The sequence below is a fragment of the Kribbella sp. NPDC004875 genome (assembly GCF_042873375.1).
Lineage (GTDB): Bacteria > Actinomycetota > Actinomycetes > Propionibacteriales > Kribbellaceae > Kribbella.
The window spans coordinates 942922-1168837 of the sequence record NZ_JBIALI010000002.1 but is presented as its reverse complement, the minus strand read 5'-3'; the positions used below and the strand labels follow the sequence as shown (position 1 = coordinate 1168837).

The 225916-nt window shown below is 68.7% G+C and carries 212 protein-coding genes, 7 tRNA genes, 2 pseudogenes and 1 riboswitch (2 of these 222 running past the window's edge); of the genes and pseudogenes, 102 read left to right on the top strand and 119 right to left on the bottom strand.

Features of this window, described 5'->3' with window-relative positions; genetic code table 11:
• Together ACFYRH_RS16635 and ACFYRH_RS16630 are read left to right on the top strand one after the other, a co-directional pair.
• A protein-coding gene (locus tag ACFYRH_RS16635; RefSeq protein ID WP_387774872.1) for a family 43 glycosylhydrolase crosses the window boundary here: on the top strand, nucleotides 1-776 show its 3' portion. 1414 nt of this gene lie to the left of the window's left edge; only the last 776 of its 2190 coding nucleotides appear in the window; its start codon lies beyond the left edge, outside the window; the stop codon is at nucleotides 774-776.
• A complete protein-coding gene (locus tag ACFYRH_RS16630) occupies nucleotides 773-3598 on the top strand; it encodes an alpha-glucuronidase family glycosyl hydrolase (protein ID WP_387774869.1) in 2826 nt (941 codons plus the stop codon). Before ACFYRH_RS16635 ends, ACFYRH_RS16630 begins: the two co-directional genes overlap by 4 nt.
• Nucleotides 3599-3643: 45 nt before the next feature.
• Here the strand turns inward: ACFYRH_RS16630 and ACFYRH_RS16625 are convergent, their stop codons facing one another.
• Nucleotides 3644-4657: a LacI family DNA-binding transcriptional regulator gene (locus ACFYRH_RS16625; RefSeq protein WP_387774866.1), complete on the bottom strand. Its 1014-nt coding sequence runs from the start codon at nucleotides 4655-4657 to the stop codon at nucleotides 3644-3646.
• Nucleotides 4658-4771: 114 nt separating this feature from the next.
• Nucleotides 4772-5032, bottom strand: coding sequence for a hypothetical protein (locus ACFYRH_RS16620; protein ID WP_387774863.1), 261 nt, complete (start codon nucleotides 5030-5032; stop codon nucleotides 4772-4774).
• A gap of 57 nt (nucleotides 5033-5089) precedes the next feature.
• Between ACFYRH_RS16620 and ACFYRH_RS16615 the strand changes: the two genes are divergently transcribed.
• On the top strand, nucleotides 5090-5818 hold the full coding sequence (locus ACFYRH_RS16615; protein WP_387774860.1) for a MerR family transcriptional regulator: 729 nt from the start codon (nucleotides 5090-5092) through the stop codon (nucleotides 5816-5818).
• On the opposite strand, the gene ACFYRH_RS16610 is transcribed toward ACFYRH_RS16615, so the two are convergent.
• Both ACFYRH_RS16610 and ACFYRH_RS16605 read right to left on the bottom strand, forming a co-directional pair.
• Complete coding sequence (locus tag ACFYRH_RS16610; protein ID WP_387774857.1) at nucleotides 5815-7773, bottom strand: amino acid transporter; 1959 nt, start codon at nucleotides 7771-7773, stop codon at nucleotides 5815-5817. The genes ACFYRH_RS16615 and ACFYRH_RS16610 overlap by 4 nt on opposite strands.
• A gap of 152 nt (nucleotides 7774-7925) precedes the next feature.
• Entirely contained in the window at nucleotides 7926-9755 is a 1830-nt protein-coding gene (locus ACFYRH_RS16605) for a flavin-containing monooxygenase (protein WP_387774854.1), read from the bottom strand.
• A gap of 133 nt (nucleotides 9756-9888) precedes the next feature.
• On the opposite strand from ACFYRH_RS16605, the gene ACFYRH_RS16600 reads away from it, so the two are divergent.
• On the top strand, nucleotides 9889-11085 hold the full coding sequence (locus ACFYRH_RS16600) for a GAF domain-containing protein (RefSeq protein ID WP_387774851.1): 1197 nt from the start codon (nucleotides 9889-9891) through the stop codon (nucleotides 11083-11085).
• Between the two features lie 105 nt (nucleotides 11086-11190).
• Here the strand turns inward: ACFYRH_RS16600 and ACFYRH_RS16595 are convergent, their stop codons facing one another.
• Nucleotides 11191-12252: a Gfo/Idh/MocA family protein gene (locus tag ACFYRH_RS16595; protein ID WP_387774848.1), complete on the bottom strand. Its 1062-nt coding sequence runs from the start codon at nucleotides 12250-12252 to the stop codon at nucleotides 11191-11193.
• Complete coding sequence (locus ACFYRH_RS16590; RefSeq protein WP_387774845.1) at nucleotides 12249-13076, bottom strand: sugar phosphate isomerase/epimerase family protein; 828 nt, start codon at nucleotides 13074-13076, stop codon at nucleotides 12249-12251. The genes ACFYRH_RS16595 and ACFYRH_RS16590 overlap by 4 nt, the downstream gene beginning before the upstream one ends.
• A gap of 131 nt (nucleotides 13077-13207) precedes the next feature.
• Here ACFYRH_RS16590 and ACFYRH_RS16585 point away from each other — a divergent pair, with 131 nt between their 5' ends.
• Nucleotides 13208-14458, top strand: a complete 1251-nt coding sequence (locus ACFYRH_RS16585; protein WP_387774842.1) for a GAF domain-containing protein — start codon at nucleotides 13208-13210, stop codon at nucleotides 14456-14458.
• A 44-nt stretch (nucleotides 14459-14502) separates the two neighbouring features.
• Here ACFYRH_RS16585 and dhaK read toward each other — a convergent pair whose 3' ends face one another.
• From dhaK to ACFYRH_RS16560, 5 genes are all read right to left on the bottom strand, one after another.
• Nucleotides 14503-15498, bottom strand: coding sequence for a dihydroxyacetone kinase subunit DhaK (gene dhaK / locus ACFYRH_RS16580; protein WP_387774839.1), 996 nt, complete (start codon nucleotides 15496-15498; stop codon nucleotides 14503-14505).
• Nucleotides 15495-16148 (bottom strand): dihydroxyacetone kinase subunit DhaL, encoded by a 654-nt coding sequence (dhaL, locus tag ACFYRH_RS16575; RefSeq protein ID WP_387774836.1) that lies wholly within the window; start codon nucleotides 16146-16148, stop codon nucleotides 15495-15497. Before dhaL ends, dhaK begins: the two co-directional genes overlap by 4 nt.
• Nucleotide 16149: 1 nt before the next feature.
• A complete protein-coding gene (locus ACFYRH_RS16570) occupies nucleotides 16150-16947 on the bottom strand; it encodes an HAD-IA family hydrolase (RefSeq protein WP_387774833.1) in 798 nt (265 codons plus the stop codon).
• Nucleotides 16944-17801, bottom strand: coding sequence for a class II fructose-bisphosphate aldolase (locus tag ACFYRH_RS16565; protein ID WP_387774830.1), 858 nt, complete (start codon nucleotides 17799-17801; stop codon nucleotides 16944-16946). The genes ACFYRH_RS16570 and ACFYRH_RS16565 overlap by 4 nt, the downstream gene beginning before the upstream one ends.
• 110 nt (nucleotides 17802-17911) lie before the next feature.
• On the bottom strand, nucleotides 17912-18472 hold the full coding sequence (locus ACFYRH_RS16560) for a DJ-1/PfpI family protein (RefSeq protein ID WP_387774827.1): 561 nt from the start codon (nucleotides 18470-18472) through the stop codon (nucleotides 17912-17914).
• 97 nt (nucleotides 18473-18569) lie between these two features.
• Between ACFYRH_RS16560 and ACFYRH_RS16555 the strand changes: the two genes are divergently transcribed.
• Nucleotides 18570-19307 carry a VOC family protein gene (locus ACFYRH_RS16555; protein ID WP_387774824.1) on the top strand — a complete coding sequence of 246 codons (738 nt, stop codon included), beginning with the start codon at nucleotides 18570-18572 and terminating at the stop codon, nucleotides 19305-19307.
• On the opposite strand, the gene ACFYRH_RS16550 is transcribed toward ACFYRH_RS16555, so the two are convergent.
• Nucleotides 19304-20383, bottom strand: a complete 1080-nt coding sequence (locus ACFYRH_RS16550) for a sensor histidine kinase (RefSeq protein ID WP_387774821.1) — start codon at nucleotides 20381-20383, stop codon at nucleotides 19304-19306. The two genes, ACFYRH_RS16555 and ACFYRH_RS16550, sit on opposite strands and share 4 nt — an antisense overlap.
• Nucleotides 20376-21059 (bottom strand): response regulator transcription factor, encoded by a 684-nt coding sequence (locus ACFYRH_RS16545; protein WP_387774819.1) that lies wholly within the window; start codon nucleotides 21057-21059, stop codon nucleotides 20376-20378. Before ACFYRH_RS16545 ends, ACFYRH_RS16550 begins: the two co-directional genes overlap by 8 nt.
• Nucleotides 21060-21146: 87 nt before the next feature.
• Between ACFYRH_RS16545 and ACFYRH_RS16540 the strand changes: the two genes are divergently transcribed.
• From ACFYRH_RS16540 to ACFYRH_RS16490, 11 genes are all read left to right on the top strand, one after another.
• A complete protein-coding gene (locus tag ACFYRH_RS16540; RefSeq protein WP_387774817.1) occupies nucleotides 21147-21758 on the top strand; it encodes a M15 family metallopeptidase in 612 nt (203 codons plus the stop codon).
• A complete protein-coding gene (locus tag ACFYRH_RS16535) occupies nucleotides 21755-22897 on the top strand; it encodes a lipid II:glycine glycyltransferase FemX (RefSeq protein WP_387774814.1) in 1143 nt (380 codons plus the stop codon). Before ACFYRH_RS16540 ends, ACFYRH_RS16535 begins: the two co-directional genes overlap by 4 nt.
• 175 nt (nucleotides 22898-23072) lie before the next feature.
• Nucleotides 23073-24023 (top strand): NAD(P)-dependent oxidoreductase, encoded by a 951-nt coding sequence (locus ACFYRH_RS16530; RefSeq protein WP_387775312.1) that lies wholly within the window; start codon nucleotides 23073-23075, stop codon nucleotides 24021-24023.
• The gene (gene vanA, locus ACFYRH_RS16525) at nucleotides 24020-25051 is read left to right on the top strand and encodes a D-alanine--(R)-lactate ligase (protein WP_387774811.1); all 1032 of its coding nucleotides are present in this window, start codon (nucleotides 24020-24022) and stop codon (nucleotides 25049-25051) included. The genes ACFYRH_RS16530 and vanA overlap by 4 nt, the downstream gene beginning before the upstream one ends.
• Entirely contained in the window at nucleotides 25048-25656 is a 609-nt protein-coding gene (gene vanX / locus ACFYRH_RS16520) for a D-Ala-D-Ala dipeptidase VanX (RefSeq protein WP_387774808.1), read from the top strand. The genes vanA and vanX overlap by 4 nt, the downstream gene beginning before the upstream one ends.
• Nucleotides 25657-25663: 7 nt before the next feature.
• Entirely contained in the window at nucleotides 25664-26113 is a 450-nt protein-coding gene (locus tag ACFYRH_RS16515; RefSeq protein ID WP_387774805.1) for a GNAT family N-acetyltransferase, read from the top strand.
• 415 nt (nucleotides 26114-26528) lie between these two features.
• Nucleotides 26529-27833: a globin domain-containing protein gene (locus tag ACFYRH_RS16510; protein ID WP_387774802.1), complete on the top strand. Its 1305-nt coding sequence runs from the start codon at nucleotides 26529-26531 to the stop codon at nucleotides 27831-27833.
• Nucleotides 27781-28326 (top strand): DivIVA domain-containing protein, encoded by a 546-nt coding sequence (locus ACFYRH_RS16505; RefSeq protein ID WP_387774799.1) that lies wholly within the window; start codon nucleotides 27781-27783, stop codon nucleotides 28324-28326. Before ACFYRH_RS16510 ends, ACFYRH_RS16505 begins: the two co-directional genes overlap by 53 nt.
• A 6-nt stretch (nucleotides 28327-28332) precedes the next feature.
• The gene (locus ACFYRH_RS16500) at nucleotides 28333-29496 is read left to right on the top strand and encodes a nitric oxide synthase oxygenase (protein WP_387774796.1); all 1164 of its coding nucleotides are present in this window, start codon (nucleotides 28333-28335) and stop codon (nucleotides 29494-29496) included.
• Nucleotides 29497-29603: 107 nt separating this feature from the next.
• Nucleotides 29604-31460, top strand: coding sequence for a beta-N-acetylglucosaminidase domain-containing protein (locus tag ACFYRH_RS16495; protein ID WP_387774793.1), 1857 nt, complete (start codon nucleotides 29604-29606; stop codon nucleotides 31458-31460).
• Nucleotides 31381-33003, top strand: a complete 1623-nt coding sequence (locus tag ACFYRH_RS16490; RefSeq protein ID WP_387775309.1) for a discoidin domain-containing protein — start codon at nucleotides 31381-31383, stop codon at nucleotides 33001-33003. Before ACFYRH_RS16495 ends, ACFYRH_RS16490 begins: the two co-directional genes overlap by 80 nt.
• Before the next feature lie 6 nt (nucleotides 33004-33009).
• On the opposite strand, the gene poxB is transcribed toward ACFYRH_RS16490, so the two are convergent.
• Genes poxB through ACFYRH_RS16475 form a run of 3 tightly spaced genes read right to left on the bottom strand, consistent with a single transcriptional unit; the run spans nucleotide 33010 to nucleotide 36595 of the window.
• Nucleotides 33010-34803 (bottom strand): ubiquinone-dependent pyruvate dehydrogenase, encoded by a 1794-nt coding sequence (poxB, locus tag ACFYRH_RS16485; protein WP_387774790.1) that lies wholly within the window; start codon nucleotides 34801-34803, stop codon nucleotides 33010-33012.
• On the bottom strand, nucleotides 34800-35330 hold the full coding sequence (locus ACFYRH_RS16480; protein WP_387774788.1) for a hypothetical protein: 531 nt from the start codon (nucleotides 35328-35330) through the stop codon (nucleotides 34800-34802). Before ACFYRH_RS16480 ends, poxB begins: the two co-directional genes overlap by 4 nt.
• Nucleotides 35327-36595 carry an acetamidase/formamidase family protein gene (locus ACFYRH_RS16475; RefSeq protein ID WP_387774786.1) on the bottom strand — a complete coding sequence of 423 codons (1269 nt, stop codon included), beginning with the start codon at nucleotides 36593-36595 and terminating at the stop codon, nucleotides 35327-35329. The genes ACFYRH_RS16480 and ACFYRH_RS16475 overlap by 4 nt, the downstream gene beginning before the upstream one ends.
• A 172-nt stretch (nucleotides 36596-36767) precedes the next feature.
• Here ACFYRH_RS16475 and ACFYRH_RS16470 point away from each other — a divergent pair, with 172 nt between their 5' ends.
• The 5 genes from ACFYRH_RS16470 (at nucleotide 36768) to ACFYRH_RS16450 (ending at nucleotide 40181) form a co-directional block, all read left to right on the top strand.
• Nucleotides 36768-37337, top strand: coding sequence for a redoxin domain-containing protein (locus ACFYRH_RS16470; protein ID WP_387774784.1), 570 nt, complete (start codon nucleotides 36768-36770; stop codon nucleotides 37335-37337).
• A 118-nt stretch (nucleotides 37338-37455) separates the two neighbouring features.
• Nucleotides 37456-37923, top strand: a complete 468-nt coding sequence (locus ACFYRH_RS16465) for a cupin domain-containing protein (protein WP_387774782.1) — start codon at nucleotides 37456-37458, stop codon at nucleotides 37921-37923.
• Between the two features lie 206 nt (nucleotides 37924-38129).
• Nucleotides 38130-38849 (top strand): class I SAM-dependent methyltransferase, encoded by a 720-nt coding sequence (locus tag ACFYRH_RS16460; RefSeq protein ID WP_387774780.1) that lies wholly within the window; start codon nucleotides 38130-38132, stop codon nucleotides 38847-38849.
• A 64-nt stretch (nucleotides 38850-38913) separates the two neighbouring features.
• Nucleotides 38914-39288: a BlaI/MecI/CopY family transcriptional regulator gene (locus tag ACFYRH_RS16455; protein WP_387774778.1), complete on the top strand. Its 375-nt coding sequence runs from the start codon at nucleotides 38914-38916 to the stop codon at nucleotides 39286-39288.
• Complete coding sequence (locus ACFYRH_RS16450) at nucleotides 39285-40181, top strand: M56 family metallopeptidase (RefSeq protein ID WP_387774776.1); 897 nt, start codon at nucleotides 39285-39287, stop codon at nucleotides 40179-40181. Before ACFYRH_RS16455 ends, ACFYRH_RS16450 begins: the two co-directional genes overlap by 4 nt.
• Nucleotides 40182-40184: 3 nt before the next feature.
• Here ACFYRH_RS16450 and ACFYRH_RS16445 read toward each other — a convergent pair whose 3' ends face one another.
• Together ACFYRH_RS16445 and ACFYRH_RS16440 are read right to left on the bottom strand one after the other, a co-directional pair.
• Nucleotides 40185-40745 (bottom strand): RNHCP domain-containing protein, encoded by a 561-nt coding sequence (locus tag ACFYRH_RS16445; protein WP_387774774.1) that lies wholly within the window; start codon nucleotides 40743-40745, stop codon nucleotides 40185-40187.
• Between the two features lie 68 nt (nucleotides 40746-40813).
• A complete protein-coding gene (locus tag ACFYRH_RS16440; protein ID WP_387774772.1) occupies nucleotides 40814-41209 on the bottom strand; it encodes an SgcJ/EcaC family oxidoreductase in 396 nt (131 codons plus the stop codon).
• Between the two features lie 97 nt (nucleotides 41210-41306).
• Here ACFYRH_RS16440 and ACFYRH_RS16435 point away from each other — a divergent pair, with 97 nt between their 5' ends.
• The 4 genes from ACFYRH_RS16435 (at nucleotide 41307) to ACFYRH_RS16420 (ending at nucleotide 45092) form a co-directional block, all read left to right on the top strand.
• Nucleotides 41307-42431: a hypothetical protein gene (locus tag ACFYRH_RS16435; protein ID WP_387774769.1), complete on the top strand. Its 1125-nt coding sequence runs from the start codon at nucleotides 41307-41309 to the stop codon at nucleotides 42429-42431.
• A complete protein-coding gene (locus tag ACFYRH_RS16430; protein ID WP_387774766.1) occupies nucleotides 42428-43531 on the top strand; it encodes a sensor histidine kinase in 1104 nt (367 codons plus the stop codon). Before ACFYRH_RS16435 ends, ACFYRH_RS16430 begins: the two co-directional genes overlap by 4 nt.
• Nucleotides 43528-44133 carry a DNA-binding response regulator gene (locus ACFYRH_RS16425; protein WP_387774763.1) on the top strand — a complete coding sequence of 202 codons (606 nt, stop codon included), beginning with the start codon at nucleotides 43528-43530 and terminating at the stop codon, nucleotides 44131-44133. The genes ACFYRH_RS16430 and ACFYRH_RS16425 overlap by 4 nt, the downstream gene beginning before the upstream one ends.
• A 143-nt stretch (nucleotides 44134-44276) precedes the next feature.
• A complete protein-coding gene (locus tag ACFYRH_RS16420; protein ID WP_387774760.1) occupies nucleotides 44277-45092 on the top strand; it encodes an enoyl-CoA hydratase/isomerase family protein in 816 nt (271 codons plus the stop codon).
• 13 nt (nucleotides 45093-45105) lie between these two features.
• On the opposite strand, the gene ACFYRH_RS16415 is transcribed toward ACFYRH_RS16420, so the two are convergent.
• A complete protein-coding gene (locus ACFYRH_RS16415) occupies nucleotides 45106-45732 on the bottom strand; it encodes a DUF2461 family protein (RefSeq protein WP_387774757.1) in 627 nt (208 codons plus the stop codon).
• 17 nt (nucleotides 45733-45749) lie between these two features.
• Nucleotides 45750-46628, bottom strand: a complete 879-nt coding sequence (locus ACFYRH_RS16410) for an aminoglycoside phosphotransferase family protein (RefSeq protein WP_387774754.1) — start codon at nucleotides 46626-46628, stop codon at nucleotides 45750-45752.
• Nucleotides 46629-46745: 117 nt separating this feature from the next.
• Between ACFYRH_RS16410 and ACFYRH_RS16405 the strand changes: the two genes are divergently transcribed.
• Together ACFYRH_RS16405 and ACFYRH_RS16400 are read left to right on the top strand one after the other, a co-directional pair.
• Nucleotides 46746-47471, top strand: coding sequence for an SDR family oxidoreductase (locus tag ACFYRH_RS16405; RefSeq protein WP_387774751.1), 726 nt, complete (start codon nucleotides 46746-46748; stop codon nucleotides 47469-47471).
• Entirely contained in the window at nucleotides 47468-47881 is a 414-nt protein-coding gene (locus tag ACFYRH_RS16400; RefSeq protein WP_387774748.1) for a hypothetical protein, read from the top strand. The genes ACFYRH_RS16405 and ACFYRH_RS16400 overlap by 4 nt, the downstream gene beginning before the upstream one ends.
• Here ACFYRH_RS16400 and ACFYRH_RS16395 read toward each other — a convergent pair.
• Complete coding sequence (locus ACFYRH_RS16395; protein ID WP_387774745.1) at nucleotides 47872-49056, bottom strand: epoxide hydrolase family protein; 1185 nt, start codon at nucleotides 49054-49056, stop codon at nucleotides 47872-47874. The genes ACFYRH_RS16400 and ACFYRH_RS16395 overlap by 10 nt on opposite strands.
• A 93-nt stretch (nucleotides 49057-49149) precedes the next feature.
• On the opposite strand from ACFYRH_RS16395, the gene ACFYRH_RS16390 reads away from it, so the two are divergent.
• The 3 genes from ACFYRH_RS16390 to ACFYRH_RS16380 all read left to right on the top strand — a co-directional run bounded on the left by ACFYRH_RS16390 (nucleotide 49150) and on the right by ACFYRH_RS16380 (nucleotide 52398).
• Nucleotides 49150-49716: a CGNR zinc finger domain-containing protein gene (locus ACFYRH_RS16390; protein ID WP_387774742.1), complete on the top strand. Its 567-nt coding sequence runs from the start codon at nucleotides 49150-49152 to the stop codon at nucleotides 49714-49716.
• A gap of 277 nt (nucleotides 49717-49993) precedes the next feature.
• Nucleotides 49994-52072: a SpoIIE family protein phosphatase gene (locus ACFYRH_RS16385; RefSeq protein WP_387774739.1), complete on the top strand. Its 2079-nt coding sequence runs from the start codon at nucleotides 49994-49996 to the stop codon at nucleotides 52070-52072.
• Nucleotides 52069-52398: an STAS domain-containing protein gene (locus ACFYRH_RS16380; RefSeq protein ID WP_387774736.1), complete on the top strand. Its 330-nt coding sequence runs from the start codon at nucleotides 52069-52071 to the stop codon at nucleotides 52396-52398. Before ACFYRH_RS16385 ends, ACFYRH_RS16380 begins: the two co-directional genes overlap by 4 nt.
• A gap of 20 nt (nucleotides 52399-52418) precedes the next feature.
• Here ACFYRH_RS16380 and ACFYRH_RS16375 read toward each other — a convergent pair whose 3' ends face one another.
• Nucleotides 52419-52676 (bottom strand): metal-sensitive transcriptional regulator, encoded by a 258-nt coding sequence (locus ACFYRH_RS16375; RefSeq protein ID WP_387774733.1) that lies wholly within the window; start codon nucleotides 52674-52676, stop codon nucleotides 52419-52421.
• Nucleotides 52677-52802: 126 nt separating this feature from the next.
• Between ACFYRH_RS16375 and ACFYRH_RS16370 the strand changes: the two genes are divergently transcribed.
• Both ACFYRH_RS16370 and ACFYRH_RS16365 read left to right on the top strand, forming a co-directional pair.
• Nucleotides 52803-54179, top strand: a complete 1377-nt coding sequence (locus tag ACFYRH_RS16370) for a rhodanese-like domain-containing protein (protein ID WP_387774730.1) — start codon at nucleotides 52803-52805, stop codon at nucleotides 54177-54179.
• A gap of 59 nt (nucleotides 54180-54238) precedes the next feature.
• Complete coding sequence (locus ACFYRH_RS16365; RefSeq protein ID WP_387774727.1) at nucleotides 54239-54406, top strand: hypothetical protein; 168 nt, start codon at nucleotides 54239-54241, stop codon at nucleotides 54404-54406.
• A gap of 27 nt (nucleotides 54407-54433) precedes the next feature.
• Here the strand turns inward: ACFYRH_RS16365 and ACFYRH_RS16360 are convergent, their stop codons facing one another.
• On the bottom strand, nucleotides 54434-56740 hold the full coding sequence (locus tag ACFYRH_RS16360; RefSeq protein WP_387774724.1) for a heavy metal translocating P-type ATPase: 2307 nt from the start codon (nucleotides 56738-56740) through the stop codon (nucleotides 54434-54436).
• A gap of 268 nt (nucleotides 56741-57008) precedes the next feature.
• Here ACFYRH_RS16360 and ACFYRH_RS16355 point away from each other — a divergent pair, with 268 nt between their 5' ends.
• The 3 genes from ACFYRH_RS16355 to ACFYRH_RS16345 all read left to right on the top strand — a co-directional run bounded on the left by ACFYRH_RS16355 (nucleotide 57009) and on the right by ACFYRH_RS16345 (nucleotide 60433).
• Complete coding sequence (locus tag ACFYRH_RS16355; protein ID WP_387774721.1) at nucleotides 57009-58517, top strand: alpha/beta hydrolase; 1509 nt, start codon at nucleotides 57009-57011, stop codon at nucleotides 58515-58517.
• 90 nt (nucleotides 58518-58607) lie between these two features.
• Nucleotides 58608-59789 (top strand): sensor histidine kinase, encoded by a 1182-nt coding sequence (locus ACFYRH_RS16350; RefSeq protein ID WP_387774718.1) that lies wholly within the window; start codon nucleotides 58608-58610, stop codon nucleotides 59787-59789.
• Nucleotides 59786-60433, top strand: coding sequence for a response regulator (locus ACFYRH_RS16345; protein ID WP_387774715.1), 648 nt, complete (start codon nucleotides 59786-59788; stop codon nucleotides 60431-60433). Before ACFYRH_RS16350 ends, ACFYRH_RS16345 begins: the two co-directional genes overlap by 4 nt.
• Nucleotides 60434-60439: 6 nt before the next feature.
• On the opposite strand, the gene ACFYRH_RS16340 is transcribed toward ACFYRH_RS16345, so the two are convergent.
• From ACFYRH_RS16340 to ACFYRH_RS16320, 5 genes are all read right to left on the bottom strand, one after another.
• The gene (locus ACFYRH_RS16340) at nucleotides 60440-61312 is read right to left on the bottom strand and encodes an aminoglycoside phosphotransferase family protein (RefSeq protein WP_387775306.1); all 873 of its coding nucleotides are present in this window, start codon (nucleotides 61310-61312) and stop codon (nucleotides 60440-60442) included.
• Nucleotides 61313-61382: 70 nt separating this feature from the next.
• Entirely contained in the window at nucleotides 61383-62615 is a 1233-nt protein-coding gene (locus tag ACFYRH_RS16335; protein WP_387774712.1) for an adenylate/guanylate cyclase domain-containing protein, read from the bottom strand.
• A 227-nt stretch (nucleotides 62616-62842) separates the two neighbouring features.
• Nucleotides 62843-63361 (bottom strand): hydrogenase maturation protease, encoded by a 519-nt coding sequence (locus tag ACFYRH_RS16330; RefSeq protein ID WP_387774709.1) that lies wholly within the window; start codon nucleotides 63359-63361, stop codon nucleotides 62843-62845.
• The gene (locus ACFYRH_RS16325; RefSeq protein ID WP_387774706.1) at nucleotides 63358-64653 is read right to left on the bottom strand and encodes a Ni/Fe hydrogenase subunit alpha; all 1296 of its coding nucleotides are present in this window, start codon (nucleotides 64651-64653) and stop codon (nucleotides 63358-63360) included. The genes ACFYRH_RS16330 and ACFYRH_RS16325 overlap by 4 nt, the downstream gene beginning before the upstream one ends.
• Nucleotides 64650-65399, bottom strand: a complete 750-nt coding sequence (locus ACFYRH_RS16320; protein WP_387774703.1) for a hypothetical protein — start codon at nucleotides 65397-65399, stop codon at nucleotides 64650-64652. The genes ACFYRH_RS16325 and ACFYRH_RS16320 overlap by 4 nt, the downstream gene beginning before the upstream one ends.
• Before the next feature lie 107 nt (nucleotides 65400-65506).
• Between ACFYRH_RS16320 and ACFYRH_RS16315 the strand changes: the two genes are divergently transcribed.
• From ACFYRH_RS16315 to ACFYRH_RS16305, 3 genes are read left to right on the top strand one after another with little or no spacing between them, the layout of a single operon-like run.
• Entirely contained in the window at nucleotides 65507-66637 is a 1131-nt protein-coding gene (locus ACFYRH_RS16315; protein WP_387774700.1) for a 4Fe-4S dicluster domain-containing protein, read from the top strand.
• Nucleotides 66630-67094: a Crp/Fnr family transcriptional regulator gene (locus ACFYRH_RS16310; RefSeq protein ID WP_387774697.1), complete on the top strand. Its 465-nt coding sequence runs from the start codon at nucleotides 66630-66632 to the stop codon at nucleotides 67092-67094. Before ACFYRH_RS16315 ends, ACFYRH_RS16310 begins: the two co-directional genes overlap by 8 nt.
• Nucleotides 67084-67908: an FAD/NAD(P)-binding protein gene (locus tag ACFYRH_RS16305; protein WP_387774694.1), complete on the top strand. Its 825-nt coding sequence runs from the start codon at nucleotides 67084-67086 to the stop codon at nucleotides 67906-67908. Before ACFYRH_RS16310 ends, ACFYRH_RS16305 begins: the two co-directional genes overlap by 11 nt.
• 17 nt (nucleotides 67909-67925) lie before the next feature.
• Here the strand turns inward: ACFYRH_RS16305 and ACFYRH_RS16300 are convergent, their stop codons facing one another.
• The 9 genes from ACFYRH_RS16300 to ACFYRH_RS16260 are packed head-to-tail and all read right to left on the bottom strand — an operon-like array spanning nucleotide 67926 to nucleotide 75395.
• Entirely contained in the window at nucleotides 67926-68540 is a 615-nt protein-coding gene (locus ACFYRH_RS16300; RefSeq protein WP_387774691.1) for a V-type ATP synthase subunit D, read from the bottom strand.
• A complete protein-coding gene (locus ACFYRH_RS16295) occupies nucleotides 68537-69916 on the bottom strand; it encodes a V-type ATP synthase subunit B (RefSeq protein WP_387774688.1) in 1380 nt (459 codons plus the stop codon). The genes ACFYRH_RS16300 and ACFYRH_RS16295 overlap by 4 nt, the downstream gene beginning before the upstream one ends.
• Nucleotides 69913-71634, bottom strand: coding sequence for a V-type ATP synthase subunit A (locus ACFYRH_RS16290; protein WP_387774685.1), 1722 nt, complete (start codon nucleotides 71632-71634; stop codon nucleotides 69913-69915). The genes ACFYRH_RS16295 and ACFYRH_RS16290 overlap by 4 nt, the downstream gene beginning before the upstream one ends.
• Complete coding sequence (locus tag ACFYRH_RS16285) at nucleotides 71622-72146, bottom strand: V-type ATP synthase subunit E family protein (protein WP_387774682.1); 525 nt, start codon at nucleotides 72144-72146, stop codon at nucleotides 71622-71624. Before ACFYRH_RS16285 ends, ACFYRH_RS16290 begins: the two co-directional genes overlap by 13 nt.
• Entirely contained in the window at nucleotides 72143-72364 is a 222-nt protein-coding gene (locus ACFYRH_RS16280) for a hypothetical protein (protein ID WP_387774679.1), read from the bottom strand. Before ACFYRH_RS16280 ends, ACFYRH_RS16285 begins: the two co-directional genes overlap by 4 nt.
• Entirely contained in the window at nucleotides 72361-72741 is a 381-nt protein-coding gene (locus ACFYRH_RS16275) for an ATP synthase subunit C (RefSeq protein ID WP_387774676.1), read from the bottom strand. The genes ACFYRH_RS16280 and ACFYRH_RS16275 overlap by 4 nt, the downstream gene beginning before the upstream one ends.
• Nucleotides 72738-74057: a V-type ATPase 116kDa subunit family protein gene (locus ACFYRH_RS16270; RefSeq protein ID WP_387774673.1), complete on the bottom strand. Its 1320-nt coding sequence runs from the start codon at nucleotides 74055-74057 to the stop codon at nucleotides 72738-72740. The genes ACFYRH_RS16275 and ACFYRH_RS16270 overlap by 4 nt, the downstream gene beginning before the upstream one ends.
• Complete coding sequence (locus ACFYRH_RS16265) at nucleotides 74044-74964, bottom strand: hypothetical protein (RefSeq protein WP_387774670.1); 921 nt, start codon at nucleotides 74962-74964, stop codon at nucleotides 74044-74046. Before ACFYRH_RS16265 ends, ACFYRH_RS16270 begins: the two co-directional genes overlap by 14 nt.
• Nucleotides 74961-75395 carry a hypothetical protein gene (locus ACFYRH_RS16260; RefSeq protein ID WP_387774667.1) on the bottom strand — a complete coding sequence of 145 codons (435 nt, stop codon included), beginning with the start codon at nucleotides 75393-75395 and terminating at the stop codon, nucleotides 74961-74963. Before ACFYRH_RS16260 ends, ACFYRH_RS16265 begins: the two co-directional genes overlap by 4 nt.
• A gap of 286 nt (nucleotides 75396-75681) precedes the next feature.
• On the opposite strand from ACFYRH_RS16260, the gene ACFYRH_RS16255 reads away from it, so the two are divergent.
• From ACFYRH_RS16255 to ACFYRH_RS16230, 6 genes are all read left to right on the top strand, one after another.
• Nucleotides 75682-76611, top strand: coding sequence for an ABC transporter ATP-binding protein (locus ACFYRH_RS16255; RefSeq protein ID WP_387774664.1), 930 nt, complete (start codon nucleotides 75682-75684; stop codon nucleotides 76609-76611).
• Complete coding sequence (locus ACFYRH_RS16250) at nucleotides 76608-77453, top strand: hypothetical protein (RefSeq protein WP_387774661.1); 846 nt, start codon at nucleotides 76608-76610, stop codon at nucleotides 77451-77453. Before ACFYRH_RS16255 ends, ACFYRH_RS16250 begins: the two co-directional genes overlap by 4 nt.
• Before the next feature lie 46 nt (nucleotides 77454-77499).
• Nucleotides 77500-78825, top strand: coding sequence for a sensor histidine kinase (locus ACFYRH_RS16245; RefSeq protein ID WP_387774658.1), 1326 nt, complete (start codon nucleotides 77500-77502; stop codon nucleotides 78823-78825).
• Entirely contained in the window at nucleotides 78822-79493 is a 672-nt protein-coding gene (locus tag ACFYRH_RS16240) for a response regulator (RefSeq protein ID WP_387774655.1), read from the top strand. Before ACFYRH_RS16245 ends, ACFYRH_RS16240 begins: the two co-directional genes overlap by 4 nt.
• A 64-nt stretch (nucleotides 79494-79557) precedes the next feature.
• On the top strand, nucleotides 79558-80358 hold the full coding sequence (locus ACFYRH_RS16235; RefSeq protein WP_387774652.1) for a polysaccharide deacetylase family protein: 801 nt from the start codon (nucleotides 79558-79560) through the stop codon (nucleotides 80356-80358).
• On the top strand, nucleotides 80355-81563 hold the full coding sequence (locus tag ACFYRH_RS16230; RefSeq protein WP_387774649.1) for a YncE family protein: 1209 nt from the start codon (nucleotides 80355-80357) through the stop codon (nucleotides 81561-81563). Before ACFYRH_RS16235 ends, ACFYRH_RS16230 begins: the two co-directional genes overlap by 4 nt.
• Nucleotides 81564-81613: 50 nt before the next feature.
• Here the strand turns inward: ACFYRH_RS16230 and ACFYRH_RS16225 are convergent, their stop codons facing one another.
• A complete protein-coding gene (locus tag ACFYRH_RS16225; RefSeq protein WP_387774646.1) occupies nucleotides 81614-82981 on the bottom strand; it encodes an FAD-dependent oxidoreductase in 1368 nt (455 codons plus the stop codon).
• 115 nt (nucleotides 82982-83096) lie between these two features.
• Here ACFYRH_RS16225 and ACFYRH_RS16220 point away from each other — a divergent pair, with 115 nt between their 5' ends.
• Genes ACFYRH_RS16220 through ACFYRH_RS16205 form a run of 4 tightly spaced genes read left to right on the top strand, consistent with a single transcriptional unit; the run spans nucleotide 83097 to nucleotide 86086 of the window.
• Entirely contained in the window at nucleotides 83097-83444 is a 348-nt protein-coding gene (locus ACFYRH_RS16220; protein ID WP_387774643.1) for a hypothetical protein, read from the top strand.
• 28 nt (nucleotides 83445-83472) lie between these two features.
• Entirely contained in the window at nucleotides 83473-84717 is a 1245-nt protein-coding gene (locus tag ACFYRH_RS16215; protein ID WP_387774640.1) for an amidohydrolase, read from the top strand.
• Nucleotides 84714-85394, top strand: a complete 681-nt coding sequence (locus ACFYRH_RS16210) for an HAD family hydrolase (RefSeq protein ID WP_387774637.1) — start codon at nucleotides 84714-84716, stop codon at nucleotides 85392-85394. Before ACFYRH_RS16215 ends, ACFYRH_RS16210 begins: the two co-directional genes overlap by 4 nt.
• A 56-nt stretch (nucleotides 85395-85450) precedes the next feature.
• Nucleotides 85451-86086 carry a trimeric intracellular cation channel family protein gene (locus ACFYRH_RS16205; RefSeq protein ID WP_387774634.1) on the top strand — a complete coding sequence of 212 codons (636 nt, stop codon included), beginning with the start codon at nucleotides 85451-85453 and terminating at the stop codon, nucleotides 86084-86086.
• A gap of 15 nt (nucleotides 86087-86101) precedes the next feature.
• On the opposite strand, the gene ACFYRH_RS16200 is transcribed toward ACFYRH_RS16205, so the two are convergent.
• From ACFYRH_RS16200 to ACFYRH_RS16190, 3 genes are read right to left on the bottom strand one after another with little or no spacing between them, the layout of a single operon-like run.
• Nucleotides 86102-86554: a hypothetical protein gene (locus ACFYRH_RS16200; RefSeq protein WP_387774631.1), complete on the bottom strand. Its 453-nt coding sequence runs from the start codon at nucleotides 86552-86554 to the stop codon at nucleotides 86102-86104.
• Between the two features lie 58 nt (nucleotides 86555-86612).
• Nucleotides 86613-87662 (bottom strand): oligogalacturonate lyase family protein, encoded by a 1050-nt coding sequence (locus ACFYRH_RS16195; RefSeq protein ID WP_387774628.1) that lies wholly within the window; start codon nucleotides 87660-87662, stop codon nucleotides 86613-86615.
• Between the two features lie 42 nt (nucleotides 87663-87704).
• Nucleotides 87705-90845 carry a sugar-binding protein gene (locus ACFYRH_RS16190; protein WP_387774625.1) on the bottom strand — a complete coding sequence of 1047 codons (3141 nt, stop codon included), beginning with the start codon at nucleotides 90843-90845 and terminating at the stop codon, nucleotides 87705-87707.
• Nucleotides 90846-91044: 199 nt separating this feature from the next.
• On the opposite strand from ACFYRH_RS16190, the gene ACFYRH_RS16185 reads away from it, so the two are divergent.
• Nucleotides 91045-92094, top strand: coding sequence for a LacI family DNA-binding transcriptional regulator (locus ACFYRH_RS16185; protein ID WP_387774622.1), 1050 nt, complete (start codon nucleotides 91045-91047; stop codon nucleotides 92092-92094).
• Nucleotides 92095-92149: 55 nt separating this feature from the next.
• On the opposite strand, the gene ACFYRH_RS16180 is transcribed toward ACFYRH_RS16185, so the two are convergent.
• From ACFYRH_RS16180 to ACFYRH_RS16125, 12 genes are all read right to left on the bottom strand, one after another.
• Nucleotides 92150-94231 (bottom strand): heavy metal translocating P-type ATPase, encoded by a 2082-nt coding sequence (locus ACFYRH_RS16180; RefSeq protein ID WP_387774619.1) that lies wholly within the window; start codon nucleotides 94229-94231, stop codon nucleotides 92150-92152.
• A complete protein-coding gene (locus ACFYRH_RS16175; protein WP_387774616.1) occupies nucleotides 94224-94595 on the bottom strand; it encodes an ArsR/SmtB family transcription factor in 372 nt (123 codons plus the stop codon). Before ACFYRH_RS16175 ends, ACFYRH_RS16180 begins: the two co-directional genes overlap by 8 nt.
• 78 nt (nucleotides 94596-94673) lie before the next feature.
• On the bottom strand, nucleotides 94674-95183 hold the full coding sequence (locus tag ACFYRH_RS16170; protein WP_387774613.1) for an SRPBCC domain-containing protein: 510 nt from the start codon (nucleotides 95181-95183) through the stop codon (nucleotides 94674-94676).
• Between the two features lies 1 nt (nucleotide 95184).
• Complete coding sequence (locus tag ACFYRH_RS16165) at nucleotides 95185-95544, bottom strand: ArsR/SmtB family transcription factor (RefSeq protein ID WP_387774610.1); 360 nt, start codon at nucleotides 95542-95544, stop codon at nucleotides 95185-95187.
• 80 nt (nucleotides 95545-95624) lie between these two features.
• The gene (locus ACFYRH_RS16160) at nucleotides 95625-96611 is read right to left on the bottom strand and encodes a hypothetical protein (RefSeq protein ID WP_387774607.1); all 987 of its coding nucleotides are present in this window, start codon (nucleotides 96609-96611) and stop codon (nucleotides 95625-95627) included.
• A 45-nt stretch (nucleotides 96612-96656) separates the two neighbouring features.
• Entirely contained in the window at nucleotides 96657-97721 is a 1065-nt protein-coding gene (locus ACFYRH_RS16155) for an alginate lyase family protein (protein WP_387774604.1), read from the bottom strand.
• Nucleotides 97718-99346, bottom strand: a complete 1629-nt coding sequence (locus tag ACFYRH_RS16150; RefSeq protein ID WP_387774601.1) for an extracellular solute-binding protein — start codon at nucleotides 99344-99346, stop codon at nucleotides 97718-97720. Before ACFYRH_RS16150 ends, ACFYRH_RS16155 begins: the two co-directional genes overlap by 4 nt.
• Nucleotides 99347-99383: 37 nt before the next feature.
• A complete protein-coding gene (locus tag ACFYRH_RS16145; protein WP_387774598.1) occupies nucleotides 99384-100334 on the bottom strand; it encodes a carbohydrate ABC transporter permease in 951 nt (316 codons plus the stop codon).
• Nucleotides 100331-101317, bottom strand: coding sequence for an ABC transporter permease (locus tag ACFYRH_RS16140; protein ID WP_387774595.1), 987 nt, complete (start codon nucleotides 101315-101317; stop codon nucleotides 100331-100333). Before ACFYRH_RS16140 ends, ACFYRH_RS16145 begins: the two co-directional genes overlap by 4 nt.
• Complete coding sequence (locus ACFYRH_RS16135; protein WP_387774592.1) at nucleotides 101317-102561, bottom strand: polysaccharide pyruvyl transferase family protein; 1245 nt, start codon at nucleotides 102559-102561, stop codon at nucleotides 101317-101319. The genes ACFYRH_RS16140 and ACFYRH_RS16135 overlap by 1 nt, the downstream gene beginning before the upstream one ends.
• Before the next feature lie 140 nt (nucleotides 102562-102701).
• Complete coding sequence (locus ACFYRH_RS16130; RefSeq protein ID WP_387774589.1) at nucleotides 102702-103715, bottom strand: LacI family DNA-binding transcriptional regulator; 1014 nt, start codon at nucleotides 103713-103715, stop codon at nucleotides 102702-102704.
• 93 nt (nucleotides 103716-103808) lie between these two features.
• Nucleotides 103809-107297 carry an alginate lyase family protein gene (locus tag ACFYRH_RS16125; RefSeq protein WP_387774586.1) on the bottom strand — a complete coding sequence of 1163 codons (3489 nt, stop codon included), beginning with the start codon at nucleotides 107295-107297 and terminating at the stop codon, nucleotides 103809-103811.
• A 211-nt stretch (nucleotides 107298-107508) separates the two neighbouring features.
• Between ACFYRH_RS16125 and ACFYRH_RS16120 the strand changes: the two genes are divergently transcribed.
• Complete coding sequence (locus ACFYRH_RS16120) at nucleotides 107509-108510, top strand: LacI family DNA-binding transcriptional regulator (RefSeq protein WP_387774583.1); 1002 nt, start codon at nucleotides 107509-107511, stop codon at nucleotides 108508-108510.
• 33 nt (nucleotides 108511-108543) lie between these two features.
• Here the strand turns inward: ACFYRH_RS16120 and mraY are convergent, their stop codons facing one another.
• Nucleotides 108544-109629, bottom strand: a complete 1086-nt coding sequence (mraY, locus tag ACFYRH_RS16115) for a phospho-N-acetylmuramoyl-pentapeptide-transferase (RefSeq protein WP_387774580.1) — start codon at nucleotides 109627-109629, stop codon at nucleotides 108544-108546.
• A gap of 307 nt (nucleotides 109630-109936) precedes the next feature.
• Here mraY and ACFYRH_RS16110 point away from each other — a divergent pair, with 307 nt between their 5' ends.
• Both ACFYRH_RS16110 and ACFYRH_RS16105 read left to right on the top strand, forming a co-directional pair.
• The gene (locus tag ACFYRH_RS16110) at nucleotides 109937-110491 is read left to right on the top strand and encodes a hemerythrin domain-containing protein (protein ID WP_387774577.1); all 555 of its coding nucleotides are present in this window, start codon (nucleotides 109937-109939) and stop codon (nucleotides 110489-110491) included.
• A gap of 181 nt (nucleotides 110492-110672) precedes the next feature.
• Nucleotides 110673-111452 carry a DnaJ C-terminal domain-containing protein gene (locus tag ACFYRH_RS16105; protein ID WP_387774574.1) on the top strand — a complete coding sequence of 260 codons (780 nt, stop codon included), beginning with the start codon at nucleotides 110673-110675 and terminating at the stop codon, nucleotides 111450-111452.
• A gap of 9 nt (nucleotides 111453-111461) precedes the next feature.
• On the opposite strand, the gene corA is transcribed toward ACFYRH_RS16105, so the two are convergent.
• Genes corA through ACFYRH_RS16090 form a run of 3 tightly spaced genes read right to left on the bottom strand, consistent with a single transcriptional unit; the run spans nucleotide 111462 to nucleotide 113375 of the window.
• A complete protein-coding gene (gene corA, locus ACFYRH_RS16100; protein ID WP_387774571.1) occupies nucleotides 111462-112403 on the bottom strand; it encodes a magnesium/cobalt transporter CorA in 942 nt (313 codons plus the stop codon).
• 57 nt (nucleotides 112404-112460) lie between these two features.
• Entirely contained in the window at nucleotides 112461-113069 is a 609-nt protein-coding gene (locus ACFYRH_RS16095; protein WP_387774568.1) for a manganese catalase family protein, read from the bottom strand.
• Nucleotides 113070-113120: 51 nt separating this feature from the next.
• Complete coding sequence (locus tag ACFYRH_RS16090) at nucleotides 113121-113375, bottom strand: UBP-type zinc finger domain-containing protein (RefSeq protein WP_387774565.1); 255 nt, start codon at nucleotides 113373-113375, stop codon at nucleotides 113121-113123.
• A 115-nt stretch (nucleotides 113376-113490) separates the two neighbouring features.
• On the opposite strand from ACFYRH_RS16090, the gene ACFYRH_RS16085 reads away from it, so the two are divergent.
• Nucleotides 113491-114486 (top strand): hypothetical protein, encoded by a 996-nt coding sequence (locus ACFYRH_RS16085; protein ID WP_387774562.1) that lies wholly within the window; start codon nucleotides 113491-113493, stop codon nucleotides 114484-114486.
• Nucleotides 114487-114534: 48 nt separating this feature from the next.
• On the opposite strand, the gene ACFYRH_RS16080 is transcribed toward ACFYRH_RS16085, so the two are convergent.
• The 11 genes from ACFYRH_RS16080 to ACFYRH_RS16030 all read right to left on the bottom strand — a co-directional run bounded on the left by ACFYRH_RS16080 (nucleotide 114535) and on the right by ACFYRH_RS16030 (nucleotide 129459).
• Nucleotides 114535-116184 (bottom strand): FAD-dependent oxidoreductase, encoded by a 1650-nt coding sequence (locus tag ACFYRH_RS16080; RefSeq protein ID WP_387774559.1) that lies wholly within the window; start codon nucleotides 116182-116184, stop codon nucleotides 114535-114537.
• Entirely contained in the window at nucleotides 116181-116615 is a 435-nt protein-coding gene (gene trxC / locus ACFYRH_RS16075) for a thioredoxin TrxC (RefSeq protein ID WP_387774556.1), read from the bottom strand. The genes ACFYRH_RS16080 and trxC overlap by 4 nt, the downstream gene beginning before the upstream one ends.
• Nucleotides 116612-119239: an ATP-dependent chaperone ClpB gene (clpB, locus tag ACFYRH_RS16070; protein ID WP_387774553.1), complete on the bottom strand. Its 2628-nt coding sequence runs from the start codon at nucleotides 119237-119239 to the stop codon at nucleotides 116612-116614. The genes trxC and clpB overlap by 4 nt, the downstream gene beginning before the upstream one ends.
• Nucleotides 119230-119538, bottom strand: a complete 309-nt coding sequence (locus ACFYRH_RS16065) for a chaperone modulator CbpM (RefSeq protein ID WP_387774550.1) — start codon at nucleotides 119536-119538, stop codon at nucleotides 119230-119232. Before ACFYRH_RS16065 ends, clpB begins: the two co-directional genes overlap by 10 nt.
• On the bottom strand, nucleotides 119535-120470 hold the full coding sequence (locus ACFYRH_RS16060) for a DnaJ C-terminal domain-containing protein (protein WP_387774547.1): 936 nt from the start codon (nucleotides 120468-120470) through the stop codon (nucleotides 119535-119537). The genes ACFYRH_RS16065 and ACFYRH_RS16060 overlap by 4 nt, the downstream gene beginning before the upstream one ends.
• A complete protein-coding gene (locus ACFYRH_RS16055) occupies nucleotides 120470-120967 on the bottom strand; it encodes a nucleotide exchange factor GrpE (protein ID WP_387774544.1) in 498 nt (165 codons plus the stop codon). Before ACFYRH_RS16055 ends, ACFYRH_RS16060 begins: the two co-directional genes overlap by 1 nt.
• Before the next feature lie 5 nt (nucleotides 120968-120972).
• The gene (gene dnaK / locus ACFYRH_RS16050; RefSeq protein WP_387774541.1) at nucleotides 120973-122847 is read right to left on the bottom strand and encodes a molecular chaperone DnaK; all 1875 of its coding nucleotides are present in this window, start codon (nucleotides 122845-122847) and stop codon (nucleotides 120973-120975) included.
• A 170-nt stretch (nucleotides 122848-123017) separates the two neighbouring features.
• Nucleotides 123018-125837, bottom strand: coding sequence for an AAA family ATPase (locus ACFYRH_RS16045; RefSeq protein WP_387774538.1), 2820 nt, complete (start codon nucleotides 125835-125837; stop codon nucleotides 123018-123020).
• Nucleotides 125837-127270 carry an AAA family ATPase gene (locus ACFYRH_RS16040; RefSeq protein ID WP_387774535.1) on the bottom strand — a complete coding sequence of 478 codons (1434 nt, stop codon included), beginning with the start codon at nucleotides 127268-127270 and terminating at the stop codon, nucleotides 125837-125839. The genes ACFYRH_RS16045 and ACFYRH_RS16040 overlap by 1 nt, the downstream gene beginning before the upstream one ends.
• Nucleotides 127271-127372: 102 nt before the next feature.
• Nucleotides 127373-128797, bottom strand: coding sequence for an RAD55 family ATPase (locus tag ACFYRH_RS16035; RefSeq protein WP_387774532.1), 1425 nt, complete (start codon nucleotides 128795-128797; stop codon nucleotides 127373-127375).
• Complete coding sequence (locus tag ACFYRH_RS16030; RefSeq protein WP_387774529.1) at nucleotides 128794-129459, bottom strand: MerR family transcriptional regulator; 666 nt, start codon at nucleotides 129457-129459, stop codon at nucleotides 128794-128796. Before ACFYRH_RS16030 ends, ACFYRH_RS16035 begins: the two co-directional genes overlap by 4 nt.
• 385 nt (nucleotides 129460-129844) lie before the next feature.
• Between ACFYRH_RS16030 and ACFYRH_RS16025 the strand changes: the two genes are divergently transcribed.
• Genes ACFYRH_RS16025 through ACFYRH_RS16015 form a run of 3 tightly spaced genes read left to right on the top strand, consistent with a single transcriptional unit; the run spans nucleotide 129845 to nucleotide 131577 of the window.
• On the top strand, nucleotides 129845-130207 hold the full coding sequence (locus ACFYRH_RS16025; protein WP_387774526.1) for a hypothetical protein: 363 nt from the start codon (nucleotides 129845-129847) through the stop codon (nucleotides 130205-130207).
• Between the two features lie 6 nt (nucleotides 130208-130213).
• Complete coding sequence (locus ACFYRH_RS16020; RefSeq protein WP_387774523.1) at nucleotides 130214-131131, top strand: PrsW family intramembrane metalloprotease; 918 nt, start codon at nucleotides 130214-130216, stop codon at nucleotides 131129-131131.
• 11 nt (nucleotides 131132-131142) lie between these two features.
• Nucleotides 131143-131577 (top strand): DUF1931 family protein, encoded by a 435-nt coding sequence (locus ACFYRH_RS16015; RefSeq protein ID WP_387774520.1) that lies wholly within the window; start codon nucleotides 131143-131145, stop codon nucleotides 131575-131577.
• Nucleotides 131578-131763: 186 nt separating this feature from the next.
• On the opposite strand, the gene ACFYRH_RS16010 is transcribed toward ACFYRH_RS16015, so the two are convergent.
• Both ACFYRH_RS16010 and ACFYRH_RS16005 read right to left on the bottom strand, forming a co-directional pair.
• Nucleotides 131764-132066 carry a putative quinol monooxygenase gene (locus tag ACFYRH_RS16010; protein ID WP_387774517.1) on the bottom strand — a complete coding sequence of 101 codons (303 nt, stop codon included), beginning with the start codon at nucleotides 132064-132066 and terminating at the stop codon, nucleotides 131764-131766.
• A 134-nt stretch (nucleotides 132067-132200) separates the two neighbouring features.
• Nucleotides 132201-133061 carry a hypothetical protein gene (locus tag ACFYRH_RS16005; RefSeq protein ID WP_387774514.1) on the bottom strand — a complete coding sequence of 287 codons (861 nt, stop codon included), beginning with the start codon at nucleotides 133059-133061 and terminating at the stop codon, nucleotides 132201-132203.
• A gap of 131 nt (nucleotides 133062-133192) precedes the next feature.
• On the opposite strand from ACFYRH_RS16005, the gene ACFYRH_RS16000 reads away from it, so the two are divergent.
• Nucleotides 133193-133639, top strand: a complete 447-nt coding sequence (locus tag ACFYRH_RS16000) for an Hsp20/alpha crystallin family protein (protein WP_387774511.1) — start codon at nucleotides 133193-133195, stop codon at nucleotides 133637-133639.
• A 638-nt stretch (nucleotides 133640-134277) separates the two neighbouring features.
• Here the strand turns inward: ACFYRH_RS16000 and ACFYRH_RS15995 are convergent.
• Nucleotides 134278-134523 carry a hypothetical protein gene (locus tag ACFYRH_RS15995; RefSeq protein ID WP_387775321.1) on the bottom strand — a complete coding sequence of 82 codons (246 nt, stop codon included), beginning with the start codon at nucleotides 134521-134523 and terminating at the stop codon, nucleotides 134278-134280.
• Nucleotides 134524-134540: 17 nt separating this feature from the next.
• Nucleotides 134541-134906, bottom strand: a pseudogene (locus tag ACFYRH_RS15990) (SMI1/KNR4 family protein); the annotation flags it as partial.
• Between the two features lie 1082 nt (nucleotides 134907-135988).
• Between ACFYRH_RS15990 and ACFYRH_RS15985 the strand changes: the two are divergent.
• A complete protein-coding gene (locus ACFYRH_RS15985) occupies nucleotides 135989-136504 on the top strand; it encodes a hypothetical protein (RefSeq protein ID WP_387774508.1) in 516 nt (171 codons plus the stop codon).
• Between the two features lie 686 nt (nucleotides 136505-137190).
• Here the strand turns inward: ACFYRH_RS15985 and ACFYRH_RS15980 are convergent.
• The 3 genes and pseudogenes from ACFYRH_RS15980 to ACFYRH_RS15970 form a co-directional block, all read right to left on the bottom strand.
• On the bottom strand, nucleotides 137191-137355 hold the full coding sequence (locus ACFYRH_RS15980; protein ID WP_387774505.1) for a hypothetical protein: 165 nt from the start codon (nucleotides 137353-137355) through the stop codon (nucleotides 137191-137193).
• A 167-nt stretch (nucleotides 137356-137522) separates the two neighbouring features.
• On the bottom strand, nucleotides 137523-138344 hold the full coding sequence (locus ACFYRH_RS15975) for a helix-turn-helix domain-containing protein (RefSeq protein WP_387774502.1): 822 nt from the start codon (nucleotides 138342-138344) through the stop codon (nucleotides 137523-137525).
• 50 nt (nucleotides 138345-138394) lie between these two features.
• Nucleotides 138395-138880 (bottom strand): annotated as a pseudogene (locus ACFYRH_RS15970) (DUF6879 family protein).
• Between the two features lie 375 nt (nucleotides 138881-139255).
• Here ACFYRH_RS15970 and ACFYRH_RS15965 point away from each other — a divergent pair.
• Complete coding sequence (locus tag ACFYRH_RS15965; protein ID WP_387774499.1) at nucleotides 139256-139708, top strand: hypothetical protein; 453 nt, start codon at nucleotides 139256-139258, stop codon at nucleotides 139706-139708.
• Between the two features lie 441 nt (nucleotides 139709-140149).
• Here the strand turns inward: ACFYRH_RS15965 and ACFYRH_RS15960 are convergent, their stop codons facing one another.
• Nucleotides 140150-140992: a hypothetical protein gene (locus ACFYRH_RS15960; protein WP_387774496.1), complete on the bottom strand. Its 843-nt coding sequence runs from the start codon at nucleotides 140990-140992 to the stop codon at nucleotides 140150-140152.
• 410 nt (nucleotides 140993-141402) lie between these two features.
• Between ACFYRH_RS15960 and ACFYRH_RS15955 the strand changes: the two genes are divergently transcribed.
• Both ACFYRH_RS15955 and ACFYRH_RS15950 read left to right on the top strand, forming a co-directional pair.
• Entirely contained in the window at nucleotides 141403-142095 is a 693-nt protein-coding gene (locus ACFYRH_RS15955) for a hypothetical protein (protein ID WP_387774493.1), read from the top strand.
• Nucleotides 142092-142874, top strand: a complete 783-nt coding sequence (locus ACFYRH_RS15950; protein WP_387774490.1) for a hypothetical protein — start codon at nucleotides 142092-142094, stop codon at nucleotides 142872-142874. The genes ACFYRH_RS15955 and ACFYRH_RS15950 overlap by 4 nt, the downstream gene beginning before the upstream one ends.
• Nucleotides 142875-142942: 68 nt before the next feature.
• Here ACFYRH_RS15950 and ACFYRH_RS15945 read toward each other — a convergent pair whose 3' ends face one another.
• Nucleotides 142943-143845: a hypothetical protein gene (locus ACFYRH_RS15945; protein ID WP_387774487.1), complete on the bottom strand. Its 903-nt coding sequence runs from the start codon at nucleotides 143843-143845 to the stop codon at nucleotides 142943-142945.
• Nucleotides 143846-144078: 233 nt separating this feature from the next.
• On the opposite strand from ACFYRH_RS15945, the gene ACFYRH_RS15940 reads away from it, so the two are divergent.
• Nucleotides 144079-144405 carry a hypothetical protein gene (locus ACFYRH_RS15940; protein WP_387774484.1) on the top strand — a complete coding sequence of 109 codons (327 nt, stop codon included), beginning with the start codon at nucleotides 144079-144081 and terminating at the stop codon, nucleotides 144403-144405.
• A gap of 726 nt (nucleotides 144406-145131) precedes the next feature.
• Here ACFYRH_RS15940 and ACFYRH_RS15935 read toward each other — a convergent pair.
• The 4 genes from ACFYRH_RS15935 to ACFYRH_RS15920 all read right to left on the bottom strand — a co-directional run bounded on the left by ACFYRH_RS15935 (nucleotide 145132) and on the right by ACFYRH_RS15920 (nucleotide 148565).
• Complete coding sequence (locus ACFYRH_RS15935; RefSeq protein ID WP_387774481.1) at nucleotides 145132-146010, bottom strand: helix-turn-helix domain-containing protein; 879 nt, start codon at nucleotides 146008-146010, stop codon at nucleotides 145132-145134.
• Nucleotides 145982-146482 carry a DUF6879 family protein gene (locus tag ACFYRH_RS15930; protein WP_387774478.1) on the bottom strand — a complete coding sequence of 167 codons (501 nt, stop codon included), beginning with the start codon at nucleotides 146480-146482 and terminating at the stop codon, nucleotides 145982-145984. Before ACFYRH_RS15930 ends, ACFYRH_RS15935 begins: the two co-directional genes overlap by 29 nt.
• Nucleotides 146483-146505: 23 nt before the next feature.
• The gene (locus ACFYRH_RS15925; protein ID WP_387774475.1) at nucleotides 146506-146748 is read right to left on the bottom strand and encodes a hypothetical protein; all 243 of its coding nucleotides are present in this window, start codon (nucleotides 146746-146748) and stop codon (nucleotides 146506-146508) included.
• 494 nt (nucleotides 146749-147242) lie between these two features.
• On the bottom strand, nucleotides 147243-148565 hold the full coding sequence (locus ACFYRH_RS15920; protein ID WP_387774472.1) for an acyl-CoA dehydrogenase family protein: 1323 nt from the start codon (nucleotides 148563-148565) through the stop codon (nucleotides 147243-147245).
• Nucleotides 148566-148660: 95 nt separating this feature from the next.
• Here ACFYRH_RS15920 and ACFYRH_RS15915 point away from each other — a divergent pair, with 95 nt between their 5' ends.
• The 4 genes from ACFYRH_RS15915 (at nucleotide 148661) to ACFYRH_RS15900 (ending at nucleotide 153047) form a co-directional block, all read left to right on the top strand.
• Nucleotides 148661-149404, top strand: a complete 744-nt coding sequence (locus ACFYRH_RS15915) for a TetR/AcrR family transcriptional regulator (RefSeq protein ID WP_387774469.1) — start codon at nucleotides 148661-148663, stop codon at nucleotides 149402-149404.
• 151 nt (nucleotides 149405-149555) lie between these two features.
• Nucleotides 149556-150833 (top strand): acetyl-CoA C-acetyltransferase, encoded by a 1278-nt coding sequence (locus ACFYRH_RS15910; RefSeq protein WP_387774466.1) that lies wholly within the window; start codon nucleotides 149556-149558, stop codon nucleotides 150831-150833.
• 8 nt (nucleotides 150834-150841) lie between these two features.
• Entirely contained in the window at nucleotides 150842-152188 is a 1347-nt protein-coding gene (locus ACFYRH_RS15905; RefSeq protein WP_387774463.1) for a 3-oxoacyl-ACP reductase, read from the top strand.
• A gap of 1 nt (nucleotide 152189) precedes the next feature.
• Nucleotides 152190-153047 carry a MaoC family dehydratase gene (locus tag ACFYRH_RS15900; RefSeq protein WP_387774460.1) on the top strand — a complete coding sequence of 286 codons (858 nt, stop codon included), beginning with the start codon at nucleotides 152190-152192 and terminating at the stop codon, nucleotides 153045-153047.
• A 44-nt stretch (nucleotides 153048-153091) separates the two neighbouring features.
• On the opposite strand, the gene thrS (ACFYRH_RS15895) is transcribed toward ACFYRH_RS15900, so the two are convergent.
• From thrS (ACFYRH_RS15895) to ACFYRH_RS15885, 3 genes are all read right to left on the bottom strand, one after another.
• Entirely contained in the window at nucleotides 153092-154348 is a 1257-nt protein-coding gene (thrS, locus tag ACFYRH_RS15895; protein ID WP_387774457.1) for a threonine--tRNA ligase, read from the bottom strand.
• Nucleotides 154349-154497: 149 nt separating this feature from the next.
• A complete protein-coding gene (locus ACFYRH_RS15890; protein ID WP_387774454.1) occupies nucleotides 154498-155343 on the bottom strand; it encodes an acyl-CoA thioesterase in 846 nt (281 codons plus the stop codon).
• Nucleotides 155344-155573: 230 nt separating this feature from the next.
• Nucleotides 155574-156491 carry a proteasome assembly chaperone family protein gene (locus ACFYRH_RS15885; RefSeq protein WP_387774451.1) on the bottom strand — a complete coding sequence of 306 codons (918 nt, stop codon included), beginning with the start codon at nucleotides 156489-156491 and terminating at the stop codon, nucleotides 155574-155576.
• 173 nt (nucleotides 156492-156664) lie between these two features.
• Here ACFYRH_RS15885 and ACFYRH_RS15880 point away from each other — a divergent pair, with 173 nt between their 5' ends.
• The 3 genes from ACFYRH_RS15880 (at nucleotide 156665) to ACFYRH_RS15870 (ending at nucleotide 160286) form a co-directional block, all read left to right on the top strand.
• Complete coding sequence (locus tag ACFYRH_RS15880) at nucleotides 156665-157681, top strand: hydroxyacid dehydrogenase (RefSeq protein ID WP_387774448.1); 1017 nt, start codon at nucleotides 156665-156667, stop codon at nucleotides 157679-157681.
• Between the two features lie 118 nt (nucleotides 157682-157799).
• On the top strand, nucleotides 157800-159707 hold the full coding sequence (locus tag ACFYRH_RS15875) for a DUF2264 domain-containing protein (protein WP_387774445.1): 1908 nt from the start codon (nucleotides 157800-157802) through the stop codon (nucleotides 159705-159707).
• Nucleotides 159708-159758: 51 nt separating this feature from the next.
• Entirely contained in the window at nucleotides 159759-160286 is a 528-nt protein-coding gene (locus tag ACFYRH_RS15870; RefSeq protein WP_387774442.1) for a ferritin, read from the top strand.
• Between the two features lies 1 nt (nucleotide 160287).
• Here the strand turns inward: ACFYRH_RS15870 and ACFYRH_RS15865 are convergent, their stop codons facing one another.
• Complete coding sequence (locus ACFYRH_RS15865) at nucleotides 160288-162180, bottom strand: DUF2207 domain-containing protein (RefSeq protein WP_387774439.1); 1893 nt, start codon at nucleotides 162178-162180, stop codon at nucleotides 160288-160290.
• Between the two features lie 33 nt (nucleotides 162181-162213).
• Nucleotides 162214-164115, bottom strand: a complete 1902-nt coding sequence (locus ACFYRH_RS15860) for a DUF2207 domain-containing protein (RefSeq protein ID WP_387774436.1) — start codon at nucleotides 164113-164115, stop codon at nucleotides 162214-162216.
• A gap of 118 nt (nucleotides 164116-164233) precedes the next feature.
• Here ACFYRH_RS15860 and ACFYRH_RS15855 point away from each other — a divergent pair, with 118 nt between their 5' ends.
• On the top strand, nucleotides 164234-166360 hold the full coding sequence (locus tag ACFYRH_RS15855) for an elongation factor G-like protein EF-G2 (protein ID WP_387774433.1): 2127 nt from the start codon (nucleotides 164234-164236) through the stop codon (nucleotides 166358-166360).
• A gap of 1 nt (nucleotide 166361) precedes the next feature.
• Here ACFYRH_RS15855 and ACFYRH_RS15850 read toward each other — a convergent pair whose 3' ends face one another.
• The 3 genes from ACFYRH_RS15850 to ACFYRH_RS15840 are packed head-to-tail and all read right to left on the bottom strand — an operon-like array spanning nucleotide 166362 to nucleotide 168945.
• Nucleotides 166362-167627, bottom strand: coding sequence for an AAA family ATPase (locus tag ACFYRH_RS15850; RefSeq protein ID WP_387774430.1), 1266 nt, complete (start codon nucleotides 167625-167627; stop codon nucleotides 166362-166364).
• The gene (locus ACFYRH_RS15845; protein ID WP_387774427.1) at nucleotides 167624-168499 is read right to left on the bottom strand and encodes a tetratricopeptide repeat protein; all 876 of its coding nucleotides are present in this window, start codon (nucleotides 168497-168499) and stop codon (nucleotides 167624-167626) included. The genes ACFYRH_RS15850 and ACFYRH_RS15845 overlap by 4 nt, the downstream gene beginning before the upstream one ends.
• Complete coding sequence (locus tag ACFYRH_RS15840; RefSeq protein WP_387774424.1) at nucleotides 168496-168945, bottom strand: hypothetical protein; 450 nt, start codon at nucleotides 168943-168945, stop codon at nucleotides 168496-168498. Before ACFYRH_RS15840 ends, ACFYRH_RS15845 begins: the two co-directional genes overlap by 4 nt.
• A gap of 53 nt (nucleotides 168946-168998) precedes the next feature.
• Here ACFYRH_RS15840 and ACFYRH_RS15835 point away from each other — a divergent pair, with 53 nt between their 5' ends.
• A complete protein-coding gene (locus ACFYRH_RS15835; protein WP_387774421.1) occupies nucleotides 168999-169406 on the top strand; it encodes an HIT family protein in 408 nt (135 codons plus the stop codon).
• Here the strand turns inward: ACFYRH_RS15835 and ACFYRH_RS15830 are convergent.
• The 3 genes from ACFYRH_RS15830 to pgsA are packed head-to-tail and all read right to left on the bottom strand — an operon-like array spanning nucleotide 169399 to nucleotide 172072.
• A complete protein-coding gene (locus ACFYRH_RS15830) occupies nucleotides 169399-170505 on the bottom strand; it encodes a glycosyltransferase family 4 protein (protein WP_387774418.1) in 1107 nt (368 codons plus the stop codon). The two genes, ACFYRH_RS15835 and ACFYRH_RS15830, sit on opposite strands and share 8 nt — an antisense overlap.
• Before the next feature lie 24 nt (nucleotides 170506-170529).
• Complete coding sequence (locus ACFYRH_RS15825) at nucleotides 170530-171399, bottom strand: phosphatidylinositol mannoside acyltransferase (RefSeq protein ID WP_387774415.1); 870 nt, start codon at nucleotides 171397-171399, stop codon at nucleotides 170530-170532.
• Nucleotide 171400: 1 nt separating this feature from the next.
• Nucleotides 171401-172072 carry a phosphatidylinositol phosphate synthase gene (pgsA, locus tag ACFYRH_RS15820; RefSeq protein WP_387774412.1) on the bottom strand — a complete coding sequence of 224 codons (672 nt, stop codon included), beginning with the start codon at nucleotides 172070-172072 and terminating at the stop codon, nucleotides 171401-171403.
• Nucleotides 172073-172175: 103 nt separating this feature from the next.
• Between pgsA and ACFYRH_RS15815 the strand changes: the two genes are divergently transcribed.
• Nucleotides 172176-173156 (top strand): hypothetical protein, encoded by a 981-nt coding sequence (locus ACFYRH_RS15815; RefSeq protein WP_387774409.1) that lies wholly within the window; start codon nucleotides 172176-172178, stop codon nucleotides 173154-173156.
• A 72-nt stretch (nucleotides 173157-173228) separates the two neighbouring features.
• Entirely contained in the window at nucleotides 173229-174137 is a 909-nt protein-coding gene (locus ACFYRH_RS15810) for a hypothetical protein (RefSeq protein ID WP_387774406.1), read from the top strand.
• A gap of 67 nt (nucleotides 174138-174204) precedes the next feature.
• On the opposite strand, the gene ACFYRH_RS15805 is transcribed toward ACFYRH_RS15810, so the two are convergent.
• Together ACFYRH_RS15805 and thrS (ACFYRH_RS15800) are read right to left on the bottom strand one after the other, a co-directional pair.
• Nucleotides 174205-174801 carry an HIT family protein gene (locus ACFYRH_RS15805; protein WP_387774403.1) on the bottom strand — a complete coding sequence of 199 codons (597 nt, stop codon included), beginning with the start codon at nucleotides 174799-174801 and terminating at the stop codon, nucleotides 174205-174207.
• Nucleotides 174798-176822, bottom strand: coding sequence for a threonine--tRNA ligase (thrS, locus tag ACFYRH_RS15800; RefSeq protein ID WP_387774400.1), 2025 nt, complete (start codon nucleotides 176820-176822; stop codon nucleotides 174798-174800). Before thrS (ACFYRH_RS15800) ends, ACFYRH_RS15805 begins: the two co-directional genes overlap by 4 nt.
• 96 nt (nucleotides 176823-176918) lie before the next feature.
• Here thrS (ACFYRH_RS15800) and ACFYRH_RS15795 point away from each other — a divergent pair, with 96 nt between their 5' ends.
• The 3 genes from ACFYRH_RS15795 (at nucleotide 176919) to ACFYRH_RS15785 (ending at nucleotide 178822) form a co-directional block, all read left to right on the top strand.
• Nucleotides 176919-177557, top strand: coding sequence for a DedA family protein (locus ACFYRH_RS15795; RefSeq protein ID WP_387774397.1), 639 nt, complete (start codon nucleotides 176919-176921; stop codon nucleotides 177555-177557).
• A gap of 34 nt (nucleotides 177558-177591) precedes the next feature.
• Nucleotides 177592-178524: a hypothetical protein gene (locus tag ACFYRH_RS15790; protein WP_387774394.1), complete on the top strand. Its 933-nt coding sequence runs from the start codon at nucleotides 177592-177594 to the stop codon at nucleotides 178522-178524.
• 88 nt (nucleotides 178525-178612) lie between these two features.
• Entirely contained in the window at nucleotides 178613-178822 is a 210-nt protein-coding gene (locus ACFYRH_RS15785) for a hypothetical protein (RefSeq protein ID WP_387774391.1), read from the top strand.
• Here the strand turns inward: ACFYRH_RS15785 and ACFYRH_RS15780 are convergent, their stop codons facing one another.
• From ACFYRH_RS15780 to ACFYRH_RS15765, 4 genes are all read right to left on the bottom strand, one after another.
• Nucleotides 178823-180445, bottom strand: a complete 1623-nt coding sequence (locus ACFYRH_RS15780; protein ID WP_387774388.1) for a division plane positioning ATPase MipZ — start codon at nucleotides 180443-180445, stop codon at nucleotides 178823-178825.
• Between the two features lie 212 nt (nucleotides 180446-180657).
• Nucleotides 180658-181323: a response regulator gene (locus tag ACFYRH_RS15775; protein WP_387774385.1), complete on the bottom strand. Its 666-nt coding sequence runs from the start codon at nucleotides 181321-181323 to the stop codon at nucleotides 180658-180660.
• Nucleotides 181320-182876: a sensor histidine kinase gene (locus ACFYRH_RS15770; RefSeq protein WP_387774382.1), complete on the bottom strand. Its 1557-nt coding sequence runs from the start codon at nucleotides 182874-182876 to the stop codon at nucleotides 181320-181322. The genes ACFYRH_RS15775 and ACFYRH_RS15770 overlap by 4 nt, the downstream gene beginning before the upstream one ends.
• 71 nt (nucleotides 182877-182947) lie before the next feature.
• Complete coding sequence (locus tag ACFYRH_RS15765) at nucleotides 182948-184030, bottom strand: GntR family transcriptional regulator (protein ID WP_387774379.1); 1083 nt, start codon at nucleotides 184028-184030, stop codon at nucleotides 182948-182950.
• A gap of 80 nt (nucleotides 184031-184110) precedes the next feature.
• Here ACFYRH_RS15765 and ACFYRH_RS15760 point away from each other — a divergent pair, with 80 nt between their 5' ends.
• The 3 genes from ACFYRH_RS15760 to ACFYRH_RS15750 are packed head-to-tail and all read left to right on the top strand — an operon-like array spanning nucleotide 184111 to nucleotide 186934.
• Nucleotides 184111-184821 (top strand): SDR family NAD(P)-dependent oxidoreductase, encoded by a 711-nt coding sequence (locus ACFYRH_RS15760; protein WP_387774376.1) that lies wholly within the window; start codon nucleotides 184111-184113, stop codon nucleotides 184819-184821.
• A gap of 25 nt (nucleotides 184822-184846) precedes the next feature.
• Entirely contained in the window at nucleotides 184847-186310 is a 1464-nt protein-coding gene (locus ACFYRH_RS15755) for an ArnT family glycosyltransferase (RefSeq protein WP_387774373.1), read from the top strand.
• Between the two features lie 18 nt (nucleotides 186311-186328).
• Nucleotides 186329-186934, top strand: coding sequence for a formylglycine-generating enzyme family protein (locus ACFYRH_RS15750; RefSeq protein ID WP_387774370.1), 606 nt, complete (start codon nucleotides 186329-186331; stop codon nucleotides 186932-186934).
• Here ACFYRH_RS15750 and ACFYRH_RS15745 read toward each other — a convergent pair.
• A complete protein-coding gene (locus ACFYRH_RS15745) occupies nucleotides 186920-187846 on the bottom strand; it encodes an NADPH:quinone oxidoreductase family protein (RefSeq protein ID WP_387775303.1) in 927 nt (308 codons plus the stop codon). The two genes, ACFYRH_RS15750 and ACFYRH_RS15745, sit on opposite strands and share 15 nt — an antisense overlap.
• Before the next feature lie 209 nt (nucleotides 187847-188055).
• Here ACFYRH_RS15745 and ACFYRH_RS15740 point away from each other — a divergent pair, with 209 nt between their 5' ends.
• The gene (locus tag ACFYRH_RS15740) at nucleotides 188056-188541 is read left to right on the top strand and encodes a GNAT family N-acetyltransferase (protein ID WP_387774367.1); all 486 of its coding nucleotides are present in this window, start codon (nucleotides 188056-188058) and stop codon (nucleotides 188539-188541) included.
• A gap of 998 nt (nucleotides 188542-189539) precedes the next feature.
• Here the strand turns inward: ACFYRH_RS15740 and ACFYRH_RS15735 are convergent.
• From ACFYRH_RS15735 to ACFYRH_RS15725, 3 genes are all read right to left on the bottom strand, one after another.
• Nucleotides 189540-189611: transfer RNA gene (locus tag ACFYRH_RS15735), tRNA-Val, on the bottom strand.
• A gap of 36 nt (nucleotides 189612-189647) precedes the next feature.
• A tRNA-Cys gene (locus tag ACFYRH_RS15730) sits at nucleotides 189648-189718 on the bottom strand.
• 49 nt (nucleotides 189719-189767) lie between these two features.
• Nucleotides 189768-189840, bottom strand: a tRNA-Gly gene (locus ACFYRH_RS15725).
• A 176-nt stretch (nucleotides 189841-190016) separates the two neighbouring features.
• On the opposite strand from ACFYRH_RS15725, the gene ACFYRH_RS15720 reads away from it, so the two are divergent.
• Nucleotides 190017-190835, top strand: a complete 819-nt coding sequence (locus ACFYRH_RS15720; protein WP_387774364.1) for an aminotransferase class IV — start codon at nucleotides 190017-190019, stop codon at nucleotides 190833-190835.
• Between the two features lie 114 nt (nucleotides 190836-190949).
• Here ACFYRH_RS15720 and ACFYRH_RS15715 read toward each other — a convergent pair whose 3' ends face one another.
• On the bottom strand, nucleotides 190950-191510 hold the full coding sequence (locus ACFYRH_RS15715) for a CGNR zinc finger domain-containing protein (protein ID WP_387774361.1): 561 nt from the start codon (nucleotides 191508-191510) through the stop codon (nucleotides 190950-190952).
• 129 nt (nucleotides 191511-191639) lie between these two features.
• On the opposite strand from ACFYRH_RS15715, the gene ACFYRH_RS15710 reads away from it, so the two are divergent.
• Nucleotides 191640-191711: transfer RNA gene (locus ACFYRH_RS15710), tRNA-Val, on the top strand.
• Nucleotides 191712-192009: 298 nt separating this feature from the next.
• Here ACFYRH_RS15710 and ACFYRH_RS15705 read toward each other — a convergent pair.
• A complete protein-coding gene (locus ACFYRH_RS15705; RefSeq protein WP_387774358.1) occupies nucleotides 192010-193023 on the bottom strand; it encodes an SDR family NAD(P)-dependent oxidoreductase in 1014 nt (337 codons plus the stop codon).
• 75 nt (nucleotides 193024-193098) lie between these two features.
• Here ACFYRH_RS15705 and ACFYRH_RS15700 point away from each other — a divergent pair, with 75 nt between their 5' ends.
• Nucleotides 193099-194025: an AraC family transcriptional regulator gene (locus tag ACFYRH_RS15700; protein WP_387774355.1), complete on the top strand. Its 927-nt coding sequence runs from the start codon at nucleotides 193099-193101 to the stop codon at nucleotides 194023-194025.
• Here ACFYRH_RS15700 and ACFYRH_RS15695 read toward each other — a convergent pair.
• Both ACFYRH_RS15695 and ACFYRH_RS15690 read right to left on the bottom strand, forming a co-directional pair.
• Nucleotides 194007-194978, bottom strand: a complete 972-nt coding sequence (locus ACFYRH_RS15695) for an aldo/keto reductase (RefSeq protein ID WP_387774352.1) — start codon at nucleotides 194976-194978, stop codon at nucleotides 194007-194009. The genes ACFYRH_RS15700 and ACFYRH_RS15695 overlap by 19 nt on opposite strands.
• Nucleotides 194979-195023: 45 nt before the next feature.
• Nucleotides 195024-195464 (bottom strand): pyridoxamine 5'-phosphate oxidase family protein, encoded by a 441-nt coding sequence (locus ACFYRH_RS15690; RefSeq protein ID WP_387774349.1) that lies wholly within the window; start codon nucleotides 195462-195464, stop codon nucleotides 195024-195026.
• Between the two features lie 99 nt (nucleotides 195465-195563).
• Here ACFYRH_RS15690 and ACFYRH_RS15685 point away from each other — a divergent pair, with 99 nt between their 5' ends.
• From ACFYRH_RS15685 to ACFYRH_RS15665, 5 genes are all read left to right on the top strand, one after another.
• The gene (locus ACFYRH_RS15685) at nucleotides 195564-196448 is read left to right on the top strand and encodes a sigma-70 family RNA polymerase sigma factor (protein WP_387774346.1); all 885 of its coding nucleotides are present in this window, start codon (nucleotides 195564-195566) and stop codon (nucleotides 196446-196448) included.
• Nucleotides 196449-196616: 168 nt separating this feature from the next.
• A tRNA-Gly gene (locus ACFYRH_RS15680) sits at nucleotides 196617-196689 on the top strand.
• 49 nt (nucleotides 196690-196738) lie between these two features.
• Nucleotides 196739-196809 (top strand) — tRNA-Cys (locus ACFYRH_RS15675).
• A gap of 36 nt (nucleotides 196810-196845) precedes the next feature.
• A tRNA-Val gene (locus ACFYRH_RS15670) sits at nucleotides 196846-196917 on the top strand.
• 162 nt (nucleotides 196918-197079) lie between these two features.
• Complete coding sequence (locus ACFYRH_RS15665; RefSeq protein ID WP_387774343.1) at nucleotides 197080-198024, top strand: aldo/keto reductase; 945 nt, start codon at nucleotides 197080-197082, stop codon at nucleotides 198022-198024.
• 50 nt (nucleotides 198025-198074) lie between these two features.
• Here the strand turns inward: ACFYRH_RS15665 and ACFYRH_RS15660 are convergent, their stop codons facing one another.
• From ACFYRH_RS15660 to ACFYRH_RS15640, 5 genes are all read right to left on the bottom strand, one after another.
• Entirely contained in the window at nucleotides 198075-198473 is a 399-nt protein-coding gene (locus ACFYRH_RS15660; RefSeq protein WP_387774341.1) for a MerR family transcriptional regulator, read from the bottom strand.
• A gap of 129 nt (nucleotides 198474-198602) precedes the next feature.
• Complete coding sequence (locus tag ACFYRH_RS15655) at nucleotides 198603-199436, bottom strand: EamA family transporter (protein WP_387774338.1); 834 nt, start codon at nucleotides 199434-199436, stop codon at nucleotides 198603-198605.
• Between the two features lie 177 nt (nucleotides 199437-199613).
• Nucleotides 199614-200357, bottom strand: coding sequence for an SDR family NAD(P)-dependent oxidoreductase (locus ACFYRH_RS15650; protein WP_387774335.1), 744 nt, complete (start codon nucleotides 200355-200357; stop codon nucleotides 199614-199616).
• A 15-nt stretch (nucleotides 200358-200372) separates the two neighbouring features.
• On the bottom strand, nucleotides 200373-201440 hold the full coding sequence (gene rsgA / locus ACFYRH_RS15645; RefSeq protein ID WP_387774332.1) for a ribosome small subunit-dependent GTPase A: 1068 nt from the start codon (nucleotides 201438-201440) through the stop codon (nucleotides 200373-200375).
• Nucleotides 201441-201590: 150 nt separating this feature from the next.
• Nucleotides 201591-202793 (bottom strand): YhjD/YihY/BrkB family envelope integrity protein, encoded by a 1203-nt coding sequence (locus ACFYRH_RS15640; RefSeq protein ID WP_387774329.1) that lies wholly within the window; start codon nucleotides 202791-202793, stop codon nucleotides 201591-201593.
• Between the two features lie 63 nt (nucleotides 202794-202856).
• Here ACFYRH_RS15640 and ACFYRH_RS15635 point away from each other — a divergent pair, with 63 nt between their 5' ends.
• Nucleotides 202857-204497, top strand: a complete 1641-nt coding sequence (locus tag ACFYRH_RS15635) for an acyl-CoA dehydrogenase family protein (protein ID WP_387774326.1) — start codon at nucleotides 202857-202859, stop codon at nucleotides 204495-204497.
• Nucleotides 204497-204575: riboswitch (ZMP/ZTP riboswitch) on the top strand. It overlaps the preceding gene by 1 nt.
• A gap of 28 nt (nucleotides 204576-204603) precedes the next feature.
• Nucleotides 204604-206052 carry a glycine hydroxymethyltransferase gene (locus ACFYRH_RS15630; RefSeq protein WP_387774323.1) on the top strand — a complete coding sequence of 483 codons (1449 nt, stop codon included), beginning with the start codon at nucleotides 204604-204606 and terminating at the stop codon, nucleotides 206050-206052.
• Between the two features lie 8 nt (nucleotides 206053-206060).
• Here ACFYRH_RS15630 and ACFYRH_RS15625 read toward each other — a convergent pair whose 3' ends face one another.
• Nucleotides 206061-207611 carry a DHA2 family efflux MFS transporter permease subunit gene (locus tag ACFYRH_RS15625; RefSeq protein ID WP_387774320.1) on the bottom strand — a complete coding sequence of 517 codons (1551 nt, stop codon included), beginning with the start codon at nucleotides 207609-207611 and terminating at the stop codon, nucleotides 206061-206063.
• Between the two features lie 62 nt (nucleotides 207612-207673).
• Here ACFYRH_RS15625 and ACFYRH_RS15620 point away from each other — a divergent pair, with 62 nt between their 5' ends.
• Nucleotides 207674-208144 (top strand): GbsR/MarR family transcriptional regulator, encoded by a 471-nt coding sequence (locus tag ACFYRH_RS15620; protein ID WP_387774317.1) that lies wholly within the window; start codon nucleotides 207674-207676, stop codon nucleotides 208142-208144.
• Between the two features lie 927 nt (nucleotides 208145-209071).
• On the opposite strand, the gene ACFYRH_RS15615 is transcribed toward ACFYRH_RS15620, so the two are convergent.
• The 3 genes from ACFYRH_RS15615 to ACFYRH_RS15605 all read right to left on the bottom strand — a co-directional run bounded on the left by ACFYRH_RS15615 (nucleotide 209072) and on the right by ACFYRH_RS15605 (nucleotide 212199).
• Nucleotides 209072-210238, bottom strand: coding sequence for an amidase (locus ACFYRH_RS15615; RefSeq protein ID WP_387774314.1), 1167 nt, complete (start codon nucleotides 210236-210238; stop codon nucleotides 209072-209074).
• 198 nt (nucleotides 210239-210436) lie between these two features.
• Nucleotides 210437-211636, bottom strand: a complete 1200-nt coding sequence (locus tag ACFYRH_RS15610; protein ID WP_387774311.1) for an MFS transporter — start codon at nucleotides 211634-211636, stop codon at nucleotides 210437-210439.
• On the bottom strand, nucleotides 211633-212199 hold the full coding sequence (locus tag ACFYRH_RS15605; protein WP_387774309.1) for an ArsR/SmtB family transcription factor: 567 nt from the start codon (nucleotides 212197-212199) through the stop codon (nucleotides 211633-211635). Before ACFYRH_RS15605 ends, ACFYRH_RS15610 begins: the two co-directional genes overlap by 4 nt.
• A gap of 411 nt (nucleotides 212200-212610) precedes the next feature.
• On the opposite strand from ACFYRH_RS15605, the gene ACFYRH_RS15600 reads away from it, so the two are divergent.
• From ACFYRH_RS15600 to ACFYRH_RS15580, 5 genes are all read left to right on the top strand, one after another.
• Nucleotides 212611-214299 (top strand): nitrite/sulfite reductase, encoded by a 1689-nt coding sequence (locus ACFYRH_RS15600; protein WP_387774306.1) that lies wholly within the window; start codon nucleotides 212611-212613, stop codon nucleotides 214297-214299.
• Between the two features lie 142 nt (nucleotides 214300-214441).
• Complete coding sequence (locus tag ACFYRH_RS15595; protein WP_387774303.1) at nucleotides 214442-215128, top strand: phosphoadenylyl-sulfate reductase; 687 nt, start codon at nucleotides 214442-214444, stop codon at nucleotides 215126-215128.
• A 154-nt stretch (nucleotides 215129-215282) separates the two neighbouring features.
• A complete protein-coding gene (gene cysD / locus ACFYRH_RS15590) occupies nucleotides 215283-216170 on the top strand; it encodes a sulfate adenylyltransferase subunit CysD (protein ID WP_387774300.1) in 888 nt (295 codons plus the stop codon).
• On the top strand, nucleotides 216170-217456 hold the full coding sequence (locus ACFYRH_RS15585; protein ID WP_387774297.1) for a sulfate adenylyltransferase subunit 1: 1287 nt from the start codon (nucleotides 216170-216172) through the stop codon (nucleotides 217454-217456). The genes cysD and ACFYRH_RS15585 overlap by 1 nt, the downstream gene beginning before the upstream one ends.
• Nucleotides 217453-218247, top strand: a complete 795-nt coding sequence (locus tag ACFYRH_RS15580) for a sirohydrochlorin chelatase (RefSeq protein ID WP_387774294.1) — start codon at nucleotides 217453-217455, stop codon at nucleotides 218245-218247. The genes ACFYRH_RS15585 and ACFYRH_RS15580 overlap by 4 nt, the downstream gene beginning before the upstream one ends.
• A 123-nt stretch (nucleotides 218248-218370) precedes the next feature.
• Here ACFYRH_RS15580 and solA read toward each other — a convergent pair whose 3' ends face one another.
• Nucleotides 218371-219519 carry an N-methyl-L-tryptophan oxidase gene (solA, locus tag ACFYRH_RS15575; RefSeq protein WP_387774291.1) on the bottom strand — a complete coding sequence of 383 codons (1149 nt, stop codon included), beginning with the start codon at nucleotides 219517-219519 and terminating at the stop codon, nucleotides 218371-218373.
• Between the two features lie 60 nt (nucleotides 219520-219579).
• On the opposite strand from solA, the gene ACFYRH_RS15570 reads away from it, so the two are divergent.
• Together ACFYRH_RS15570 and ACFYRH_RS15565 are read left to right on the top strand one after the other, a co-directional pair.
• On the top strand, nucleotides 219580-219807 hold the full coding sequence (locus ACFYRH_RS15570; protein WP_387774288.1) for a ribbon-helix-helix protein, CopG family: 228 nt from the start codon (nucleotides 219580-219582) through the stop codon (nucleotides 219805-219807).
• Nucleotides 219807-220940 (top strand): Clp protease N-terminal domain-containing protein, encoded by a 1134-nt coding sequence (locus tag ACFYRH_RS15565; RefSeq protein WP_387774285.1) that lies wholly within the window; start codon nucleotides 219807-219809, stop codon nucleotides 220938-220940. Before ACFYRH_RS15570 ends, ACFYRH_RS15565 begins: the two co-directional genes overlap by 1 nt.
• Before the next feature lie 3 nt (nucleotides 220941-220943).
• On the opposite strand, the gene ACFYRH_RS15560 is transcribed toward ACFYRH_RS15565, so the two are convergent.
• The 3 genes from ACFYRH_RS15560 to zapE are packed head-to-tail and all read right to left on the bottom strand — an operon-like array spanning nucleotide 220944 to nucleotide 223347.
• Entirely contained in the window at nucleotides 220944-221825 is an 882-nt protein-coding gene (locus tag ACFYRH_RS15560; RefSeq protein WP_387774282.1) for a polyphosphate kinase 2 family protein, read from the bottom strand.
• Between the two features lie 17 nt (nucleotides 221826-221842).
• Nucleotides 221843-222304 carry a hypothetical protein gene (locus ACFYRH_RS15555; RefSeq protein WP_387774279.1) on the bottom strand — a complete coding sequence of 154 codons (462 nt, stop codon included), beginning with the start codon at nucleotides 222302-222304 and terminating at the stop codon, nucleotides 221843-221845.
• A 32-nt stretch (nucleotides 222305-222336) separates the two neighbouring features.
• Nucleotides 222337-223347 carry a cell division protein ZapE gene (gene zapE, locus ACFYRH_RS15550; protein ID WP_387774276.1) on the bottom strand — a complete coding sequence of 337 codons (1011 nt, stop codon included), beginning with the start codon at nucleotides 223345-223347 and terminating at the stop codon, nucleotides 222337-222339.
• A 178-nt stretch (nucleotides 223348-223525) separates the two neighbouring features.
• Here zapE and ACFYRH_RS15545 point away from each other — a divergent pair, with 178 nt between their 5' ends.
• The 3 genes in view from ACFYRH_RS15545 to ACFYRH_RS15535 are tightly spaced (at most 4 nt apart) and all read left to right on the top strand, a layout consistent with a single transcriptional unit that may run on beyond the window.
• Nucleotides 223526-224824 carry an ABC transporter substrate-binding protein gene (locus tag ACFYRH_RS15545; RefSeq protein WP_387774273.1) on the top strand — a complete coding sequence of 433 codons (1299 nt, stop codon included), beginning with the start codon at nucleotides 223526-223528 and terminating at the stop codon, nucleotides 224822-224824.
• 4 nt (nucleotides 224825-224828) lie between these two features.
• Entirely contained in the window at nucleotides 224829-225746 is a 918-nt protein-coding gene (locus ACFYRH_RS15540) for a carbohydrate ABC transporter permease (RefSeq protein ID WP_387774270.1), read from the top strand.
• Nucleotides 225743-225916, top strand: the start of a protein-coding gene (locus ACFYRH_RS15535; RefSeq protein ID WP_387774267.1) for a carbohydrate ABC transporter permease. The gene runs 651 nt beyond the window's last position; 174 of the gene's 825 nt are visible here — the first part of the coding sequence; it begins with the start codon at nucleotides 225743-225745; its stop codon lies beyond the right edge, outside the window. Before ACFYRH_RS15540 ends, ACFYRH_RS15535 begins: the two co-directional genes overlap by 4 nt.

Below are 225916 nucleotides of genomic sequence, written 5' to 3'. Positions count from 1 at the left end.
GTCAGGCGACGGTCCAGGTCGCGCCCGCGGCCGGCGACAACCCGCTCGGCGAACTCTCGGTCACCTTGCCCAAGCCCCTCCAGGGCCCGTCGAGCTTCGGTCTGACCGGCGCCGCGCAGGGCGACAATCTCAGCCTCGCCCAGCTCTACCAACCGGTGACACACAAGATCCCGGATCCTCGTCTCGGTCAGGAGCTCAAGGACTACAGCGACGAGTTCGACAGTGTGGATCCGAGCTGGCAGTGGACCGGCGCGAATCAGGGCCACCTCGAGAACGGTCAGCTGGTCTGGGACACGCAGGCCACCGACCTGAGCAAGGCGGACAACCTCGCCACCCTCTTCCTCCACGACGCACCCCAAGGCGACTACACCGTCGAGACCCGTGTCTCGCTCCCGTTCGCGGGCAGTACGGGCAATGCTCGCGCCGGTCTGATCGCGTGGGGCTCCAGGACCAACTCGTTGCAGTTGGCTCCGACCCGCACGAACGCCGTACGGCAGACGTTCCTCTGGCCCGGACCGGATGCGACGCCGTGGGCCGAGGCGATCCAGCTCGGGCCGAGCGCGGACACGATGTGGCTGCGGCTGCGTCACACGACGAACCCCACCACCGGCGAGCACCTGTTCCAGGCGGCGACCAGTCTGGACGGGAAGCACTGGCAGTGGGGCAGCTACTGGAACCTGCCGAAGGACTCCGGACCGCTCAAGCTAGGTCTGATCTCCATGGGCGGCGCCGGCAGCACTGCGCGCTTCGACTACGTCAGGACGTACCAGTCATGACCTTCACCCGTCGAACGCTGCTCGCCGCGGGTGGCGCCGGAGCGCTCGCCGCCGGTCTTCTCCCCGGTACGACGGCGCACGCGACCGCCGTACCGCCCGACGAGGACGGGTACGACCTCTGGCTCCGCTATCGCCTCGTCCCCGACCGCGATCTCCTGGAGCGCTACCGCTCCGCGATCACCCACGTCGTTGTCCAGGGCAAGCACCCGGTTCTGCAGTCGGCCGGTTCGGAGCTCGCCCGCGGACTGTCCGGTCTGCTCGGACGCACCGTTCCGGTGAACGACCAGCTCACGAAGGGCGCGGTCGTCGTCTCGGTGAGCGCCGGCGAGCCGCAAGGCACCGAGGGCTTCACGATCAAGCGCCAGGCCGACCGCGTGCAGATCACGTCGGCCGGCGAACGCGGTGCCCTGTACGGCGCCTTCCGCCTGCTGCAGCACCTCCAGCGCCAACGTCCGCTCGAGAAGCTGAACCAGTCGGATCGTCCCGCCGCACCGCTGCGCATGGTCAACCACTGGGACAACCTCAACCGCTCGATCGAGCGGGGCTTCGCGGGCAAGTCGATCTTCGTCTGGGACGAACTCCCCGGCCTCCGCGAACGGTACGTCGACTACGCCCGCGTCCTCGCCTCCGTCGGGATCAACCACAGCGTCATCAACAACGTCAACGCCAGCGTCGAGTTCCTCCGCTCCGAGCGACTGCCCGGTCTGGCGGCCCTCGCCGGCGTCCTGCGCTCGTGGGGCGTGCAGCTGTGGATCTCGGCGAACTACGCCGGCCCGATCTCGTTGACGGCAAGCGATCCGGACCCGATCAAGGTGGCGGACCCGGTCGACGCGCGGGTGCAGCAGTGGTGGCAGGACAAGATCGCCGAGATCTACCGGCTGATCCCGGACTTCGGCGGCTTCCTGGTGAAGGCCAACTCCGAGGGACAGCCCGGTCCGCTCGACTACGGCCGCACGCATGCCGAAGGCGCCAACATGCTGGCCGACCGCCTCGCGCCGTACGGCGGGCGGCTCGTCTGGCGGTCGTTCGTGCACGAAGGGTTCGACGACTGGGCGGAGTACGAGTACAACGTCTTCCATCCGCTGGACGGGCAGTTCCACGAGAACGCCGTCGTGCAGACGAAGAACGGGCCGATCGACTTCCAGGTGCGGGAGCCGGTGAACCCCTTGTTCGGTGGGCTGCCGAACACCAACCAAGTGGTCGAACTGCAGATCACCCAGGAGTACACCGGACACTCGACGCACCTGTGTTACCTCGTGCCGGAGTGGAAGACGGTCCTCGACTTCCCGACGTACACGGGGTCCGGGAGCGGGCCGACGGTGGCCGACGTCGTCGACGGGACGGCGTACCGGCAGACGAATGTCGGGTTCGCGGGGGTGCTGAACTTCGGCGACGACCGGGACTGGACCGGGTATCAGCTCGGGGCGGCGAACACGCACGGGTTCGCGCGGCTGGCGTGGAACCCGAAGCTGTCCGCGGACGAGATCGTCACGGAGTGGATCGAGCTGACCTTCGGCGTCGACCGTCAGGTCGGGTCGGTGCTCAAGGCAATCATGTTGCGGTCGTGGGAGACCTACGAGAGTTACACGTCGCCGCTGGGTATGGGGTATCTGACCTATCCCCTGGGCGGTCATTTCCAGCCGGCGCCGACGACCACGCAGAACCTTTCGCACCATTCGACGGCCGAGGGAACCGGCTTCGACCGGACGGCAGCCACGGGTTCCGGATTTACCGGGCTTCTCGGCAAGCACTGGCAGGACATTTACGGATCGGTGGAGAACTGCCCGGACGAGTTGCTGCTGTTCATGCACTGGGTGCCGTACACGCATCGATTGCATTCCGGGAAGACCGTCGTTCAGCACATCTACGACAGCCATTTCGACGGGTACGAGCGGGTGCTCGAGTTCCAGCGCTCGTGGAAACGTCTCGCCGGGCGCATCGACCGGGCGCGGTACGCCGAAATCGCGGCCACCTTCGACGATCACGTGATCGAGGCGGAGCGCTGGCGGGACACGATCGTGGCGTACTTCTTCGGGTGGTCGCGGGCCGTATCGAGCCGCTCCGGGTGGGTGCAACTGGCCTACCCGAACGGCCGGCTGCTGTTCGGCGGACGCTCCAACCAGCTCGCGGTGGAGGTCACCAACGCGACGGCCACGAACCAGGCGATCACGGCTGCCGTGCACCCGGTCGACTCGAGCTGGCAGGTCGGACCGGCGACCGTCGCGGTCGGATCGGCACAGTCGGCGACTGTCGACGTACCTGTGACTCCTCCGCTGATCGCCGATCACGTGGACCTGGCCGTCGACGTCACGCCTGGTCAGACCGCGCTGGGTTCTCGCCACCAGACGTTCGTGATCGCGCCGGACCCCGCGCAGTGCCATCTGGCCTTGGATGTGGGCACCGCGGACAGCCCGCTGGTTCCCGGTTACACGCGGCTCGCCAACAACACGGCGTGGAGCGAGGCGCGCGGATTCGGGTGGGTCGGGACCGGGCCGCAGCCGCGCGATCGGGGCAGCATGTGGGACGCCCTGCAGCGCGACTTCGTCGGCGACTACCCCGCCCGTACGCTCCGCATCCGGATCCCGGCCGGACGCCAGAAGCTCTCGGCGTTGGTCGGAGACGGCGGACCCGACTGCCCGCCGACGATCATCAGCGAGGGTACGACGATGCTCGCCACGTCACCCGAGCTCCCGGGCGGCATCTTCACCTGGGTCCATGGGGAGTTGGACGGCGGTTCAGCCGGTCGCACCGTCGACCTGACCCTCGACAGCGAACCGGACCGGTTCTGGCATCTCGGCGCGTTGGTGGTCACCGGCGCGTGAGCGCCCCCTGGAACGACGCCGGTGGTCGGGTCTCCCCTTTCCCGATCACCGGCGTCCAATCACCGCTGTGCTCCGCGGCTTGACGGTCGTCTCGCGGAACAGGATCTCGGTCGGCGCCGCGGTCATCGGCTCGGGCTCGGGCTCGCCGCGCAGTGCGGCGATCAGGCGGCGCATGCCGTGCCGTCCGGAGGTCTCGCGGTCCACGTGCACCGTCGACAGCGCCGGCGTGCCGTAGCGGACGGTCTTGAGGTCGTCCCACCCGGTGACGCTGAGGTCCTCAGGGATGCGCCAGCCGCGGCGTACCGCTGCATGCATGACGCCGACGCCGATGTGGTCGCTCGCGGCCACCACCGCGGTCACCGGGGTGTCGTCCGGCAGCGAGCGCACGGCCTCGACACCCGTCTCGGGATCCCACGGGCCGTCGTACACGCCGTGCGAGCGCAGCCCACGCCGTTCGCAGGCCTTCAAGTAACCGGATCGTCGTAGCTGCGCCGACAGCCAGTCCTGCGGGCCGGCCGCGTGGAAGAAGTCCCGATGCCCGAGATCCGCCAGCCGGCCGATGATCTCGTCCATCGTCGCCTCGTCCCCGGCCACCGCCTCGACCGACCGCAGCCGCGCATCGAACTCGTCGGTCTGCACGACGACGCCTTCGTCCGCGGCGCGCACCATCAACGGCGTCGCGGACAGTACGCCGTCGACCTGACCGCGGGCCAGGATGTCCTCCGCCAGCCGGCTCAACGCGGCCGGGGTCTGCTCGACCCCGATCACGATCTCCACCTCGTACCCGAGCCGCCGCGCCTCCTCGCTCGCCGCCGCCACGCTCCGCTCCGGCCCGGACCACCCCGGCAGGATGATCGCGACCACCCCGGTACTCCGGGTCCGCATCGCGCGGGCCATCAGGTTCGGGCGGTAGCCGAGCTCGTCGATCGCCGCCTTGATCCGCGTCAGCGTATCCGCGCCCACCGTCGGATCGGACCGCAGGTACCGCGAGACGGTCTGATGCGAAACACCGGCAAGGGCGGCAACGTCGTACATCGTCGGGCGGCGCTGGACGCTCATACCGCCACGATACTTGTGAGAGCGGCGCTCCCCGTCGCGGCCGCCGTACGAGGAGCCGACGAGAACTACAGACCGGAGCGGGCCGGCGCGCCGGCTCGTCGACGACTGGCTGAGTCAGCCGGCCAGTAGGCGGTCGAGTACGTCGGCGGCCTCTTCGTAGCCGGCGTCGGCGATCCGCTGCAGCTCCAGCAGATCCCGAGCGGCGGCCGCACGACGAGTCAGCAACTCGCCGGCGCGCACGCACCCCTCGTCGAGCAGCTCACTCAATTCCTGTACGTCGTCCCGCGCGTCGGCAAGGTCCGCCAGCCGGTCCATCGCCCGCTCGTTCCCCTCGTCCGCCAGGGCCCGGAGCGTCTCTCGATCAACTTCCGTCATACCCGTGATCCTGCGACCTTGCCCCAGGGGAAAGGTCAAGTGCGAGAGGCTGGAGTCGTGATCACCATCGGCCAGCTGGCGCAGTACGTCGGCGTCTCGACCAAGACGATCCGGGTCTACCACGACAAGGGCCTGCTCCCGGAGCCGCCGCGGGACGCGTCCGGGTACCGTCGGTACTCGGCGCAGGACCTCGTCGAACTCATCAAGATCCGCACCCTCGCCGACGCCGGCCTACCGCTCGCCACCATCGCCCGCCTCGCCACGAACCCTGCCGGGCTCCGATCCGCCGCCGCCGCGGCCGAGACGGAGGTGTCGGCCAAGATCGACCGATTGGTCACCACCCGGACCCGGCTCCACCAACTGGCCACCGGCCACAACCCGTTCCTCCCGGCCGAGGTCGAGCAGCATCTGCAACACCTCGACGAGCTCGGCTTCTCCGACCGCTGGATCATGATGGAACGCGACCTCTGGATCCTCACCTTCGCGACGTACCCAGACACCGCACCCGACCTGTTCGGCGACCAGGCGCAGGCCCAGTCGGACCCCGAACTCGGCCGCCTGTATCTCGCTTACGACCAGGCCCACGACCTCGCCCCCGACGACCCGTCACTCACGGACCTGGCCGACCGGATAGTCACCGCATCCCTCAACCGTTACGACCGCACCGACCTGCACAACCAGGCCACCGCCACCGAACTCCCCCAACTGATCCAGTCCACCCTCAACGCTTCCTCCCCGGCGTGGGAGCGCCTCGACACCCTGATCCGCCGGGGTCTCGCCCGCTAGGCGACGTGGACCCAAGGGCGGTTGGACCGGGTGGGTTCGGCGCGCCGGAGCACCTCGCGGGTGACCGGCGGTACGTCGCCCTCCCCCGAGATCAGGTAGCGCAGCAGGAAGTACAGCGGGTTGCCCTCGGCCCAGGCGAAGTAGATGTGCGGCATGACCTGCCAGTCGTCGCGGATCTTCAGCAGCAGGGCGGCGATCGCGTTCGGCACGCTGGGGCTGTCGACACACAGGATCTGGTACCCGAAGCGGTCCTCGCCGCGCACGTCCAGCTCGGTCTCGAACTGCGACGCGTCGGTCAGCGTCACCTCCAGGAACAGGATCGGCGGTCCCACCGGCAGATTCCGCACCTCCCGCTGCTCGGCCTCCTTCTCCCGGTACTCCGTGACGTCGCGATCGTCCGGCTCGTTCGCGATGATCCGCAGCTCACCGTGACTCGCCGCGCCGGAGATGATCCGGCACGCCTGCTCGTCGAACCGCACCTCGGTCGCGCGCAGCTCCAGCGACCGGGTCGCCCGGGAGATCAGCGACGTCAGGATGATCGCCACGATGAAGAACGACGCGATCTGCACACCGTCCGGCCGCTCGATGATGTTCGCGATCGTGGTGTAGGCCAGCACCAGGCTGATCACCCCGAACCCGACCGTCCGGAACCGCTCACCCTTGCGCCGCGCCGACAGCGTCACCGCGATCGACGCGGACATGATCAGCACCAGCACACCGGTCGCGTACGCCCCGCCCTGCGCGTCGACATCGGCCTTGAACAGCACCGTGATCACGAACGCGATCAGCCCGAACACGATCACCAGCGGGCGCGTCGCCCGGGCCCAGTCCGGGACCATCCCGTAGCGCGGCAGGTACCGCGGCACGATGTTCAGCAGGCCGGCCATCGCCGACGCCCCCGCGAACCAGAGGATCAGGATGGTGCTCACGTCGTACACGGTGCCGAAGGCGCTGCCGAGGTGCTCGTGCGCGAGGTAGGCCAGTGCGCGGCCGGACGCCTCGCCACCGTCCTTGAACTTGTCCTCGGGGATCAGCACGATCGTCGTGAAGCTGCTGGTGATCAGGAAACCGCTCATGATCAGCGCGGCGGTGGTCAGCAGCTTGCGGGTGTTCCGGATCCGCGTCCGCGGGTGCGCCGGATCGTCGGTTTCCGCGCCGTCGACCTGCGGCATCACCGCGACACCGGTCTCGAACCCGGACAGACCGAGGGCGAGCTTCGGGAAGACCACCAGCGAGATGCCGATCATCACCCAGATATTGGAGTGTTCGGTGACCAGCATCCCGCGCCAGTTCGTGACCAGCGACGGCGCGGTGACGACGTTCCACAGGGCATTCGAGACGACGACCAGATTCAGTCCGAGATAGACGATCACGAGCGCGACGGCAATTCCGATCGCTTCCCCGAACCCACGCAGGAACACGCCCGCGAGCAAGGCCAGCAGGACGAGGGTGATGATGACTTCCTTGCCCTCGAACCACTGCGGCACGTACGGATTCTCGACAACGTGCGCCGTCGCGTCCGCGGCCGAGAGCGTCATCGTGATGATGAAGTCGGTCGCCATGAACCCGAGCAGGACCAGGATCGCGAACTTGCCCTTCCAGCGCCCCAGGAGCCGGTCGAGCATCGCGATCGACCCCTCACCGTGCGGGCTCTCGGCGGCCACCCGGCAGTACACCGGCAGCGCCCCGAGCAGGGTCAGCAGCACCAGGATCAGCGTCGCGACCGGCGACAGCAGCCCGACCGCGGCCGCCGCGATCGCCGGCTGGTACCCGAGCGTCGAGAAGTAGTCGACGCCCGTCAGGCACATCACCTTCCACCACCGATGCGTGGGATGCGGCGCCGGCCGATGCGGTCCCGGATGCCCCACCGGCCGATCGTGCAGCAGCCAGGCCACCAACCGCCCGTGCGCCGGAGCCGGTTCGCCGACCGTCTCGTCCTCACGCGTCTCTGTCACCGGCCGGAGCCTAGCCAGCGTTCCGAGCCCGACCCGCCTGCTCTAACACATCTCTAACGGCCGACTGCGTCACCTTCCGGGGCGGCGCGAAGGCCACTCGGGCGTGGCGTAGCAGGCGCGGGAGGGGGACGCGCCTGCTACGTGTACCTGGGTTACTTCAGGTGGTGGACCTGTTGGAGGGCGTAGACGGGGGTGGGGATGTTCTCGTGGCGGGCCTTCAGTTGCAGGGCGAGGTACAGGGAGTAGTGGCGCGACTGGTGGAGGTTGCCGCCGTGGAACCAGAGCGCTTCCTGTTGGGTCGGCTTCCACATGTTGCGTTGCTCGCCTTCCCACGGGCCTGGGTCCTTGGTGGTGTCCGAGCCGAGGCCCCAGCACTTGCCGACCTTGTCGGCGACCTCCTGTGAGATCAGATCGGCCGCCCATCCGTTCATCGAGCCGTACCCGGTCGCATAGACCACCAGGTCGGCCGGCAGCGAGGTCCCGTCCTCCAGCACCACCGCGTCCTCGGTGAGGTGCGAGACCTGCCCCTGCGCGAGCTTCACCTGACCGTTCGCGACCAGGTCCGCGGCGCCCACGTCGATGTAGTACCCGGAACCGCGCCGCAGGTACTTCATGAACAACCCGGACCCGTCGTCGCCCCAGTCATGCCGGAATCCCGACGCCTCCAGCCGCGCATAGAAGTCCTTGTCCTTGTCCGCCATCGCCTGGTACGCCGGGATCTGGAACTCGTGCAGGATCCGGTAAGGCAGCGACGCGAAGATCAGATCGGCCTTCTCCGTCGTGACGCCGGCCGCCAGCGCGCGCTCGGAGTACAGGTCACCAAGGCCGTACTCCATCAGCGAGTCGCTCTTCACGATGTGCGTGCTGGACCGCTGCACCATCGTCACGTCGGCGTCGTGCTCCCACAGTGCGCCACAGATGTCGAAGGCGCTGTTGTTCGATCCGATCACGACGCACCGCTTCCCGGCGTACGCGTCCGGCCCGGGATGCGCCGACGAGTGGTGCTGGTCCCCGCGGAACACGTCCTGCCCGGCCAGCGCCGGCACGTTCGGCTTGCCCGACATCCCGGTCGCCAGCACCAACTGCCGGGGCCGCAACGTCACCGGCGAGCCATCCCGCTCGACGAGCACCGTCCACTCGCCCGTCTCCGGCGAGTACGACGCCGACTTGGCGACCGTACTCGACCAGTACGGCACCTCCATCGTCTTCACGTACGACTCGAGCCAGTCGCCGATCTTGTCCTTCGGCGCGAACACCGGCCAGTTGTCCGGGAACTTCAGATACGGCAGGTGGTCGTACCAGACCGGATCGTGCAGACACAGCGACTTGTACCGGTTCCGCCACTGGTCCCCCGGCCGCGGCTGCTTGTCGATGACCAGCGCGGGTACGCCGAGTTGCCGCAACCGCGCGCCGAGGGCGATCCCGCCCTGCCCGCCACCGACCACCAGCACGTACGGCTGCTCGGTCGACCCGAGTGTCTCGGCCTCATCCTGCCGCTTCTCCTTCCACGTCCGGCGGTTCTTGTCCGCGCCGTGCTGCGCACCCATCGGACGCCGTACACCACGCGGCTCCTCATGACCCTTCAGCTCACGCAGTGTGGTGAGCAGCGTCCACGCCTTGTCCTGCCCGTCCTCGTCGACGAGCCGGACCAGCCCACCGCCGCGGCCGACGCCGGTCTCGAACTCGAACCACGCGGTGATGACACCGTCGTCCTCGCCGGCGGGTTCGGACAGCCGGAAGCCGCTCGGGTCGGTGCCGTGGAGCGTGTGCGTCAGCAGGTCGGCGACGCCGTCGGGGTTCTCGACGGTCTTCAGGTTCCAGGTGAACGCGATCAGGTCGCGCCAGAAGCTGGTGGTCGCGAACAGGCCCGCGGCCCGGGCGATGTCGCGCGCCCGCAACGCGTCCTCGAACGCCGCCAGCCAACTCGTGGCCCGGTCGTCTGCCGACAGCTGGGACGTCGGCTTCTCCTCGGTCTGGGTCATGAGGTCAGGACACCGCCCACGATCGTCCGTCGACCAGGGTTGCACCACGTTGCAGCCCTCTTTGAGCCCCCTTGGACCATGGCGGGGCTCCACGGAGTCGGCCTACGATGATCGGGCCAGGGAGGAGTCGCCGATGACCGCAGCGACGCCCGCGTTCGGAGCCATCATGCCGGGAACCGACCTGTCGCTGCGCGCTCGGGAACTGGTCCGGATCCACGACGCCGTACTCAGCGGCGTCCGGCCGCCGGAGCGCCCACGGGCCCTCGTCGCCCGGTCCTGGTCGCGGGTGATGAGCCTCGGGCTCGCCGCGGACCACGTCAACGCCCGGAAGCCGATGAGCGGCGAGGACCTGCTGCGCAGACGCAGTACGTCGCGGTTGTCACTGGTGATCGACGAACTCCGCCGGGTGCTGACGAGCGTCGCGGACGCGTCGCTGTTCCTGATGGTCGTGTGCGACGCGGACGGGGTCGTGCTGTGGCGCGAAGGATCGCCGCGCGTGCGACTGACCGCCGACCGGCTCGGGTTCCTCGAAGGAATGGTCTGGACCGAGCAGGTGGTCGGCACGAACGCGATCGGTACGGCGCTGGCGGAGGCCGCGCCGGTGCAACTGTTCTCGGCCGAGCACTACGAGAACCACCAGCATCCCTGGTACTGCACCGCCTGGCCGATCCACGACCCGCGCGACGGGCAGCTGCTCGGCGTCGTCGACGTGAGCGGACCGGCCCTCACGTTGCATCCCGCGATCGCCGCGCTGGTCGAGAGCGCGGTCCGGCTCGCCGAGACGTCGCTGTGGCGCCATCACCAGGAACGCCTGGAAAGTCTGCGCCGCTCCACCGAGGCAGTCGTCGGTACGACGAACGGTCCACTGCTGGTCGTCGACGATCACGGCTGGGTGGCACACCGTTCGGGGATCGCGGCTCGCGACCGTATCGACGTACCGAGGGCCGGCCGCGCGGTCGCCGTACCGGGTCTCGGACTGTGCCTGCCGGAACGCCTGGGGGCCGGATGGCTGGTGCGTCCTCGCGAGCCCGGCGGCACCGTACACGCCCGGCTGCACCCTGGACCCGAGCCGCGGCTGGAGGTCGTCCGCGACGGCGAGCCCTGGCGTACGTCGCTCACCCGCCGGCACGCGGAGATCCTCACCGCGCTCGGCGCGGCCGGCCCGCAAGGCCTGACCGCCGCCGAGCTCAGCACCCGCCTGTACGGCGATGCGCAGCACGAGGTGACCATCCGCGCGGAGATCTCCCGCCTCCGCCGTGTCGCCGGCGCCCTGATCTCCACGCACCCCTACCGCATAGCCACCGGCGTGGACCTCCACGTGCTCGGCTGATACCGCTGGCAGGTTATGTGCTCGCTGACGCCCTGCAGCACGCCAGCGGTCACACAACCCGCCAGGCACGCGCTCAAGACGGGACAGTCTGCGTGGTGCGAGTGTTCAGAGTGAGACCGGCTTGCCGGTTTCGGCCGATTCGTAGATCGCCAGCACGAGGTCGAGCGTCCGGCTGCCCTCGGCGACCGTCACCAGCGGCTCCCGGCCGGTGGCGATCGCCTCGAGGAAGTCGGCGTACTGCGTCGAGTGCGCGTTCGACAGGGCGGACGGGTCCGCGCCGGCGGTCTGCGCCGGAGCGTCGGCCGCGAGGACCTGGGCCGCCTGGTTGGTGTCGCCACCGCCGTACGAGCCGGCTTCCTTCGCGCCGTCCGCGGCGTGGAAGTACGCGAGCTTGTCGTCGTCGATGACCGCCGAGCCGCGCGTGCCGTGCACCTGCAGGCGCGCGCTCACCCCGGGGTACGCTGCGGTCGTTCCGTGGATCGTGGCCAGCGCGCCACCGGCGAACCGGACGATCGCGACCGCGGTGTCCTCGACGTTGATGCGGTCGTGGGCCAGACGACCGGCGTACGCCGTCACCTCGACCGGCTGCCCCATCATCCAGACCAGGAGGTCGATGGTGTGGATGCCCTGGTTCATCAGCGCACCGCCGCCGTCGATCTCCTTGGTACCGCGCCACGCGCCGGAGTCGTAGTACTCCTGGCTGCGCCACCAGGCGATGCTCACCACCGCCGACGTCAGGTCCCCGAGCTTCCCGTCGCTGATCGCGGACCGCACGACCTGGCTGGCGGCGTCGAACCGGTGCTGGCTGATGACGGTCGCGCGGCCCTTCGACGTACGCTCCGCCGCGGCGAGCTCGGCCGCGGCCTCCGCGGTGATGTCGATCGGCTTCTCGACCACGACGTGCTTGTCGGCCCGCAGTACGGCGACCGCCTGGCCGGCGTGATCCCCACTCGGGGTGCAGACCGCGACAGCGTCGATGTCGTCGAGCGCCAGCACGTCGTCCAGCTTCCCGTACGCCGGTACGCCGTACTTGTCCGCGAGTGCCTGCGCCGCCTCGGGGTCGATATCGATGACGGCCGCCAGTTCGGCACCGGTCAGCCCGTCGATCACGGCCGCGTGATGCTTGCCGATCACACCACAGCCGAGGACCGCGAATCGCACCGTCACGCGAACTCAATCCCTTCGGAGTTCAGCAGGCCGGTGAACGCCTTGTGCGCGCGCTCGAACTGGTCCGCGCCGGAGTAGCCACCGAACTTGCCGGCCGACTGCAGGTGCGGCTCGAGCGAGAAGTACCCGTCGAAGCCGTCGGCCTTCAGCGCGCGCAGCGTGTCGAGCATCTCGCCGTCGCCCTCGCCGGCCGGCACGACCTCGCCGGTGGCCAGGATCGCGTCCTTGATCTGCACGTACTCCAGGTAGGGCCGCAGCTGCGCGAAGCCCTCGGTGTGCGGGCGCACGCCGCACTGCACGAAGTTCGCGGCGTCCCACGTCGTCCGCAGCTTCTCCGAACCGACCGACTCGATCAGGTCCAGGCAGCGGCTCGGGATGTCGCCGTAGATCTCCTTCTCGTTCTCGTGCGCGAGTACGACCGGCCGGTCACCGACCTCGGCCGCCAGCGCCGCCATCCGGCGGAGCACCTCGTCGCGGTACCGCGCCGGATCCTCGCCCTTCGGGATGAAGAACGAGAAGATCCGGATGTACGACGTACCCAGCGTCTCGGCCACGTCCAGCGCGCGGCGCATCCGCTCCAGGTGCGGCTCGAACGGGTCGTTGATACCGATCTTCCCGATCGGCGAACCGAGCGCCGAGACGGCCACCCCGTGCCGGTCCAGCAGCGTCTTCACCTCCGTCAGCTGCTCGTCGGTGAGATCGAGGACGTTCACACCCCAGGCACTGCGGAACTCGACGTTCCGCACGCCGAGCTTCCCGAGCACCTGCAACTGCGTCTCGAAGTCTTTGTCGATCTCGTCAGCGAATCCCGACAGGGTCCACATATCCCGTTCCTTCACGCATCGTCCGGTGACTGATCATCGCCGGTCCATGCAATCACAGATGGAAATCGCTTTCCAGTGCGTCTTACCGGTCGGCCTGGACTTTGGCCGGGTTCGGCAGTTCCCTTGGAAAGGTGGAATCGATCGACCGGTGGCTGCATCGGCGACACGAGGACTTCCTCGGGGGTGCGGGGCAACAGCCCGTGCGGGGCCTGGTCGCGGCTTCCTGGGACCGTTCGGTCGCGGCCGGGCTGCGCGCCGACACCGCCGCGCCGTTCGCGTTCCGGGCCGACGAGCTGGCGGCGTACCGGGCCGAGCACCCGCTGTCCGCGGTCTTCCCGATGCTGTACGACGTGCTCGGCCGGGCTGCCGTGGACAGTGAATGCGTGATGGCCGTCGGTGACAGTGACGGCCGGCTGCTGTGGGTGTGCGGCCGTCCCGACGTGCTGCGCGCCGCGGACGGCATCCACTTCAGCGAGGGCGCGTGGTGGGCCGAGCGGCAGGTCGGCACCAACGCGCTCGGCACGTCACTGGAGGTGGCGAACCCGGTGCAGATCCGGTCGGCCGAACACTTCACGGTCCTGGTCCAGCCGTGGTCCTGCGCGGCGGCTCCGATCTACGACCCGGACACGCAACGGGTGCTCGGCGTGGTCGACATCACCGGCGGCGTCGACGCCGGCTCGCCGCAGTCCCTCGCTCTCGTCCGCGCGGCCGCCCGGATGGCCGAGGCCGAGCTCGGCCGGCTGACCATTCTGCGCAGGCTCACGGGCGCGTCCGGCCGGCGCATGCGGATCGCCGCGCTCGGGCGGCCGGACGCCGAGGTGTCCGTCGACGGGCGGGATCTCCGCCTCAGCCGCCGGCACAGCGACATCGTCGTACTGCTGGCCGAACACCCCGAGGGACTGACTGCCGAGGAGCTCTCGGACGCGCTGTACGGCGAAGCCGACCACCGATCGTCGCTGCGCGGCGAGATGACCCGGCTGCGCGCCCTGCTCGGCTCGGACATCGTGGAGTCGCGTCCGTACCGATTGCGCCGGGACATCGCGACGGACTGGCTGGAGGTCGCCGACGATCTCGACTCGCATCTGCTCTCGTCGGCCCTGCGCCGCTACACGGGCCCGCTGCTCCCGCAGTCCGACGCTCCCGGCGTTGTCACGTCCCGCAACCGGCTCGACAACCGCGTCCGCGCCGCCGTGCTGCGGACGCACGACATCGACCTGGTCGTCGCGTGGACCCGCTCGTACGCCGGGGTCACCGACCTGAGCGCGTGGGAGCACCAGTTGGCGCTGCTCACGCCCGGCTCGCCACTGTGGCCGTCCACGCAGTCCGAGGTACGGCGGCTGCGCGTGGACTACGGCCTCGATCCGGCGGGGACCGAGGGCTGAAACACCGCCCGCGGTCCCCTCCCATTGATCAGGACACCGACTGATCAGAACACGCGGATCGCGATCTCGGCCGGTGCCGCGAGCAACCCTTCGATCTCGTCGTCGAGCTTCACCAGCGTCACCGACGCCCCGGCCATGTCCAGCGAGGTGCAGTACTCACCGACGTAGTTGCGCCGTACGTTGATCCCCCGGTCCGTCAGCATCTGGTGAGCGCGTCCGTAGAGCAGGTACAGCTCGCTGATCGGCGTACCGCCCAGGCCGTTGATCATCAGCGCGACGTCGTCGCCGGACTCGTACGGCAGGTCGGAGCGGACCGCCTCGAGCATGTAGTCGATGATCTCGTTGGCCGAGGCAAGCTTCTCGCGGCTGCGGCCCGGCTCGCCGTGGATGCCGACGCCCATCTCCATCTCGTCGGGACCGAGCTCGAACAGCGGCGAGCCCTTCGCCGGCGGCGTACAGGCCGTCAGCGCCATGCCCATCGTGCGGGTGACCGAGTTGACCTTCGACCCGATCCGGACCAGCTCGTCGAGGTTCGCGCCCTGCTCGGAGGCCGCGCCGACCGCCTTCATCACGAAGAAGTTTCCCGCCACCCCGCGCCGGCCGACCGTGTACGTCGAGTCCTTCACCGACACGTCGTCGTCGATGATCAGGGTCCGCACGTCCAGCCCGTCGGCGGCGCTCAGCTCCTGCGACATGTCGAAGGCCATCCGGTCACCGGTGTAGTTGTTCACCAGTAGCAGCACGCCCATCGGCGACGCGAGCAGCTTGGTGGTCTCGTACACGTACTCCATCGGCGGCGCCGCGAACACGTCCCCCGGGCAGGCCGCGTCGAGCATGCCCTTGCCAACGGCCATCACGTGCGCCGGCTCGTGCCCCGACCCCGAGCCCTGCACGATCGACACCTTGTCGTCCCGCGGCGCGTCCGTGCGCATGATCAGGTTGTACTCCGGGACGTACCGCAGCGTCCCGGGATTGGCCAGCGCGATACCTTGCAGCATCTCCGGCACGTAGTTCTTGGGATCGTTGACGAACTTCTTCATCCCGAGTCCCTCCCCTTCCAGTTCTGTGCGATCTGCTCCATCAACACCGCGACCGCGATCGCCCCGGCGTCGACCGACCCCCGGCTGCGCTCGCCGGTGTAGGCGGCGCGGCCGCGTTTGGCGACCATGCCGACCGTCGCGTCCGCGGCCGACCGCGCAGCCACCGCCGCACGGTCCACCACCTCGGTACTGTTCTGTCCGGCCGCCAACCCCTCCTCGATGGCGTCGGTCAGGGGCACCAGCGCGTCCAGCAGCGTCTTGTCGCCCAGCTCCGCACCGCCGCGCGTCTTGATGCCGTCGATCGCGGCCCGCAGCATCGCCACCACGGTCGTCCCGTCCAGCTCCGTGGCGTCGCCGGCGGCCATTCCCGCGCGCAGGAACCCGGTCCCCCAGATCGGGCCGGACGTCCCGCCGATCCGGGACGTCACCAGCATCCCGACCTTCTTCAGGAATGTCCCGATGTCGGTCCGGTCGAGTTCGCCGTACTGCGCCTGCAGCTTCTCGAAACCACGCGCCAGCGAGTACCCGAAGTCGCCGTCGCCGACCACCGAGTCCAATTCACCGAAGTACGTCTCGTTGGCCAGGCAGGTGTCGATGATCGTGTTCATCACCAGGTCGAGTTCACCCCAACTGCCGGAACTGTCTGCCACGTCAGCCCTCCTTGAATGCCGTACCCGACCGGAGCAGCAGCCGGGTGAGATCGGCGAGCTCGAGCGCGCCGGACGGACCGATCCCGAAGGGGTCCGCGAGTACCTCGAGCGGCTCGCCGTCCGGATCGCCCAGACTGGTGAGGACCAGCGCCGCGCCGGTGAAGTCCTCGTTCCGCGTGTAGCCGCTGACCGTCACGACCGTTCGCAGTCCGGCACCGGTCGCCGCGAGCAGCCCGTTCCGCGAGTCCTCGACGACGAGCGTCTCGGCCGGATCCAGCCCGAGCTCCCGTACCGTCAGCTCGTACACCGCCGGGTCGGGCTTCTTCCGCGGTACGACGTCCCCCGCGAACACCGGGATCGTCGCCGCCAGGTCCGCCCCGACCGCTCCCGCGAGCACCGCGCGTACCGACGGCTCGGCCGACGTCGACGCGACCGCCACGGTCCAGTCCGCGGCGAGCGCGCCGGTGATGATCCGCCGTACGCCGGGACGCGGCGGGACCACGCCCGCGGCGATCAGGTCGGTGAACGTCTTCGTCTTCGCCCGGTGCCAGGTCGCCACCACGTCGGCGCGCTCCTCGGGCGTCGCTGGCGACCCGGCCGCACGCCACACCTCCGGGTCGTCGAGCGCGGTCGCCAGCCGCTCCTTGCCGCCGCCGATCCGCAGCAGCCGGCCGTACTGTTCCACCGACCACCGCACCGGCAGGCCGAACTGCTCGAAGGTCGCGTTGAACGCCGGCAGGTGCCCGTCGCGCTCGGTGTCGCCCAGGACGCCGTCGCAGTCGAACACGAGCGCGGTCATACCCGGCCACCGCTCCCGAACATCTCGATGTGCTCGGCCGCCATCGCCCGTACGGCGGTGTGGATGTGGCCGAACAGCGACGGCGGGTCCCACGTGTCCGTCGCGCGGGCGTGCTCGAGATGTTCGAGCGACGAGGTCATGTAGGCGACCTTGAGCGCCGTGGAGATGTTCACCTTCGCGCAGCCGCGGCCGATCAGGTCCTGGAACTGGGCGGGGGTCAGCCCGGAGCCGCCGTGCAGCGCCATCGGGATCCCGGTCGCCGCGACGAGATCGGTGATCCGCTGCGAGTCCAGCTCGGGTGTCGAGTGGTACATGCCGTGCGCGTTGCCGATCGCCGGCGCGAACACGTCCACGCCGGTCGTCGTCACGAACCACGTCGCCACGTCGAGGGACTGCCGCTCGGACTCGGTGTCCGACCCCACGCCGTCCTCGACGCCGGTGATGCCCTCGATCTCACCTTCGACGTGGGCGCCGTACCTGCGGGCCTCGGCGACCACCTCGACGGTCTGCCGCTGGTTCTCCTCCACCGGCAGCGAGGAGGCGTCGAACAGCACCGAGTTCCAGCCCGCGGCAAGGCACGAGCTGATCACGGCGCGGTCCGGGCAGTGGTCGAGGTGCAGCGCGACCGGTACCGCTACGGGCGCGACGGTGGCGTCGAACATCGCCTTCAGGACGTCGCGCCCGACCGACTTCACGGTCTTCACCGAGGTCTGCACGATCAGTGGCGACCGCAGCTCGACCGCGGCGTCCACCACGGCCCGCAGGCTCAGCTCGTCCACCACGTTGATCGCGGGAACGGCGTACCCCTTGGCCAGGGCCTCGTCGACGAGCTCCTTCAACGGTGCGACAGGCATCCTCACTCCCCCCGTCGGCTCCGTCCAGCCTGCCTCCCCGAACGCTGCATCAACGCTGCATCAACGCTGCATCAACGCAGCATCAACGCAGCAAGGCCCCCGGTCCGGCGCTACGCCGGTGCGTGCTCCTTCAGGACCGCCATGAACGCGCGCATCCAGCCCGGGTGGTCGGGCCACGCGCGCCCGGACACGACGTTGCCGTCCACCACCGCGTCCCCGTCGACCCACTCCGCTCCCCCGGCCCGGATGTCGGTCGCGAGCGCCGGGTACGCCGAGGTCTTCCGCCCCTTCAGCACCCCGGCGGCCGCCGGGATCAGCGGTCCATGACAGAGCTGGGCGACCGGTTTCGACTCCCCGTAGAAGTGCTTCACGATCCGCTGGCAGTCCGGGTCGTTGCGGATGTACTCCGGCGCGCGCCCACCCGGGATCACCACCGCGACGTACTCCGACGGATCCACGTCCGCGAACGCCACGTCCGCCTGCCAGGTGTGGCCCGGCTTCTCGGTGTAGGTGTCGAACCCGTCCACGAAGTCGTGCACCACGAACTGCAGCTTCTTCGCCTCGGGCGCGGCCACCTGTACGTCGTACCCCTCCTCCAGCAGCCGCTGATAGGGGTAGAACACCTCCAGATCCTCCGCGGCGTCGCCCGTGAGGATCAGTACCTTCGCCATCACGCCATCTCCTCTCGCTGCTACTCCTGTCACTCGCCAGCCTCCGCCGCTGCCCTTCAGGCGTCAACGCCGGTCCCGGGACACTAGGATCGGCGGTATGGCGACGCGGTTGGTGCAGGTGACGATGAAGGCGGGGGACGATGCCGCGCTCGGGCGGTTCTGGGGAGCGGCGTTGGGGTGGAGCGTCACGGGTGACGAACCGGGGGTGACGAGCCTCGAGCCGGTGGGTTTCGACTACCCGGATCCGAGTGCTGTGTGCCTCGACATCCTTCCGGTTCCGGAGCCCAAGACGGTGAAGAACCGGATTCACCTCGACCTCGCAACCACCTCGGCGGAGCATCAGGCGGAGCTTGTTGCCCGACTGCAGGATCTTGGGGCGACGCCGGTCGACATCGGACAGGGCGACGTACCGTGGACGGTTCTCGGGGACCCGGAGGGCAACGAGTTCTGTGTGCTGGAGCCGCGGGGGGTCTACCGGGACACCGGTCCGGTCGCGGCGGTGGTCGTCGACTGCGCGGACCCACGCGAGCTGGCGCGGTTCTGGGGACAGGCGATGGACTGGACCGTGCATGAGGTGACCGACGAGCAGGCGACGCTGCGGTCTGCGAAAGGCGTCGGGCCGTATCTCGAGTTCCTGCGCAATCCCGACCCGAAGGTCGGCTTGAACCGCGTCCACCTCGACGTCCGGCCGTACCCCGGCGACGACCCCGCCGCAGAGGCCGACCGTCTCCGCGCGCTGGGCGCCACGAACGCCGACGTCGGCCAAGGCGATGTCCCGTGGACTGTCCTGGCCGACCCCGAGTCCAACGAGTTCTGCCTCCTGGCACCGCGCTAACGCTGGGACTTGGTGGGGAGTTCTACAGCTACGCGGAGGCCGCCTGTGGGGCGGGGCGTGAGGGTCAGGGTGCCGTGGTGGGCCTGAGCGATGCTCTTGACGATCGCCAGGCCCAGGCCGACGCCGGCGTGGTCGGACCGGATGCGGGCACTGCCGCGCTGGAACGGCTCGACCAGCGTCGCGACCACGTGCCGGTGCAACTTCTCGCCGGTGTTCTCGACCGTGAGCTGAACCGTCTCGGGCCGGAACGTCGTCGTCACCCACACCGTGCCCTCCGGCAGGTTGTGGACGATCGCGTTGTGCACCAGGTTCGTCGTCATCTGCAGCAGCAGCGCATGTGACCCGAGCGTCGGCGCGACATCACCAGACGTCTCGAGCGTCATCCCACGCTTCTCGGCGAGCGGCAGCAGCGTTTCCGCAGCCTCCTCCGCGATCAGCGACAGGTCGACCGGCTCACGAGCGAAGGCCCGCTGGTTCGCCCGGCTGAGCAGGAGCAACGCCTCGGTCAGATCGATCGCCCGCGTATTCACGAAATGCAGACGCTCCACCAGCTCGCCGGCGTCGCGACTCGAATCCTTCCGGGCCACGTCCAGCAGCGTCTGCGTGATCGCCAGCGGAGTCCGCAGCTCATGGGAGGCGTTGGCCGCGAACCGCTGCTGCTCGGCATCGTTCGCCTCGAGCCGCGCGAGCATCGTGTCGAACGCATCGGCGAGCTCGCGGAACTCGTCGTTGTTGCCCTCCAGCTGGATCCGGTGGGACAGCGATCCGTTCGCGGCCAGCCGGGTGGCGTTGGTGATGCGCGTCAGCGGTGCGAGCATGCTGCCGGCCAGGATCCAGCCGCCCACCAGCCCGAACAGCAGCAGGAAGGCCATCATCACGGTGGCCTTCGGCACGAAGGCGCGCAGCAGCGCCGCGCGATCGGGCATCCGCATCGACTGGTTGACGATCACGTCGGGGATGTAGCGCAGCAGGAAGAACCACACGACCGCGAGCAGCAGGAACCCCGCGATCATGATGAACCCCGCGTAGCTGAGGGTGAGCTTGAGCCGGACGCTCAGACCGGGCGGCCTATCCACGGCCGGCTCCCCCACGATCGGTGTCGATCCGATAGCCGGCACCGGGCACCGTCGCGATGATCCAGGGCTCCCCGAGACGCTTGCGCAGCGCCGAGACCGTGATCCGTACGGCGTTGGTGAACGGGTCAGCGTTCTCGTCCCAGGCCCGCTCCAGCAACTCCTCGGCGCTGATCACGCCGCCCTCGGCCGCGACCAGCACCTCGAGGACGGCGAACTGCTTGCGGGTCAGCGCCACGTAGCGGCCGTCGCGGTACACCTCGCGACGGAACGGATCCAGCCGCAGGCCCGCGATCTCCCACACCGGCGGCCGGTTGTACGCGCGGCGGCGGTCGAGGGCCCGGAGCCGGAGTACCAGCTCCTGGAGGGCGAACGGCTTGGTGAGGTAGTCGTCGGCGCCGAGCTCGAATCCGGAGGCCTTGTCGTCGAGGCGGTCGGCGGCGGTCAGCATCAGGATCGGCATACCGCTGCCGGAGGCAACGATCCGCTCGGCGATCTCGTCACCCGAGGGTCCCGGGATGTCCCGGTCGAGGACGGCGATGTCGTAGGAGTTGACGCTCAGCATCTCCAGCGCGGTGTCACCGTCGCCTGCGACGTCGGCCGCGATCGCCTCCAGACGCAGGCCATCACGAATGGCGTCCGCCATGTCGGACTCGTCCTCGACAATCAATACCCGCACTCTACCGATGCTACGAGGCGGACCATATCGTCGGCGTATCGAAAACCTCATACGTGCTGTTAACACCGCGCCCAGTTGACTGGCGGCATGTCCGCGAGCGAATCGGCACCCCCGGCGGGCCGCCGTACCAAACTGACCATCCGCGCGGCGTTCGTGGTCGCGAACGTGGCGCTCATCGGAGTGTTCGTCCACCAGACCCTTGCCTCGTCCTTGCCCACCGCGTCCCCGAGCAGCACCCGGCAGTCCCTCGGCGAGGCCGATGGTGTCGTTCCGCCGGGCGTGACGGTGTTCGACACCGTTCCGGCGGTGACGAACCTTGATCCCGATCTGCTCGGTGCGCTGCGCACAGCCGCGAAGGACGCGTCGAACGACGGGATCGAGTTCTTCGTCAACAGCGGCTGGCGTTCGCCGGCGTACCAGGAACAGTTGCTCCGCGAGGCGGTCTCGAAGTACGGCTCGCAGGAGGAGGCCGCGCGCTGGGTCGCGACCACGGAGACGTCGCCGCACGTGGCAGGGCTCGCGGTCGACATCGGGCGCCCGAACGCCGCCGCGTGGCTGTCCGAGCACGGCGCCCGGTACGGGCTCTGCCAGATCTACCGGAACGAGCCCTGGCATTACGAGTTGCGCCCCGAGGCGATCGACCACGGCTGCCCGCCCATGTACGCCGACCCGACGCACGACCCGCGGATGCAGCGGTGACCATTGCGCACAACCTGACCGTCGCCCCGATCAGCGCGGCCGAACACGTGGCCTTCGTCCGAAGCCGCCGGTCGGTGAGTTTCCTGCAGACGCCGGCGTGGGCACACGTCAAAACCGAGTGGCGCAGCGAATCCCTGGGTTGGTACGACGGCCCGCGGTTGGCCGGCGCCGGACTCGTGCTGCACCGGCCGGTGCCGCGCCTCGACCGCTACACGCTGGCCTATCTGCCCGAAGGCCCGGTCATCGACTGGTCCGGCGAACTCAGCGCGTGGCTCGATCCGCTGGCGACGTACCTCCGAGCGCAGGGCGCGTTCGCGATCCGGCTCGGTCCGCCGGTGCGCACCACGACGTGGAGCGCCGTACAGGTCAAGGAAGGCATCGCCGATCCAGGAGTCGAGCGGCTCACCGACCTGCCGAGCGAGCAGATCGACCCGGTCGGTGGGCGCGTGACAGATCAGCTGCGCAATGCCGGCTGGCTGCCGCAGAACCCGGACGTCGGATTCGGGACCGGCCATCCGCAGTTCACCTTCGAGCTCCCGCTGGCCGGCAGGTCCGAGGACGACCTGCTGCGCAGGATGAACCAGCTCTGGCGGCGCAACATCAAGAAGGCCGCCAAGGAAGGTGTCGAGGTCACGGCCGGCGATGACCTGAAGGCGTTCCACGATCTCTACGTCCACACCGCGGAGCGAGACCACTTCACCCCACGGCCGCTGCGGTACTTCGAGACGATGTTCGAGGTGATGCGCGCCGAGGACCCGGAACGCATCCGGCTGTACCTCGCTCACCACCAGGGTGACCTGGTGGCCGCCACGATCCTGGTCCGCGTCGGCGTACAGGCGTGGTATTCGTACGGCGCCTCGTCCACCGGGAAACGTGAGGTGCGGGGCTCCAACGCCTGTCAGTGGGCCATGATCCGCGACTCACTGGCAGCCGGCTGCGAGGTCTACAACCTGCGCGGCATCACCCCCACCCTCGACGCCGACGACCCACATCTCGGGCTGATCCAGTTCAAGGTCGGCACCGGCGGTGCGGCCGTCAGGTACGTCGGCGAGTGGGACCTGCCGCTGCGACCGCTGGTGTACCGCGCCTTCGACCTCTACATGAAGCGGCGCGAACACCTGCGCCGACGCGATCGCTGAGCCGATGACGTGCGCTGACATTTCGTCCGCATATCAAAAACCACATACGGGTTGGCAACACCGCGCTGACTTGACTGGAGCCATGAACTACAGCGAACCAGCACGATCGGGCGCCGGCACCGCCGGATCGCTGGCGTCCTGGTGCTCGTCGGCCGCCCCGGAACGAGGCATCACCATGTACAGCTGCGAGCCGGACGAGGCCGCGTTGTTCCGGGAGCTGGCGCCACGCTTTCGCGTCGTACCGACGATCACCACGGCCGCCGCGTCCGAGGCCACTGTCGAGCTGGCGATCGGGAACCGCTGCATCAGCATCGGCCACAAGACCCGGATCACCAACGCGACGCTGCATGCACTGGGCGAGGCCGGAGTGGAATACATCTCGACGCGAAGCATCGGCTACAACCATCTCGACGTGAATTACGCCGCAAGCGTCGGCATCACCGTCGAGAACGTCGCGTATTCGCCGGACAGCGTCGCGGATTACACCTTGATGCTGATCCTGATGGCAGTCCGCAATGCGAAAGCGATGCTTCACCGGGTCGCCGCCCAGGACTACCGGTTGAGCACCGAGCGCGGCAAGGACGTGCGCGATCTGACCGTCGGAGTCGTCGGCACGGGACGCATCGGCGCGGCCGTCCTCGACCGCTTACGCGGTTTCGGCTGCCGAGTCATCGCCTACGACCGGCACGCCCGGACCTCCGCGGATTACGTGCCTCTCGACGACCTCCTGGAACTCAGCGACATCGTCACGCTGCACACACCACTGACCGCGGACACTCACCACCTCCTCGACCACAAGCGCATCAACCAATTGCGGCGCGGCGCGTTCGTGATCAACACCGCGCGAGGCGGGCTGATCGATACCAATGCTCTGGCCGCGGCCTTGGAGAGCGGCCGATTGGGTGGCGCGGCCCTGGACGTCGTCGAAGGTGAGGAAGGAGTCTTCTACACCGACCGCAGAGACACACCGGCGGTCGGCGGCTCCTTCCTGCGGCTGCGAAACCTGCCGAACGTGATCATCAGTCCGCACACCGCCTATTACACCGATCGTGCGCTGCGCGACACCGTCGAGAACTCCCTGTTCAACTGCCTGGAATTCGACAGAAGAAAGCTGGAATGGATATGAAGCTCGGCATCATCTTCGGCGGCCGGTCCGAGGAGCACCCGGTCTCGCTCAAGTCGGCGCAAATGATCGCCGCCAACCTCGACACCGAGAAGTACGAGCCGTTCTGGATCGGCATCACCACGAGCGGAGCGTGGATGCTGTGCGACGGACCGTCCGAGGACTGGGAGGACGGCGACTGCCGGCCCGCCGTGCTGTCACCCGACAGCAGCGTGCACGGGCTGGTCGTCTTCGACGAGGGCCGCAGCGCGACGGTCCGCCTGGACGCGGTCCTGCCGGTCCTGCACGGCAAGCTCGGTGAGGACGGCGCGATGCAGGGCCTGCTGGAGCTGGCCGGCATCCCGTACGTCGGCTGCGACATCCAGAGCTCCGCACTCTGCATGGACAAGTCGCTGACCTACACGGTCGTCGCCGGTGCGGGGATCGCGACACCGAAGTTCTGGACCGTCACGCCGGACGAGAAGATCGATCTCGAGCAGCTCACGTACCCGGTCTTCGTGAAGCCGGCCCGTTCGGGCTCCACGTTCGGCGTCAGCAAGGTCGCCGACGAGGCAGAGCTGGCGAGCGCGCTGGACACCGCCCGCCAGTACGACGCGAAGGTGCTGATCGAGGAGGCCGTCGTCGGCAGCGAGGTCGGTTGCGCGGTCCTGGGGAACGAGGACGAGCTGATGCTCGGCGAGCTGGACCAGATCAACCTGACACACGGCTTCTTCAAGATCCATCAGGAGAGCGACCCCGAGAGCGGCTCCGAGAACTCGACGGTGATCGTCCCCGCGGACATCTCCGCGGAGTCGCGGGCACTCGTACGAGAGACGGCGCAGGCGATCTACCGCGCGCTCGGCTGCCGGGGGCTGGCCCGTGTGGACATGTTCCTCAAGGACGACGGCACGGTGATGCTCAACGAGGTGAACACGTTCCCGGGAATGACGTCGTACAGCCGCTACCCGAGGATGATGGCCGCCGCCGGGGTGTCGCTGACCGAGCTGATCGACCGCATGGTGTCGCTCGCCCTCGCTCCGAGGGCCCGGTGAACGCCGACTTCGTCTTCGTCGACGAGTTCGTCAGCGGGATCCGATGGGACGCGAAGTACGCCGTCTGGGACAACTTCACCGGGAAACCCGTGGACGGCTACCTGGCGAACCGGATCGTCGGCACGAAGGCGCTGTGCAGCGCGCTCGACGTGGCGCGCGCGAAGGCCGAGACGCTCGGCTTCGGCCTGCTGCTCTGGGACGGCTACCGCCCGCAACGCGCCGTGGACCGGTTCCTGCGCTGGTCCAGGCAGCCGGAGGACGGGCGGACGAAGCGGCGGCACTATCCGAACATCGAGCGGGCCGAGATGTTCGAGAAGGGGTACGTCGCCGCGAAGTCCGGGCACAGCCGCGGCAGCGCGGTCGACCTGACGCTCTACCACCTGGCCACCGGCGAGATCGCCCGTATGGGTGGGGACCACGACCTGATGGATTCCGTCTCACACCACGGTGCCCGCGGCATCACGCCGGCCGCGGCACGCAATCGCCAGTACCTCCGCACGGTGATGGAGTCGAGTGGTTTCGACTCCTACGACTACGAGTGGTGGCACTACACGCTGAAGAACGAACCCTATCCCGACACCTACTTCGACTTTCCGATCGCCTAGGGAACCCATGAAGATCCGACCGGCCCACACCGCCGACGCCGCGGCCGCCAACGAACTGCTGCGTCAACTGGGCTATCCACAAGACGGTACGGCGGCCACGGCCCGCCGAATCCAGAACTGGAGTGACGACTCCGCCGGCGCGGTGTACGTGGCCGAAGACGAGGCCGGCGGCGAGCTGCTCGGTCTGATCGCGGTCCACATCTGCCCGTTCTTCCAGCTCAGCGGATCCTCGGGGCGGATCGTCGCACTGGTCGTCTCCGACCGCCTCCGGGGACAGGGCATCGGGCGTCGACTCGTCGAAGCAGCTGAGTCGTTCGCCACACGGCACGGATGCATCCGCATGGAGGTCACCAGCCGGGACCAGCGCGTGGATGCCCACGCTTTCTACCAAGGCCGCGGGTACGTCGATCAGCGCGGGACCGCCTCCCGCTTCCTCCGCGACCTCGACGTCTCGTAGCCACCCGGCGTGGCGCTTCGATCAGGCGAGCCGCGGGTGATATAGGGCACTGCATTGGCGGCGCCAACAATCGTTTGAATGATTGTTGGCTGCCCCAATGAACGTTACCAGCACGTCGTGTAGCGAGTCACTCGCAATGGGTCGCAATACCCTGTAGTAACAGGGGTTTCCGGAGTTCTGGGAAGTTTTCCGAGACGATAGAGTCCGTGCGCCGGTTTCAATCCGGACGGCCGAGGGTAGGTCGGAAAGGCGCACGACAGACGCAGGACAGAGACGGACTCGGGGACTGGAAATGGGAGGGAACCCTTGTCAACGCGGTACCCGTCGGCACCCGCCGACGCCAGGCAGTACGTGATGCCCCCTGATGGATCTTCCCTTCCGGTCGAGGAGCGACCTCCCCGGGACGGATAGCGCGATGGATACCTACGCCCTGCAACGCAGCTGGGACCAGGTGACGAGACACGGGGACCAGGTCGCGCTGTATTTCTACTCGCACCTGTTCGTGTCACATCCCGAGGTGCGGGCGATGTTCCCGCTGTCGATGTCGAACCAGCGGGACAAGTTGGTCAGCGCGCTCGGCCGTGTCGTCAGTCATGTCGACCAGATCGAGAAGGACGAGGCGTTCCTGCAGCACCTCGGCCGCGACCATCGCAAGTACGCCGTCGTCGCTGAGCACTACAACGCGGTCGGTGTGTCGTTGTGCGCAACCCTGAAACATTTCCTCGGCTCCGAGTGGGACGAGGAGCTCGCGATGCAGTGGACCGCGGCGTACCAGGTGATCGCCCGGATCATGGTCGAGGCGGCGGACAAGTCCTCGGACACCGGCCCCGGCTGGTGGGAGGCCGACGTGGTCGCCGTCGAGCGGCGGACGATGGACCTGACGCTGCTCAGGCTGCAGCCCCGGAGCGCGTTCCAGTTCCTGCCCGGCCAGTCGGTGTCCATGGAGATTCCGCAACGTCCCCAGATGTGGCGGTACTTCAGCCCGGCCAATGCTCCGCGCCGCGACGGTTCGATCGACCTGCACGTCCAGCAGATCGACGGTGGTCAGGTCAGCCCGACCGTGGTGCGGACCCTGCAGGTCGGCGACACGGTCAAGCTGGGTGCACCGGTCGGTGAGCGGCTGACGCTGCGGGCGGACGACCCGCGCGATCTGCTGATGGTCGCCGGCGGAACCGGCTTGGCCCCGCTGCTCGCGGTGCTCGAACAGATCGACAACCAGTGGCAGCGAACCCATACGGCGCCACGGGTGCACCTGCTGCACGGCGTACGGATGGCGTGGCACCTCTACGACCGCCCCCGGCTGCGGGAGCTCGCCGAGAAGCGGCCCTGGTTCGAGTACACCGAGGTCGTCTCGGGCGACCCGTCGTACCCCGGCAAACGCGGGAAGGTCGGCACCGTCGCCGCCCGGCAGGCGCTGGACGGACGCCTCGCGATGGTGTGCGGCGGACCGCAGATGGTCGCCCACACGCTCGAGCAGCTGTCCGCCGCGGGCGTGCGCCCCGACAACATCCAGTACGAGAACTTCTACTACGCCGCCGCGGACGACCACACCCCCGGACTCGCGCTCTCAGGTCAGGAGACATCAAGTGACGCACAGCAGCCACCGGCGCGACTCTCCGCGCTACCAGACCCCCGACTCGATCCGGGGTACGACGTTCCAGCGCCGGATGCGGGGACTCGACGCGGGCAAGGTCTACGAATTCCTCGATCAGCTGGCTGACGAGGCGCAGGCCGCGGAGCAGGAGCGCAAGGCGGCCCGGCACGAGAACGAACGCCTCGAGGTGGAGCTGCAGCGGGTTCGGTCCGAGCTGCAGCGCGTCCGCGCGGAGCTGGACGAGTACGAGCAGGTCGGCGAGCGCGTGAACGAGCAGGTCGTGCAGCTGTTCAGCCAGGCGCAACTGGTGGCCGAGGAGATGGTCCAGGACGTCAGCCGGGACGCCCGCGAGCGGATCAGCCAGGCGCGTGCGCACGAGCGCCAGATCGTCGCCGAGGCGATGGACACCGCCGGGGAACAGGTGCGCTCGTACGCACGCTCAGCCCACACGCAGATGCAGTCCATCGTCGACTCGTTCGCCACCGAGGTCGATCGGCTCGGGAGTTCGCCGGTGCCGCCAGGCCAGACGCACCAGAAGGACCCCCTGTACGACGATCTGAACGACCGGCAGATCCGCTCCCGGCACGGGAGTGGACCGGAGTTTCCCGGCTCGGACTGACCGGCCGTGAGTCAGCCCGCCCCTGAACGCTGCCCGTGGAGCACCGGAATCGAGTCGGTCCGAAGCAAGGCCACGGATTTCCTCGAACTCTTCCACGCGGAGAACCCGGACAGCGGACCGGCCGCACCCCGGATCGCCGCGGTGATGCGCGAGATCGACCTCACCGGAACCTACTGGCACACCACCGCCGAGCTGGCGTTCGGCGCCCGGGTCGCCTGGCGCAACAACGCCCGCTGCATCGGCCGGCTGTACTGGCGCAGCCTGCGGGTGCGCGACCTGCGGACCGTCTCGGACGCCGGCGAGGTGGCCACGCACTGCTTCGACCATCTGCGCGCGGCCCACAACGGCGGCAAGATCCGGCCGATGATCAGCGTGTTCGCCCCCGACACGCCGTTCCGGCCGGCCCCCAGGATCTGGAACGAACAACTCATCCGGTACGCCGGATACGCGCAACCGTCCGGCCGCGTCATCGGCGACCCGCGCTACACGTCGTTCACCGACGCACTGATCCGGCGCGGATGGCGGCCGCCCGTGCTCACCGGCGACTTCGACGTCCTCCCGCTCGTCGTGGAGACCGTCGAGGACGGACCGCGGATGTTCCACGTTCCCGACGACGCGGTGCACGAGGTGCCGCTCGAGCACCCCGAGCTGCCGTGGTTCGCCGGCCTGGGGGTCCGGTGGCACGCGGTACCGGTGATCAGCAACAACACGCTGGAGATCGGCGGGGTGACCTACCCGGCCGCGCCGTTCAACGGCTGGTACATGGGCACGGAGATCGGCGCCCGCAACCTCGGCGACACCGATCGCTACGCCCTGGTCCCGGAGGTCGCGGAACGGATGGGACTCGACACCTCTGATGAGTCGACCCTGTGGCGGGACCGGGCGCTGGTCGAGATCAATCGCGCGGTGCTGCACTCGTACCAGGTCCATGGCGTGACCATCACCGACCACCACACCGAGTCCCGGCGGTTCCTCCTGCACCTCGAACGTGAGGAACGGGAAGGCCGTCAGTGCCCCGCCGACTGGACCTGGATCGTGCCGCCGATGTCCGGCTCGCAGACGCCGGTCTTCCATCGCTACTACGACGCCGAGGTCGACGGGCCGAACTTCACCGCCGACCGGGAAACCACTCAGCGAGGACTGCACGGCACCCCGACCGCCTTCCGCTGAGATCGCTGCGATTGCTCAAGTTGCATGGAATTGACCAGCCCCACGCCTTGACGAGCAGTTCTGCGCAATGGCTAACTAGCTGCACCCGCCCCGCTTGAGGAGACTCGATGCGCCTTCTCGTGTCCGCTGTCAGCCTGCTCGCCTTGACGTCCCCCCTCGCACTGGTCGCGCCCGACGCGACCGCCGTACCTGCGGCGAAGCCGTCGATCACGCCGCAGCCGCAGCAGGTCGTCGAGCGCAGTGACGGCTTCCCGGTCACTCCCGTCGTCGGACTGGTGCGTACGTCGCGCTCCGATGCGGACGCCGAGCGGGTGGTGCGCGAGACACTGGCGCGCGCCGGCGTCAGGACCGTGAAGGCGACGGACGGCACCGATCCCGGTACGCCGACCACGATCTGGCTCGGCCGTTCCGCGCCGGTGCTCTCCGCGCTGCACGTCCAGGACAGCGCCAGTCTGCCCGCCGAGGGCTACGTGCTCGCCGCCGGCCGCGACCGCGACGACCGTGCGCAGATCGTGCTCGACGGAGTCGATGGCGACGGCACGTTCTACGCCGCGCAGTCCCTCGCGCAGTTGGTGCAGGCGCGCCCGGGTCAGGACTGGCTGCCCGGCATCGCCGTCCGGGACTGGCCGACGATGCGCTACCGCGGTTCGATCGAGGGCTTCTACGGTACGCCGTGGTCGCACGCGGACCGGCTCGATCACCTCAGCTACCTCGGCGCGCACCGGATGAACACCTACGAGTACGCGCCCAAGGACGACCCGTACCACCGGGAACGCTGGCAGGACCCGTACCCGGCCGACAAGCTCGCGCAGCTCGGCGAACTGGTGACCCGCGCGCGGCAGAACAAGGTCGACTTCACCTTCGCCCTCTCCCCCGGTCTGTCGATCTGCTACACCTCCGAGACCGGCTTCCAGGCACTGATCGCGAAGTTCGAGTCCCTCTACGCACTGGGCGCCCGCTCGTTCAACGTGCCGCTCGACGACATCGACTACAACACCTGGCACTGCGACGCGGACCGCGCGAAGTACGGCACCGGAGGCGCGGCCGCGGGGCGCGCGCAGAGCGATCTGCTCAACCGCGTGCAGCGCGAGTGGGTCGAGTCCAAGCCGGACGTCGCTCCGCTCCAGATGGTGCCGACCGAGTACTACAACGTCAGCGAGACGCCGTACAAGAAGGTCTTGCGGGAGCAGCTCGACTCGGACGTCGTCGTGCACTGGACCGGGATCGGCGTCGTACCGAAGACGATCACCGCGGCACAGGCGGCGCAGGCGAAGGCCGTGTTCGGCCACGACATCCTGATCTGGGACAACTACCCGGTCAACGACTACGCCGCGGGCCGGCTGCTGCTGGCGCCGTACACCGGCCGGGAAGCGGGCATCGCGGACCACGTCGCCGGCGTGATCTCGAACCCGATGAACCAGGCGGCGGTGAGCAAGCTCGCGCTGTACTCGTTCGCCGAGTTCGGCTGGAACCCGGCGCGGTACGACGCGACGCCCGTCTGGCTGCGTGCGATCAGCGAACGCGCCGGCGGCGATCCACGCACGATCGAGGCGCTGAAGGTCTTCGCCGACCTCAACACGTACGACGGGACACTGCACTCGGACAGTGCGCCGGTCTTCGGCGCCGCGGTCGACGAGTTCTGGCAGCAGTGGCGCGCCGGACAACGGGCCCAGGCGATCGCCTTCCTCGAGCCCGAAGGTGACGGCGATCGCCGACGCGCCAGCCACGATCCGCGCGGGCGTCGTCGATCCGGCCTTCGGCGACGAGGCCGAATCGTGGCTCAAGGCAACCGAACTCTGGGGCCAGGCGATGGGCCGCGCACTCGACCTGCTGACCGCACTCGAGGTCGGCAACGGTACGGCGGCCTGGGCCGCACGCCAGCAGATGAGCGCACTCGTCACGCAGGCCAAGGCGATCCGCGACAGCCGGGCGCCGCACAACGGCACGTATCCGCGGATCGGTGAGCGCGTCGTCGACGAACTGATCGCGGAGACCGGCCGCGTCCACGACCGCTGGCTCGGCGTCACCCCGGGCCGGACGGCGACGACCAACCTGGGCACCTACCAGGACAACGTGCCGGCGCGGATGGTCGACGGCGACGTGAACACCTTCTACTGGAGCGACGGCGCCCCTGGTGCCGGTTCGGAGATCCGGGTCGATCTCGGCTCGGCTGTCTCGATCGGCGCCATCGCGGTGCTGATGGGCAAGGCGTCGAGCCCGAACGACTACATCCACTCGGGTGCGCTGGAGTACTCCGTCGACGGCTCCCGCTGGGCCGAGCTGACCCGCTCGACGGCCGCCGAGGTCCGGTTCACCGCTCCGGCGGGGACGACGGCGCGGTACGTGCGGTACCGCTCGTTGACAGCGAGCGACTTCTGGCTCGTGGTCCGCGAGTTCTCGGTCGAGACAGTCGGCGGTACGACGACGACGCTCACCGCCAGCGGTACGCCGGCCCCGGCCACAGGATCGTCGTACCAGAGAGCGGTGGACGGCAACGTCGAGACGGCGTATGTGCCCACCACTCCGCCGAGCGCGGGCAACGCGTTGGTGGCGACCTTGTCGGCGCCGCGGGCGCTGGCTCGGCTGACCGTCCTCCAGCCGTCTTCCACGGTCGGCGCGGCCGACGTCGACGTCCAGGTCGGCGGCGCGTGGCACCGGGTCGGCAGTGTCTCGTCGGCGTACGCCGAGGTGCCGGTCGGCGATCTGGCTGCCGAGGCCGTGCGCCTGGTCTGGAAGGGCGGCAGTCCCGCCACCGTCGCCGAGCTCGTACCGCTGTGGACCGACACTCCCCAGGTCACGCTGCGGACGAGCGAGGGTCGGACCGATGTGGTGCGCGGTACGGCGTCGAGCTTCGTGATCGACGTCGCTGCGGGTCAGAGCAAGGACGTGACCGGGACTCTCCGCGTCGCGCCCCCTGCCGGCTGGTCCGCAGTGCCCGTCACGACACCGGTCGCGGTCAAACGCGGCTTCACCCAGTCGGTCACGGTGAAGCTGACGCCGCCGGCCGACGCCACTCTCGCCGACGTCGACGTCCCGGCGACTCTGACGACGGGCGACACCACGAGCAGCGTCGTACTCCGGCTCGCGGTCCGGCCCCGCACCTCGGACACCAACAGCGCGCTGCACCGCCCGGTCGTTGCCTCAAGCACCGAACCGGGAACGTCCTTCACCGCGGACCTGGCCGTCGACGGGAACACCGGTACGCGCTGGGCCTCGGGGTACGACGACGCGTCGTGGCTCCGGATCGACCTCGGCTCCCCCACCCGGCTCGGCAAGGTCGTGCTGCGCTGGGAGACCGCCTACGGCTCGGGATATCAGATCCAGGTCTCCGACGACGCAAACACCTGGACCACGGCCGCCGAAGTCACCAACGGCGACGGTGGCACCGACACTGTCTGGCTCGACACTGACGGCACCGTCGGTCGCTATGTTCGCGTGCAGGGCGTCCACCGCGCAACGCAGTACGGCTACTCGCTCTTCGAGGCGGAGGTCTACCCGGCGGTGTGAACCGGGCTACTCGTGGGCGAGTTGCCTCAGGTTGGTGCGCGCGACCTCGAGCACCGCGCTCGCGTCGCCGTTCAGCACGCTCCGGGTTGCCCAGAGCGTGAAACCGGCCGCCTGGTTGAGCGCGATGCGCGGCGGGATGGCCACCTCGTGGCGCAGCGTGCGGACGTCGACCAACGCGGGACCGGGATGGGCGAACGCGTCCTGCAGTGCACCGTCCAGCTGGGTCGCGTCGTCAACCCGGATGCCGTGGACGCCGACTGCTTCGGCGACCGCTGCGAAGTCCGGGTTGTCGAGGTCCGTGCCGAAATTGACGATGCCGTCGGCCTTCATCTCCAGTTCGACGAAGCCGAGCGCACCGTTGTTCAGCATCACGACCTTCACCGGCAGCGCGAGCTGACGCAACGTCAACAGCTCACCCATCAGCATCGCCAGCCCGCCGTCACCGGAGAACGCGACGACCTGGCGCTGCGGGAACGCGGACTGCACGCCGATCGCCTGCGGCAACGCGTTCGCCATCGTGCCGTGCGTGAACGAACCGATCAGCCGTCGCCGGCCGTTCATCGTGAAATACCGTGCCGCCCACAAGGTCGGCGTACCGACGTCGGGGATCAGGACGGCGTCGTCAGCGGCCAGCCGGTCGGCCGCCGCCGCGACCGTCTCGGGATGCAGAGCGCCGCGCCGGCGGCCCGGTTCGGCCAGCTTGTCGAAGCGGCTCCGGGTCCGCCGGTAGTGCGCGGTCATCGTCTTCAGATGCTCATCGTCCGGATGGTCCGCGAGGCGTGGCAGCAGTGCCTGGACGGTGTCCTTGACCGTTCCCACCAGCGGTACGTCGACCGGCGTACGGCGGCCGATGTTCTCACCGCGGACGTCGACCTGCACGATCCGTGCCCGCTCCGGGTAGAACGGGCGGTACGGGAAGTCGGTGCCGAGCATCAGCAACGCGTCGCAGTGCTCCATCGCGCGGTACCCGGACACGAACCCGAGCAGGCCGGTCATCCCGACGTCGTACGGGTTGTCGTACTCCACGAACTCCTTGCCGCGCAGGGCATGCACGACGGGCGCCTTCAGCCGCTCGGCGATCGCGACGACGTCGTCATGCGCGTCCGCACAACCCGCGCCGGCCAGGATCGTGACCGCTTTTGCGGAGTTCAGCACGCCTGCGGCAGTGGCCAGGTCGACGTCGGCCGGAAGCACCCGCGCCGAGGCCGCCCGGACGGGATGCACCGTGTTCTCCGGGGCGTAGGCCTTGAACACCTCACCCGGTACGACGACCACCGCGACACCTCGTCGCTCGATGGCAGAGCGCATCGCGACGCGCAGGATCCGCGGAAACTGCTCCGCCGCGCTCACCAACTCGACGTACACGCTGCACTCGCGGAACAACTCCTGGGGATGAGTCTCCTGGAAATACCCACTGCCTACCTCGGCCAACGGGATGTGCGCCGCAACGGCGAGCACCGGCACGCGGCTGCGCTGTGCGTCGAAGAGCCCATTGATCAGGTGCAGGTTTCCCGGACCGCAACTCGCAGCGCACACTGCCAGTTCGCCTGTGGTCGCGGCTTCGCCGGCCGCTGCCAACGCGGCGGCTTCCTCGTGCCGGACGTGTTGCCAGTCCAGCTCGCCGTCCCGCCGCAGCGCGTCGGTGAGTCCGTTGAGCGAGTCGCCGGGCAACCCGTAGATGCGCCGTACGCCGGACGCCTTGAGGGTCGCGATCAGCAGATCGGCCACCGTCCGCCGCCGCTTGCCCAGCAGACCGGGACCCCGCACAGCCTCGTGCTGGGCGGTCGGATCCTGGGTCATCGCACGAGCTTTCTGGCGAGCGTCGCGAGTTTGAAGGCGGCCGCCGTCCCGAGTCCGTAGGCGAGATGCGCACCTAGGTCCTTCGCGAGGATCTTCGGGCTGTACTTCCAGATCGGCTGGTACAACTTCGCGGCCGGGAGTACGACGTACCCGGTCCCCCACACGGTCGCGCCGAACGGGGCGCCGTACCAGATCCGTGGTCGTCGTGCGGATCCGGCGACGACGCCGTACGCCGCTCCGTTGCCGATCCCGTAGGCCCAGTGGGTGATGTTGTTCACCAGCGCCGCGCTGCGGTCGGGCAGCTCACGGTCGAAGAGACCTTCGTACAGGCGCTTTCCCACCAGCGCGGGAGCCGGTGCCTGCTCCCAGCTCTCGATGTCGGTGGAGAACTCCCACCGGGCGAACTCGCTCTTGCCGCCGCCTTGGCGATACTCGGCGTACAGCACGAGATCCATGACCAAGGTGCCGACGGTGCCGGCGAGGAGGCCGCCGGCCACTGCACCCAAGGGCGTGAGCCGGTTCATCATGCCGCTCCTTCGAAGATTCCCCGCGGCAAGGTCATCGAGACCAGCCAGTTCGGGAGGTCGACCAGTTCGCTGATCTTCAGGTCGCCGGCGACGCTGCACAGCGCGTACGCCTCATGCATGCTGATGCCCTGGTCGGTGACGAGCCAGTCGATCATGTCGCGGACGGCGTTCTTGACGTCCTCCATCAGATCCGGGCCGGCGCCGGTCGTCACGTAGTACCCGAGCGCCGCCCTGTCCGTGGACATCCGCAGCTGGGTCGGGTCCGCTGCCGGGACGATGGCCCGTGGCGCACAGATGACGGTGTTCTTGATGACCTGGAACCGCAGGGTCGCCGACATCAACGTCTCGATGGCGGTCCCGGAGATCTCGCCGTCGCCCTGGGCCATGTGCCCGTCGCCGGCCGAGAACAGCGCGCCCTCGGCGTACACCGGAAGCTGCAGCCGGGAGCCCGGGGTGATCTGCCGGACATCGATGTTGCCGCCCATCCCGCCGCTGAAACTCGGCGGGAACGTCCGGTACATGCCCTTCCGCATCGGCGCGTTGCCCATGATGCCGAGGAACGGCGCGATCGGGATCCGGGCCCGCGTACCGGTGTCCGAGCCGACGAAGGTCGCGTACCCGTTCGACTGCCCGCGCTCGAAGTGGAACAGCTGCACGTACGCCGCACCGCTGCCGAACGGCTGCCCCTCGGGAAGCGCCGACGGCACCGGTCCCGGACTGGGATCGCTGAGCTGTGACGCCTCGAGCCACGGAGCGAGACCGGCCAGACTCTCCGGCCGCAGCGTCCCGAACAGCCCGAGTGCGGGGCTGACGGTCGTGTACCCGAAGTCGACCAGCGGACTGACGTCGAGCACCTCCACCTCGAGGATGTCGCCGGGTTCGGCGCCCTCGATGTGCACCGGGCCGGTGAGCGGATGGATCCGGCCGAGGTCGAGCGTCATCGTGCCGTCCGGTGTCAGGGTCCGCGCCTGGTCGCCGATGTCCAGGGCGTCCCGGCAGAGCAGCTGGATCTCCTCACCGGGGCGCACCGTCACGGCCGGCTCCAGGTCCCGGTTCCAGCGGTTGTGCAGGACCCGGCCGTACCCGTCGAGGATCCGTTCCCCACGGGGAGCCGCCAGCGTCTCCGGCGTACCCGACCCAGGCACTTCGACCGCGCCCAGCCCGCCGGAGTCCGCCAGCTGGGCGAAACTCTGGGCTGCCTCCGGACCGACTCCTGCCTGAACGTGCAGCGAGTCGCTGGCCGTGGCCGAGTGAGCGAAACACATGGGCTGTTCTCCTCCCAGGGCAGAGGACCGCGATGTACCACCGACGATGCTCCGCGCGACCTGCCGGCCACACCCGGGTGACACCCTGGTCTCGGCAACCGGTGATCCCCGGGTCATCACCAGGGAGTCGACCACGGGCCCGGCGCGGTGCTCCGGGTCTACCGTGAGGTTCATGCGACCCGACATCGTGCCCGGGGCGAGGTTTCCCGACTACCAGCTGCCCGACCAGGACGAAGTACCGCGGAAGCTCAGCGACCTGCAGGGCGACGACCCGATGATCCTCACACTGGCCCGCGGGCACTATTGCCCGAAGGAGCACCAGCAGCACCTCGAGCTCGCGGCGTTCTACCCGAAGATCGCGGTCAGCTACACGCAGATCGTGACGATCGCGACCGACGAGCACCATACGTTGCAGGAGTTCCGTGCCTCGGTCGGTGCGCAGTGGCCGTTCCTGTCCGACCCCGGGCGGACCGTGCAGCGCGACCTCGACATCCAGGAGTACACCGATCCCGGCAACGACCCGATGATCCCGCACACGCTCGTCCTGAAACCCGGGCTGGTGGTGCACAGCATCTACAACGGCTACTGGTTCTGGGGGCGCCCTTCGATCGCGGACCTGTGGCGCGACCTCCGCGAGGCGAGCAGCGAAGTACGGCCGGACTGGGATCTCAGCGCTCCCGGCCTGCGGGAAGCATGGGACGCCGGCGACCACAGCGCCTTCCACGGCTGGAACAAGGAGTAGTCACAAAGGACGTGCGTGCCGTCGTGGGTCTCGCGTGTGCGGTGGGTCTGACCCCGCTGAAGCCCGTGAGCAACGCCGACGCCCCGGCGTGAGTGGGGTCCAACCGTAGGAGGTACCCATGGAAGTCCAGAACCCCGCCCTGGTCGTGCAACCCGGCTCTGCCGCCGGAGCATCGCTCTCGGACGGCGCCTTCGAACTTCTCGCCGACGGCGGTGCGGTGAGCGCGAGCCGGCTGACGTTGACCACCGGTGCCGACGGTGCACCGCCGCACCACCACAAGCTCTCGCACGAAGTCTTCTACGTGCTGGACGGGACCATGCTCTTCCGTCTCGGCGAGACCCTGACCACTGTCGGCACGGGCGGGCTCGTCATCGTCCCGCCCGGACTGGTGCATGTCTTCGGTGCGGCCGACGGCGAGGTCGCCGACGTGTTCGTCGTACTCAGTCCTGGTATCGAACGCTTCGGGTACTTCGAGCAGCTCGCCGCGATCAGCCGTGGTGAAGCAGAGTTCCCGTCCCTGATCCCCGCACAGGACCGGTACGACGTGCACTTCGCGGACCTCCCCGACTGGCGATCGCCCGGCTGACGCGCTTGCAGTTGCGCTGGGCAACTTTCCGTTCCCGTTGCCGATCTCGATGTGGGTCTTGCATCAACTATGGATGTTAGTACTATTCTGCATCGTAGACAGCTGGCTTGCCGCGGTGGGGACTGGACGGGGGCCGGGGGGTGCGGCCGTGACGGCCGCTGTTTCTAGGGGGCGTTATGTCGTTGTTGGCTGGTGCACGGTCCGGAGTGAATCGAGTCCTGCGGCCGGCGGGGGTACAGCTCGTTCGGGGGTACAGCAGCGATCCGGCGGTCGGGGCGTTCCTGCCCGCGCGGAAGACGATCGCGGCGGCGCAGAAGGCCGGGGTGTCGGTCGGCGACTACCTGGACGCGTTCAGCGCCGAGCCAGGTTCGACGGCCGGGACTGTCGCTGCGATGCTCCGGCTCGGGCAGCTCGACGGCAGCGTCGACCGGGTCTGCGAGATCGGCGCGGGATCCGGCCGGTACATGACCAGAGTGATGGACGCACTGCAACCTGGCGCGTACGAGGTGTACGAAACCGCACCGGACTGGGTGCGGTACCTGCGCCAGATCCGGCCGCAGGTGATCATCAGGCCTGCCAACGGTCACTCGCTGGACGCGACGACGTCGGAGTCGGTCGACCTGGTCCATGCACACAAAGTCTTCGTCTACCTGCCCTTCGTCGTCTCGTTCGGCTATCTCGCCGAGATGGCACGGGTGGTCCGGCCGGGCGGCGTCGTCGCGTTCGACGTGATCACCGAGGACTGCCTGAACGACGTGGTGACGAAGACCTGGCTCGACGAGCCGTCGCGTGCGAACATCTATCAATTGACACCGCGCGCCTGGGTTGTGGAGTTCCTGGCCCGGCGCGGCCTGGAACTGGCCGGCAGCGAGTTCGTGCCACTGAGTGACGGGCGGACCGAACTGCTGGTCTTCCGCACCCGGTGAGTCACTCGGCCGCGGAGGGCCCAGGAGACAACGACGTGACAGGAAGACCGGGGGCGGACAGCGGGTGCGTGGATTCGGCGATCTCGAGGCAGTCGTGATGGATCGGCTCTGGAGCCGGGACGATCCGGCGACGGTGCGGGAGATCCTCGACGACCTCGCCACCGAGCGCCAGCTCGCCTACACCACGGTGATGACCGTGATGGACAACCTGTACCGGAAGGGCTGGCTGTCGCGGGAACTCGACGGCAAGGCCTACCGGTACCGGCCGGTCTCGACCAGGCAGGACTACAGCGCCGAGCTGATGCGCCAGGTCCTCGCGGGCAGCGGCGACGAGATCGCGACGCTGTTCCGCTTCGTGGACCACATGACCGATGCGGAGGCGACCGCGGTGCGGGATGCCCTGCAGAGCCGGCAGCGCACAGACAAGCGGGAACCATGAACGTCGCGATCCACGCACTCCTGCTGACCGGCTACGCCACCGCCGTCACCACCGCGGCACCGCGGCTGCTGTCGCGGTCCGACCTCCCGCGACGCTCGCCGGCCCTCGCCCTCGCGTTGTGGCACATCTCGATCGGCTGCGCCGGTTTCGCGATCGGCCTGGCGGCGCTGAAGCTGATGTCCGCGGCGCGGTACCTGCCGGTCGGCAGACACGACCACGCCATCACACTGGTCGAAGTGCTCAGCGCAGTCCTGACCGGTTTGTTCATCACGCTGTTCTTCACCGGCCGTCTCGTCCGCGCGGCGATCAGCCTGTGGCGCACCCGCCGTACGACGAGAGCTCGCCACCTGGACCTGCTGGCGGTGCTCGGGCACCATGACCCGGACCTCGACGCGACCGTCATCCCGGCGCCGGCGCCGGCCGCGTACTGCGTGGCAGGCTCGGGTCAGGTGGTCATCACCGAGGACGCGGTGAAGCTGCTGGAACCACGCCAGCTCGCCGCAGTCATCGCCCACGAACGTGCTCATCTGGCCGGGCGCCATCACCTGCTGGTCGGCTGGGCGACGCTGCTGGTCGAAGCCTTTCCGCGCGTGCCGGCGCTCGAACAGCTCCGTACGGCGACGTCCGACCTGGTCGAGTTGCTCGCCGACGACAGCGCGCGTCGCCACGTCGACGGCAGCGCACTCGCCACCGCGATCGGACTGCTCGGTCCGGCCGCTCCGAACGGCAGCCTGGCCGCAACAGGCGGCCAGGCCCTCGTTCGCGTCGAGCGCCTGCTCGAGCCGCCGCCGCGGCGCTGGTCGCCACTCGTCATCGCGATCGCGGCGCTGACGCCGCTGCTGATCGGCGTACCGCTCTTTCTGGCGACGTCCCCGGCCGACCAGCTCTTCTGACGGTCAGGTCTTCGCCTTCCGCGCCCTCGGCTTCCGAGGAGGCGGGACTGCCCCATGACCATGGCCGTTGCCGTTGCCGTTGCCGTTGCCGTTGCCGTTGCCGTTGCCGTTGCCGTTGCCGTTGCCGTTGCCGTTGCCGTTGCCGTTGCCGTTGCTCGCGGTGGCGGGCTCGGCGGCGAACGGGACGAAGGGCATCGTCAGCGGCAGCGCCGCCAGCCGCATCAGCAGCAGGACATTGTCGTCACCGGCGGTCTTGTTGAGCCGCAGCCGCCCGCAGTTGGTACAGCGGTGGATGAGGACCCACCGGCCCTCGCCGCGGACCGTGACCGCGATCGGCTCCATCCCGCCGGCGCAGTCGGCCTTCCGGTCACCCGGCACGTTGCGGTCGAGGTGACGCGACCACAGGCAACTCGGGCAATGATTGCGATGGGTGGTTCCGGGGGCGTCGAGGGAGACCTCTACGCCACAGTGTTCACAGCTGAACGAACGTGCGAATGCCAAACCAAAGGACCTTTCAGAGCGAAGCTGGACAGAACAGACATCGGCTTCCTCCTTCCGGTCCACGCCGGCTGGTCCGGCGCACGTCCCCACAGCAGATCAGCACGCGCCGGCGGGCGTCAATTGATTAACCGTCAGCCCTGCCGCTGAGCCGGGGTGTTGCAGTACGCCGCCACGCGCCAGCGCTCGTCCTGCTTCGTCAGCACCCAGGTGGCGACCACGTCCCGTCCGGCGGGTACGTCGGTCGCGCCGGCCGGCACGATCCCCGCCCGGCTCACCACGATCGCGGTGTCGCCGGCGACCCGGACGTCCTGCGGTGTGTCGACGCCGCGGCTGCCCCTCAGCGGGCCGTCGAACCCGGCCGCCATGCTCGCGCGGACGGCGTCGCGGCCCTGGTGGAACACACCGGGCATCGTGACGGTCGCGTCGTCGGTGTACACGGCCGCGAACGCGTCGGCGTCGCCGGCCGCCCACGCGGTGTAGATCTGGTCGAAGACTGCCTGCAGCTCGGTGTCGAGGACGGTGGTCATCGTGATGCCTTTCGGAGTAGTGGAAGAACCGTGCACCACTCTCGGTCGGCACCCCCTGCGCGCGGGAGATCGCGATGTCTCCAGTTGGCGATGACAAATGTCATCACTGCCCGGCGACAACGGCGTCTACCCCGGACCGGGGGTGTCCCGGCATGCTGCCTGCATGACCGCCGTGCTCGCCCTCGCCCGGCCGGAGATGACATCCTGGTCGCGATCCGGCACGCGCGGCCGGCCGTACGAGACGGGAGCCGGAGTGGGGGCGATGGCGGCCGCACCGCGGCAGGATCGGCTGATCCGGCTGACCAGCGCCGGTGTGCTTGCCTTCAGCATCTGCCTGCCGGCGGTCAGCCTCACCGCAGCCGCGCTCGCCGGTACGCCGTGGCCGGTCCTCATCGTCGACATCGTCACGACCGTCCTGTACGTACCGCTGTTCCTGCACCTCGTCTGGATGCGGATCACCGGCAGGCTCGAACAACGACCTCGACCGTACGCGTACGGTCTGCTCGCCGCGATCGCCGTCCTCATCATCGGCGCTCTCCCCTGGGCCAGTCCGTGGTGGCCGAGAGCCCTGTCCGCGCTGGCGCTCGCCGTCCTGATCGTCGTACCGGCGCCGTGGTCGTGGATCCCGTACGTCGTTCTGTGGCTCGCGCCGATCCCGCTCGCGCGATGGTCCGGGCACCCTGAGCTGTGGGTCTGGGGTGTGCTTCCGGTCAACGCCGTGCTGGGACCGTATGTCCTGCTGCGACTGATCGACTCGGCGCGCGCACTCGACGCCACCCGCCGGCGTTTGGCCGCGGATGCGGTCGATCGCGAGCGTCTCCGGATCGATGAAGAACTCCGCCGTACGGTCGGGACCGAGCTGGTCGCCATCGCGCATTGGTCGGACCGGGCGCTCGCGGCGCCCGACACAGTCACACGCTCCGCCGTGGAGCGGATCGTCGAGATCGCGCGGACGACGCTGGCCGGGGCGCGGCGGCTGATCAAGAGCTACCGGCAACCGTCGGTCGCGGCGTCGATCGACACCGCCGTCGAGCTGTTGAGCGCGGGCGGCGTACGGATGCGGGTCAGTGCGGACGTCGACGATCTCGAGCCGGAAGACGAGCGCGTGATCCGTCCTGAGCTGCGCGCGGTGGTCGGGCGGCTGCTGGCCGAGGGTGCGGGCGACTACCGGCTGACGGTCACGCGTGACGGCGTGCGCGTTGACCAGGAGGGCACATCGTGAGCCGCCATAGCTGGCCGGTCGTCGCGGTCACGCTCGCCTGGCTCGTGCCGGCTGTGACGTACACGTTGAGCGCCACCGACGCGACGGCCGGACAACCGGTCCATGTACTGGCTCTCGCGGCAATCATCGGGCTCGCGCAGCTCCGACTCAGCGTCGCGGTCTCCAAGGGCGGTCTGCCGCCGGGCTGGCCGGCGGTCTTCGCCGTACTGCTGGTGGCGGTGTACGCACCGCTGCCCTGGTGGAGCTGGAACTGGATCAGCATGCAGTGCTTCGCCGCCGCCTCGTCCGCGATGGTGCTCCGGCGTCATCGTCGTACGCAGCTCGTGGTCGCCGCTTTGTTGCTGATGGCCCCGGTCGCCGCCGACACGATCAACAACCGCGGCTCATCCGTCGTGGCGCTGCAGACGATCTACGACCTGGTCGGCCTGTCGGTCGCCGCCGGTTCGCTGTACGCCGCTCCGCAGCTCGTCCGCTTCTCCGCGGAACTCCGCACGAGTCGCCTCGCCCTCGCCGAATCGGCCGTCGAGGACGAGCGACTCCGGCTCTCGCGCGATCTGCACGACCTGCTCGGGCAGAGCCTGTCGGCCGTCTCGCTGAAAGGCGATCTCGCCCTCGCACTGCTGGATCAGGACCCGGTCCGCGCTCGCCGTGAGATCGCCGAGGCCGCCGAGGTCAGTCGCCACGCGCTCCGCGACCTGCAGGCGGTCACTCGTGACGATCACGAGGTCTCCCTGGCGGCGGAGCTCGCCGGCGCCACAAGGTTGCTGGCCGCGGCGAACGTTCAGGTGTCCGTCGATACCGCCGTACTGCCGTCGACCGTGGCCGGGCAAGAGGTGTTCGGGTGGGCGATCCGCGAAGGGGTGACGAACCTGTTGCGGCACAGTAGGTCCAGGAGCTGCACCATGACGACGTCGGCGACCGGGCGAACGGTTCGTCTCGAGATCGTGAACGACGGCGCTCCCGACGTACCAGGGAGTGCAGGGGGCAGTGGGCTGGCGGGGTTGGCGGAGCGGGTCGCGGACCTGTCCGGTTCGGTGCGGACCAGTCGTCGCGGCGACCAGTTCCGATTGACCGTCGAGATCGCGGAGGACACGCCATGATCCGGCTCCTGATCGCCGAGGACATGCATCTCATTCGCGAGGCCCTGGTCGCCTTGCTGTCGCTCCAGTCCGACTTCGACGTCGTCGCGGAGCTCGAACGCGGCGATGAGGTACTGGCTGCCGCACGCGAGACCCAGCCCGATATCGCGGTCCTGGACATCGATCTGCCGGGGCTCGACGGGCTGACCGCGGCCGAGCAGTTGCACGCCGGCGTACCGGACTGTCAGGTCGTGATCCTCACCGGCCTCGGGCAACCGGGCAATCTGCTGCGCGCGCTCAAGGCCCACGTCCGGGGATTCGTCGTCAAGGACGCGCCCGCCTCCGACCTCATCGACGGCATCCGCCGCGTCGCCGCCGGACAGCGCGTCATCGACCCCGAACTGGTTGCCACCGCGATCGAGGTCGGCGACTCACCGCTCACCTCCCGAGAGACCGACGTACTGCGTGCCGCGCGCAGCGGACAGCCCACCGAACAGATGGCCCAGGAGCTCGCCCTCTCCCCCGCAACCGTCCGCAACTACCTCTCCCACGCGATCACCAAGGTCGGCGCCCGCAACCGCCTCGACGCCATCCGCATCGCCCAGAACGCCGGCTGGATCTGACCCGCAACGCCGCGCACCCTCTGGCCCGGCGCGGCCGTGCGGGTCCCTGGGACAGCGGAGCCAGGGTCTCTCACTGGTGTCTTCGCTTCCGATGCGCGGGACGGTTGGTTGCGAACCACTTGGCCGCGAAGGGAGTCGCAGCGATGACCGGTGAACAGTTCGTTGTCGACGAGGTGTCGTCGTCGTACTGGCGGGTGACGTTCGAGAACGGGCCGGTGAACCTGCTCGACGTCGACTCGGTCGAGCAACTCGCGTCGCTCATTCTACGGATCGAGGCATCGCCGACGCTGACCGTCGTCGTGTTCACCAGCGCGAACCCGGAGTACTTCATCGCGCACTGGGACGTCCGCTCGGACCGGGAGCGGGTCGCCTCGATGCAGCCGGGGCCGACCGGACTGCACCCGTACCTGGACAACTTCGTGCGGCTCAGCAAGGTTCCGCCCGTGACGATCTCCGCGATCCGCGGGCGGGCGCGTGGGGCGGGCAGCGAGTTCGTGCTCGCGACCGACATCCGGTTCGCCGGCGACCGCGCCGTACTCGGGCAGTTCGAGGTCGGGATCGGTTCGGTGCCCGGCGGTGGGCCGATGGCGCGGCTCGCCCGGTTGGTCGGCCGCGGTCGCGCGGCGGAGATCCTGCTGGGCGCGGACGACTTCCCGGCGGAGCTCGCCGAACGGTACGGGTACGTCAACCGGGTCGTTCCCGATGCCGGGCTGGACAGTTTCGTGGACGCCTTCGCCCGCCGCATCGCCGGGTTCGACCGCGAGGCCGTCACCAGCACGAAGGCTCTGCTCAACGTCGCGTCCCTCCCCGACGACGAGGAGTTCCGCCCCGGCCTCGCCGCCTTCTTCCGCACGGCGGGCCGTCCGGAGAACGCGCCTCGCGTCCGCGCCTTGTTCGACCAGGGCTTCCAAACCCCCACCGGCGTAGAACAAAACCTCGGCCGCGCCGTCGCTCACTAGCGGCCGGCGCCGGTTATGGGCGTGCTACATGTTTGACCAGCCAGTGGGACAGTGGACGGAGCTCGGTCAGGGCGGCGAGGACGTGGTCGACGGCGGCGGGTGTGTGGATCCACTCGTCGCAGCCAAGGGGCCGGCGCGCGATGAGTGACTTGCGCCGCAACAGCTCCGCCCGCGGATGGTCGGCCGGATACCCACGCAGCGGCCGCTTCAGCAGGTCACCCGAGATCACGAACCCCTGCGCCTCGAGCCGCCGCACGATCGCCACCAACCGCCGCCCCGAACCAGGATCCGCCACCGCAGCCCGATACCGCTCGATCTGCACCGACGGCGCGTACCACCACGCCACGCCGACCTCGAGCCCGTCGAGATCGAACCCGACTCCCAACTCGACGTTCCGCGCCAGCCGAATGATCGAGTTCTGCCGCTGCCACGCCCGCAGCAGCACGTCTCCGTACCCCCAGACCGAGAAGTCCTCGTACTCCGCATCCGCGTCGGCCACCGCATTCAGCAACCCGATCATCGGCTGCCGAACCAGCTCCTCCCGCTCCCGCCGGCACTCCCGCCGCACCGCAGCAGAAGGCTCCCCCTCCAGCCGCACCAACACCCCGAACGCTTCCCGCGGCCACCCCTCGAACCCCACACCTCGCACCCTACCGATCAAGACCGGCCGAGTGTCTGTTCGGCGCGGCTGAGGTCGGTGGCGATGCGCTCTGGCGGGAAGCTTTTGAGGACTGACTCGTGGAGTCTGCCGACCATCCAGTGCGCTTCGTAGGCGCGTCTGGTTGCGGGGCCGAGGTGGGCGAGGGCTGTCTCGATGTGGTGGAGATCGTGGGCTGTCGCGCCGCTGCCCCAGTAGATTCCGAGGAGGGCGTAGTGGCGGTCGCCGCGGGCTGCGCCGGCGTTCCAGTCGACCACGCCGGTGACGTTGCCTGCGGCATCGAAGAGCACGTTGCCAGGTGTGTAGTCGGTGTGCACCAGGTCGTCACCCTGCATGCGGAACGGGCGTCCACCGTCGATTTCGAGGAGTCGCGCCAGCAGGCGTCGACCACGTTCACCAAGCTGTCCGACGGTGCGCTCGAACGTGACAGTCGGGTCGGGAAAAGCCCGAGGTCGCGGCACCTGTTGATGGTCACGCAGTACGCCGGCGAAACGGTCGTTCATCGCAACGATCGCGGCCGCCGTGGTCGAGTCGAGAGCGTCCACGTGATGCCCAGGCAGTCGCTCCTGCACGACAACGACGTACCCGTCGGCCAGCTCCATCACCAGCTGATGCGCGGGCACCGGCAACCCCGTTCCCCGTACGTCGTTCAGCACAGCCGCCGTTTCTCGCATGACCTCCACCGGCGTGCGAGTGCGCGTCATCGCCGACTCCCGTCCGTCCGGCCACGCAACGAAAGCCGCGCTGCTCGACCCGCCCACCTGATCCGCGAGCCCGGTCAAGACCAGCCCGCTCCCCGTGCGCGCATTCACCTCTTCGATGACCGCAGTAGGCGCCCACGGATTCTCCGACAACCCGAACTCGATCTTGTGCTTCATGGCGCCGCGATCGTAGGCGATCAACCGGCTCAAGCCTCCAGGCGCGGCAGGGCGGCTGGGCGGCTGTCACATATCGGAGGGCTGTCGGATCTTGACTGGCAAAGAAAGGACACCGACATGAGTTCCATCCTCGTCACCGGCGGCACCGGCACCCTCGGTCGCCCGACCGTCAGCCACCTGCGTGCGGCCGGTCACCTGGTCCGCGTGCTGAGCCGGAAGCCGGGTCCGGATCGCGCCGTCGCGGACCTCACCACCGGCGTCGGTCTGCAAGCCGCGGTCGACGGCATCGACGTCGTCGTACACCTCGCCACCAGCGAAGGGCGCGGCGACGTACAGCAGGCCCGCAACCTGGTCGAGGCCGCCACCGGCGTGCGGCACCTGGTGGTGATGTCGATCGTCGGCATCGACCGGATCCCGCTGTCGTACTACAAGGCCAAGCTCGCCGTCGAACAGCTCGTCGCGGAGTCGCACGTGCCGTACACGATCCTGCGCGCGGCCCAGTTCCACGACCTGATCGACCGCGTCTTCAGCGCCCAGCGCTACTCGCCGGTCCTGCTCGCGCCGACGGTGCCCCTGCAGCCGATCGCGGTCGAGGACGTCGCGGCCAGGCTGGCCGAAGTCGTCGGGCAGTCGCCCTTGAAGGGTCATGCGCCGGACATCGGCGGTCCCGAGCGCCGGACGGTGCACGACCTCGCCCTGATCTGGAAGCAGGCGCGGAACTCGCGCCGCCCGATCGTCCCGCTGCGGCTCGGCGGCGAGGCCTTCCGCGCGTTCGCGAGCGGCGCGGCGACGGTCGACGGCCCGGCGTACGGCCGGATCACGTTCGCGGAGTACTGCGCATGAGGACCTACGTGCGAACGGTTCTGGTGAGCTTGGCGGCCGTCCAGCTGACCCTCGGCGTCTGGCTGACCTTCGCCCCGCTGAGCTTCTACGACAACGTGCCGACGGTGAATTGGGACCCGCCGTTCGCCGAGCACGCGTTCCGTGACTTCGGCAGCGCGTCGCTCGGCCTGGGCCTCGTGATGGCCGCCGCCGCGATCCGGCTCGAGCGGTACCTCGTCGGCGTCGCCCTGATCGCGTACGCCGCATTCGCGCTGCCGCACATGATCTTCCACCTCGGTCACCTGCACGCCGACGAGGCGGGCTGGTCGATCGTCCTCGGCTTGGCGGTGACCCTGATGTTCGTCCTCCCGGTGAGCGCGCTCCCGGGGGCTCGCCGCCTCGAGACCAGGGCGAGCCGAGTTCACGGCTGAGCGGCGAGCACTGCTGCGAGCCCTTCTCGGAGGTCTTGGACGAAATCGGCGGTGACCTCCAGCGACGGGAAGTGGCCGCCGCGTTCGGGCGAGCGCCAGCGGACGATCTGCCGGAAGCGCTGCTCCGCCCACGGGCGTGGGTACTTCTCGATGTCGCGCGGGTACACGGTGACCGCCGACGGTACGTCGACGCGGAGTTCCGGATCGAGTGAGTTGTGGCTCTCGTAGTAGATGCGGGCCGACGACGCACCGGACCGCGTGAGCCAGTACAGCGTGACGTCGTCGAGAATCCGGTCTCGGGAGATCGTCTCGAACGGGCTGTCCTCGGTGTCCGACCATTCGGCGAACTTGTCGAGGATCCAGGCCAGCAGCCCGACCGGCGAGTCGACGAGCGAGTAGCCGATCGTCTGCGGCCGGGTCGCCTGCTGCTTCGCGTACGCCGCCCGGTGGTGCCAGAAATCGTGGGTTTCCTCGGCCCATCGCCGCTCGGCCGCGGCCAGTCCGTCCGTCGTCATCCCGGGTGGCGACTCGGCGAACGTCGTATGGATGCCGAGAACGTGCTCCGGGAACCGCCCACCGAGGACGGTCGTGATGTTGCCACCCCAGTCGCCGCCGTGGGCCACGAACCTGCGGTACCCGAGCCTCCCCATCAGTTCGACCCACGCGGCCGCGATCTTCTCGGTCCCCCACCCGGTCGTCCTCGGCTTGTCGCTGTACCCGAAGCCCGGCAGCGACGGGACCACGACGTGGAACGCCGGCAGGTCCGCATCACCCGGATCCGCCAACTCGTCCACGATGTCGGCGAATTCCGCGATGCTGCCCGGCCAGCCGTGCGTCAAGATCAGCGCAGTGGCATCCGCGCGGGCCGATCGCCGATGCAGGAAGTGGATTCCGAGATCGTCGATGGTCGTCCGGAACTGGCCGATCCGATCGAGGCGGGCCTCGAACGACCGCCAGTCATACGCGGTCCGCCAGTAGTCCACCAGTTCGACCAGGTCGGAGAGCGGAACGCCCTGATCCCATCGCCGCGGGCCGGGCCCGGCGCGGTACACCGTCTCGGCCTCCGGCAGCCGCGCAGCGGCCAGTCGCGCGCGCAGATCATCGAGGTCGGCGTCGCTTGCCCGGGCTTCGAAGGCTTGTACGTCGGCTAGTACGTCGGTGGTCGGACGGAGCATGAGACCTCCTGGTCATCGCTGAACCTGTCGTGAACCGGCTTAGACGGTTCTAACATGCCATCCAGCGTGGTCGCAACCGGCTAAGGTGGTTCCATGCCAACGACGTTCCCCGACTTCCGCCTCGGCACCGTGCTCGCGACGAGCTTCACCGGGACCCTGTCGGAGCGTCAGGGCGATCCGGTCGAGCGCATCCCGACACCGCAACGGCTCGTCGACTGGCTGACCGTGAGCGGCCTCGCCGTGGACTCCTGCACGACAGCCCAACTCGCCCGCGCCCGAGAACTGCGGGAGGCGATCCACACCGCCGCGACCGCCGCCGCACGCCAGGACGCTCTCCCCTCGGATGCCGTTCAGGTCATCAACGACTGCAGCGCCCAGGGCCGCCCGGCGGCGGTCCTGACACCCGACGGTCAGCGGCGCTGGCAGCTCACCTCGGCGTCCTGCGTGGAGGATGCGCTCAGCGTGATCGCGGCCGACGCGATCAGCATCATCGCCGGCGAACGCGACGGAAAGCTGGCTCTCTGCGCGTCACCCACCTGCCAGGCCGCCTTCTTCGACACGAGCCAGAGCCGCACTCGCAGATGGTGCGACATGAACACCTGCGGCAACCGCCAGAAGAAGGCCCGCTACCGCGCGACGCACGCGAGAACACCTGGGTAACGCTGCCCGCACGCGTCGTGCTGTGCTTGACGTAGCCCGGTTTCCAGCGTCCTATGAGCTAAGGCGATGAGGCGCTCGGCCCCGGCCGGAGAGTTGGACAAGGTGGCTGCACCCCACGCGACGAGCAGGTACGCCGCCCCGGCCAACCTCGACGCATTCAGACGGACAGTGTCGCGACTGGTGGCGCCGTAGCAGTGCCATGGCTGGGCGCGCGCCAGTTTCGTGGACCTCGAGGGCACTCAGGCTCCGCCTCCCGGCGGATCTGGGACGGACAGCTGTGGCCATCGTCCTGGTTGCCGCTGCCTACTACCTCGGTGCGCGCCTCGGTCTGAGCCTCTCCCTGGTCGAGCGGAACGTCACTCCGTTGTGGCCGCCCAGCGGCATCGCACTGGCGGCCTTCCTGCTGCTCGGAAGGTCGGTGTGGCCAGGCGTCACCCTCGCGGCACTGGCCGTGAATCTTCCGATCAGCACCGGCCTGGCACCGGCTCTGCTCACTGCCGTGGGCAACACCCTCGCGCCACTCGTCGCCGCGATCGTCCTTCAGCGCATCGGGTTCCGTCGTCAGCTGGACCGGCAGCGTGACGCCTTGGCGATCGTCTTCCTGGGCGCGCTCGCGAGTATGACGATCAGCGCGACCATCGGCGTACTGGCGCTGGTGTCGTCGAACGCGATCGGCGTCGACGAGGTGGCCGGTGCGTGGGCGGTGTGGTGGACCGGCGACGCGATGGGGGTGCTCGCCATCGCACCGTTCCTGCTCTGCATCCCGCTGTTCTGGGAGCTCGAGCGGTGGCCGGCGCTGCGGTGGCTCGAAGCCATCGTGATCCTCACGTTGACCACGGCGCTTGTGTCGTGGACGGCGTACACCACTCTGCCGCTGCTGTTCCTCGCGTTGCCCTTACTCGGATGGGCCTCGTGGCGTCTGCAGTTACGCGGAGCTGCCCCCGCTGCGCTGATCGCCTCGCTCATCACGACCTGGTCGGCGACGCACGACCTCGGCCCGTTCGCAGGGCAGCCGCTGCTGGGGCAGATGCTGACTCTGCAGGCGTTCAACGCCACCGTCGCGCTCACGTCGTTCTTCCTCGCAGCGCTCGTCAGCGAGCGTCTGCAGTTCGCTCGTGCGTTGATGACAGCGGCCGCCGACCTGGCCGGGCGCGTCAAGAACCGCACCGCCGAACTCTCGGCAACCAGCGACCGCCTGCGTCACGAGATCCATCAGCGGCACGAGACCCAACAGCAGCTGAACCTCGAGGAGGCACGGACCCGGCGCGAGCACCAGATCGCCCAAACACTCCAGCACAGCCTGCTCCCGGACCGGATGCCCGACATTCCCGGGGTGGCGATGGCCGCCCGCTACGTCCCGGCGGCCGCGGACCTGCACGTCGGCGGCGACTGGTACGACGTCATCCAGCTTCGCGGCGGCCTGATCGCTCTCGTCATCGGCGACGTCGCCGGGCACGGCCTGCAGGCAGCGGCCGCGATGGCACAGCTGAGGACGGCGGTCCGCGCGTACGCCGTCCACGATCCCTCGCCGGTCGGCGTGATGAACGGTCTGCACGAGCTGACCCGCGAGCTGCCCGTGGCCGAGATGGTCACGCTGCTCTACGTCCTCTACGACCCGGACACCGGCACGATCCGGTTCGCGAACGCGGGCCATCCGCCCGCCCTCCTGATCGACACCCAGGGATCGCGGTACCTCGAAGGTGGCCTGGCCCCGCCGCTCGGCGTCCTCGCGCGAGGGGAGTACGCCGAGGCGACAGAGCGGCTCCGGCCCGGCGCCACGCTCCTGCTCTACACCGACGGACTGGTCGAGAAGCGTGCACTGTCGATTCAGGACGGTCTCGATCGACTGCTCGCCGAAGCTTCGGGCGTCCACTCCCCTGACCTCGACGCGCTCTGTGACCGGGTGCTGTCGGCCCTCCCGGAGAATGGCGACGACATCGCGCTGGTGGCGCTCCAGTCACTGGTGCTGGCCGGAGCTCCGCTGTCACTCGACGTAGCGGCCGATGCTCGCGTGCTCTTCCAGGTCCGGCACGCGTTGGGCCGCTGGCTGCGCGAGTCGGGCGTCGGCGCGCGCGACGCCGGCGAGATCGCGATCGCGTGTGGGGAGGCGTGCAGCAACGTCGTACGGCACGCGTACGGCGCCGCACCTGGCGATCTCCAGGTCGGGGCGCGACTTGTCGGCACCGCGGTCGAACTGACAGTCCGCGACCACGGTCAGTGGCGAAGCCCGGCCGATCGTGAGGGTGGGTGGGGCCTGACCTTGATCCGCGGGCTCATGGACTCCGTCGACGTCGACACGACTTCGGCAGGTACGACGGTCCGCATGCGACGCAATGTGCTGGCCGGGCGCGAATGACCGAGTACGCGGTCGTCGAGGCGCACACGCACAACGGCGTACAGGTTGTGCGGATCTGTGGCGAGGTCGACCTCACCAACGCCGTCGAGGTACGCGACGCGATCAGTCGCGTGGCGTCGGCCGACGTACAGGTCATCATGATCGACCTGACGGAGACGACGTACCTCGACAGCTCGGGCATCGCGATACTCTTCCGTCTCGCCGAGCGAGTCACCCATCGCCGCCAGGAACTCCGCCTCGTCGTACCGCCGGAGTCCCCGCTCCGCGCCGCGCTCGAACTGACCGGCGTACCTCAACTGATCCGCGTGCAGCCCGCCATCGACTGATGGGTCCGTCGGCGGCCCTGTCAGGCCAGGGCCAGGAACAGTTTCTCCATCTTGGCCGCGTCGAGGTCCGGGTCGTCCTCGGTGAGACAGTGCCGCAGGCCGGTGCTGACGATCGCGTAGCCGGCGCGCGAGAGCGCCTTGTTCACGGCGGCGAGTTGGGTCAGCACCGCCTCGCAGTCCGCGCCCTCCTCCATCATCCGGATCACGCTGCCCAGATGTCCGTGGGCACGTTTCATCCGGGTGATGATCGGCTTGATCTCGTCCGGCTCGAAGTCCATCGAAGCTCCTCCGTCGGCTGCACGACGCACTGAGCGGCGCCGCCAGGTCGGATTCTACATCCCCCCTGGGGGATGTGTTACGGTGAGGAAGAACCCCCCAGGGGGATATGTAGCAGTGAGGACCCGATGACGATGCACAGCGCTCTGACCATCCACACGATCGACACCCCGGCGCTCGGCGACCGCAGCTATCTCGTCCACGACGGCGACACGGCGTTCGTCATCGACCCGCAGCGCGACATCGACCGTGTTCTCGACCTGCTCCACGCGGAGGGGGTTCAGCTGACCCACGTCTTCGAGACCCACATCCACAACGACTACGTCACCGGCGGTCTTGCGCTGGCGCAGGCCACGGGCGCGCTGTATCTGATCAACGCCGACGACAAGGTCGCCTTCGACCGAACGCCTCTGCACGACGGTGACATGCTGACGATCGGCGACCGGATGCGGGTGCGTGTGATCCACACCCCTGGTCACACCTATACCCACCTGTCCTACGCCCTCACCGACAACGGCGAGCCCGTCGCGGTCTTCACCGGCGGCGCCTTGCTGTACGGCGCGACCGGCCGGCCGGACCTGCTCGGGCCCGAGCACACGCAGGCTCTGGTGCATCACCAGCACCGGTCGGCCCGCAAACTCACCGCCACGCTTCCCGATCGGACCAGCGTCTTCCCGACCCACGGATTCGGCTCGTTCTGCTCGGCAACCCAATCCGGCGCCGACGCATCGACGATCGGGCACGAGAAGATCTCCAACCCCGTCCTGACGCAGGACGAAGACGACTACGTCCGCGATCTGCTCGACGGCCTCGGCTCGTGGCCGGCCTACTACGCACACATGGCCCCCCGGAACTCCGCCGGCCCTGAGGCGCCCGACCTGTCGCTGCCCGAACCGGCCGACGCGGCCGAACTGCGCCGCCGGATCGAGGCCGGCGAGTGGGTGGTCGACCTTCGGAGCCGTACCGCGTTCGCGGCCGGCCACGCGCCCGGCACACTCAACTTCGGCCTCGACGGCGCCTTCTCGACCTACCTCGGCTGGCTGATCGCCTGGGGAACTCCGGTGACACTGCTCGGTGAGAGCGCTGCGGACGTCGCCACGGCGCAACGCGAACTGGTCCGCATCGGCATCGACCGCCCCGCCGGTTACGGAACCGGCGGCCCCGAACACTGGAGTCCAGACGCCCCGGTGTCCTTCCCCATCGGAACCTTCGCCGACCTCGAACTCGTCCGGCACCACCGCGACGTCGTCGTGCTCGATGTACGCCGTGCCGAAGAGCACAGTGCGGTTCGCATCGACGGCGCGGTCAACATCCCGATCCACGAGCTGCCGCGCCGGCTCGCCGACGTCCCGGCCGGCGAGGTGTGGATCCACTGCGCAGGTGGCTACCGCGCATCCGTTGCCGCCTCGTTCCTGCATGCCGTGGGCCGCACGCTCGTTGCCGTCGACGACCAGTTCGGCAACGCAGCGAAGGCAGGTCTGCACCTGGTCGGCACCGACGCCTGAACAACTGACCATCCCCGCTCAAGGACGACGTACGTCAACCGCACGAAGGAGATCCCACCATGTGTCGCCCCGTCACCTGCAAGACCTGCTCGAAGACCACCTGGGCCGGTTGCGGCCAGCACATCGCGCAGGTCAAGGCCATGGTCCCCAGCGACCTGTGGTGCTCCGGCCATCCCAAGGCCGAGCGCCAGGGCAGCAACTGGCTCGACAAGTTGCTGCGCCGCTGATCACCGCCGGGGGCCGGTAGGCGCGGTTCATGAGTGGGACGCGTCGCCAGATTCCGTGTCGGCGAGGGTGAAATAGGCCTCTTCCTCTTGGGCGAAATGCAGGGTGAGGATCGCGTCGAGCCCGTAGAGGGTCGCGCGGAGATCATCGAGCTGGTCCTGCTGGATCGTGTCCGACTCGGCGAGGTGGCGGCCGATCCGGCGCACGAGTCGTTCGATCTCGGCGTGCTCCCGACTCATGGTGAACGTCCCTTCGGGCCCTCCCAGCACGTCGGCCAGCGCGGGGTAGAGGGCGGTCTCCTCGGCGCGTTCGTGGGGTAACAGCTCATCGACGAGCAGCGCATACGTTCGACCGACGACCGCATCGGTCCGCGGACCCGTGCCGTGCGCGACCGCGTCGGCGGCCTCTCTGACCGCCGCGCGGACCTGAGCGAGATCCTCGTGTTCCCTGGCAAAGCGGTGCAGCAGTTTGTCCGCCTCGACATGCACCGTCCGCGGACGGCCGCCCAGCGCGCGCAGGGCGTTCAGGATGACCACCAGGTCGATGCCTTCCTGGACCAGCGCGCCCACGACCGGCACGAGCCATCCACCGGCTGCCGCAAGCATGGCGAGGACGGAGAGCACGGTGCCTGCCACGGCGCTCTGCACGGCGAGACCGCGAGTACGGCGGGCAGTTTCGACCGCGTCGGCCAGCCGGTCGATGCGGTCGTCGAGGATGACCGCGTCGGCAGCCTGCGCGGCGGCGGTCGACCCGCGCGACCCCAGGGCGACACCCACATCGGCGGCAGCGAGAGCAGGCGCGTCGTTGATGCCGTCCCCGACCATCGCCGTGATCGCATCGCCACGGGCCGAACACACGTGCTCGATCTTGGAGGCCGGTGTCGCGTCCGCGTGAACTTCGTCGACACCCAGCAGGCCGGCCACTTCGACCGCGTTGTCGACGTGGTCGCCGGTCAGGAGCACGATCCGGTTGATCCCCGTCGCACGGAGCCGTCGCATGGTGCGGGCCGCGTCGGGCCGGATCCGGTCGCGCACGAACAGTGCGGCGAGTGGCTCCGCGCCGCGGCAGACCCAGACGACGCTGGCAAGGTCGAGCCGGCCCCTCCGGGCGGCACCACGGGCCCAGGCCGGCATCGCAGTACCCACCGGCAGCCGTCCGACCCGCACGTCCTGGCCGTCGATCGACCCTGTCGCACCACGACCGGGTTCCTCGGTCACCGAGTCGGCCTGCGACGGCGCCACGCCGGCCCGCTCAGCAGCGCGGAGTACGGCCCCGGCGAGAACATGCGGCGAGTACTGCTCGATCCCGGCCGCGTAGGCCAGAGCCTCACTCCGGCTCGCCGTGGGCGACCACACCATGTCGACGACTTCGGGGCGACCGACCGTCACCGTGCCGGTCTTGTCCATGATCAACGTGCCCACCCTGCCGAGCAGTTCGAGCGCCGCGCCGCCCTTGACCACGACGCCCGAGCGGGACGAACGCGACATACCTGCGGTGACCGCGATCGGCACCGCGAGCAGCAGCGGACACGGAGTGGCCGTGACCAGGACAGCGACCGCTCGATCAGGGTCACCACTGACCAGCCACGCGAGCCCCGCGATGATGAGCGCGGTAGGCAGGAACCACACGGCGACGCGGTCGGCCAGTCGCGCCACAGGTGCACTCCCGGCAGCGGCCTGCTGCGCGAGCTCGACCACGCCCGCGTACGTACTGTCCGCCGCACTCGCCGCCGCCTGGAGATCGACCGCCGCACCGGCGTTCACAACTCCGCTGCGCACCACATCGGCGCCCGTCCTGGTGACGGGGATGGCCTCGCCGGTGAGTGCGGACTCGTCGAACGTCCCCTCCTGAACCAAGGTGCCGTCGACGGGCACCACCTCGCCGGGCAGGACCACCACCCGGTCACCGGGCCGGACCTGTTCGATGAGTACAGTCACGATCTCGCCACCTCGCCGCAGGTGTGCCCGGCTCGGTGCCCGTTCCAGCAGTGCCGACAGGTCCCGGCCCGCGCGACGCTGCGCGGCGGACTCCAGCACCCGTCCGGTCGCGATCATCACCGCGATGATCGCCCCGGCGAGGAACTCACCGACGGCGAGCGTGCTCCCGAGCGCGAGCAGCGCCAGCAGGTCCGCGCCGTATCGACGCGCCCGCAGGGATGCGGCCACCCAGACAGCGGCCGGGACGAACGCAGCGACATCGGCAGCCGCCCACAGGATGTCGGCCGGCACCGGTCCGGCGAACCTGGCCACTCCCCCAGCGGCCAGCAGCGCGGTGACGAGCGCCAGCAACGCCATCTCGCCAGTAGGCCTTGTCCGAGCGACAGCGCGCCTGGTCATGCTCCAACCGTCACGCCGGTGTGCTTCCGGCACCAGGGCACCATGTCCCTGGCACTAGGTTCCTTCGGCCCGAACACGGCGGCGGTTGCACCCGTCACGGTTCTCGGCGAGCCGAGGAGCCTGGTGGGGATAGTACTTTTGGCCAGGTCGGAGGGGCGCGGAAACCAGTCGCGGGCTTGATGCGGTGGGGCATGGGCCGGACAAGGATGGTGCTTGTTCACAGACCATCGTCCACGGTGCCGTCGAGGTGCCGGCTGGAGGGAAACGGATGCGAAGGACGTTGTCCATCGCCGTCGCGGTTGCTGCGCTGGCAGCGGTGACGGTCCCGGGGGTTTCGCAGGCGGACACGCCGAAAGCCATCAGCACATCGAAGGCCGTCACTTGGGAGAAGTGCGCGGCGGATGTCGGCGACGGGGTGCCGGTACCGGAAGGGATGCAGTGCGGGACGCTGAAGGTGCCGCTGGACTATCGGAAGCCTGACGGGCGGACGATCGACATCGCGGTGTCGCGGCTGCCCAGCAAGAACGCGAAGGAGCGGCGCGGGATCCTCCTCACCAACCCCGGCGGCCCGAGCGCGGGCCTGGGCTATCCGGCGTTCCTCGCCGCCGGCGGTCTGCCGCAGGAGGTGAAGGACCAGTACGACATCATCGGCTTCGACCCGCGCGGCATCGGCCGGAGTACGCCGGTCACGTGTGACCTCACCGCCGCACAGCAGGCGGTCGGCAACGTCCCGCCGTACGCGCGGAACGCGGCCGACGTGACGAAGCGCGCCGCCGAGGTGAAGCAGATCGCGAAGCAGTGCACGACGTCGAAGTCCGCGTGGATGCTGCCGTACACCAGCACGGCGAACGTTGCCCGCGACATGGATCAGATCCGCGCCGCGTTGGGCGAGGCGAAGATCTCGTACGACGGTGCCTCGTGGGGTACGCATCTCGGTGCTGTGTACACCACGCTGTTCCCGGAGCACAGCGATCGCATCGTGCTGGACAGCAACCTCGCCCCGGGCGGATGGGACTACAAAGGCGACCGGCTGTACGCGCAGGGATTCCAGGACCGGTTCCCGGACTTTGCGAAGTTCGCCGCCGCGAACTACCGCGAGTACGGTCTGGGCCGGACGCCGGCGCGGGTGACGGCGAAGTACCAGGCACTTGCCGCTCGCTTGGACAAGAAGCCGGTGCAGGGTCCGGATGCGGAGTACGACGGATCCGGGTTCCGGATGATCACGTTCGTCAGTCTCTACGGAGGTGCCCTGAGTCCGTGGCTGGCGAAGGCGATGCAGGCGCTCGACGCGAACCAGGCGCCGCCGCCGTTCCCCGGAGGCGGCGGTGGTGCGAAGGACGCTGACAACCTGATCTCCGGGCGGTACTACATCATCTGCAACGACTCACGCTGGCCGACATCGGTTTCGACGTACCAGCGCGCGGTGGCCGTCGATCGGATCAGGTACCCGTTGTTCGGCGCGGCCGGGGCCAACATCCAGCCGTGCGCGTACTGGCCGGACGCGATCGAGAAGCCGGTCCGCGTGAGCGACGACGGTCCGTCGAACGTGCTGATGGTGCAGAACCTTCGCGACCCGGCGACGCCGTTGGCCGGCGCCGAGGATCTGCGACGGGCGTTCGGTGATCGCGCCCGGATCGTCACCGCCGACCAGGGCGGCCACGGCGTCTACCCGATGGGCAAGAACCGCTGCGCCAACAACGCGGTGACGTCGTACCTGACCACGGGCAGGCTGCCGGCGAAGGACTACCACTGCACCGCCGCGGCGGAACCACGCTGATCCGCGGAGTGACGGGCGCGCCGAGCGGTACGGCGCGCCCGTCACAGTACCGTCGGCACAACAAGTACTCGCGAAAGGACGACGACCGCGGTGATCCGAACAGCGAACCGTCCACTACGCCTCGGGCTGGTGGTTCTCGAGGTCGTGCTGCTCGCAGGCCTGAACGTGGAGCAGGCGGTCCGGCTGATCGTCCCGCCCGCGCCGCCATCCGGCGAAGTCCTGTACTTCGCCTCGGGCCTGGCGGTCGGGGTGCTCGCGGTCGGGCGTCGCCGGTACCCGGAACGGATCACGCAGCTCGCGGCGTCCGGGATCGCGATCTCGCTCGTGTGCAGCCTCGTCGGGTACTTCGCACACCTACCGGCGCCGTTCGGCGGTGACTGCGAAACGCTCGGCCTGCTCCTCCTGGTCGGCGCCGGCTGCCACCGCGCGAGGCCGCGCGCTGCCGGCGCAATCGCCGTACTCGGTGGGCTCGCGATGGTCCTGGGCCCCGTACTGCGGTACGGGCTCAACTCCACCGCGCTCACCGTGGCCGTGTTCTGGGCGGTGCTGTGGGGCGCCTGCATCGCCGTCGGGTTGATGCTGCGTGACGGCGACACCCGCCGGGAGGCGGCGCTCGCGATCGCCCGCAACCGGGAGCGGCTGGCCTTGGCGCGGGAGCTGCACGACCTGGTCGCCCACCACATCACGGGGGTGGTGGTTCGCACCCAGGCGGCCCAGCTGACGGTTGCCGACGGCCCCGAACACGAAGTGCTCCAGGAGATCGAGCGGGCGGGAGCCGAAGCGCTCGGCGCCGTACGACGGCTGGTCATGATGCTGCGCAGCCCGGAGCAGACACTTCCGCTCACCTCCGGGGATCTGGTGGAGACGATCGAGGCGGCGGTCGACGGGAGCGACGGCGTCACGCTGGAGCTGGCACCGGGACTGGCGGAGCTCGGCGTCGCTCCCGAGACCGTGTCGACGGTTCATCGCGTCCTGCTCGAGTCGCTGGTCAACGTCCGCAAGCACGCTCCACAGGCTCGCCACGTGACGGTCGCGGTGGCTGCGACGGCTGATCAGCGGTATCTGCGGGTCGACGTACGGAACGACGGGGTTCGGCACCGGCGTTCGGCCGGCGGTTACGGGCTCATCGGGATGGGTGAGCGCATCGACGCGCTCGATGGCAAGCTGTCGGCCGGCGAGCACGGCGACCACGGATGGCGCGTTCTGGCCGAGCTGCCGCTGCCGGGCGGTGTGGCGGCGACCCGAACTGCACAGGAGGAACCAGCATCGTGACACTGCGGATCCTGCTCGCCGACGACCAGGCGCTGGTGCGTACCGGCTTCCGGCTGATCCTCGAACGTGAACCCGGGATCGAGGTGGTCGGCGAGGCCGAGGACGGCAGACAAGCCGTCGCCTTGGCCCAGGAGCTACGCCCCGACGTCACCCTGATGGACATCCGAATGCCGCTGATGGACGGCCTGACTGCCACTCGCCTGCTGGCCGGGCCTGACGTCGCCGACCCACTGCGCGTCCTCGTCGTCACGACCTTCGACCTGGACGAACTGGTGCACGAGGCTCTCCGCTCCGGCGCCCGCGGCTTCCTCCTGAAGGACGCCGGCCCGCGGCTGCTGGTGGAAGCGGTGCACGCGGCAGCGAACGGCGAGTCGCTGGTCTCCCCCTCGATCACCACGCGCCTGCTGGCCCATTTCACCACCTCTACGGTTCGCGCCCGCCAGGCCGACCCTCCCCTGACCCACCGCGAACTGGACGTCGCCAAAGCCATCGCCCGCGGCCGGACCAACGCCGAAATCACCGAAGAACTGACGATCTCGCTGTCGACCGTGAAGTCTCATCTGGCCTCGATCCAACGCAAGACAAATGCCCGCAACCGCACCGAAATCGCCGTCTGGGCCTGGGAATCAGGCCTCGTCCACTAACGTCACCTACGACATCGAGAGATCAGCAACAGCCTCGGCGGCACGGAGGGTGTCCCTGCCCAGAGGCTGCAGGTCGATCTGCGTGCAGAGCAGCGCGGACGACGCCCGCTCGATCACGCCCCATTCCCAGGTGGCCACGGGATCGAGACCGGTCCGGGCAGCGAGCCAACGGGCCCGCTCCAAGGGGTCACCCGCGATCAACTCCACCGGGTCGCCACGCATCAGAACACCCAGGTCGTACTCCGCCTCCGCGAGGAGGCCCTTCGGATCGATCAGCTTGAAGCCGCCATCACTCCGCAGCGCGTTCAACTGGTGCACGTCGCCGTGGACCAGTACGGCCTTCTCGTCCCGGTGCGCCAGCTCGCGTCGCCGGGCCGCGACGAGGGCGTGCTCGAGCACCTTCTCGGAACAGGGGTGATCGAGTTCCTCCCACAACCTCGCAACGAAGTCCGCGAGGTATCGCGCCTTCTCCGCACCGGTGGGCAGCCCACTGTCCGGCGCCGGCCGCCAGATCCGCGCTGCCGTATCGCACAGGATCTCCAGCCGACGCCTGAGCGGCATGCCGAGCTCGAACATCGGCCGCCCCAGCCGCTCCATCAGCAGCGCACCACGGTCCGCGTCGTACCGGTAGAGCGCCGGGCATCCCTCACCGCCGACAACCCGCAGAGCCGTCGCCTCGTTCGCGGCGGTGTTCTCCAAGCCCGGAATCACGACTTTGAGAATCGCCGAGCTGCCATCCGCCCGAGTCGCGTCCGCAACGAACGCCCCGGATCCACCCGTGTGCGGCCGGCCCACCCTGATCGCCCAGTCGCCCTCAAGCCCCGCGACTAGCCCCGGCAACCCCTCGAGCCAGCCATCAGCACCAGCGGCCCGAGCCATGTTCCGCACAGCCTCCGGTAGGTCGATCACCCCCGCAGTCTCACACCAACCCCCACCCACAGCACCCGATTTACCCATCGGCCGGAGACGTTGCGGCAACTACGGTGTCATCGAGGCGGTCGAGGAGGAAGGTCGGCATCGGGCCCTTTCCCTTGACGTCGATGACGCCGCGGGGGCGTACGACGAACTCCGGGCCGAGCGCGGCGGCCACTCGCTCGGTGAGCTGGATCTCGCCGGGCCGGCCGTGTGACTCCATCCGGCTCGCGGTGTTTACGGTGTCGCCCCAGAGGTCGTAGATGAACTTGCGACGACCGATGACCCCGGCCACCACCGGACCCGAGTCGATTCCGATCCGTACGGCGAGCCACTCCTGCCCGGGCTGTGCGGCGATCCGCGCGACCTCGTCCCGCAGCGCGAGCGCCGTACGGGCGACGGCTGCGAGGTGGTCGGGCCGCGGGTTCGGCAGACCGCCGGCCAGCATGTAGGCGTCGCCGATCGTCTTGATCTTCTCGACACCCTCGGCGTCGGCGATCCGGTCGAACGCGGAGAACACCTGGTCCAGCAGATTCACCACCTCCGCCGCCGCCATCACCGCGGCTCGCGCCGTGAAGCCGGCGATGTCAGCGAAGAGCACACTCACCCCGTCGTAGTGCTCCGCGATGACGCCGGGATCCGCTTTCAGGCGCTCGGCGATCGGTTCCGGCAACACGTTCAGCAGAAGGCGTTCCGAACGCTCCCGCTCGGCCTGAAGGTCCCGATGAGCGCGCTCCCGCTGCTCCACGAAGTAGCCGAGCATCACGTAGGAACTCACCATGAGTCCCGCGACGTTCAGCACCAGGAAGGTGACGACAAAGCCCGTCGGCAGTTCGGGAACAGACGGTCTGAGGCGTGCATCGACCAGGGCGAGCGCAACCAGTTCGGCGAAGAACGCCACCAGCCACGGCACCGCACGCCGGGTACCGAGCAACGCCAGCGCCGCCAACGGTGCGAGCATCGCCCAGAGAATCATCCCGCTCGAGGCCACGAAACCACCGAGCGATATCTGCAGCAGCGCGGGCAGCACCAGGATCGCCACCAGCTGCGTGGTACGGAACATCACGAAGCGACGTGTCCGAGCCAGTACGACAAGGCCGATCACGGTAATCACTTGATAGCAGGCCGGGATCGCCGCCGAGACCGGATCGCCGTACGCAAGGTAGGTCATCACCCAGATCGTGCAGATCGCCGCGACCAGCACCGCAGAGAAGATCAGCGTGCCCTGCCGAAGCCGCTCGTCGTAGGAATCCTCCGCCCGAGCACCCAAATCAGCCAGCCGCGCCACCCGGCGCCCGGCACCCCACCGACGACCGCCTCCGCGGAGCCACGCCCCACCCACCCAAGCATCGTAACCACGCACCCCGCGGGCGGAGCAGCACCCGACCACCTCACGAAGTCGGGTACTGCCCCTCCTCCGAGGTTCGCACCATTCGATCGGCGGATCCAGTCCGCGGTTCCCCCTTCAGTCGCTGGGGTGCCGGACGAGGATTACCTTCAGACCGTCGGCGAAGGCCCGCAACTCGTCGTACCCGCGCTGCCAGACCTGTGGCCTCCTCGTGCGGCTGCCAGCTCGTCCAGTACGGCGTCCAGCAGGCGGGGCAACGCGGCGGCGACCGGGGCCGAGAGATCGGTGCCGAAGGCAACGTCGGCGGCCTCGACCGCGTAGACGATCAGCCGGTCCGGCAGCCGGTCGAGCACTTCTGCGAGCCGCAGCGCGTCCGGGATCCCGAGGCTGTGCGAGCCGGCCGGGCGGGAATGAACGCCGACGGCCGGCTGCGGTAGCTCGGTGCGATGGATCTCGCCGGGTGCCGACGGTTCACACAGCACGGCGTCGACGATCACGGCGATCGGCGCACCGTCCCAGTCCTCGATCAGCCGCGCCGGTTCCCCGTCGGAGAGGATCAGCCGTACCCCCGCCGGCTGATGCTCCGCCAGAGCGGCGACGAGGGCCGGCCCGATGCCGTCGTCGCGACGGTACTCGTTGCCGATACCGATCACGACCGGAGCTGTCACAGCCGCTCCACCGAGAGGTCGAGGAAGTGCGTCGAGCAGGAGATGCACGGGTCGTAGTTGCGAATCGTGCGCTCGCACAGCGCGGTCAGCGGCTCGTCGGCGAGATCCAGGTGGTCCGAGACGATCCGGCGGAGATCGTCCTCGATGGCCGCCTGGTTCTGCGAGGTGGGCGGCACGATCGTCGCGGCCCGGACCAGCCCGTCGGCGCCGATCGCGTAGCGGTGGTAGAGCAGGCCGCGCGGCGCCTCGCTGACACCGTGACCGGTCGCGTCGCGTGGCCGGACGTCGACGAACGACGGCTCCGGTGGCTCGTACGAGGCGATCAGCCGTAACGCCTCCTCGACCGCGTACACCGTCTCGACGGCGCGGACGACGATGCTACGGAACGGGTTGCGGCATTCGGTACGGAGTCCCGCGTCCGCCGCAAGCCCGCGGGCCAGCGGCGACAGGCGCTCCTGGTTCAGCGTATAGCGGGCCAGCGGTCCGGTGAGGTACCGGCGGCCGTCGAGGCGGGCGTGCAGCGCCGTCGAGTACGGCACCTGCTCCTCGACGACATGGTTGCCGAAGGCCCCGACTCCGAACGCGGGCCCGGCGGTGCGGCGCAGCGTCGTACCGCCCTCGATCGCGTAGCGGTCCGGGTCGTGGACGGCGAGGAGTTCGTGGTTGAGCTCCAGGTCCGGGAAGTCGAAGCCGGCCACCCAGTGCACGGTGGCGATCGCCGCGTCGAGGGCCGGCCGCAACTGCACGGCCAGGTCGTCGAGCCGGTCCCGGCCGGGTGCGGAGTAGAAGCCGCCGACGCGGACGTTGACCGGGTGGATCGGGCGGCCGCCGACCACTTCCAGGATCGCGTTGCCGGCCTTCTTCAGCGCCAGCCCGCGCTCGACGATGTCGCGATGCGCTGTGGCCAGTGCGATCGCGTCGGGGTAGCCGAGGAAGTCGGGTGCGTGCAGCAGGTAGATGTGCAGCGCGTGGCTGGAGATCCATTCGCCGCAGTACAGCAGCCGGCGCAACGCGCCGATCGGGCCACTGATCCGCGCCCCGCAGGCGTCCTCGATCGCAGCACACGCACTGGTCTGGTAGGCGACCGGGCAGATACCGCAGATCCGCGCCGTGATGTCCGGCGGTTCGGTGTGGCCGCGGCCGCGCAGCAGCGCCTCGAAGAAGCGCGGCGGTTCGTAGATCTGCAGGTCCGCGCGTTCCACCAGGCCGTCGCGGATGGTGACGCGCAGCGCACCCTCCCCCTCGACCCGGGCGAGCGAGCTGACCCGGAGCTGCCGGGCACGGTGACTCACGAGGACCAGCCGCCGGCCGCCGCGTTGAATGTGAGGAAGACCCGCCCGACATCGTCCTCGGACATGCCGGCCTCCCGCAGGCGCGGCAGCAGCGCCGCCACGTTGGGCTTCGCCATCGGCCCGAAACAGCCGAAACAACCACGCCGGTACGCCGGGCACAAGGCACCGCACCCGGCATGGGTGACCGGACCGAGGCACGGCGTACCGTCGGCCACCATGACGCAGGTCAGACCCCGGCGTTTGCATTCGGTGCAGACCGACGTGTCCGGCAGGTCCGGCTTGCGCCCGGCCAGGAAGGCGGTCAGCACCACGAGCAGCTGACGGCGGTCGATCGGGCAGCCACGCAGCTCGAAGTCGACGTGGACGTGGTCGGCGATCGCCGTCGAGGTGGCCAGGGTCTCGATGTAGTCCGGCCGGGCGTACACGACCGACGCGAACTCGGCGACGTCGCCGAAGTTCCGCAGCGCCTGGATCCCGCCGGCCGTCGCGCAGGCGCCGATCGCCACCAGGATCCGCGACTCGGCCCGGATCCGCCGGATCCGCTCGGCGTCGGCTTCGGTGGTGATCGAGCCCTCGACCAGCGACACGTCGTACGGACCGGGCAGCACGGCGCTGGACGCCTCCAGGAAGTGGGCTATCCGCACCCGTCCGGCCAAGGCGAGCAGCTCGTCCTCGCAGTCCAGCACGGTGAGCTGGCAACCGTCGCACGAGGCGAGCTTGAAGACCGCAAGCGTCGGAGTGTCCATCACCGCGAGCACATCAGCTGACGCGGGCGGTCGCCAGGGACCGACGACCGCGCCCGCCGGGACCTTCGGCCCTGGGTGGGTACGGCGGTCACGCTCAGGATCGCGGTATGGGTGCAGCGATCATCGACACCGCCGGCCTCGGCGCTCTCGTCGAGCTGCTGATCGCCGACGGCTACACCGTGGTCGGACCGACCGTCTCCGGTAGCGCGATCGTGCTGGCCGAGCTGACCGACGCCGCGCAACTGCCGGCCGGCTGGGGGGTCGAGACCGGCCCCGGCCACTACCGGCTGCGCCGGCGCGCGGACGACGCGATGTTCGCCCACTCGGCCGGTCCGCAGTCGTGGAAGACCTTCCTGCACCCGGCCCGCCGCAAACTCTGGTCGACGGATCCGGACGGCTCGTTCCGCGCCGCCGCCGAGGAGACGCCGCGGTACGCGCTACTTGGCGTCCGCGGCTGTGATCTCGCCGCGATCGCGAAGCTTCGCGACGTCCTCGGCGGCGGCAGCCACCCGGACGGGTCGTTCCAGGCCCGGCACCGGTCGCTGTTCGTGGTCGCGGTGAACTGCACCGAACCCGGCGAGGTCTGTTTCTGTGCCTCGATGGGCACCGGGCCCGCGGCCGGGCCGGGAGCAGACCTGACGCTCACCGAACTGACGGCGGCCGGACCGGCCGAGAGCCACCGGTTCCTGGTCGAGACCGGCACCGAATCCGGCGCCGGCCTGCTCGGCCGGATCGACCACCGCGACGCCGCCGACGCCGAGACCGATCGGGCGCACACCGAGGTCGAGGCGGCCGGAGACCGGATGGGCCGGGCCATGCCCGAGGTGGACCTGCGCGCCCTGCTCGCCGGCAGCCGGGAATCGTCGCACTGGGAGGACGTCGCCGAGCGGTGCCTGACCTGCGGCAACTGCACGATGGTCTGCCCGACCTGCTTCTGCACCACCACGGAAGATGTCACCGACCTCACCGGCGACCACACCGAACGCTGGCAACGCTGGGAGTCGTGCTTCGAACTCGACTTCTCCTACCTGCACGGCGGCAGCGTGCGCAGCTCGGGCGAGAGTCGCTACCGGCAATGGCTCACCCACAAACTGGGCACCTGGTACGACCAGTTCGGCGGATCCGGATGCGTCGGTTGCGGCCGCTGCATCGCCTGGTGCCCGGTCGGGATCGACCTGACCGAGGAAGTGGGCCGGCTCGCCGCGGCAGCAGCAGCCGACACGTCCGCCGATGGCTAGCCTCGGTGTGTTCGACGCCCTCGGACCGAGCCGGCGGGAGTTCTTGCTCCGCACCGCCGGCGAGGTGGAGTACGACGACGGCGAGCGGCTGTTCGACGAGGGCGGCCCGGCCGATCGGTGCTGGTTGATCCGGCACGGCCGCGTCGCGCTCGACACGGCGGTGCCCGGTCGCGGCCAGGTCGTTCTACAGACGCTCGGCCCGGGTGATCTGCTCGGGTGGTCCTGGCTGGTCCCGCCGTACCGCTGGCACTTCGGTGCCCGCGCGGTAGGTACTGTCCGGGCGACCGCGTTCGACGCGGAGCAGCTCAGGCTGCTCGCCGACCAGGACCCAGCGCTCGGCTACGCGCTGACGCGCCAGTTGTTGGTCGTCGTACTCGATCGGTTGCAGTCCACCCGCGCGCGGTTGCTGGACTTCTACGGCAACCCGAGCGACACGGACCGCACCGATGACGGCTGAACCGATGCTTCCGGTCAGGTACCGGGTCGCCGATCGGAGGGTCGAGACCCGGGACTCGGTCACGGTGCGCCTGGAACCCGTCGACCGGCCGCTCGCGTCGTTCCGTCCGGGACAGTTCGCCATGCTCTACGCGTACGGCGTCGGCGAGGTACCGATCTCGATCAGCGGAATCGGCGACCACAGCACGCTGGTCCACACCATCCGGTCTGTCGGCGCGGTCAGCCGGGCCCTGTACGACGCGCGGCCCGGATCCGTGATCGGTGTCCGCGGGCCCTTCGGTACCGCGTGGGCGCCGGAAGATGCTGCTGGCAACGATCTGGTCATGGTGGCCGGTGGCATCGGTCTGGCACCGTTGCGCCCACTCGTGCGCGGCGTCCTGGCCCGGCGACCGGCCTACCGCAGGATCGTGCTGGTGGCCGGCGCCCGAACGCCGGACGAGTTCTTGTTCCGCGCCGAGCTGGACCGCTGGGCGGCACGTACCGACCTCGAGGTCGAGCTCACCGTGGACCGGCCCGCGGTGGGCTGGGACGGCGCGGTCGGCTTCGTCACCGAGCCGCTGTCCCGGCTGCACGTCGATCCGTCTCGCACGGTTGCGTTCCTCTGCGGTCCCGAGCCGATGATGCGATTCGGTGCCCGGGTCCTGCTCCGCCGCGGGATGGGCGCCGACCGGATCCGCGTGTCCCTGGAGCGCTCGATGAAATGCGGAGTCGCGCTGTGCGGGCACTGCCAGCTAGGGCCGCTGTTGATCTGCCGCGACGGCCCGGTTGTGGACTACGCGACAGCGGAACCGCTGCTCGCCGTTCCGCAGTTGTGAGTTCTCCACCATGAGCTTCAGGAATCCTGCCGGCCCGCGCTGTGGCGCGCGGCCCAGCGGAGCCTGACGTTCTCCTCGCGCTCCGACTCGTCAAGTCGCTGTGCCAGCTCGGTCAGGCGCCGCTCGAGTCTCGGGATCCAGCGCAGCTCGAGTGCTCGTTGTTGCTGGCGGGTGAGCGCCAGCTCCCTCGTCACCAGAGCAACAGCACGCTGGGCGGCAGCGAGCTGGACCGCCGCCGCGAGCGCCGTACGGTGAGCTCGCATCGTGAAGACCAGGGCGGAGCTTCCGGCCGGCATCGGTTCAGGGCCGAAGTCGACCTGCGCGCTGGTCGGATGGCTTACGCCCATCGTCACGCCGTACCTGAGGACGACCTCGGTAGTTGCGGCTGGCATCGAGTCGAGCAGCGTCCGCTGACCATCCAGCGAACTGCTTCGGCGCAGCCACATCCGGGCCACCTGTTCGGCCTGCTCGAAGGCCTCCCCGGCTCGTTCGGCGGCCGACTCGAGGCGCTCACATTCGGCGGCCAGGGCCCGCCGCTTGCGATCCAGCAGTTCCACCGCCCGGCGGGCGGTGGCCAGTCGGGCCGTGAGCGCCAGCCGTCCGGCCCGTCCGGTGGCCGGTCCGCCGGTCACTCCGCACCGTCCGGAAGATGCTCCGCCAGTAAGGCATTCGACACCATCGTCAGCTCGCGCCGCGGCAGCACCGACACCGCCCGCCACAGCCGGTCCAGGGTGTCGTCGAACCCCCGAGCCTCGTCCAGGCGCTGCCGCAGCAGTGCGTCCTCCAGCGCGGTCGCGTAGGCGAGATATCCGCGATCGGTCTCGCTCAGCGCGCCGGCGCCGATCAGATCCGCCAGCTCGGCGGCCTGCCGGGCGCGGGCCAGGGCCGCGATCGCCTGCGCGGCGATCTCCAGGTGATCGTCCCTGGTCCGGCCGGGCCCGGCACCGTGGCGCATCAGCCGCGACAGCGATCCCAGGACGTCGAGCGGCGGATACAGCCCGCGAGCGTTCAGATCCTCCGCCAGCACGACCTGCCCCTCCGTGATGTACCCGGTCAGATCCGGCACCGGATGGGTGATGTCGCCGGCGGGCATCGTGAGCACCGGCATGATCGTGACGGAGCCCGGGCGGCCGCGGATCCGGCCGCAGCGCTCGTACAACGACGCCAGGTCGCTGTAGAGGTAGCCCGGATACGCTCGCCGCGCGGGGATCTCCTGGCGTGCCGCCGCGACCTCCCGGACGGCTTCGCAGTAGCTCGTCATGTCGCACATCACGACGAGCACGTGGCTGCCTTCGACGAAGGCGAGATGCTCGGCGACGGTGAGTGCGATCCGCGGCGCCAGCAGTCGTTCGATCACCGGGTCGTCGGCACCGTTGAGCACCATCACGAGCTCGCCGGCGGCCGCCCGCTCCTCGAGCGCCGTACGGACGAAGGAGATGTCCGCGTGCGGCAGCCCCAGGGCCGCGAACACCACCACGAACGGATCACCGGCGGCGGACGACTGAGCCGCGATCTGAGTCGCGAGCCCGAGATGTGGCAGACCGGGCACCGAGAAGATCGGCAGCTTCTGCCCGCGGACCACGGTAGTCAACGCGTCGATCCCGGAAACCCCGGTCAGCACCGGCTCCCGCGGAGACTCCCGCTCGACGGGATTCAGCGGCCAGCCGTTCACCGCGGCCGATGCCGGCCCCAGGATCGGCGGGCCTCCGTCGAGTGGTTCACCCCGGCCGTCGCAGGTCCGGCCGAGCCAGCTCCGCCCGAGCGGAACCCGGAACGGGCTGCCGCTGAAACGGACCCGGACCGCGCCCGGGCGCATCCCGGCAGTCCCTTCGAGCACCTGCAGTACGGCGAGATCGTCGGCCACCTCCAGCACGACACCGTGGCGCTCGCTCCCGTCGTCGAGACCGACGACGGCGGACTCGTCCCAGCCGACTCCGCGGAGCCCACCCACCACCAGGAGTGATCCGTGCAGCGACCGAACATCGCCGTACTCGATCTGCGCGCTCATGAGAGCGCCTCCAGCGCGTCCATCAGCGCCGCACGGCGGTTGTCCAGGTCTGCCGGTGCGTCTTCGCGCGCCCGGATCAGTGGGCCCCAGTCGAACTCCTCGAGCCCGGTCGCGGAGACTCCCCGGTCGATCAGGGTCATACAGCGGTCGACGACGTCGAGAACCAGCTGCAGCAGCGCGGATCCGCGGCCGGCGGAGCAACTGGCGTCGACGGAGCTCAGCGCGCTCTGGGCCAGAACCGCATCCCGGAGCAACCGGCCGCCGAGCATCGTCATCCGTTCCCGCCCCGGCAGGGTCCTGGTTCCGACGATCTCCGCGAGCTCGTTCAGCCGCGCGGCCTCGGCCAGCACACTCATTGCCCGGGCTCGCCGGGCTGCCCAACCGTGGTTGCCCTGCTCCGCCTGCCAAGCGCCCACAGCGTCGGCGTCGTGCGAATACGACGCCGACCAGCTGACGGCCGGGTAATGCCGCGCATAGGCAAGATCACGATCCAGCGACCAGACGCCTCGGACGAACCGCTCGGTCGCGGTGGTCACCGGCTCCGTCAGGTCCCCGCCCGGTGGCGACACCGCGCCCACCACCGTGACCGCCCCGACCCGGCCGGCTTCGGTGCGTACTCGTCCGGCCCGCTCGTAGAAGGCGGCGAGCGCGGAGGACAGATCGGCCGGATAGCCCTCCTCGGCGGGCAAAGCGCCCGTACGGGAGGCGAACTCGCGCAGCGCCTCTGCCCATCGCGAGGTGGAGTCGGCCACCACGACCACGTGGTACCCCATGTCGCGGTAGTACTCCGCCACCGTGATCGCGGTGAAGACACTCGCCTCGCGTGCCATCATCGGCATGTTCGATGTGTTCGCCAGAATCACCGTGCGGTCGATCATCCGCCCACCGGTGCGCGGATCGGCGAGCTCGGCCAGCTCACCGAGTACGTCGGCCATCTCGTTGCCGCGCTCACCGCAGCCGACGTACACGATCACGTCCGCATCGCACCACTTCGCGAGCTGCTGGAGGAGAACCGTCTTCCCGGTGCCGAAGCCGCCCGGCACCGCCGTGGCCGAGCCGGCACCGATCGGGAACAGCAGGTCCAGGACCCGTTGACCGGTGTGCAGCGGCAGGAACGCTTCCTCGCGGGACGCGAACGGCCGAGCGAGGCGCACCGGCCACTGCTCGAACAACCCGACCTCGCGATCGCCGACCCGGGCCACCGCATCGTCGGTGCCGACCTTGCCCGCCGCGGCGAGGAACCGCAGGTCGCCGCGCACCCGCGGCGGGACCAGGACCCGATGCTCTACCGCCCCCGCGCCTGTGACGACACCGAGTACGGCGCCCGGTCCGACCGGACGCCCCGCCTCGGCACCCGGCACGAAATGCCAGCCGTCGGTTGCCGAGTCGTCCGGCTCCAGTGTCTGCGGCGACAGCCAGGTCGGCGCCGATGACAACGGCCGTAGCAGTCCGTCGAAGACCCGTCCGAGCAGACCTGGCCCGAGGCGTGCCGACAACGGACGCGCGGTCCGGCGGACCGTATCGCCGACCATCAGGCCTCCGGTGTACTCGAACGCCTGCAGCGTGACCGTCCCCCCGCCGATGGCCACCACCTCGGCCGGGATCCGGCGCTCACCCAGCTCGAGCACTTCGTACATCGATGCGCCCGGTACGTCGTCCGCCTCGACCAGTGGACCGTTGACCCGGCGGATCCGGCCCGTCGCCGTCAGGGTGTCCACAGTTCGGCCACCTCTGCCCCGGATCGTGTGAGCGCGCGGTCCGCCAACGTCGGCAGGCTCAGGTCGAGTCGCTCGTTCCCGGCCGTCGCCAGCACGCCTCCGTCGGGTGCCTCGACAACGGCCGCGCCCGGACCGAGCTGTTCCCGGGCCGTATCGGCCAGCCGCCGCCGAAGTACGTCGTACTCGGAACGACCGGTCAGTCCCGACGCGGCTGCCCGGCACCGGCGCCGCAGGTCGTCGTACAGTTCGCGCTGCACCGAAAGCAGCATCTGCCTGGCGTCCCGCCGGCTCTGCCTGGTCCGTGCCGCGAGGATCGCCCTCGCGTCGGCCTCCCCCGTGGCACGGGCGGCGACGACGAGCTCGGCGGCCGTACGGCGTGCCTCGTCCAGCAGCTTGTCCCGCTGCGCCTCGGCATCACGCACGACCGTGGCGGCCTCAGCGCGGGCCGCGTCCAGCAACGCCGCCCGCACCCGTGCGAGCGCGGCGTCGGCCGCCGGCAGCAGCCGGCTCATGCTGGCAACACCACGGTCAGCACGGCCGCGGAGTCCAGTGCCTGAGGGTCCAGCGCTCCGGCAGCGGCCGGCGTCAGCAGCACGATGCCGATCTCCGTGGGAAGCTCGCGCCACCATCGCCGTACCTCGGCCGCTGTAGTTGCCGGCAGCAACCGCACTCCCACGAGACCGTACCCCGCGGTGCGGACCGGCTCTCCCAGGACCGCGATCTGTGTCATCGCGCCTGCCCCACCAGGATGATCGCCACGATCAGTCCGTAGATCGCGATTCCCTCGGCGAGCCCGACCACGACCATCGCGCGACCGAACAGCTCCGGACGTTCGCTCATCGCGGCCAGCGCGGCAGCGCCGGTATAGGCGACCGCAACCCCCGCGCCGATCGCGGAGCCGGCCATCGCGATCGCCGCCCCGAGCAGCGCGGACCCGTTCGCCGCGGCAGCCTGGCTCGCGGCCGCCACCTCAGGGCGACCGGCGGCGAAACCCGCGTCGGCGGTCACGATGACGATCAGTACGGCGACCGCGACGCTCAGCAGCACGACGTTCACCACGGCGAGCAGGATCGCCGCCCACGGATGCCGCCGGACGAAGTCCCTCACGATGTCACCTCCAGATCCTCCGCCGGCAGTCGCCACGGCCGGAACGGATGTCCGTCCGCGTCGAACACGCGGGAGAACAGTTCGTAGTACTCGAGCCGAAGAGCCTGAATGCCGGCGACCAGCGCCTCCAGGGCGAAGGCGATGCCCGTGCCGACGACCAGCAGGAGACCGGCGCCGGCCCGGCCCGACGCCGTACCGGCATGCCACAAGGCGACGGTCCCGGCCCAGACGATCGCGCCGAGCGCGGCGTGGGTGAGGCCGAACGCGGCCAGCCGGGCGAAGGAAACGATGTTCGAGCCGAGCCGGACGACGACGTCGAACAGTTCGACCGCGGCCTGCGCGACGCCGGCGCCCCCTCCTCCGGACGCGGCGAGCAGACCGATGAACGTGAGCACCAGTCCGACGACCGCGAACAGGATCGCCCCGATCAGTACTCCGCCGCTGTCGAAGTAGATGCCGCCGACCACACCCCCCAGGGCGAGGAAGAGCAGGGCTCCGGCGACCCCTGTGCGGGCGTACAGGGCGTAGCCCCATCCGCCTTCGCGGAAGCGGTTCACGATGCCCAGCGCGTACGCGCCACCCAGCAGAACCGCGCCGGCCCCGATGGCGGTCAGCAGCAACGGGACGATGTCGTCGACGGGTGACAGCCACACGACCGGTACCAGGCCGGTCGGCCCGAACATCTCGCCGTACAGCACACCGAAGAACATGCTCGCGACGCCGGCTCCGGCGAGGAACGGCCAGGCCGGCCGGAGCTTGGTCAACCGGGCGAAGCGCCCACTGCGGACCATCGCGGCACCGAGCAGCAGGAGCAGTCCATGACCGACGTCGCCGAACATCATCCCGAACATCGCCACGTAGGCGATGCCCGCGATCGTGGCGGGGTCGACGTCGGCATACGGGACGGTGGTGTACGTGCCCACGAGCACCTCGAACGACTGTCCGCGGCCCGTCTGCCGCAGCAAGGTCGGCGGTTGCACGCCGAGCGGCAGCGGAAGTGGTACGGCGGCGCCACCGACGGGCGCCAGCACCTCGCTCACCTCGGGCAGTGTGGCTGCCGGAGTCCAGCCCAACAGCGCTGTCACCGGTCCGTGATCGACCGCCTGCGCTGTCCGTCGCCGCAGCTCGAGTTCGCGGGCTGACCATTCGGGACGACGGTCCGCGACGACAGCGATCTCCGTCTCGGATCCGACTGGATCCAGCTCGACGACACCGACGGCGCTCAGTCGATCGAGCAGCTCACGGTCCTGCTCGATCGGAACGACCAACGCGATCCGCTGCATCCGGACCGGCCGCACGGCGTCACGCCACGACATCGAGCACCTCCCCCGGACCGGCGCCGATCGACGCGTCCCCGAGGGCGACCCGCACCCGCCAGCCGTCGACAGCAAGCACAGCCACAGCCCCGAGGAACGGCTCCATCCCCGTCGTTCCCTGCCGCAGCAGGCGAAACCCGTCGGACTCGATCCGGGCCGCCAGGCCGGCTTCGGCCCGCCAGAGATCGGCAGGTTCGCCGACCCCCTCGAGGACCCAGCGTCCCGCCGCCGGAATCGCTGCCCGGAGGCTGTCCACCGACCGTGCGTGCACCCATTCGGTGCCGACCAGGGGCGCCGCCGCCGGCACTGTCCAGGCAGCACTCGTTGCCGCCAGCATCTGTCTGGCGATCACCAGGACCGCCGCGCCCGTCACCCACGTGACCGTCGCCGGCGCCTCGCTCGCGATCCTCCTGAGCCAGCGCAGTACCAGCAGGTCGTGCAAGCCATCGGGTGTCGTGTCGCCCGGATCACCCCACGACGACCTCGCGAGAGCAGAACGAAGGTCCTGCGGCGAGGTCGTGACCGCGATCCTCGGCCAGGACAGCGCGAGGCTGCCGAGTTCGTGGTACGGGCGGCGCCGTCCCGGTTCGGCCAGCGTCCGGGCGTGCGCCTCGATGTTCGCCAGCTCGTACCGCGCGCCGAGCGCCCGCGCCAGTCCGGCCGCCGACTGCGGCAACCAGCCGCACAACACCCGCAACTGCCACAACTCCGCACCCGCGACGAGCCACTCGGCCTCCGGCAGGCTTGTGCCCGGCGAGGCGGCTCGCGCGTACGCCGTACCGCTGAGTCGCCCCAGGGCGTCGGCGAGGCCGGGGGCGAGGGCGAGCTCCCGGGCCGCGGCCGCCCCGAGGCACCGGCGGGCCATGGCCCTCGCCCGGACGGTCGCCGCCACCCAGCCCGCGCTCATAGCTCCACGCCGGCCTCGGCTCGAACGCGTTCCAGGACGAATTCCACCAGCCTCTCCATCCGCTGCGCCGCGCCGTCCCTCAGCAGCGCGGCCTGCGCGGTCGCGGCGGCCAGAGGCTGATCCGCCGCCCTGCCGCCACGGGCTCGCACGGCGGCGGCTGCCTCAGCCTGCTCGCCCACCGCCCGCTTCCGCGCATCGGAGATCAGCCCGGCAGCGTCGGTTCGCGCCGTCGCGACCATCCCGTCGGCCCTTCGTGCGGCCCGCGCGCGAATGTCCTGGCATTCGGCGATCACATCGTCGAGGGCCTCGAACACGGCGACGAGCTCCGCCGGCACCCCGCCGCGACTGTCGACCGGTACGCCGACCGGACCGGCACCGCCCGGCGTGCCGACAGGACGGAAGCGGTGCAGGCGATCCAGCAGCGTGCTCATCGCGACCCCCGTCCGGCCGGCCGACTGGTTGACACGCCTTGATCGTCACCCGCGCGGTCCCAGGCGGCCCAGGGCCCAAGGTCCCGTCCAGCCCGGCAACGGGCCCACCGCGACGGCACCGTCCAGCCGACTTCGGCACGCCCGGTCCCCTCGCAGTGAGTAGTACCTCGGTACGACGTGGGGATCGGAAATCAGGCCGTGGTACGACGGTTCGCGGGGTGCCCGTTCCTAGGTTTGACAGCGAGGGCGGCGGATGGTCCGTCGCCCGCGAGGCGAGGGCGGCGGGATGATCGAGGCACGACAGCTGACCAAGCGGTACGGCGAGACGATGGCGGTCGACGGACTGGACTTCACGGTCCGGCCGGGATCAGTGACGGGTTTCCTCGGGCCTAACGGCGCGGGCAAGTCAACGACGATGCGGATGATCATCGGGCTCGACGCTCCGACTGCCGGAACGGTGACCGTGAACGGCAAGCACTACCGCGATCACTCGGCTCCTCTCCAGGAGGTCGGCGCCCTGCTGGAGGCGAAGTCGGTCCACCCGGGCCGATCCGCCTTCAACCATCTGCTCGCGCAGGCCTACACCCACGGCATCCCCCGCAGGCGCGTCGAGGAAGTCATCGAACTCACCGGCCTTCAGACCGTGTCCCGGAGGCGCGCCGGCGAGTTCTCGCTCGGCATGGGACAGCGCCTCGGCATCGCCGCCGCCCTGCTGGGCGACCCGGCGACGGTGATGCTCGACGAGCCCGTGAACGGTCTCGATCCCGAGGGCGTGCTCTGGATCCGCAACCTGCTCACCGGGCTCGCCGCGGAAGGCCGGACCGTCTTCGTCTCCTCGCATCTCATGAGTGAGATGGCGCTGGTCGCCGACCGGCTGATCATCGTCGGCCGCGGCCGGCTGCTGGCCGACACCAGCGTCGAGGAGCTCGTCCGCGAGGCCGGCGGCGACACGGTACGGGTCGCCACCGCGGATCCCGCGAAGCTGCGCGACGTACTGATGGGCCCGGGCGTCGAGGTCGTCGGACAGGCTGGTTCCGAAGAGCTCGAGGTCACGGGTATGTCGGCCCGGGCTGTCGGCACTGCCGCGGCCGAGCACGGCATCGCCCTGTACGAGCTGACCACCGTCAAGGTGTCCCTGGAGCAGGCGTTCATGGACCTGACCCGGGACACCGTCGTCTACCACGGCACCACCGAGCTACCGGAGCGTGCAGCATGACCGTCGCCACCTCGTCGCGCGCGGCCGACGGACGCGCGGCAACCGCCAAGCCGCAGTACCGCGTCACCGGCCCGCGAGTCCTTCGCTCGGAGACGGCCAAACTCTGGTCGCTGCGCTCCACCTGGATCACCCTGGCACTCGGCCTGCTGTTCCTGGTTGCCTTCGGCACCATTGCCGCCGTGCGCTACCACTCGAGTCTCACCTCCGGCCGGCAACTCGACCCGGACTTCGCGCATGCCACCACGCTGAGCCTCGCGCTGTTCGGCGTACCGCTGTCCCAGTTGGCGCTCGGCGTTCTCGGTGTCCTGGTCACCGCCGGCGAGTACTCGACCGGCATGATCCGGTCCACGCTCGCCGCCGTACCCCGACGGCTGCCCGTGCTGTGGTCGAAGGCCGCCGTGTACGGCGTGGTCGCACTGCTGATCGCCTTCGTGGGTACTTTCGTCGCGTTCCTCGTCGACAGCGGAATCCTCACTGGAACTCCGGCCGCCCTGACGATCTCGCATTCCGGTGTCGTCCGGAGTCTGCTCGGCGCAACCCTCTATCTCGGGCTGATCGGCGTGATCGGGGTCGCCCTCGGTGCCATGCTGCGTTCGGTCGCGGGCGCCATCTCCGCGCTGGTAGGAGCCCTGATGCTGGTACCCGGGCTGATCTCGCTGCTCCCGACCGCGTGGCACAACGCGATCCAGCAGTACCTGCCGAGCGAAGCGGGCCAGGCGATGTACGCGCTGCATCAGGCCCCACACACTCTGTCGCCGGGGGCCGGACTGCTGGTCTTCGCCGGTTGGACGGCACTCGCGCTCGCCGGCGGCGCCTGGCGCCTCGCACGGAGCGACGCCTGAGCGCCAACGCCGAAGCTCCGTGTTGATCGACGGTCACAATGGAGACGTGACGGTGACCGGCGACGATTCGCAGGCGCCCCCGCTCGTGCCGATGGAGCCGATGGCGCCTGCCGCGGCTGATCCGGACCCGCTGTGGCAGCACCCGCTGGTGTTGCGCCTCGGCCGGATCGGCCGACGACTGCGCCGTGCCGACGACAAGCGACCGTGGCTGCTCGACACGCTGGTGGTCGTCGTCGCGTTTGTGTTGTTCTGCCTGCCCGATCTCCTGCGCGGCGGTGGCCCGCGTGAGCTCAACGGCGCGTTCGGTCCGGTTCCGCGCTGGGAGATGGCTGCGTTGCAGGCCGGGCTGATCCTGCCGCTGTTCCTGCGCCGGCGCGCGCCGATGACCGCGTTCCTGCTGATCGCCGCGGTCTTCGCCGTCCAGTGGTCGCTCCCCGTCTTCCTCCGTGCGGATGTCGCGTTGCTCATCGCGCTCTACAGCCTCACGCTGCACAGCTCGCTGCGCCGGCTGTTGTGGGCGTGCACCGTGACTGTCGGCGTACTGAGCTTGGCCCTGGTCAGGATCTCCGCCTTCGCCTCGGTGGCCGAGGTCGCGTTCCTCCTGATCTGTGCGTCGACCGCCGCGGTCGCGCTCGGGCTGGTGGTTCGGATCAGGCGGTCACAACTCGCCGGCCTGCGCGATCGAGCGGCCCGGCTGGAGATCGAGCGCGACCAGCGCAGCATGCTCGCCGTCGCCGCCGAGCGGGAGCGGGTCGCACGGGAGATGCACGACATCCTCGGACACAACCTGTCGGTCATCATCCGGCTCGCGGACGGCGGAGCGTACGCCGCCCGCGTCAATCCGGACCGCACCGCGCAGGCGCTCACTCTGATCGGCGAGACGGGACGTGAGGCCTTGAACGATCTGCGGAGAACTCTCGGCGGCCTCCGCGACGAGACCGCCGTACCGGATCTCGCGCCGCAGCCAGGGATCGCCGACGTGGACGCGCTGTGTGAACGGATCCGTGCCGCCGGGCCCGAGGTCGTCTACCGCACCGTCGGCGAGCTCCCCTCGGATCGCGGTCTCCAGTTGGCGACGTACCGGATCGTCCAGGAAGCACTGACCAACTCGCTCAAACACGCCGGCCCCGGCACCGAGGCACGCGTGAGCCTCGAAGTCGCGGATCAGCGCCTGCGCATTCTGGTCGAGGACAGCGGCCCGGCGTCCGGCTTCCGGCCCACGGCCGACACAGGCCCCGGCCAGGGACTGATCGGGATGCGGGAGCGCGCCGCCCTGTACGGCGGAACGGTCCTGGCCGGTCGCTCCGGCTCGGGTGGATGGACCGTCCGGACCGAACTCGAACTCCTCCCTGCCCAGGAGCGGACACCATGACCACAGTCCTGATCGTGGACGACCAGCCACTGCACCGGCTCGGCCTCCGGATCCTGCTCGAATCGGTGGACGAGACGCAGGTGGCGGGCGAAGCCGGAAACGGGTCCGAGGCGGTCCGCCGTACGGCCGAGCTGCGTCCCGATGTCGTCCTGATGGACATCCGGATGCCCGGTATGGACGGCATCGAGGCGACCCGCCAGATAGTGGCCAATGGCAACAGGTCACGCGTGCTGGTGCTGACGACGTTCGACCTCGACGAGTACGCCCACGCGGCACTCCGTGCTGGAGCGAGTGGCTTCCTCCTGAAGGACGCCCGCCCGGAGGAACTGCTCGGCGGTATCCGCGCGGTCGCGGCCGGAGACGCGATCATCGCGCCGGCCATGACGCGCCGGCTCCTCGACACCTACGCGCACCACCTGCCACGTTCCACCCGGGACCAGGACCACGATCACGCGAAGATCCACGCCCTCACCGACCGGGAACGCGAGATCCTGGTCGCCATCGCCCGCGGCTGGACCAACCCGGAGATCGCCGAGCGCCTCCACCTCTCCGAGTCCACGGTCAAGACCCACGTCGGCCGCGTTCTCGCGAAGATCGGCGCCCGCGACCGCGTCCAGGCCGTCATCTTCGCCTACGACATCGGCCTCGCCTCCCCGAACCCGTCGTAGCCTCGCGAACTCGACGGGCGGCGGCTCAGCGTCCGCTCAGGTCGGGCTGCGTACCTTCGGGCGCATGGCTGTGGACCGGCGGACCGTGCTGAGATCGGCGCTACTGGCGATGGGCACGGGGGCCACCGCCGCCTGCTCGACCGACGACAACGCGGACAGTCCGGCCGCCCCATCGACCACCGAACCGACGAGCACCTCGGCAGAACCGACGACTCCCCCACCGAGGTCGCAGGCACCGTCTCCGAGCGCTCCCGCGAGAGCAGCCGCCGCCGTCGAGATCAGCCACGGACCGCGCACCGTCCACGAAGTGGCGCTGACCTTCCACGGCAACGGCGACCCGGCGCTGGGCAACAGACTGCTGGACCTGGTCGAACGGTCCGGAGCGAGGGTGAGTGTGCTTGCCGTCGGCACCTGGCTCGTCGCACATCCCGAGATGGCGTCCCGGATCCTGAAGGGCGGGCACGATCTCGGCAACCACACGATGCACCACAAGCCGATGCGCAACCTCGACTCGGCCCAGGCCCACCGCGAGATCGGCGACTGCGCGACCGTGTTACGCCGTACGGCGAAGAGCCCCGGCCGCTGGTTCCGCGCCTCGGGCACGCAGCAGACGACACCGCTCATCCGGTCGGCCGCAGCCGCGTCGGGCTACTCCACCTGTGTCTCGTACGACGTCGACGGTCTGGACTGGCAGGACCCGCCCGCGGCAACCGTGGTCAAGGCCGTTCTCGACGGAGTCCGGCCGGGATCGATCGTCAGCCTGCATCTCGGACATCCGGTCACCGTCACCGCACTGCCACGCATCCTGTCCGGTCTGACCGCCAAGCGGCTCGAGCCGGTCACGTTGAGCCAGCTGCTGCGATGAAGCAGGCGTACGTCGTCGCCGCGCTCCTGCTGCTGACCGCGACCGCGTGTACCACCGGCGCACCAGCCCTCTCGCCGCACCCGTCCGTCGCATCCTCCCCGGCAATGACCCCGGCAACCACCCCGCAGCCGAGCATCAAGCCTGCGTCCAAGCCGACGCCGCATCTGCTTCCTGGCATGCCTCCGCCGGTGTCGACGACCGATGTGTGGGCCGCCGACCGGCCGGGCCGGTTCTCCCCCTCGGTACGCCGGATGCCGGTCCGCATCTACGTCCCGAACAGCGGCAGCAACACGGTGACCGAGATCGATCCACGGACCTACAAGGTGATCCGCACGTTCCGCACCGGCCGGGAGCCGCAACACGTCGTACCGTCCTGGGATCTGAAGACGCTGTGGGTCAACAACGACCTGGGCAACAGCCTGACCCCGATCAATCCGCTCTCCGGCCTGCCCGGTCGTCCGGTCGCCGTCCACGACCCGTACAACCTCTACTTCACTCCGGACGGCAAGCACGCCGTGGTGATGGCGTCGAACGACAGGCAGTTGGTGTTCCGCGATCCGCACACAATGGCTGTCCAGAAGACCGTTCCGGTGCCGTGTGCCGGGGTGAACCACGCGGACTTCTCCGCCGGCGGTACGACGTTCCTCGTGTCCTGTGAGTTCTCCGGGCAGCTGCTCGTCGTCGACACCGCCGCGGAGAAGGTCGTCCAGGTCCTCCGCCTACCGGCCAACGGGATGCACAAGCCGATGCCACAGGACGTGAAGCTGTCACCGGACGGATCGGTGTACTACGTCGCGGACATGATGACCAACGGCGTCTGGGTCCTGTCCGCCCACCGACCCGTGACGATCCGCGCCTTCATCCCGACCGGACTCGGTGCACACGGGCTGTACGTCACGCGGAACTCCCGGGACCTGATCGTCACCAATCGGGGCGAGGGATCGATCTCGCTGATCGACTTCACCGGCGGGAAGGTCGTCAAGAAGATCCGGATCCCCGGTGGCGGCAGCCCGGACATGGGCGGGGTCTCGCCGGACGGCCAGGTCCTGTGGGTCAGCGGACGCTACAACTCGGTGGTGTACGCGATCCGGCTCAGCACCGGCAAGCTGCTGGCGAGGATCCCGGTCGGCAACGGGCCGCACGGACTGGCCGTCTTCCCCCAACCCGGCCGCTACTCACTCGGCCACACCGGCATCTTCCGCTGATCGACCACGAGACCAGCGATCACGACCGGATCCAGTCGACGGCGACTTCGTCAGCGGGCGTACGGTTCCAGGGCGGCGAGGACTTCGTTGAGGGCTTCGGTGCTGGAGGGGTGGGTCCAGATTCCGTTGAGCAGCTCGTCGGCGGTGGTTCCGGTGCGGATCGCCAGTGCGACGAGGTTCACGAGCTCCTGCGAGTCGATGCAGAACAGCGACGAGCCGAGGACCTTCCGGGTGGCCGCGTCCACGGTGAACGTGATGACGCCCTCCACGTCGCCGACGATCTTGGGGCGGGGCATGGTCGCGATCCGCGCGACAGGTTCGGCGGCGTACAGGACGTCGTACCCGGCCTGTCGTGCTTGGTCCGGGGAGAGTCCGACCTGGGACAGCGGCGGCGTGATGAAGGTGGTGGTCGGTACGGCGATCCGGTCGGCTGTTGTGCGGCCGCCGGCACCGCACAGTTGGCTCCAGACGATGCGGTAGTCGTCGAGCGAGATGTAGGTGAACTGCGGCCCACCGTTGATGTCGCCGACGGCGAAGACCCCGTCGACCGACGTACGCAACCACTCGTCGACGCGCACGAACCCGTTGCGGTCGGTCGCGATTCCGGCCGTGTCGAGGCCGAGGCCGGCGGTGGCCGGCGTACGCCCGACGGCGAGGAGAACGGCGTCGGCGCGCAGGTCGCCGTCGTCGAGCCGCACGCTCAGCCCGTCGGCGGTGTGCCGGATCCCGCGTACGTCGGTTCCGCCGCGCAGCGTGATGCCACGCCGGGTGAGGACGTCGCGGACAGTCTCGGCGACCACGGGCTCGGCCCTCGGGAGGAAGGTGTCCTGGGTGTCGAGCACGGTGACATCCGACCCGAAGTGCTGGAACATGTTCGCGAACTCCAGCCCGACGTACCCGCCACCCACGACCACCAGCCGGCGCGGGAAGGGATCGGCGTGCTGAATCGTGGTCGAGTCGTACACGCCGGGCAGATCGACGCCCGGGATGTCGGGTCGGGTCGGTGTCGCGCCGGTGCCGATCACGATGTTCTGCGCGGTCACGACAACGTCGCCGTCCGCGGTGTCCACGGTGACTTCCTTCGGGCCGGTGAACCGCGCGCGCCCGTCGATCAGGGTGGCGAGTCCGTCGAGCATCGCGTAGTTCGCCGCGTTCAGCTTGCCGATCAGCGCGTCGCGGTCCGCCACCGCCGCAGCGAAGTACTCCGCCGGATCGTCGGTTGCGCGTCGCGTCTCGGCGGACACGATCAGATCCTTCGTCGGTACGCAGGCCACGTTGATACACGTCCCGCCGTACATCGCGGGGTCCTGCTCGACCAGCGCCACCGACCGGCCGTCCAGCGCGCACCGCCGAGCGAGCGTCTTGCCCGCCTTACCCCACCCAACCACCAACAGATCAACAGAAAGCGGTGACCCCATGTCTGCTCCTTCCGGTCGGTCCAGGCTACGACCGGGGACATCGATGGGTCTGTCTCCGCCGCGCGGACAGGTGTAGCGTCGACTGGGTCCGGCTTGAACCAGGAAGAAGAAGCTCATGGCAGAAGACCAGGTCAGGGCCAACCTCAAGGGGATGGACGATCTCGACTTCACCGGTTGGAACAACGCGGACTGGGACGGCGTGTTCGCACACCACCACACGGACGACGTACTCGTGGACTGGAAAGGACAGACACCGACCCACGGGGTCGCCGAACACATCGCCGCGATGAAGGCGTACGTCGACTCCGCCGGAGGGACGCCGCCGCAGATCACGTCGCACCCGATCGCCTTCGGCTCCGGCGACTGGACGTGCGTGATCGGGGAATTCGAGGGCGGCGGCCGAATGGTCACGGTCGCCAAGTGGGTCGACGGCGCCATCGCCGAGGAGTACATCTGGTCGTGACGGCGACCGGCAGGCGCATGATGTGGGGATGGACAGAACAGCGGTGACAGCGGTCCTCGGTCGGCTCGATCTCGTCCGCCCCTGGCAGGAAGACTTCTACCGCGACCTGCACGCGCACCCCGAGCTGTCGCATCAGGAACGCCGTACGGCGGCCAACGTGTCCGCCCGCCTCGCCGAGACAGGCTATGACGTCCACGAGAACATCGGTGGCACCGGCGTCGTCGGGATCCTCCGCAACGGCACGGGCCCCACCGTGCTGATGCGCGCCGACATGGACGCCCTCCCGGTCCTCGAGCAGACCGGTCTGCCGTACGCCAGTACGCGGACTGCTGACGACGGCACAGCCGTGATGCACGCGTGTGGTCACGACGTCCACGTCACCTGCCTGCTCGGCACCACCGCCCTGTTGGCGCAGTCGCCCGAGCAGTGGTCCGGCACGCTGGTTGCCGTGTTCCAACCGGCCGAGGAGACCGCTGACGGCGCCAAAGCGATGCTCGACGGCCACTTGACCTCGCTCGTCGGCAAGGTCGACGTCGCCCTCGCCCAACACGTGCTCCCGCTCCCGGCAGGCCAGGTCGGCACCCGGCCGGGCCCGGTCCTGTCCGCCGCCGACAGCATGCGAATCGTCGTCCACGGGCGCGGCGCCCACGGCTCCATGCCGCAGGCCGCCGTCGATCCGGTCGTCCTCGCCGCGATGATCGTCGTACGGCTGCAGACGGTCGTCGGCCGCGAGGTCGCGCCCGGGGATACCGCCGTACTGACCGTCGGAAGCCTTCAAGCCGGTACCAAGAGCAACGTGATCCCCGATCACGCGGTACTTCAGCTGAACGTCCGGACGTACGACGAACGCACGCGCGCCACCGTCCTCGCCGGGATCGAACGGATCGTCCGCGCCGAGTGCCAAGCCTCCGACTCGCCGAAGGAGCCGGAGTTCGAGCTGTTCGACCGCTACCCGCTCACCGACAACGACGCCGAGGTCACCTCGCGGGTCTCCGCCGCGTTCGCGGACTTCTTCGGCGACGGTGCCGGTGTGCTTCCCCAGCAGAGCGCGAGCGAGGACTTCAGCGACATCCCGAACGCCCTCGGCACGCCGTACAGCTATTGGGGAATCGGCGGCATCGATCCGGACCGCTACCGGGCCGCCGAGGCTGCCGGGCGGATCGCACAGGACATTCCGGTGAACCACTCGGCGAACTTCGCGCCAGTCCTCCAGCCGACCCTCGACACCGGTACCCAAGCCCTGGTCGTCGCCGGCCTCGCCTGGCTGCGATGAGTACGGCCGAACGCGGAGTCGCCGCGGTGGTGTTCGACCTCGACGGCGTACTCATCGACTCGGAGCCCGTGTGGGAACAGGTCCGCCACGACCTGGTCGACGAGTACGGCGGCCGGTGGCCGGCGGACGCGCAGACCCAGCTGATGGGCATGAACACCCAGGAATGGGCTCGCTACCTGAGCGAGGACCTGGGTGTCGGCCTGCCGTCTGACCAGGTCGCCACAGTGGTGATCGACCGGATGGCCGCCCGCTATGCGCAGCAACTGCCTCTGATACCAGGCGCCGACAGTGCGCTCCGGCGTATCGCCGCCCGGTGGCGTTTGGGACTGGCGAGTTCGTCGCCGCGCCGACTCATTGACAGCGTCCTCGCGGCGGCCGGGTGGGATGCCCTGTTCGAGGCCACCGTGTCCACTGAGGAAGTGGCCAGAGGGAAGCCTGCACCAGATGTCTATCAGACGGTCATCGGTCAGCTCGGCCTGCCGGCCACGGCCTGCGTCGCGATTGAGGATTCGAGCAACGGACTGCGGTCGGCCGCCGCTGCAGGTCTGCTGGTGATCGCCGTTCCGCGTCCGCGGTACCCGCCGGCACCCGACGCGCTCGCACGCGCAGCGACGCAGCTGACGAGCCTTGACGACCTCACAGTCGCCAGCATTGAGCGGACCGCCCGCCAGGGCTAGAGATGTCGTGGCCGACCAGGTTGGCTCGCCGCGCGCGAGTCCGGTAGACAAGGCCGGTGAGTACTGTGTCGTCGACCTTCCTGGTTCTGGACCTTACCGGCACGTTCGCGTTCGCCCTCAACGGCGCACTGACGGCGCTGCGGGTCGCCCGGGTCGACATCGTCGGAGTGGTCACGCTCGGCATGTTCACCGCGCTGGGCGGCGGGATCGTCCGCGACATCCTTCTCAACGCGCTCCCGCCGGCGACCTTCAGCGACTGGCGGTACCTGACGGTGGCTGCCGTCGGCGGCCTCGTGGCCTTCTTCTTCGGCCGCCGCCTCGACCGGCTCGCCAAGCCGATCCTGCTGCTGGATGCTGCCGGGCTGAGCCTGTTCGCCGTCAGCGGCGCACTCAAGGCGCTCGAGTACGACGTCGGCTTCGGCCAGGCGGTCATCCTGGGCACGATCACCGCTGTCGGCGGCGGAACACTACGAGACGTCCTGATCCGCGAGATCCCGTCCGTGCTGACCAGCGGCCTGTACGCGATCCCCGCCCTGGTCGGCGCGCTGGTGGTGGTCACCGCCGAGCGATTGGGTGCGCCGACGCTGCCGGCCGCGATCGCCGCGGCGGCCGTCTGTTTCATCATCCGGATGCTCGGCGTCCGCTACGCCCTCAACGCCCCCAGCCCGCCGGGCAGCAAGCGCGCACCATGACCTCCGGACGACGGATCAGGCCACGAAGTCGATCCGATGAACACCGCCGCCGAACTCGAACGTATCTCCTGCTCGAAGGCCCCTGAGCGAGGAGTAGATCGGCGCATCGGACGAGATCCCCTCATAGCTGACGCCGTCACAATCGAACGCCCCCACCGCTACGCCCACGACGTAGCGATCGCCGTCGAAGCCGACCAGTGCGCCAGGAGACACGACAGTCTCAGGCCCGAAGTCGAGCGCTTCGACCTGCTTCAGGAGTTCTGCCTGATGTCGCTCCGCGCTCGCGGAGAGTCCCCCCAGGTCACCCGCCTCGTCAGCCTGGGACTGATCGTCGACCGAGTACGCCGAATCCGGGTCAAGCCGCGCCGCCGAGTCTTCAGCCGCAACATTCGCTCTGGACTTTCGAAGCTCCTCTCTGACCTGAGCAATGAGCGCTTCCCTGACCCGTCGCTTCGCAGTCTCATCCATAAGGCCCTCCGGCACCGGTCGCAGATACCTCCACCGTACGCACCAGAAGCTGAACCTCTCAGGTGTCGGGGAGGTCGATTCGGGTGATGGACAGGGTTCCGTCCGGGGCCAGGTCGTTGAACAGTACGGCCGAGCCGTCGGGGGTGAAGATCGGATGCGGGTGCGCGGGATGGCGGGTCGCGCGGGTACGGGCGAGTGGGAGCGTGCTGCCGTCCGTGAGGTCGACGAGCAGGATGTCGGAGATTCCGTCGGCGTTCTCCCATCCCTTGCCAGGACGATCCGCGGGCCCGGACGTGTCGACCACGGCGCGCCGTCCGTCACGGCTGATGTCGCAATGCCAGTAGCGATCGCCGCGGGACAAGAGTCGTCCGGCAGGGTCGTCCGGAGATGCCCAGTACAAGCCACGAGGGCCGTTCGGACTGACGCCGTACGCCACGACGACCGCACCTACGGCGTGGTGAGCCCATCGCTCGTGTCCGAAACACACGCCTTCCGGCTGCCGAAGTACGCATTGCCCCTCCGGCAGCTCAACAGCGTGTCGAGCCCACACCCGATCCGGCACGGACTTGGTGGGTCCTTCGTGGGAGTACCCGATCCACGCCGGATCGGCCGGGCAGTAGTGGGCATGATTCGCCCACCACTCGCGAGTCTGCAGCTCGCGGATCCGCCCCGTCCCGACGTCGACCTCGAGCAGCGTGTACTCCCCCGGCGCCTCCTGTGAGACCAGCACTCGATCACCTGCAGGGCTGATGCTGACCAGCCCCTGCAGCGCACGGCCCGCAGGAGCTCGGTACAGCATCTCCGGCGCCGCCGTTCGGTCGGCGAGATCCATGATGTGCAGGACTCCGTCCCAGGTCCCGGCGAGGCGCTCGGCATCGCGGGCCACGTCGAACCACACCGTCCCCTCCTGCCGGGCCTGGGCCGGTACGGCGCACAGCTCGCGCACGTCCGCGTCACCAGGCTCACGCCACGGCACGCTGACGAAGCCGGTCGCCGAACGATCGGCATCCCACCGGACGACCACCAGCCGCTCTCCGTCCGCGTGAAACCCGCCGGCGTGCGGATAGGTCAGGTGTGCGCCCGTGGCCACGCGGATCGCGTCGGTCATCCTGCGTCCTTTCTCGGTGCTTACGAGTACCGGATGGTTCTCCTAACTGGTGAAGGTTCCCGGCAGGAACAACGTCGTGGTCTTTCCGGTGACGATCCCGCTCGCCCATTGCATGGCGCCGACCCGCCCGGCGCCGTCGTTCTCGTTCAGAGCAAGGGAGATCGCCACCGGCCCGGCCGGCTGCGTCGTGAACCCGAGCGCCGCCCACGGCAGCTTCACCTGGTACTTCGTGACGCCGTCGGCGCGGGTGATCACGGCAGTTGCTCCTGGTGTGGCGCCGGTCGGGCTACCGTCCGACGTACCGAACGTGTACACGGCCGGACCGGTCGGCAGCAGGGCCGCACCGATCTCGGTAGAGGTGGCGTTCTCTCCCGGCAACCCGTTGCTGATCGCGAACTGCAGGCTGTCGCCGCGCCACAGGTTGGGCGCGGTCTCCGTCTGCGCGAAGACATCGTCGGTGACGTCGGTGTTGATCGTCAGACCAGTCGCGTCGTACTGGAAGTTCGCCTTGCCCGACAGGTCCGCGGCGCCTCCCCACGGGCGGGAGAAGGCGATCCAACTGGCATCGTTGGCCAGGTCGATCGAGCTCTGCGGAGTTGTTGCCGAAGGCACGATCGGATCGAAGGCCGTGGTGCCCTTCACCGAGACCTTGTCGCCGTCGGACGTCGTCAGATCGACGGTGTATGCATACGGCTTCCATGGCTGCAGACCGGTCAGCGGGATGCTGATCGTCTCCTGCTTGCCCGGTGCGATCGACTGGCCGGCGCCTGCGGTCCCCTTCTGACCGCCGATGGTCCAGCTCAGTTCCTGGATGGTCGCGGCCGTACTTGCCCGGGTGTTGGTCAGCTCGATACCGAGAGCAGTCTTCAGATCCGGGGTGAGCTGTGGAAGCGCCCGGATCCTGGTAGCCGGCTCGACGCTGGTCCACGTGACCAGGCGCGCGGTCGGCTTGCCGTCCCGGGAGACCGTCGCGACCAGATGCCGCAGACCGAGCGTGTCGCTCGGCGGCACCGCAACGGTGACAGTCGTGTCCTTGCCAGGCGTCACCAGAACGCTCTCCGTCTGACCCGCCACCGTCACCTGCCGCGGGCCGAGGTTGCGCGGGCTTCCTTTCAACGTGACAGTGACAGCGGTCGGCTCTTGCGAGTTCGACGGATTCGCGGCCGTGGCCGTGAGTTGCGGCGCCGCCTGCTGGGAGACGGCCGTCGCGGAGCCCTTGACGAACACCGGGTCCTGATCGACCGTCAGGCTCACGACACCGGCCGTCGGAGTCAGCGTGGTCGTGTGACCGTACATGTCGGTCACCTGCAGCGGGCTGGTGGTGCTCAGGTTGACCGACGAGGTACCGCTCGTGGTCGACCACAGAACGCGCGTGGTCGCAGCGCCGGAGCCGTACCGGTACGAGTACAACGGCGCGGTCAGGTTGTCGCGGCCGCTGTAGGCCAAGCCGCTCAACGCGCGGATCGTGGTCGCCTTCGCCACCAGGGCCGGCTTCGGCGCCATGCCGGCGATCGGTCCGGCGGGTGCCTGCAGGAGGCCGAAGGTCGATTCCTTGTCGTCCAGGTTCGTGCCGTCGTTCAACGCGTCGTACCAGTAGAACTGGCTCACCCCGCTCGCGATCAGCAGCGTGTCGTTGCGGATCGACTTGCGGGCCTGGTCGATCAGCGAGCCGCCGTAGCTCGCCGCGGTCGGGTAGCCCTGTTCGCTGACCCAGATCGGCTTGCCGGCGCCTCCGTGGGCATCGGCCGCGGCGCGCAGGCTCGCGACCTGGGCGTCCAGATCGCCCTCAGGACCGCCGAACGTGTAGATGTGCGCGTCGATCGTGTCCACGTAGTTCAGGCCGCCGTTGGCCAGCACCTGGTCACGGAACGAGGTGTCGCCCTTGTTCGGCCCGACATCCGCGAGGACGTTCGCGTTCGGGTTGTCTGCGTGGGTCTGTTCGTACGCCGCCTTCATCAACGGGACGAAGCACGCACCGGTGAGACCGCAGGCGCTGTCGTTGAAGCCCGACATGTAGTACTCGTTGTAGGTCCCGATGTCGTTGGTCGTGCCCGCGAAGTGCTTCAGCCACCAACTCTGGTATCTGCCGTACGCGGCCAAGCCCTCCGGTGTACTCGGCGTGTGCCCACCGTCGTAGAGCGGGTTCTTGTAGCCGGTGCCGAGCAGTGGCGTCAGGCCGTTCGCCTTGGCGTCGGCCATCATCGCGTCGTACTGCGCCGGGACCGCATAGTTGCCAGGTGACCCGGACTCGACACTGCGCCACTCCAGGCTCTCCCGGATGTGCGAGAACCCGGCCAGCGCCAGCGTGCGGATCAACGCACCGCTGAGGTCGTAGTAGTGCGCCATGTGCGTGTTCACGCCCCACTTGCCGGTCGGCGACTGGATCCCGGCAGGGAGGGGTGGGATCACCGCCAACGTCGTACCGACCACTGTCGACCCCGCTGCGAGGCGAAGGTTGTAGAAGCCCGCGCCCAGGCCCGCCACATTGATCGACCCGTTCGTTGTGTTGCCCGAGGCAACCGGAAGGTACTGGTCGTCGGTAATGCTCCAGGCCACCGAGGACGCCGTCGAGGTGAGCGTGACGTTTCCGGAACCCTGCTGGAAGACCAGACTCTGATTGGTGACCGTGATTCCGGTGGTGTCGGCGAACGAGACACTCACGGAGCTGATGCAGACCGAACTGATGACACCACCAGGCGCACTCGCCATCAGCCGGATGTCGGCGCCGTTCGCACGATTCTGGAAGTTGATGTTTGACATCCGGAACTGCGTGCTCGACCAGGCACCGGTCCCGGGGAACGTGAACCACGGCACCGGCGTGAACGCGGCACTGACGCTGTCGTACTGCGCCGTCAGTTGCTGACCCGGGGCATCGAAGTAGTTGATCGTGAGTACGGCGTCCGTCGCGCCGGCCGGAATCCGGGCGGCATCGAGGTTCAGGTAGATGTACTGGTCCTTCGGATCGTTGCTGGTCTGCCAGCACGGCACACCGAGCCGGCTCGACGCCGCGTGCTCCGGCGTCTTGTCCGCGTCCCCGGGCCAGGCAGTCACACCGTCCGCCGCCACCGGACCGGAGAACACGATCCCCGGATCACCCGCAGCCTGCGCGGGCAGCACGAGTTGGGTGGCGGCGAGCAGCCCGACGGCCACCACCGCCACTGCTTTTCGCACCGAATCAAGCATCAGCGATCCTCTCGTCGGGTGGGCGGATCTGACCGCACCTCTGCGTAGGTGGAGCAGGGAACGAAAGCGCTTTCGCAGGCGTCATCTTGCCCGGGAAGCGCTGTCCCAGCAAGACCTCGTCGCCATCTATTTCTGCCTCACAGAAGAGCTACGCCGTCTTGGACAGCGCTGTCCCGTCCACGCCGATACGATGACGAGCGTGGCGAACGAAGCGAGCGGTACGCCCCGGCTGGCCGATGTGGCCCGCGCTGCCGGGGTGTCGCAGTCCACGGCCTCCCGGGTACTCAACGGCAGCACCCGACAGGTCGCCGGCACGTACCGGGACCGGGTCCTCGCGGCGGCGAAGCAGGTCGGGTACAGCACGAACCTCGCCGCCCAGGCGATGGCGCGGGGCCGCTACCCGGCGGTCGCTCTGGTCGTCGGCGACATCCGCGACCAGTTCTTCGCGCGCATCGCCTTCGGAGCGACCCGCGAGGCGTCCCGGCGCGGCTACGTGCTGAACCTGCTGTCGACCGAAGGCGACGAGTCGCGCGAGCGCGACCTCATCGAGGAACTCCGCCGCCAGCGCCCGGAGGCGCTCGTGCTGGCCCGGAAGCGCGACACGTCCGCACGGGCGGGCTCGGGGCTGATGGAACAGCTGATCGGGTTCCAGCGCGAGAACGGCCGGGTCGTCATCGTCGGGGAACCCGCCGAGCCCGTGATGGCGATCAGGCCGCCGGATGCCGACGGGGGCAAGGCGCTGGCCACCGCTCTCCTCGAACTGGGGTATCGGCGGTTCGTGCTCTTCCTCGCCGACCCCACGATCCCCTCCCAGCGCGATCGGCTCGACGGGTTCCGCGTCGGCCTGTCCGCCGGCGGAGTCGCCTTGCCGGACAGTCAGGTCTACGAGGTCCCGCAGAGCATGGCCGGCGGTGCCGCGGCCGTGAAGGAGTTCCTGGCCGATCGGGGAGACACCGAGATCATCGTCAGCACCGAGGACTCGGTTGCCTGGGGCGCGATCCACGAACTCCAGAGCCGTGGCGTGGCGGTCCCGGACGACCTGGCGATCGCCGGTTACGGCCACCGCGCCTCCAGCCCGATCGGCTACGACGCCGACTGGCTCACCACGGTCCGGTCACCGCTCGAGGAGATGGGCGCGGCCGCCATCAGCGCCGCACTCGATCCACTCGCCGTCGACATCCCGACGCCAACCCCCGAAGTACACCTCGGCCCCAGCACCCCGGCCCGCTACCCGAGTGTCCGCCACTAGCTGCCCCGAGCCTGTCCATGGTGTCGCCATGAGTAGCCAATCGCGCCCCGTCAGCTCAGCCGTGGTTGCAGGTGCACGGGCCGTCTCCGCAGCAACTCGACGACTCCGGCGCCGTAGACTTGCCACCCTCCGAGGCCCCGGGAGCGGCGCTGAGTCGCAGGAGGGACCGGCCGGCCGGAGCCATCACCGGCTCCGGAGCCCGGACCGAGACGTTCTTCGCCTGCGCCGCGCGGAGTGCGAGGCGAACCGGGAGATGCTGCTTCCGGCCGGCTCGAATGCCGTTGCCGATCACTAGTACTTCGGCAAGCTCATGTGACGCGACGACAGCTGCCAGTCCCAGCACGCCGGTCGCGGCCAGGGGAACCAGGGTTACCAGAATCCCACCGGACAGCACCAGGTTCTGGGTGAGGATCCGCCTCGCCGCGCGGGCGTGGGCGATCGCGTCCGGGAGCCGGCGCAGGTCCTCTCCCATCAGCGCCACGTCTGCGGCCTCGATGGCCACATCGCTACCCATCGCGCCCATGGCGATCCCCGCGTCGGCGGTCGCCAGTGCGGGCGCGTCGTTGATGCCGTCACCGATCATCGCGACCGGACCGCGCGCCTTCAACTCGGTGACGATGCGGGCCTTGTCCGCGGGCAGCAACTCGGCGCGAACGTCCTCGATCCCGGCCTGCTCCCCGATCGCGGCCGCTGTGCGGGCGTTGTCGCCGGTCAGCATGACCACCGCGACCCCCTGATTCCGCAGCATCGCGATCGCCTCGGCGACCTCGGGCCGGATCTCGTCGCGGACCGCGACGGCACCCAGCAGCACGCCGTCGTACTCGACCAGCACCACTGTCGCCCCGGCGTCCTGGAGCCGTTCCACATCGGCGGCCAGCGAACCGGCGGCGATGAAACCGGGCTTGCCCAGCCGGGCCGGACGCCCGCCGACCGTTCCCCGGAGTCCATGCCCCGGCAGGGCCTCGACAGCTGTCCCCGGCGTCACGACACCGCCGGCCGCCAGAATCGCGGCAGCCAGCGGATGTTCGCTGCGTGTTTCCAGAGCCGCCGCGACCGACAGCACCTTCGCCTGATCCGCACCAGCCACCGCCACGACCTCGATCACCGACGGCTCGTTGCGGGTCAGCGTCCCGGTCTTGTCGATCGCGACGACCCGGATCATGCCGAGTGCCTCGACCGCGGCACCGCCCTTGAGCAGTACGCCGGCCTTCGACGCGGCGCCGATCGCCGCGACCACCGCCACCGGTACCGACAGCGCGAACGCACACGGCGCCGCCGCCACCAGGACCACCAGCGACCGCTCGATCCACACGCCGGGATCACCCAGCAGACTGCCCAGCACAGCGATCAAAGCGGCCAGCACGAGCACACCAGGAACCATCGGCTTGGCGAACCTCTCGGCCAGCCGCTGACTCGTGCCCTTACGTTCCTGAGCCTCGTGCACGATGTGGACCAGCCGCGCCAGCGAGTTGTCCTCCGACGTGGCTGTCACGGTGATCTCGAGTACGCCGACGCCGTTGACCGTCCCCGCGAACACCTCGGCGCCGGGTCCGACCTCGACCGGAACGGACTCGCCGGTGACCACCGACGTGTCCAGCGAGCTCCGCCCGGACGACACCACGCCGTCGGTCGCGATCCGCTCCCCCGGCTTCACCACGAGTACGTCCCCGAGCCGCAACTCCTCCGGCCCGACCACCACCTCGGCACCGGCGCGCTGGACGGTGGCCGACAACGGCACCAGAGTCAGTAGCGCACGCAAACCATGCTGCGTGCGCGCGACGGCGTACCCCTCGAGACCCTCGGCGACCGAGAACAGGAAGGCGAGCGTCGCCGCCTCGCCGTAGTTGCCCAAGGCAACCGCACCGACCGCGGCCAGCGTCATCAGCAGACCGACGCCGATGCGGCCGCGGAACAGGGCACGCAGCGTGCCGGGCGCGAAAGTGGCCGCGCCGACGACGAGCGCGGCCAACTCGGCAATCCGCGCGGCATCCTCGGGCAGGAAGAGTGCCGCCAGCAGCAGTACGCCGGCCACCGCCGCCGCTTGGAGTTCACGCACCTGCCAGACAGCGGCCGGCGGAGTCGCGGTGGTCTTCTCGTGCGCCGACTCAGCGTCGGTCGCGCAGCACGCGTCAGCCATCCGAGACCTGGTCGGCGCAGTCGTAGTCCTCAGGTCCGCAGACCTCGTCCGCGCCCGCTTCATGGTCGACGAGCAGAACCAGTGCGGCCAGGTCGGCCAACGCGTGCGCGAGTTTCGGATCGGCCAGCTCGTAGCGCACCCGGCGACCGATAGGCACCGTTCGCACCAATCCGCAGCCGCGCAGACAGGCGAGGTGGTTCGACACGTTTCCCCGCGTCATCCCCAGCTGATCGGCCAGGTCCGACGGGAACCCCGGCTCGTTCAGCAACGCCAGCAGCAACCGACGCCGGTTCTCGTCCGCCAGCGCGACGCCGACCCGAGCCAGCGCCGCCGCATCCACCGCGACCGCAAGTCCGTCAGTCATGCGGCAGACGGTACAGCCCATCCTGAATTAAGCCAAGACTGTATCAACCGAATCCACCCCACGCCGCCGTGGACGGGTTCAGCCGACGGCGGCAAACAGCTTGCCGATCGCGTCGAGCAAGCCGGCGGTGCCGGACTCACGCCCGGCCGCCGCGTCCGGGCCCGGACCATGGACACCGTCGAGGTACACGCCCTGCTCGGTGAACGTGAGCCGGGTCCGAGGGCCGCCCACGCCACCGACATCACCGCTGTCACCGGCCGGCTCGAACACGACAGTGGTGATCGACGTCGAGGCATGCGCCCCGTCGAGCCACATGTCGTAGGTGTAGACGATCCGCTCGTTGGGCGTGATGTCGGTATAGGTGGCACGGAACTGCGACAGCGGGCCGCCCTCGCCGTCGTACCCGTCGTCGGTGATGACACCACCGACCCTGAAGTCGTCAGTGCGGTCGGTGTAGATGAAGTCGTCGCTACCGAACCATTGTCGCTTGAGCTCTGGGTCGGCGAAGGCGGCCCACACGCGGCCGACCGCGACCGGGTACTCGCGTTCGAGCACGAATGTGGCGTGGGTCTGGGTGCGATCGGTCACGTCAGTCCTCCGGTGTCGCTTGCTGGTTGGTCAGGTAGTCACCCAGGCGGTCGAGCCGACGTTCCTGCGGGCGGCGCTGAGCCACGATCCAGGCGTTGGCCGGGACCAGTGCGTCGGGCACGAGTTGGTACGTGCGCACCCGGCCGACCTTGTCGGACGAGACGACCCGCGCCTCCTCGAGCACCCGGAGGTGCTGGACAACGCTGGGCAGCGCCATACCGAACGGCTCGGCGAGCTCACTCACCGAGGCCGGCCCACGGACCAACCGGGCGATCATCGCCCTGCGGGTACCGTCCGCCAGTGCCCGGAACATCCGGTCGAGTTCGACCTCACCACCGACCCCGTCCGAACACTTAGGCATATGCCTAAGTATTTACTCCAGACCCAAGATGTCAAGGGCCCGATCATCGACCCCCAGCCGAAGACGTCACCGCAGGGACGTCAACCGCGGTTGTAAGGCTGCACCGCCGCCTTGCTGCCGCCGATCCGCACGTTCCGGAAGTCGGAGCGGAACGTCGCGCCCGGCTGGTAGTCCTTGTACATGCCGAACTTGATCCTGAACTCGTTCTTGAAGGAGTCGTCAGCGCACCTGGAACGCGTCGCGTAGCCGAAGTACTCCTCCCGCTCGAAGAGCTTCTCCTCGACGGTCGTCGCTCCCACTGTCTTGTGGTACACCGCGATACGCCCCTTCGGCGCGCCGTCGTGGTAGGGCTCCACGTTGTACTTGATGACGAAGGAGTGCCACTCGTTGGTGCCGATGCTCTTGGTCGCCAGGGCCTTGTGGTACTCCTCGTCCATACCCGGCTCCTCGCCTCGGCGTACGAACTGGAGGTTGTGCCCGTTTCCGGCCCCGGACTGGATGCGCACGCCGCCGATCGGGTTCGCGGTGCACTGCCACAGCTGCAGCAGGTACGCCCCACTGCCCGTCACGTCGTCGACGCCCGCGGGAATGCGAACGTCGAACCCGACCCACACGTCGGTGTGGAACGGCAGGTCCCATCCCGTTGCCAACTCCGAGCGGTCCCGGAGAGTATTTCCAGCAGCGTCCTTCCAGGTGTTCTTGGCGGGGTCCTCGACGATGGCGCCTTCGTACTCGAAGTCCTTGTCCGTACGGAATGTCAAAGCCCGCGCGTCCGAGGTCCCGGTGATCTGGGGTGCTTGCCCCGCTCCCTGACACTTACCGGGAAACCAGCCGTCCCCCTCTCGGAGGTTGCCGCCGGCGCCCAACGTCGTACTGCACGCTGCGGCGTTCTCGATCGTCCAGGCCTCGCCCGCGATACCCGCCGAGTAGCTGGGCACCGCGGCTGCTGCCGCGCTGGCGGTTCGGGTGTTCGTCACTGCGGCGAAACCGACCGTGGCGCTCAGGGTTACCGCAACGGTGAGAGCCATCGTCTTTCGGGCAAGTCGCCCGGGGGCGGAGATCTGCATCTGTGTCATTCCTTCCGTGGAGGGAAACGCCGGGTTCGCTGATGCTCAGGTCAGGGTGTGTTCGAGGGCTGCGGTCGACGGGATCTCGGGGGCGGGTAGGTCTTGCCGTCGCAGGTTCTCCGCGAACGCCTTGAGGCCCGGGGTCTGGTAGACGGCGGCGGCCTCGTCGGCGAGCCAGAGGGCGGTTCGGTCGAGGTCCGAGGGCTGCCGGGGCCAGATCCATCGGCTGTCGTCGTTGGCGTGGCCGGCCCAGAAGTGGAACGCGTCGCGCAGACTGCCGTGGCCGGGTTCGGCGGGCGCGTTCCAGAGGTCGCGGCCTTCAGCAGTTGCGACTCGACAGCAGACGACGAAGGCTCGTAGACAGTAGATGGTGTAGAGCAACGAGTCGGGACGAGCCAGTTCTCTCGGGAGCGAGCCGCCGACAGCGATGTGGCGCAGCCGGATGCCGAACCGATCGAGGATCCCGGCGAGTGCGCTCCGATCATCCACGAACTGCAGGTAGCGCAGGACCTGCGCGTCCCACCAGACTCCATGGTTGTTGACCATCCGTTCTTCCTGCCGGCCGAGTTCGCTCGACCGCATCCAGTGGGTCAACTCGGCGAACCAGTCCTGCAGGAGCGGGAGGCCTTCGGTGAATCGTCCGGCCCTCACCAGGAGGTCGACGTGATCCAGAAGGTCGGTCAGGAACGTGGCCTCGATCTGCCCGATCGCCGCGCCGTCGTGCTGACCGGGCAGCGCGGCAGCATGAGCGAAGTTGGGGCGCATCGCGGTCGCCGGGTCCAGGAACCAGCGTTCGAGACGTGCCTCCGCGGCGTCGGCGTAGCGTGCCTCGCCGGTTCGGAGGTGAGCTTGCACCAGGGTGTTGACGGCCGCGGCCGTCTGCCGGAACCGCCGCTTGTCGTAGCGATCGCTCCACGCATCCGGGTTTCGCCGGCCGTCGACCCTGATGTACGGCAGACCGTCGGCCGTCTCCGGATTCGGCCAGGAATAGTTGCCGACCGAGTAGTAGTCGTGCGCGTCCCCGGCCCAGTCCGACGGCTCCCGGTCGAGGATGGAATACGGCCGACCTGCCAGGAACTCGTCGGCCTGGGCCACCAGTTGACGGCTCATTTGGGTCCCGCCTCCGAGAAGGCTTGTTCGAACTCGGCCCGGATCTTGTCCCCTCCACCGTTGCGCCACTTGGTCACAGCGGCCTTCCAGCTCGAGACGGGTGCGCGTCCAGCCAGGATGCCGTTCCGCGCATCGGTCAGGTCTTTGCCCAACTGCAGCCCCTTGGCCGCATCGGTTTCGGAGTACAGGCCCTGGGTCGGATCCGGGGCGAGGATCGGCAGCGCGGCTTCCTGGTAGTCGAAGCGGGCCTGGGCGACGTCACGCCTGCCGGGGTCGTAGATGGCCAGGGTCGGTCCGGAGACGTATCCGAACGGGACCAGCCGCAGATTCTGGCCACGCGAGTTCAGGATCGGGTCCTTGCCCTCGAACCTGAACGTCTGACCCTCGATCCCGAAGTTACGCAGCAGGTACTCGGAGGATCCGAACGGCGCGGCGAGCCAATCGAGGACCCGGAGCACCTCGCGGACCCGGTCCGGTTCGGCCTGGGTGACAGCGGTGAACGCCTGCGCCGCACTCCCCCGGGGATGGACGGGCTTGCTCGCCGAGTCGTAGCCGAACATCGGCAATGACCCGAGTTTGAAGCCCGGCACCTCGGCGCCCCACATCTCGTACTTGCTCCAGCCGGCGTACCCGCCGAAGACGATCGGGGTGGTTCCGTTGGTGAACCAGTCGTTGCGTTGGTTGTTGGTGGCAACCAGGCCGTCCGGATGGAAGACCCCGGCGTCGGCCAGCTCACGGGTGTCGGCCAGCGCCTTCTCGTACGCCTCGTGTTCGATGTTGGAGGTGAACTTCCCACCGTCCTCGATCCAGCTGCCGGGGATACCCAGAGAGGCGGTGATCATGGTCAGGGTGCTGCCCGGATCGCCGCAGGCCCAGCGGGACTTGCGCTCGTTGGTCAGCCCCTTCAGCAATGCCTTGAACTCGCCGATGTTCTTGGGCTGTGCGGGTAGTCCGGTACCGGCGACGAGGTCTGAGCGGATCCAGGCGACCGACGGGATCGGTACCCGGGCGATCGGTACTCCCCACAGGGCGTTGCCGTACACGGTCTTGCGCCACGAGTCCGTGGACAGACCCGCCAGGTTCGGATAGTCCTTGACGGCATCGCCCGACAAGTACTCGGTCAAGTCGGTGAACTTTGCCTTCAGCAACGCGGGCAACTGCTGCACCGAACCGTAGATCGACACCAGGTCGGGCAGATCTCCGCCGGCCACGGTGGTCGCGAATCGTTGGGCGTAGTCGGCAGCCGGCGCGTAGGTGATGTCGAGCTTGCCGCCAAGTCGCTTGTCGACCTCCTGCCACAGCGGATTGTCGGACTTGCCGGGCGCCACCGGGTCGAAGGTGTAGGTGAGTGCGGAGATCTGGCCACCCGACAGCGGCGGCTTACCGACCGACGCGACGGGATTCGGCGGGTACTCGAAGTACCCGCTCATGCCGAGCGGGCTTGCGCTCTTCAGCGCGGGTTCGACGCTCCCGGCCTGGGCGAACGCCGGGAGAATGTCCGCTCCGATGCGGCCGGAGGTTCCCGCCGTCGTCTTGGCGGAGCAGCCGAGAGCCGATCCGGCGGCACCGGCGACGGCTGCCGCGGACAGCCCTTTGAGCAACGTACGGCGCGAAAACGCATCCATGGTTACGGTTCCCTCCTCAGGGTGGGCGTCCGGTCGATCAGCCTTTGACGGCGCCGATCAGAAGTCCCTTGCTGAAGTGCTTCTGGATGAACGGGTAGATGATCAGGATCGGGATCACGGACATGACGAGAATCGCCATCTGGATCGATGCCTGCGGCGGCAGTGACTCGGTCGACGCCGAGAGCTCGTCCGTGCCGAGCGGCGTCTGGTTCACGACGAACGTTCGCAGCACCAGCTGCAACGGCCACTTCTCCGGAGACGGCAGGTAGAGCAGGGCAGCGAAGAACGCGTTCCAGTAGGCGACGGCGTAGAACAGGCCGACCACCGCGACTACGGCCTTCGAGAGTGGCAGCACGATGGAGGTGAGGATCCGGAGTTCGCCGGCGCCGTCGAGCTTCGCCGACTCGGTCAGCTCATCGGGAAGCTCGAGGAAGAAGGACCGCATCACGATCACGTTGAAGGCGTTGACCACCACCGGCAGGATCAACGCCGCCAGGTTGTCGATCAGGCCGAGCTGCTTGACGATCAGGTACATCGGGATCATGCCCGGATTGAACAAGAGCGTGAACAGCGTCATCAGCAGGATCGGCTTGTGCAACAGCGATCCCGGCCGCGACAGGGCGTACGCGAGCATGATGGTGCAGGCCAGCGACAGGACAGTGCCGACAGCGGTGACCGCGACCGACACGGTGAGGGCCCGCGTCACCACTCCTCCCGACAGAACGGCGCGGTACGCCGCGAGCGACGGCTCGCTGGTGAAGAGGACAAGTCCACCGCGCGCGCTGATGTCGCGTTGCGGCGCCAGACTCGTCATCACGACGGCGACGAACGGGACGATCACCGCGAGGCAGGCGACGGTCAGCAGTACACCGCGTGCCGCGGTCGCCCACCGCGGTTGCCGTCCCATCCAGGCCGGCCGATCGTCCGAGGCCGGTTGACGGTTGCGCCGAGCCCGGCGTTCAGCGGTGGTCTCCAGCAGTCCGGTCATTTCGAGTACACCCCCCGCTCCCCCATGGCGTGGGCGAGCCGGTTCGCCCCGAGTACGAGAATCACGCCGACGGCGCCCTTCACCAGGCCGACCGCGGCCGACACACCCCAGTTCCCGCCGATGATCCCGTTGTTGTAGACGTAGGTGTCGAGCACTTCGGAAGCCTGCGCGCCGACCGGACCCTGCTGCAGGAGGATCTGCTCGAAACCGACCGTGAGCGAGTCACCCAGCCGCAGGATCAGCAGCAGTACGATCACCGGCCGGATCGCGGGCAGCGTGACGTGCCACAGTTGCCGAAGCGGGCCGGCCCGGTCGATCGCCGCCGCCTCGTACAGGTTCAGGTCGACCTTGGACAGAGCGGCCAGGAAGATGATGGTCGACCATCCGGTGTCCTTCCAGATCACCTGCGACGTGATCAGCAGTTTGAACAGCTCCGGTACGCCGATGATGTGGAAGGTGCCCAGGTCCGCTGAACGCAGCCACTCGTTGAGCATTCCGCCGTTGCCGAACATCTGCTGGAACAACGCCACGACGATGACCCAGGACAGGAAGTGCGGCAGGTAGAGGATCGACTGCGTCAGCCGCTTGGCTCGTTCGTTCAGCATCGTGTTGAGGACCAGGGCCAGCGCGATCGGCAACGGGAACACGAACAGCACCTGGACGATCGTGATGACCAAGGTGTTGACGAGCGCGTTCAGGAACTCCGGGTCCCCGTTGAAGATGACCGAGAAGTTGCTCAGGCCAACGAAATCCGATCCGCTGATGCCGAGGAACGGCTGGTAGTCCTGGAAGGCGATCACGTTGCCCAGCAGCGGCAGGTAGTGGAACACCACCAGGACGATCACTCCTGGCACCGCGAGCACGAGCAGCACCCGGTCCCGGTGCCATCGGGTCGCCAACTGCCCGCGGACGCGAGTCCGGCGGGCGGCAGGTGCGCCGGGATCCGCGCCGGTCCGCGGCCGCATCTTGATCCCCGACGACATCAGTGGATCCTGCTGCCGACCGCTGCGACGGCGGCCTGGACCATCCCACGTACGCGCTCCTGCGCGCCGTCCCGCGTCTCCTGGACGCGTTCGGCCGCGGCCGGCCGATCGTCGACGATCTTCTGCAGGAGTTGCCCGGCCGCAGCGTCGGCCCCGGGTCCCAGTTCGACGAAGGGCATCCCGAGATCGTTGTACATCTCGCCCTTGATCGTGTCGGTCGGCTGACGCAGGTAGATCGACGGAATACCTTCCGCCAGCGCGATCAGCGGTGAGTGGCACTCCATGCTCACGACCGCGCCGGCCCGCCGGTACACCGCGGCCGCCTCGGTCAGATCCCAGAACCGCGGCAGGATGTGGACCTCGTCAGCCACGTCGGCAGGGAAGGTCCCCGCGAACTCGGTCTCGGCGAGTTCCATCGCGTAGCTCATCTCCGGCACGACGATCGCCGGCTCGCCAGTGGCTCGAACCCAGCCGATCACGGTCTGCCGCAGAACGTCCAAGTCGGACTTCAGATAGCCCGCGTTGTAGGCCGTCCGGCGAACGTCCTCGGCCGCGGGCGGGTAGTTCCGGATCTGGTGGTACGGCGTGAAACGCAGCCGCGGTACGACGCAGAGAAAACGTCCGGGATACAGCCCGTACTCCGCGAGGACGGCCTGACCGTCGCCGTCGTCGACCACGTCGAACATCACGGTGGCGTCCGGACCGAACGCGATCGTGGGTGCCCCGAGGCCCTGGCCGGCCAGGAATCGCTCGGTCAACGAGTCCCGGCAATAGACGAACGCGGCTGTGTCGAGCACCTCGCGCTCGAGTTCGGTGAGCAGGTCACCGTCGATCGCGCTGACCATGCTCGCCGCCCGCGCCAGCGTCGAGCCGTACGGCCGGAGCGGATCTACTGTCACCCCGAAAATGCCGTGCGGCTTTCCGGTCCGCCGATGCCACTCGGCGACCTCCACCCTGGCGACGAGCGACGGCCCCGACCCATGGACCAAAAGGTCGCCTTCGGCAAACAACCGCTCCAGCTCCGGACTGAGCGGTTCACCGGGCACGACCCGGTCCTCGACGATCTCGACATCCGGAAAGTAGCGGCCGAGCATCCGCCGTACGCCCTCGTCGATGCTGCGGGCCCACAGCGTCAGCTTCACTTCCGGTGCGTAGCGCTGAAAGGCCCGGAGCGCGCCTGGCGTATGGGCGACGTCGCCGATGTTGACGGTTTGCCAGCCGGAGACGAGAACGACGTGAACCATAAGGGATTCCTGTCCAGCCCATCCCGAGCAGCGGTGGGCTTACGGTCGATTCGGAGCTACGGCGAGCATCATGCCGGTGATTCATCGGTTAATCAAGACGTCGCGACTGCGTGCACGGTGACCTCTCGGCAGGTGGGCGCTCAGCCCGTGTACGGAGCTGTCGATCCTCGATCGATCAGCTTCGGCGCCGGACGCGTCACCGAAGCCGACTCGACGCGGCGGCCGTCGATCATCCGCCGCAGCGTCGTATAGGCGCGCATTCCGGCTTGCTGCACAGGCATCCGGACCGTGCTCGGTGCCGGCCGCATGGCGTCGGCGATGGGCAGATCCTGGTACACGACGATCGACACATCGGCGGGAATCCGCAGGCCGAGATCGACGACCGCAGCGATCGCTCCCGGTGCCGCGACGAGGTTGTCGATGATCAGCGCGGACGGTGGCCGGGCCGAGGTCAGGAGCTCTCGTGTCGCGGCCGTCAGGTCCTGCGGCTCGTAGCCGACCTGCTTGATCAGCGACCGGTCGAAGCGCACACCGGCCGCCCGCAAGGCCGAGCGGTAGCCGTCGACCCGCGCGCTACTGGCGATCGGGACGACGGGGCCACCGACCAGTGCGATGCGGCGGTGCCCGAGACCCAGCAGGTGCGTCGTGGCCAGACCGATTCCGGCCGCGTCGTCGATCCAGACCGACACGGAGCCGTCCGGTCGCGGGTTCTGCAGGATCACGTACGGGATCGACCGCTTGGTGAGCTCCTCTGCGGTCTCGGTCCCCCATTGGGTGGACCGCAGCAACACCCCGTCGACCATGCCCGTGCCGACGATCCGGCTCATCAGGTGGCTGCCCGGCTCGATCCACAGCGCGTCGGCCAGCAGCAGCACGTCGCCGTGTTCCTCGGCGGCCGCATGCATGCCACGAATCGCCAGCTCGAAGACCGGGTTCGCGATCTTCGGCACCACTGCCGCGATCACTCCTGATTTGGACAGTCTCAGCGACTGCGCGGCGTGGTTGACGCGATAACCCGTGTCCTGGATCGCCTGCTCGACACGCAGCCGGGTCGCCTCGCTCATCCGGATGTTGCCGCGAGCCCCCGAGATCACCGCGGAGACCACGGCCGTGGACACGCCGGCCCGCTTCGCAACGTCCTTGATCGTGGTCATGCCGCCAGCGTAACGAAGTCAACGCCGGCAAGCCCCGCCCGCGACGGTCCGTCGCGGGCTTCACCTGAGCACGGGCTCAGCCCGGAGGCTTCGTCACTGTGGACCTGGCCGCCGGCCTGCGCCGGGACCATCCGGATGGACGCGCTGTCGCCCGCAGGAGCGTGCGACAGTGACGTTCTCGAACGTGCTCTCCGTGGATGCGTAGAGCCCGACGCCGCCGTTGCGGACAACGGTGTCGCGCTCCTCAAGGATCTGGACGCCGTTCAACGTCACGGTTACACGGTCACCGTGGATCGCTGCACCGAGTTCGACGGGACCTGTCAACGGGTTGCTGAGGGATACCGTGCCCACCGTGACCGGACCCGACGCGTGCGCTTCGCGGACGATACTCGCGTACTGCGTTCTGTTGCTCGTCTTGCCGAGATGGATCCGGTACCCGTAGGACTCCGAGGTGTCTCGCAGCGAGATGCCCGCGGTGCCGACGGACCCATTGATCGTGACTGTCGCGTGCGCGGCGAAGTCGCACGTCTCGGAGAACCGTGACGGCAGCGTCGAGTCGGCCAGGACGTGGGCCCTGCCATCGGTAGGCGTGAGCTTCAACTGACCCGCGTCGACGGACGCCTTTCCTGCGATACCCCGCCAATTGGCCTGGTCGAGCCCTTCCTTGATCGTGATGTTGTCAAAGGCCGCGGCCCGGCCATTCGTGAAGGCTGCTGCACCACCCGTGGGCAATTGCGTGTCGTCCGCGGAGATCGACGTGTTGCCGACTGTGGCGATCAGATGCTTCCCGACCGCGGAGACGGTCAGCGTGTGCGCGCTGTCCGCGTTGATGGGCAGCTCCGTCTCCGCGAGAAGCGTCGACGTGGCGTTGTAGACCTTCACGAGCTGCAGCTTCGAGCCGCCCGACGTAGTGAGGACATCGGCCCGGTAGTAGTTGCGGGAATCGTGGTAGCGGAACGCGAGACCAGTCGCTGCCGTCGTCTGGTTCCGTGTCCCCGGGACGATGTCTGCAGTCACGATCACGTCATCCGGTACGTCCTGCTGCACCGCCAACGACTGCGTGTCCGCACTCGAGGTCTGAACCAGTTGCTTGTCAGGCTGCGAGCCGCCCAGCGTCCACGTCCCCTGCACTGGTGTCCAACCGTCAAGAGAGCCGTCGAAGTCATAGGCGGTGCTGTCCAGGCTCGCGTCGGTGAACTCCTCGTTGAGCAGCGGCTTCGGGGCGAAGGCCGCCGTGGCCGAGACGGTGACGAGGTCGCCGGTGCGGGTGAACGCAGTCGGGGTGCCGTTGATCTTCACAGCGCGTGCCTTCGGGGCGTTGATCGAGAGGGTGCCGGTGAAGGGATCCCCGAGCGAGATCTGGGCGGTAGCGCCCTGCAGTTCCACGCTGACGTCGGACACGACTCCGGAGGCCTTGATGACGGTATCTCCCGCGTCGACCAGCGACGATCCCCCGGTCAGCGCGTACCGCGTCAGCCCGCCCCCCTTGTCGGCACGCTCGAGGTACGCGGTCTCGGCGTTCGTCGCGGCGGCCCCGAACTGCCTCGACGAGGGAACCGCCTCGCGCGACAGGTAGAAGCGGCCGGTCGCCCTCGGCAGGTCGATCTCCATCGCGCTGGCCACGGGGTGATCCACCTGCGGCAGATCGATGCGCGACGCCTTCACCGAGGGCGCGGCGCCGGCCTTGCCGGGCACCACGACCGTGTCCACTCCGGTCGCGCCGGTGGCCGACCAGTCGTACGACAGGTAGTCGACGTCGGTGAGAACCTGCTCGCCGACACGCACGGCGCCGTTCTTGTGGACGCTCGACGTGAGATCGGTGCCGGGTTCGGCCACGGGGACGAGTTGCACGCCGGCAACCGGTGCGGCGCCGGGCACGGTGTCGAACCCGACCGTGGCGACCTTCGTCTCGGGGTCGACGGTGACCGGATCGCCAGGGAAGTGCCAGAGCTGCCGGTAGTCGTGGGCGCCGGCGTCACCCGTGAGGTCGTCGGAGACGATCCAGAAGCCGGGCTTGACGAAGTAGACGACGCGATCGTGCGCGATCGGCCGGTAGGCCTGGGTCTTGCCACGGTAGATATCGAGGCCACCGTTCGAGCGCCACAACGACGTCGAGCGGGGCAGGCCGGCGGGCTGCGGTTGTCCGTCGACCTCGACGGTGTTGTGCGCCTCGGTCGTGCGGCGCATCCAGTCGTTCGTCGGGGTCGCGCTGTAGTCCCCCGCTCCGGGGTCGACGATCAGCGGACGCCCGTACGCCGCCATCACCAGGCTGAGGTCGTCGGGATGCCGATGGGAGGCCGTATAGCTGGAGTTCTGGTTGTTGATCAGCATGTACCGGGCATCGGCGTCCCACCCGGACCGCTGGACCGCATAGCTGATCGGAAACACCGTGGACGACAGCGTCGGGACGGTCCCCTCGGTGCGCCCGGAGGCGACCCAGGTGAAGTCGGACCAGGAGTTACGCTCACCGGTCTTCCGGATCGCGCTCTCGCCCGCGTCCGTGTTCGGAGAATCACCGACCAGCGCGGTCTCCAGATTCGGCTGTCGGGTCGCGAACAGCGCATCCGCGATCCAGTCCGCCGACCGAACAATCCCGTCGGGAAGGGTTCGCCCGTTGACATCCGCTACTTGGATCATCGTGTTGATCAGATCCGCCACGTAGGCCTGGTAGTTGAACGTCGGCTCGCGGTACACGCCGTCGCCCTTCACCCAGGCGCGCAGGAACCGCTCGACCGAGCGCACCACGAACGGCTCCCAGACGAAGGACGCCTTGAACTCGGGCAGATAGACCGCCGAGACATAGATCGCGCGGGCCATCGAGACGTACCAGTTGTTTCCGACATGGATCTGCAGCACATTCGCGAGGAGCTCCGTGGTCGCGTGCACGCCGGACAGGTACGCCACGAGGTCGTTCGCGTCGATGCTCGGCTCCGTCCGGAACACGGAGAACGCGCTGACGAGCTGGGCCAGCCGCTTGCCGCCCGAGAGGTTGCGGTTCTGCGGCCAGCTCGGATTGTCGGCGAAGAAGTCCAGCGAGATGTCCATCCACGCCGACGCGTACGCCGCACGCTTCTGCGGATCGCTCTCCTTCAGATAAGCGCTCGTCAGCGTCGGCATGAACGTGAAGTCGCTCATCAGAACCTGTGCGCTCCCTGGGATGGTCTCCGTCCCGCCCCAGAGGTCCGCCCAGTCCACGTCGATCCGCTGCGCGGTGTCGTCGTGGAAGTCACGGGTCACGGTGCCGAACCGGAAGACCCCCGCAGCCAATTCGTCGGCGGTCGCGTCGCCGCCTCCTTCCCCACCGGTGCCCGGGTATTCGATGCCCGAGCGGCCCGCGTAGTACGTCTTGAGCTCGGCCGCGGCGCCCGCCTCATCGCCGGCGGCAAGCTCCGCCGCGACGCGGGCGAGCCCCGGACGCGTCAGGTCGAGCAGCTCACCGAGATCCGACATGCCGGTGGTAGCGGCCCGGGCCGGCGACAGACCCGTCGCCAGGCCCGTCGCCAGCAGAGTCACCGCGACTGTCGTCGCCGCCCCCGCACGGCCGCGGCGGCGAGTGCTCCGCCGAAGAAGTCTTCGTTGCATCCCATCTCCTCATGACACGTGAGAGTTCCTGCTGAGTCCTTCGACTGCGCCCACCCGTGCGCAAGCAACCCCACGGTTCGCGCAGAGCGGTCCAGGGGTACGCGCGGTTGACTGGCCTCGTCCCGAGCCGGGGCCCTTAGGTGACGTATCGTTAATTCACCGTAGATTTGATTGCGACGTTACGTCAACGGTTCGAGGGAGACAGGCAAGCGTGACAACGCAACGGGACATCGCCCGCACAGCGGGGGTATCGGTCGCAGTCGTGTCGGCCGTGCTCAACGGCACGACCCACACCCGGATGAGCGAGGCCACCCGGGCGCGGGTCATCCAGGCCATGGAGAACCTCGACTACCAGCCCAACCAGGCGGCCCGGTCCCTGCGGCTCAACCGCACCGGCATGATCGCGCTGATCCTGAACAAGCTCGACAATCCCGTCTACGCCGACCTGCTGCGCGGTGTCTACGCGGCCGCGGCCGAGCACGGCGGGACCGTCCTGCTCGGCGACGCCGAGACGTTGCGCTCAGGCAGCCAGTTCGTCACCCGGCTGCTCAGCCAGGGCACCGTTGACGGCATCCTGATCCGGGACAATCGGCTGTACGACGACGACGTGATGGCCGAGCTTCGCTCCCATCCCAAGCCGATCCTCAGCCTGGACTACGCCCAGGACCAGCCCTGGGTCGGCATCGACGACTGCCGCGCGGGCGAGATCGCGACCCGATTCCTGCTCAACCTGCACCATCGCCGGATCGTCTTCATCGGCGGGGCGACCGGACACGCTTTCCAGCAGCGCTACCGCGGGTATCAGCAGGAGATGCAGCAGGCCGGGCTGGAGCCGGCGCCGCACCTGGCCACCGGGTTCGGTGAGCAGGCCGGCGCCGACGGGCTGCGGCAAGCGCTGCAGCTGCCGGCCGCGCCGACGGCGGTCGTGGTGAACAACATCATGAGCGCCGTCGGGGTACTGGCCGCCGCCCAGGACCTCGGCATCGCCGTACCCGACCGGCTGTCTGTCGTCGGGATCCACGACGTCGGCCTGATGGAACACCTGCGCCCCGCCGTGACCGCCGTCCGGATGCCCATGTACGAGCTCGGCTGGGCCGGCGTCCACGGCCTCTACGAGCTGATGGCCGGACGCGCCTACACCGGCGGCATCATCGCCGGCCCCGAGCCGGAACTCATCGTCCGCGACTCGGCAACGGCGCTGGAGATGACGTGACGATATGTCATCTGCGTGCCCGCTAGCGCCCGCTCAGGTCAGCCAGCTGGCGTAGAAGATTCCCAGGCCGAGGGCGACGAAGATGCCGGCGACGATCCAGAAGCGGATCACCACGGTCACCTCGTCCCATCCCGCGTGTTCGAAGTGGTGATGGATGGGGGTGATGCGGAAGAGCCGGCGCCCCGTTCCGGTGAGGCGCCTGGTCAGCTTGAAGCCGGTCATCTGCGTGATGACGGACAAGGTCTCGAGGACGAACAGACCGGCGATGACGGCCATCAGCAGTTCGGTGCGGGACATGATGGCCAACCCCGCCAACGCGCCGCCGATCGCCAGGGACCCGACGTCGCCCATGATGATCCGCGCGGGTTTGGCGTTCCACCAGAGAAAGCCGACGCAGGCCGCGGCGATCGCGGCGGAGAAGACCGCGAGATCGAGAGGGTCGCGCACCTGGTAGCACTGGGACTCCACGACGTGCGCGCGCGTGGAGTGGCAGAGCTGGTTGTTCTGCCAGATGTTCACGATGGTGTACGCGCCGAAGATCAGCGCCGCTGAGCCGGGGAGCAGCCCGTCCGCGCCGTCAGTCAGGTTCGCCCCGTTGGAGGTCGCGGCGACGAGGAACCAGATCAGCAGCAGTACGACGACCAGGGGCAGCTTGACTCCCCAGTCGTGAGTGGTGGAGAGGTACTGCGAGGCCGGTCGGACGCCGCGCTCATCGGCGAAGAACTGCGTGGCCAGGATCCCGAAGACCAGCGCGATGAGAGTCTGACCCGCCATCTTGGCCCGGCCGCTCAGGCCCCGGTTGTCCTGGGTGTAGACCTTGATGAAGTCGTCGAGGAACCCGATCGCGCCGCAGCCGAGGAACAGCACCATCAGAAGCCAAGCACTGGCGCTCGGCCATCCGTGGGTCACGAGCCTGGTCACCAGGTAGGCCGCGGTGGCACTCAGCAGGATGACGAGACCGCCCATGGTCGGCGTACCCCGTTTGACCTCGTGTGTCGTCGGTCCGTCCCGCCTGATCGGCTGGCCGAAGCCGTGCCGGGAGAACCAGCCGACCGCGACCCGAGTCCCCAGCAGCGAGCAGACCACGGCAAGCGTGCCGCTCAGCAGTATTGCCCTCACAACGTCGGCCCCCTCGGCGCTTCGGGTGATCGATCCCCTTGCGGTAGGGGCGTCTCGCCGCCCGTCCGGGCCCCAGGCAAGCCGACCAAACATATCCGAGCCCGGCGTCAGCGCCTCATCCGGGCGATAGCCCGCAGGTCGGAGATCCGCATGAAACCGACTGTGCCGAGTCGAAACCACCTGGTTTTGTGATCCGCGCCCGGGGGCTTGGCTCCTACAGTCGAGAGCGATCCCCACCGCCCAGGTGCCGGCCACAACTCTGTCCGGGGCGCTGAGGTGGCGGACAACCGCAGCAGGAAGGACGGCCATGACCAGCGACCTCATCGATCTCGTCGAGCAGGATCATCGGGAGATAGCGCGGTTGTTCGAGCAACTCGACCGGTACCCGCACCGCCGGCCGATGCTGCGGCCGGCGTTGTCCGCCCTCCTGGTCGCGCACCACCGTGCCGAGGAGGAGGTGATCTACCCGCTGGCACGCGACGCCGGTGATGTGCAGGGGGTCCCGTGCGCTCAGCGCGACCACCTTCGCACCGAGGACCTGCTGGTCAAGCTAGGACGGGTCGACCCCGATGACGCGGTCTTCGACAGCATCCTGACCGAGCTCACCGAGGAAGCCGGCCGCCACTTCCGGCGCGAGGAGACCGAGGTCCTGGCCACCCTGCGCGACCGCCTCGCCGAGGACCAGCTCGGCGAGCTCGCGGAGACGTTCGTCCGCAGCCGGGAGCAGCATTTCGGGGAACGTCCCGGCGAGCGCCGACTGACCGACCTGCGCCGGCAAGCCGCGAACATCAGCCTGACCAACGTCTCCGACCTGATGGAGAACGAGCTGGCAGATCTTCTCCGCAAACTTGCCGACGAGTGAATCTGGCCCCACCTGATGGATACCGGCGCGGAGCGGGTCCGTACGGGAGTCGTGCGGACTACACACACCGGGGATGTTCGCTCGCTGCATCGGTGAGAGTATGCGCGAGAGGCCACGGATCCGGCCAGGCGCCGAAACCGAACTCCACAAGTCCGTGAGCGCGTCGCGAGGCGGTGGGCCGATGGTGGAACGTGATTTCTACGAGGTGCTCGGGCTGCGGCCCGACGCCACGTTCGACGAGGTCCAGCGCTCGTACCGCAAGCTCGCCGGCACCTTCCACCCCGACATCACCAAAGACCCCGCGGCCGAGGCGCGGTTCAACGAGATCACCGCGGCCTACGACGTGCTGTCCGACCCCGAGCTTCGCAAGCGGTACGACGTGTCCGGGCACGACTCTCGCCGAACTCGCGGCCGGGCGAGCTCGGCGCCAGTCCCAGGGGCTGATCAGGAGTTCGAGCTGGAACTGTCGGTCGACGATGCGTACAAGGGCGTGCATCGCTGGCTCACCATCGGGGGGCCTGCCGGAACACGCAGCGTGGAGGTGACCATCCCGCCGGGGGTCACTGACGGTCAGCGCATCAGCCTGGCCGGCCAAGGGGGACGGGGAAGCGGCGGCGCCGGCGCCGGCGACCTGTACCTCGTCGTACGCATCGCTCCGCATCCCCGCTACCGGGTCGAGGGGCGTGACATCTGGGTCCAGCTGCCGCTGACGCCGTGGGAAGCGGCCCTGGGTGCCGGGGTCGCCGTGGACACACCGGGAGGCGAGGCGAAGGTGCGGGTCCCACCCGGTTCGTCGAGCGGGCGACACGTCCGCCTGCGCGGCCGCGGCATGCCGGGCCCGCCCAGGCGGAGAGGTGACTTGTACGCCGAGGTGCGAATCATGGTGCCCGGCCGGCTCACCAAGGAGGAGCGGCGCCTGTTCGAACAACTGGCCGCCACATCCACGTACGACCCGCGGTGAATGCGAGGCTCAGAACCAGCGGCGGCGCTTGAAGAAGACCACCAGCAGGAGGACGGCGACGAGGTTCAGACCGATGCCGAGGACGACGAATTCGGACGCGCCGCCGAGGCGATCGATCATCCACCCGAAATTCTGCCCGAAGAAGCCACTGATGAAACTGAGTGGCAGGAAGACGGTGGAAATCACAGTGAGCTGCTTCATCACGGCGTTCTGGCGATTGGACACCGTCGACAGGAAGACGTCGGTCGAGGCCGTCAACAGATCGCGATAGGTGTCGATCAGACCGCTGACCCGGATCAGGTGATCGTGGGTGTCGCGGAAGTACCGCTCCGCCTCGTGCGTCATCCCGGGCAACTCGACGACACCGCTGACCAGGCTCGCGAACACGTCCCGCTGCGACTCGACGACCTTGCGCATCCTGACCAGCGTGCGCTTGAGTGTGGAGATCTCCTGAAGTTGCTGTTCGTCGGCGATGTCGCGGAAGGCCCGGTCCTCGACATCCTCGACACGGTCGTCGAAGTCTGCGAGCACGGCGACGAAACTGTCGACCAGGGCGTCGGCGAATCGATGGGTGAGCCAGATCGGGTTCTCGACCGCCTTGGTGCCGACCTCGTACCGACGCCGTACCTCGGACACTGCCGGCACCGCGTCACGGTGGATGGTGACGAGGAAACGCTCGGAGTAGAAGCAATGCACCTCGACCAGGCCGGCGTCGTCCGGCACCGCGCCGTACAGCACCAGGAAGACGAAGTCGTCGTACTCCTCGATCTTCGGCCGCTGGCCGAACTGTTCGCTGTCCTCCAGCGCCAGCGGGTGAAACCGGAAGACGTCCCGCAAGATCGCGAACTCCTCGGCCGTCGGTCGATACAGGTCGATCCAGAAGAAGCGGCCACCGGCGAGCAGCCGCTCGGCGTCTTCGCGGTTGAGGCGCGACTCGGCCTTCTCATCCATCACGGCAGGATATGCCGGGTCGCTGCCGGCGGCGCACACCTACCTGGCGCGCCGCCATCAGCGTTCGGCGGCCTGCGGCGGTGCTCCTTCCATCAGTTCTGCGGAGACGGATCGGCACAGCCGCTGGTCAGCCGCGGCTCGGGCCAGCAAGAACGACAGCAGGTACCGGATGTCGGCGTCGTCGGTCAGCCGGTAGAGCCGCGAGAGCTGTTGGCGGCGGCTCAGCTCGGCGGCGGCATTGGTCCGGAAGTCGGCGGCGAGATTGCCGCTGACGTTGCCGGAGGCCCCTTTCCATGGGTTGGCCCCGGCATGCGCCGCGGCGCCGGTGGCGATCGCCTGCTCGAGGTCGGTGCCGGCGATCACCGCGGCAACCGTCGGGTCGAGCCGCACCGCCGCGTCGAGGACATTCGCTGGTGCATGCTCCAGCAACTGCGCGATCATCGTGGCCAGCATCTCGAGGTTGGCGACCTGTTCGGAGCCGAGGCCGAAGAGCAGGTCGCGATACTTGCCAGGAACATGCATGTCCCAAGGCTGGAACATGTAGTGCATGGCCACGCCGATCTCGTCGTACTGGCTGCCGATCACGTCCTCCAGACGACGCGCGTACACGGCGTCCGGTTGCTGGGGAACCGATGTGAACTGAAGGTCCTGACGATGGTTGAACATGAGCCGATCCTCAGCGGGCGAGTGGGTTGGTTCGGGTGCCGTCCGTGCACGTCAGACGAAGGCTTCGTCGAAGTAGCACCAACGCCAGTTCTCACCCGGTTCGAACGACTGCACGATCGGGTGTCCGTCGTACGCCGCGTGGGCGCGGGCGTGCCGCAACGGCGACGAGTCGCAGCAGCCGACGTGTCCGCAGCTCAGACAAAGCCGCAGGTGCACCCAGGGCGAGTTCAGCTTGAGGCACTCCTCGCACCCTTGCGGTGTACGTGGCCGGACCGGCCTGACCAGGGTCAGATGCGGATCCACCATGCTCGGCCTCCTGCTGCCATGGGCGTGCTGCTGTCCCTTCCAAATCTTGTCCCTGCGCGGACGGCCTGCATCCCCTGATCGAGTAGTCGTTGCCCGAATGGGTACTGACCTGTGCATGGAATCCATCCGGGTCGGACTCGTGGCTGATCCTGCCGCGCCGACGGTGATCGCCCGGCGTCTGATCGATCTGAGGCCGCTCGACGGCCGCAACGCCTGGAACATCGCCGTACTGAGTGAGCCCTTCACCACCGGCTCCGAGGATGTCCGCGCCGCGGTGCGCCGGCTACAGGACCACGCTCGCCGGCAGGACTGGGACCTGGTGATCGGCCTGACCGAGCTGCCCCTCCACGACAGTGAGGGCCGGCACCTGCTGGTCGAGGCCGACCCGCAACGACAGGCCGCGGTGCTGTCGTTGCCCGCGTTGGGCGGGCTGCGGATGCATTCCCGCGCTCGCCGGGCGGTGCGGTCGCTGCTCACCGGCATGGCGGACCCGAGCACGCAGGAGGAGACCCAGGTGGCTCTCTCCCGCCTGCACGGCCGCTGGCGTCTGCTCTCGGGTATGGTGCTCGCCAACCGACCCTGGCTGTTGGTGCCCGGCCTGAAGTCAGCGCTCGTGGCAGCGCTGGCGACCAGCGCCGTGGCCACGATCAACTCCACCGTCTGGCTGCTGGCCAGTTCGCTGTCGTGGTGGCGTCTGATCGTCGCGACCGTCGCGTCGATCGCCCTGGTCGTCGGGTGGCTCGTGATCGACGGGGAACTGTGGGACCGTCCCGACGACGACTCCCCGTCGGCGCGGGAGAGGTCACGCCTCTACAACGCCTCGACACTGCTGACCCTGACCGTGGGCGTGCTCATCTGTTATGCCGCCCTGTACGTCGTGAACCTCGCGTGGGCCTGGTTCATCCTCGACCCCGATCTGGTGGGCAGTTCCGTCAACGCCCGGGTCGGGCCCGGCGACCTGTTCGTCCTGGCCTGGTTCGTCGCGTCCGCCGCCACTGTCGGCGGAGGCCTCGGCTCGGGTCTGGAGTCGGACGAAGCGATTCGCGCGGCGGCGTACTCCAAGCGCGAACAGGACCGGCGCGAACGCCTCGCGGAGTCCGCCGACTCCTGACGCGGATCGGTGGGTGCCGAACAGCCGTCTGTTGGCGCCGGCAAGGAATCATCGCGTGTGGGCGAGGTGCAGGTGCTCGTGAACCATGCGGATGGCGAAGGCACCGTCGCCTACCGCGGCGGCCACCCGCCGCCCCGACCCGCTGCGGACGTCGCCGACGGCGAAGACGCCCCTTCTGCTCGTCTCGAGCAGCTGTCGCCCGCCGCCGAGCTGGCTGCCCGTGAGGACGAACCCTCGATCGTCCAGGTCGATTCGGCCGTGCAGCCAACTGACGTGCGGGACGCCGCCGATGAAGACGAACAAGGCCGTCGCCGGCGCTGCGCGGCGTTCGCCCGTCTTCAAGTCCTGGACCACAACTTCCTCCAGCGCACGTTCACCGTGGACCTCGCACAATTCGCTGTGCGTCAGGATGTGAATCCGGCCGGTCTGTTCGATCCGGTCAGCCAGGTAGCGCGACATGTCCTGGCCAAGTTCGTTGCTCCGGACAACAAGCAGGACCTCGGCCGCGTGCTGGGCCAGGAACACCGCGGCCTGCCCGGCGGAGTTGCCACCGCCGACGACAACCACTGGATCGTTTCGGCACAGATTGGCCTCCACCTCGGTCGCCGCGTAGTAGACGCTGCCTGAACTGAAGGCGTTCAACCCGGGCAGGTCAAGTTGCCGGTAGCGGATGCCGGAGGCGATCAGCACCGCTCGGCCGCTGATCCGTGTTTCGTTCTCCAGCAGTACGACGTGGTGCCCGTCCCGCGCTTCCAGTGCGACGGCAGTGGCAGGTACGGTGATCTCGGCGCCGAAGCGCTTCGCCTGGATCTCGGCGCGGTCGGCCAACTCGGCGCCGCTCAGCCCCGCCGGGAAGCCGAGATAGTTCTCGATCCTGGACGACGTGCCCGCCTGGCCGCCGGTGGCCACGGCATCCAGGACCACGGTCGCCAAGCCTTCCGACGCGCCGTAGACCGCCGCAGCGAGACCAGCCGGCCCTGCACCGACCACGATCAGGTCGCACACCGACTGCACCGGCGCCGTCCGGCGGAGTCCCACCGCGGTGGCCAAGCGGGTGTTGTCGGGGTTCCGCAACACCTCGCCCCGCCAGATCACCACGGGCGTTTCGTCCCGCTCGATGCCGAGTTCGCGTAGCAGGCGTTCGGCCTCCGTGTCGGTCTCCAGGTCGATCCACTGATGTGGCAGCCGGTTGCGAGCCGCGAAGTCGCGCAACCGGCGCGTGTCGGCTGAGAATCGTGACCCGATGATCGCGAAACCGGCGCCGAGCGTGAGCTGGAGCGACCGGCGGACCAGAAACGCCCGCAGAATCAGGTCGGCCAACGGCGGATCCCGTGGTACCAGGTCTTTCAGCTGGTCGATCGGCACGACCAGCACCTCGCCCGGCTCCTGTGCCCTTGCGGTGAGGAACACCGGCTGCCCGGTCAGCATGCCCATCTCGCCGAGGAAGCGGAGTGGACCGTGGACGGCGATCACCCGCTCCTCGTCGGCCACATCCTGCACGACGGCCACCGTGCCGTCCAGCACGACGATGAAGTCGTCCGCCGACTCTCCCGCCTGATACAACACCTCGCCGCCACTGGTCGTACGGCGCTGGCCGAGCGAGTTCAGCTCGGCCAGTTGAGATTCGTCCAGCCGGGGATAAGCGCCGTACAGATCGGGCGTTTCGTTCATCGGGACCGCGCGGGGCCCGCTGGTCACGGGGCGGGCTCCTTGGCCATCGCGTCTTCCAGCCATGGCCGCAGGGCCGATGCCTGGGCCGCGCCGACCTGTGCGGCGACAACCTGACCCTGCCGGAACACCATCAGCGTCGGAATGGATCTCACGTCGAAGCGCTGGGACAGCCCCGGCGCCTCGTCGGCGTTGACCTTGACCAGCTTCAGCTGGCCCGCCTTCTCGGTGGCGAGCTGCTCGAGCACGGGGCTGACCATGCGGCAGGGTCCGCACCAGGGAGCCCAGAGGTCGACGAGCACCGGCAGGCTCGCCTGCTCGACGACCTCGGCGAAATCCTTGTCGCCGGCATCCACGATCCACGGTAGTGGCCGTTGGCAATGACCACAGCGGGGGGTGCCTTCCGCCGCGGCGGGCACCCGGTTGCGGGTTTGGCAATTGGGACACGTCACGATCTTCATGCCGCCACCTCCACCGGGTTCTCGTGTGTGACGGTGATGTCGCCGTACCGGACGGTCACCCGGATCACCGCGCCGTCCAGCACGTCACCGCCGAGGAGTGCACGTCCGATGCGCGTCTCCACCTCGCGGGCGATGAACCGCCGCAACGGGCGGGCGCCGTAGACCGGGTCGAAGCCCTGAGCGGCGATGTGCCGGGCGGCCTCCGGCTCGACCTCGAGCGTCATTCTGCGATCCGCCAGCCGGGTCCGCAGGTCGTCGAACATCAGGTCGACGATGCGCTCGATCTCGGACATCGTCAGCGGCTTGAACAGCACGATCTCGTCGACGCGGTTGAGGAACTCGGGCCGGAACTGCCGCCGCAGCTCGTCCATGACGGCGTCCCGCGCATCCTCCTTGACCTGCCCGTCGGCGGTCACACCGTCCAGCAAATAGGCCGAGCCGATGTTCGACGTCATGATGATCACGGTGTTGCGCATGTCGACTGTCCGCCCTTGGGCGTCGGTCAGCCGGCCGTCGTCGAGGATCTGCAGCAGCGTGTTGAAGACATCCGGATGCGCCTTCTCGATCTCGTCGAACAGCACCACGGAGTACGGTTTGCGCCGGACCGCCTCGGTCAGCTGGCCACCCTCCTCGTAGCCGACGTACCCGGGCGGCGCGCCCATCAGCCGGCTCACCGTGTGCCGCTCCTGGTATTCGCTCATGTCGATCCGGACGATGTTCTCCTCGGTGTCGAACAACGCCGCCGCGAGTGTCTTCGCGAGCTCGGTCTTTCCTACCCCAGTCGGACCCAGGAAGATGAACGAGCCGATCGGCCGGCGCGGGTCCTTGATCCCCGAACGGGCTCGGACGATCGCATCCGCCACCAACTGGACCGCCTCGTCCTGACCGACCAGGCGCTCGTGCAGCACCTCGTCCAGCCGCAACAGCTTCTCCCGTTCGCCCTCCTGCAGACGGCTGACCGGGATGCCGGTCCAGCGCGACACGATCGAGGCGATCTCCTCCTCCGTCACGACCTCGCGCAGCAGCCGGTGACCATGCTGCTTGCCGGCCAGTCGTTCCTCCTCGCCCGCGAGTTGGCGTTCGAGTTCCGGCAGCCGGCCATGCCGCAGCTCGGCGGCCCGGTTCAGGTCGTAGTCGCGTTCGGCCTGCTCTGCCTCCTGCCGGACCTGCTCCATTTCCTGACGTAGGGTCTGCACCTTGCGCAGTGCCTGCCGTTCCGCCTCCCACTGCGCGTGCATCGCGTCAGCCTCGGCTCGCAGATCGGCCAGCTCCTTGCGCAGCTCGTCCAGTCTCTGTCTGCTGGCAGTGTCCTCCTCCTTGGCCAGCGCGGCCTCCTCGATCTCCAGCCGGCGCACCCGGCGGGTCAGCTCGTCCAGCTCGGCCGGCATCGAGTCGATCTCGGTCCGAAGCATCGCGCACGCCTCGTCCACCAGATCGATCGCCTTGTCGGGCAGGAACCGGTCGGAGATGTACCGGTGGCTGAGCACCACGGCCGCGACCATCGCCGCGTCCTGGATCTTCACACCGTGGAAGACCTCCAGCCGCTCACGCAATCCGCGCAGGATCGAGATCGCGTCCTCGACCGTCGGCTCGTCCACGATCACGGGCTGGAACCGGCGCTCGAGGGCCGCGTCCTTCTCGACATGCATCCGGTACTCGTCCAGCGTGGTGGCGCCGATCATGTGCAGCTCACCGCGGGCCAGCATCGGCTTCAGCATGTTGCCCGCGTCCATCGCCCCCTCGGTCGCCCCCGCGCCAACGACTGTGTGCAACTCGTCGACGAACAACAGGATCCGGCCCTCGGCCGCCTTGACCTCGTTGAGCACGGCCTTGAACCGTTCCTCGAACTCGCCGCGGTACTTCGCCCCGGCGACCAGCGACGCCAGATCCAGCGCGAACACGGTGCGGTCCCGCAGTCCCTCCGGTACGTCGCCGTTGGCGATCCGTTGCGCGAGTCCCTCGACGATCGCGGTCTTGCCGACGCCCGGATCGCCGATCAGCACCGGGTTGTTCTTGGTCTTGCGGGACAGGATCTGCACAACCCGGCGGATCTCGTTGTCGCGGCCGATGACCGGATCCAGCCGGCCCTCGGAGGCATCCTTCACCAGGTCCCGGCCGTACTTGTCCAACGCCTCGTACGACGCTTCCGGCATCGCCGAGGTGACCCGCTGGTTTCCCCGGACGGCCGTCAGTGCCGAGAGGAAGCCGTCGCGGGTCAGCCCCTGCTCGGCGAGCAGCCGCCCAGAGGCGCTCTGCCGCCCCTCGTCCAGCAAGGCGATCACCAGATGTTCGATCGAGACGTACTCGTCCTTGAGCCGTTTGGCCTCCCGGTCCGCGGCGTCAAGCAGCCGGGACAGCCTCTGGGTGATCAGCACCTGGCCGGGCTCCGCGCCCGGACCGCTGACCTTGGGACGCCGGTTCAGCTCATGTTCCAGGCTGTCCCGCAACCCGTCCGGATCCGCACCGGCCTGCGCCAGGAGCCTCGGTGCCAGACCGTCCGGTTGGTCCAGCAGCGCGAGCAGCAGATGCTCGCCGTCGATCTGACTGTGCCCGAACCGCAGGGCCTTGGTCTGAGCGTCGTGCAGAGCCTCCTGCGACTTCTGCGTCAGCCGGTTCATATCCATGTTCTGGCTCCTGTCCGGGCGAAACGCCGGCGCTCCGCCTCGAGTACGGTGATCCGGTCCAAGAGATCCATCACCAGGCCCAGCGCCGCATAGTTCAAGGCGAACCCTGCTCGCAGCCGCTGGATCCGGGCCACCCGGTCCAGCTGCGACGGGCTGAACCACAACTCACCGGCGCGGTCGGTCGCGGCATCGAGGAGTCCGAGAGCGACGAACCGCCTGAGCAGCTCCGGATGTACTCCCGAGAGCCGGCCGAAGTCCTCCAGTGCGAATCTGCTGGGTCTGGTCAACTGACGGCTCATGACCGCCTCCTCGGGTCGAACTTCGAGGTACCGGCCAGCTCCTCGAACAGACGCTTCTCCTCGCGGGTAAGCCTGCTGGGCACCATCAGCCGGACCTCGGCGTACAGGTCTCCCGCGGTCCCGCGCGGGTTCGGCAGACCGCGCCCCTTCAGCCGCAGTCTGCGTCCGGTCGAGCTGCCCTTGGGCACCTTCACGGTCGCCTCGCCGCCGGGCGTCTCGACAGTCACCGACGCCCCCAGCGCACCCTCCCACGCCGCCAGTGGCAGGTCGACGACGAGATCACGGCCCGACAGCCGGTACCGCGGATGATCCGCGATCCGGACCACCAGATACAGGTCGCCGGCGGGCGCGCCGGACGTGCCCTGGCCGCCCTGCCCGGCGAGCCGGATCCGCTGGCCGTTCACCACACCGGCCGGGATCTTGACGTCGATGGTCCGATCCGCCCCGGTCGGCCCGTGCACGGTGAGCTTCCGATTGCCGCCCCGGTAGGCCTCCTCCACGGTCAGCTCCAGCTCGACCTCCTGGTCGGAGCCCGGGATCCGGCCCCAGCCTTGCCGGACCCGCCCGCCGAACATCCCGCCGAGCAGGTCGTCCAGATCGATGCCCTCGGTCTCGAACTGGCCGCCTCCGGGCTCCCACCCGCTCGCCCGGGTGCGGCCTGGACCGGCCCGGGAACGCGCGTAAGTGTCGGGGTCGACGTCCGGAGAGACGCGCCTGAAGTCTTCGCCGAACGCGTCGTACCGCTTCCGCTGCTGCGGATCGGACAGTACGTCGTAGGCCTCCGAGACCTGCTTGAACCGTTCCTCCGCGCCGGGGTCCTTGTTGACGTCCGGGTGGTACTGGCGAGCCAGCTTGCGGTACGCACTCTGGATCTCGTCCGCGCTCGCTCCCCGGGAGACTCCAAGGATCTCGTAGAAGTCCTTGGCAGGCATCAGCTCTTCTCCTCCGCGGCGACCACCACGGCAGCCGGACGAAGCACCCGCGTCCCGTCGCCGTACCGCGGCCTGACGACATGCACGATCGTGCCGGCCGGCGTCTCAGGTGCCGGCACGGTGCCGACCGCCTCGTGCAGGCTCGGGTCGAAGGGTTTCCCGCTGTCGTCGAACCGGGGGTAACCGAGGCCGGCAAGGACTGCGAGTGCCTGGTCCCGCACGGCCTGGACACCTTCGGCGATCGCGTCGCGTTCGGCGTCCGCGTGCTCCAACGCCAGCTCGAGGTTGTCGACGACCGGTAGCCAGCTGGCGGCGACGACGGCCCGCTCGGCCTCGCGCTGCCGGCCGGTCTCCCGAGCGACGCGCTTGCGGAAGTTGTCCAGCTCGGCAGCCGTGCGCCGCCACCTGTCCTCCATCTCGGCGGCCTTCTCGCGGGCTTCCTCCAGGTCCGCACCGGCCGGCGGCGCCGTACCCGTCTCGGTCTCTTGATCAGCCATGCCCATCAACTCGTCGTGAACTCGGCGTCGATGACGTCGTCGTCACCACCGTCCGCCGGCGGCGTACCGGTGGAGCCCTGCGGCGGCGGGTTGGAGTTCAGCGCCTGCGCGATCTGCTGCAGCTCCCCGGTCAGCGAGCGCAGCCGCTCCAGCGGTGTTTCCTGGTCCTTGAGGGCCTCGCGGGCGTCGCCGACCAGCATGTCGGCCCGGGCTCGGTCGTGCTCAGCCACCGCGTCGCCTCGGTCGGCGAGCGCCTTCTCCACCTGGTAGGCGGCCGAGTCCAGCGCGTTGCGAGCGTCGACCAGCTCGCGCAGCCGGCTGTCGTCGCTGCGGTGTGCCTCGGCGTCGGCGACCATGCGTTCGACCTCGGACTGGTCCAGGTTGGAGGTCTCGCTGATGGTGACCGTCTGCTCCGCGCCGGTGTCCTTGTCCTTGGCCGCCACATGCAGAATGCCGTTCGCATCGATGTCGAACGTGACCTCGATCTGCGGTACGCCGCGCGGCGCCGGGCGGATGTTCTCCAGCCGGAAACGGGCCAGCACCCGGTTGTCGGCGGCCAACTCCCGCTCACCCTGCAGGACGACCACGTCCACCGCGGTCTGGTTGTCCTCGGCGGTGGTGAAGGTCTCGGACCGGCGGGCCGGGATGGTGGTGTTGCGCTCGATCACCTTCGTCATCACGCCGCCCATCGTCTCGAGCCCCAGTGACAGCGGCGTGACGTCGAGCAGCAGCACGTCCTTGACCTCGCCCTTGATGATCGCGGCCTGGACGGCCGCACCGATGGCGACCACCTCGTCCGGGTTCACCGTCATGTTCGGGTCCTTGCCGCCGGTCATCCGGCGGACCAAAGCCTGCACCGCCGGGATCCGGGTCGAGCCGCCGACCAGGATCACCTCGTCGATGTCGTTGGCGGTCATCTTGGCGTCGGCCATCGCCTGCTCCACCGGCCCCAGACACCGATCGATCAGGTCGGAGGTCAACTGTTCGAAGGTGGACCGCATCAGCGTGGTGTTGAGGTGCTGCGGACCCTGCGCGTTCGCGGTGATGAACGGCAGGCTGATCGTCGTCTGGGTGACCGACGAGAGCTCGACCTTGGCCTTCTCGGCCGCCTCGAAGAGCCGCTGCAACGCCTGCGGATCGTTGCGCAGGTCGACCCCCACCTCGCGCTGGAAGTCGTCGGCCAGCTTGTCGACGATCCGGCGGTCGAAGTCGTCGCCTCCCAGGTGCGAGTCACCAGCTGTGGCCCGGACCTCGACGACCCCGTCGCCGACCGTGAGCACACTGACGTCGAACGTACCGCCGCCGAGATCGAAAACCAGCACAGTTTCGTTCTCCAGCTTGTCCATACCGTAGGCGAGCGCCGCCGCGGTCGGCTCGTTGATGATCCGCAGTACCTCCAGGCCCGCGATGCGGCCGGCGTCCTTGGTCGCCTGCCGCTGGGCGTCGTTGAAGTACGCGGGCACCGTGATGACGGCTTCGGTGACCTTCTCCCCCAGGAACTTGCCGGCGTCCTCGACGAGTTTGCGCAGTACCAGCGCGGAGATTTCCTCCGGCGCGTGCAGTTTGTCCCGGATCTCGAACCTGACGGCTCCGTCCGGCCCGGGCACCACGTCGTACGAGACGGCAGACAGCTCTGACGAGACCTCGTCGAACCTCCGGCCGATGAACCGTTTCGCCGAGGTGATGGTGCCCTTGGGGTTGAGTACGGACTGACGACGCGCCAGTTGGCCGACCAGCCGTTCGCCGGAGTCCGTGAAGGCGACCACCGAAGGCGTGGTTCTGGCTCCCTCGGCGTTCGGGACGACAGTTGGCTGACCGCCCTCCATCGCCGCGATGACTGAGTTGGTCGTGCCCAGGTCGATGCCGACGGCCTTCGCCATGGTCTGCCTCCTGTGTACTCCGGGCCTTCGTCTGGCCTGTCACGGATACACCCCAACCTGGTCCCGTCAGGATGGGCAGCACATCCCTGGAACGTGTGGTTCGGGAATCCGGCAGGTGTCACAGCCGGTCATCCCGCGCCACGGAGCGCAGGATCGCCCGCGCTCGTCGATCAACGGTCCGCCGCCAGGACCACGCGGGTCAGTTCGACCCGGGACCGGACGTCGAGCTTGCGAAAGGAGTGCCGCAGGTGTGACTCCACCGTGTACGGGGACAGGCCGAGCTCGTCGGCGATGGCCCGGTTGGTGAGTCCGGTGGAGGCGAGTCGCGCGACCCGGAGCTCAGCGGCCGTCATGCTCGCCCAGCCGAAGGCGGGCTGTCCGGTCGTCCGCACTCCCCCTCCCGGACTCGTCCCGTCGGCCAGCTGCTCTCGGGCGCGCCGGGCGAGTACGACGGCGCCGGCGGCGTCGTAGTCGGCAATTGCCAACTCGAACTCTTCAACCGCCTGTGCATGCCGGCCACGCCTGAGCAGAACCCGTGCGGCATCCTCGGCGGCACGTGCCCGGGCCAAAGGCCGGGGACTCGCTTCGAACGCAACAGCAGCCGCTACCAGGCGGTCGACGTCGTCGTCGAGCAGCGCACCGGCCTGCATGGCCGCGGCGCCGAAGGAGATCACGTCGCAGTTGGTACGGCCGAGGGACGCCGCCGCCTGAGCGGCCAGATCCGCCCGCTCGGCATCGTTCGCGCGCAGTGCCAGCCCGACCAGGTACGGTGCCGCCATCGGATCGAACGCGAGCAGCTGCAGCCCGTTCGGTAGCTGATCACAGACAGCGGCAAGATCTGCGAGCACGCGCGAAGGATCCTCGCCGGCCATGTCATCGAGCATTGCCGTCGCCCATGCCAGACGCAGGGCCCCGACACTCCTGGGCTCCCACACCATGCTGAACCCGCGCTGCAGCTGGCGGTGCCCCAGCACGAACTCACCGCGATACGCGTAGGTCTCCGCGAGTACGGCGCACAGCTCGGGCACTTGCGTCGACGACTGCAGCTGATCAGCTCGGATCAGACCCGCATTGCCCTCGGCAACGGCATCGTCAAGCCGGCCCCGGTGCAGCTGCAGCACGGCGCGACAGGTGTACCCGAGCACGTCCGTGTACTCCGTGCCGGCCGCCCCCACCCATCCGGTCCCGGTATCGAGCGCGGCTTGCGCCTCCTCGAAACGATCGAGCGCCATCAGCGTGCTTCCCCGCATCCAAGAGGCTTCAGGACCACGCTCCGGCGCCGGCTCGGAGGCCAGCAAGTCGGCGGCTTGATCGAGCAGTTCGAGCGACCTCGTCAGGCGGCCGCGCACCCGCTCGGCCGCACCCATGGTGAGCAGCGTCCGGCCGGCGTGAACCGGCGAGGTGCCGAAGGCGATCGCGTGTTCGCCGGCGCGAAGCGCCGCAGCGGGGTCGCCGGCCACCAGATGCGCGTTCGACACCGCGGCCAAGAGCAGGGATCGCGTCGAGTCGTCGACTCCCCGGAGGCCGAGCCCGGTCGTCGCGTGGTGCAACGCAGAGGCCGAATAGCCCGCGAACCCGAGAGAGTCGGCCAGTTGGTAGCGAAGCCTCGCCTCGACTTCGACCGGTAGATCGACCCACAAGGCGCCCTCGGCGAGCGTTTGGGCCTCCGCGCTCCGCCCTGCCCGGACCAGCAGACCGGTCGCCTCCATGACGCGCTGTGGGCGGTCGGCGTCAGCGGTCGACATCAGGTCGACGGCCCGCAGCCGGAGGTCTGCGGCTGTGCCAGGAGCGTCGAGCGCGGCCTCGTCGGAGGCACGGACCAGCAACGCGACGGCACGGTCGTCTCCAGGCTCAGCACCGGTGATCGCATGGGCTGCTGCCTCGGAGATCGAGCCGCCAGTGGCGAGTAGAGCGTCAGCAGCCTCGCGATGCAGTGTCTTCCGGGCACGTTCCGGGAGCGCCCCATAGACCGCCTCGCGGAGGAGGGTGTGCTGGAAACTCAGCTGTGCGCCTTCCTCCACGAGCAGACCTACCCCGAGCGCCTCCTGGATCAACGGCAACAACTCGGCAACCTGGCAGTGCAGGACCTGTGCAACGGGTGGTACGTCGAAGGTTCGGCCGAAGACCGATGCGACGCTCAGCAGTCGCCGGGTCAGCGGACACACCTGCGTCAGCCATCGGCGCAGCCGAGGTTCCCGGGAGGGCAGAAGCCGGGCATGTGCCGCGTCGATGATCAGCTCGTGGTCGTCGGCGAGTGTCGAGAGCAGGTCCGCGACCATGGCGGGGTTGCCGGCGCATTTGTCCAAGAGTTCCAGCAGCGTGGTGTCCGGTGCGGCTCCCAGCAGATCACCGGCCATCTTCGCTACAGCCGCCGGCGGCAGTGGTGCCAACTCGAGCTGCACGGCCCCTGCCGCGACCAGGTCGGAGATCAACGTGTCCAGCGTCGGCATGGTCGGCCAGGCGCGCAGGCTCAGAAGCCACACGATCGGACTGGTCGCCAGACGTTCGGTCAGGATCCTGACCGCAAGCACGGTGAGAGAGTCCGACCACTGCATGTCGTCCAGAGTGATCAGGGCAGGGTGGTCGATGGTCGTTTTCCTGAGCGCACTCTCGAGCTGGTCGATGAGCGAGAGGGCGCCGTACTCCAGCACCTGTGCGGGATCGAACGTCGCATCACCGATGATCGGCGGACTGCTGACGCGCATTGCCTCGAGCAACGGTGCCAGTGGCGTCGCCCGACGCAGCTCGCCGGCGACTCCGGGAGCTACGCCGATCCCGAGGCGGCGCGCGCGGCTCGCCGCCTCCAGCACCAGCCGGCTCTTTCCGATGCCCGCCGTACCGTCAACGATGACGACGCCACCTTGGCCGGCCGCCGCGGCCATCACGGATTCGCTGAGGCGGCGTACCTCCGTCTCCCGCCCGTGTAAGGGTCTGCGCGACGGGCCGGGGCTCGACGTACCGCGGACATCGAACCGCGTCGGACGTCCCATCAGATCAGCGTGCCGGCGGTGGCGTCGTCACCGGATCGTCGATCGCGATCGCGGTGGACGAACGCGCGCGTCAGATCTACCCGGCTTCGGATGCCGAGCTTGCGATAGACCTTGCGCAGGTGGAACGACACGGTGTGCGGCGAGAGGAAGACGCGCGCGGCCACCTCGCGATTGGTCAGCCCTTGCGCCACCAGCTCGGCCACCGTCCGCTCGGTACCGGTCAGCGCCCCCCACGCCTCGGCTGCATCCTGCGACCCGTCGGCACATTTGTCCGCCCACCGCAGTTGGTGGCGCAGGTTCACCCGGCCTCGTACGGATGTGCTCCCGCTGCGCCGGTCGGCCCCGGAAGTCGCAGGCAGGGCCAGGGAAGGCCGCTGTTTCGCCGCTACCTCACCACACAGCGCGATCCGCACGGCCGCCGGAACGTCATCGGCCACCGACCTCCGGACCAGCTCGTGGTGGAAGCCGAGCACATCGTTTGCCACGACGGTGAGCAGGTCAGCCGCGACGAGCTCCTGCAGCGGCGGCCGCACCTGCTCGTTCGACCACCCAAGGAGGTCGGCCAAGTCGTCCGCGCCGAACAACCGATCGAAGGACGCGGCGACGCCGAGAAGGTGGCGCGCCGGGGCGCTGAGCCGCATGATCCAGTCGTGGACGACGTCCCGCACCTGCCCCGGGGGGTGCTCGGCCAGCAGCCGTGCCCGGCCGCCCGCGATCGCGACGCCGCCCTCGTTCCGCAGTCCGTCCAGGAGCGCCCGGACAAGGCGCGGATTGCCCGCCGCACCGCGGGCCATGGCCAACAGGTCGTCGTCCGGCCGCGCCCCCAGCACGTCAGCGATGACCTCGACCACGGCATGATCCGCGAGTGGTCCGAGTGCGATCCGAGCCGCTCCCTCGCGCTCCCAATCGCCGAACAAACACTCGTCCGAGGGTTGCCGCGTCCCGATCCGACGTACCAGCGCCCAGCCGACGGGGTGGTCCGCCCCCACCCACGCCGGCAACTCGCGCAGCGCCGTGACGGTCGTCGCGTCGGCCCACTGAACGTCGTCCAAGGTGATGAAGACCGGGCCCCGCGCGGCCAGCTTCCCGGTGTGAACGGCGAGCTTTTCGAGGCACGCGTGCAGGTGCACCTCGGTGCCGGGCGCCCGGGCGGGCCGACCGCCCGGTGGTGCCAGGACCAGTCCGGAGAACAGGGGCGCCAGCGGCAGTGGCCGTGGCAACTCGCCGGCGTGAGCACTCACGACGCTGAACCCGTCGTCCTTCGCCCGCTTCTCCGCCGCGGCGAGCAGCCGGGTCTTCCCGATGCCCGGCGCACCGTCCACCAGCAGGATCGCCTCGTGACCGGTCGCCGCGGCGTCGAGGAGGCCGGCAACCGCTTTGAGTTCGCCCGACCGTCCGCGAAGCCGACCCTCCGCAGGCCTCTGCGTGTCCATGGCAGCCGGTCCCCCTTGATCGACGGGTGCGTCGCGGTACACCTGAAGACTCTCTCGGTGGCTGACGACTCGCCAGGTGTGTCGAGGAAGTGCCGAAGGCAACTACACGTGCGGAGTACCCTGGCCAGGCACAAAGTCACTCAACGACTGCGCAGGGACCAGCCCGATCCCCTCGGTGGTGATCTGGAACTCCCGCACCCCGGACCGGTGGTTGGCGGCCCGAGTCTTCAGCACGGTCAGCGCGCGCGACATCCGCCCGGTGATGCCTGCGTATTGCAGCAGTACGACGTTGTCGGCCATGTGCGACGCAGCCACGTCCGAAATTTTCGACACGCCGAACAGCTCAGGGAGCTCGTAGGTCATCATCAGGCTCGTGCCCTGACGCGACGATCTGTGCAGCAAAGAGTAGAGGTACTCCCGGAAGCGGATCTGGTCCGGTGCCGCAGCCTGCAGGTCCGCCAGGCTGTCCAGGAGAACCCTGCTCGCGCCGGTCGTCTCGATCGTGTCGAGAAGCTCGTACACCCACTGGTCCACGTTCAGATCGACGGGGCTGCGGTACATCACTGTCAGGTTGCCGTCCTTCACAGACCAGCCGAACTGCGACGCCGTTCGCTCCAGCTGCGACGGGTCCTCCTGCATCGTCGCGATGATCGCGCCGTCGCCCTGGCCGACGGCCTGGAAGACGAAGTGCAGCCCCATCAGTGTCTTCCCGGTACCGGTGGGTCCCGCGACCAGGGTCGAGGAACCCGCACACAAGCCGTCCTCGAGCATGTCGTCGAGCGCACGGATGCCGGACCGAATACGTACGCTCTGGACGTCGTGGTCGCCCGTATCCCCCGCATCCGCCGGGTCCGCGAGTCGCGGATAGACGGTGATGCCGTCCTCGGACAGGCGGTAGGAATGCGTCCCCGCCAGGTAGCCGCCGCCCCGGAGCTTGTGTACCTGCAGGGCCCGGGAGGTGCGTTCGGCCGAGTGAACGCTCTTCAGGGCGATGATGGCGTCGGCCACCGCGAACTCGGGAGAGCGCTGGATCTCGTCGTCCTGGTACTCGCCTACCCACAGCGACGTCGCCGGGAAGGCGCTCAGCATGCCGGCGAGATCGTGGAGAAAAGGGCGGAAGGCACCGCTCCGGCTGGCGTACGGGTGCATCGCCTTGAAGCTGTCGATGACGATCATCGCAGGCTTCCTGACCCGGATGAGCTCGCGCACGCGCTCGAGAACCCCCGGCAGGCCGTGGTCGCGGAGTATTCTCCCGAGGTCTTCGTACCACACGCTGCGCCCGACCGCCGCCGGGTCGAAGAACGACAGCGTCTGACCGTACCGGAGGACCTTCTCCAGTGGCTCGGAGACCGTGGTCAGGTACAGCGCCGACCGTTCCGGGGTGGCGTTGGCGAAGATCCATTGCTGCGCGAAGATCGTCTTGCCGGCGCCGGGCGCACCCATCACCAGGACGATCGCGTCGCGGGGAAGCCCGCCACCGAGGACGACGTCGAGCGGCCCCGACCCAGACGTGATTCGGCCGTTCATAGGCTGGATGTCGCTGCCGAGTCGGACCGTAGGTAGGCGCTTTGGCCCAGCAGGTCCCGGACGACCGACACCAGTCGCAGCGGCTCCAGCGGTTTCTTCAAGAAGGCGGCGGCGCCCGCCTCCAGCGCCTCGTCGCGAAGATCGAGCGTCGAGATCGCCAGTACGGGGAGGTCGAACTGCTGTCTGAGCTGGACGCAGAGACGCAGTCCCTGCGCGCCGGAGATCAGCAGATCGATCAGGACAAGATCCGGAACCTTCCGCACGGCTTCGGCCAGGGCCAGCTCGGCGGTGGGGACCAGCGTGACGCCGTACCCCTCGGTCCGCAGGAAATAGTCCGAGAAGTCGGCGGCGAACGGATCCTGTTCGGCCAGCATGACGAGCAGCCCGTCTCCGTCCGGAATCCTGGCCGGCTCCAGCGGTACGCCGCTGGCCAGGCGGCCCTGCAGCAGGCGGTAGGCGTCGCTGGCTGCCATTCCATCCGATAGTCGGTCCCGGACGAAGCGCAGCTGCTCGACCTGTACCCGCGAATACAGGCGGTGGCCGCCCGGACTCCGCTCAGGAACCACGACGTTGTAACGATCCTCCCACGTCCGCAGCGTCGCTGCCGGAATGCCAAGCATCCGCACGAGCGCACCGATACTGTAAACAGGGGAATCAGGCATTGGACGAACGCAGTTCTCCCGGTCGGTACGACACGCGTTCTACCGGCGGCGACGACCGGTCGGGCTCCTGACGGCTGGAGCATAGGTACTCGGCACGGATACCTGTTGCAGTGGTTCGCACACTACCTCATCTCCTGGACGACGACGTGCCGTCCGGAGCAGCGGGAACTACAAGAATCCGGGATGACGGCACCTGTCTCCTTGACGAGACTCGACAACGTGCCGCGGAACGTCACCCAGCAGAGCGCGCACCGCAAGTCCCGCCCTCTGCACTCCCACCTGACCCGGGGCACCTCGAGACCGGAGGCGAACCGTGGATCTGCACCTGAAGGCTTGGGAGGTACCCCTGCGCATCGGCGCGGGAGCCTTCATCCTCAATTCCGGCGTGTCCAAGCTTCGTGCGGACGAGACGGCTGCCAAGCAGACCCACGGATTCGCCGCAGGCGCCTACCCCGCCGTCCGCCGGCTCGATCCCCGACGGTTCGTGGGAGCGCTCTCGGCTGGAGAGATCGCACTCGGTGCGGCGCTCCTGGTCCCGGTGGTGCCCACCGCGCTTGCCGGCGCCGGCCTCATCGCGTTCTCCGGCGCCCTCCTCGGCCTGTACCTGCGCACCCCAGGTCTGCGGCAGGAAGGCAGCATCCGACCGACCGAGCAGGGCATCCCGATCGCCAAAGACGTCTGGTTGCTCGCCATCGGGCTCGCACTGGTCGCGGACGATGTCCGCGACCGGATGCGCGGGAAGACCTGAACCGGGATGTCCGGCGTCACAGCCGCCAGGTCGGCACATCGACGCGGCCACCGTGAGTGGGTTCAGATCCTTGCCGGTGGCCTCGCTCTGTGGCTCGCCTGCCTCGTCGTCACGCTCGCGACCGCCAACACCAATCTGGTCCCCACGCTGATCCTGCTCGGCAGCTTTCTCGTCCCCGTCACGTTCGTCGCCTGGTCGTTCGAAAGGTGGCGGGACGAACACCTCACGGCCGAGCTCATCGTCAGAGCCTTCGTCGTGGGCGGCCTGCTGGGCGTGTTGTCGGCAGCCTTGCTGGAGACCTACCTGCTGAAGCCCTCCGTCTGGCTGTTCCTCGGCGTCGGCCTGATCGAAGAGGCTGCCAAGCTCGGCGGGCTCGTCTTCGTCACCCGCCACATGGCGCGGCGCCATGGCCGGGACGGATTCGTGCTCGGCGCCGCCGTCGGTTTCGGGTTCGCGGCGTTCGAGTCGGCCGGATACGCGTTCAACGCGTTGCTGACCGTCAAAGGCCTGTCGTTGCCTGCTCTTGTCCAGACCGAGCTGGTGCGCAGCGTGCTGGCACCGTTCGGACACGGGCTGTGGACGGCAATCCTCGGTGGAGTCCTGTTCCGGGAAGCGCGCGGCGGCCGGCTCCGCTTCAACGGTTCCGTTCTCCTCATGTATCTGTGGGTCTCGGTGCTGCACGCATTGTGGGACGACACACACAGCATCGCGCTCGCGCTCACGTTCGTGCTCACCGGTACGCCGTGGCAGTACCGGCTGCTGTCCGTGGGCTATCTACCGACACCCACCTCCGAGCAGGTGCAGGTGTTCACAGTGCTCTCCATCGGCTTCCTGGCTCTGGTGTCACTGCTGGGCATCGCCACCCTGTGGGCCTCCTGGCGAAGAACCCGACCCGAGAAGGCCCATCTGAAGGAGACGGCATGACAGTCATGGCTGTGCACAGGTTCGAGCGCTTCTTCCGCGCTGCCGCCGGTCTGGACGTCGACAAGGACGACCTCAAGCGCTACAGCGACTTCGTCAGCGACAAGCTCCACGATCTCCTGATGATCGGGCAGGGCACGGCGAAGGCGAACGGCCGGGACATCCTCCAGCCGCGCGACCTGCCCATCACCAAGGGCTTGCAGCAGAGCATTCATGAGTTCCGCGAGATCGACGACGAGATCGAGTTGCAGCCGATCTTGGCGCAGCTGACGAAATGGCCACCGCTCGACGTGACTCTCAGCGAGGAGACCGAATCCCGGTTGCCGGAAGTGGTGGGAGGGTTGAGTGTCGCCCTTGCTCGCACCTTCAAAGTCATCGACCCCGATGTCAAGAATCCCCAGACAGCACACTGGGAAGCGGCGTTCCGCATCTTCGGCCTGCTGCTGTAGCTCCGGCCGACGAACGCCCGGGGTCCGCCGGGCCGTACCGGGTGACGGCGAGGGAACCACAACCAGTGGCGGCTCATCACGTGACTCCGAATCGCCACAGCGCACGGACGTCCGCAGTACTGCGTCGGCCCGGCACCGCACCAGTACCCTCGCCGCCCCTCTCGTGTCCTACCTATGCGCCCGAGATCATGCCGGAAGCTTCGATGCGAGGACGTCGACGTTCTCGATCGCAGGTGCCACGGTGAACAGTTCCTCAGCACGCTGCCCGAGCGCGGTGCCCACGCCGCCGGCCAGATGCGCTTGCCGGCCGGCGTCGTCGGGGAACACGTCGAAGATGCCGAACGTGGACGCGTCGAACTGGACGGCGAACCAGGCCCGGGTATCGGGCTCCTTCTCGACGATCGCCTGCGCGTCTTTCAAGAACTGTGCTACTTCTGCCTCCTTGCCCGGCTTTGCGTGTACTCGGACCAACAGCCCGGCTCGTACCATGACTCCTCCTCCGGTCGGTGTCCGGCACGATCAGCCGGAAGCAGGGCCATTACCCTTTCACCGCAAATCCATGCCCGGCGTCAATTTGCCCTGCTGGACCTGGTGGTGAAGGTCGCTCCCGGAGCTTCCGGCATTCAGGTGGGGTGGCGTAGCCGGTTGGTGGTGGTGGTGATGTCGGCGGCTTGTTCGGCGAGTGTGGGGTGGGTGTGTTGGAGTTTGTGTCCGGCGTCGGCCAGGGGTGTCAGGAGTGTTGCGGTGTCGTTGTTGCCGAGGGCGTGCAGGACGCGGTCGACGGCTTGTTGGGTGGTTGGGTCGAGGTTGTCGAGGGCGGTGATTTGGGCGGCGAGCCGGCGTAGGCGGGGGGCGTTGTCGCGGGCCCATTGGTTGGCGGCGCGGTCGCCGGCGCGGCGGTCGCGGGCGGCTTTGACGCGTTGTTCGCCGGTCATGCCGGTGGGGTTGGTGGCGTGGGGGTTGAGGCGTAGGTAGCGGCGTTCGGCGGCTTGGCGGCTGGCGAGGCCGAGCGCGGGGGCGATCGCGGCCCAGCTGGCTCCGCGGGCGCGGGCGGCGCCGATGAGCAGTGGTTCCCAGGTGGCGAGCCGGTCTTGGACGGCGCGCAGGCCGGCCAGCGCGGTCAGTACGTCGTCCGGGCCGGCGGCGTCCCGGCCGGCGGCGTCCGGGTTGGTGTCCGGGTTGTTGGTGTCCGGGTTGGTGTCTGGGCTGGTGTCTGGGCTGGTGGTGTCTGGCTGCCCGGGCGTCGGGGTGTCTTGGTGGTGTGTGACCTGGTGGACGGTTTCCTCGACGGCCGCGATCGCGGCCGCCGCCGACCCCGACGCCGGTGCCCCCGGTGCAGCCCGTACCGCGGGTGCCGCGGGCGCCACGGGTGCCACGGGTGCCGCCGGTGCTGTGGGTGCTGCGGGCGTTTCACCGGGTGTGTCGGCCGGTGTGTCGGTGGGGGTTTCGCCGGGTGTGTCGGTGGGGGTGTCGGTGGGTGTCATGGTCACCTCCTTGCCTGTCGCATTGTGTCAGCGGTTCGCTGACTTTTGCTGCTTGTCATCGTTTCGATGACATGTTATAAGGAAAGTGCGTGTTGACACCACTGGTCGAAACTTTCAGGAGGTGTAGGACGATGTTGATGCGCACCGACCCGTTCCGAGAGCTGGACCGGTTCGCCCAGCAGTTCTTCGGCAGTCAGGCGCCGGGCACGTGGTCGCGGCCGAGCCCGATGCCGATGGACGCCTACCGTGACGGCGACCGGTACGTCGTTTCGTTCGATCTGCCCGGGATCTCGCCGGAGGCGATCGATCTCGACGTGGAGCGCAACGTGCTCACGGTGAAGGCCGAACGCCGGCCGCTCGAGCTCGGCGACGGCGTGGAGATGCAGGTCGCGGAACGTCCGCTCGGGGTGTTCTCCCGGCAGCTGTTCCTCGGCGACACCCTGGACGCCGACCGGATCGAGGCGAGCTACGAGGCCGGCGTACTGACGCTGAAGATCCCGATCGCGGAGAAGGCCAAGCCGCGCAAGATCGCGATCAGCGCGGCCGACAACGACGACCGCAAACAGCTCGACGCCTGACCCACACCACACCACACCACGCCACGCCACGCCACGCCACATCACGTCACGTCACTGGCATCGGTCCCGGTCTCGGTCCCGGTCTCGGTCCCGTGACGTGACGTGGGAGGAGTTGTCGATGAGGTGGGATCGATGACCGCGACCGACCGGCAGCACACCATCGCCGAGGCCTTCACAGACCTCGTCCTCGACGACGACGACCTGCTGCGCGCCGAGTTCGACGCACTGATCGCCGCCTGCTGGGAATCACCGTCCGAGCCCCCACACCGCAACCCGTCACCACCCCACGGCGGATGGGCCGGACGACCACCACACCACCCGCCGCCACCACAACGATCACCCCTGACCCGCAGCACCCCGGCACGGAAACCCCAAAGCCGGCAACGCAGCCCCCCGTGCCACCGGAGGCGACGACTCTCCTGCCCCGGCGATTCCCGACGAAGCCGCAACGAGTCCTTAAGGGAGGTGGTAGCCGCAATCGATCCCGCCCCTTGACCCGATCTGGTGGTGCGGCCGCCCGCGCTGACACCTTCATCGCGCGGCGACACGCGACCCCCGCCGCCCTGCCCTTCTTAGGACGACAACACTGCGGGCCGCCGCACCATCCAGAACACCATCCTCACCATCGAAGCCGCCAGCTACATCGTCGACGCCGACACAACTGGTCGGTACGCGCCATGACAGCACCACCGCTCGCCGCCGCAGGCGCCGATCGTCATTCGTGTACGGATGCGGTTCATTCCCTGCTCCAGCTCTACCCAGTTGAGTCCGCTATCGGAGGTCTCGACGGCGTAGTCGTCGTTTTCGGCGCGGAGGACGTTGCAGACGCCGTTGATGAGGCCGCGCATCGTGCCGTCCGGCCATCCTGGCAGCGTGAGGTCCACGAGGTCCGCCAGACGGTGCCATCCGGGCAGCCGACCAGAAACATCCCAGTGTCGTGCTTGGCGAACGGCAGGCCAGGGTGGCCGGCGTCGCGTGACCAGGTCACCGGGAACCTCCACTCCTGGGAGATCCACTCCGTGAACATGAAGTGGAAGTCGTCCGGAAACAGATACATGGTCGGTAACGCATCGTCGCTGTTACGGGCACCGTCGTGCCGGGAGTAGAGGGTCTTAAGGCTGTCAGGAAGTGGGATCCCCGCGGCCTCGGCGATCGCTGTGAGCTTGTCCGAGTCCGCAGGTGGAAGGAGCTGCTCGCTGAGCAGCGGATGCTGGGACGGCAGCGCTTCTAGCTCACTCAGTGCGCCGATCAGGGTGTCCTGGCTCATCGACTCGCCTGCGCCTTCGGTGGTGGGGGGTTCTGGTCGGGCACGTGGGGCCCATCGAAGAACTCGACCCTGAAGGTATCGTCCGGCAGCAGCCGGTCCTTTGCATACCAGGCGCCGACCCGCGAACCGGAAGGCTGTCCCACACACAGACGCGCTTGATCGCCGGCCTCAGCAGGTCCGGCCGACGGGCACTCATGGACGGTTCCTGGCGCAGAACCGCGTCGGTTGACTTCAGGGCGTCCTCATGAACTGAGGTTCCTGCCTCGAGCGGTAGGAATCGTAGATAGCCTTCAGTCGCGCGTGACGCCTGGTGGCCACACGACTGTCACCGGTAGGTCCTTGTCACGTGCGGCTTGCACGACGTCGGCCGTTCCGCCGTGGCCTCGGGCGGGTTGGCCGTCCCAAACGGCGATCAATCGTCGGCTCGGTCGGGCATGTGGAGACTCGCGTCCATTTGCGCGTCAGAGTCAGAGATCGCATGATCCAAGGCGATCGTTTCCGAGGCCGCGGACAGGAGCGCGTCGTAGGTTGGGTGGTGGGAGGCTCGCAGGCCGTCGCGGTAGGTGGTCGGGGTATGACCGCGATCAGACGTCCACCGAGGTCGAGGATCGTCCAAGCGAAATTGCGTCGGCGCCGTCGGCGAGACACGAGATTCCGACGAGGTCGGATATTCCTTTGGCCTCAACTGTTCGCCGCAGCTCGGCCGCGATCCAGGCTTCTGTTGCTTCGGACAACCCACGATGACCGGAGACTGCGAGGTGCAGCACTGAACCTGCCGCTTTCCTACCCACATCATCACCCGGCTGATGAGGTCGTCCAGGGGCCCGCTGGTTCGGAAGTGCCCGAACAGGGTGACCGCAGATGGAACCAGCTTGCGACAGAATGGCCCGATGCGACTACAGGTGGCTATGTTCGATAGCCAACGTCGGTACCTCGTGGCTCTTGTCGCCGCATCGGCCCTCCTCGGGACAAGCGCGTGCAATGGCCCGTCGAACTCCTCGCCCCCACCGACGGCCAGCACCCCGATCACCGCGACTCCGGCTGCAACTCCGACCCGCACGCCCACACCGACGCGTCCGCCGATGCAGCAAGAACTGACGACCGCCCTACGGGATCTCGGCCTCCCTCCGGACGGGAGCACGATTCCTCTCCCCCAATCTGTCAAAACGATCGGGATCGGCGTCGCTTACCCGAGCGGCAAGAAGATCCGCTATCCGCGTTTCCCGGCTAAGGGCATCACGGCTCAGCAAACGGGTGCCCGGGCCAGGGTGCGGACATCCAACGGCATCGGTCTGGTTACAGTCTCGATCGAGAAGCTCGAACAACCGCTACCGGCAACACTCGACTACTGCGACGCCGACTGGACACGAGTGCCGTCATTCATTGATGGCACCGATGGATGTTCCCTCGAGCGGATCTCCCCGACAGGTGTAGTCCAGACCATCGACTTCGGCAACCTACGAGAAATGCGCCTTGTCCTGCCGCGCATAATCATCTCGGTCTCCAGTGGGGCAGAGAACCTGCAAGCAACCGGCGCGAAGCCAGCCCTGTCGGAGTCCAACCAGCGCAAGCTCTTGCTGGACCCCCGTTGGCGCTGACCCAAGGCGAGAGGCGAGATTAGTTCGCAAGCCGGAAGGTTAGGTAACTGGTTTCAACTGCCCTGATCAACCGGAGGCCGCCCGTCGGTGGCCTTGGAGATCCAGAGCCCGCCGACGAGTCCGCTCGACGGAGGCGCGGTCTAATTGTCCGCTCTGTTAGGCGGCTCACCTTCAGCCAGATGCTAGGCCAAGGGAGTTACCAGATGCGTGCGACGCGCGCCTGTCCAGATGCAGCAATGGAGCAATCGGTCACGCCAGACTTGGACTTGCTCAGCACGTCTACAGCTCAGGCTGCCCACAGGGCCGGTCCCTGCAGCCGTATCAACGTCGAACGGAGGCGCGTCGCCGTGGACCAATTCACCGACTCGTGGACCGCGTTCGAGTATGCCGTTGTCGACGTCGAGAGCAACGGGGCAGAGGCCACCGGATCTGGTCGAGATCGGGCTGGCCAGAGGCCTGCCGGATGGTCTAGTACCGCACCGCGCGACCTACGACTCGCTCGCCTGCGCCCGGCTCCTGTTGCACTTGGCAACGGCTTCCGGCCGCGAGCCGCTCACGCTCGCCGAATTGCTGGGTGCCCCCATCGGCGAGGCGGCAAGTGGCACGGCGGATGAGCAGCCGCGACTCTCTTCTGAAGAGAAGCGGCTGCGCCTAGATCGTCGGCGAGTTGGCTGCTGGTGGTGTGATCACAGGTCGTCGAGCCAGTCGGTGCCTGCCTCGTCTCTGTGCGGGCCGCGGTGGTAGCCCAAGATGCAGGCGTCGTCAGTGCGCGGGTTTCGGCCGTCGCAGTCCAACTCCTGTGCTGAATGCAGTACCGGCCATTCGAGCACCGGCTTCTTCGTCACATCCACTTGCCCCGTCCTTTCATCGCGGCCGCCTCCTGGAGCGGCCAGGGCGACAGGGCAGGGAAATCACACACCGCAGATGCGCGCTCGGAACTCTCCCGCCGCCCTGACCGTGCTTAGACGGTAGGAGTTCAGAGCATGCGACAACTATGAACTTGCACGTACTTGCACAGCTATTCCAGAGCCTCGAGAGCTGAGGCGATCAAGCGTCGTGCGGGGGCTCCGACGACGGCGATCTTGGATAGGCGGGCGAAGGCATCGGCGTACATGGCGACCTCGCCGGGCTGGGTGATGGTTAGGTAGCCGGAGATCAGTTCGACGTTGACCTGGGCGTCATCGAAGATCCAGAAGTCCTCGACCGGAGGCATGGCAGTACGGTCCGCACCCAGGGGGAGGATGCCGAGCGAGACCGACGGAAGTTCGCTGACGGTGAGTAGGTAGCCGAGTTGGCCGGCCATGACGTCGGTGTCACCCATGACGTTTCGGAGTACAGCTTCCTCTACGAGTACGGCGAACGCCCGGTCGCTTTGATGGAGCAGTTTGAGGCGTTGATTGCGCACCTTGACCGCATCTTCGACGTCGTCCGGGAGGCCGCGGCGGGCCGCCGTACCGCGGAGGAGCGCTCGGGTGTAGCTCTCAGTTTGCACTGCGCCGGGGATCAGCCAAGGCGAGTACGTACGGAAGCGTCGGGTGCGTTGCCAGAGCGGCATGACCGATTGGTGCGCGCGTCGAAGGCCACCGCGTTCCATCCGCTTCCATTGGACGAACATGCCCTCGATCGCCTCCAATGAGGCGACGAGATCGGTGGTCTGGTCGGTTGCCCGGCACTGCGTGGCCCAAAGACGAATGTCGTCGGCCGACGGTGAGGTCTTGCCGTTCTCGATGCGCGAGACCTTCGATTCGTGCCAGCCGCAGGATGACGCGAGCGCCCGCGCGGTGAGGCCGGCAGTCTTCCGGATCTTACCGAGACGGGCGCCGAAGTCGCGTTTGGCCATCTGGGCATTCGAGAAGGCGGGTGGTGTCGGCAACGGTTACAGGCCTCGTGTCAGCTCGGGTGGTACTCCTTGTGCGCGATCGCTCGATCCCAGGCAGCCTCGAATGCTGCTACGCACAACTTAACCAAGTCGGGATCGTCCGAGCGTTCTTCACCTACCCATGCCCCGTTGCCATCGCAGAAGTTCCACAGAACTGTTTGTTCGTCGAACACCCAGAAGTCGTTCGGTGTAACCAACAGCCCGGCCGTCTGTCGTCGCGGCAGCTAACGCACCTGCTCGCCGGCCGCGACGTTGTGTGGCTCGGTGACGTCGTACTCGAACTGCACGTACTCACTGATCGGCTCCGAAATGATGCGAGCACGCCATACCTCAACACCTCTACCGGTCGTGTCACGCACCAAGTCGTGAAACGTCTTCCAGCGGACAGCGGGATCGAAGTGGTTGCCTGCTCTCCACTCGTTCCAGTCGGGGTCTTCCGGGTCGTACAGATCGCGGGTCTCAAGATGCAGCGCGCTGTGCTGCGCCGAGCGGAACAGTTGGAACGTGAGAGGTTCAGCTGTCGCCCAGTGCTCCTCTCAGGACGGCCGAAATCCCAGCCGGGATGCGCACAACTGTCTCGTTCTCTTGTACCGGCGCGGTCGCGTTGACCTCAGCCATCGTCTCAGGGTCGAGCTTGAATCCCTGGATCACGATGCTGTCGTCGTGACGTCGTACTGCGGATCGTTGAGGGGCATCCGCCGGCGTACAGGCCGATCGCGGCAGTCGGAGCCGCGTGTGGGTGGCGGCAGGGTGAGTTGTTCGGACTGGCTGAGGAGGACATCGACTTTGGGGAGATGGTCATCCAGTTCGGCGGCAGGTGAAGAGGTTGGGGCGGGAGTTCGTGTTCGCGTTGCCGAAGAACGACACGGACCGTGAAGCTTCTGTTCCGGTGGACGGACGACAAGCACAGTCGGGCGCGGACGTACGACGAGCTCGTTTGGAAGCCAGCGCTCTTCCACGCGGGTGTGATCGCGGCACCGAAGACGGATCGGCGCGGTCGACGGCAGTACGTCTCCGGCCGGGAGAATGGGATGCACGCGCTCCGGCATTACTACGCGAGCATCACGCTGGCTGACGGCGTCAACATCAAGGAGCTGTCGGAGTGCCTCGGTCACGGCGACCCTGGGTTCACGCTCCTGCTGTACACCCACATGCTGCCGTCGTCGCACGAGCGGGCGCGGAAGGCTGTGGACTCCAGGCTCACCCGACTCTTCTCTCTCAAATTCCATGTAGCAGTCACGGAGCAGGCCGTCGTACGCTCCCCCAGTACCTCCTGGGAACCGGACGACGGCCTGTACCCTGACCAGCCTGAAATCAGCCTCTGACCTGCGGAAACGTCTACCGGATGCGCATCCCCGAGATCGCGCCGGCGATCACGAGGCGCTGGATTTCGGAGGTGCCTTCGAAGATGGTGTAGATTTTGTCGCCCTGGCGGCCATCTCGATTGGGACAGACGTATCGGCCTTCTGACCTGCAGTTTCATCCTTCGTCGATGATCAACGGTGACCAGTGTTTCACGGAGCTGTGACGGAGCAAGAATTTGCCCGCAGCAAACATTTCGATCTGCTAGAGGCTTCCACGAGGGGCAAAGCTTGACCCCCGGTCGGCAGTTGATAGAGCTGTGACGCAGCCGCTGGCGTCACAGTCCTGTCGTTGCATCGCGCTGCAGACAACCCAGCGAGGACGAGCGCCTGTAAGGTCAGTCCTAGGTGCTGAATTCAGTTCAAAGGGCGACCAGATCGTGAGTCGTCATGGTCGGATGTGACTCACTTCCCTGCGGAACCGAGACTGGCGAGGTAAGTCTGCCCCGCCTCCGTGATGCGAATCGTCTGGTCCTGAGTCGAGCGGTTCGCGTAGCCTGCCGACTTCGCACTGTTGAACGCTGCGGTGATCTGCCCGTTGGGAACGCCGTCTCCGATGTGGTCAGTGAGCCATTCGATGTCCTTGTTCACTAGACCTTTGATGCTGTGCAACTTCGAAAACAGGACGACCCAGAGAAGCTTGTCTTTGTTGGTCTTCATCTTGCTGTAGGCGGGGAATCCCTCCATCGTTGATTGGAACTCGTCAATCTCGGCGAACACATCCGGTTTTTGCGTCTTCGCCTTGGGTACCTTGGCGGCCTTCCGCGGGCTGCGCGACTTCGGGCCATCCGTGAACGAGAAGTCGCCGTCGAAAATCCCCTTCGCCTTGTTCGTGAGGTAGTACTCGCCACGGGTGTCTTCGGCAATCCAGCCGGCAGCGACGGCTGCCGAGAGATCGCGCGAGAAATTGCCGGGCGCCGTCTCGCGTGCGCGACGGAACTGAGCCTTCACATCCTCGGCCTTGAAGGTCTCGCCGCCGTCCTGCAAGACATACGCCCCGAGGGCGACGATCTTCTCCGGGTTCTTTTTGGCTCCCGAGACGTCGATGGCTTCCCTTGGGCTCTGTACCCCCTTGGCCTTCGACGCATCGCGCGGCGGTGACTCACCGGAGGTCACATCGTCGAGCGACTCCGCATCACCCTCATCCGCATTGAGGAAGGCGACGATGCGGGCGGCCTGCCGGACAGTGATCTCGTCTTCATAGGAGAGCTTGCCCGATATGACGATCTTCGTCACGACATCTGCCATAAACGCAATGTAGCACATCGCGACATCGCAACGACATGTACAACATTGCGGCATCTCGCCGCGCTATACCCGCAGCGCGAGAGCGTCAATTCGCGATGCGGCCGGCTTGCAGGATCAAGCGCTGGCTTGAATCACTCCTTTAATTTCACCATGCAACATATGGAGCCTGATGGGGGCTCAGCGACAACAAATTCTAACGACATGCCTGGCGATGTCGCACCGTCCCGGTATTCTCTCAGTCGTTCAGAAGCGCGACGACCTCGGGCCGGAGCGTACGCCTGGCATCTGAGGTCCTTCGTACGGCGGACGACGGAATACCTCAGCCTCGTCAGGCCGCTGCAGTCGTTGGTAGGTGTCGCATTCTTAGTTTCGAAGCAGTCGACTCACAACGCGGAGAGGATTCCGAGGAAGTGACAACCCCCAACGAGGACGAGGTTGGCGAGCTCCTAGCCAAGGCCTGGGCCCAGGTCGAGGCGGCAAAGCTGCCCGAGTCAGTGCAACTGTTCGCTTTCCAGGAGGCGATACGTCGACTCTCTGGCGAACAGCCTGTGGTCGCCGAAGCGCAGAACTATGGCAACACTCCGGCCGCCGAGCTGAAGGCACGGCCCTATTCCGCGCGTAAGGACGCGTCTACGTCCAATCGGGGTTCGGCAAGTCCAGTCGAGTCCAGCACCAACCTCCCCTCTATGACGGAGAGCGAGTTCCTCGACAAGCTATCCGAAGAGACGGGAGCTGACCGTGAACAGCTCTCGCACGTGTTCGTGCTCGACAGCAACGGCGCCCCCCGCGTCAACATGCGTGCCGCGGAGTTGGGCGGTACCACGAAGGAGCGCATGCTGACGGTGGCTCAGCTTCTCGTAGTGGCGCGCATGTGTGGCTTCGGCGAGAGCGAGGTTCGCGTCAACGTCATCAGCACCGCGTGTACTGCGCTGCGATGCTGGGACGGCAACAACTTTTCTTCCTACGCGAGCAAGCTGCCGGGCTTCCAATTCATTTCGGGCCCGAACGGCACCTCGCGCATGAGGGTTCGAACTGCTGGTGAGCAGAGCTTCGTCGGCCTTGTCGCGAAACTGGCGACGCGCGCCGCGGAGACCGCTGGATGACTCGCCTCGCCGACGTCGAGGCGGGCTTCACAGCAGCCGGCGTACCGCCCGCACTTACAAAGGAGCTACTCGACGCCTTCACCGAGGCGAAGCAGCGGTTCTACCGCAACGATCTTCGACCTCAGGCTGTCGAGGGCGGTCGGTTTACCGAGGCTGCATTCCGTATTCTGGAGTGGCAGACGACCGGCGCTTTCACTCCGATAGGAAAGACGCTGCCCTCCGTCGATAAGATGCTGATCACCCTACAGAACGCCACTGGGAACGAGAGCACGCGACTACATATCCCACGAACGCTGCGGTTAATCTATGACGTTCGCAACAAGCGCGACACTGCCCATCTAGCCGATGGCATCGACCCCAACTTGCAGGACGCATCGCTCGTAATCCACAACATGGACTGGGTGCTTGCCGAACTCGTCCGCCAGTTCCACTCGGTGACCGCAGACCGCGCACAGGCCATCATCGTCGATCTCGTTTCACGGGCGGTACCAGTGATTCAGGAGCTCGATGGCTTTCCCGTGATCTTGAAAAAACTCAAAGCGTCCGACCATGTCCTAGTGCTTCTCTATTGGCGCGGTGCGGAGGGCATAACCTTTGGCGAGCTAAGCGACTGGGTACTGCCGCCGATGCGAGCAAACCTCCGTCGAACCGTAACCTCCCTGAAGCGCCAGTTGCGGATTCACTTCCACGGGCAACAGTTGACGGCCAACACTAAGATCACGATCCTTCGGCCGGGAGAGGACCTCGTCGTCGCTCGGAAGCTCGTCGAACCGGCATAGGCCGCAGCCACCTTGGCACACGCTCAGTCCAGCAATGAAGGTCACGTTGGGTCCACGGAGGCTCGCCTTCAGGGCTGTTGACGGGCGGCGGGTAGTCCGTCAATGACCCACCAACTCATTTGGTACCACGACATCACTGCTTGAATTGTGAAGTAGTCCACCAATGGTTGCACGGATTCGAATGGCGGGCGTGCCTGATTCAGGTTCCCCGCCCATTCGGCAACAGCTCGACGGACCCGCGGCGCGCGCGATCGACAAGCATCTGCAACAGCCGCCAGGTGGGCGGAAAGACCTTGGTATTGGACTAGTGCTGCCGGACGCGAATCGCGGGTCTGTACGAAGTCCTCAAGGAGTTGACCGAAAGACTCGAACATGACTTCCGGCCCATTAGGATTTCCGCGACCAACCGTTCCAGCCGTCTGGTACGTCCAAACCGCATGCTTGCCCATCGCTTCAGGTGATACGTGCCCCGATCTTGCGATGACCCGACCTTGCATCTGAGCCGCTTCGAGCTGCCGGAGCGTGTGAAAGGCCGGAGCGGCGTACCGTACGACCGCTTTGCCCGCCAGAGCCACGTCGAGCTTTCGGAGAACCTGATGCTGGTATCGCTGGCGTTGAAAGCGGTAGTAGGCACCGCCCCAGAGGTTCCATTGCTTAGCTCTCGCCCCGTACAGGTACTCCGCGCGCTTGAACTGGAGTATCAGGCTGAGCGGATACGTCGGAAGCTGATCGCCCTTCGGCGCCATTTTCGGCCAGTGCTCAGGCACGAGCCTCACTCCCCGCGGACGAGGGAGCCCAAGCACCTGCCAGATTAGATGCGCACTGCCGGGGCTATGAGCAGCATCGAAGCCAGTCAGCTTCTCCAGGACTTGCCCTGGAGAGAAGACGAGCCGGTTTCCTCCGATGCCATACGCGAGCTCGGCGTTGTAGGCAGTCTCGTAGGTCTTCTCTTCGAAATCGGCGACGGCCATGGGATCAGCATCCCTGACCGATAACCCGAAGGCCAGCGCCCGCAGCACAACCGTCCAGTGCGAGACGGAAAATGTCGGTGAGCGCTCGACAATACGGCGCCGGCTCCAGGGGCGACGCGCGGTCTACGCGCGGAAACGAAGCAAGCTCCACCGTCACACTTCTGGCATTCGAGGCGTGTCAGCGAACTGCAACGCGTATTTCGTCACCTTCGCGAGCCGCACGTTGAGCATTTGTGGACGACCTACCGCACCCGTTCGGGCAAGATCTGACCGCGCGCCAACACGTCTGCGAGCACTGCGCCGACATCTACATCGCGGCCAGATCTGGCCAGCGGTTCTGCTCGGATCTGTGCCGCCTCCGAAACTGGCACAGTCGCAAGCGGGTACGCTCGGCCGAGGAATTCGAAGCCGAAACCGTGTCGGTGCTGCTCGCGGAAGTCGATCGTCTGCAGGGCCAGGTGACCGAACTTCAGCACGCGAACGCGACCCTGCGAGAGGCCCTGAGCCGGGCGCAGACGCGCCTGTTGTCCGCTCGGAGTCCGTACCGCAGGTGGTCCTGAGGCGTCACAGGCTGATCCGACGAATGCACCAGTCGGGTTCGTACCGAGGGGTGTCAGCGCGAACTTACCGGCTCAAAACCTCGACATGATCGTCGGGAGCGAGTGAGGCTCTGGTGGAGGGGACGGGCGCGGAGTGCTGGGGTCAGTGAGGAGGGAACCCCTCTCAGCACACCCGCCCCGCCTGCTTAGGAACCTCCGAAAGCAAGACTTCGACGTGGCTGGGTCGGAGGTCGGTGAAGTTCGAACGGGTGCGATCGACGCAAGGTGGAGAGGGCTGGGCAGAATCAGGACGCCGTCGTTGATGCCCAGGACCGCCGGATCGGACACTTCACCTACGCCGATCGCCGCGATGCGCGCGACCGGTTGCAGCTCACAATGAGCTCGGTTCAGTCGTCGAGCCACTCGGCTCCGGTGGGGTCACGGTGGTAGCCCTTGTGGTGGCCGTGGATGCAGGGGCGTCCGGTCATTGGGTTCTTGCCGTCGCAGCGTTCGGCGGGGAGTTGGTCCGGCCAGCCGGTATCACGTCCACGGTCGTTGCTCGGACTCCCTGTCCACTCGACACCGAAGCGACCGGGACTGTCTGCCGGCGTCACGTAGCACTCGTTCATGTCGCCCCCGTCGTTCGGATCTGTTGGGCGCAACAACGCTAGGTCGCGAGAACACCGCCGCGGGCGCGGATTTCTCCGAATTTCTCGGCGTCCTCGAAATAGCCAGGCCGAGGCGAAATCACGTGCTCGCGCTATCTGTATCGGCAGCAAGGTCGGACATGACGCGGCCAATAACCTGCCGCGCTGCGTGGCCGTAGCTGGCCACTGCGGCGAGCTGCTCGAACGCGTCGCCGTACAGTTCGATCTCCTGTGGCTGGCGGAGGTCGAGCGCGGCACTGAACGTCTCGATCACCACGCGACGGTCGTCGTACATCCAGAACCCATGCCACGGTGAGATCGTGTACTCGGTCGTCGCCGCGACAATGCCGAGCCGGACGTTCGGCAGATGAGTGGCGGAGGCCAGCCGGTCGAGCTGGCCGAGGAGAACGTCTACGGGGCCGAGGCGCAGTTGGAGCGCGGCCTCGGGCATCACGATGTGGAACTGCTTACCTGGCCGGTAGAGGATCTCCTGCCGGCGCAGACGGGCCGCAACCGCCTCGTCCGCGTCGTTGGGTCCCTTGAGCCGGCGCACCGATTCATCGAATCGAACTCGAGCGTACTCAGCGGTCTGCAGCAGCCCGGGTACGACGGTCGCCTCGAAGATCCGGAACAGCCGAGTCCGCTGCTCCCACTCGAGGAGCCGCTCCTGCGCAGGACGGTGACCGGCGCGCAGTACCTGGCGCCATTCGGCGTACTGCAACTCCAACGTGTGCAGAGAAGCGAGCAGCGCATCGAGCTCGGCCTCGTGCTCAGTCGCTCGCACCCACGCACGGAGGTCGTCATCCGTGGGCGTTTGCCGGCCGTTCTCAATCTTGGACACCTTTGAGGGCGGCCAGCCCAGCGACTCCGCGAACTGCCGCCCGGTCGTTCCCGCTGACTGGCGGAGCTGGCGGAGTCGCCTGCCGAGGGCTGTACGCGCCTCGTGGACGCTAACTGCGTCCGATGTATTGGCTGGCAAAGTCGTCCCGTCGTAATGCTCGGTGCCAGGCGGCGTCCCGCCAGTAATTGTGCTGCACGACCTGCGCTGGGTCTCTGATCAACTCGGTGCCGAGGAACCCGTCGTTGTCGTCGAAGTTCATCCGTACGACGGTTCTCGAATCGAACAACCAGTAGTCGTGTTTGGGTACCCCCTCGCTGTCGGCTCGATCCCGTTGCAGGTAGCGGATGTCCTCACCCGCGGCTGTCGTGAACTGCGAGCACCACACGCCGAAGCGGCTGTAGCCATTCAGCGGGACAGTCACGACGCGAACCCGTGCAAACCGGCGTCCGTTCACAGTCGCGCCCCGAACCAGGTCGAGCCACTCGCCCAGCCAGGCCGGTTCGTCCCGGTCACCGGCCAGGTACTGCGCGAGCGGTTCGGCCTCGTCGGGCTCGTTGTAGCGGTCTCGGACCTCGAGCCGGAACGCGGTGTGCTCGAAGCTGTTGAGCAACTCCCAGAGCGACGGCTCGCTGCTCAGCGGTCCTGCTCCTCGAGGTAGCGGAGCGCATACATCTTCAGTACGTCTTCTGGGATCTCGATCAGGGTCTCGTGGTCCGGGACCGGAGCGACTGCGTTCACATCCGCAAGCACCTCCGGGTCCGTGACCTTCCAGCCCTGCGCGATATAGGTCACCCGATCGGTGCGGTCGGTCGCGAAGAGCGTCGGCGAATTGCTTGTCTGGGAGTTCGGGTCCTTGCCGAGGAATCGTGCGCGCACGAGGGCCTCCTTGCTCGAAACCTGGAGAAATCCAGCTCATCATGATGGTGACGCCGCTCGGCTCTGGGCGCAACTCCGGTCGGCGAATGCGTGGCGCCGAAGGAGTTGGACCGACGGGTCTGGGATCTGTCGGGTCTGCTGCATGCGGGATCGTCGCGGGCGTCGGACACAGGAGCGAGGCCGGTCGGAGCTGACCCGCGCCACCCGGCTCGCGCTGCGCTCGGCTGCGGCCTGAAGGCCCCTGGCACAACACGTTCATCGGATGCGTCGGGGACATACATCCGGGGTTTCACCCACCCCGGGCTCGCCGGTACTACGTGGCGGTCGCAAGCGAGCGGAGCGAGCGATACGCGCGGGCGATAAGCCCGCAGCTCCGACGGCGGTAGCCGGCAAGGGATGTCCGGCGCTGAGCCGGGGGTGGGTGGGGTAGCGCGCGTAGCAGGTGCGGGAGGGAGCGGAGCGACCGGAGCACCTGCGTAGCGCGCGGGGGCTGTTTACCTGATGCGCATGCCTGAGATCGCTCGGGCGATTACCAGGCGCTGGATTTCTGAGGTGCCTTCGAAGATGGTGTAGATCTTGGCGTCTCGGTGCATGCGTTCTACGGGGTACTCGCGGGTGTAGCCATTGCCGCCGAGGATCTGGATGGCTTCTTCGGTGACCTTGACGGCTACCTCGCCGGCTTTGAGTTTGGCCATGGAGCCTTCGCCGTTGCGGTAGTCGGGGGTTTCGCCGCGCATCAGGGCGGCGGACATGTTGGCGGCGCGCCAGACGAGGAGGCGGGCGGCGTCGATTTCCATGGCCATGTCGGCGAGTTTGAAGGCGATGCCCTGGTTGTCGATGATCGGGCGGCCGAACTGTTCGCGGGTCTTGGCGTAGTCGAGGGCGACCTCGTACGCCGCTCGCGCGATGCCGATCGCCTGGGCGCCGACGATGTGCCGGGTCATCTCGAAGGTCGCCATCGAGGCGTTGCGCGCCCGAGCTCCACCTGATGCCGCCTCGCGGGCGCGGGCGAGGCGCTCGTCGAGCTTCTCCTTGCCGCCGAGGACGTTCGCGGCCGGGATCCGCACGTTGTCGAAGAAGACGTCCGCCGTGTGCGACGCGCGCAGACCGTGCTTCCGCAGCTTCGTACCCTGCTCCAGTCCACGAACCTCGGTCCGCGGTACGACGAACGCGGCCTGCCCCTTCGTACCGAGTGCAGGGTCGACCGTCGCGACGACCACGTGGATGTCCGCGATCCCGCCGTTCGTCGCCCACGCCTTCTGCCCGTTGATGACCCACTCGTCCGAAGCGTCGTCGTAAACCGCCCGCGTCCGGATCGCCGAGACGTCGGACCCGGCGCCGGGCTCCGACGAGCAGAACGCGGCCACGCGTACGTCGTCCGGCGTGCCGTAGCAGCGCGGCATCCACTCGCTCCACTGCTCCGGCGTACCGTTCGAGAAGATCGCGGACGACGCGAGGCCGGTGCCCTTCAGCGACATGCCGATGCCCGCGTCGCCCCAGAAGAGCTCCTCGTGGACGAGCGGCATCAGCAGCCCGGTCGGGTCGATGAAGAGGTTGATGTTCGCGTCGAGACCGTACAGGCCGATCTTGGCGGCCTCCTGGATGACCGGCCAGGGGGTCTCCTCGCGCTCGTCCCACTCCGCGGCGGCCGGACGGATCACGTCGGCGGCGAAGCTGTGGGCCCAGTCGCGGATCTCCCGCTGCTCGTCGTTCAGCGTGAGCGAGAACGAGCTCCAGCCAGGCTGGGACCGCTCGGCGCCGAGCTCGCCGGCCAACGCCATCACGTCGGCGGAGACCGCGGGCTTGGGATCGGTCATGGTCATCAACATCCTCCAGCGGTGACGTACGATGTTACCGACGAGTGTAACCGTCGTTTGCACCCAAGCGGCACCACTGTGGCTAAGATCGACGCATGAGCTCCGCGCTGCTCGCGATCGGACGCCGCCGGACCACGGCGGAGCGTCGTCGCGACCGGGAGCGGGACATCATCCGGGCCACCCGCGAACTGTTCGACGAGCGCGGCACGATCGACGCCCAGATCGACGATATCGCCAAGCGGGTCGGGATCAACAAGGCGCTGATCTACCGGCATTTCGCCGGCAAGGAAGAGCTGTTCGCGCTCACCCTGGTCGACTACCTCGGCGAGCTGGACGAGCGACTCGCGGCCGCCGACAACCCACGTCGCGCGCCGCTCAACCGGTTGAAGGCGCTGAGCGAGACGTTCGTCGACTTCTGTCTCGCCTACCCGGCGTTCACCGACTGCGCGATGAGTCTGCTGCGCAGGAGCGGCGAGGAGCTGTTCGGCGAGATCACCGAGCCGGTGATGGTCAAACTCGGTACGGCGATGGCGGCAGCGCTGGATCGCATCGCCAAAGTTCTCGAGGCGGGCCAGCGCGCCGGCGTGTTCGACGAGGTGGACACCGCCTATCTCGCCAACCACCTGTACACCCAGACTCTCGGATCGTTGCACATGGCAAGAGTCGGGTTGATCGTGTCGGGCAGCCGCCCGGGCCACCCGGTGGTGCATCATGCCGATGTCGGCACCGTCCGGTCGACCGCTATCACTGCCACCCTCGCCACTGCGGTGGGGCAGAAAGCACTGACAAACAAGAAGACCCGCTCCACCGGTGTCCTGAGTCGGAAGGTCGGCGAGTGATGTCGGTGGTCAGGTGCGTGCATCGCGGTGCGTGGTCAGTGGCCTCGATGCGGAGCATCGTGGGCGCTGGGCACGTGCCGCGAGGTGCGTGCCTGGGCGCCGAAAGCGCCGTCGAACTTCCGACTCAGGACACCAGAGCAGGAGAGACATCGTGACCGAACCGCGCAAGGTGGCCGTGGTCGCCGGAAACCGGATCCCGTTCGCCCGGCAGGACAAGACGTACCGGCACGCCTCCAACTCCGACATGCTCACCGCGGCGCTGAACGGTCTGGTCGACCGGACCGGCCTCGGCGGTCAGGAGGTCGGTGAGGTGGTCGCCGGAGCGGTCCTCAAGCACGCCCGCGACTGGAACATGGTGCGCGAGGTCGTTCTGGGCTCGAAGCTCGCGCCCACCACCCCGGCGTACGACATCCAGCAGGCCTGTGGGACCGGGCTGGAGGCGGCGATCCTGGTCGGCAACAAGATCGCCCTCGGGCAGATCGACGCCGGGATCGCGGGTGGCGTCGACACCGCGTCGGACGCGCCGATCGCGGTCAACGACCGGCTGCGCAACATCCTGCTCGACCTGAACCGCGCGAAGACCTACCCGGACCGGCTGAAGGTCCTCGCGCGGGTGCGCCCGAAGGACGTCGTACCGGAGATCCCGCGGAACGCCGAGCCGCGGACCCGCAAGTCGATGGGTGAGCACGCGGCGCTGACCGCCCTCGAGTGGGGTATCACCCGGGAGGCGCAGGACGAGCTCGCGTACCGGTCCCACGTGAACCTCGCGAAGGCGTACGACCGGGGTTTCCAGGACGACCTGATCACGCCGTACCTCGGGCTCGAGAAGGACCAGAACCTGCGGCCGGACACCACGATCGAGAAGCTCGCCAAGCTCAAGCCGGTGTTCGGCAAGGGCGAGACCGCGACGATGACCGCGGGCAACTCCACGCCGCTCACCGACGGTGCGTCGACAGTGCTGTTGTCGACCGACGAGTGGGCCGCCGAGCACGGTCTGCGCCCGCTCGCGTACCTGACGCACTCGCAGACCGCCGCGGTCGACTACGTGAAGGGTGCCGAGGGTCTGCTGATGGCCCCCGCGTACGCCGTACCGCGGATGCTGGCCCGCGCCGGTCTCACACTGCAGGACTTCGACTACTACGAGATCCACGAAGCGTTCGCGTCCCAGGTACTGTCCACCCTGAAGGCGTGGGAGGACCCGATCTTCTGCAAGGAGCGACTGGGTCTCGACGCGCCGCTCGGGGAGATCGATCGGGACAAGCTGAACGTGAACGGCAGCTCGCTGGCCGCGGGCCACCCGTTCGCGGCGACCGGTGGGCGGATCGTCGCCGCGCTGGCCAAGCAACTGGACGAGAACGGCGGCGGCCGGGGCCTGATCTCGATCTGTGCCGCGGGCGGCCAGGGTGTCGTCGCCATCCTCGAGAAGTAGGAGCTGAGATGACGGATCGCTACCAGACCTTCACCCGGACGCCGCTCGGGCAGACCCTGGTGAAGAACCTCGGTCTCCCGGACCCGACGCCGCTGCCCCGCTGGTTCGAGGGCTCGCCGGTGATCGACGGGCCGGTCGTCTTCGGCGCGATCGGCGAGACCGACGCCGGCAAGGCGATCCAGGCGCTGCTCCGGGACATCGGCGCCGCGTTCAGTACGGCGGCCGAGGGCGTCGCGTCGAGCGAGATCCGCCCGAAGGCGCTGGTCTTCGACGCGACCGGCGCGACCTCGACCGCCGATCTGAGCAGCCTGCAGCGCTTCTTCTCCCCCGTCATCCGCCAGCTCGCCCCGGCCGGTCGCGTCATCGTCGTCGGCCGTACGCCGGAACTCGCGAGCACCACCGGCCAGCACGTCGCCCAGCGCGCGCTCGAGGGCTTCACCCGCTCACTCGGCAAGGAGGTGAAACGCGGCGCCACGGTCAACCTCGTGTACGTCGCACCGGACGCGCACGAACAACTCGACTCCACGCTCCGCTTCTTCCTCTCCCCCAAGTCGGCGTACGTCGACGGTCAGGTCGCCCGCATCGGCACCGGTCCCCTGGTCAGCAACGACCCGAACCGCCCGCTCGCCGGCCGTACGGCGCTGGTGACCGGCGCGGCCCGTGGCATCGGTGCGGCGATCGCGAACACGCTGGCTCGCGACGGTGCGACGATCATCGGCGTCGACGTACCGCAGAACGCGGACGCGCTGCGCAAGGTGATCACGAAGATCGGCGGCACCGAGCTGCTGCTCGACGTGACCGCGGTCGATGCCCCGCAGCGGATCGCCGCGCACGCGCAGGAGCAGCACGGCGGACTCGACATCGTCGTCCACAACGCCGGCATCACGCGGGACCGTCGGCTGGTGAACATGCGGACCGACGCGTGGGACGCCGTCCTCGACGTGAACCTGCGGGCCCCCGAGCGCATCACGGAGTACCTGCTGGAGTCCGGTGCGCTCAGGGACGGTGGCTCGATCATCGGCGTGTCGTCGATCGCCGGGATCGCGGGGAACAACGGCCAGACGAATTACTCGACCTCGAAGGCCGGCGTGATCGGCCTGGTCCAGGCGCTCGCGCCGACGCTGACCGAGCGGCAGATCCGGATCAACGCGGTCGCGCCCGGGTTCATCGAGACCGAGATGACCGCGAAGGTACCGTTCGCGATCCGCGAGGTCGGGCGGCGGATCAACTCCCTGCAGCAAGGCGGTCTGCCGATCGACGTCGCCGAGACGATCGCGTGGTTCGCGGATCCGGCGTCGGCCGGTGTGACCGGCAACGTGGTCCGGGTCTGCGGCCAGAGCATGCTGGGCGCCTGACATGCCGACCCGACGGTACGACGACTCCCCCGGCCTCGGATCGCTCTACGCGCGGACCGTTCGCGCCACGTTGCGCCGGGCCGACTACGAGCCGGACGAGGACGGGCTGACGCTCGAACTGCCGCGATCGGCGATCGACCAGGACCACCTGACGGCGTACCGGGAGGTCACCGGGTTCGCGGCCGGTCCGACGCTGCCGGCGACGTACCCGCATGTGCTGGCGTTCCCGTTGCACCTGGACCTGATGTCCGACCCCTCGTTCCCGTACAAGCCGATGGGGATCGTGCATCTGTCCAACACGATCACGCAGAAGCAGCCGCTGCCGATCCACGCCGAGCCGTCGATCCGCGTGCACAGTACGCCGGAACGCCCGCACCCCAAGGGCACTGTCTTCGACATCATCAGCGAGGTGTTCGTCGACCACGAACTGGTCTGGAGCGATCTCACCACACTGCTCAGCCGCTCCTCCGGTACGCCGGATGCGCACGCCGACTTGCTGCCCGACCCGGTGCTCAGCCCGAGCGCGTGGTGGGACCTGCGCGGCAACCTCGGCCGCCGGTACGCCGCCGCGTCCGGCGACCGGAACCCGATCCACCTGTGGAAACTGACCGCCCAGGCGTTCGGGTTCCCGCGCCAGATCGCGCACGGGATGTGGGCCAAGGCCGCCGCGCTCGCGTCCCTCCAGCGGGCCGGCGAACTGCCGGACTCGTTCACGGTCCGCGTGGACTTCCGCAAGCCGTTGCTGCTCCCGTCGCGGGTCCAGTTCGGTCACCAACAGATCGGCAAGACGCTCGACTTCGCGCTGTACGACGAGTCGCACGACGTGACGCACCTGATCGGGCAGCTGCAGGAGAGCTGAACCGCCAGGCCGTCACAATCGCCACCCCGGCGCCGCGTGCACGCTCATGCGTCCTCGCTCCGGCTGATTGCGATGGCCCGGGGCTCCGCAGCGTCACGGATCCGGTCCAGCGCCTCGCTGATCGGCGCACCCCATCGGCTGCCGTCGCGCTCCCGCACCGCGAGCTCGCCGCCCGCCGCCTCACGAGCACCGATGACGGCCTGGTACGGCGCCAGCCGGTTCTCCCGGATCCGCGCGCCGAGTCCGCCCTCGTCCGCGTGCGCGATCTCGACCCGCAGCCCGCGATCAACCGCCCGCCGGGCGATCTGCGCGGCCAACTGCTCCTCGTCGTCGGAGATCGGCAGTACGACGAGTTGCACCGGCGCGAGCCACGCAGGGAACGCACCGCCGTGCACCTCGATCAGCTGCGCCATCGCCCGCTCGATGCTCCCGACGATCGCCCGGTGCACCATCACCGGCCGATGTTTGTTGCCGTCGGCACCGACGTACTCGAGACCGAACGCGGCCGGCTGGTGGAAGTCGATCTGGACGGTCGACAGACTGAACTCGCGGCCCGCCGAATCCTCCATCTGAATGTCGATCTTCGGTCCGTAGAACGCCGCGTCGCCGGGCGCCTCCTCGTAGTCGATGCCGGCGTCCTTCAGCACGTTGCGCAGCAGGTCGGCCGCTTGCGCCCAGCTCGCGGCGTCCCCGACGTACTTACTGGCGGGGCTGTTGAACTCGGCATCGGCAGCGGGCAGTGCGAGGACGTAGCGCGAGGCGGCGATGCCCATGTCGGCGTACGCCTGGTTGATCAGGCGTAAGGCATCGGCTGCTTCGTCGGCGACCTGGTCGAGGCGGCAGAAGATGTGCGCGTCGTTGAGTTGCATGGCGCGGACACGGCTCAGGCCGCCGATGGCGCCGGACAGTTCGGCGCGGTACTGGCCGCCGAGCTCGGACATCCGCAGTGGGAGCTCGCGGTAGCTGTGCGAGCGGGAGCGGTACATGAGCGCGTGGTGCGGGCAGATGCTCGGCCGGAGTACGAGCTGCTCGGCGCCCATGTCCATCGGCGGATACATGTCGTCGTGGTACTTCGCCCAGTGGCCCGAGATCTCGTACAGCTCGCGTTTGGCGAGCACCGGCGAGTACACCTGCTGGTAGCCGGCTCGTCGTTCCACTTCGACGATGTAGCTCTCGAGTGCCCGGCGTACCGCGGCACCCGCGGGCAGCCAGTAGGGCAGGCCGGCACCGATCAACGGGTCGGAATCGAACAGGCCGAGCTCGCGGCCGATCTTGCGATGGTCAAACATGTGCTCGTTCATGGGTGGTCTCCTCGTCTGGACGGGGCGAGGGACCACGGGAACGACGAAGCCCCGGGGCACTCGCCCCGGGGCTTCGTTCGACAGTCAGCTGTCAGCGCGCCGGGACATACTCCGGCGTCGTCGTCACTGCAGCGCGCTTGAACATGGCGTCAGGTTAGCAGGTCGGTGTCCAGGCCGACAGGACGAATCAGACCTTCCTGCGCGACCGAAGCTGTCAGCGTGCCTGATTCGGTGTAGAGGCGGCCGGTGGCGAAGCCTCGGGCACCGGAGGCTGACGGGGATGCCTGGTCGTACAGCAGCCACTCGTCGGCGCGGAACGGGCGGTGGAACCACAACGCGTGGTCGAGCGAGGCGGGCTGGATGCGGCGGTCGCCGATCACGATGCCGTGCGGGAGCAGGCTGGCGCCGAGCAGCGTCAGATCGCTGGCGTAGGCGAGCACACAGGCGTGCAGAGCGGGATCGTCGGGAAGCTTGCCCGCGGCCCGGATCCAGAACTGACGCCCGGTGACACCGGCCAGCCGTACGTCGAGCGCCGACCACTCCCGATCCCAGTCGGCCGCCGGCCGCCCGGACTGCGCCTCCAGCACAGCCGCCAGCCGTGGCGCCTCCTCCGGCGGTACGACGTCGTCCGGCATCGGATCCTGGTGGTCCAGACCCGGCTCGGGACGCTGGAACGACGCGGACATGTAGAAGATCGGCTTCCCGTGCTGCGACGCCACCACACGCCGGCTGCTGAACGAGCCACCATCCCGCGTCGGCTCCGCCCGGTACACGATCGGCACGGAGGTGTCGCCGCCGCGCAGGAAGTACCCGTGCAGCGAGTGCACGACGCGCTCGGGGTCGACCGTCCGGCTGGCCGCGACGAGCGCCTGACCGAGCACCTGACCACCGAACACGCGTTGCATCGACGTCTGCGGCTGACGACCCCGGAACAGGTCGACCTCGATCTCTTCCAGGTCGAGCAGCTCGACCAGATCCTCCAGCGAATCAGGCATGCCCCATCCTGACAGGCTCAGCGCCGAACAGACGCCGTACCCGCTGTGGAAACCGTCACGCCGCCGCCCCACCAACCGCCGGGTGCCTGCACAGGAACTGGGGGCGTTGCACAGGCAATAACCTGTGCAACGCCCCCAGTTCTTGTGCGAGCGCCCCACGGCTGACCCGCCTGTCGCCGCAGTCGCGCGGACCCATCCGGTCCCGTGCCGACCCTGCGGGCCGGTGGCGCCTACTTGTCGTCGTCGCGGTTGAGGTCGGCCAAGAACTGCTCTACCTCGGCGCCGAGCTCTTCGGCGGACGGGGTTCCGTTGTCGGCGAGGAGGCTCTTGCGGCTGACCGAGCCGGCGGCGGCGTCGTACTGCGTCTCGAGGGCCTTGACCACCGCGCTCGCGTCCTCGGAGGCGTCGACCTGCTCGTCGACCAGCCGGCCGGTGACGGCGGCCTCGTCGAGCAGGGCCTTGCTAGGGAGCAGCAGGCCGGTCGCCGCGGAGATCGCGTGCACCAGCGCCAGCGCGGCGCCCGGGAAGCGGTTCTCGGCCAGGTAGTGCGGGACGTGCACCGCGAAGCCCATCGCGTCCTTGCCGGCCTCGCCCAGGCGCACCTGCAGCATCGTGCCGGCGCTCGCGGGAAGCACCATCTCGCCGTCCCAGATGTTCGAGCGGGTGACCAGCTCGGGACGGGTCGCGTGCGCGGTCAGGCCGAGCGGCCGGGTGTGCGGCACGCCCATCGGGATGCCGTGGACGCCGACCGTCAGAGTCACGTTGTAGCGCTCGATGAGCTGCCGGACCGCGCCGGCGAACCGGTCCCAGTGGTTGTCCGGCTCAGCGCCCTCGAGCAGCAGGAAGTCGACACCCGCGTCGTCGGTCACCAGGTGCAGCGACAGGTGCGGCGGGGTGTAGTCGGTGAACCGGTCCTCGGCGAACGTCACCTCGGGCCGCCGGGCCCGGTAGTCGTGCAGGAGGTCGATGTCGAACCGTGCGAGCAGCCGGTGGTCCAGCACCTCGAGCAGGTGGTCGGCGGTCACCCGGCCGGCCTGGCCCGCGTCCATGAACCCGTCCAGCGAGTGCACCAAGACCTTCGGCGTCGCCGCCGGGCCGGTCGCCACCGACTCGTCGACGATCTCGTAGAGGTCGTCCGGTCGCAGCATCGTCGTTCTCCTTCACTTGGCCAACGGGCGGGTAGGCCCTGCTATCCAACCCTTACTCGAGGTCAACGCCGGGACTCCGCGGACAAATTCCGGTCCGGACGAAAGTTTCAGGATCTTCCAAGACTCGGCGGTCGGCGAGACAGCTGCGGAAAGCGCTTGCTAGGTTATCCGTCGTGAGCACCGTACCGACCTCCGCCCTGACCGTGATGCTGGCGATGAACGACGGCACCCGCGAGCGAGTCCTCGTACCCCGGGTCCGGCAGCGGCTGGAAGCGGTCGCCACCGTACTGCCCGTCGGCCCGGGCAGCAGCTTCCTCGCCGACCCCGCCGTCCGGGCCGCGCTGCCGGACGTCGACGTACTGCTCACCGGGTGGGGGTGCCCGCGGATCGGTCCCGAGGTGCTCGACGCGGCGCCGAAGCTGCAGGCGATCCTGCACGCCGCCGGCTCGGTGAAGGCGCTCGTCGACCCGCTCGTGTTCGACCGCGGGATCCAGGTGTCGTCGGCGGCCACCGCGAACGCGCAGCCGGTCGCCGAGTTCACCGTCGCGGCCATTGTGCTCGCCGGGAAGCGGGCGTTCCGGCTCGCCGCGCAGTACCGGCTGGAGCGCCGGAAGGCGGACCCGCACGGGATGCCGGGCAGCTACGGTACGACGGTCGGGCTGCTCGGAGCGTCACGGATCGCGAAGATGGTCGCGGACCGGTTGCGCGGGTTCGATCTCGAGGTGCTGATCAGCGACCCGTACCTGACTGCCGACGAGGCCGCCGCGCTCGGGGCGGAACTGGTCGACAACGACACCCTGTTCCGGCGCAGCGACATCCTCAGCGTGCATGCGCCGCTGCTGCCCGAGACGGTCGGGCTGGTCGACGCGCGGCTGCTCGGGCTGCTCAAGGACGGCTCGGTGCTGATCAACACGGCACGAGGCAAGATCATCGATCCCGAGGCGCTGATCCGCGAGTGCGTGTCCGGCCGGATCGACGCCGTACTCGACGTCACCGACCCGGAGCCGCTGCCGCCGGACTCGCCGCTGCTCGACCTGCCGAACGTCTTCATCACCCCGCACGTCGCCGGCGCCGTCGGGAACGAGATCGCCCGCCTCGGCGAACTCGCCGTCACCGAACTCGAACGCCTCGCCACCGGCCAGCCCCTGCTGCACGCCATCACCCCCGCGGAGATCGGACGCCTCGCATGACTGTGCTTTTGGCCGGGCCTCCGGCGCCGGCGTGGTCATAGGGCTGTGACTCCCGGCCTTCCCTCGTCGCTCCAGTCGCTTCGCTCCCTCCGCTCCTCAGTCCAGGCCGGGAGGCCCCATGACCCGCTTGATTCTGCCTGATACCGATCGTGTGCTGTCTCGTCAGACGGGGTGGGGCCGGGCGCACTGGGAGGCGCTCGCGGATCATCTGCTCGACTCGCTGGTGCCGTACTTCTCGCCCGGCGCCTCGTTGGTCGAGCTGCCCGGGCGGCCGAGCCGGTCGGGTACGGCGTCCGACGCGCTGGAAGGTTTCGCGCGGTCGTTCATGCTGGCCGCGTTCCGGATCGCCGGTGTCCAGGGCAAGGGCTGCGAGCAACTGATCGAGCGGTACGCGCGTGGCGTCGCGAACGGCGCGAATCCGGACCACCCCGAGTCGTGGCTGCGGCTGACCTCGAGGTCGCAGCAGATGGTCGAGGCCGCGGCGATCGCGGTGTCGCTGCACGAGACCCGCGAGTGGATCTGGGACCGCCTCGACACCCGCGCGCAGGAGCACGTCGCGGAGTGGCTCGGCGGGTTCATCGGGTCGACGACGCACGACAACAACTGGCGGCTCTTCCAGGTCGTGAGCGAGCAGTTCCTCGCGTCGGTCGGTGCGCCGTACTCGCAGGAGGACATCGACGGCGGCCTCGACCGGATCGAGGATTGGTACGTCGGCGACGGGTGGTACTCCGACGGCGACGGGCAGAACTACGACAACTACATCGGCTGGGCCATGCACCTCTACCCCGGCCTGTGGGCGCGAATGGCGGCCGCGACGCCCGGAGCGCAGTACGAGGACCGGCTGAAGCTGTACAAGGAGCGGATCCGGCTGTTCCTCGAGGACGCCGTGCATCTCGTCGGGAACGACGGCGCACCGATCTACCAGGGTCGCTCGCTGACCTACCGGATGGCGGCCGCGGCGCCGTACTGGATGGGTGCCTTGCTGGACTCGACGCCGTTGAGCCCGGGTGAGACGCGGCGACTGTGCTCGGGGATCGCCCGGCACTTCGTGCAGCACGGGGTGCCGGACGAGCGTGGGATCCTGACGCTCGGTTGGTACGACACGTTCCTGCCGACGACGCAGCAGTACTCCGGACCGGGATCGCCGTACTGGGCCTCGAAGGGCTTCGTCGGCCTGATCCTGCCGCCTGAGCACCCGGTGTGGTCGGATCCCGAAGACTCGGTCCCGCTCGACGACGCCGACCAGCTGCGGGCGATGCCGAAGCCCGGGTGGATCCTGCACGGCAGCCGTCACGACCAGGTCGTGCAGTTGGTGAACCACGGTGCCGACCATGCGCCGGTCGCCGAGCCGGAAGGTGTCGAGCCGGCTGGTGATCCGCACTACAACCGGCTCGCCTACGCGAACCACGCCGGGCCGGACCTGTCCGATCACGAGCCGCACGTCGACAACCTGATCTCGCTGGTCTCGCCCGACGGGTCAGTGAGCGGCCGCGGGCGGATCCGGCGGCTGGGTGTCGACGGGCGTACGGCGTCCTCGTGGCACAAGGCGTGGCTCGGATCCGAGGGACCGTGGGCGATCGAGGTCGCTTCGGTGGTGCACAACGGATGGGAGATCCGGTGTGCGCTCGTCGAGGGGCCTGACGGTGCGGTGGTACGCAGCGGTGGGTTCGCTGTCGCGGGCGATTCTTTGCCGGAAGCAACGGTCGGCGCGGTGGTGGCGTCGTCGCGGAACACCGATGGTCTGGTGTCGGCGGTAGTCGGTCTGCACGGGTACGACGCGGCGGGCGTGCATCGCGGGCTCGGGGTCAACCCGTACGGTGCGCATTCGGCGACGCCGTACCTGACCGCTCCGCATCGTGGCGAGCCGTTGGTGCTGGTGAACGCCGTCCTGCTGACCCGGGACGCGCTCCGGCCGGAAGCGCTTGCCGAAGGCATCGATGTCGCGGTGGACGGTACGACGGTGCGCCTGACGCTGCCCGGTGGCGGGTCCGAGGTGGTCGAACTGGGACGGAATCGGGCCGGTTAGGTCAGGCTCCCCAAGGGTGTGGATTCGGCGGTCGGCCGTTAGATTGACGGGATGAGCACGTACGAGAAACTCCTGCAGGAACAGATCCGTAACGAATTCACGGCGTCGCAGCAGTACGTGGCAGTTGCTGTCTGGTACGACGAGCAGGATCTGCCGCGGCTGGCCGCGCACTTCTACAAGCAGTCGCTGGAAGAGCGAAACCACGCGATGATGATGGTCCAGTACCTGCTGGACAAGGACATCCGGCCGCGGATCCCGGCGGTCGGTGAGGTCGAGGGTGACTTCAAGACCGCGATCGAGCCGCTCGAACTCGCGCTGGCGCAGGAGATCACCGTCACCAAGCAGATCGAGACGCTGGCCCGCACGGCGCGGGACGAGAGCGACTACATCGGCGAGCAGTTCATGCAGTGGTTCCTCAAGGAGCAGGTCGAGGAGGTCGCCGCGATGAAGACCCTCGTCAACGTCGCGCAGCGTGCCGGTGACAACCTGTTCCACCTCGAAGACTTCCTGGCCCGCGAGGTAGTCGGCGACCCCGGCGCCGACCCCACGGCGCCCGCCACCGCCGGCGGAGCGGTCTGACCTACCAGCTGCCGCCGCCTCCGCCCCCTCCTCCTCCGCCTGAGGAGGATGAGGACGAGGTGCTGCCGGAGAAGCCGGAGGAAGTGCCTCCTCCGGTGGAGGGGGTGGGGGGATTGGCGAACGTTGTCGACGCCGTCGTCGAGATGCTCCCGGCGGACCAGCCGGAGTCGTAGTACGACGTGGAGCCGGAGTACCAGGTGGGGGTCGCGGTCAGGCGGCCGGACTGGACCAACTGGTGGCAGACCTGCTGCCAGCGGTCGGCGAGCCCGAGCACGACGGCCCACGGCAGGTACTTGCTGAAGATGTCCTCGCCGTCCTCGAAGCGGAGCTGATCCGCCTCCGCCGTCTCGAGGTATTGCCGGAACCCCACCACCTGATCGGTCAGTGCCCGCCCGAGCGCCGTACGCCGCCCGCGCCGCCGCTCGAGGATCACGTCGAGCAGCGCGTTCCCCATCGCCAGCAGCGGTACGACGACCGCCAGCGCCGGCCCGAGCCAACTCGGCGCACCGAACTTCACGCACCACACGATCACGCTGATCAGCGCGCCGACCACAGCCATGAATGCTCCGCAGCCCAACGGCACCCATCCGTAGCCCGAGGACTCGACGACCGTCACCCGATGCGGCATCCGGACGTACCACTGCTGCTCCTCCGCCCGCTTCCGCACCGCGTCGACCAGGTTCTCCGCCGCCCGCGCCGGCCCGGTGTCCCCCACCGCCGGCCCCGACAACCGCCGCTCGGCTCCGACCTGCTGCTTCGGGAACAGCCCGCGCAGCAGTGCCTTCTCATGCGGCGCCGAAGCAACCGAGGGATCGACCAGCACAGCCGTCCGTACGTCGTCTTCACTCTCGATCCGCGCCGCACCCCGGACCGCGAGATCGACCAGCGTCGCGGCCACCTCGGTCGTGTCGGCCTTGTTGTCGATCAGCAGACCACCCTCGGCGGCCGTGATGTCGGGCGGTGCGAAAGCGACCGGGATGTCCTTGTCCCGCAGGCGGTCCGGCACGGTGGCGGCGCCTCCGGGTGGCACGGTCCCTGGCGGCACCCCGTCGTACCGGAGGTCGCGACGCCGGCGGCTGACGACTTTGCCGATCACGAAGGCGGCGATCGTGAGCAGGCCCGAGACGATCGCAGCCGGCCGGCTGACGCCGTACCGCGCCAAGATGCCCGGTGGATTCACGACGATCGGCGTGTCGTTGCTCACGGCACCGGCTTTGATCCCGGCGACGATCGTCATCCCCTCGCCGCGGACGATATCCGTCTCTTGGGTGAACACCGCTTTGCCCGCCTGGACCGTCTTCGCATTGCAGGGGTCCGTCGACCCGGGCGGTCCTTCGTTGCAGGCCACTCGCGTGACACCGTGCGGGACTGTCACCGTGACCACCAGGTGATCGATCGGCGCCTCCCAGCTCGAACCCGTCGCGTCCCAGTACAGCTCGCTGTGGTCCGGGAAGTGCCGCAGTGCCCCGCGCACGTCGTACGTGATCTTGTACGTCGCCCGTCCGCCGGGGATCGTCTTGTCCCCCGACCCGATCTTGATCCGCAGCACTTGATCGCGACGCTTGTTCGTCCTCGTCGTCGCGGTACTGAATTCCGCGGACGCCGTCGGCGACGACACGTTGATGTTCGAGACCTCGTACTTCTGGTCCTTCGACCGGTCGTCCACGAACGGCTCGCGGATCACCAGGTCCCGGAAGATCCCGTGCGCGTCCTCGTCACCGAACTCGTAGTCGATCGTCTCGGCGACGTGCAGCACGCCGTCGCCGGAGACCGTGTAGTCGATCGCCATCGACCTGACCCGGTCCCCGAGCGCGGCCGACGCGGGTACGGCGTACCCGGCCAGCGCCAGCGTGACGGCGAGCATGCCGATGACGACCCCGAGCGCACGACGCATGACCGCGACACTACCGAGCGTGAGGTCCGCCGTTCACCAACTGCCGCCGCCTCCACCACCGCCACCGCCGCCGGAGGAGCCACCGCTGAAGCCGGAGGAGCTGCCGCCGCCACCGCCCGAGCTGGACGGCGTGGGCGGTGGGTCGAAGCTGTGCGCGACCGTCGAGCTGACGGCGCCGGCGGTCCAGCCGGAGGTGTAGTACGACGGGCCGACGTACCAGTAGGGGTCGGGAGTCAGGCGGCCCGCGGCGACCAGCTGCTCGCAGGTCTTCTGCCAGCGGTCCGCGATCCCGAACGCGATCGCCCAGGGCAGGTACTTCGAGAAGATGTCCTCACCTTCCTCGAAGCGCAGCTGGTCCGCCTCCGCGGTCGCGAGGTACTTCCGGAAGCCGACCAGCTGGTCGGTCACCGCCCGGCCCGCCGGGTTCCGTTGCCCACGGCCACGGATCACGATCCAGGTGATCAGGGCGACGATCACGGCGATCACCGGGATCGCGACCACCACCGCCCGGCCGAGCCCGCCGGTCGCCGCGCTGGCGACCGTACCGAACAGGCCGGCGCCGACCACCCAGATCCCGATCATCGACATGCACGCGCAGCTGAAGCCGTTCTTGAAGACCGAGCCGCCGCCGGCCCGCGGCATCCGCTGGTACCACTGCCGCGCCTTCACCTGGTCGCGCAGCGCCTTGATCATCGCGGTGTGCGCGTTCCGCATGGTGTTCTCCCCCACCGCGCCGCGCTTCAGCGTCACCTCCGAGCCGGGTTGCAGCGTCGGGAACAGCCCCGACATCAGTGCCTGCTCGTGCGGCGCGGTCGCGGCCGCCGGGTTCAGCAGCACGGCCTTCTGCTCGTCGCCGGTGTTGTCGATCCGTACGCCGCCGCGCACCGCCATGTCGATCAGCGTCGCGGCCGTCTCGACCGTGGTCGCCTTCGCATCGATCAGCAGACCGCCCTCGGCGACCGGGATCCGCGGCGGTGCGAACGCGACCGGGATCTGGTCCTCGGACAGCTCGTCCTTCACCGGCTCGACCGAGGCGCCGTCCGGCGGGAACGTACCCGGCGGCATCCCGGCGAACCGCTGGTCCTTGTTCCCGAACCTCGCATACAGCCAGGCGACGACGATCGCGGCCACGCTGACGATGCCGGCGCCGATCACGGACAGCCAGGACAGGCCGTTGCGCTCGAGCCAGGTCGGCGGGTCGACCACGATCGGCGCGTCGTTCTGTACGGCGCCCGCGGTGATGCCCGCGACGATCGTCAGCTGCTGTGCGCGCTCCAGGTTGGACTCGCCGAAGACGCCCTTGCCGCCGACCACGGACTTCTGTGAGCAGGTGCCGGTCGAGCCCGCCGACCCACTGAAGCAGTCGACCTGCGTGACACCCTGCGGGACCTCGACGTTGACCGTGACCTGGTCGATGGTCGCGCTCCACGCGCTGCCGGTCGCGTCCCAGTACAGCTCGCTGTGGTCGGCGAAGTGCCGCAGTGCGCCCCGGACGTCGTACTTGATGACGTAGGTCGCGTCGTACCCCTTGACCGTGTCGTTCGGGTCGCCGATCTTGATCTGCAGATTCGCGTGGCGGCCGTTCTTCTCGGTGAACGTCTCCTCGGTGAACCTGCTCGGCGCGCCGCTGGGTGACGAGACCTCGATGTTCGAGACCTCGTACTTCTGGTCCTTGGAGTCGTCGTCCTTGTAGGGCTCGCGGACGACCAGGTCGCGGTAGATACCGTGCCGGCCGGCGTCGGCGAAGTGGTAGGCGATCCGCTCCTCGACCTTCAGCACGCCTTCCGGTGTCACCGTGTAGTTGATCGTGAAGTTCCTGATCTCGTCGCCGTAGTCCGCCGTCGACGCTGTCGACGCTGTGGCCGGTACCGCGAAACCGGCCACCGCCAGAACGGCGAACAACGTGCTGATGACGACCCCGAGTGCGCGACGCATGTCCTGGACCCTATCCACCGGCGGGGTCCGGGGTGGGAGGTGGAGACGAATCCGCGACCGGAGGGGCCTTGTGCGAAATGTCGGTTAGGGGAATCGTGGGTGGACCAGGAGGAACGTCATGGCAGACAAGACGAACACTTCCCAAGGCACCGGAGCCGCGCCCGCTGTGGACAGTCCGGCCGCCATCCGCAACGTGGTCCTGGTCGGTCCGTCGGGCGCCGGCAAGACCACCCTCGTCGAGGCCCTGCTGGTGGCCTCCGGAGTCCTGAACAGACCCGGCACCGTCGTCGACGGAACCACGGTGTGCGACTTCGACGACGCGGCCGTCCGGCAGCAGCGCTCGGTCGGCCTGTCACTCGCCTCGCTCCCGCACGACGGCGTCAAGGTGAACCTGATCGACACCCCGGGGTACGCCGATTTCGTCGGCGAACTGCGCGCCGGACTCCGCGCCGCGGACTGCGCGCTGTTCGTGATCTCGGCGAGCGAGGGGGTCGACGAACCGACCAAGACCGTCTGGCAGGAATGCGACCAGGTCGGGATGCCCCGCGCGGTCGTGATCACCAAGCTCGACCACGCCCGGGCGAACTACCAGAACGCGCTGGCGACCGCGCAGGACGCCTTCGGCGACAAGGTGCTGCCGCTGTACCTGCCCGCTGGTGACGGGCTGATCGGGCTGCTCTCCCAGACGTACTACGGCTACGCCGACGGCAAGCACTCCACGGCGACCCCCGACGCGTCGTACGACGACCAGATCGAGGAGCTGCGGGGCACGCTGATCGAGGGCATCATCGAAGAGTCCGAGGACGAGTCGCTGATGGACCGGTACCTCGGCGGCGAGGAGATCGACCAGAAGGTGCTGATCGAGGACCTCGAGCGGGCCGTCGCCCGCGGCTCGTTCTTCCCGGTCGTCCCGGTCTGCAGCGCCTCCGGGATCGGCACGTTCGAGCTGCTCGAGGTGATCACCAGCGGGTTCCCGTCGCCACCCGAGCACACCATCCCGGACGTGTTCACCCCCCATGGCGTCGCCCGCAAGGGACTGGTCTGCGACCCGGACGGCCCGCTGCTCGCCGAGGTGGTGAAGACGACGTCGGACCCGTACGTCGGCAGGGTCAGCCTGGTCCGGGTGTTCTCCGGCACCATCAGGCCCGACACGACGGTTCACGTGTCGGGCCATTTCACGTCCTTCTTCGGCGAGCACAACTCGCACGAGGACCACGACGAGGACGAGCGGATCGGCACGCTGTCGTTCCCGCTCGGCAAGGCGCAACGGCCGGCCGGCGAAGTACTCGCCGGCGACATGTGCGCGATCGGCCGGCTGACCCGGGCGGAGACCGGCGACACGCTGTCCGGCAAGGCGGATCCGCTGCTGCTGAAGCCGTGGACGATGCCCGAGCCGCTGCTCCCGATCGCCGTCCAGGCGCACGCGAAGACCGACGAGGACAAGCTCGGGGTCGGGTTGCAGCGCCTCGCCGCGGAGGACCCGACGCTCCGGATCGAGCAGAACCCCGAGACGCACCAGATCGTCTTGTGGTGCATGGGCGAGGCCCACTCGGACGTCGTCCTGGACGCGCTCGCGAACCGGTACGGCGTGACCGTGGACACCGTCGAGCTCCGCGTGCCGCTACGGGAGACGTTCGGCGGATCGGCCAAGGGCCACGGGCGGCACGTCAAGCAGTCCGGCGGACACGGTCAGTACGCCGTCTGCGACATCGAGGTCGAGCCGCTGCCCGAGGGGTCCGGGTTCGAGTTCGTCGACAAGGTGGTCGGCGGGGCGGTGCCGCGGCAGTTCATCCCGAGCGTGGAGAAGGGCGTCCGGGCGCAGATGGAGAAGGGTGTCGCGGCCGGGTACCCGATGGTGGACATCCGGGTCACGCTCAAGGACGGCAAGGCGCACAGCGTCGACTCGTCCGACATGGCGTTCCAGATGGCCGGTGGGCTGGCGTTGCGCGAGGCCGCGGCCGCGTCGCGGGTGTCGATGCTCGAACCCGTGGACCTGGTGTCGGTGCTGGTGCCGGACGACCTGGTCGGCGCGGTGATGAGCGACCTGTCCGGGCGCCGCGGGCGGCTGCTCGGCACCGACAAGGTCGGCGACGACCGGACCCTGGTGAAGGCCGAAGTACCGCAGGTGGAGATCACCCGCTACACGATCGACCTCCGCTCGCTGTCCCACGGCGCCGCGACGTTCACCCGCGAGTTCTCCCGCTACGAGGCGATGCCCGAGTCGGCGGCGGCGAAACTCAAATGATCTAGCTCTTGGAATCGCGGGCGAGGCGGCGGCGTACGTCGCGAGACTTGAGGTACGCCGCCACGTCGTCGTACCGCTCGCTCTGGTTCGCGAACTCGATGTACGAGCGCACTCGGTGCAGCCAGTCGAGGGTGGACGGCTTCACGGCGGCCAGCGCCTCGGTCAGGTGCTGCATGCCGAGCGGGGGCTCGCCACCGGTGGAGAGCGCCTCGTCGATCACCTTGTCCACGCCGCGCTCGATCAGCGCCCGCAGGTCGGCACCGCTGAACATCGGCGTCTGACCGGCGAGGGCCTTGAGGTCGAGCCCGTCGGTCGGCACGTCCTTCGTCACCACCGTGAGGATGTCCGCACGGGCCGGCTCGTCGGGCGGCGGGACGAAGATCACCCGGTCGAAACGGCCCGGCCGGAGCATCGCCTCGTCGACGTCCCACGGCGCGTTGGTCGCGGCGAGCACCAGGAGCCCGTCGTTCTCGGAGCCGATCGCGTCCAGTTCCTGGAGCAGTACGTCGACCAGCCGCCGCGCCTCGGACCCACCGTGCTTGTGCCGCGCGAACGCCAGCGCGTCCAGCTCGTCGAGGAACAGTACGCACGGTCCGCCGGCGCGAGCCTGCTCGAACGCGGCGTGCAGGTTGCGCTCGGAGACGCCGAGGTACGGGTCCATCACGTCCTCGATCCGGACGTTGACGAACGGCAGCCCGCACTCCCCCGCGGTCGCCCGGGCGAGCAGCGTCTTCCCGCAACCAGGCGGGCCGTAGAGCATCACGCCGCCGCCCGGCTTCCGGCCGTACTTCTCGTAGAGCTCCGGGCGGCTCTGCGGGAGGATCACCATCCGGTGGATGACCCGCTTGATCTCCTCCATGCCACCGACCTGGTCGAAGGTCGTGGTCTCCTTGGCCGTCTCCATGTCGTACGGGTCGTACGGCGTCTCCGCCTCGGGTCCGACCTTGATCCGGACCCCGCTGCGCTCCGCGATCATCCCGTCGACGAGCTGCTGCAGCCGGCCGGTCCCCTCGACCACGCCACGCTGGCGCGCCGCCTCGAGCAGGTTGCGGAGCAGCGCGAGCCGCCCGTTCGCCGCGGCCAGTTCCCCGACCGGCACGAACTGGTCGTCCGGCAACCCTTGCTGGTCGAGCAGGACGACGTACTGGTCGAGCGCCTCCTCGGTCTCACTCGCCGCCACCAACGACTCCGCGAGCACGAGCCGGAGCAGGACGTCGTCCGGGTTGGCGTCGACCGCCTTCCGCAAAGCAACGATTCGGTCGTTCATGAACCCCACTTCCTGTTGATCCAGCGGCGGACCAGCGGTGGGACCACCCATGAGTAGACGCAGAACGCCAGCCAGATCATGGCGAACGCGAACGACAGCGGCGCCAGCCCGACGGCGCGGAGACCGTAGATGACGGCGACGGCGCAGACCCAGACGACCAGCGGGTTGACCCGCGCGAACGGGCGCAGCGGGAGCAGCAGCGGGTGGTTGATCAGCTTCGCCTCGCGGGCCGCCGCGCGGAGATCCGCGTCGCCGGGCTGGGCGGCCGCCGCGGACGCGAGCGACGTGTAGCCCGAGCGCGGGTCGCCGGTGAGCATGGACGCCGTACCGTGCAGGGCGCGGGCGCTCGGGTCCTCGGGGTCGTACGAGAGCGCCTCGGTGCTGTGCCGGTGCATGTCCCGGTCCTTGCCGAGCGCGAACGCGACCTGCGCCCGAGCCGCCGACACCGCCACGCTCTCCGGCGCCTGGGACGCGGCCCGCTCGACCAGCGCGCTCGCCTTCTCGGCCTGACCGGCCGCCAGGCAGACGTGCGCATAGCCGATCAGCAGATCCGGGTCGTTCGGATCGAGACTCAAGCCCTGCAGGAACGCAGCCTCGGCCTCGGGCAGGCGACCCTCGGCCCGCAGCGCGGACCCGAGCACGTGCAGCATCGCGAGGAACGGGCCGTGCTGCGCGAGGCCGTCCCGCAGTACGTCGACGGCTTCGGCGTTCCGGTCCAGCGCGTGCAGGGCGGCGCCGCGGAACAGGAACGCGCGGTAGTCGAGCGCAGCGTCACCGAACAGCCCCTGGAGCTCGTCGAGCGTGCGCTCCGGGTGACCGATCTGCAGCCAGTGGCCGGCCATCCGCAGGCGAGCCTCACTTGGTTCGTTCACAGCACCACCGTCACCAGGAGCAGGATCAGAGTCTCGGCCACCGCGCCGCCGATCGTCGCCGCGATGCCCACGCCCCACAGCGATCCGTAGTCCGTGCCACGCAGCTGGAACGCGCGGTCCATCGGACGCTGCAGCCGGAGCTGGACCAGGAAGCACAGCACCGCCACCACCCGCGTGCTGACCCGCAGCCCCGACGTGACATCGGCGTCGCTGTCGAACAGCGCGAACACTGCGATCACGGCGGCCAGCCCGACGAGACCGGTCAGCAGGATCAGGCGGCGCTTGGCCGCGTCGACGCCGAGCCGGCCGGAGTTGAGGTAGGCAACGACCGTCGAGGCGAGCACGCCGCCGAAGAAGGCGACGTACGTCTGGGACATCAGGCGCCACGGACGGACGGACATGTCCACGCCGGCGCCGATGGTCGGGCGCAGAAGTTCGTCCGGCATCGGACTCCTCGGGTGTCGGTCGGCAACGCTCGCGCAGTGTATAGCCTGTGGCGATGAGCGAGAACTGCATCTTCTGCGGGATCGTGGCCGGCGACATCCCCTCCACCCGGGTCGCGGAGGACGAGCGGGCGATCGCCTTCATGGACATCGCCCCGGCCACGCCCGGTCATCTGCTGGTGGTCCCGCGCGTGCACTCGACCGATCTCCGGGAGGCCGCTCCCGAGGATCTGACCGCCGCGACCCTGCTCGCCCAGTCGCTGGTCGGCCGCGTGATCGAGCGGCTGGACGGCGCTACCGGCGCGAACCTGCTCAGCTGCATCGGCGCGGACGCGTGGCAGAGCGTCTTCCACACCCACCTGCACGTGATCCCGCGCTACCCGAACGACCCGATGGTCCTGCCCTGGAAGCCCGAGTCAGGCGACCTGGACGAGATCAACGCGGTGCACGCCAAGCTCATCTAGCCACGAGCTCGTAGACGGACAGCAGTTCCGGGAGCAGCACCGACCAGTCGTACCGCGGCACGGCGGCCAGCCCGGCCGATCGAAGGTGCTCGCGTTCTTCGGGGCGGCGCAGCAGCCGGAGCGTGCGGGCCGCGAGCTCGGGGACGTTGCCGGGCTCGAACAGCTCCCCCAGCCGGCCGCCGTCCAGCACCTGCCGGAACGCGGGCAGGTCGCTCGCCAGCACCGGCGCGCCTGCCGCCATCGCCTCCAGCAGGACGATGCCGAAGCTCTCGCCACCGAGGTGCGGCGCCACGTACACGTCCGAGCCGGCCAGCATGTCTGCGCGCGCCTCGTCGTCGATCGCGCCGAGGAACAGCACGTTCTCGCGGTACCGCGGGGGCAACGACCGGCGCGTCTCGTCCGCGTTCCCGGCTCCCGCGACCAGGATCCGCAGCCGCGGCCGCTCCGCCAGCAGCAGCGGTACGGCGTCCAGCAGCACGCCGAGGCCTTTGCGCGGCTCGTCCAGCCGCCCGAGGAAGCTGATCGTGCCGTCCTCGCCCATCCACTCCAGCCGCGGGCTGCCCTTGAACCGCGCGGTGTACAGACCGTTCGGGATCACCACGGCCTCGCCGCCGATGTGCTGGACCATCATCGAACGGGCGTTCTCCGACACCGCGATCCGGGCGTCGATCTTCTCCAGCGCCGGCCGCAGCAGACCGGCCGCCGCGCTCATCGCCCGGGAGCGCACCTGCCAGGTATGGAAGGTGGCGACGAACGGCCCGGCCGCCGACCAGAGCGCGATGATCGACGCACTCGGGGTGGTCGGCTCGTGGACGTGCACCACGTCGAAGTCGCCGTCGGCGAGCCAGCTCTTCACCCGCGCCGCGGTCCGTGGCCCGAACGTCACCCGGGCGACCGACCCGTTGTACGGCACCCCGACCGCGCGGCCGGACGAGACGACGTACGGCGGGATCGCGCCGTCCTGCGACGAGTCGTCGACCGGAGCCAGCACCGAGATCTCGTGACCGAGCGAGAGCAAAGCCTCGGCGAGATCGCGGACGTGGTTCTGCACCCCGCCGGGTGTGCCCAGCGAGTACGGGCAGACCACGCCGATCCTCACACCACGATTCTTACTCGCCGGTCGTCAGTCCAGGAAAATCCGCTGCAGCATGTGCCAGTCCTGCGGGTGCTCGGCGATCCCGATCGCGAAGGCATCGGCACAGCGCTGGGTCATCCGCGCCGCTCCGCCCTCGGGCTCGATCGTGTCGTGGAAGGTGATCACCAGGTCGCGACCCTCGTAGTGCAGGGTCGCCGGGATCAGCGGCGCCCCGGTCTTCAGGCTGAGCGCTGCCGGCCCGACCGGCATCCGGGACGGCCGGCCGAAGAACGTCACCGGTACGCCGCGCTCGGACAGGTCCCGGTCGGCGACCAGGCAGACGAAACCGCCCGCACGCAGGCGCTCCGCGAGTACGGCGGTGACGTCGTCGTCACCACCGGTCAGCGGGAGCACCTCCATGCCGAGCTGCTTGCGGTAGGCGATGAAGCGGTCGAACAGGGACTCCGGCCGGAGCCGCTCGGCCACTGTCGAGACCGGCATCCCGGTCAGACCTGCCCAGGCACCCGCGTGGTCGTAGTTGGCGAGATGCGGGAGCGCGCAGATCACGCCCTGCCCCGCGGCGTAGGCGTCCCGCAGCAGCTTCTCGTTGACCGTCCGGACCCGGCCGACGATCTCCTCGTCGGTCCACTCCGGCAGCCGGAACGTCTCCAGCCAGTAGCGCAGGTACGAGCGCATTCCCGCGCTCGTCAGCGCAGCGAGCTCCGCGTCGGTCGCCCCTGGAACCACCGCGGCCAGGTTGCCGCGCAACCGCCGTACGCCGCGACCGTCGCGGCGGACCGTCCGGTCGGCCGCGAGCCGGAACAGCCGGCTGACGGTCCGCTCGGGGAGGCGGCGGACGAGGGTCCAGGCGAGGGCGAAGGCCAGGTCGACGGCGCGGTGGCGCAGGCCCTCCCTCACGTCAGTTCTTCGGGTCCGGCGTGTCGGGCTTCGCCGGCGGAGTGTCCAGACCCGCGTTCGCCGGGTCCGCCAGGACCTGTTTGCGGACCGCCAGCGAGCGCTGGATGACGGTGATCGTGCTCGCGGCCGCGACGTACCAGATCACGATCTCGAGCAGGATCGGCAGGTTGAACACGTCGGAGAAGAACGCCACGACCAGCGTGAAGACCAGCCGGTCGGCCCGCTCGGCGAGCCCGCCGCTCGCCTTCAGGCCGAGGCTCTCCGCCTTGGCCCGGGCGTACGACGTGACCGCGCCCATCACCAGCGCCCACAGCGTCACCGCGGCCATCAGGGTGGAGTCGCCGGCCCGCGAGTTCGCGTAGTACATCACCAGGCCGCCGTAGATCGCGCCGTCGGCGATCCGGTCCAGCGTCGAGTCGAGGAACGAACCCCACTTCGACGACGTGCCCGAGGTACGGGCCATGTGACCGTCGATCAGGTCCGAGAACACGAAACAGGTGATGACCACGGTCCCCAGCCACAGGTGGCCGCTGGGGAAGAAGATCAGCGCACCGGCGGACACACCGATGGTGCCCACCAGCGTAACCAAGTCGGCGCTCACACCGAGCTTGAGCAGGAGGTTGGCGATCGGCGTGATCACCTTGGTCCAGAACTGCCGGAATCTGTTAAGCATGGCGACGCGATCGTAGTCCAGCCGGATCACCATCGGATGACAAGGCGCACGTTTCGGCCTGCGTCGCCCCCGGTTCGGCGCCATGCTGGGAGCCAGGGAGGAGGTGGGTCACATTCGTCGCAGTACGCTCCGGGCCTGGTCCCGGCTGCCGGTCGCCGCGGTCATGTCCGCGCTCCTGGTGACCGGCTGCACGGTCGCGCAGCGCGCCAACGGCACCGCGCCACCTGTCGCACCGCCGACCGTGGTCGTGCCCACCGTGATCGCTCCCCCACAACCCGAAGGCCTCGACGGTACGGCGGGAGCTCCCGGCCCGCAGGTCTGTACGGCGATCACTCGCACGCTCACCGCCCGGCTCGGGATCCCGGTCACCGCCAAGCCGAACGCCTGGAACGACGGCGGCCTGCCCGCGATGGACCTGTGCACGCTGATGCTCGCGAACCGTGCCGTGACGATCGGGGTCAGCGCCCTGCCGAGCCGGCGCGACTCGCTCAGCCGCCTGATGAACACGGCCGGCGCGATCGAGTCGCTGCCCGAACTCGGGCAAGGCGCGTTGATCACCGAGTCGCAACTGGTCTTCCAGGCGGGCGATCGGGCTGTGCGGGTCACCCCGCGGGGCGGGATCGGCCGCGGCAGCGAGACCGGGATCGATCGGGCGAAGGCCGTGGCGGTCGCGTTGGCGGCGCGGGACGCCGTACCGCGGAATCTGCGGCCGGTGCGGCAGTCCGACGAGACGTGTCAGCTGTCGAACTCGGTCGCGGAGCGGTTCGTGCAACTGCGGGTTCAGCTGCGGCGCGACTATCGGGTGAAGGGGGCGCTGACCTGCATCTGGGGCACGTACGACGCGACGGTGTCGATCGTCGAGTCGTTCGGCCAACCGTCGATCCCTGAGGCGCAGCGGGTGCCCCCGCCGCGCCTCGCACCGATCGGCCAGCCCGGCTACTACATCCCCGAAGCCGGCGAACTGGTCTTCCGCCAGGGCCGTCGCGTCGTCCGCGTCACCGCCCTGACCGAACCACCACGCGAGGTCACCCTCGACGCACTGACCAACATCGTGGCCCCGCTGCTCCCACTCTTCCTCCGCTGATGGTCCGGCCCGCCAACTTTCTGGTCCAGTCCGGCATCCAACCACCATCGATCATCAATGGGGGTGGTGGCAATGCACACACGACTCAGGTACGGCGGGTTGACGGCCGCCGCAGTGCTGACCACAGGACTGCTCACGACCGGCACGGCGACGGCGGAGCAGAGCGGGACGACAGCGCCGTGCACGATCTCGGTCGGCTCGGTCACGTCCGGCGGGGATCACCGGATGCGGACGTTCGCGACCGACGGCTCGACGGTGACCGACAAGATCGTCGCGAGGAACGTCTTCGGCGACGGCCAGGCGCGGATGAGTGCGACCGTTCGGTACGGTCCGGGCGAAGGGTCCGAACTGCACACCACGCAGGCCGTCCTCGGGCCGGTCCTCTACGGCGTCTCGTACCGGACGCCGGCCGGTGGCGGGAAGATTCTGGAGAAGTACCTCACGCGGATCGGACCGGGATGGCAGAACTACCGCAGTTACGACCTGTCCGGCTACGGGCTGCGGGACACCGCCTGGTCCCTGCGTAACGACGGTGCGATGGAGCGCCGCAGCATCGAGACCGTCGAGGGCCGGCAGTACTACCACCTCGACGGCGTGCTCGGGAACTTCCCTGACGTCAAGGGACTGGCCCTGATCAGCCAGACCGCGACGTACGACACGTTCCTGATGACACACACCAACGGGCGGCTGTCCACCGTACGGTTCTCGGCAGTCCGCGGGCAGACCCTGCGGACGGATGTCCGTCCGGTGCGGATGTCGACCTGGCAGGCCTTCGAGACGCTCGTGGCCGCCCCCTGCGGCCAGGGCACGGTCGTGCTCGGCATCGACCGCGACACCGGCCACGGCTACCTGTACTCCGTTGGCCACGCCAACGGACTGTCGACGGTGATCAAGGGCCTCGGGAAGGTCCCGGGCACCTTCGACGACCCGGTCTACTTCCGGTGGGCCAAGTACGGCGATCCACTGCTCGCGGGCGACTGACAAGAGCTTCGGCCCGGCTCGGAAGAGCCGGGCCGAAGCTCGACCTGGCAGGGCTTCGATTCGTTGCTCAGGGCCAGTTCTTGGCGAGCAGCGCGCGGGTGTCGGACAGCAGCTGCGGCAGCACCTTGGTGTGGCCGATCGCGGGCATGAAGTTGGTGTCGCCGGTCCAGCGGGGTACGACGTGCTGGTGCAGGTGGGCGGCGATCCCGGCGCCGGCGATCTCGCCCTGGTTCATGCCGATGTTGAAACCGTGCGCGGCCGACACCGTCCGGATCGCCTGCATCGCCTGCCGGGTCAGCGCCGAGACGTCCGCGACCTCGGCGTCGGTCAGCTCGGTGTAGTCCGCGACGTGCCGGTAAGGCACGACCATCAGGTGACCCGGGTTGTACGGGTACAGGTTCAGGACGGCGTACGCCGCCTCGCCCCGGTGCACGATCAGCGCCTGCGCGTCGGGCTCGCTCGGCAACCGGCAGAACGGACAGCCCGAACCGGCCGCGGAGCTGGTCGGCTTGTTCTCGCCCTCGATGTAGGCCATCCGGTGCGGCGTCCACAGCCGCATGAACGGGTCCGGTACCCCGACCCCGTCCTGCGGCACCAGCTCCTCGGGCTCGTACGGCGACTCCGGAGCGTCCTCCGTGGACGGGTGGTCGGGGCGTTCGGTCATACCTGGACGCGCTTCTGGACGGCGTCGACGATCTCGGCCACCGCGTCCGCGATCGGTACGCCGTTGTTCTGCGAGCCGTCGCGGTACCGGAAGGAGACCGAGCCGGCCGCCATGTCCTCGTCACCGGCGATCAGCATGTACGGCGTCTTCGCCTTCTGGGCGTTCCGGATCTTCTTCTGCATCCGGTCGTCGGACGCGTCCACCTCGACCCGGATGCCCTGCGCCTTGAGCTGCTTGGCGATCCCGAGCAGGTAGTCGACGTGCCCGTCGGTGATCGGGATGCCGATCACCTGGACCGGGGCCAGCCAGGGCGGGAAGGCGCCGGCGTAGTGCTCGGTGAGCACCGCGACGAACCGCTCGATCGAACCGAACAGCGCGCGGTGGATCATCACCGGCCGCTGCCGGGACCCGTCCGGCGCGGTGTACTCCAGCTCGAACCGCTCCGGCAGGTTGAAGTCCAGCTGGATCGTCGACATCTGCCAGGTCCGGCCGATCGCGTCCTTGGCCTGGACGGAGATCTTCGGGCCGTAGAACGCGGCGCCGCCCGGGTCCGGGACCAGCTCGAGACCGGAGCCCTCGGCAACTTCGCGGAGCGTCTCGGTGGCCTCCTCCCAGACCTCGTCGGAGCCGACGAACTTGTCCGGGTTCTTGGTGGAGAGCTCGAGGTAGAAGTCGTCCAGGCCGTAGTCGGCGAGCAGGCCGAGCACGAAGGTCAGCAGGTTCTTCAGCTCGTCGCGCATCTGCTCACGGGTGCAGTAGATGTGCGCGTCGTCCTGGGTGAAGCCGCGGGCCCGCGTCATGCCGTGCACGACGCCGGACTTCTCCAGCCGGTAGACCGTGCCGAACTCGAACAGCCGCAGCGGCAGCTCCCGGTACGACCGGCCGCGGGCGGCGAAGATCAGGTTGTGCATCGGGCAGTTCATCGGCTTCAGGTAGTAGTCCTGGCCCTGCTTGCGGATCTGCCCGTCCGCGCCGCGCTCCTCGTCCAGGTGCATCGGCGGGTACATGCCGTCGGCGTACCAGTCCAGGTGCCCGGAGGTCTCGAAGAGCTGGCCCTTGGTGATGTGCGGTGAGTAGACGAACTCGTAGTCGTCCTCGACGTGCCGCTGGCGGGAGTAGTCCTCCATCACCTTCCGCAGTACGCCTCCCTTCGGGTGGAACACCGCGAGGCCGGAGCCGATCTCGTCCGGGAAGCTGAACAGGTCCAGCTCGGTGCCGAGCTTGCGGTGGTCGCGCTTGGCGGCCTCCTCCAGGCGGTTCAGGTACGCCTTCAGCTCGTCGCGGGACTCCCAAGCGGTGCCGTAGATGCGCTGGAGCTGCGGGTTCTTCTCGCTCCCTCGCCAGTACGCCGCGGCGGTCCGCATCAGCTTGAAGTTGCCCAGGTAGCCGGTGGCCGGGACGTGCGGGCCACGGCACAGGTCCTTCCAGGCGACGCTGTCGTCGCGCCGGACGTTGTCGTAGATCGTCAGCTCTCCCTGACCGACCTCGACCGACGCACCCTCCGCGGCGTCCGCGGCGGAACCTTTGATGCCGATCAGCTCGAGCTTGTAGGGCTCGGAGGCGAGCTCCGCGCGCGCGTCGTCGTCGCTGACCACCCGGCGGCTGAACCGCTGCCGCTCCTTGATGATCTGCTGCATCTTCTTCTCGAGCTTGCCCAGGTCCTCGGGCGTGAACGGCGTCTCGACGTCGAAGTCGTAGTAGAACCCGTTCTCCACCGGCGGGCCGATGCCGAGCTTGGCGTCCGGGAACAGGTCCTGCACCGCCTGCGCGAGGACGTGCGCGGTCGAGTGCCGGATGATCGCGCGACCGTCCTCCGAGGCCGCCTTGACCGGCTCGATCTGGTCACCGTCGGCGACCACCCGGGACAGGTCCCGCAGCTCGCCGTTGACCCGGGCGGCGATGGCGGAGCGGTCCTGGCCGAAGAGCTCGGCGAACAGCTCCCCGATCGTCGTCGTCTCGGCCACACTCCGCTCGGACTCGCCCTCGACACCGACCAGCTGGACCTTCACACCTTCGTTCACGAAGGAGATGGTATCGACTGACCTGACGAAAGTAGGGGGCGGGACCAGCCGCTCGTCCGATGTGCGCCCGGGGTCCTGATTCATACGTTCTATGACATGACCGACGCGATCCTGCACTTTGCCGGCGAACTGATGTCCTCGTGGTGGATCTACCTCGCGTTGTGGGGGTTCGCCGCGCTCGACGGCTTCTTCCCGGCGATCCCGAGCGAGACGCTGGTCGTCACCGCGGGCGTGTTCGCCGCCGCCACCGGCGAGCCGAACCTGTACGCCGTGATCGTGGTCGCCGCGATCGGCGCCTTCCTCGGCGACCACGTCTCGTACGCGCTCGGCCGCGGCGCGGGCGGTCGCCTGCTCGACCGCGTGAAACCCGGGACCAAGCGGCACGCGGCAGTCCTCTGGGCCCGCCGCGCACTCGAGGAGCGCGGCGGGCTGGTCCTCGTCGTCGCCCGCTACGTCCCCGGCGGCCGGACCGCGGTCACACTGACGATGGGCTCGGTCCGCTACCCGCTGCGCCACTTCACGCCGTACGCCGCCCTCGCGGCCGTCAGCTGGGGTGTGTACTGCACGCTCGTCGGCTACATCGGCGGCAAGGCCTTCGAGGACAACCCCCTCAAGGGAGTCGCCCTCGGCATCGGCCTCGCCCTCGGCGTCACGCTGATCGTCGAGGTCGTCCGGCACTACCGCCGCAAGGCTCAACCTCAGGTCAAGCCTGAGCCCGAGTTCGCCGACCGCTGAGCACCGACCCCGGCGGCTGGCACACTTTCCGGTCGTGCCCACAACGCTCCGTAGTCCGAAGGTGCTCGGCGCCGTCGGCGTCGCCCTGATCGTCGTCGTCGCCGCTGTCGTGGTCGCGCGGGCCCGTTCGGGCCACAGCGAGCAGGTCGCGCAGTACGTCGTACCCGACACCGCCGGGAAAGCGACCGGTCAGGCGCAGGCGTTCACGGAGGCGCTGCGGAAGCGTGGGCTGGTGTGCTCCGACCGGGACCCGGGCCCCACACCGGTGCTGGTCCGCAGTTGCGCTCGCAAGGACGCCACCCACGACGTGTACGCCGAGTTCGCGGCCACCCCGGACGGTCGGCTGGGAGCGGCGTCCCTCGGCGCCAGGTACGACTGGCCAGCCGACGACGCGGAGGCGCAGGCGGAGCTGAAGGCGATCGTCGGCGACTTCGGCACGGCCGGCGCGGCAGCTGGGCTCACGGACCTGCTCGGTTCGAAGGGTGACCATTCGACCGCGTGGGGCACGGTCACCGTCGTCAGCTCGATCGAGGTGAGACTGGAGCGCAAGGGCTGGCAGTGGCCGGACCTGCCGGACCATCCGTTCGGCGGCACCGCGGAGGGGGTTGTGAGCGCTGTCACCGCCGACGGGTTCACGTGCACGAGTGGCGGCGGGCCCGACGTGCAGAACTGCCGCAGAGGCCCGGATCTGGTGACGGCGATCAGCAGCGTCGACGGTATCCACTTGATCACCATCGCCGCCGGGTCCTGGACCGCGGCGCGCACGCTCCAGGAGCACATCGTGCAGGCGCTGGTCGGGGACCGTGAACCGGGCCCGCAGATCACGCAGTGGTTCGCCGCTGGTGAGGCCTCCGGAGCGCGCGCCTACGTCGCCGGACTGCAGCTCTGCCAGACCAAATACGGCGACAACACGGCCTTCGAGATCAATGCGCTCGGGCCGTTCGCCTCCAGTTCGAGCCATTGCTGACTCGGCTCACCTGCGTTTCGGCATCGGCGAGGAACTGCTCGGCCAGCGGCTCGCAGGTACGGCGTCTCGTGGTCCCAGCCCTCGCGGGATGCGCCGGCGCCGTATGCCGTTCTCCAGCCGGGCTCGGCGCGCAGAGCTCGCTCTGATCGACGGTGAGGTCGGAATGGCGCTCGCACCGCGTGGCCGGCTCCGGCTGGCGATCACCTTCACCAGCGAGGCGGACCGGATCACGTCGTACGACGTGGTTGCTGATCCGGTCCGCCTCAGCCAGCTGCGTCTTGTTGAGCTCGGCCTCTGATCAACGGGGAGTGTTGAGTGAGACCGTGATCTGCTCCGACACCTTGGCGGCCAGCTCCAGCGCCGCGCGCCGGGTCGCCGGCTGCAGAGCGGAATGGTCCAGCGGGCCTTCGGCCGCGATGTGCATGTCGGTCGGGATGTCGACCACGGCCGCCGCCCGGGAGTCGAAGTACGGCCGGAGCTGCTTCTCGACCTCCTTGTTGACGTCGCCGGGGCCGTTCGAGACCGCGATCACCGCACGGCGGATCAGCCGCTGCGCCTCGGGGCCCTGGTTGTCGAGCTCCTCGAGCATCTGCACGGCGGCCGCGCAGGACAGGCTCTTCCACTTGATCGGGATGACCAGGGCGTCGGCCGCCTTCATCGCCTCCCGCCAGTTGCTGGAGCCCTCGTTGTTCCCGGTGTCGATCACCAGGACCTTGTAGAAGCGGCTCAGCAGGCGGTGGATCTGGTCGAAGTCCTTCGCCTCGATCTGCGCGTACGTCGTGGTCGCCGAGGTCAGTACGTCGTACTGACCGGCCACCTGGTGCCGCAGGTACGCCGCGACGTCACCGAGCCGCGCATCGGGCTGGGTCAGCATCGGCATCGCCTGCAGCATGTCCGTGACGGTGGACCGCGAGTTCGTGTCGTGCGTACGCAGGTGCATGTTGCCGCGCAGCTCGTTGTTGTCCCAGGCCACGACGCCACCGCCGCGGGCCTGACCGAGCGCACCGGACAGCAGCAGCGTGGTCGGCGTCTTGCCGGAGCCGCCCTTCGGGTTCGCCACCACGATGGTCACCGGGCGGCGGAACGCGGTCGCGGCGGTCGCGCGGGCGATCCGCTCGGAGCGCTCCGACGTACCGGGGCGGAGCTTCAGCATGCTGCGGACGCCGCGCTCGGCCGGAGCCTCCCGCGGCAGCGGCAGCGCCTGGAGCAGCTCGTCGGAGCGGTACGACAGGTTCTGCTGCTGGGGAGCCTGCTGGCCGGGGACGCCCTGCGGAAAGAAGTGCTGAGCGGCCGGGGACAGCGGCTGGCCGCCCTGTCCCTGCGGGACCTGACCGGGCTGCTGACTGGGCTGCTGATTGGGCTGCTGACCACCCTGCGGCGTCTGCGGAACCTGCGGACCGCTCTGGGTCGGCTGGCCCGGCTGGCCGGTTTGCGGCTGCCCGCCCTGGTCCTGACCGAAGCCTGCGCCGTGGAACGACGAGCCACCGAAGACCGGGCTGTCGGCCCCGGCACCGTGCGGCGGAGCGGGGGTCTGGCCGGCGTCGTGCGCCGGGCCGGCGGTCTGCGCGGAGCTGTCCACCTGCTCGGTCACGCCGGTGTCGTCACCGAGTTCGTCGTCCTGCTCTTCCGGCTGGGTCCACGACGGAGCGGCCGACTCGGCGGCCGGCTGCGTCCAGGACGGGCCGGGCTGGCTCTGCGGCTGGGTCCACGGCGCCGGCTGGCTGACCGGGCGGGACCATGAGTCGCCGGGGAAGTCCTGGGACAGCGCGTCGGGCTTCTCCTCGGTCTCCTCGACCGTGTCCTCGACGGGCTGGGCGTCGTCCGGCTGGGTCCAGGAGGGGGTCGGCTGCCACATTCTCCGGACCTCGGCCGCCGCCGCTTCCCGGTCCTTGTGCTGTCCGGAGTTGTGCGAGTCGGTCACGACCTGGATCCCCGATTCTGTGAGAGGGGTTGGGTGGCCCCTGGAGGCTTGCTGGGTAGTCCGGAGGGTGAGGTCCCCGGGAGGCACCACTATCCCATGACCCGGTGTCCTCACCACGTCACCACCCGGAGCGTTCGGTGTCGGTTCCGCAACCAGTATCCCGAGGTGCACAGACCATGCACGCGCCTGACCCGAAGCGGCCAGCCGGAGGGTCAGGACGTCACCAGTCCGGCCTCGTAGGCCACGATCGCCGCCTGGACGCGGTTCTTCACGCCGAGCCGCAGCAGAATCGCGCTGACGTAAGCCTTCACGGTCCCCTCGACCAGGTAGAGCCGAGCAGCGATCTCGGCGTTCGAATGCCCCGCACCGACCAGTCCGAGCACGTCCAGCTCACGCGGGCTCAGTACGGCGATCTGCTCCTTGGCAGCCGCCGCTCGCGCCATCGCACCGCCGCCCGCCCCGGCGCTCAGCTCGGCGATCACCCGCTGCGCCACGCGGGGTGACAGGTACGCGGCGCCCTCAGCAACGGCCTTCAGCCCGGCGATCAGCTCCCGCGGGTCGCCTGACTTGAGCAGGAACCCACTGGCTCCGTCCCCGAGCGCACGGGCGATGTACGCGTCCTCCGAGAACGTGGTGAGCATGACCACCGCGGTCTCCGGCACGGTTCGCCGGATCTCCGCACCGGCCGCCAGACCGTCCATCCGCGGCATCCGGATGTCCAGTACCGCGACGTCGGGCCGATGCCGCCGTACCGCCTCGACTGCTTCCACACCGTCAGCGGCCTCGGCAACGACCTCGATCTGGTCATCGGTGCCGAGGATCGCGCGGACGCCGGCTCGCACCATCGCCTCGTCGTCGGCGAGCATCACCCTGATCATCCGTTGCCCTCCGGGGTTGGTGGTACCGAGCCGCTCTGTACGACGGCCTTGGCGACCAGAGCGCCGTTCGCGAAACACAGGCGGTACACGTAGTTGGTGGAGAAGGGAGCGGCCGGACGGTAGTACTGGCAGCTCCAGCCGTCGGGCGGCCGGTAGCCCTCCGCCGGTGCGTCGAGCATCTGCATCCGTGGCAGGGCCTTCTCCACCTCCGCCTCCGGCTGTCCGATCGCGAGTCCGTCGTACTCCGCCGGGCGCAGGATCGCGCTGTAGCCGGCCACAAGGTAGTAGCCAAGGGCAACCGCACCGACGACCGCCCCCAGCAACAGCGGAGCGGCGATGGCCGTGATCAGGCCGCGCTGCGCGCTCCGGCGTACCGTGGCTCGTTCTACCGCGGCGGTCGGCGGCTCTGGCCGTCCGCCGGCCCGTGGCATGGTGGCGGTCACCTCGAAGCCGCCATCGGGCCGCGGACCAGCGGTGAGCGCCCCACCGGCCAGGCGGACCCGCTCGCGCAGCCCGTCCAGCCCGCGCCCACCTGACGGCGCAGCGACCGGCCGTTCGGCGCCGGTGTCCACAACCTGCACGTGTACGTCGTCCGCGCGCGTTGTCACGTTGACGGTCACGGACGCGCCGGGCGCGTGTTTGCTCGCGTTCGTCAGCGATTCCTGGACCACGCGATGCACCGCACGGTCGACCATGGGCGCCAGCTCGGCGTCGACCTCTTCGACCAACTGCACCGCCAGACCGGACTCCGCAGCCCGGTCGACCAACGACCGCACCGTTTCGTCGTGCGGAATCGTCGGCGCGTCCTGATCACGCAGTACGCCGACGATCTCGCCGAGTCGCTCGGTCGCGGTCGCCGCGGACTCACGCAGCTCACCGGCCGCTCGCCGGTGTTCCTCCGGCAGTGACGGGTCCAGCTCGAGCGCTGCGGCGCGCAAAGCGATCAGGCTGAGCTCGTGGCCGACCGAATCGTGCATGTCCTCGGCGATCCGGGACCGTTCACGCAGCCGCTCCTGATCGATCTCCATCTGCTGCTCGCGCTCGATCCGCTCGGCCCGCTCCCAGCCGGCGGTAGCCAGCAGCGCCTGCTGCGCCCGGTAGCGACCGACCAGCCAGGGCAGTACTACCAGCAGCAGAGCGAGCAGAAGCATGAGCAGCCAGGTCAACACCGCTTCGGTCGCCAGCGCGCCACGGGCCACCGTCAGCGCCAGGACGAGCATGCCGACCAGCGACCAGCTGCACACCAGAACGAAGTGCTTGAGCTGCGTCTCACGCCGACCGGACAGATAGCTCAGCAGACTGATCGCCGGTACCAGCGCGATCTGCACGCCGTTCGTCGTACCGAGGGCGAAGGCCAGAATGACGATCTCCGCCCAGGCCACCACGGTCAACGCAGGCAACGGCCACCTGCGTCGCACGAACACCGCAAACGCCAGTACCGCCAGGCAAGCGGCGCGGAACCAGTACGGATCGTTCCGGGCGCCGCTCTCCGCGAGCACGAGGAAGCTCAACGCGGCCCACAGACCCACGTCCCCCAGGCGCCGCCACGTCATGAGGTAGACGCTACACAGCGGCCCAGGGCGCTCCTACTGACGAAAGTCAGCACCTGGCGCAGGTAGCTCGGTCACGCGTCCCTGCTCTCGGCGTCGATCAGTTCGAACGGAACGTACGACAGGTTCGGCACCGGCTCACCACGCAGCTGCGCGATCAGCAGGTCGACCGCACGGCGCCCCATCTCCGTCTGGTTCTGCCGGACATGCAGGTACGGCGGTCCGCCGATGGAGTCGCCCGGTGAGTCGAAACACGCGATCACGCGGTCACCACCGAGCACCCGGTCGACCATCCGGGCCAGGTTGTACTCACAGGCGAAGTACGCCGTCACCTCGGGCATCCGGTCGCGGAACGCGCGGATGATGTCCATGTCGGCCCGCACGCTCTCCGTGGTCGTCGAACCGGGCAGCGTGCTGCGCAGGTCGGTCAACTCGTGCGGCTGACCGTGTGCGCCGAAGGCAGCGCGGAAGCCTTCCAGACGGTCCTCGATGGACGACGTGTTCACCGGTGGTGGCGACACAAACGCGATGTGCTCATGACCCTGTTCGAGAAGACGGGCGGTCAGCGCACGCGCCGCAGCCACGTTGTCAGTGTGGACTGCCGCCACCGGGATGCCGGACAGATGACGATCCACCAGGACCACAGGGAACCCGTCCAGCACCTGGCGGAGCAGGCTGGCGTTGTAGAAGTCCCCGTGCACCGGGAACACGATCAGCCCGTCCACGCTGGCCACGAGCGAGTCGACGGCCTTCTCCTCGTCGGTCTGGCGCCCGTGTGTGCGCCGTACGACGAGGTGGGCGCCGTACTCCGCGCAGCGCTCCTCGATCGCGTTGAGGAGATCGAGACCGTACGCCTCGGACATGTCCGGGACGATCAGTGCGATCGACCGCGCCTCGCGCCGCGTGGCCGGCCGGAGCGGGACGCTGAGGTCTGTCAGGTCGGGCAGGCGCCGTACGACGAAGGTGCCCTTTCCGCGGATACGTTCCACCAGACCCGCTTCCCGGAGTACCTCCAGGGCCCGCTTGGAGGTGATCCGGCTGACCGCGAACTGGTTTGCCAGCTCCATCTCGGACGGCACCCGGTCCCCCGGGCGGAGCGCGCCTCGCCGGAGCTGCTCCAGCACATGGGCGCAGATGCGCTCGTACAGCAGTGCCACAGCACGTGCCCCCTCGTGTTGACCGGTTGACATATCCAATCATCCTGCGGACTGTCGGTGCCGGGTGGGAGCGTGCAGACATGGACATCACCGGGAAGGTCGCAGTGGTCACCGGAGCAGCGGTCGGGATCGGCCGTGCGATCGCCGTCCGCCTCGCCGCGGCAGGCGCGTCCGTGGTGGTCGCGGACCTCGACCCGGCCGGCGGGCGAGGTACCTGCGAGCTCATCGGGGCGTCGGCCCGCTTCGTCGAGATCGACATGCGTGACGACGCGGCAGTGCACGAGCTGATGTCGTGCCGGCCGCAGATCCTCGTCAACAACGCGGGCGGCGGTGCTGTGCTGACGCCGTGCTTTCCGGAAGCCGGCGTTGCGCGCTGGACGGCGGCTCTCGAGGTGAATCTGCGGGCGCCGATGCTCACCACCCAGCTGGCGCTGTCCGGCATGTCGGCCGCGGGTGAGGGCGCGGTGGTCAACGTCGGCTCGACTGCGGGCCTGGGCTACGGACCGCACGTGTCGCCGGAGTACAGCGCGGCGAAGGCGGCCCTCATTCGGTTCACCACGACTGTCACCCCGCCGCACAACGGGATCCGGGTGAACTGCGTCGTACCGGATTGGGTCGCCACACCCCGCGGCATCCGCGAACGCGAGGCACTCGCACCCGCCGACCGCGGGCCCGCCCTGGTCCCGCTCGACACGGTGACCGACGCCGTCGTGCGCTTCGTCGAGGACGACACCCTCAGCGGCCGAGTGATGCTCCTGAACCGCGCCGAGCCTCCACGTCTCCTCAACTAGCCCCGTTGCCTGTCACGATTCCGCCATGACCCGCCCAACGGTTCCCGCCTTCGCGGTCCGGCCCGTCGTCACCGTCGCACTGATCGTCGGTGCGGTGCTGACCGCGCTGTCCGGCCGCTACGGTTACCACCGCGACGAGCTGTACTTCCTGGTCGCCGGCCACCACCTCAACTGGGGGTACGTCGACCAGCCACCGCTGACGCCACTGATCACCCGGGTCTCGACCACCGTCTTCGGCGACACGGTGATGGGCCTCCGTGTGCTGTCGGCGCTCAGCTGCGTCGCGACCGTCATCGTGATCGCGTTGATCGCCCGCGAGTTCGGCAGCGACCGGCGTGGTCAGCTGCTCGCCGCGGTCTGCGCCGCGGTGTCCGGCTTCGTGCTCGGCGTCGGGCACATGGTGTCGACCGCGACGTACGACCTGCTGGCCTGGATGCTGATCGGGCTGTTCGCCGTCAAGCTGCTGCGGACCGGCGACGGCCGCTGGTGGCTCGCACTCGGCCTGACCATCGGCATCGCCCTGGAGAACAAGTACCTGGTCGTGCTGCCGGTCGCCGCGCTCCTGGTCGCGCTGCTGATCGTCGGCCCGCGCCGGGTACTGCGCTCGTGGTGGCTGCTCGCCGGTGTCACGATCGCCGGCCTGATCGCGCTGCCGAACGTCATCTGGCAGTTCCAGCACGACTGGCCGCAACTGAAGGTCGCCGGCGGCATCAGCGACGACGACGGCACCGAGAACCGGATCATGTTCATCCCGCTGCAGATCCTGCAGCTGTCACCGCTCCTGGTCCCGATCTGGATCGCCGGCTTCCTCCGGATCTGGCGGACGATGCCGTGGGCGCGGTCCATCGCGCTCGCCTACCCGGTGCTGTGTGTCGTCGTGCTGGCGACCGGCGGAAAGTCGTACTACGCCCTGCCGCTGCTGCTCGTCCTCGTGGCGGCCGGTTGCGAGCCGACCCTGCGCTGGATCGACAGGCACCGACACCAGGCAGTTGTCGCCCTCGTCCTGGCGGCTGTGACCTCAGCCGTCTTCACCTTGCCGATCCTGCCGGCGTCGGCCGCCGACTTCGTCATCCCGGTCAACAAGGAGCAGGGCGAGCAGATCGGGTGGCCCAGGTTCGCCGCGAGTGTCGCCACCGCTTGGGAACAGGTGCCGGCCGCACAACGGTCGACCGCGACAATCGTCACCGGCAACTACGGTGAGGCCGGCGCCCTTGTGCGCTACGGCCCTGGGCTTGGCCTGCCGACGCCGTACTCACCACACATGAGCTTCGCCGATTGGGCGCGGCCGCCGGACACGAATACCGGGCCGGTCCTCCTCGTCGAGATCGAACGCACGCCGATCTTCGAATCCCACTTCCGGAGCTGTGAACAGGTCGGCACCGTCAACAGCATCGTCTCCAACGACGAGGACGGCGCCGCCCTGGTCCTGTGCCGGCAACCCGCCGAACCCTGGTCCACCTTGTGGCCGAAGATCCGCCAGTTCTACTGATCCCCCTACGGTTGGACGGTGCTCGACCTCGTTGATCTGCCGGCCGGCCTGGTGTTCCTCCGCGACGACCGCCTCGGGAAGCGCTGGCACGTCAACCTGCCCGCCTTCCGGCTGGCCCGCTTCCCGACGGTCGCCGGCGACCTCCCGCTGACCGGCGTGAGCTGGTACGACGCCGTTGCCCTGTGCAACCAACTCTCGGCGTCAGCCGGACTGCCACCGGCATACGGCATCGACGGTACCGAGGCCGACTGCGACTGGTCGTCCCCCGGCTACCGCCTCCCGACCGAGGCCGAGTGGCAGTACGCCTGCACAGCCGGGACGCCCGCCTACCGCTACGGCCCGATCGATGACATCGCGTGGTACGCCGGGAACTCGGGCGGCCACACCCATCCGGTCGGCACGAAGGAACCGAACGCGTGGGGTCTGCACGACATGCTCGGCAACACGTGGGAGTGGTGCTGGGATCTGTACGACGCCGAGACGTATGGCTCGTACCGGATCTTCCGGGGCGGTGGATTCGCCGACGACGAACGCTCCGTCGGCTCCACTGTGCGCCGCCGGTCGCATCCGACGTTCGCGATCGACGATCTCGGGTTCCGGGTCGCGCAGTCAGTCCTCGAGTGACGGCCTCAGGGCGAGCTTTCCCACCGTGGCCCGCGATTCCAGCTCTGCCAGGGCTTTCGGGCCGTCGCCCAGGTCGTACACCGTTGGGCGGCCCGGCGGGTACACGCCGCCTGCGATGAGCCGGTCCAGCTCGCTCATCACGTCGGCGAACATCTCCGGCGCATGCTGGATCAGCGTCGTCAGGTGCTGACCGATCACGTGGATCGGGTGCTTGAAGTTCAGCTCCCAATTGCTGATCGTGGCCTCGCCACTCGCCGCGCCGATCACGACGACCTTGCCGGTGACACGACGCGCGACTTCGATGCTCTGGCGGAACGTCTCGCCACCAACCGATTCGAGCACGATGTCGACGCCACGGCCGCCCGTGAGTCGCCGTACTTCTGCGACCAGGTCGACGGTCTTGTAGTCGATGACGTGATCCGCACCGAGCCGCCGTACGACGTCGTGCTTGGAGGCGGACGCGGTGGCGATGACGGTCGCGCCGTAGTGCTTGGCGATCCGCACCGCCGCCTGGCCGACACCACCGGCGGCCGCGTGGATGAGCACCGTGTCCCCCTCGGTCAGCCCTCCGAGCGGCCGGAGCGACGCGAGGGCGGTCGCCCAGTTGAGTACGAGGCCGAGCGCTTCCTCGTCCTTCCATCCCGCCGGCACCGGTACGACGGCGTCGGCCGGCATCACGACGTACTCCGCGAAGGCGCCGTACCCCGTCCCGATCACCCGCTCGCCCGTGGCCACGCCGGTCACCCCGTCGCCGACCGCAACCACTTCGCCGGCGGCTTCGAACCCCGCAAGATACGGCGGCCGCGGTCCGCCGTCGTACGTGCCTCGCGTCTGCATCACATCCGCAAAGTTCACCCCCGCCGCCCCAACCTTGACCAACACGTCCCCCGCCCCCGCCTGCGGCACCGCCACCTCCACGACCCGCAACTCCCCCGGCCCACCCCGGCCCACCTGCTCCAAAGCCCGCACAACCCACTCTCCTGTTCGATCCACATCACACACCTGTTTGATTGAGATCGTACATTCTGGTGGTCGTTGCCGCCTCTCCCGTCCACCGCGGGCTATTCCGGTCGCGAGGGCCGTGGCGTCCGCGATACGTTCACGGACCGAGGAGGTGTCGCATGACCTTGCCAGTCCTGACCGACCGCCTGGCACTCCGCTGGCCCGTCGAATCCGACTTCGATGCCCTCTGCACGCTCTGGACCGACCCCCGCGTCGCGCAATTCATGGACGACTGGGGCCCGCGAGACATCCCCGGCGTACGCGCCTGGCTGAACACCCACGCCAACGCCGCCAGCGACAACGGCACCCACCTGCAACTCGTCATCACCCGCCGCACCGACGCCGAGGTCGTCGGCTGGCTAGGCCTGGGCCAAAGCGACAACCCCATCGCCGCGTGGAGCTTCGGTTACGCCATCCACCCCACCCACCGCGCCAACGGCTACGCCACCGAGGCCCTCGCCTACTGCCGACACCATCTGGCGGTCGATTCCCTCTGGGGCGAATGCCACGCCCCCAACAACGCCTCAGCCCACGTAATGCTCACCGCCGGCCTCAGAGAACTCCCCCATCCCCCCAAAAACACCCGCCGCTTCCAAACCCCCTAGCCCCCCACCCCACCACAACCGCCACCACCCGCCGCCCCCCACACACCCACCACAACCGCCCACCACATCCGCACCGCCGCTGGCGCATGCCCGCCTCAACCACCCCGCCTCAACCGCCCGCGACCGGCACCCCACAGCAACCCTCGAACCGCCAGCCCATCACAATCCACCCTCTCGACCCTCACCCCCGCTCCCGCCTCCCCGACACCGGCGATTGTGATGGCCTGCAGATCCCACCCCCACCGAGCCGATCAGCCGACTGCGATTGGTGGATGGGACTCGCGGGAGTCCCGAGCCGGCGAGCTGAGCACGCGGCAAGCAGCCCGAGCCGGTCAGCCGGCGTGGTTGGTGGCGGGCGAGCCCGGCGGTAGGAGGTCTCGGGTTGGCGAGCTGAGCGCCCGATGAGTACCCGGTGTATTCCAGCCGACTGCGTCATGCCACCCATCCGTTTACACGACCGCGGCGAAGAACTCTCCCGGAGAACCGACCACGACCAGCAACCCGAGCCGATCGGTCGACTGTGGTGGGTGAGTTGAGCGTGCACGGGGTCGGAGCTCCGGGGGCTGCCGAGCTGAGCGCGCGGCAAGCAACCCGAGCCGGTCAGCGGGCTACAGGTGCTCGGTGGTACGAAGTCCAACGGTGGGAATCCCGTCGCCGGCGAGCCCAGCATGCGACGAGCAATCCAACGCCGGTCACCCGACCGCAGACGGCAATGCCCGCCCGTCAGCCGACCGCGTCGGCACCCAGGCGGGTCACACGACCGCGGCGCCCACCCACAGCAACCGAGCGAAGCGAAGGCCCCCGCACCCAACCGCAACGCCCAAGCCACGCCGGTCACCCGACCGCGGCGAGCAACCACGGAGCCGAGCGAAGCGAAGGCGCAAAGGGGGGTGCGGGTGGCGGAGCCCCCGCTCGCGGCAAGCGCAGCGCAGCCGCACGACATCACGAAGGCGACCCGGTCCGCGCTGTCCGCGGACACGAGTCGCCTGTCGACTTCGTGGACGATACTGGGATCGAACCAGTGACCTCTTCCGTGTCAGGGAAGCGCGCTACCGCTGCGCCAATCGTCCAAGAAAACCACTCAACACACTCGCCTGTGGTTCTCGAGGTGGAGACGGGATTCGAACCCGTGTACACGGCTTTGCAGGCCGTTGCCTCGCCTCTCGGCCACTCCACCACTGAGGCTGTTCGACATCTGAGGACGGTGGCCTGCCGAACCCTCTCCGAGCGGACGACCGGGTTCGAACCGGCGACCTCAACCTTGGCAAGGTTGCGCTCTACCAACTGAGCTACGTCCGCGTTGCGACCGGGTTTTTGCATCCCCCGGCGCGAGAAGAACATTAGCCCATCCCGCGCCCAGTTCAAAAACGGGGGTCCCCGGCCCGTCGACGTACGGTCATCAACCGGTCACCTCCGGACTGCCTCGCGGACCCGGATCGCCTGCGCACTAAGGTGTTGTGAGGAAGGAGCACGACATGCGTATCTGGCTCAACGGCGCCGTGCTGGACGACGCGGCGACGGTCTCGCCGCTGGACCACGGGCTGACCACGGGCGACGGCGTCTTCGAGACGATCAAGATCGAGAACGGCCGGCCGTTCGCCGTCCGCCGGCACCTCGAGCGGCTGGTCCGTTCGGCCGTCGGGCTCGGTCTGCCCACCCCGGACGTCGCCGCGATCGAGGGCGGCATCGAGGAGGTCGTCGCAGCCGATCCCGGGATCCCGTTCGGCCGGCTGCGGATCACGTACACCGGCGGTGTCTCGCCGCTGTCGTCCGATCGCGGTACGTCGGGCCCCACGGTCCTGATCGCGACCCAGGAGATCACCCGCCCGGCCCCCACGTCCGCGATCGTCACCGTCCCGTGGGTGCGCAACGAACGCAGCGCGGTCGCCGGCCTGAAGACCACGTCGTACGCCGAGAACGTCCGCGCCCTCGCCTACGCGAAGGAACGCGGCGGCAGCGAAGCGATCTTCGCCAACACCGTCGGCAACCTGAGCGAAGGCACCGGCGCGAACATCTTCTGCGTGTACGACGGTGAGCTCGTCACCCCGACCCTCGCGTCCGGCGCGCTGGCCGGGATCACCCGCGCGCTCGTCCTCGAATGGTTCGGCGGCGTCGAACGCGACGTACCGCTGGAGCAACTGTTCCAGGCCGAGGAGATCTTCCTCACATCGACAACGCGTGATGTGCAGGCCATCCAGCGTGTCGACGACCGCGAACTCCCCGCCCCCGGCACGATCACGGCCCAGGTCGCCAAGATCTTCGCGGAACGATCCGCGCAGGACCTCAACCCCTGACCGCCGGCGGACCCCCACCACTCACCAACCCACCGGCGACAGACCGATCGCCCGGCCGCCAGGCGGCGACCGGGCGTCAGCGGAGCCTTTGGTGAGTGGTGCAGGTCCGCGGAACTACTCGCCTGAAGCCTTACGCCGCTCGCGGTACGCCGCCACGTGCAGGCGATTACCGCAAGTGCGCGCGTCGCAGTACCGCTTCGAACGGTTCCGGGACAGGTCGATCAAGGCGTCGTCACAATCCGGGGCCTCGCAACGCCGCAGACGTTCCCGCTCGCCGGCCGAGATCACCTGGGCCAGCGCGATCCCGCACTCCACCGTGATCCGGCACGCCAGCGACGCGCCCGCACGCGAATAGTGGATGTGCCACGGGTGCCCGTCATGGTTCGTCAGCCGTGGAGTCGCCGTACCGCGGGCGATGATCGCGTTGATCATCGACGCCGCCGACGCGTCGGAATCCGTGGTGAAGACGGGCGCGAACAACGGCCGCAGGTCCCGGACCTCGGTCAGATCCTTGTCCGTCAACGTGCCGACCGCGCTGAACTCCCGTTCCTGGACGAACTTCTCCAGCTCCTCGAGCGCCTCCAATGAGTCGACCTGGCTGTTCGGTCCGGGCATGGTGTTGACGAGCCGGACCAGCGTCCCGAGCGCCTGCTCGGTATCGTGCGAGAAAGTCACAATCACGTCTCCAACGCGACGGGATCTCCGTCCTGCAGCAAGAGTAGCCCGGGTCGATTAGATCGGGGCTGAATCATGCGCTATGGTTTCACCCGCAACACCACACAAGACAACACCAGCAACACACCCGGGCGATTGGCGCAGTGGTAGCGCGCTTCGTTCACACCGAAGAGGTCACTGGTTCGAACCCAGTATCGCCCACGAAGTCGATAGGCGACTCGTGTCCGCGGAAAGCGCGGACCGGGTCGCCTTCGTCATGTCGTGCGGCTGCGCTTCGCTTGCCGCGAGCGGGGGCTCCGCCACCCGCACCCCCTTGCGCCTTCGCTTCGCTCGGCTCCCTGGTTGCCCGCCGCAGTTGGCTGATCGGCGTGGGTTGGGCGCCGCGGCCGACTGACCCGCACGGATTGAGCGCCCCGGTCGGCTGGCCGGCATCGGTTCCCCGCCGCCGGCTGACCCGCGGGGGTTGGGCGCCGGGGTGGGGGGTCGGGTCGGATGGTTTTTAGTGGTTGGTGAGGTGTTCGCTCAGGGTCCATAGGCGTTCGGCGGAGGTGGGGTTTATGGCGTGGGGTACTACGTCGGAGCGGACGTCCTGGTCGTGGAAGTTTGTTTCGGTGTCGGTGTCCAGCGGGGAGATGCCGTTGTCTTTCAGGTAGGTGCCGCCGTGGGTTTCCAGTTGGGGGTTGGTGGCTCCGAAGACCGCCGTACTGGCGCCTTGTTGGGGGGTCTTGCGTTCGCGGGACGGGTCCAGGACTTGGTTGCCTTCGGCATCGGTGAGACCCATGGCGTGGAGTTCGGCGGTAGACAGCCAGGGGGTGCGGGTTTCGCCTTCGGTGAGGTGGGGGCCGAGGTTCGTGGTGATGACGATGCCGGGGTGGGCGGCGAAGGCGTGGATGTCGTACTGCGACCAGCGCCGTTCCATCTCCACCGCGAACAGGACGTTGGCGGTCTTCGACTGGCCGTAGGCGAGCAGCGGATCGTAGTCGTGGGTGAAGTGCGGGTCGTCCCAGCGGATATCGGAGAGGCGGTGGCCGCCGGAGGTCACGTTGACGACGCGGGCGCCATGCGCGGCCTTGAGGGCGGGCAGGAGACCCAGCGTGAGCTGGAAATGGCCTAGGTGGTTCGTGGCGAACTGCGACTCGTAACCGCGGGCGTCGCGATGCAGTGGGCCGGCCATGATGCCGGCATTGTTGATGAGGATGTGCAGCGGGCGGCCGGTCGCCAGATAGCGGTCGACGAAGTCGTCGATGGACTTGGGGTCGAGCAGATCGAGCTGGCTGGGCTCGACGCGGTCGATGCCCTCGAGTGCCGCGGCGGCGCTCTCCGGGTTGCGAACCGCGACGGTGACGCTGGCGCCGGCCTTACTGAGTGCGCGCGTGGTCTCCAGGCCGAGGCCGCGGTGGCCGCCGGTCACGATCACGTTCTTGCCGGTCAGATCGATGCCTGCCAGTACGTCCTCGGCGGTCGATGCTGCCGTGAAGCCACTACCGACGGGGGTCTGCTTGTTCTGCGTCATGCCTCCACTCTGCTGCGCAGACGGCGTACTCTGAATAAGTATCCGTCCGGATTTTCTTCGCGAGAGTACAGAGTCATGGCTGACGATCAGCTGTCCGAGGTGTTCGAGCTCGTCGAGGTGCGCGGGCTGGTGTCGGGCGGGTTCGCCGCCCGTGGACCGTGGGTGTCGCGGGCGGCGCTCGCGGAGACGTTCAAGTTCATGGCGGTGGTCAGCGGCCGCGCCTGTCTGGTCACCGATGGCATCGACGCCCCGATCGAACTGCTCCCGGGCGACGTCGCGATCCTCAACAACCGCGCGCGACTGGAGCTCTCCGGCGGCACCGGCGACGGGCCCGCCCAGGAGATCATGCCGATCGAGAGCGACTTCGCGGTCACCGACGCCGACTGGAGGACGCATGACATCGTCCTCGGGGGCCGGATCGACCTGAACGAAGCCGGTCGAACGCTGCTGGTCGGGGCGCTGCCTCCGGTCGCGCACGTGCGGGCCTCCCCGACCAGCGGCGCCAACCTCCGCGCCAGCATCCACCGGCTCTTCGACGAGGTCGCCGGGAACCGGATCGGTTCAGCGTTCGCCATCCGACAGCACGCCCAGCTCGTTCTCCTCGAGGTACTCCGCGCGTACGTCGAACAGGCCGAACTCCCACCGGGCTGGCTCCGCGTACTCACCGACGAACGACTGCGCCCGGCCCTCACCCTGATGCACGCACAACCCGACCGCCTCTGGGGCCTCAACGAACTCGCCCGCGCCGCCGCGATGTCCCGCACCGCCTTCGCGGAACGCTTCCGCGAAGTGGCCGGCATGCCGCCGCGCGCGTACCTGAACCGCTGGCGGATGATGCTCGCCCAACGCGCCCTCCGCGACGGCGACGTCAGCGTGGGCTCTCTCGCCTCCGAGCTGGGCTACGCCTCCGAGAGCGCCTTCAGCACCGCATTCAAACGCGAAGTCGGCGAATCACCACTCCGCTACCGCTTGAACGCCCGAGCTCAGGCGTTATCCAACTGAGTAACGAGTTCCGCGTCGAGCTCCAGCTCAACAGCACCCAGCGCCTCGTCGAGCTGCGCAACAGACGACGCACCAACCAGCGGTACGACGCCATGCTGCAACTGCCACGCGAGTACTACCTGATTCGTGGTCGCACCAAGCTCGCGAACAGCCTGCCGAAGAGCCTCGAACCGGACGTACGCCGTCGGATGCGCGTAACCGCGGTCAGCCCAGAACGGCCGGTCCGGCCGACTGTACGAGCCGGCCAACAGTGACTGGTACGCAACCAGCGTCACGTCAGGATGCGCGTCCAGGTAGTCGAAGTGTTCGACCCCCGCATGCTGAAGGTGCGGCGTCCCCCGCCGGCGAACCCCCTGCAACGACGGCGGGTTCGGCCACAGGTAAGTCGAGTGCTGCTGAATGACGGAGTACTGCGCGACGCCTTGAGCAGCTGCGGTCTGTCGGGCCCGGTCGAGACGCCAGGTCGCAGTATTACTGCATCCGATGACGTCGACGACCCCCTCCGCGGCCAACTGACCGAAGGCGGCGACTGTCTCCTCCAACGGGGTACTGCGGTCGTCGATGTGCGCGTAGTACAAGTCGATCCGGTCGACGCCCAGCCGCCCCAGACTGCCCTTGACCGCCTCTCCGACAGCCGAGGCGCTCAGCCCTTCCCACTGCGCATCACTGGGATCACCAGGCACCGTCGTCCGCGCACCGCACTTCGTGGCGATCACCAGGTCGTCGCGGTTGCCGCGGGACTGCATCCAGCGCCTGAGCAGCTCCTCGCTCTCGCCACCATGACCGAGCCATTGGTTGTAGTTGTTCGAGGTGTCGATGAACGTCCCACCCGCCTCGACGAACCGGTCGAGGATCGCGAACGCGGTGTCGGGTGGTGTCGACGAGCCGAAGTTCATGGCACCCAGGCAGAGCGCGCTGACGGTCCGGCGGTTTCCGATCGTTCGAGACAACATGCGTCCCACCCTGCCTTCTAGACCGCGCTCGAAGTCAAGAGACCGTCAGACCAGCCAGGCGCCGTTCTCCATCAGCACGCGATCCTTCAGTTCGTTCACCTCACGCCAGGCCTGGATCCTGGTCGGCGTGACGCGGAAGAACGGGTAGTTCGCCAACGGACGCGGGTCGAAGCCCGCCTTCGCCGCGAAGGCCTCACCCTCGGCCTCACTCGGCTCCGCGACCTCGACCGTGCCGCTCACATGGATGACGTCGCGCACCTCCCCCAGCGTCAACTGCACCACCGGGTTGGCGCGCAGGTTGCGAGCCGTCGGATTGGTCCTGGCCGTCGACAGCAGCAGCGTCCCGCCGCTCCAGAGGAACGAGAGCGGCATGAGGTACGGCGTACCATCCAGCGAGGCCGTCGACACCCAGGCGTCCACCTCGTTCTCCAAACGGTTCAGAGTGTCCTGCTTGCGGTCCGGCAGCGACCGGGCGGGTGCCGTCATCACGTACTCCTCGAGTTCTGTCACATCTGCATCAGGTACTCCGTCATGCGCATGACGGCACTGGGTCGGTCAGTGTGACAGGTGAAGGATGTGATCCGAATGGCCGGGGACGACTGGCTCGCAACACGGTTCGAAGAGAACCGGGGCCGCCTGCGGGCCGTCGCGTACCGGATCCTGGGCTCCGAACTCGAGGCCGAGGACGCGGTGCAGGAGAGCTGGATCCGGCTCAGCCGCAGCGACGCCGCGACGATCGACAACCTCGGCGGCTGGCTCACCACGGTCGTCGGGCGGATCTGCCTCGACATGCTGCGCACCCGCCGCGGCCGGCCCGAACTGCCCGTCGGCGAACACTCCCCCGCGCTCGCCGATGACGACGTACCGGATCCCGAACTCGAAGCCGTGCAGGCCGACTCGGTCGGGCTCGCGCTGCTCGTCGTCCTCGAGACACTGTCGCCGGCCGAGCGGCTCGCGTTCGTGCTGCACGACCTCTTCGCCGTGCCGTTCGACGACATCGCGCCGATCATCGGGAAGTCAGCGGCCGCCGCGCGGCAGATCGCCAGCCGGGCCCGGCGGAGGGTCCGGGGTACGCCGGAACCGACCGAGGTCGACGTAGCGCGGCAGAAGGAAGTTGTGAGCGCGTTCCTCGCCGCCGCACGCGCGGCGGACTTCTCGGCGTTGCTCGAAGTACTCGATCCCGAGGTTGTCGTGCGCGCGGATGCCGGCGCGGCGGCGCGCGGGACGCGGTCGCCACTGTCGGGCGGGACGCTGTCGGGTGCGCAAATGGTCGCGCAGGAATTCTCCGGGCGGGCGGCCGCGGCGAAACTCGTGCTCGTCGACGGGATGCCCGGGCTGGTGTGGATGCGGCACGGCGAACCGCTGGTTGTGTTCTCTTTCACCGTGGTCGACGGGCGTGTCGCCGTGATCGATCTCCGGGGCGATCCGGAATACCTCGAAAGTGTCGATCTGGTGACCTTGAAGGGCTGATCGGACGGCGTGGCGAGTGGACAAGATCCGTGGGGCTGGTGTGACGAATGGGGTGTCTTTCACGCTCGCCGTACCCGGGGCGCGACGCTGCGGAATCCGGTTTTTGTCCGGGCGGAAAGTGCGCTACTGTTCTGCTCTCGCACCGAGCGGAAACACTCGGAGCGAAGCGCGGACGTAGCTCAGTTGGTAGAGCGCAACCTTGCCAAGGTTGAGGTCGCCGGTTCGAACCCGGTCGTCCGCTCGGAGAGGGTTCGGCAGGCCACCGTCCTCAGATGTCGAACAGCCTCAGTGGTGGAGTGGCCGAGAGGCGAGGCAACGGCCTGCAAAGCCGTGTACACGGGTTCGAATCCCGTCTCCACCTCGAGAACCACAGGCGAGTGTGTTGAGTGGTTTTCTTGGACGATTGGCGCAGCGGTAGCGCGCTTCCCTGACACGGAAGAGGTCACTGGTTCGATCCCAGTATCGTCCACGAAGTCGATAGGCGACTCGTGTCCGCGGAAAGCGCGGACCGGGTCGCCTTCGTCATGTCGTGCGGCTGCGCTGCGCTTGCCGCGAGCGCTCCGCTCCTAGTTCTGCCATTGGGATTGGTGTGGGTTGACCTGGTGTGCGGTCCAGGGACGAGGGTGGCGGCATGAGAGAGATTGCGGATCGAATCGCCTTTGGGGCTATGTACCTTGGGACTCGGCTTGGGGAGCGGGAGAGTTTCGCGTTGCTCGACCGGTATGTCGAGTTGGGCGGGCGGTGGATCGATACGTCCAACAACTACTCGTTCTGGGAGCATCCGTCCGGCCGGGGCGGGCAGAGTGAAGAGGTGATTGGGCGTTGGTTGGCGGCCAACCCGGGAGTACCGGTTCGGCTCAGTACGAAGGTGGGGGCGCAGCCGCGGTTCCCTGGGGGGTTTCCGGACCATCTGGAGGGGCTCGCGCGGGACGTCGTACGGGCCTCGCTGGCGGAGAGCCTGACGCGATTGGGGCGCGAGCGGGTCGATCTGTACTGGGCGCATGTCGAGGACGACGCCGTGTCGCCGGACGACCTCATCGGGACGTTCGGAGAGCTGGTCGGCGAGGGGACGATCGGAGCGTACGGAGTGTCGAATCACCCGTCCTGGCTGATTGCTGAGCTGCGAACACGGGCCGAACTCGCGGGCAGACTCGGTCCTTCGGCATGGCAGATGCGGTACTCCTACTTCCAGCCGCTTCCCGGCGCGCCGGTCGAGGGGCAGCCGCTGCCGCTCGGGATGCTGAGCCACGACGGCGTCGAGCTGCTCCGTCGGCAGCCCGACCTGTCGGGCTGGATCTACACGTCACTGCTACTCGGTGCCTACGAGCACGATGAGCGGCTCGCGGCGGAATACCGGCACCCGGGGAACGTACGCCGATCCGCCGCTCTGGACGAGGTCGCCAAGGACCGGGGGTTGTCGCGCAGTCAGGTCGTACTGGCGTGGCTCGCCGGCGGCCGGCCGGCGCTGGTGCCGATCGTGGGCGCGAGCCGGCCGGAGCAGGTGGAGGAGGCGATGGCCGCGGTCGCGACCGACCTCACGACCGACGAACAAGAACGCCTCGACACCGCCAGCTGACCAGCCGATCCGGTGAGTGGCGGAGCGTCGAGGTAGCTGAGGCTCGGGGGTCACTCCGATCCGGGTGAGCGCTGCTCGGAGAAGTACTGGATCTTCTCGTCGAGCACCTTGACCGCGGCCTGGATCGTGGCCACGCGCTCCAGCAGGTCCACGCGCCGGTCGGCGAGGAACGCGACCTTGTCCGTGAAGTCCCCGGTCCTGCGCAGCAATCCGGTGAACTCGCGCAGATCGTTGATCCCCAGGCCCGCATCCCGCAGGCACGTGACGACCCCGACCCAGGCCAGATCGCCCTCGGAGTAGCGCCGGTGCCCCGCGCTGTTCCGCGCGATCGGTCCGACGAGGCCTTCCCGTTCGTAGTACCGCAACGCGTCCAGGCTGAGCCCGCTCTTCTCGGCGGCCGCAGCGGGCGTGAACCCGTCCGTGCACCGTCCCTCCTGGATGGAACTCATCCCGCGAGTCTTTCACGATCGGCCACAGGTACGGGCAGCCGTCGGGACGTACGGGGTGGACCGGGGAGGATTACTGGCCGATTCGGGTGGGTGATCCTCCCCGGTCGGATGGGACGGGGTGACTTGAGGTCAGGTACGGCGGGACTGGGCTGCTGCTGCGGCCAGTAGGACGGCTGCGCCGAGTGCAGCGACTGCGGTCAGATGGTCGTGGAAGGCGACGATGCCTATGGCTGTGGCCACGACCGGCTCCAGTAGGGCTATGACGGAGGCGGTGGACGGCTTCAGTGTCTTCAGGGCTGTGTAGAAGAGCGTGTAGGCGAGTGCTGTGGGGACGAGGCCGAAGTATGCGATCAGGAGCCAGCCGGCTGCTGTCGAGGGCAGGGCGGCGAACGGCAGCAGGAGGGTGGCGCCGACCGTGAAGCCGAGCAGGGCGCTGGTCAGAGGGTTGGCGGTGTCGCGGTTGGCGAGGGTGGTTGCCGAGTAGCCGGCGGCGGACAGGAGGGCTGCGGCGACGCCGGCGAGGTCGGCTGTGGCTCCGGGGGTGATGGTCAGAAGCGCCAGGCCGGCCACCGCGACGACGATCGGCAGGGTCAGGCGTTCGCGACTCGCCAGGGTGATGAAGATCGGGCCGGCGCCGAGCGCGATGACGGTCGCCAGGCCAACGCCGATACGCGGGATGGCGGCGAAGTAGCCGATCTGGCAGACCGCCAAACCCACGCCGCTGAGGAGATATCGAGGTAGCACGCGGACGAGGGTGGACACCGATGTGAAGGCTTGGCGGGTGGCGAAGTGGGCGAGGGCCAGCCAGGCTGCGGCGGCCGCCAGGCGCCAGAAGGAGACGGCGAGAGGCGTGAGGTCGGCGTACTGGTGGAGCAACGCGCCGGTGGGGCCGCCGGTGCCCCAGGTCAGGCCGGCGAGGACGACGTGGACGAGGGCGCGCCCCGTCGAGGAACGGTGATGCATCGGACACTCCGGATGGTGCTCGCAGCGAATGGTCGGGGCGTCTGCGAACAGCCCGAAGAAGCCCAGGTCGCAGGACCTGAGCGCGAGGATGCCGTCCGCTAAGCGGCGGCCGGCGGAGTGATGATGCGATGCACGAGAGGGACCCTAGCCAGTCCCCCGGCGGAGGGGCGAGCGGATTTACATCCGCAGGTACGAGCCGCCGTTGAAGTCGAGGACCGTGCCGGTGGCGAACTCGGCCTCGGGCGACGACAGGTACATGATGGCCGCCGCGACCTCTGACGGATCGGCCACGCGCTCCAGTGGGCTCTCCAGCCGGCGCCGGTCGTAGCCCTCGCCCGCCAGGTTCACCGCAGCCATATCGGTCACCGTCCACCCCGGAGCGATCGCCGTGACCGCGATCCCTTCCGGGCCCAGCGCGCGCGCCAAGGACTGGGTGAACGAGACGATCGCTGCCTTCGAGGCGCCGTACGCCGGCTGGTTCGGCTCACCGCGGAACGCGCCCCGGGACGACACGTTGACGATCCGGCCGCCGCGTCCCATGTGCCGGACCGCGCACCACGTGACGTTGGACGGGCCGACGAGATTCACCGCGAGCGTGTCCGCCCACGCCTGCTGCCACTCGGCGTACGTCGTCTCGCGGATGCGGTGCGGGTGATACACCCCCGCGTTGTTCACCAGTACGTCGATACCGCCGAGCGCGGCCGCAGCCTCGGACACCATCGACTGGATCGCGTCCGGGTCGGCCAGATCCGCCTGTACGGCGACGTGCCCCTCCCCCGGCAGTTCCTTCACCACCTGCGCCGCAGCGTCCGGCGACGAGCTGTAGTGGACGGCCACCCGGTCTCCGGCGGCGGCAAACGCCTGCGCGGTCGCCGCACCGATTCCCCTGGAGGCACCTGTGATCAGGACAGCACGATCCATGCCCCGATCCTTTCACTACGGCCGCGGCTTGATGTCCTTGCGGTACGACTTGCTGGCCCGCACCCAGTCCTTCTTCGCCTGCGCACGCACCCGCGCGTCCGCACGACGAGCCATGTACGCCGCCTCGCGCTGCAGCTTCACCCAGCTGTCGTAGCGCCGGTACGGCAGCGTGCCGTCGTCCAGAGCCGCCCGTACGGCGCAGTCCGGCTCCATCACGTGCGAGCAGTCCTTGAACTTGCACTGCTCCGCCAGCGCCGTGATGTCCGGGAACGCCGCGGCCAGTCCCTCCCCGGACTCCTGCAGACCGATGCCCCGCAGTCCAGGCGTGTCGACGACGACCCCGCCACCCGGCAGCACGATCAGCTCGCGCCGTACCGACGTATGGCGACCTTTCCCGTCTTCACGGATGTCCTGGACGTCCAGCAACTCAACGCCGGCCAGTGCGTTCACCAGTGACGACTTGCCGGCCCCACTGGACCCCAGCAGCGCCAGCGTGGCGTTCCCGTCCAGCAGTGCGCGTACGTCGTCCAGACCAGCGCCCGTGGTCGCACTGCACACCAGTACGTCGGCACCGGGCGCGGCGACCGCCACGTCGTCGGCCACCAACTCGGCGTCGGTCACCAGATCGGATTTCGTCAGTACGACGACCGGTCGCGCACCGCTCTCCCACGCCAGCGCCATGAAGCGCTCGATGCGGACGATGTTCGGTTCCGGGACCAGACCGACCACGATGGCGATCACGTCGACGTTTGCCGCGAGCACCTGGCCACGCGACGACCCGCCGACCTCGGCGCGGACGATCGACGTACGGCGTGGCAGCACCGACTCGACCGTGATGCGGTCATCCGGCCAGAACCGCAGTACGACCCAGTCGCCGGTACACGGGCCGGCGTGGGGGTCGGACGCGATCGCGGCGAGCAGTGCACCGGACCAACCGGCGCGCACCGGCCCGTCCGCGGTGAGAACAGTAGCCAGGCCTTTGTCGACCCGGGTGACGCGTCCCGGGACCAGTTCGTCCGGGACAGACTGCAGGTATTCGGCCGTGGAACTGTCGAGTCCCAGGGCCTGGAGTGTGGCTGACATGCGGCGAACCTTTCGGAGGGTCCGGCCGCGAGATCAGCTCAGCGGACGGACGGTGTGGGAGACAACGGCCCGTCGGGCCTGTTCGTAGCTCATGGCGGGGTGCCTCCCTTCCAGTCCTTGCGGTCCAGCCAGGACCGTTTCGCGATGCCGTCAGCCTAGGTCGTCGGTCTCACTCTGCGCACCGGATTTTCCGACCGACGCCGGCTTCCGCTCCGCCTCGGGCTCCGCATCAGCTGTAGCCGGCGCGGACTCCGGCTGAGGTGCCCGCTTCGGCTCCTGCGGCGCCGGCTTCGGTTCCGGCAGCGGCCCGGCGAGCTTCTCGATCTTGCGGGCAGCTCCCGTCTCCGGACGCTCGTCCGACGCGAGCGGCGTCAGCGAGTGCGGCTCGGGGTGCTCGTGGTGCCGCTCCGGCTCCGCCTTCATCACCGGCTCGACCTCGGCGTCCTCGCTCGAGTCGTCATCAGCGCGCTCAGCTGCGTTGACCTCCGTGACCTGTGCCTTGTGCGGCCACAGCCGGTCCACGACCGCGTTCAACGCGGCACCGATGAGTACGGCGATCGCGGTCATGTAGAGCCACATCAGTACGGCGATCGGCGCGGCCAGTGGCCCGTAGATCGACGTACCGCCGACGGTGCTCTGTAGGATCCAGCGGAGCACGAAGCTGCCCAGGATCCAGATCGACAGTGCCAGGAACGACCCCGGCAGATCGGAGACCCAGGGAGTCCGGATCGGCACCGACAGGTGGTAGAGGGTGTTCAGGAAGCCCGCGGACAGGATCGTGACCACCGGCCAGTACAGCTGGTTCAGGAAATCCAGCCGGTGCGGCAACAGGTCGTTGACCGCGCTCGGTCCGGCCAGCACCAGCGGCAGCACGATCACGCCGATGATCAGCGCGGCGCAATACAGGCTGAAGGACAGCGCGCGGGTGCGGACGATGCCGCGCTTGCCGCCCATCCCGTACATGATCGTGATGGTGTCGACGAACACGTTCAGCGCGCGGCTGCCGGACCACAGCGCCAGCACGAAACCGATCGAGATGACGTCCGGGCGGCCGCCGTTCAGCACCTGGTCGAGCGTCGGCGCGATCACGTTCTTGATCGAGTCGTCGGTCAGCGCCCGGGCGGCCAGGTCGACGATCTGCTGCTTGATGTCGTTGATCGTCTCGACCTCGAACCACTTGCTCGCGATGTAACCGAGCGAGCCGGCGAGCCCGAAGATCAGCGGCGGCAGCGAGAGGATCGCGAAGAACGCCCCCTCGGCCGCGAGACCGGTGACCCGGTAGCGCAGGCAGACCCCGATGGTCTGGGTGAGCAACTTCCAGGTCGTCGAGGGGATCCTGCGAACCCATGCCAAGGAGAGGGAGCTCCCACCCGTGGGTCCTGCCCCAGAACGTGCCATACCGCTTACCGTACTGACATGGCGGACCCATTCGCGGTAACGAACCAGGCTCCCCCACTGCGGGGCGTGAACTTCTTCACCCGCGACACGGCACTTGGTGACGCTCTGCGTCCGTACGCCGGTGAGTCGGGGGCGATCACGAGCGACGCCGGACTGCAGCGGATCGGCGAGCTCGCGGGCTCCGAGGAGGCCCGCGCGCACGCTCTCCCGGCGAACCAGAACCCGCCGGTCCTGCGCACCCACGACCGCTACGGCCACCGCGTCGACGAGGTCGATTTCCACCCGTCGTGGCACTGGCTGATGGAGCAGGCCGTCGGTTTCGGGCTGCAGGCCGCGCCGTGGACGAGCGACCGCCCGTCACCGCACCTGACCCGGGCCGCCGGGTTCTACCTGTGGTCCCAGGTCGAGCCCGGCCACGGCTGCCCGATCTCGATGACGTACGCCGCGGTGCCCGCGCTCAAGGCCGACGAGCGGCTCGCGAAGGAGTGGATACCGCAGCTCGCCTCGACCGAGTACGACGTACGGCGGCTGCCCGCGGCGGAGAAGAACGGCGTGCTCGCCGGGATGGGGATGACCGAGAAGCAGGGCGGCTCGGACGTCCGGGCGAACCTGACCACCGCGACGCCGGCCGGTGCCGACGGTGAGTACCGGCTGCACGGGCACAAGTGGTTCTGCTCGGCGCCGCAGGTGGACGTCTTCCTCGTCCTCGCCCAGGCGCCGGACGGGCTGAGCTGCTTCGTCGTACCGCGGGTCCTTGCCGACGGCAACCGGAACCCGTTCGCGCTGCAGCGGCTCAAGGACAAGCTCGGCAACCGGTCGAACGCGTCCAGCGAGGTCGAGTTCCACGGCACCGTCGGGTATCGCCTCGGCGACGAGGGCGCCGGGGTCCGGACGATCATCGAGATGGTCGCGGCGACCCGGCTGGACTGCGTGCTCGGCTCGTCCGCGCTGCAGCGGCGGGCGCTGGTCGAGGCGATCTGGCACACGCGGCACCGCAGCGCGTTCGGTGGGCTGCTCGCCGACAAGCCCGCGATGCAGAACGTGCTCGCCGACCTGGCGATCGAGAGCGAGGCAGCCACAGCGCTCGGTATGCGGCTCGCCGCGGCGGTCGACGCGTCCCTGGCCGGCAACGAGCAGGAGGCCGCCTTCCGGCGGATCGGCTTGCCGTTGGCGAAGTTCTGGGTGTGCAAGCGGACGCCGTTCATGGTGGCCGAGGCGCTCGAATGCCTCGGCGGCAACGGGTACGTCGAGGAGTCGGGCCTCCCGCTGCTCTACCGGGAGTCGCCGCTGAACTCGATCTGGGAAGGTTCGGGCACTGTCAACGCGCTCGACGTACTGCGGGCACTCCGCCGGCCCGAGTCGCTCGACGCCTGGCTGCTCGAGGTCGGCGCCGCGCAAGGTGCCGACGCGCGGCTGGACGCGGCGGTGAACGACGTCCTGCAAGCGCTTGCTGATCTCGGGAACGCCGAAGCCGGCGCGCGCCGGCTGGCCGCGCAGATGGCCCTGTGCCTGCAGGCCTCGCTACTGATCCGGCACTCCACTCCCGCGGTCGCCGACGCGTTCGTCGCGGCGCGATTGGCCAACGACTGGGGCGGTGTGTTCGGCACGTTGCCGAGGACGACGCCGTTCGAGCAGATCGTCGCCCGCGCGATAGGGTGAGCTGGTCGCGACTGGCGCGCTAGGTGGAGTACCACCGGGGAGCGAAATCCGTCGGCACCGTGCGCCTGGGTGCCTTCGACCCACTGCAACCGCAGGAGAGACAACGATGACTCAGCCCTTCGACGCCGCCGCCGCGTCGGCCGCGTACAACAACGCGCTCCAGGTGATCGCCGCGGTGGAGCCCACCATCGCCGGCGCGATCAGGTCCGAACTGGCCGACCAGCGTTCCTCGCTGAAGCTGATCGCGAGTGAGAACTACGCCTCCCCCGCCACCTTGCTGACGATGGGCAACTGGCTGTCGGACAAGTACGCCGAGGGCACCATCGGGCACCGTTTCTACGCCGGCTGCCAGAACGTCGACACCGTCGAGCAGACCGCCGCGGACCACGCGACCGCGCTGTTCGGCGCACCGCACGCGTACGTCCAGCCGCACTCCGGCATCGACGCGAACCTGGTCGCCTTCTGGGCGATCCTCGCGCAGCGGATCGAGTCCCCGGCACTGGCCGAGGCGGGCGCGAAGCACGTCAACGACCTCACCGAGGAGGACTGGACCAAGCTCCGCAAGGCGCTCGGCGACCAGAAGATGCTCGGCATGTCGCTGGACGCCGGCGGTCACCTCACCCACGGGTTCCGGCCGAACATCTCCGGCAAGATGTTCAACCAGCACTCCTACGGCACCGACCCGGAGACCGGCCTGCTCGACTACGACGCAGTGGCCGCGGCCGCTCGTGAGTTCAAGCCGCTGATCCTGATCGCCGGCTACTCGGCGTACCCGCGCAAGGTGAACTTCGCCAAGATGCGCGAGATCGCCGACGAGGTCGGAGCCACGCTGATGGTCGACATGGCGCACTTCGCCGGCCTGGTCGCGGGCAAGGTCTTCACCGACGACTTCGACCCGATCCCGCACGCGCACGTCACCACCACGACGACGCACAAGTCGCTGCGCGGCCCGCGCGGCGGCATGGTGCTCTGCCAGCCGGAGTACGCCGAGTCGGTGGACCGCGGGTGCCCGATGGTCCTGGGTGGTCCGCTGAGCCAGACGATGGCGGCGAAGGCGGTCGCGCTGGCCGAGGCGCGGCAGCCCGCCTTCCAGCAGTATGCGCAGGCCGTCGCCGACAACGCGGTCACGCTGGCCGAGGGGCTGATGAAGCGCGGCGTGAAACTGGTGACCGACGGCACCGAGAACCACCTGGTGCTGCTGGACGTCTCGTCGTACGGCATCACCGGACGGCAGGCCGAGTCGGCGCTGCTCGACGCGGGCATCGTGACGAACCGCAACGCCGTACCGCGGGACCCGAACGGCGCCTGGTACACCTCCGGCGTCCGGATCGGCACACCGGCGCTCACCACCCGCGGCTTCGGCGGCGACGAGTTCGACCGGGTGGCCGAGCTGATCGTGGACGTGCTGTCCGCGACCACGCCGACCACCACGTCCGCGGGTGCTCCGTCGAAGGCGAAGTACGTGCTGGCCGACGGGGTCGCCGACAAGACCAAGGCCGCTTCGGCCGAGATGCTCGACAAGTTCCCGCTGTACCCGGGCCTCGAGCTCAACTGATCGCCGGCTCAACTCATCACTGACTGCCCGCTCTCACTCTGCTGGGGGCGGGCAGCTCTCTTCGGCATCAGTACGGCGGCCAGCACCGCGCCGGCGACCGCGATCGCACCGGACACCCACATCGTGGTGTTCAAGCTGGTGATGAACGCATCGCGTACGTCGCTCAGGAGCCCCGCCGAGCCCGTCGTGGTCGCCACCGCAAGCCCACCGCCGAGACTCTTCCGCACCGCATCGGCAGCCTGCGCAGGGAGGCCGGTCGTGTCGACGTTGGAACGGTAGACCGAGTTCAGCACGGTCCCGAGGACGGCGACGCCGACCGTGCCGCCGACCTGCCGGAACGCCTGCAGCAGACCGGATCCGGTGCCGGCCCGCTCCGGGTCGAGGACCCCGAGCGCCGCGTTCATTGCCTGCGGCATCGAGCAGCCGAGGCCGAAACCGACCACCACGAACCAGATCGCGGTGTACCCGTACCCGGTGCCGAGCTCGGTGAAGGCTCCGAGCACGAACCCGGCCGCCATCACCACGAAGCCCGCCATCACGACCAGCCGGGTCCCGATCCGTGCCTCCACCGGCTCGGCCAGCTTCGCACCGACGGTCATGCCACCGATGAACGGCAGCAGCTTGAGCCCGGTGTGCAGAGCGTCCGACCCGTCGATGCCCTGGAAGTACTGCGGCATCGTGAACAGCAACCCGAAGATCGCGAACACCGACACCGTCAGCAGCACGGCGCCCCCGGTGAACACCCGCTCGCGGAACAACCGCAGCTCGATCAACGGCGCACTGTTCCGCCGCTGCCACACCAGGAACCCGGCGATCAGGACCACGGCCAGCGCGAGGAACGACACCGTGACGCCGGCTGTCCAGGAGGTCTCGCCGGCCTTCGTCACGCCGTACACGAGCGCGGCCAGCCCGGCGCTGGACAGCAGGATGCCGAGCCAGTCGATCGCCGGCCGGTTCGCGCTCCGGCTCTCCGGGACCAGCAGCGTCACCGCCAGCGCGGCGAGGAAGGCGATCGGGACGTTGATCACGAAGATCCACTGCCAGCCGGCGTGGTCGAGGAGCAGGCCGCCGACGATCGGGCCGAGCGGCATACCGATGCTGTTGGCAACGACGAAGAAGCCGATCGCCTTCTTCCGATCCACCTCGGTGCGGAACAGCACGGTGATCAGCGACAGCGCCACCGGGACGATCATCGCGGCGCCGATCCCGAGGAACGCCCGGGCGGCGATCAGCGCCCCGGCCGAGTCGGACAGCGCGCAGGCGAGCGACGCGAGCCCGAACAGGCTGAGCGCGATCGCGATGATCTTCCGCCGGCCGAACCGGTCGCCGAGCAGACCGGCCGGCAGCAGCAGCGCGGCGAGCACGAGGTTGTAGCTGTTCGCCATCCACTGCAGCTGGCTGGTCGAGGCGTCCAGGTCCTGGGCGAGCGTGGGCAGCGCGACGTTCAGCACGGTGGTGTCGAGACCGAGGACGAGGACGGCGAGACAGAGTGCGATGAGGACACCGAAGCGGCGGGCGCCGGTGAGCGTCGGCGTGGAGGTGTCGGTGGTGGTGGTCACGCATTCAAACTATCAGAAATCTTTGATAGTTGCGATAAATCAAATTACTGTAAGCTTCAACCATGGCGTCCGCACCGAGTCCGGAAGAGATCAGTCAGTTCGTCGAGCGGTTCGCCGGGGTGCTGGCGAACAGTGGCGTACCGACGATGTCGGCGCGGGTGATGGGCGCGATGCTGGTCAGTCCGAACGGCACGATGACCGCCGCCGAGCTGGCCGATCTGCTGAAGATCAGCCAGCCCGCCGTCTCGGGGGCGGTCCGCCAGCTCCTCCAGGTGTCGTTCATTTCGCGGGAGCGGCTGCCGGGGTCCCGCAAGGACCACTACCGGATCCGCGAGGACGTGTTCGCCGCGATCCTGGAGCGCCGGAATCAGGCGCTCAGCGAGTGGGAGTCGACCAGCCGCTCGGGCGCCGCGCTGTTCGGTGCGGAGTCCGCCGTCGGCGCCCGGCTGACCGAGGCCGCCGACTTCTTCGCCTTCATCCACACCGACATGGACCAGATGATCAAGAACTGGCGCGCGGAGCATCCGGGGTGAATCGCCGCGCGGCGAACAACCTCGCCGGTACGGCGTGGCTCGACAGCGACTACCGCCGCGCGTGGGAGACGCGCATCATGCGCCGCCGCGTCCCGCTCTACCGCGCCGGCATCGCCGCGCTGCGTGCGCTGAACGCCGTCACTGGTGGCCCGAACCGCCCCTCGCTACAGGTCACCAGCTGGAAGCGCGTCGGCGCACACGGCGGCACCTACCTGATGGACAAGCTGGAGACGATGACCGGGCGCACCGACCGTCCGATCACGTCGCGATCCGAGCTGCGGGCTCGGACGTCGTTCGCGGCCCGGCTGGCGCGCGCCGTCTCCGCCGATGAGTGGCCGCAGATCATCGCCGAGTACGACCGGCGGCGGCGTGGCGAGCAACCGCAGTACCACTATGTCGGTCATCGGCCGCTGAACACGGCGTCGCACGCGCTGATGGACGAGGCCTGGGTGCGTGGTGAGCTGCCGACGGACCTGTTCCGGGCCTGGAACAGGCTGAAACTCGAGGACCACGGGGCGCTCTACAGCGAATTCTTCACCCACGGCAAGGCGCGCAGGTACGCCGGCGGTGAGACGAATCCCGGTTTCAGATGGGGCCGGATCATGTTCGACGTCAACTGGCGGCGTACCGCGACACTCGCTCGCGAGCGGCAGATCCTTCGGCGGAGTCGCTGGCTGCGGGTGACGGAGCTGGTCAAGTTCGCACGGGTCGAGTTCAAGGAGGTGTTTCGGCCGCCGCGGGCCGGCTCACCAGCGATCGCGACGGATCGGGAGGTGTACACGCCGGAGGTCGTCGCAGCAGTCGCCGACTTCGTGAAGCCCGAGCCGCTCCGCTCCCCCACCGCCCGCGGTGAGACGACGCCGAACCTGACCCGCGCGGCCGCCATCGATGTCGCGAACACCTTCGCGAGAGCGCTGCTGCCCGCGGTCAGTCGGCAGGCGGCAGCAGCTCGACCTGGAGCCGACGGGCAACCTCCAGGGCAACCTCGTCCGCTCCGTGCGGAGCAACAACCTGGGCACCCACCGGCAGCCCGTCCGCCAGACCGGCCGGCACACTCACCGCGGGATGACCGGTCACGTTGAACACCCAGCACGGGTCGCCGGTGACGATGCTCGCCTCGTGCTGGTCGTAGCCGTGGGCAACAGTCAGCGTCGTCGGCGTGACCAGCGCGTCGACCTCCGCGAACAGGTCAGCGAGCGAAGTGTTGTTGTGATCCCGCACCTCCCGGGCCCGATGCGCCGCGTCGGCCTCCGCGCCGCGTCCGTTGTCCAGTCCCGACAACACCGGCCACGCCTCATCCGTCGGCGCCAACTCCAGCGGTACGTCGACCACCTCGACGTCGGCCGCCGACACCCGATCCCGGAGCACCCGGTCCACACCGGGATCGGCCGGACACACTCCTAACGTCGAGTGATACGCAACCCGCAGTACCCCCGCCACTCGCGCAGGCACCGGCCACTGCGGTAGCGCAGTCGGGTCGAGTCGATGCGGGCCACTCGCAACGCTGGTCGCGAGAACGACGTCGTCGAGGTCCGCGCCGATCAGTCCCGCCGTGGTCAGGCCACCGAGTCCGCGCCCACCCGGCCGCGGGATCCGGCCGTACGTTCCCTTGAACCCGACGATCCCGCAGAAGGACGCCGGGATCCGCAGCGACCCACCGCTGTCCCCACCCGTCGCCAGCGGTACGACGCCTGCCGCCACGGCTGCCGCTCCGCCCGCGGTCGAGCCGCCGGGTGAGCGCGTCAGATCCCACGGGTTGCGGGTGTAGTCCCGCCCGTTCCACCCGAACGTCTGCGAGATCGCACCAGGACGGGCCCGCGTCGACCGGCCGATCGGGATCGCCCCGGCCGCGATCAACCGGGCGAGGATCGGCGCGTCCGGCGGCGTCCGGGACTTGATCAGAAACGGCACTCCGGCCAACGCCCCGCTCGGCTCCAACCGCTCGGCCGCCGCGCGAGCTCCGTCAGCATCCAACTCGTCAAGGAAGTGCAGCACCGGATCCAGTCGCCGAGCAGCGTCCAACGCCGCCTCCACCACCTCGACGGCGCTCGAACTCCCCGACCGCACCCGCGCCGCAATCCCTCGAGCCGTCATCGCACCGTCCTCCCCAGCAGCTCGACAGTACGTATACGCGTCCTACACGCCGCTCGCAGGTCATCGCACGCCTGACGGCCGGCAAGGTCTTCAGGCAGTGAAGGTATACGTACTGTCGAGCTGCCGGGCATCGGCGGTCTGACGACGCGAGGAGCCTGCAGGCGAAGCCGAGCCGGTGCACAAGCGTCGTACGCGAAGTCAGCGATTGACCCGGATCGCCGACCACACCATCAGCGCCGCGAAGGCCGCGCCGAGCAGCGCACAGGCGGCCGCGACACCGGTCAGCGAGATCAGCGCGCCGAAGCCGGTCATCGCCAGTGGCATCAGGCCTTCGTCGGAGAGGCTGACGATGCTCGACGTCCGGCCGAGGAAGGCGGGATCGATCGTCTGCTGGAACGCGCCGGACAGCAGCGCCGAGGCGAGGCCGGCCGTCGCGCCGATCACACCCATCGCGACGAAGACCGCGAACCGCGGGACGGAGCCGATCATGACACAGCCGGCCGCCTGGAGGATCAGCAACAGCAGCCCGGCCCGGGCCGGATTCGGTGGCTTCCAGCGCATCGCCAGCAGAGCGCCGAGCGCGGCGCAGATTCCCGAGCACGCCTGGAACCAGCCGAGCGCTGCCGGACCCCAACCGTCGAGATGCACCCGCTGCACCAGACCGACGGCCAGCACCGGACCGACACACAGGTTGAGACCGAAGAACGCGATCACCAGCGTGCGCGCCACCTCGTCCCGGCGGAGGTACCCGAACCCGGCCGCCAGGTCCCGCCGGATCGGCTCCCCGCTCGACGGCGGCCGCGGGAATCGCGGGCGGACCACGAAGGCCAGAACCACCGCGATGACTCCGAACGAGACCGCATCCACCACCATGACGGTCACCAGGCCACCGCGTGCGACCAGCAGACCACCCAACGGCGCACCGACGAACACTGCCAGCCGGTTCGCCAACTGTCGCCCCGCCGCCAGCGCGACCAGGTCGTCGGGCCGTACCATCCGCCGCGGGAGCGTGCCGGACGCCGGGTTGTAGAGCGCATCGACCGCTCCGAAGAACACCGCGATCGCCAGCAGCAACGGAAGCGACACCTGACCGGCGGCAACGACGAGGGCCGCGACGACCAGTACGGCGATCCGCCCGAGGTTCGCAACGATCATCGTGCGACGGCCGTCGAGCCGGTCGGCGAGTGCACCTCCGAACAGCAGGATCAGCGCCCGCGGCAGCGCGCCGATGCCCATCACGAGACCGGCGGCGGCGGGTGACGCGACCTGCGCAGCGCTCCAGGCGAGACCGACGTACCAGGCGACGTCTCCGGCCTCGGAGACCGCGCCGGACAGGATCCAGGCGTGCACCCGCCGGTCGCGGCGGAGCGGCGGCAGGACGGCGACCGACTCGCTCACGGCCGGGCCGGTACGCCGTGGGCGAAGACGTAGACCGGCGTCGCGGACGGCTCGGTCGACGGGTTCTCGTAGTACTCCTGGATCAGGTCGCCGATCCGGTCGCCGAGCTCGGCCAGGCGCTCCGGGGTCAGCCGCAGCCAGCTGTCGGACGCGAAGGCGGCCCGTGACCACTCTTGGTCGTACTCGTGGCGAAGGTCGAACCACGCACGGACCTTGTCCGCGTGGTGTGTGACGTTCCTCTCCTCGGCCACGGTGGCGATCAGCTCGCCGGCAGGCTCGCCCTCGGCGTCCGCAACCGACCAGCTGTACGACTGGTGAGCACTGCGCCACCAGCGCTCGCGCCGGTTCTTCGCCAGCTCGGGAGCCTCCTCGATGACCTCGGCGGCCGCCAGCACCTTCAGGTGGTGGCTGATGTTGCCGACCAGTTCACCGGTCCGGCCGGCCAGCTGCGAGGCGGTGGCGGGGCCGTCGACGCCGAGCAGGTCAATCAGCCGCCGTCGCAGCGGGTGATGGATGGCGGCGATCACCGAGGAGCTCGCCGAACGCCGATTCGCGGGTGCCATGCGCCGTACCGTAGCTTTCACAAGACCTCTTGCACAAGAGTTCTTGTACGACGAATTCAGCGCTCGAATCAATCTCCACCAGACTGCTAGAGATAGCCACATCGTGAGATCTGGTCTCAAGATGTAGGAATGGGAGTTGATTTGTCAGGCGCTGACGCTGACGCTTGTGGACATGCTCGCTGCCCTCTCCACCCACCTCGTAGGTCGGCTCCATGTCGACCTCGGGCGGATGCGCAGCGCCATCTGTTGTCCTTCGATGTTCTGACAGCCACCCTGCCCGGGCCAACGACGGCCCCCTGATCACCCCCGATCACCGCTGGGTGCGCACCGCACGGAACGCATCGAACCGACGACGCTTCGAGCCTTCCGGCCTCGGTGAGCACCTGTCACGAGGACAAGGACACGCCCCCGATGACTGCTGGCGTCACCTCCGCTGCCCGTAAGCCCGCCCGCCCCCGCAAGGGCAAGGGCGAAGGCCAGTGGGCGCTCGGCTACCGCGAGCCGCTGAACAAGAACGAGGAGAACAAGAAGAACGACGACGGGCTGAACGTCCGGGCCCGGATCGAGAACGTCTACGCGCACCGGGGCTTCGACTCGATCGACCCCGCCGACCTGCGCGGCCGGTTCCGCTGGTGGGGGCTGTACACGCAGCGCAAGCCCGGGATCGATGGCGGCAAGACCGCGACGCTCGAGCCGGAGGAGCTGGACGACCGCTACTTCATGATGCGGGTCCGGGTCGAGGGTGGTCAGCTGACCACGGAGCAGCTCGCGGTGATCGCCGAGGTCTCCACGAAGTACGCACGCGACACCGCGGACATCACCGACCGGCAGAACATCCAGTTGCACTGGATCGCGATCGAGGACGTGCCGGCGATCTGGCAGCAGCTGGAGGCCGTGGGGCTGTACACCACCGAGGCGTGCGGTGACGTGCCGCGCGTCGTGATCGCCAGCCCGGTCGCGGGGATCGCCGCGGACGAGATCATCGACCCGACGCCGGCCATCGACGAGATCGTCGAGCGCTACATCGGCAGCGACGAGTTCTCCAACCTGCCGCGGAAGTTCAAGACCGCGCTGACCGGTCACCCGTCGCACGACGTCGTACCGGAGGTCAACGACATCGCGTTCGTCGGGGTCGTGCACCCCGAGCACGGGCCGGGCTTCGACCTGTGGGTCGGCGGTGGGCTGTCCACCAACCCGATGCTCGCGCAGCGGCTCGGCACCTGGATCCCGCTGGACGAGGTGCACGAAGCCTGGTGGGGCGTCACCAGCATCTTCCGCGACTACGGCTACCGCCGGCTGCGGACCCGGGCCCGGCTCAAGTTCCTGGTCGCCGACTGGGGCGTTGAGAAGTTCAGGGAAGTTCTCGAAACCAAGTACCTGAAGCGGAAGCTGATCGACGGCCCGGCGCCCGAGGTGCCCGCGGTCCAGGGTGACCACGTCGGCGTGCACAAGCAGAAGGACGGCAAGTACTACGTCGGCGTCGCGCCGGTCGTCGGCCGGGTCTCCGGTACGACACTCACGAAGGTCGCGGACGTGGTGGCGCGGCACGGGTCGAACCGGATCCGGACGACCGCGCAGCAGAAGCTGCTGGTGCTGGACGTCGACGAGGCCCAGCTCGACTCGCTGATCGCCGAACTGGACGCGCTCGGGTTCCGGGCGAAGCCGTCGGCTTGGCGGCGGAACACGATGGCCTGCACCGGCATCGAGTTCTGCAAGCTGGCGATCGTCGAGACCAAGGCCAAGGCGGCGCGGCTGATCGAGGAGCTCGAGGAGCGGATCCCCGAACTCGACGTACCGATCACGGTGAACCTGAACGGCTGCCCGAACTCCTGCGCCCGGATCCAGACCGCCGACATCGGTCTCAAGGGCCAGCTGGTGATGAATGCCGAGGGCAAGCAGGTGCCGGGCTACCAGGTGCACCTCGGCGGCGGTCTCGGCCTGGACGCCGGGTTCGGCCGCAAGCTCCGCGGCCACAAGGTCACCGCCGACGACCTCACCGACTACGTCGAGCGGGTCACGCAGAACTACCTGAAGGAGCGCAACCCGGGCGAGCGCTTCGCCCAGTGGGTCACCCGTGCGGATCAGGAGGCACTCCAATGAGCGAGCGTGCGGCACCTCTGTACTGCCCGTACTGCGGAGACGAGGACCTCAGGCCCTCCGAGGAGGGGCACGGCGCGTGGGAGTGCCGGCCCTGTGCACGGGTGTTCCAGCTCAAGATGATCGGACTGCGGGTGACGGTGGAATGACGACGGACCTGAAGACCATCGCCGAGGAGGCGAACGAACGGCTCGCCGACGCGTCGGCCGTGGAGGTCCTGGCGTGGGCGCGCGAGACCTTCGGTGACGAGTTGGTGGTGACCGCCTCGATGGCCGACGGCGCGCTCCCCCATCTCGCCGCGCAGGCGGCGCCCGGGGTCGACGTACTGTTCCTCGACACCGGCTACCACTTCGCCGAGACGATCGGGACCCGCGACGCGGTGGCGGCGACGCTGCCGATCACGCTGATCAACGCGACCCCGAAGCAGACGGTCGCGGAACAGGACGCGGAGTACGGCGAGAAGCTGCACGACCGCGACCCGAACAAGTGCTGCGCCCTGCGCAAGGTCGAGCCGCTGAACCGGTACCTGTCCGGCTACAAGGCCTGGGTCACCGGCATCCGCCGCGAGGAGGCTCCGACCCGCGCGAACACTCCCGTCGTCGAGTACGACGAGAAGCGCGACATGGTGAAGCTGAACCCGATCGCGCCCTGGACGCAGGACGACCTGGATACCTACATCCAGGACAACGGCGTACTGGTGAACCTGTTGCAGTACGACGGCTACCCGTCGATCGGCTGCGAGCCGTGCACCCAGCGCGTCGCCCCGGGCGAAGACCCGCGCAGCGGCCGCTGGGCCGGAACGGGCAAAGTCGAATGCGGGCTCCACACATGAGCACTGTGCTTTTGGCCGGGCCTTCGGCGCCGGCAGGGTCACGGGGCTCGACCTCCCGGTCTTCCCTCGTCGCTCCAGTCGCTGCGCTCCCTCCGCTCCTCAGTCCAGACCGGGAGGCCCCGTGACCACGACAACTCCTCCACCACAGGCAACTGTGACAGAGCTCGATGCTCTGGAGAGTGAATCGATCTTCGTGTTCCGGGAGGTGGCGGCGGAGTTCGAGCGGCCGGTGATCCTGTTCTCCGGTGGTAAGGACTCGATCGTGATGCTGCACCTGGCGCGGAAGGCGTTCGCGCCGGCCGGGGTGCCGTTCACGTTGCTGCACGTCGACACCGGGCACAACTTCCCCGAGGTACTCGCCTACCGCGACCGGGTCGTGCAGGAGCTCGGGCTGCGGCTCGAGGTCGCCGGCGTCGAGGAGTACATCGCCGACGGCCGGCTGCGCGAGCGCACCGACGGGACGCGGAACCAGCTGCAGACGATCCCGTTGCTGGACGCCATCAACAGCCACCGTTTCGACGCGGTGTTCGGCGGCGGCCGGCGCGACGAGGAGCGGGCGCGGGCCAAGGAGCGGATCTTCAGCCTGCGCGACGAGTTCGGGCAGTGGGACCCGCGCAACCAGCGCCCGGAGCTGTGGTCGCTGTACAACGGCAAGCACCGGCCGGGTGAGCACGTCCGGGTGTTCCCGCTGTCCAACTGGACCGAGCTGGACGTCTGGAACTACATCGAGCGCGAAGGCATCGACCTGCCGAGCATCTACTACGCCCACGAGCGGGACGTGTTCGAGCGCGACGGCATGTTGCTTGCCGTCGGCCCCTACTCACGCCCGCGCGACGGCGAGGACGTCGTACGCCGGCTGGTGCGCTACCGGACCGTCGGCGACATGTCCTGCACCGGTGCCGTCGCGTCCACGTCGACGACACCCGCCGAGGTGGTCGTCGAGGTCGCGGCCAGCGAGATCACCGAGCGCGGCGCGACTCGCGCCGACGACCGGGCCAGTGAGGCCGCCATGGAAGACCGCAAGCGAGAGGGGTACTTCTGATGAGCACCCTGTTGCGGCTGGCAACAGCCGGTTCGGTCGACGACGGCAAGTCCACCCTGGTGGGCCGGCTGCTGCACGACTGCAAGGCGATCCTCGCCGACCAGATCGCGCACGTGAAGACGGTCTCCGAGGCCCGTGGTGGCGACTTCGACTTCGCACTGCTCACCGACGGCCTGCGCGCCGAACGCGAGCAGGGCATCACCATCGATGTCGCCTACCGGTACTTCGCGACCGACAAGCGATCGTTCATCCTGGCCGACTGCCCGGGGCACGTGCAGTACACCCGCAACACCGTCACCGGCGCCTCGACCGCGGATGTGGTGATCATCCTGGTCGACGCGCGCCACGGCGTACTCGAGCAGACCCGCCGGCACCTCGCGGTCGCGGGGCTGCTGCGGGTGCCGCACGTCGTGCTCGCGGTGAACAAGATCGACCTGGTCGGCTACGACGAGGCCGTGTTCACCAAGATCGCCAAGGAGGTCAACGAGGTCGCCGACCACCTCGGCATCGCCGACGTCCAGGCCATCCCGGTCTCCGCCCTCGTCGGCGACAACGTCGTCGAGCGCTCCCCGCGGACCGAGTGGTACGACGGGCCGACGCTCCTCGAGCTCCTGGAGAACGCGAACGGCCGCACCGACACCTCACAGCAGCCGCTGCGGTTCCCGGTCCAGTACGTGATCCGCCCGCAGACCGACGACGAGTACCGCGACTACCGCGGCTACACCGGAACCGTTGCCTCCGGCACCGTCACGGTCGGCGACCCGGTGATCGTGCTGCCCGCGGGCCGCCGTACCACGATCGCGGGGATCGACCGCCCGGTCGTCACCGCGACCTCCACCGCGGTGGCCGAGCGGCCGTCCGCGGTCGCCGGCGAAGCGGTCACCGTCCGGCTCGCCGACGACATCGACGTCGCCCGCGGCTCGGTGATCGTCGCGGCCGAGGCCTCCCCCGGCACCCGCCGGGAACTGGCCGGCACCGTCAGCTGGCTGTCCGACCGGCCACTGACCGTCGGGGCCCGGGTGCTGATCAAGCACACCACCACCACCGCGCAGGCGATCGTCACCAAGATCACCGGCGCGCTGGACCTCGACACGCTCGGAGTCATCGACGCCACCGAGCTCGCCCTGAACGACATCGGCAAGGTGCAACTCAAGATCGCCGCACCGCTGGCCGCCGACCCGTACTCCCGCAACACCATCACCGGATCGTTCCTGCTGATCGACGCCCACGACGGGTGGACGCTCGCGGCCGGCATGATCGACGACGAAGAAGGGGAACTGCTGTGACTGCTCCAGCGCTCGTGATCCTCGCCCACGGCAGCCGCGACCCGCGCTCGGCCGCCACCGTCCACTCGCTCGTGAAGTGCCTGCGCGAGCTGCGTGACGACCTGCGGATCGAAGCCTCCTTCCTCGACCACTGCCCGCCCACGCCGTACCAGGTGATCGGCAAGCTCGCCGCCGAAGGGGTCGAAGAGGTCGTCGTCCTGCCGCTGCTGCTGTCCGAGGCGTTCCACGCGCGGGTCGACGTACCCGCCGTGGTGGACGAGGCGCGGTCGCGGTTCCCCGGTCTGCGGATCATCGCCTCCGACGTTCTCGGGTACGACGACACGCTGCTCGACGTGATCGACCGGCGGATGCGGGCCGAGCTGAAGGACGGGCGGGTGCGGGAGCTCGACGCGCTGGTGCTGGCCTGCGCCGGATCCAGCGACTCGCAGGCGAACGCCAGCGTGACCCGGCTCGCGCGGCTCTGGGGTCAGCGCCACAAGCTCCCGGTGACGGCCGCGTTCGTCTCGGCCGCGTCACCGTCGCCCGCCGAGGCCGTCTTGCAGTGGCGCCTCGAGGGCCGTCGGCACGTGGCGGTCGGCTCGCTGTTCCTGGCCCCCGGCGTACTGCCCGACCGGGCCGAGTCCACGGCTCGCCGGGCCGGTGCGGTCGCGGTGTCGCGTCCGCTGGGCGTCAGCGCCGAGGTGGCCCGTCTGGTCCTCCTCCGGTACGGCGTCGCCGGCCTCGACCTGCTGACGCTGGAGCCGGCCCCGCGCCCGGTCATCGCCCGCCCCGAGCTCGTCCGCACCGCTTAGGACGGGATCGGCCCACTCACCGCCCCGAGCTCGTCCGCACCGCTTGAGGCCGGATCGCCACCACTCACCAACCCCGCGCGCAGCGGGGTTGGTGAGCGCATCGTGAGCGTGCGACCGCGCCGGTCAGCGGTGTTGCTGAGTGGTGGCGGTCCACCTGTTCGGATCGATGAAGGAGACGTCGGTGTACGGCGTCTCCTTCGTCGTGAGTTGGGCCAGCAGCTCGCCGACCCCGGCGCAGTGCTTGAACCCGTGCCCGCTGTCGCCGCCGGCGATGACCAGCCGCTCGTCCTGCCGCCCGACCAGGAACTGACCGTCCGGCGACTCCGTCACCATGCACGGAATCGCCTGCACCGGCGCCGGGTCCAGCCCCGGGAACGCCCGGCCGACCGCCGCGGCCAGCTCGGCGATGTCGTCCAGCGGACGGATCGAGCGATCGAGCTCGTCGGCGTCGAACCCGCTCACCTGCCGCCCGCCGTCGAGCCCGACCTTCACCCCGAACCCGTCACCCGAGCCGTGACCCCACAGCCCGCGCCCGTCCGCGAACTCCCAGATGAACGCCGGGAAGTTCTCCAGCCGGAACGCCTCGGACTCCGGATCGGCCGGCTGGAACCAGAACATCGGCGTACGCCGCGGCGACAGCGGCAGCCCCGGGACCAGGTTCCCCAGCCACGCCCCCGCGCACACCACGACCTGGTCCGCCTCGATCTCGAGCGTCGGCGTCCGCACCGTCACGCCGTCGGACCGTAGGTCGATCCCCGTCACCATCGTGTGCGGGTAGACGGTCGCACCCAACCGCTCGGCCTCCGCGACGTGCGCCCGTACCGTCGGCTCGGCCAGGCAGATCCCTGCCCCGGGATCCCAGATCGCGACGTTGCCGTCCTCCAGCGCGTACTGCGGGAATCGCGCAGACAGCTCGTCGTGGGTCAGCTCCGTGACCGCCGCGCCGGCCGCGGTCGCCGCCTTCCGCGCACCTGTCACGGGCCGGCTCCCCGGACCGCCGAGGTTGAGGGATCCGGTCTGGCGGACGTACGTCTCCCCCGTGCGCTCGCCCAGCTCGGTCCACAGCGCCAGGGACTTCCGAGCGATCGGGGTCAGTCCCGGATGCTCCAGGCAGGCCACCCGGAACAGCCGCGTGGTCCCGTGCGACGACCCCAGCGGATGCCCGATCGCCTGCCGCTCGATCCCCACCACGTCCACGCCGCGCGCCGCGAGGCGCCACAGCGCCGCCGACCCGAACGCACCCAACCCGATCACCACGACATCCGTCCGCATCCACCAACCCTCTCAGACGCCGAGGTCGCCACCAACCGATAGCGTGATATCTTGCTATCCATGGCGAAGGACGCGACCAAGAACATCCTGCTGCGGCTCGACCCCGAACTGGCCGAGCGGCTGCAGACCGTGGCGTCGGTGGAGGGCCGGTCGGTGTCCGACGTGGCGCGTGAGGCGATCGCGGCGCTCGTCGATCAGCGCCGGCAGGACAGCCGGTTCAGCCGGCTGCTCGAGGAGAACCTGGTCCGGCACGAGGAGTCGCTGCGCCGGCTCCGGGGAGACGACTGATGCGCCACCTCGGCCGGTACGACGTCCTCGCCGTCGCCGCCCGGATCCTGCGCTGCGGGTCCGACGACGTCGTTCGCCGGTCGAACCTCGACGCGATCGATCGGGTGCTGGACGGCGTACGGATGACGAGTGGGCTGGCCCAGGCCGCTGGGGTGCTGCTGGCGGGTCTGGTGCGGGCGCGGCCGTTCCACGGCGCCAACCGGGTCGTGGCGGTCGCCGTCGTCCTGCAGTTCGTCTCGATGAACCGGGCCGAGCTGCAACTGGAGCCGGTAGCCGACGTCGACGACCTGCTCGACCGGATCACCGCCGGGGACGCGAGCCACGAGGAGGCGGCGGCCTTCATCCGTAGCCGCCTGGAACACCAGCCGGTGACCGCCCGGGACCTGGAGGACCACCTGCAGATCGAGCTGGTCCTCGAGCAGGAAGTGCTGACCTTCGACGTCGAGCAGGACCTTGAGCACGACCTTGAGCACGACCTTGAGCTCGAATGGTGGAGGGGACTCGAGATGTACGAACAGTTCGGCGATCCGGCCCGGCAGGTCATCGTGCAGGCGCAGGAGGAGGCGCGCAGTCTCGACCACGTGTACGTCGGGACCGAGCACCTGCTGCTCGGACTGATCAAGCAGGGCAGCGGCCTCGCGGCACGGGTGCTCGCCGATCTGGGGATCACCGCGCCGGCGGTGCGCGATCTCGTCGTGGAGATCATCGGTCGCGGCACAGGTAGCGGGACCGCCGGTTCGATCCCGTTCACGCCGCGGGCGAAGAGCACGTTCGAGTTCGCGTGGCGCGAGGCCCGGGCGCGTGGGGCGGAGCAGGTCGGGCCGGAACATCTGCTGCTCGGCGTACTGCACGACGGCGACGGGGTCGGCGGCCAGATCATCACGAAGCTCGCCACCGACACCGACGAGGTCCGTCGCAAGCTCGAGCAGCGGATCAGCTACCGGCAGCGGTCCGAGGCGCTCGTCACCGACATGCTCGCCGAGGACGCCGGGCAGGCGTGGACGACGTACGGGCGCCGGCACCACCTGACCCACGAACTCAACCAGGTCCTCGACGAGAACGACCACCTGCACGAGCAGGTCGCGAGGCTGCGCGACCTGCTGCGCCGGCACGGGATCGATCCCGACAGCTGACCGTCAGGTCGCGGCCAGGCGCTTCTTCTCCTCGTCGACGTCGAAGTCGGCGGCCGGCCACTGCGGGTTCAGCTCCTTCAGCGTCTCCAGCATGATCGTGGTGACCGCCCAGTTCCGGTACCACTTGCGGTCACTCGGGATCACGTACCAGGGCGCCTCGGGCGTGTTACAGCGCTCGATCGCGGCGTGGTACGCGTCCATGTAGTCCGGCCAGAGCTTGCGCTCGTCGACGTCGCCCGGGTTGTACTTCCAGTGCTTGGTCGGGTCGTCGAGCCGCGCCTCGAGGCGGCTGCGCTGTTCGTCGGACGAGATGTGCAGGTAGCACTTCACGATCGTCACGCCCGCGGCGGTCAGCTCGGCCTCGAAGTCGTTGATCTGCCCGTAGCGCCGGTTCCAGACGTTCGGCGTGACGAGCTCGCGGACGCGGGCGATCAGCACGTCCTCGTAGTGCGAACGGTCGAAGATCCCGATCATCCCCGGACCGGGCAGCGCCTGCTTGATCCGCCAGAGGAACCCGCGGCGCTTCTCGGCCGGCGTCGGCGCCTTGAACGAGGTGATCTTCAGCCCCTGCGGGTCCATCAGCCCCGCACCGTGCCGGATCACACCGCCCTTGCCGGAGGTGTCCATGCCCTGCAGCACCAGCAGCACGCTGCGCTCCCCGCCGCTGCGCCCCTCGGCGAACAGCCGCTCCTGCCAGTCCGAGATCTCGGCCCCGAGGCCCTCCAGGGCCACCTTGCCGTCGTCCTTGGACCCGTCGAACCCAGGCGTGGCGCGCGTGTCGTACGTCGTCAGGTCCACTTCCCCGACCGGCACTCGCAGCTGCTCCCGCAGTCCCCCACCAGCTGCTTTGCCGGCCGCCTTCGAGCCCTTCTTCTGCTTCGCCATCTCCACATCCTGCCGCATCACCCCGCGACTTCACCGTCTTTCCGGCGGCGCCGCCGCCACAACCCGATCTCGATGGCGGCGATCACGAGCGCACTGATCGGCAGCGACAGGAGGCTCCAGGCCATCCCGCCCAGCAGCGACAGACAGTCGGCGTCACGGTTCGGACAGTCGGTCGCGGTGTAGTACGCCGTACCCGCCCACAGAGCGAGCAGCATCAGCGTGGCCGCGCCGATCAGGTACGCCGCGACGCGCACCATCCAGCGTCCGCCGGACCGGTCGCGCTCGCGTGGCTGCAGCCCGATCGCGATCAGCAGCACGGCGGCCAGGCCGACCGCCACCACGAACACCAGGAACTCGCCTTCGTCACGTGCCCAGATGAACCGGAAGCTCTCGTCCCGGACCGCCCGCCAGATCAGCCAGGCGTCGAACAGGACGAGTACACCTCCGGCAATCGCCCGCCACCGCGTCTGCATCGCCATTGCTCCAATGAAGCACGTCGACGGGGCGCGGGTCAGGCAGCGCGCGCCAACGAGATCAGACGGGACAGGGCACGGAGGTATTTCTTGCGGTAGCCGCCCTTCAGCATCTCCGGTGAGAACAGCTGGTCCAGGGGCACGCCACTCGCGAGCAGCGGGAGGCTGCGGTCGTACATGCGGTCGGCGAGGACGACCACGCGGAGGGCCACGTTCTCGTCCGTGAGCGGCCGGATGTCGGTGATGCCAACGGCCTCGACGCCGTCCAGCAGAGCGCCGTACTTGCTCGGGTGCAGTTCGGCGAGGTGCCGGTGCAGGTCGACGAAGTGGTCGCAGGACGCGTTCGTGCGTGCCGCCGCCGCTTCCTCGACCCGCGCGTCGGTCCACGGCTCCGGCGCCACCGGCAGCCCGCGATGTCGGTAGTCGGGCCCGTCGATCCGCCGTACGTCGAAGTTCGCGCCGAGGGCCTGGATCTCGCGGAGGAAGTCGGACGCCTGGAACCGGCCCTCACCGAGTTTGTCCGGCAGCGTGTTCGACGTCGCCGCGAGTTCGACGCCGGCCGCGACCAGTTGCCCGAGCAACCGCGAGATCAGCATCGTGTCGCCGGGATCGTCCAGCTCGAACTCGTCGATGCAGATCAACCGGTACGTCGACAGCGCGTCGACCGCCGTCCGCAGCCCGAGCGCGCCGACGAGGTTGGTGAGCTCGACGAACGTGCAGTACATCTTCGGGCCGGACGACTCGTGCCACAGCGACGCGAGCAGGTGGGTCTTGCCGACCCCGAATCCGCCGTCGAGGTAGACACCCGGCTTCTCCGGCACCTCCGTCCGGCCACGCAGCCGCGACCACAACGACGGCGCCGGCCGCGGCTTCGCCAGCGTCTCGGCCCGTGCCGACAGCACCGCGAGCGCTGCCGCCTGCGACGGCTCGTCGGGATCCGGGCGGTACGTGCTGAACCGGACCTCGGCGAACCGCGGCGGCGGAACACACTCCGACAACAGCCGGTCCGGACTGACCTCCGGCCGCCGCTCACTCAACCGCACCACCATGCGCCCAACCCTATGGCCCCACCCCGATCCCCCACTTTGTGCACCCACCGCCCACCACGGCCGCCGCTCGATGGTCGGTGGGTGCACAAAGTCAAGCCTGCTGTGGCCTTGACCACTTTCTTACTTTCAGTTAGGAAGTTGGGTAGGAGTTCGTGAGGCGAACCATGAGGAGTCTCCGATGGGCGAACAGCACGTGCGGCGGCGGACCATACTCAAGGGGGCAGCGGGCGCGCTCGGCCTCGGGCCCGCGCTCGCCGCCTGCGGTGGCAGTGACAGCGGCGGCACCACGAGCGGCGGGAAGGCCGTGGTCCGGATGTGGTCCTGGTACAACGACCAGGAGGACCAGTTCCCCAAGCTGATCAGCGCGTTCGAGGCCGCGCACAGCAACATCAAGATCGAGAACCGGATCTTCGGCACCCCGGACCAGTACCTGCCCGCGCTGCAGGCCGCGGTCGCGGGTGGCGACGTACCGGAGATCTTCGCGCCGCACACCCGGGCGCTGACCTACGGCACCGGCGGGATCTCCGCCGACCTGAAGCAGGAGCTCGGCGACGACTTCCTGAAGGACTTCTTCGACTCGGCCAACCAGGAGTACACCCTGGACGGCAAGCAGTACGCGGTCGGCTGGATGGCGCAGACGTTCGGGCTGTTCTACAACCCCGACCTGCTGAAGGCGGCCGGGGTCGGCGAGGACGAGCTCGAGACCTGGGACGACCTGATCGCGGCGGCGGCGAAGATCCGCAAGACCGGCAAGCACCCGGTGGCGCTGAGCTGCAATCCGACCACCAGCTCGCTGGACTTCTTCCTGCCGCTGATCACGCAGGTCGCCGACGACCCGACGTACTACCTGAAGCTGGACCAGCTCAGGGACGGCGCGACGTACGAGGATCCGAAGGTCGTGCAGGCGATCGAGCTGCAGCAGAAGATCGTCAAGGCCGGCGTGTTCCAGCCCGGTACGACGGGTACCAGCGGGGACCAGGCGCCGCAGATCTTCTACACCGGGAAGTCCGCGATGCTGTTCAACGGCAGCTGGACGCCGCAGGGCCTCACCAAGGACGCGTCACCGGCCTTCAACAAGTTGTACAAGGTGATGAAGACGCCGGCGATCGCGCCCGGCAAGCGGCACTGGACGGCGAACCAGGCCGGCGCCGGCTGGGCGGTCTCCCAGACCAGCAAGAACAAGGACGCGGCGCTGGAGTTCCTGAAGTTCATGTACTCCGCGGAGCAGTACTCCCCCACGATGAACGGCTCCAACTCGATGCCGGCCACGAAGAGCGCCGCGGCCCGGATCGAGCTGCCGATCATGAAGCAGATGACGTCCTGGCTGCTCGACGGCGACGGCTGCCCGCACATCCCGTTCGGGCCCGGGTCGGTCGCGGCCGGCGATCCGCTCGCGAAGATCTTCGACGGCACCGGCGAGCCGGCCGCGGTCGCGAAGGCGATGCAGCAGGCGGTCCAGAACGCCAAGGGCGGCTGACTGGATGAGTGCCGGTCAATTCTTCGGAACCCCACTCAGAAAATCACAGCGCGCCGCAGGCTATGTCTTCATCGCTCCGACGTTCGTGCTGTTCCTGGCGTTCGTGCTGTGGCCGATCCTCTACACGGCGTACCTGAGCCTGACCTCCTGGGGCGGGTTCGGAGCACCGCGGTTCGTGCACTTCGACAACTACAGCCGGATGCTGCACGATCCGGTCGCCCGCCGGGCGCTGATCGTCACGCTTGTGCTGACCGGCGTGACGACGGCGGTCCTGACCTTCCTCGGTCTGGTCACGGCGGTCCTGGTGAACGTGATCTGGTCGAAGGCCGGGGTTGTCGTCCGCACCATCCTGTTCGTCCCGGGGATCGTCTCGTTCGTCGTCTCGGCGGTGCTCTGGAAACTGATCTACGACCCGAACATCGGCACACTCAACCGGTTGCTCGGGGCAATCGGTCTGGGCAGCCTGCAGCACCCCTGGCTGGCCGACCACAAGACCGTGCTGCCGGCGATCGTGGTGGTGACGGTCTGGGGCGGCCTCGGGTTCACGATGCTGATCTACTTCGCCGGCCTGCAGGGCATCGACCCGAATCTGTACGAAGCGGCCGCGATGGACGGCGCCAACACCGTCCAGCAGTTCCGGCACATCACCGTCCCGAGCCTGCGGGTCGTCACCGGCCTGATCGTCAGCCTCGGGCTGCTCAACGGGTTCAAGGCCTTCGACGTGATCTTCGTGATGACCGGCGGCGGCCCCAACCACGGCAGCGAAGTACTCGGCACGTATCTCTACTCGCTGGCCTTCGGTACGACGTCCGGATCGCTGCCGCAGCTCGGGTACGCCAGCGCGTTCAGCGTCGTGACGATGGTGCTCTGCACGCTCGCGGTGATCGCGCAGCTCTGGCTGACCCGGAGGGCGGACCGATGAGGAAAACGCTGTTCGGAAAGTCGTTCGCGACCTTCGTGCTGCTTCCGTTCTGTGTCCTGATGGCGTTTCCGTTCGTGTGGATGCTGTGCACCTCGTTGCGGGAGCAGAACACGATCTTCAACGGCCCGATCATCCCGCGGAAACTCACCGGTTCGGCGTACCGGGAGGCG

Coding starts and splice junctions, on each gene's coding strand:
- ACFYRH_RS16630 (WP_387774869.1), top strand. CDS start 773: ATGACCTTCACCCGTCGAACGCTGCTCGCCGCGGGTGGCGCCGGAGCG.
- ACFYRH_RS16625 (WP_387774866.1), bottom strand. CDS start 4,657: ATGAGCGTCCAGCGCCGCCCGACGATGTACGACGTTGCCGCCCTTGCC.
- ACFYRH_RS16620 (WP_387774863.1), bottom strand. CDS start 5,032: ATGACGGAAGTTGATCGAGAGACGCTCCGGGCCCTGGCGGACGAGGGG.
- ACFYRH_RS16605 (WP_387774854.1), bottom strand. CDS start 9,755: ATGACCCAGACCGAGGAGAAGCCGACGTCCCAGCTGTCGGCAGACGAC.
- ACFYRH_RS16600 (WP_387774851.1), top strand. CDS start 9,889: ATGACCGCAGCGACGCCCGCGTTCGGAGCCATCATGCCGGGAACCGAC.
- ACFYRH_RS16590 (WP_387774845.1), bottom strand. CDS start 13,076: ATGTGGACCCTGTCGGGATTCGCTGACGAGATCGACAAAGACTTCGAG.
- dhaK (WP_387774839.1), bottom strand. CDS start 15,498: ATGAAGAAGTTCGTCAACGATCCCAAGAACTACGTGCCGGAGATGCTG.
- ACFYRH_RS16570 (WP_387774833.1), bottom strand. CDS start 16,947: ATGACCGCGCTCGTGTTCGACTGCGACGGCGTCCTGGGCGACACCGAG.
- ACFYRH_RS16565 (WP_387774830.1), bottom strand. CDS start 17,801: ATGCCTGTCGCACCGTTGAAGGAGCTCGTCGACGAGGCCCTGGCCAAG.
- ACFYRH_RS16560 (WP_387774827.1), bottom strand. CDS start 18,472: ATGGCGAAGGTACTGATCCTCACGGGCGACGCCGCGGAGGATCTGGAG.
- ACFYRH_RS16555 (WP_387774824.1), top strand. CDS start 18,570: ATGGCGACGCGGTTGGTGCAGGTGACGATGAAGGCGGGGGACGATGCC.
- ACFYRH_RS16540 (WP_387774817.1), top strand. CDS start 21,147: ATGTCCGCGAGCGAATCGGCACCCCCGGCGGGCCGCCGTACCAAACTG.
- ACFYRH_RS16530 (WP_387775312.1), top strand. CDS start 23,073: ATGTACAGCTGCGAGCCGGACGAGGCCGCGTTGTTCCGGGAGCTGGCG.
- vanA (WP_387774811.1), top strand. CDS start 24,020: ATGAAGCTCGGCATCATCTTCGGCGGCCGGTCCGAGGAGCACCCGGTC.
- ACFYRH_RS16515 (WP_387774805.1), top strand. CDS start 25,664: ATGAAGATCCGACCGGCCCACACCGCCGACGCCGCGGCCGCCAACGAA.
- ACFYRH_RS16510 (WP_387774802.1), top strand. CDS start 26,529: ATGGATACCTACGCCCTGCAACGCAGCTGGGACCAGGTGACGAGACAC.
- ACFYRH_RS16505 (WP_387774799.1), top strand. CDS start 27,781: ATGCGGGGACTCGACGCGGGCAAGGTCTACGAATTCCTCGATCAGCTG.
- ACFYRH_RS16495 (WP_387774793.1), top strand. CDS start 29,604: ATGCGCCTTCTCGTGTCCGCTGTCAGCCTGCTCGCCTTGACGTCCCCC.
- ACFYRH_RS16490 (WP_387775309.1), top strand. CDS start 31,381: ATGAGCGCACTCGTCACGCAGGCCAAGGCGATCCGCGACAGCCGGGCG.
- poxB (WP_387774790.1), bottom strand. CDS start 34,803: ATGACCCAGGATCCGACCGCCCAGCACGAGGCTGTGCGGGGTCCCGGT.
- ACFYRH_RS16480 (WP_387774788.1), bottom strand. CDS start 35,330: ATGATGAACCGGCTCACGCCCTTGGGTGCAGTGGCCGGCGGCCTCCTC.
- ACFYRH_RS16475 (WP_387774786.1), bottom strand. CDS start 36,595: ATGTGTTTCGCTCACTCGGCCACGGCCAGCGACTCGCTGCACGTTCAG.
- ACFYRH_RS16470 (WP_387774784.1), top strand. CDS start 36,768: ATGCGACCCGACATCGTGCCCGGGGCGAGGTTTCCCGACTACCAGCTG.
- ACFYRH_RS16465 (WP_387774782.1), top strand. CDS start 37,456: ATGGAAGTCCAGAACCCCGCCCTGGTCGTGCAACCCGGCTCTGCCGCC.
- ACFYRH_RS16450 (WP_387774776.1), top strand. CDS start 39,285: ATGAACGTCGCGATCCACGCACTCCTGCTGACCGGCTACGCCACCGCC.
- ACFYRH_RS16440 (WP_387774772.1), bottom strand. CDS start 41,209: ATGACCACCGTCCTCGACACCGAGCTGCAGGCAGTCTTCGACCAGATC.
- ACFYRH_RS16435 (WP_387774769.1), top strand. CDS start 41,307: ATGTCATCACTGCCCGGCGACAACGGCGTCTACCCCGGACCGGGGGTG.
- ACFYRH_RS16425 (WP_387774763.1), top strand. CDS start 43,528: ATGATCCGGCTCCTGATCGCCGAGGACATGCATCTCATTCGCGAGGCC.
- ACFYRH_RS16420 (WP_387774760.1), top strand. CDS start 44,277: ATGACCGGTGAACAGTTCGTTGTCGACGAGGTGTCGTCGTCGTACTGG.
- ACFYRH_RS16410 (WP_387774754.1), bottom strand. CDS start 46,628: ATGAAGCACAAGATCGAGTTCGGGTTGTCGGAGAATCCGTGGGCGCCT.
- ACFYRH_RS16405 (WP_387774751.1), top strand. CDS start 46,746: ATGAGTTCCATCCTCGTCACCGGCGGCACCGGCACCCTCGGTCGCCCG.
- ACFYRH_RS16400 (WP_387774748.1), top strand. CDS start 47,468: ATGAGGACCTACGTGCGAACGGTTCTGGTGAGCTTGGCGGCCGTCCAG.
- ACFYRH_RS16395 (WP_387774745.1), bottom strand. CDS start 49,056: ATGCTCCGTCCGACCACCGACGTACTAGCCGACGTACAAGCCTTCGAA.
- ACFYRH_RS16390 (WP_387774742.1), top strand. CDS start 49,150: ATGCCAACGACGTTCCCCGACTTCCGCCTCGGCACCGTGCTCGCGACG.
- ACFYRH_RS16380 (WP_387774736.1), top strand. CDS start 52,069: ATGACCGAGTACGCGGTCGTCGAGGCGCACACGCACAACGGCGTACAG.
- ACFYRH_RS16375 (WP_387774733.1), bottom strand. CDS start 52,676: ATGGACTTCGAGCCGGACGAGATCAAGCCGATCATCACCCGGATGAAA.
- ACFYRH_RS16370 (WP_387774730.1), top strand. CDS start 52,803: ATGACGATGCACAGCGCTCTGACCATCCACACGATCGACACCCCGGCG.
- ACFYRH_RS16365 (WP_387774727.1), top strand. CDS start 54,239: ATGTGTCGCCCCGTCACCTGCAAGACCTGCTCGAAGACCACCTGGGCC.
- ACFYRH_RS16360 (WP_387774724.1), bottom strand. CDS start 56,740: ATGACCAGGCGCGCTGTCGCTCGGACAAGGCCTACTGGCGAGATGGCG.
- ACFYRH_RS16355 (WP_387774721.1), top strand. CDS start 57,009: ATGCGAAGGACGTTGTCCATCGCCGTCGCGGTTGCTGCGCTGGCAGCG.
- ACFYRH_RS16340 (WP_387775306.1), bottom strand. CDS start 61,312: ATGGCTCGGGCCGCTGGTGCTGATGGCTGGCTCGAGGGGTTGCCGGGG.
- ACFYRH_RS16320 (WP_387774703.1), bottom strand. CDS start 65,399: ATGGACACTCCGACGCTTGCGGTCTTCAAGCTCGCCTCGTGCGACGGT.
- ACFYRH_RS16315 (WP_387774700.1), top strand. CDS start 65,507: ATGGGTGCAGCGATCATCGACACCGCCGGCCTCGGCGCTCTCGTCGAG.
- ACFYRH_RS16310 (WP_387774697.1), top strand. CDS start 66,630: ATGGCTAGCCTCGGTGTGTTCGACGCCCTCGGACCGAGCCGGCGGGAG.
- ACFYRH_RS16305 (WP_387774694.1), top strand. CDS start 67,084: ATGACGGCTGAACCGATGCTTCCGGTCAGGTACCGGGTCGCCGATCGG.
- ACFYRH_RS16295 (WP_387774688.1), bottom strand. CDS start 69,916: ATGAGCGCGCAGATCGAGTACGGCGATGTTCGGTCGCTGCACGGATCA.
- ACFYRH_RS16285 (WP_387774682.1), bottom strand. CDS start 72,146: ATGAGCCGGCTGCTGCCGGCGGCCGACGCCGCGCTCGCACGGGTGCGG.
- ACFYRH_RS16280 (WP_387774679.1), bottom strand. CDS start 72,364: ATGACACAGATCGCGGTCCTGGGAGAGCCGGTCCGCACCGCGGGGTAC.
- ACFYRH_RS16270 (WP_387774673.1), bottom strand. CDS start 74,057: ATGTCGTGGCGTGACGCCGTGCGGCCGGTCCGGATGCAGCGGATCGCG.
- ACFYRH_RS16265 (WP_387774670.1), bottom strand. CDS start 74,964: ATGAGCGCGGGCTGGGTGGCGGCGACCGTCCGGGCGAGGGCCATGGCC.
- ACFYRH_RS16260 (WP_387774667.1), bottom strand. CDS start 75,395: ATGAGCACGCTGCTGGATCGCCTGCACCGCTTCCGTCCTGTCGGCACG.
- ACFYRH_RS16255 (WP_387774664.1), top strand. CDS start 75,682: ATGATCGAGGCACGACAGCTGACCAAGCGGTACGGCGAGACGATGGCG.
- ACFYRH_RS16250 (WP_387774661.1), top strand. CDS start 76,608: ATGACCGTCGCCACCTCGTCGCGCGCGGCCGACGGACGCGCGGCAACC.
- ACFYRH_RS16240 (WP_387774655.1), top strand. CDS start 78,822: ATGACCACAGTCCTGATCGTGGACGACCAGCCACTGCACCGGCTCGGC.
- ACFYRH_RS16235 (WP_387774652.1), top strand. CDS start 79,558: ATGGCTGTGGACCGGCGGACCGTGCTGAGATCGGCGCTACTGGCGATG.
- ACFYRH_RS16230 (WP_387774649.1), top strand. CDS start 80,355: ATGAAGCAGGCGTACGTCGTCGCCGCGCTCCTGCTGCTGACCGCGACC.
- ACFYRH_RS16225 (WP_387774646.1), bottom strand. CDS start 82,981: ATGGGGTCACCGCTTTCTGTTGATCTGTTGGTGGTTGGGTGGGGTAAG.
- ACFYRH_RS16220 (WP_387774643.1), top strand. CDS start 83,097: ATGGCAGAAGACCAGGTCAGGGCCAACCTCAAGGGGATGGACGATCTC.
- ACFYRH_RS16215 (WP_387774640.1), top strand. CDS start 83,473: ATGGACAGAACAGCGGTGACAGCGGTCCTCGGTCGGCTCGATCTCGTC.
- ACFYRH_RS16210 (WP_387774637.1), top strand. CDS start 84,714: ATGAGTACGGCCGAACGCGGAGTCGCCGCGGTGGTGTTCGACCTCGAC.
- ACFYRH_RS16200 (WP_387774631.1), bottom strand. CDS start 86,554: ATGGATGAGACTGCGAAGCGACGGGTCAGGGAAGCGCTCATTGCTCAG.
- ACFYRH_RS16195 (WP_387774628.1), bottom strand. CDS start 87,662: ATGACCGACGCGATCCGCGTGGCCACGGGCGCACACCTGACCTATCCG.
- ACFYRH_RS16190 (WP_387774625.1), bottom strand. CDS start 90,845: ATGCTTGATTCGGTGCGAAAAGCAGTGGCGGTGGTGGCCGTCGGGCTG.
- ACFYRH_RS16180 (WP_387774619.1), bottom strand. CDS start 94,231: ATGGCTGACGCGTGCTGCGCGACCGACGCTGAGTCGGCGCACGAGAAG.
- ACFYRH_RS16175 (WP_387774616.1), bottom strand. CDS start 94,595: ATGACTGACGGACTTGCGGTCGCGGTGGATGCGGCGGCGCTGGCTCGG.
- ACFYRH_RS16165 (WP_387774610.1), bottom strand. CDS start 95,544: ATGCCTAAGTGTTCGGACGGGGTCGGTGGTGAGGTCGAACTCGACCGG.
- ACFYRH_RS16160 (WP_387774607.1), bottom strand. CDS start 96,611: ATGCAGATCTCCGCCCCCGGGCGACTTGCCCGAAAGACGATGGCTCTC.
- ACFYRH_RS16155 (WP_387774604.1), bottom strand. CDS start 97,721: ATGAGCCGTCAACTGGTGGCCCAGGCCGACGAGTTCCTGGCAGGTCGG.
- ACFYRH_RS16150 (WP_387774601.1), bottom strand. CDS start 99,346: ATGGATGCGTTTTCGCGCCGTACGTTGCTCAAAGGGCTGTCCGCGGCA.
- ACFYRH_RS16145 (WP_387774598.1), bottom strand. CDS start 100,334: ATGACCGGACTGCTGGAGACCACCGCTGAACGCCGGGCTCGGCGCAAC.
- ACFYRH_RS16140 (WP_387774595.1), bottom strand. CDS start 101,317: ATGTCGTCGGGGATCAAGATGCGGCCGCGGACCGGCGCGGATCCCGGC.
- ACFYRH_RS16135 (WP_387774592.1), bottom strand. CDS start 102,561: ATGGTTCACGTCGTTCTCGTCTCCGGCTGGCAAACCGTCAACATCGGC.
- ACFYRH_RS16130 (WP_387774589.1), bottom strand. CDS start 103,715: ATGACCACGATCAAGGACGTTGCGAAGCGGGCCGGCGTGTCCACGGCC.
- ACFYRH_RS16125 (WP_387774586.1), bottom strand. CDS start 107,297: ATGCAACGAAGACTTCTTCGGCGGAGCACTCGCCGCCGCGGCCGTGCG.
- ACFYRH_RS16110 (WP_387774577.1), top strand. CDS start 109,937: ATGACCAGCGACCTCATCGATCTCGTCGAGCAGGATCATCGGGAGATA.
- ACFYRH_RS16105 (WP_387774574.1), top strand. CDS start 110,673: ATGGTGGAACGTGATTTCTACGAGGTGCTCGGGCTGCGGCCCGACGCC.
- corA (WP_387774571.1), bottom strand. CDS start 112,403: ATGGATGAGAAGGCCGAGTCGCGCCTCAACCGCGAAGACGCCGAGCGG.
- ACFYRH_RS16095 (WP_387774568.1), bottom strand. CDS start 113,069: ATGTTCAACCATCGTCAGGACCTTCAGTTCACATCGGTTCCCCAGCAA.
- ACFYRH_RS16090 (WP_387774565.1), bottom strand. CDS start 113,375: ATGGTGGATCCGCATCTGACCCTGGTCAGGCCGGTCCGGCCACGTACA.
- ACFYRH_RS16085 (WP_387774562.1), top strand. CDS start 113,491: ATGGAATCCATCCGGGTCGGACTCGTGGCTGATCCTGCCGCGCCGACG.
- trxC (WP_387774556.1), bottom strand. CDS start 116,615: ATGAAGATCGTGACGTGTCCCAATTGCCAAACCCGCAACCGGGTGCCC.
- clpB (WP_387774553.1), bottom strand. CDS start 119,239: ATGGATATGAACCGGCTGACGCAGAAGTCGCAGGAGGCTCTGCACGAC.
- ACFYRH_RS16065 (WP_387774550.1), bottom strand. CDS start 119,538: ATGAGCCGTCAGTTGACCAGACCCAGCAGATTCGCACTGGAGGACTTC.
- ACFYRH_RS16060 (WP_387774547.1), bottom strand. CDS start 120,470: ATGCCTGCCAAGGACTTCTACGAGATCCTTGGAGTCTCCCGGGGAGCG.
- ACFYRH_RS16055 (WP_387774544.1), bottom strand. CDS start 120,967: ATGGCTGATCAAGAGACCGAGACGGGTACGGCGCCGCCGGCCGGTGCG.
- dnaK (WP_387774541.1), bottom strand. CDS start 122,847: ATGGCGAAGGCCGTCGGCATCGACCTGGGCACGACCAACTCAGTCATC.
- ACFYRH_RS16045 (WP_387774538.1), bottom strand. CDS start 125,837: ATGGGACGTCCGACGCGGTTCGATGTCCGCGGTACGTCGAGCCCCGGC.
- ACFYRH_RS16040 (WP_387774535.1), bottom strand. CDS start 127,270: ATGGACACGCAGAGGCCTGCGGAGGGTCGGCTTCGCGGACGGTCGGGC.
- ACFYRH_RS16035 (WP_387774532.1), bottom strand. CDS start 128,797: ATGAACGGCCGAATCACGTCTGGGTCGGGGCCGCTCGACGTCGTCCTC.
- ACFYRH_RS16030 (WP_387774529.1), bottom strand. CDS start 129,459: ATGCCTGATTCCCCTGTTTACAGTATCGGTGCGCTCGTGCGGATGCTT.
- ACFYRH_RS16020 (WP_387774523.1), top strand. CDS start 130,214: ATGTCCGGCGTCACAGCCGCCAGGTCGGCACATCGACGCGGCCACCGT.
- ACFYRH_RS16010 (WP_387774517.1), bottom strand. CDS start 132,066: ATGGTACGAGCCGGGCTGTTGGTCCGAGTACACGCAAAGCCGGGCAAG.
- ACFYRH_RS16005 (WP_387774514.1), bottom strand. CDS start 133,061: ATGACACCCACCGACACCCCCACCGACACACCCGGCGAAACCCCCACC.
- ACFYRH_RS16000 (WP_387774511.1), top strand. CDS start 133,193: ATGTTGATGCGCACCGACCCGTTCCGAGAGCTGGACCGGTTCGCCCAG.
- ACFYRH_RS15985 (WP_387774508.1), top strand. CDS start 135,989: ATGCAGCAAGAACTGACGACCGCCCTACGGGATCTCGGCCTCCCTCCG.
- ACFYRH_RS15975 (WP_387774502.1), bottom strand. CDS start 138,344: ATGGCCAAACGCGACTTCGGCGCCCGTCTCGGTAAGATCCGGAAGACT.
- ACFYRH_RS15960 (WP_387774496.1), bottom strand. CDS start 140,992: ATGGCAGATGTCGTGACGAAGATCGTCATATCGGGCAAGCTCTCCTAT.
- ACFYRH_RS15950 (WP_387774490.1), top strand. CDS start 142,092: ATGACTCGCCTCGCCGACGTCGAGGCGGGCTTCACAGCAGCCGGCGTA.
- ACFYRH_RS15945 (WP_387774487.1), bottom strand. CDS start 143,845: ATGGCCGTCGCCGATTTCGAAGAGAAGACCTACGAGACTGCCTACAAC.
- ACFYRH_RS15920 (WP_387774472.1), bottom strand. CDS start 148,565: ATGACCGATCCCAAGCCCGCGGTCTCCGCCGACGTGATGGCGTTGGCC.
- ACFYRH_RS15915 (WP_387774469.1), top strand. CDS start 148,661: ATGAGCTCCGCGCTGCTCGCGATCGGACGCCGCCGGACCACGGCGGAG.
- ACFYRH_RS15905 (WP_387774463.1), top strand. CDS start 150,842: ATGACGGATCGCTACCAGACCTTCACCCGGACGCCGCTCGGGCAGACC.
- ACFYRH_RS15900 (WP_387774460.1), top strand. CDS start 152,190: ATGCCGACCCGACGGTACGACGACTCCCCCGGCCTCGGATCGCTCTAC.
- thrS (WP_387774457.1), bottom strand. CDS start 154,348: ATGAACGAGCACATGTTTGACCATCGCAAGATCGGCCGCGAGCTCGGC.
- ACFYRH_RS15890 (WP_387774454.1), bottom strand. CDS start 155,343: ATGCCTGATTCGCTGGAGGATCTGGTCGAGCTGCTCGACCTGGAAGAG.
- ACFYRH_RS15885 (WP_387774451.1), bottom strand. CDS start 156,491: ATGCTGCGACCGGACGACCTCTACGAGATCGTCGACGAGTCGGTGGCG.
- ACFYRH_RS15875 (WP_387774445.1), top strand. CDS start 157,800: ATGACCCGCTTGATTCTGCCTGATACCGATCGTGTGCTGTCTCGTCAG.
- ACFYRH_RS15870 (WP_387774442.1), top strand. CDS start 159,759: ATGAGCACGTACGAGAAACTCCTGCAGGAACAGATCCGTAACGAATTC.
- ACFYRH_RS15865 (WP_387774439.1), bottom strand. CDS start 162,180: ATGCGTCGTGCGCTCGGGGTCGTCATCGGCATGCTCGCCGTCACGCTG.
- ACFYRH_RS15860 (WP_387774436.1), bottom strand. CDS start 164,115: ATGCGTCGCGCACTCGGGGTCGTCATCAGCACGTTGTTCGCCGTTCTG.
- ACFYRH_RS15855 (WP_387774433.1), top strand. CDS start 164,234: ATGGCAGACAAGACGAACACTTCCCAAGGCACCGGAGCCGCGCCCGCT.
- ACFYRH_RS15850 (WP_387774430.1), bottom strand. CDS start 167,627: ATGAACGACCGAATCGTTGCTTTGCGGAAGGCGGTCGACGCCAACCCG.
- ACFYRH_RS15840 (WP_387774424.1), bottom strand. CDS start 168,945: ATGCCGGACGAACTTCTGCGCCCGACCATCGGCGCCGGCGTGGACATG.
- ACFYRH_RS15835 (WP_387774421.1), top strand. CDS start 168,999: ATGAGCGAGAACTGCATCTTCTGCGGGATCGTGGCCGGCGACATCCCC.
- pgsA (WP_387774412.1), bottom strand. CDS start 172,072: ATGCTTAACAGATTCCGGCAGTTCTGGACCAAGGTGATCACGCCGATC.
- ACFYRH_RS15810 (WP_387774406.1), top strand. CDS start 173,229: ATGCACACACGACTCAGGTACGGCGGGTTGACGGCCGCCGCAGTGCTG.
- ACFYRH_RS15805 (WP_387774403.1), bottom strand. CDS start 174,801: ATGACCGAACGCCCCGACCACCCGTCCACGGAGGACGCTCCGGAGTCG.
- ACFYRH_RS15795 (WP_387774397.1), top strand. CDS start 176,919: ATGACCGACGCGATCCTGCACTTTGCCGGCGAACTGATGTCCTCGTGG.
- ACFYRH_RS15785 (WP_387774391.1), top strand. CDS start 178,613: ATGCGCCGGCGCCGTATGCCGTTCTCCAGCCGGGCTCGGCGCGCAGAG.
- ACFYRH_RS15775 (WP_387774385.1), bottom strand. CDS start 181,323: ATGATCAGGGTGATGCTCGCCGACGACGAGGCGATGGTGCGAGCCGGC.
- ACFYRH_RS15770 (WP_387774382.1), bottom strand. CDS start 182,876: ATGACGTGGCGGCGCCTGGGGGACGTGGGTCTGTGGGCCGCGTTGAGC.
- ACFYRH_RS15760 (WP_387774376.1), top strand. CDS start 184,111: ATGGACATCACCGGGAAGGTCGCAGTGGTCACCGGAGCAGCGGTCGGG.
- ACFYRH_RS15755 (WP_387774373.1), top strand. CDS start 184,847: ATGACCCGCCCAACGGTTCCCGCCTTCGCGGTCCGGCCCGTCGTCACC.
- ACFYRH_RS15740 (WP_387774367.1), top strand. CDS start 188,056: ATGACCTTGCCAGTCCTGACCGACCGCCTGGCACTCCGCTGGCCCGTC.
- ACFYRH_RS15720 (WP_387774364.1), top strand. CDS start 190,017: ATGCGTATCTGGCTCAACGGCGCCGTGCTGGACGACGCGGCGACGGTC.
- ACFYRH_RS15705 (WP_387774358.1), bottom strand. CDS start 193,023: ATGACGCAGAACAAGCAGACCCCCGTCGGTAGTGGCTTCACGGCAGCA.
- ACFYRH_RS15700 (WP_387774355.1), top strand. CDS start 193,099: ATGGCTGACGATCAGCTGTCCGAGGTGTTCGAGCTCGTCGAGGTGCGC.
- ACFYRH_RS15695 (WP_387774352.1), bottom strand. CDS start 194,978: ATGTTGTCTCGAACGATCGGAAACCGCCGGACCGTCAGCGCGCTCTGC.
- ACFYRH_RS15690 (WP_387774349.1), bottom strand. CDS start 195,464: ATGACGGCACCCGCCCGGTCGCTGCCGGACCGCAAGCAGGACACTCTG.
- ACFYRH_RS15685 (WP_387774346.1), top strand. CDS start 195,564: ATGGCCGGGGACGACTGGCTCGCAACACGGTTCGAAGAGAACCGGGGC.
- ACFYRH_RS15665 (WP_387774343.1), top strand. CDS start 197,080: ATGAGAGAGATTGCGGATCGAATCGCCTTTGGGGCTATGTACCTTGGG.
- ACFYRH_RS15660 (WP_387774341.1), bottom strand. CDS start 198,473: ATGAGTTCCATCCAGGAGGGACGGTGCACGGACGGGTTCACGCCCGCT.
- ACFYRH_RS15655 (WP_387774338.1), bottom strand. CDS start 199,436: ATGCATCACCGTTCCTCGACGGGGCGCGCCCTCGTCCACGTCGTCCTC.
- ACFYRH_RS15650 (WP_387774335.1), bottom strand. CDS start 200,357: ATGGATCGTGCTGTCCTGATCACAGGTGCCTCCAGGGGAATCGGTGCG.
- rsgA (WP_387774332.1), bottom strand. CDS start 201,440: ATGTCAGCCACACTCCAGGCCCTGGGACTCGACAGTTCCACGGCCGAA.
- ACFYRH_RS15635 (WP_387774326.1), top strand. CDS start 202,857: ATGGCGGACCCATTCGCGGTAACGAACCAGGCTCCCCCACTGCGGGGC.
- ACFYRH_RS15630 (WP_387774323.1), top strand. CDS start 204,604: ATGACTCAGCCCTTCGACGCCGCCGCCGCGTCGGCCGCGTACAACAAC.
- ACFYRH_RS15620 (WP_387774317.1), top strand. CDS start 207,674: ATGGCGTCCGCACCGAGTCCGGAAGAGATCAGTCAGTTCGTCGAGCGG.
- ACFYRH_RS15615 (WP_387774314.1), bottom strand. CDS start 210,238: ATGACGGCTCGAGGGATTGCGGCGCGGGTGCGGTCGGGGAGTTCGAGC.
- ACFYRH_RS15605 (WP_387774309.1), bottom strand. CDS start 212,199: ATGGCACCCGCGAATCGGCGTTCGGCGAGCTCCTCGGTGATCGCCGCC.
- ACFYRH_RS15600 (WP_387774306.1), top strand. CDS start 212,611: ATGACTGCTGGCGTCACCTCCGCTGCCCGTAAGCCCGCCCGCCCCCGC.
- ACFYRH_RS15595 (WP_387774303.1), top strand. CDS start 214,442: ATGACGACGGACCTGAAGACCATCGCCGAGGAGGCGAACGAACGGCTC.
- ACFYRH_RS15585 (WP_387774297.1), top strand. CDS start 216,170: ATGAGCACCCTGTTGCGGCTGGCAACAGCCGGTTCGGTCGACGACGGC.
- solA (WP_387774291.1), bottom strand. CDS start 219,519: ATGCGGACGGATGTCGTGGTGATCGGGTTGGGTGCGTTCGGGTCGGCG.
- ACFYRH_RS15570 (WP_387774288.1), top strand. CDS start 219,580: ATGGCGAAGGACGCGACCAAGAACATCCTGCTGCGGCTCGACCCCGAA.
- ACFYRH_RS15565 (WP_387774285.1), top strand. CDS start 219,807: ATGCGCCACCTCGGCCGGTACGACGTCCTCGCCGTCGCCGCCCGGATC.
- ACFYRH_RS15560 (WP_387774282.1), bottom strand. CDS start 221,825: ATGGCGAAGCAGAAGAAGGGCTCGAAGGCGGCCGGCAAAGCAGCTGGT.
- ACFYRH_RS15555 (WP_387774279.1), bottom strand. CDS start 222,304: ATGGCGATGCAGACGCGGTGGCGGGCGATTGCCGGAGGTGTACTCGTC.
- zapE (WP_387774276.1), bottom strand. CDS start 223,347: ATGGTGGTGCGGTTGAGTGAGCGGCGGCCGGAGGTCAGTCCGGACCGG.
- ACFYRH_RS15545 (WP_387774273.1), top strand. CDS start 223,526: ATGGGCGAACAGCACGTGCGGCGGCGGACCATACTCAAGGGGGCAGCG.
- ACFYRH_RS15540 (WP_387774270.1), top strand. CDS start 224,829: ATGAGTGCCGGTCAATTCTTCGGAACCCCACTCAGAAAATCACAGCGC.